Below are 230686 nucleotides of genomic sequence, written 5' to 3' on the forward strand. Positions count from 1 at the left end.
TTTAGACTTTAAAATTTTTGCTACAGATTTAGACTCCAAAGCATTAGAAACTGCCAGCTTAGGCATTTATAACATAAATATTGTTAATGAAATAAACAAAAAAAATTTAGAGACTTACTTTATAAAATCTGGGAATAGGTTACAAATAGCAAAAGAGATAAGAGAAAAAATTGTTTTCTCTAGGCATAACCTAATTAGCGATCCTCCATTCATCAATTTAGACCTTATATCATGTAGAAATCTACTTATTTATTTAGATAAAAAAATACAAGAAAAAGTAATGCAAAGCTTCCAGTTTTCATTAAACCTTTTTGGATACTTATTTCTAGGTAACAGTGAGTCTTTAGGAAAGATAACATCTAAATTTAAAACTATAAATACAAAATGGAAAATATTTCAAAATATTATAGAGTCTAAATACTCACCAAATTCAAACAACATTTCGTCACTACACGCGCTACCAAGAATTAAAACAACAATACCATCTATAAATAACAAACCCACAATATCTAACGAAGAATACATTTTTGACAAGTACTTAAGCAGGCGATTTAGTCCAGATGCCATTTTTATTGATAGCAGCTACGATATATTATTTATAAAAGGAGATGTTGGAAAAAAATTATACCATAAAGAAGGTGTTTTTCAAAAAAACCTATTAAAAATAGTCAATCAAGAGATTGCCGTTTTATTAAAAAAAGGCATTAGAGAATTAGAAAAAACAAACACCGATATTAAAATTAATAATATTATAAATAAAACCGAAGACGATACCTATTCTTTTAATTTAAAAATACACAAACCGTACAATCACAAACTACTAAATAATTGTTATTTAATAGAATTTAGCCAAGACAAAGTAGTAGATAATTTCAAAGAATTAAATATAGTAAATACTCAAAGTAATGAAGCCTCAAAAGAACAAATTGAAGACTTAGAATATGAGCTTAAAATAATGAAAGCAGATCTTCAAAATGCCATTGAAGAACTAGAAACAACAAATGAAGAGCTTCAGTCATCTAATGAAGAGTTAATGGCCGCCAACGAAGAACTTCAAAGTACAAATGAAGAATTGCAATCTGTAAATGAAGAATTATACACAGTAAATTCTGAAATGCAAGAGAAAAATAAGGAATTAACAAATTTAAGTAACGATGTTATAAACCTATTAAACAATACCGAAATTGCTACTCTATTTTTAGATTCAGATTTACGTATTAGAAAATTTACTCCAGCAATAAAAAATATTTTCAAATTACAAGATGAAGATATTGGAAGAAAACTCTCAAATTTTACTTCTAATTTTAATACAAAAACTACAAGTAAAATAATTTCAGACTCTAAACATGCGCTAAATAAGCTAATAACCATAGAAAACCAATTAAGAGATAAAGATGGAAATTATTACTTTCAGCGCATAAGTCCATTTATTACCTCTAATAAAGTTATTGATGGCGTTGTAATTACTATAGACAATATCAATAAAATTAAAGAAATAGAATTAGAATTAGAAGAAGTAGATTATAAATACCATAAGCTGTTTCAAAATTTAAATGAAGGCTTTATTCATGCAAAAATTATAACAAATAAAAATGGAGAAGCTGTAGACTGGGAGTATATAGACGTAAACCCTGCATATGCAAAAATTTTAAACCTAGAAATTAAAGACATAATAGGAAAAAAAGTATCTAAGGTTGTACCATCTTTAATTAAAGACCCAAACCAATGGATTCAAAAATATGGTGAAACGGCATTAAAAGGGAAAAACCAAACTATTGAAGGCTATGTAGAAGCAATTAATAAATACTTTTATGTAAATACATTTTGCCCTAAAAAAGGAGAATTTGCAGGAACAATTTCAGACTTTACAGAATTAAAGAAAAAAGAAGAAGATTTAATAAAAAGTAAATACGAATTAGACCGTGTACAAAGTATTACGCACGTAGGAAGCTGGACAATGGATATAGCTACAGGTAATCTATCTTGGAGTGATGAACTTTTTAGAATATTTAAATTAGACACCAATCAACAACCACCAAACTACGAAATACACAAAAACTTATTTACAAACGAAAGCTGGGAAAAACTTTCTAAAGCTGTAGATAAAGCCATTAAAAAAGGAAAACCTTACGAGTTAGAGTTAAACATGATTAAAGCTAATGGCGATCACGGTTGGATGTGGGCAAAAGGTGAAGCCGTAATTGAAAAAGGAAAAATTGTAAAACTAAGAGGCTCTGCACAAGACATTACAACAATTAAAGAAAATGAAAAAGCTTTAATTATTGCTAAAAAACAAGCCGAAGATGCAGTATTAGCAAACAAGCACAAAAATTTCTTTTTAGCTAATATGAGTCACGAAATTAGAACACCTATTTCTAGTGTACTTGGCTTTGCAGATCTTTTACGAAGTGACGACTTAACAAAAGATAAAAAATTACGCTACATAGAAATAATAGACAACAACTCTAAGCAGTTATTAAATTTAATAGACGATATTATTGATGTATCAAAAATAGAATCAGACGAATTAAAAATTGTTTATAAAGACTGTAATGTTGCTCAACTAATAGAAAACTTAACACTAACTTTTGAGCAAATTAAAGTACAAAAAGAAAAAACACATCTTAAACTAGAAGCAATAATACCATCAAACCTTAGAAATTTAAATATTAGTACAGACCCAAGAAGGTTAGAACAAGTACTTTCTAATTTAATTAATAACTCTATAAAATTCTCAGACAAAGGCACCATAAGTTATGGCTTTCAAAAAAACGAAAACTATTTAACCTTTTTTGTAAAAGATGAAGGTATAGGCATAGCAAAATGCAAACAAAAAGAAATATTTGAACGCTTTAAACAAGTAAATTATAAAGACAGTGCAAAATATGGTGGTACGGGATTAGGCTTATCTATATGCAAAGCCATAGTAACACTTTTAGGTGGCGACATAACTGTGGAGTCTAAACGCTATAAAGGCACTACATTTAAATTTAATATTCCAATAAAAACCATTACAAATCCAGATATAGACACTGCAAAAAAAATAAACCAATCTAAAGATTTTTTAAAAGACAAAACAATTTTAATAGCAGAAGACAATACACTAATTAGAATGTTACTAGATGTAGTACTTAAAAAAACGGGAGCACAATTAATATTTGCTAATGATGGTAAAACTGCAGTAGATTTATTTAAAGAAAACCCACACATAGATATTGTTTTATTAGACATTAGAATGCCAAGAATGAGCGGTATAGAAGCTATGGATTTAATATTAAAAGTAAACCCAAAAGCGAAAATAATAATGCAAACCGCACACGCTATGGAAGAAGAAAAAGCTATGTGTTTTGAAAAAGGATGTTCAGATTTTTTAACAAAACCTATAATTAAAGAACATTTACTACAAACTTTAGCAAAATGGGTATAACAATCTAAATACGACAAAAGAAAACAAACACATTACTAGACAATACATTAGCATTAAAAAAACCTCGTTTTAATAAAACTAAAATGAGGTTTTTACATTTTAAATAACCATAAGTATATAGATAGCTGTAACTAATTTTGAGAAGTATTAATAATTTAAGTAGTTTTGTACGCTTGTAAAAAATAAACTAACAAATTAATTTTAGCACAATACTAAAATTATAAACCTGTCCTTTAACAAAATAAAAGGATATAAAACATATAAATTATGGCTTGGTTTAAAAGAAAGACAAAAGGTATTCAAACCTCAACTGAGGAGAAAAAAGATATCCCTAAAGGCTTATGGTATAAGTCACCAACAGGAAAAATTGTAGATTCAGAAGAATTAGCAAAAAACTTTTATGTAAGTCCAGAAGATGGTTACCACGTAAGAATTGGTAGTAAGGAATACTTTGAAATATTATTTGATGATAATAAATTTAAAGAACTAGATGCCAACCTAACATCTAAAGATCCTTTAAAATTTGAAGACACAAAAAAATACCCAGACCGTTTAGTTGCTGCTCAAGAAAAAACACAACTTAAAGATGCTGTACGTTGTGCAGTAGGGAAATCTAAAGGTAAAGACTTAGTAATAGCCTGTATGGATTTTGCTTTTATTGGTGGGTCTATGGGAAGTGTTGTTGGAGAAAAAATAGCACGTGCTGCAGATCATGCTTTAAAAAACAAACTACCATTTATGATTATCTCTAAATCTGGTGGCGCACGTATGATGGAAGCAGCATTATCTTTAATGCAATTAGCAAAAACCTCATCTAAATTAGCGCAATTAGCAGACGAAGGCTTACCATACATCTCGTTATGTACAGATCCTACAACAGGTGGAACAACAGCGTCATTTGCAATGTTAGGAGATATTAATATTGCAGAACCTGGTGCACTAATTGGTTTTGCAGGACCAAGAGTTGTAAGAGACACAACAGGCCAAGAATTACCTGAAGGCTTTCAAACATCAGAATTTTTATTAGATCATGGTTTCTTAGATTTTATCATGCATAGAAAAGAACTTAAAAACAGAGTCAACCAATATATAGACTTAATAATGAATCAGCCTTTAAGAGCTTAATCATAAATTATAATTTTATATAAAACCTTTCAATGTTAAAATTGAAAGGTTTTTTGTTTTAAATAATTAACACTCTTTTAAAAGAAGTAATAATAATGAGAATTTATTCTCAATAAATGTAATATACGAATTTAGCACCTTTAAATCTACAACAAGATTACTACCAAGATATGCCTTTATAAAAGTAAAATATCGATTTTAGTACTTGCAAATTTTTAGTGATTTAAATAACACTTATGCACTCTTTTTAAAAAAAACTTTAAACAGTGTACCTTTATTAACTTCGCTTTCAACTTCAATCTTTCCGCCCATTAATTCAACATGATTTTTTGTTATAAACAAACCAACACCAGTTGCATCTTTGTTATAATGAAATGTTTTATATAATTTAAATAAACTATCACCAAATTTATTTAAATCTATACCCAAACCGTTGTCTTGTATTTTTAAAACATTATACTCACCTTGAATTTCATTTTTTAAAGACACTATTAACTGTCTTTCTTTAGACCTATACTTTATAGCATTTGTTAAAAAATTAAGTATAATACTATCTAAATAAGCAGGAATAGCTTTAACGTTACAATTGTTATTTATATCGTTAATAATTTTACAATTAAAATTTTTAGCTAATGCACTTACATTATAAATTGCCTTATCAACATAGTTACATAAACTAAGTGTTTCTAATTTTTTTTCATTTATTACTCTAATTTTAGAGATTTCTGTTAAATGCTTTACCGTTTCATTTAAATTTAAAACAGAATCTTTTAACATTATAAATTCTTCCTTAGGTTTGATTTCAGGAATATCTTGTTCAACAAAATTCACCAATGTAGATAAATTAGATACGTGAGTTTTAAGATTATGTGTAACAATCTCTGCAAAATCCGTTAAACGTTCGTTTTGGGTTTTTACAATACCTAACATGCTTTTTAGTTTAAGCTCATTTTTAATAACATTTGTTATATCGGTTATTTGAGAGATAAAATACAATGGATTACCTATAGTATCCCTTACTAGTGATACACTAAGCCTTGCCCAAATAACATGACCTTTTTTATGAAAATATCTTTTTTTCATTGTATAATTAGAAATCTCTCCAGATAATAAAGATGCCATTTTATTTAAATCTAATTCTAAATCATCTTTATGAGTAATCTCCTTAAAAGTCATTTTATAAAGCTCCTCTTTGGTATAACCCAAAGTATCTAGCACACTTTGGTTAACTTTTACCCAATCACCTTTTAAACTAACAATAGATATACCTTCTTTTGCTTCGTCAAATATAGTTTTAAAAAGTTCTTTCTGGACATCGTCAATTTTCATATTCATAACAAACACACTTACAAGAATATAAATATAGATTAGAATCTATTAAGTATCAAATAAAACTATAGTTTTACGATAAAATACATGAGAAAATATTAAAAAAAAGGTTTTAGATATATAAATTTAAGAATTCAATAAAAATAACTATATTTGCCGCTCGAAAGATAAGCTTTCGTGTACATAACAATCATTTACAATAATATTAGAATGTATTTAACAAAAGAAAACAAAGAAAAGCTTTTTGCAAAGCACGGTAAAAATGCTCAAGACACTGGTTCTGCCGAAGGTCAAATTGCATTATTCACAGAAAGAATTAACCACTTAACACAGCACTTAAAAACTAATCGTAAAGATTATAACACAGAGCGTTCGTTAGTGAAGTTAGTAGGAAAGCGTCGTGCTTTATTAGACTACTTAACTAAAAAGGATATCTTAAGATATCGTGCGATAGTAAAAGAATTAGGATTAAGAAAATAATCTCAATAAAAAGACCACGCCTAACAGCGTGGTTTTTTGATATATAACAACTCTTTTTGAAGGAGTATAAATTTCAAAATTGAAGAAGCTAATTATAGTTTTTCATTGGTAACAACAACTATTACAACTACTACTACAACAACACAACTACCAATGTTTAACCAAAAAAACCGATGCTAAAAATATCGGTATTAGAATTAAAACTTATTTATGATTCCAAAAGTTTTTAAAGAGGTCATAGACCTAGGTGATGGAAGAGAAATTTCTATCGAAACCGGAAAATTAGCAAAACAGGCACATGGTTCTGTTGTTGTACAATCTGGAAAATGTATGTTATTATGTACAGTTGTTTCCAACTACAAACAAGCAGATGTGGATTTCTTACCACTTACTGTAGATTACAGAGAAAAATTTGCAGCTGCAGGTCGTTATCCCGGAGGTTTCTTTAAAAGAGAAGCAAGACCAAGTGATGGCGAAGTATTAACCATGCGTTTAGTAGATAGAGTATTACGTCCATTATTCCCAAAAGATTACCACTCTGAAACTCAAGTTATGATTCAGTTAATGTCTCATGACGATGACGTTATGCCAGATGCAATGGCAGGTTTAGCTGCTTCTGCTGCTATTCAATTATCAGATTTCCCTTTTGAATGCCCAATTTCTGAAGCAAGAGTTGGTCGCGTAAACGGAGAATTCATTATCAACCCAACACGTGCGCAGTTAGAAGAATCTGATATCGATATGATGATTGGAGCTTCGGCAGATTCTGTTATGATGGTTGAAGGTGAAATGGATGAAATTTCTGAAGAAGAAATGACCGAAGCTATAAAGTTTGCTCATGAAGCCATAAAAGTACAATGTGCTGCTCAAGTAAAATTAGCTGAAGCTTTTGGTAAAAAAGAAACGCGTGAGTACGAACCAGAACGTGAAGATGCAGAATTAGCACAAAAAATTCATGATATGGCGTACGATAAAGTATATGCTGTAGCACAAGCAGGTTCTGCTAAACATGAGCGTAGTGCTGCATTTGCAGAAATTAAAGAAGAAATTAAAGCCACTTTTTCTGAAGAAGAATTAGCAGATTTTGGTGGTTTAGTATCTAAATATTACAGCAAAGCTGAAAAAGCTGCCGTAAGAGATTTAACATTAAACGAAGGTTTACGTCTTGATGGTCGTAAAACTGATGAAATTAGACCAATTTGGTGTGAGGTAGATTACTTACCATCAACTCATGGATCTTCTGTATTTACTCGTGGAGAAACTCAAGCTTTAGCAACAGTAACTTTAGGTACATCTAGAGAAGCAAACCAAATAGATATGCCATCTTACGAAGGTGAAGAGCGTTTCTATTTACACTATAACTTCCCTCCTTTTTCTACAGGTGAAGCAAGACCAATTCGTGGAACATCTCGTAGAGAAGTTGGTCACGGTAACTTAGCACAACGTGCATTAAAAGGTATGGTTCCTGAAGATTGCCCATATACAGTTCGTGTGGTTTCAGAAATTTTAGAATCTAACGGTTCTTCTTCTATGGCAACAGTTTGTGCTGGTACAATGGCAATGATGGATGCAGGTGTACAACTTAAAAAACCAGTTTCTGGTATTGCAATGGGATTAATATCTGATGCAGATTCTGGAAAATACGCTGTATTATCAGATATTTTAGGTGATGAAGATCACTTAGGAGATATGGATTTTAAAGTAACTGGTACTGCAGATGGTATTACAGCTTGCCAAATGGATATTAAAGTAAAAGGATTATCGTACGAAATTCTTGTAAATGCTTTAAAACAAGCACGTGATGGTCGTTTACATATTTTAGATAAAATTACCGAAACTATAGAAACACCAAATGCTGATGTAAAAGATCACGCTCCAACAATGGTTTCTAGACGCATTCCTAATGAATTTATTGGAGCCTTAATTGGTCCTGGTGGAAAAGTAATTCAAGAAATGCAAAAAGAAACAGATACCACTATTGTAATTAACGAAGATCCTGTTACAGAAGAAGGTATTGTTGAAATTTTAGGTGTTGGTAGAAAAGGTATTGATGCTGTTATGGCAAAAATAGATGCTTTACTATTTAAACCTCAAGTTGGTAGCATATACGAAGTAAAAGTAATTAAAATGTTAGATTTTGGTGCTGTTGTAGAATATACTGAAGCTCCAGGAAATGAAGTTTTATTACACGTATCTGAACTTGCTTGGGAACGTACAGAAAACGTTAGCGATGTTGTAAACATGGGTGATGTTTTTGATGTAAAATATTTTGGTATAGACAAACGTACTCGTAAAGAGAAAGTGTCTCGTAAAGCTATTTTACCTAAACCAGAAGGTTTTGTTGAAAGACCTCCAAGAGATGATAAACGCTCTGGTGGACGCGACAATAAAGGTAGAGATAATCGCGGTAGAGATAACCGTCGTGATGACAGAAAACCTAGACAAGATAAGAAGGAAGATTAATTTCTAAACTTACAACGCATAAAACCTCAAATAGAAATTTTCTGTTTGAGGTTTTTTTATTGCTTCACTTTAAACCCTTAAATGTTAAAGTTTGCTTTAATAATCATAAATAAATATTAAAAACAATCTAAACTTTAGTCATGACCGTAACTCTTAAAAAACAAACAGTCAAACTAAAACTTAAGGTTGCTTCATGAAATCAAAAAAAAATACGCTCTCAAAAACATTTCAATCTATTTTAAACCGTTTTCTTATTGACATAAAAGACAAAGAAACGCGTTTAAATCTTTCAGTAATATTTAGTTCCTTTCTTTTAATTGCACTTGGTATTTATTTTTTTAGTGTATTTAGTGGAGATTTATATATGATAAATGAAGAGCATTTAAATTCTTTTTGGGGAAAATTATTTATTACCACAACTACTACTATACTAGTACTTAAAGCATCTATATTTCTTTTTAAACTGTATAGATATTATAAATACAAACCTGTAGATTCTGTTTCTAACGAAGCATTACCAATAATAACAGTAATTGTACCTGCCTATAATGAAGGTAAACAAGTTTGGGATACTTTAATGAGTTTAGCAGAAAGTGACTATCCACAAGAAAAAATAGAAATTTTATCTATAGATGATGGTAGTGAAGATGATACATGGGAATGGATGAAAGATGCTAAAACCAAATTAGGTAATAGAATTTCAATTTTACAACAACCCGAAAACAAAGGAAAACGCCACGCGCTTTACAGAGGCTTTAACTTAGGTATTGGAGAAATATTTGTTACTGTAGATAGTGATTCTATTGTAGAAAAAAACACCTTACGTAATTTAGTAAGTCCGTTTGTAGAGAATGAAGATTGCGGTGCAGTTGCTGGAAACATAAGAGTTTTAAATAATAAAAAGGCTGCTTTACCAAAAATGCTAGACGTAAGTTTTGTATTAAGTTTTGAGTTTGTAAGATCTGCAGAAAGCAGTTTAAACTCTGTACTTTGTACTCCAGGAGCTTTAGCCGCATATAGAAGCACTGCTGTGCATAAATGTTTACCAGAATGGATTAACCAAACCTTTATGGGAAAACCATCAGATATAGGAGAAGACAGAGCAATTACAAACATGATTTTAAAGCAAGGTAAGCATGTATTATTTCAAAAAAATGCTGTCGCTTATACAAATGTACCAGAAGAATATACTGGTTTATATAAAATGTTTATTAGATGGGGACGAAGTAATGTGAGAGAAAACCTTTCTATGGCTCAATATGTATTTACAAATTTTAGAAAAAGTAAAAAATCCGGAACTAGAATATTATTTATAAGCCAATTTTTAGAGATGTTATTAAGTTTTCCTTTTCTTATAATTATGCTTTTATTTGTAGCAACACATCCTTTACTATTTTTAGGTTCAACTTTCTTAAGCATTTTAGTATTATCTAGTTTCTCTGTAATATTTTATGCATACCGTTATACAATTTCAGAATCTATATGGGCATATTCATATAGCATATTATATACTTTTGGATTATTCTGGATAACACCGTACGCTATTGCTACAGCAAGTAGAAGAGGTTGGTTAACTCGTGGTTTAGCAGAAAAAAAATAAACTTATACTTAATTATAAAATAAAAAAATGCAGTCTCTATTTTAAAATAGAGACTGCATTTTTTTATATAAAAACTTAAAGTACACGCAACCTTTTGTTTTTTATGGGACTATAGAGAAAGAAACAATTTAAAGTTATGAAAAATATAAAGCAATTTTTAATCTATTTATTATTTATAATAACAAGCTCTTGCACAAGTGAAATTGAGACATTAGAAAATAGTAATAACACAAACAATTTGGTAAACTATATATATAAAACTTATAATACAAATAATGGTCAAGTTTTAGATTCTATAAATTTCTTAATTCAAGAAAATAAAATTCTCTCATCTATTAAACATAATTCACTAACTTCTAATATTTATAAAACAACTTATCATTATCAAAATGAAAATCTTATAGAAATTAAATCTTATTTGAATAATTCATTAGATGTTATAACTACTTTTTCTTATGATTTTAATGGTAATTTGACTCAATATTTAAAAGAAAATATTAACACGATAAACCAAAATTCACAATTTACTAAGCACGATTTTATACATGATATAGATACTATTTTCTCTACAACAAAATTTAGTTTAGATGGTGTAAACTTCAGTAATTCACAAAGCGAATATAAAATTGTAATAGATAATGATAATAATAGAATTTATTTCGAAGATAAAGATAATATTAACAATGAAACCACATATAAAATTAGTACTTATGATGCCAATAATAATTTAGAACTTGAAGAAGAATATTTAAGCTTAGAAAATCAAGAAAACACATTAAATTATTATTTAAACCACAATTATAACAGTGGAAGCAACCTATTCTACAAGGTGAATAAAAATACATATAGCAAAAAAACTTTAATGCTTTTATACCACCTTCAAAGTAATGCTATTAACAATATTAATTCAAAAAGTATTTCTCCAAATACTTTAAGTCAATTTTCAACAAGTTTTGGAAATAGTGCTTTTAATTTTCAAATAAATAACACTACAAACAATGATAATCAAACTATATTCAGTGATTTCAAAACACTTATTAGTAACGAACTAATTAGTCATTTTAGTCAGGAGTTTATTTTTGACTAAACATATTTAATCAGCTCTATGATATTAATTTTAAGATATATTTATATAAGTAAAAAAAGTAATGGTAAATACAACAGAGAACCTTACTAAATAAAAACATTTTTGGATTTAGAAAAACTCATAAAAGCTTGTAAAAAAAACAACCTAAAAGCTCAAAGTGAATTATACAGTAAGTATAAAGATTCACTGTATCTTCTTTGCTTAAAGTATTGTAAAAATGTAGAAGAAGCAGAAGACAATCTTCAAGACTCTTTTATATCAATTTTTAAAAGCATAAAAAAATATAATAATAAAGGGTCTTTTGAAGGCTGGATGAAACGTATTACAATAAATAAAGCAATAGACAAATACAAAAAAGAAAGCTTTATTAATGTTATTATTAATAATGACTTATTAAAAGACGATATCGTAGAGGTAGAACCTATATCATTATCTCTAGACGAATTATTAGAAGCAATACAAGAATTGCCTACAAGATATAGACTCGTTTTTAATTTATACGAATTAGACAATTTCACGCATCAAGAAATAGCACAGCTATTATCTATATCTGTAGGTACTTCAAAATCCAATTTACATAGAGCAAAATCATTGCTTAGAGATAACATTAATAAAAAGAGCAATAATAAATTAAACAAAAAATCTAATGGAAACTAACAAAGACGTAGGTTCTCAAATAAACGAGCTCTTAAAAAAGCATAAAGTTTCCCCTAACAACAATGTTTGGGAACAATTAGAGATAGGATTAAAAGAAAAAAGAAAAAAAAGAAGAGTTTTAATATTATGGTTATTTTCTGGGTCTGCGATTTTAATAATTAGTAGCATGTTAATATTTAATAATTTTAGTAATACAAAAAGTAATAATAACAGTTCCATACAAGTTATTAGAAAAGAAAACTTACAGAATATAAATATTAAGACAGAACAAAAAATTAATACTCAAAGCGCTCCAGTACCATATCAAATAGTAAAAAAAATAAATACAAATCAAACTACAATCAATAATAAAATAAACAAACCAAAAAAAAATTATAATAATCTTTCCAGTCTAAACGAAAACAACACAAAAAAGTCTAGAAATACTTATTTAGTAAAAAACAACAAACAAGCTAATAATTTTAAAAACACCAATTCATCACAAGAGAACACTTATAAAACGAACACTACTCAAAATAAAAAAACAGCTCATTTAACTAAAGAAGATCAAAAAAATAATATTAGCATTGTAGAAAAGAAAGAAGAAGAAGAAGAAGAAGAAGAACTTCTAGATAAAAAAAGTAAATTAAACCCTTTTAAAAAGTGGAGCGTTTACCCTTATGTTTCTTTAGATTATTATAGTAACTTTAATACCAGTTTAAAAAATAATACAACCATAAATTATGGTATATATCTAAATTATTTAGCTACCGAAGGTATAAGCTTGAGAATTGGAGTTAAAAAACTTAATTTTGAATATACTTTACAAAAGCAATCTGTAACCACTTTTCAAGAGCTAAGTTATATCGAAATCCCTATTGAAGCCAAATACAGGATAATCAATAAAAAAATTAGTGCATCAGCTATAATTGGGATAAGCTATCTTATCATGGAGGATGCAAACATTATTACAAATAATACAAGAGATTCTAATAATAATCAATTTAGTGATTCTGGACTATCTATAAATGCTGGTTTTGGTTTCAAAAAACAAATTATAAACAAACTAAATTTAAATGTAGAACCTATATTTAAATATCATTTTAAAACTTATAGAGAACAATCAGACCTTTCAATATTTACTGTATCTATTTTAGCCGGTCTTGAATATCACTTTTAATAAAAAAATATTATTTATAATTTAAAGTATTGAAAAAAGCCTATCTCAAAAAGAATAGGCTTGTTTTTTGGCACGCACTCAAATTAACACTGACATTTCCTCATAAAACCGACAGCTTGTCACCCAAGTCATTATTTAAAAATTAAAAATACCTCAACATAAAAGCCTTAGAATTATCATACTGTTAGCTTATAACCATATAATTATCATATTCATTATTCTTCAAAATTAATTCTGTTTTTTCGGGTTACCGTATAATCCTTGTGCATACTAATACGTATTATATTAATAAACAACACTTTAACAAAACAAATGAAAGTATTAGTAATAGGCGCAGGAAACATGGGATTAACGTATGCCGAAGGCATGGCAAATAGCGCAGTGTTAAATCAACACAAACTTAAAATCTATGACACTGACCCTAAGAAAATTAAAAAACTAAAAAAAGATTCAAGGTTTCAGGTTTTTGACAGTCTTGAAGATTGCCTACCAAGTGCAGATATTATTTTTATCGCCGTAAAACCATACCATAGTGACGATTTATTTAGCACAATGAAGTCTATGCTTAACCACGATCAGCTTTTTGTATCATTAATGGCTGGCGTAACAATAGAAACTATACAACAAAAATTAAATACAGGAAAGGTAGTGAGAACAATGCCTAATTTACCTGCACAAGTTGGAAAGGGCGTAACATCTTATACAGAGTCTGAAAAGGTTTCTAAAGTAGAACTCATAATGGTAAGAACTCTACTAGACACAACAGGCACTTCAATACATGTAACTACAGAAAAATTTATTGATGCCTCTACTGGAATTTCAGGAAGTGGTCCTGCATATGTCTTTTATTTTATGCAATCAATGCTTGAAGCTGCCTTAAAAATGGGCTTTTCAGATTACGATTCTAAAATACTTGTGAGTAGCACGTTTGAAGGTGCAATAGAACTTTTTAACCAATCTAATTTATCACCAGAATCTTGGATTAACCGTGTTGCATCAAAAGGAGGAACAACTCAAGCAGCCATAGATAGTATGGAAGATAATAATGTAAAACAACTTATACAAGATGCCGCTTACGCTGCATTCGACAGAGCAATAGAATTAGGAAAAGAAAAATAAAATGGACGACAGTATTAAAGACGATAGTATAAAAAGAGTAGTAGTTAAAGTTGGTACAAACGTATTAACAAATAAAGACAACCGTATTTTAGGTCCGGTACTTCGAGAATTGGTAAGGCAAATCTCTGTGCTAGACGAAAGAAATATACAAGTTGTACTTGTAACTTCAGGTTCTGCTATTGCCGGTAAAGAAGTTTTAGGAAATATTCAAGAAACCGAAGCATCTGTTAGACGTCAAATATATTCCTCGGTTGGACAACCACGATTAATGAGACACTATTATAGTTTATTTCATGATTACGGTATGCGTTGCGCACAAATTTTAGCAACAAAAAGAGATTTCGATCCAGGAAAACATAGAGAAAACATGATTAGTTGTTATGAAGGTTTATTAGCCGAAGGCGTTACACCTATAGCAAACGAAGATGATGCAGTATCATTAAGTATGTCTATGTTTTCAGACAATGATGAGCTAGCAAGTTTAGTAGCAGAGTTAATAGATGCAGACCGCTTAATTATTTTATCAGACACAGATGGTCTTTACACAGGACACCCAGAAGATAAAAACTCTAGAAAACTTACAGAAGTCACAGTAGACCAAAATGTAGAAAAATATGTGCAATCCAACTCTAAAAAAGAAGGAGAAGGTCGTGGCGGCATGGCTTCAAAATTAAAAATCGCAAAAGTAACCGCTAAAAAAAACATTCCTACCTACATAGCATCAGGAAAAAGAGAAAATGTAATTGTTGATATTATTAACAATAAGCAAGTAGGAACAAAATTTATTCACTAAAAATTTACACAATGAAATTATTAGAAAAAGAAATAAAAAATAATGTTTTAGACTCAATGATTAATATTATTGAAACTAAAAGAGAACAAATTATAGAAGAAAACAAAAAAGACTTAGAAGCTTTTAATAATAACGATCAAGCTTTGTATGATAGATTAGTTGTAGACTCTACAAAAGTAGATGGCATGATAAAAGCTATTAAAGAAGTTAAAGATCAAGAAGATCCAGTAAACAATACTATTTCTAATATAACTTTAGATAGTGGTTTAAAAATTACAAATAAAACAGCACCATTTGGTACTATTTTAATTATTTACGAATCTAGACCAGATGTTACAATAGAAGCAGCTGTACTTGCATTTAAAGCCAATAATAAAATACTTTTAAAAGGTGGAAAAGAAGCAATACATAGTAATAAATTTCTTGAAAAATGTTGGCATCAAGCATTAAAAGAAAATAACCTTTCTAAAGACTGGATTAAACTACTTCACCTAAACCGTACAGAAACTCAAGATTATTTAAAAAATCCACCAGAAAAAATAGATTTAATTGTACCAAGAGGTGGCGAGCGATTAATTAGTTTTGTTAAAGAACATGCTACATGTGCTGTTTTAGTTAGTGGTAGAGGAAACAACTTTTTATATGTCGATAAAAATGCAGATTGGTTAAAAGCAATAAAAGTAATTGTAAATGCTAAAACCGATAAAATTTCGGGATGTAATGCTTTAGACAAAGTGTTAATAGACAAAAATATACCAGACTACCAGAAAAAAATTAATGAACTAGAAACCATGCTTAATAAATTAGGCGTAGATATTTTAGTAGATAATAAAGTAAGCAAAATTTTAGTAAATGAAACTGAAATTGATAACAAAGATATTTGGTTTGAAGAATTTTTAGCAATGAAAATCATGCTAGCCGAAGTCGACAATGAAGATACAGCTATTAATATGATTAACACATATTCTGGCGGACATTCATCATCAATAATAACTGAAAATAAATCTACTGCAAAAAAATTCATGCAACAAGTAGATAGTACAGCTGTTTACCATAATGCTTCAACCCGTTTTACAGATGGTGGACAAATGGGAGTTGGCGCAGAACTTGCAATTAGTACAGATAAATTACACCATCGTGGACCTTTAGGACTTAAACAATTAGTAACAAATAAGTACTATGTATTTGGTGACGGTCACGTAAGAACAAATTAAATTTTAAAAAAAATTAAATTTTTTGTAACAAAATGTAACCTTTCTGCGTATAAGTATTGATAGCAAAATATTCACGCTCATTTTCTGGGCACAAATCATAAATTATTTAGATGAGACAACTTAAAATTACCAAGCAGGTAACCAACCGTGAGACCGCGTCATTAGACAAATACCTACAAGAAATTGGAAAAGTTGACTTAATTACCGCAGACGAAGAAGTAGAATTAGCACAACGTATTAAAGCTGGCGACCAAGTTGCTCTTGAAAAGTTAACTAAAGCTAACTTACGTTTCGTAGTATCGGTAGCTAAGCAATACCAAAATCAAGGTTTAACGTTACCAGATTTAATAAACGAAGGTAATTTAGGGTTAATTAAAGCCGCACAACGTTTTGATGAAACTCGTGGTTTTAAATTTATCTCTTATGCTGTATGGTGGATTCGTCAATCTATCTTACAAGCTTTAGCAGAACAATCTCGTATTGTGCGTTTACCACTTAACAAGATTGGGTCTATTAATAAAATAAATAAAACTTTTGCTTTTCTTGAGCAAGCACATGAGCGTCCGCCAAGTGCAGAAGAAATTGCAAAAGAGTTAGATATGACTATTAATGACGTTAAAGAATCTATGAAAAATTCTGGTCGTCACGTATCTATGGATGCACCTTTAGTAGAAGGTGAAGATTCTAACCTTTACGATGTATTAAATTCTGGTGAGTCACCAAATCCAGATCGTGAACTTTTACACGAATCTTTACGTACAGAAATTGAACGTGCGCTAGAAACTTTAACACCTCGTGAAGCAGATGTTATTCGTCTATATTTTGGTTTAGGTAACCAGCACCCAATGACTTTAGAAGAAATTGGTGAAACTTTCGATTTAACTCGTGAACGTGTTAGACAAATTAAAGAAAAAGCAATTCGTAGATTAAAACACACATCTAGAAGTAAAATATTAAAAACATACTTAGGATAAATACTAAGTTACAGTAACAAACAGTTATTCATAACTGTTCGTTTTTTGATTGATGAAGAACCCAGAGCTGATTACTCTGGGTTCACTCATTTAAAGCCTTTTCTTGTTGAAAAAAATTTCAATTATTTCCTATAAAAAAAGATGTGATATTACCAACTTATCTATCTTTGTACAAACAACACAAACTACTTTACAATGTCTAAAAAATTAATAGCACCTTCGATGCTTGCTGCCGATTTTGGCAACCTACAACGTGATACAGAAATGGTTAACAATAGTGATGCCGATTGGTTTCACATTGATGTAATGGATGGTCATTTTGTACCAAACATCTCTTATGGTATGCCAGTAATTCAAGCTATAAAAAAACATGCTACAAAACCATTAGATGTTCATTTAATGATTGAAAAGCCAGAACGCTACATTGAAGAGTTTGCTAAAGTTGGAGCAGATATTATTACTGTTCATCACGAATCTACAGTACATTTACATAGAACGTTAAGACAAATAAAAGATGCTGGCTGTAAAGCTGGTGTTGTTTTAAATATAACTACACCTGTTTCTGTTTTAGAAGATATTTTACCAGAATGTTATATGGTATTATTAATGTCTATTAATCCTGGTTTTGGTGGTCAAAAATTTGAAAACGTCACCTACCAACGTATTAAAAAATTGCGTAAAATGATAGACGAGCAAGGTTTAGATACTAAAATTGAAATTGATGGTGGCGTAACAGATAAAAACATAAAACAATTAGTAGAAGCTGGAGCAGATGTTTTTGTAGCTGGAAGCCACGTTTTTAAAAGTAGCAACCAACCTGATACCATTAAAAATTTAAAAGCTTTAGCAAATAGTTAAATGTTTTTTTAAAATGGTAATGCACTTAAATCTACATTACCACCAGATAATATTACACCAATTTTTTTATTAGAGAATTGGTGTTTTTCTTTTATTATAGCTGCTAATGTTGTTGCACTCGAAGTTTCTACATCAAGCTTTAAACGTTCGTAAATTAAACGCATTGCATCAATAATTTCAGTTTCTTCTACTCTTATAATTTGTTTTACGTGCTGCTGTATTATAGGAAAATTTACATCTCCCAATTGTGTTCTTAATCCATCGGCGATAGTGTTTACCGTTTTACTACCTTCAATTTTACCACTTAAAAGCGATCTGTAAGCATCATCTGCTTCTTTTGGTTCTGCACCAACAACTTCACAATCACTTTTAAAATAATGTGCAGCTAATGCTGTACCAGCAATTAAACCGCCACCACCAATTGGAGACACTATTATGTCTAAATTATTATAATCTTCAAGTAACTCTATTGTAGCTGTACTATTTCCTAAAATAACATTTACATCGTTAGATGGATCTACAAAAGTAGCGCCCGTTTGTTTAGAGATTTTAGCAGCTTCTCGTTCTCTTGCTATAACTGTAGATTCACACGCTGTAATTACACCATTATAACCTAAACCAGCATTTTTTTACTTGCGGCGCATTTTTAGGCATGACTATATTTGCTGTGACACCTAAGCTTTTTGCTGCCAAAGATAAGGCTTGAGCAAAGTTTCCCGAAGAATGTGTTACAACTCCTTTTTGTTTTTCGGCGTCATTTAACTGCATGATTGCATTTGTTGCACCTCGCATTTTAAATGCTCCCATTTTTTGAAAGTTTTCACATTTAAATATAACTTCTGCTCCTACTATTTCATTTATTAAATTAGAGCTTAAAACTAAGGTTTTATGTATGTATGGCTATGTTATGGTGAACATTTAAAAGTGTTTCTTTATTCATTATACACAGCTTTAATATCCTGCAAAGTTAAAGTTAAGCATTTCTTTAATTTTTAAATAAATTTTAGGGAACTGAGAACGGAATTCTAAAGGTGTTTCGATAAAATTCTCTACTAAAACAGAAATAAATTCAAATTGATTTTCAAAAGCATAATCTCTAAAATAACCAGAGTTTATTATTTTATTTTTTAGTCTATTATCTTTTTCGATTTTTGAGGTTAACTCTTGAAAAGAATCTAAAAAAATTGCTGCACTTGTACTATAACGTCTCGATTTTAAAAATGTAAAGTGCATAGCATGTATGCATTCATGCACTCCAAGATTTATATTGTCGTTTTCTATTTTGTATCCTTTTTCAAAATCTTCCCATGAGAAAACCAAGGCATTAAAACGCAAGTTAAACTCTCCTTTATGTAATTGATTATTTATAGAAGAAAAATATGCTTTCTCGTAAATTATAACTTTATCTACAACATCTATTTTATACTCTCTAAAACCAAAAGTAAGTTTTGTTGCTGTAGCTGCAATTAAAACTTTCATTTTAGTAGTAACCTCTATATCTTTACCTATAAACTCCCAATTATTTATAAAATATTGAATGCGATGATCGAAGTTTTTTTGTTCTAACGGATTTAATTTTTTGTAAAATAAAAATTCTTGTTCTAATATAGGTTTATAGGCTTTTGGAAGTGTTTTTCTAATAATATAAAAATGAGTAAAAAATTGTTTTTTAGTTATAAACTCTACTCTTGCCATTTCAAAAAAGCCAAAGAAACTTTTAAACACAACAATTATTGTAAGTAGTGCTGTAACTACACCTAAAATAATAAGGATTATTTTAAATACTAAAGGAGCTTCTTTTTCTTTAAATAAAAAATAAACGACATATAGTATTTTTAAAATCATATTTTGTTTTTGTGACTGTGATAGGAGTCGAACCTACAACCGCTGGAGCCGAAATCCAGTACTCTATCCAGTTGAGCTACACAGCCAATGGATTTTTTTCTATTTGTTATACTAATTTACTTTTTACAATATTAGATATTGTTTTACCATCTGCTCTACCTGCAACTGCTTGATTAACCATACCCATTACTTTACCCATATCTTTCATACCTTCTGCTCCTGTTTTTACAATTGCATCTTCTACAAGTTTACCAATTTCTTCTTCACTCATAGCTTCTGGTAAAAACTGAGAAATCACTTTTGCTTCTGCTAATTCTGGTTGAGCTAAATCTTCTCTGCCTTGCTCAATAAATATAGCTGCACTGTCTTTACGTTGTTTTACTTGTTTTTGAAGAATTTTCATCTCTTGTTCTTCTGTAAGTTCTTCTTTTGCTCCGCTTTCGGTTTGTGCCAATAGTATAGCAGATTTTACTGCACGTAAAGCTGTTAAAGCTGTTTGATCCTTACTCTTCATTGCCTCTTTTAAGGCTGTCATTATGTTTTTTGATAAACTCATTTTTGAAAATTTTAATGAATACGAAGATAGGGAAAAGTAAACATTAAAAAGTCTTCACTTTTTATTTATAATAACAGTTTTAATAAAATTAAAAAACCCAAAACGTTGAGGGCCGTTTTGGGTTGGGAATGATTAAACTTTATATTGTTAATCAATTATATGTTAATCTACATTATCGTGTAAGAAAGAGTTGTTATTTCTTAATTGTATATCATCATTATCGTCTATACTTAAGCTTGTTTTTGACACGTTAGTTTCAGACGATGAATGCTTTGTTTCATCAAGATTTAAACCTTGGCGTTTGTACGCTGGGATTTTTTCTATATCATCAATTTTTGAAGTATTAAACTTATGGTTAAAAGACTTCATTTTTTGACGTCTAGCATCTGCTCTTTCTTTTAAAATATCTGAAATTGAACTGTTCATTGGATCTAAATCCTCTTCTTCAATTGTAGATGGCTCATTTGAAGCAACTACTTTTTTCTCGAAAACAATTTCTTCATCTACTATTTCTTCAACTTTTGCTTGGTTAGTGCTTGAGTTTACTGATGCTTTATCTTCATTATAATCTTCTAAAGCATAACGTACTTGCTCATCTTCACGAACTTCTGTTACAGGCACTAATTCTACAGGTTCGTTTACTTCTATTTCATTTAAATCATGAACAATGTTTGTTTTAGTTGTGATTTCTTCTGCCTCAATTGTTTCTTCTTTTATAGGCATGTCGAAGCTTAAAGTAATTTGTTGCTTATCTTCTACAACTTCATTTTCTTCAGTTTCAATTTTATTTACCTGTGTGTTAGTTGAAGTTATTTTAAATTCTTGATCTGTATTAAATGTAGCAACAACTTCATCATAAACAACGTCTATGTTTTTTATCACTTCTGTAGTAGGTATCATACCTAAATCTTCTAAAGAAACGCTGCGTTGTTTGTTTACCAAATCCATTTCCATTTTACTTAAAGAATCTTCTGTATCTTCATCTAGGTCTAAAGTGTGTTTAACAACTTTAGGTGGTTCTGGCTTTTGTAACACAATATCTGGCGTTATTATTGCCGGTGGTGCTTCGTTAGGTGTTAAATCTTTTTCAATACTTTGATCTTCTTCTAGAGCATGAATTACTTTTTTAGTTTCGGTATTAGAAATTTCATCTTGCTGCTCAATATCAAAACCCGTAGCTATAATAGTTACTGCTATAGATTCTTCTAAAGCTTCGTCTTCTCCAACACCCATTATGATATTGGCGCCATGTCCTGCTTCAGATTGAATGTGATCGTTTATTTCTCCAATTTCATCAATTGTTATTTCTTGAGACCCAGAAACGATTAGCAACAATACGTTTTTAGCTCCTGTAATTTTATTATCGTTTAATAATGGAGAGTCTAATGCTTTTGTAATAGCATCTTGTGCTCGGTTTTGCCCAGATGAAGTAGATGATCCCATTATTGCTGTACCACTATTACTTAATACTGTTTTAGCATCACGTAAATCAATATTTTGTGTATAGTGATGTGTTATAACTTCTGCAATACCTCTTGCTGCTGTAGATAATACTTCGTCTGCTTTAGAAAATCCAGCTTTAAATCCTAAATTTCCATATACCTCACGTAGTTTATTGTTATTAATTACTATTAACGAATCTACTTCGTCACGTAATTTCTCTATACCTTCTTGAGCTTGTTGTATGCGCATTTTACCTTCGAACTGAAAAGGCATAGTTACAATACCTACTGTTAAAACATCTAACTCTTTAGACATTTTAGCTATAATAGGTGCTGCTCCTGTTCCTGTTCCTCCACCCATTCCAGCGGTAATAAATACCATTTTGGTATTTGTACCAAGCATAGATTTTATATCTTCAAAACTCTCTACTGCAGATTGCATACCTACTTCTGGGTTTGCTCCTGCTCCAAGTCCTTCGGTTAAATTAACTCCTAACTGGATTTTATTTGGGACACCACTATTTTGAAGTGCTTGTGCATCTGTATTACAGATTACAAAATCTACTCCTTTGATGCCTTGTTGAAACATGTGGTTAATAGCGTTGCTACCGCCACCACCAACACCAATAACCTTAATGACGTTGGATTGATTTTTAGGTAAATCAAAGGCGATACTTTCGAATTCTTTGTTGCTCATAAAATTCTATTTATTTGGATCAATTGTTTAGGTATTGCAATGCAATACCTCTTAATATTTTTTTATTATTCTGCGCTGTCTAAAAAATCTTTAACACGCTCTGTTAACGCGTCTAAAAAAGAGCGTTTTTGTTTTTTTGGTGGTTCGACTGGTTGCTCTTCTTCATTTTCATCTACTAAAAACTCTGATTCTTCAACCACTTCTTCTTCTACAATAGCTTCTGCTTTTACACGTTCTTGACGTTTTAAACCATCCATTACTAATCCTACTGCTGTAGCAAATAATGGGCTTGTAATAGCGTCATCACTATCTCCAGCCAAATGTTCATTTGGATAACCTACTCTTGTATCCATTCCTGTTGTAAATTCTACTAATTGTTTTAGGTGTTTTAACTGGCTTCCTCCACCCGTTAAAACAATTCCTGCAATTAGCTTTTTCTTTTGTTCTTCGTGACCGTAGTTTTTTATCTCTACATACACCTGCTCAATAATTTCAATAACTCTTGCATGAATTATTTTAGATAAATTTTTAAGCGTAATTTCTTTTGGATCTCTACCTCTTAATCCTGGTATTGAAACAATTTCATTGTCTTTATTTTCTCCTGGCCAAGCAGAACCAAATTTTATTTTTAATAATTCGGCTTGTTTTTCAATTATAGAACAGCCTTCTTTTATATCTTCTGTTATAACATTTCCTCCAAATGGAATGACTGCTGTATGTCTAATAATTCCATCTCTAAAAATGGCTAAATCTGTGGTTCCTCCACCTATATCTATTAAAGCAACTCCAGCTTCTTTTTCTTCCTGACTTAATACTGCTTTTGCAGATGCCAATGGTTCTAGTGTTATGCCTTCTAGTTCTAAACCTGCACTTTTAACACAACGCCCAATATTTCTAATAGAAGACACCTGCCCAACCACAACATGAAAGTTAGCTTCTAAACGTCCACCATACATTCCTATTGGTTCTTTTATTTCTGCTTGCCCATCAATTTTATATTCTTGTGGTAAAACATGAATAATTTCTTCTCCTGGAAGCATTACTAGTTTGTGAACTTGATTAATTAAACGCTCAATATCATCATCATCTATTACAGTTTCAGAATCTGCACGAGTTATATAATCGCTATGTTGCAAGCTACGTATATGTTGTCCTGCAATACCTACTGTTACACCTTCTATTTTTGTTGCAGCTGCAGCTTCGGCTTCTTGTATGGCTAATTGTATAGATTGTATGGTTTGAGTAATATTATTTACAACACCACGATGTACACCTAAACTTTTAGATTTTCCTATGCCTAAAATTTCAACTTTACCGTATTCATTTTTACGGCCAATCATCGCCACAATTTTTGTGGTTCCAATATCTAATCCAACTGCTAAATTCTGTTCCATAACTTACACTTTAGTACAAACAACTTGGTTTTCAAATTGCAAATTCACTTTGCTATATTTGCCTAAACTTTTATCTTTAATTGCTTTTTTATAAAAGGCTTTTAGGTTGTTTATTTTTTTATCTAAATATTCAAGTTTTCCTAATTGCACGACAAATTTACATTGTCTCAATTTTAAATTAATAGACTCATCGTCGTTTTCATGAATTTCAACAACGTTCTTTTTTAAAAAATCGTCTTCATTAATTCTGCTTGCAATAGCAAAAACATTATTTAATTTATTTTTTTCTACTTTACCTGTAACTAAAGGCACTCGTGCCGTATAATTTAAAGACAAAGGCATATAACCTCCATTGCTATCTATATAGTAAGAGCTTGATTTTAAAACTCTTGCAATAGGTTGTTTTTGTTTTATTTTTGCTGAAAAATCGCCATTTACACTCAAGAAAACCTCGGCTTTCTCAATCATTGCATTTGAATTTAATGCAGTTTCTAGAGCATTCAAATCTAAAGTTTCTTTAGGCACACTCGTAACACCTTGTTGATTTTGTATTAACAATTTACTAACATTTGCATGGGTTATAAATGGCTTTTGGTCATCTACAAATTCTATAATTGGCTTCGCTACCTTTCTTGCTTTGTTTTTAGTTGAAGAAAATGCATACAAAAACACCACTATAAATAGTAGTAAACTGATTTTTATATAGTTCCAATTAATTTTCATTAATTAATGCCTGCTTTATAATTTTAACTTCTGCTCCTATATCTCCTGCTCCAAGAGTTAGTATAATTTTAGATTTACTTGCCTTAATTTTATTTATAATTTGCGACTTTTCTATTAGCTGTTTTTTAGGGTTATTTATTTTATTTAATAACCATTTTGAGTTTATGCCTTCTATTGGTAATTCTCTTGCTGGATATATATCTAACAATAAAATTTCGTCAAACATTGAAAGGCTTTGTGCAAACTCCACACCAAAATCTTTTGTTCTTGAAAATAAATGCGGTTGAAACACAACTAGCACTTCATCTTTTGGATACATTTCTCTAACGGCTTGATGTACTGCCTTTATTTCTTCGGGATGATGTGCATAATCGTCTATAAAAACAAGTTCATTAGTTTTTATTTGATAGGTAAAACGTCGTTTTACACCTTTATAGGATGCTAGTGCCTTAGCGAGCTGCGGCTTAGGGAGCCCATATTCTACAGCCATCGCTAGGGCTATTAAAGCATTCGACAAATTATGTCTACCAGGTAGGTTAAATTTAACTTGTTTTAGTATTGTATTTGGCATTTTCACATCAAACACATAAGTACCATTTTCTATTTTTATATTTTGAACGGCATAATCTGCATCATCTTCAATACCATAGGTTATACCTTTTAAAGGCAACCCGTTCTTTACAAAGAGTTTGCCGTTTGGTTTTAGTTTTTTTGCAAAATCCTCGAATGTTTTCACTAGTTCTGATGCGTCTCCATAAATATCTAAATGATCTGCATCCATAGATGTTATACATGCTAGATCTGGAGATAGTGTTAAAAATGAACGATCAAACTCATCTGCCTCAACAACACTTACTTCATCTCCATTTAGTATTAAATTAGAGCTATAGTTTTCACTAATGCCTCCCAAAAATGCTGTTAAAGGCACATTACATTCTCGCATAATATGACCAAGTATGCTTGTTGTTGTGGTTTTACCGTGCGTACCTGCTACAGCCAAGCAATATGTATTTTCAGTTATTAGTCCTAATATTTCTGAACGTTTTAAAACTGTAAATTTATTAGCGTTAAAATAATTTAACTCTTTATTATTTTTTGGGATTGCCGGTGTATAAACAACCAAGGTTTTTTCTGGATCTAAAAACTGACTTTCGATATTTTCTACTGCATCTTCAAAATGAACGTTAACACCTATTTCTTTTAACGCTTCTGTAATATCTGTTTTGGTTTTATCGTAACCTGCAACATACTTACCTGTTGCATTAAAGTAACGTGCAATAGCACTCATACCAATACCGCCAATACCTACAAAATAGATGTTATGTATGTTGTTTAAATTCATTTTCATTTTATTAGAAACGTCTAATCTATTATTTATGCTTCAGAAGCTTTTCAACTTCATCGACTATTTCTTTTGTTGCATTAACTAATGCTAATTTTTTAATATTTTCTCCCAATTGCTTTTGCCTTTCTTCTGAAGCCATTAACTGTGAAAATTTATTTTTAAAATCTACTTCTAAATCTTCCTGAGCAATCATTAACGCAGCATTTTCATCCACAATAGATTTTGCATTTTTTGTTTGATGATCTTCTGCCACATAAGGTGACGGCACAAAAACCACAGGTTTACCAACAATACATAATTCACTTACAGATCCTGCTCCTGCTCTTGAAATAATAATATCTGCAGCTGCATAAGCATAATCCATATTATTAATATATTGATGAACTTGCACGTCTTTTATATCACCATTAATTTTATACTCACTATAATACAGTTTTCCTGTTTGCCAAATAATTTGCACTTGTTGCGTTTGCAAAAAATCTAATTCGCGTTTTAAAAGCTCGTTTATTGCTTTTGCTCCTAAACTTCCTCCAAGTACTAATAGTGTTTTTTTTCCTTCAACTAAATTAAAGTACTTTATTGCTTCGGCTTTTTTAGATTGAATATCTAACAAATCCTGACGTACAGGATTTCCTGTTTTTATAATTTTATCTTTAGGAAAAAAACGCTCTAAACCATCGTATGCAACACATATTTTTTGCACTTTTTTAGATAATAATTTATTAGTAATTCCTGGATATGAGTTTTGCTCTTGTATTAAACTAGGCACTCCTTTTGAGGCTGCTACTTGTAATAATGGTCCGCTTGCAAAACCTCCGGTTCCTATAACAACATCTGGTTTAAAACTGTTTACTATTTTTCTTGCATTCCATAAACTATTAATTAGTTTAAACGGAAACATTAAGTTTTTAAGTGTTAATTGTCTTTGTATTCCAGTTATCCACAAGCCTTTAATTTTATAGCCGGCTTGCGGCACTTTCTCCATTTCCATTCTATCTTTTGCTCCTACAAACAAAAACTCTGCGCTTGGATAACGTGATTTTAATTCGTTAGCAATTGCAATCGCAGGATAGATGTGCCCACCTGTACCGCCACCGCTTAATATTATTTTATATGTTTTGTTTTTACTCACTTTATTATATTGTTTCCGATAGAATCTCTAACGGATTATCTTCTGTGTTTTCAGTTTCTTCTCTTCCTTTTATCTCTTCTCTTTTTGCGCTTACGCTCAAAATAATACCTATAGCTAAACAGGTCATCCAAATTGATGTTCCACCACTACTTATTAATGGAAGTGTTTGTCCTGTTACCGGAAACAACTCTACTGCAACAGCCATATTTATCATGGCTTGAAATACAATAGGAAAACCAACACCAAGCACTAAAAGTTTACCAAAAAGTGTGTCTGATTTTTGAGCTACAATAACAATTCTAAATAGTAACCACATGTACATTACCATTAAAAACAAGCCACCAAGTAAGCCATATTCTTCAATAATAATTGCAAAAATAAAATCTGAAGACGACTGTGGCAAGAAGTTTTTTTGCGTACTTTTTCCAGGACCAACACCGGTTAATTCTCCAGAAGCAATTGCTATTTTAGCTTTTTCTATTTGATAGTCTGCTTCTGTATCTCCTCCATCTGAAAAGTTTTCTATTCTACTCATCCAAGTATCTACACGGTTAGGCATAGCATCTGGAAATGCTTTTGCTACCAGTATAAATAAAACCAATGCTAATATTCCCGAACCAATAATTACTGCTAAATAACGAATAGGATAACCACCTAAAAAAACCAACACAATAACCATTAAAAATATTAAGGCTGTAGTAGAAAAGTTTGAAGGCAATATTAAAATAAGCACCAAAAATACTGGCAACCATAATGGCAAAATAGACTCTTTAAAAGATACTTTTTGATCTTTTATTTTAGACATATATCGCGCAACATAAACCATTAATACAACGGATGCCAACGTAGAGGTTTGAAACGACATATTTACAAACGGGATACGAATCCAGCGACTGGCATTTGCACCTTCTATTGTAGTACCTTGCATGATTGTAACAACCAATAACACCAATACTATTGGTATCATTACCATAGATAAACCACGAAAGTAACGATATGGAATTTTATGTACTCCATACATAATGGTAAACCCTAAAAACAAATGCATAAAGTGTTTTACAAAAAAAGCAAAGGTATTACTATTACCACCAACGTATGCTAAATTACTTGCCGCACTATACACAGGAAGAAATGAGAAAATAGCCAATAAAGCAGCTATTGCCCATATTAATCGATCGCCTTTTATGTTATTAAAAAGTTGTTGCACTCTATTTATATTTTTGTTTTTAAAAGCGTTAAGCTTTGTGGCAATTCAAGAAATTTTAATTACAGATTTCTTACAGCATTTTTAAATTGTCTTCCTCTATCTTCATAATTTTCAAATAAATCGAAACTTGCACATGCTGGCGATAACAATACATTATCTCCAGCTTCGGCAATTTTATAAGCAATTTTTACTGCCTCGCTCATAAACTGAGTTTCTACAATAACATCTACCATATTCCCGAAATTTTCTAAAAGCTTTTCATTGTCTATGCCCAAACAAATTATTGCTTTTACTTTTTCATTTATAAACGGAAATAACTCTGTATAGTCGTTACCTTTATCTGTTCCTCCAACAATCCAAACTGTTGGTGCATCCATACTTTCTAACGCATAATATGTTGCATTTACATTAGTTGCTTTAGAGTCGTTTATATATTGTACTTTATTAATTTTAAGTACTTGCTCTAAGCGATGCTCGACACCATGAAAATTTTCTAAACTTTCACGTATTGTTTGTTTTCTAATTTTTAACAGGTGTGACACTGTTGATGCAGCCATTGCATTTTTTACGTTGTGCTTTCCTTCTAAAGCTAAATTTTTTGTCGGCATAATTATATGTTTGTTATCTATTGTTATTTTTATATTCTCGTTTTCCAAATACGCACCATTTTCTATTTTTTTTGTTAATGAAAATGGTAATAATGTTGATTGAATTGTATTTGTTTTTAACCAATTTGTTATCACTTCGTCGTCTGCATCATAAATCAAATAATCTTCTTTTGTTTGATTTAATGCTATTCGAAATTTTGAATTGATATAGTTTTCAAACTTATAGTCGTACCTATCTAAATGATCTGGTGTGATATTAGTAATTATAGCAATATTGGGCTTAAAGTCTATAATACCGTCTAGTTGAAAACTGCTAATTTCTAGCACATAGTTTTTATAATTTTTTTCTAAAATTTGCTTAGCAAAACTATCTCCAATGTTTCCCGCTAATCCTACATTTAATTCTTGCGAAAGAATATGATGTGTTAATGATGCTGTAGTTGTTTTTCCATTGCTTCCAGTGATTCCTACTATTGTTGCTTTTGTGTATTTTGAAGCAAATTCAATTTCTGAAATCACTGGAATAGTATTACTGATAAGTTTTTGGACTAATTCTACTTTATCAGGAATTCCAGGACTCTTCATTACAACATCAGCATTTAAAATTTTAATTTCTGTGTGCTGTTGTTCTTCCCATTCAATCTCATTATGTATAAGAATTTTCTTATAGTTTCCTTTTATTTTTCCTTTATCTGAAACAAAAACCTCGTAACCTTCAGCTTTAGCTAAAAGTGCTGTACCAACACCACTTTCTCCTGCTCCTAATATTACTAATCTTTGTTTTTTCATTTTTTATTACTCTTCGTTAAGACGTAAAATTTATTTACTGTTTTTACACCTTCATTCAAATAGGCATATCTTTACCTTAATTTTAATGTTACAATAGAAAGAATTGCTAAAAATATTCCTACAATCCAGAATCGTGTAACAATTTTACTTTCGTGATATCCTCCTTTTTGATAGTGATGATGCAACGGCGACATTTTAAAAATTCGCCTGCCTTCGCCATATTTTTTTCTAGTGTATTTAAACCAACTCACTTGAAGTATTACCGAGAGCGACTCTGCAAAAAAGATTCCGCATAACAAAGGAATTAATAGCTCTTTTCTTACTGCAATTGCAATAACTGCTATAACACCGCCAATTGTTAAGCTTCCTGTATCTCCCATAAAAACTTGCGCTGGATAAGTATTGTACCACAAAAACCCAATTAGCGCACCTATAAAGGCAGCTATAAACACAACCAACTCACCTAATTGTGGTATAAACATGACATTTAAATAATCTGAAAACACAAGGTTTCCAGAAATAAATGCAAATACAGCTAATGCAAATACAATTATGGCAGAACTTCCTGCCGCCAAACCATCAATACCATCGGTTAGATTTGCACCGTTAGATACTGCTGTTACAATAAATATTACGATTGGTATAAATATTAACCATGCATATTTTGCATAATCATCACCCAACCAAGTCACTAAATTTGAATAATCGAATTCGTTATCTTTTACAAATGGAATGGTTGTTTTTAATGACTGCTCTGCTGGGTTAAATTCTACTGCTGAGTTTTGTGTTATTTTTTCTGTTTCGTAAACAGGATTTACTTTTTCAGTTTTTATGGTTACTCCTGGATGAAAGTACATTATTGCTCCAACAAAAATCCCTAATCCTACTTGGCCAAGCACCTTAAATTTACCGCTTAAACCAGCTTTATCTTTTTTAAATACTTTTATATAATCGTCTGCAAAACCTACTAATCCCATCCAAATTGTAGTTACAATAAGCATGATTACATAAATATTTTCAAGCTTAGCAAGCAATAACACAGGAATTAATGTTGAAAAAATAATTATTAATCCACCCATTGTTGGTGTTCCTGCTTTTTCTACTTGACCATCTAAACCTAAATCTCTTACAGATTCGCCTACTTGCTTTTTTTGAAGGATTCTTATTATTTTTTTTCCAAAAATAGTAGAAAACAACAACGATAATATTATCGCTAAAGCCGCGCGAAAAGTTATAAACTCAAACACACTTGCTCCCGTTAGCTGGAATTGTTTTTCTAAATATTCGAATAGGTAGTATAACATTATTAATTGTTTGTTTTTTATTTTAGTTCCACATCAAGCATAGAACAACAAGGTTTATTTTTGTAATTGTTTTAATAAATTTTTAACTATTTTAAAATCGTCAAAATCTGTTCGCTCACCATTTATTTCTTGATAAGTCTCATGCCCTTTTCCTGCTATTAAAATAATATCACCAGCATTTGCTAATTGACAAGCTGTTTTTATAGCTTGTTTTCTATCTACAATTGATAAGGTTTTTTTAAAATTTTGAGGTTCTACACCTTTCTCAATATCTTCAATAATTAACTCAGGCACTTCTGTTCTTGGGTTATCACTTGTAAAAATGGCTTTTGTGCTTAACGCTGAAGCAATGTGTCCCATTTTTGGTCTTTTTGTAGCATCTCTATCTCCACCACAACCAATAACAGTTATTAATTCTTCATTTTTGGTGCGAATACTATTAATGGTTTCCAACACATTTTTTAAAGCATCTGGCGTATGTGCATAATCTACAATCGCTGTAATATTTTCTTCAGAAATTAAATATTGAAATCTCCCACTTACACTTTCTAGCTCGCTTATGAGTCTTAAAATCTCGGTTTTTTCTAATCCTAATAATTCAGCAGTGGCGTATATAGCCAATACGTTTGAAGCATTAAAACCACCTATTAACCTTGTCCACACATCGCTATCGTTAATTTTTAACAACATGCCACTAAATGAGTTTTCTAGTATTTGAGCTTTATAATTTGCATAATTTTTTAAACCGTATTTATACTGCTTCGCCTTTGTGTTTTGAAGCATAATTGCTCCGTTTTTATCATCGGCATTTGTTAATGCAAAAGCACTACTACTTAAATTATCGAAAAAGGATTTTTTAACATCGCGATACTCTGCAAACGTTTCATGATAATCTAAATGATCATGTGATAAATTTGTAAAAATACCACCTGCAAAATCAAGACCTTGAGTTCTTTTTTGATGAATACCATGCGAGCTCACCTCCATAAAACAAAACTCAACACCTTCGTTATTCATCTCACTTAAATAGCGATTTATAGTTAGAGAATCTGGCGTTGTATGCGTAGCTTTATAGTCCTTATTATCTACTTTTATTACTACCGTTGAAAGCAAGCCAACTTTATATCCTGCCTTTTTAAATAATTGAAACAACAGTGATGCTATAGTCGTTTTACCATTTGTTCCAGTAACTCCCACTAATTTTAAATTAGAAGATGGATTGCCATAATAATTTGAAGCCATTATTGCTAAAGCAATACTAGAGTCTTCAACAACTATATAACTAATACCTTCTTTTAAAGTTTTTGGTAAATACTCACAAACCACAGCAATTGCTCCTTGCTTTATTGCATTCTCTATATAATCGTGACCATCTACAACACTTCCTTTAATTGCCACAAACAAATCGTTTACAGCAACGCTACGCGAGTTAAAATGAATATTTCTCACATACACGTTTGTGGTACCAACTACTGCATTGATAGTTACTTTATATAATATGTCTATTAATGATGTCACGATAATTCTAAAACTATAGTTTGATTTCTTTTTACTTTTCTTCCTTTTGGAATTGATTGCGATGATACAAAGCCACTACCTTTAATTTTAACTTTTAAACCTAAGTTTTCACAAAGTGCAATAGCATCCATTATTGGCAAACCCACAACATTAGGCATGATTGTTAAATACTTATTTGCTGTTTGGTAATAACCTTGAAACTCTTTATCTACAGAAGCATTTTTAACCTCTAAAGACTCTATCTCGTCAATAATTGGAGTATCTGTAAATATTTTTTGCGCTATACGTTTAAAAACAGGACCAGTAACATCTGCTCCATAATAACCCACTTTAGTACTAGGTTTATGTATTACAACAATGCATGAATACTTTGGGTTTTCTACTGGAAAATACCCAGCAAAAGAAGACACATATTTTTTGTCTTTTTTCCATTCTTCAAAGTTCCCATAATCTGTTCTTGCAGTACCTGTTTTTCCTGCCATAGAGAAATATTCTGAATACATCCTACTTCCTGTACCATACTCCACAACATTCTCTAGAAGTTTTTGTGCTTTTTTTATTGTTTCATCTGAAGCTATTTTTTTAACACGAACTTCTTTTTTAAAAGATTCTATTTCTCTATCTAATTCTTTTACCTGACGTAAAAAACGCGGTTTAAGCATTTCTCCATTATTAGCTACAGCATTATAAAAGGTTAATGTTTGTAACGGTGTTAACTGTAAATTATAACCATATGCCATTGAAGGCAAGGCGTTTCTACTCCATATTTTATCTCCAGGCTGTGGTATTACTGGGTTTCCCTCTCCAACTATTGGCAGGTTTAAATTCTCATGAAGCCTCCATTGCTTTAACCTATCTATAAACTTATTAGGTTTTTTAGAATAATTATTATCTACAATTGTTGCTAAACCTATGTTTGACGATTTCTCAAAAGCCTTACCCACAGAGATTTTTCCATAACCACGAGTATCTGTAATACCTCTACCGTAAAATGTTTTATACCCGTTCTTGGTATCTACTACGGTTGAAGTATCCACCAATTTATCTTCTAACGCAGCCATTATTGCCATTAGTTTAAATGTTGATCCTGGCTCATGAGACTCCCATACAGCGTAGTTTCGTTTTTCGTAATATTTTCCAGATTTAGCTTTTCCTAAATTAGATATCGCCCTAATCTCTCCAGTTTTAACTTCCATTACAACAACACAACCATGTTCAGCATCATATTTTTCTAATTGTTCTAATAATGAATGGTGTGCTATATCTTGAATATTAACGTTTATAGTTGTATAAATGTCGTATCCATCTTGCGGTTCTACTTGATTATAATCTACAATAGGCTTCCACTGTCCTTTTCCTATTTTTTGCTTTAATCGCTGCCCATCTTTTCCTTTTAAGTACTTCTCTCCAAACGCACCATCTAAACCAGCTCTAGTAACATTTCCATCTTCATCTGTACGCTCATAACCTATGGTTCTCATAGATATTCCTCCCATTGGATGTTCTCGCTTTGTTGTTTGCTCAACTATTAAACCGCCTTTAAAAGCTCCAAATTTTAACATTGGAAAATTGCGTATCCTTAAATAATCTGAATATCCTATATCTCTAGCCAACAAATAGTACCTGTTTTGTTTTGCTCTTGCTTTTCTTAAATTTTCTCTGTAATAACTTGCTGAACGTCCTGAGTACTTAGATAAAGAATCACATAACGGACCAATATTTTCTTGCCAAATTTTCTTTTTTGGTGTTTTTGTATCTATTCTAATATCGTATTTAGGAATTGAAGTAGCTAACAGATTTCCATTAACAGAATACACATTACCTCTGTTCGCTGGAATGATTTTATTCTCTACTGTTCTTTTCTCTGCAAGATCACGATACTTATCACCATTAACATATTGTATGGTTAATAATTTTACAACCACAGCAATGCCGAAGATGAACATACATCCAGCTACAAAATACAATCGGTTTAATATGTTCGTTTCGTTTACTGCCACGATAACTTAATCCCTTTGTTGTGGTTTTACAATTATTTTTTGAGGTGGAACCTCTGATGTCTTTAGACCTTTTTCTTTCATTTTTGCCGAGACAACAGATTCTTTTTTCAACTCCATTAGTCTTCCTCTGCCATCTATAAATGCAGAGCGCAGCTCTTTTGCTTCATTACTTAAGCGTGCTATTTCATGTACTTTTTTATCTGCACTATGCGAGCTCGCAATCATAACTATAGCTAAAACAGAAATAAAGAGAATCATTCTCCAATTCTTAAAAGAGTCTTCATTAACCAAAAACGTCCCTCGCAATATGCTATAGATATTTTTTTTCATTTATATTTTTTCTGCAATACGAAGCTTTGCACTTCTTGCTCTATTATTTATTTTTATTTCTTCTGCCGAAGGAATTATTAACTTCCCTACCTTTTTTAAAGGCACTTCAAATCTGCCAAAAACATCTCTTTCTGGCTCACCTTCAAATAATCCATTTCTTATAAAACGCTTTACCAATCTATCTTCTAATGAATGGTAACTTATTAAACTTAACCTTCCGTTAGGTTTTAAAATCTCTGGAGTTTGAGATAAAAACTCTTTTAAAGCTTCTATTTCTTGATTCACCTCTATTCTAATAGCCTGATAAATTTGGGCTAATATTTTATTTTCATGCTTTGGCGATAAAAACTTTTTTAAAATTGTTTTTAATTGGTCGCTTGTTTTAATCACTTCGTTTTTACGATAATCTACAATCAACCTTGCCATTGCTGGTGCTGCGCGCAACTCTCCATATTGCAATAACACCTGCTTTATCTGCTCCTCATCATATTCATTCACAACATGAAATGCAGACAAATCATTTTTTTGATTCATTCGCATATCTAAATCGGCTGCAAAACGAGTAGAAAACCCACGCTCGGCAACATCAAATTGATGTGAAGACACACCAAAATCCGCCAAAATCCCATCTACCTCTTTAACACCATGAAATCTTAAAAATCTTTTTATATATCTAAAATTTTCATGAATAAGTGTAAATCTCGGGTCATCTATTTTATTTTCAAGCGCATCTGCATCTTGATCAAAAGCAAACAATTTACCATGCTCACCAAGACGTTTTAAAATTTCTTTACTATGGCCGCCGCCACCAAAAGTAACATCTACATAAACTCCATTTGGCTTAATATCTAAACCATCTACAGTTTCGTTTAATAATACCGGATTATGATATTCCATCTCCATCATCGTCTTGTCCCATTACTTCTTCAGCTAAATCTGCAAAATCTAAAGCTGCGTCATCAATAGCTTGTTCATATTTATCTTTATCCCATATTTCAACAATATTAACTGCCGATGAGACTACAACATTTTTTACAATACCCGCAAATACAGTTAAATCTTTAGGTACCAACAACCTACCACTTGCATCCACTTCTACTATTTTTACTCCTGCTGTAAATCTGCGAATGAAATCGTTATTTTTTTTCTTAAAACGATTAAGCTTATTTACTTTCTGCATTAAAGCTTCCCATTCAGCCATTGGATACAATTCTAAACACTGTTGAAAAACACCTCTTTTTATAACAAAACCATTTTGTAAAACCGGAGACAACTGCTTTTTAAGCGCAGCAGGAAGCATTAACCTTCCTTTTGCATCTGCTTTGCATTCGTATGTCCCTATTAATGAATTCACTATGATTTTTTTGTATTACAACGTATAGAATTCAAATATATTGAATTTTTTACCACTTTTTACCACTTTTTACCACATTGTTAATAAGTTATCGACCATTACATGCTTACACTCGACATCGAGCACCTAAAAAACCATATAAACTCATCACTCTCAACCGCTTGAAGCATCAAAAAAATAATAATCAACAGGTGTTACTATATAGATTTGATTTTTACTTGTGAAGTAAATTAAGATTACTGTTATTTTTTATTTGAAATACCTATATTTGCTTTTAACTGAATGATTAAAATTGCATGGCGCATACGCTTAAAACTGAAGAAAAATACAAATACATTGAAGCTGGTGAAGGCACGCCAATAATTGTATTACACGGCTTAATGGGTGGCTTGAGTAACTTTGATGCTGTGATTAATTATTTTAGCAAGGAAGGCTTTAAAGTTATCATTCCAGAGTTGCCAATTTACTCTATGTCTTTAATCAAGACAAATGTGAAGGCTTTTGCAAAATACTTAGAAGATTTCGTTGCTTATAAAGGTTTTAAAGAAGTTATTATTTTAGGAAACTCACTTGGTGGCCATATAGGTCTATACTTTACAAAACTAAACCCTGAAAAAGTAAAAGCTTTAATAATAACGGGAAGCTCTGGTTTATACGAAAGCGCAATGGGCGGCGGTTACACTAAACGTGGTGATTACGAAGTTATAAAGAAAAAAGCACAAGAGGTTTTTTATGATCCTGCTGTTGCTACTAAAGAAATTGTTGATGAAGTTTACGAAACGGTTAACGACAGAAACAAACTCATAAAAACCTTAGCCATTGCAAAAAGTGCAATTAGACATAATATGGCAAAGGACCTACCAAAAATGAATATTCCTACTTGTATTATTTGGGGAAAAAACGATACCGTTACACCTCCAGATGTTGCAGATGAATTTCATAATTTACTTCCAGATTCAGATTTATTTTGGATTGATAAATGTGGGCATGCTGCTATGATGGAGCATCCAACACGATTTAACGAAATTCTACACGATTGGTTTAAAGCGCGTTCTTTTTAAGAACCACTGTACAATTAAATCCTTTTACATATATTATCTTGGCTACTTACACTTATGTAGTTACCTTTGCCTGTAGTATTAATTAAAAAAGATTTCCGCTTTTTAGGAAACGTAAATACCATGAAAATAAAGTCTGCCGAGTTTGTTATAAGTAATTCTGAAGTTTCTAAATGTCCAAAAGATATGTTACCAGAATATGCTTTTATTGGCAGAAGTAATGTTGGTAAATCTTCTTTAATAAATATGCTTACCAGCAGAAAAAGTTTAGCAAAAACCTCTGGACGCCCAGGAAAAACACAATTAATAAATCATTTTATTATTAATAAGGAATGGTACCTGGTTGATTTACCTGGTTATGGCTATGCAAGAGTTTCAAAAAGTACAAAAAAGGTATTTCAGAAATTTATAACTAAGTATTTTGAGCAACGCGAACAACTTGTTTGCGCTTTTGTTTTAGTAGATATTAGGCATAAACCACAACCTATAGATCTTGAGTTTATGCAGTATTTAGGTGAAGGCGGCATTCCGTTTTGTATTATTTTCACAAAAGCAGATAAGCTTAAACCTAATGCTATTACAAGGCATGTTGAGGATTACAGAAAAATCATGCTTGAAACCTGGGAAGAAATGCCTCAACATTTTATTACATCTAGCTCTAAAGATATTGGTAAAGATGATGTTTTAAATTTTATTGGTGAGCTTAATAAAAATATGATTAGTAAAGACGACGGTGTAATTTAATTATTATGAATCAAGAAGAGATTCATATTGTTCCTAAACTTTCAAAACCCATAAGACTTCAAGATTACGGTGTTGGTATTTTTAATTTAATTCCCACTAAATCTGCTTTAAAAAAAGCACTAAAAAAAAACCTTTTAACTGTAAATAATATTCCTGCAACAAGCGCTACATTTATAAAAGGAGAAGAAATAATTAAGCTTAACATTCCTGTAAAAAAAACTTTTAAAACAAAGCTTAAACTAAAGCTAGACGTTATATATGAGGATGAGTACTTAGCTATAATAAAAAAACCTGCTGGTATTTTAGTAAGTGGTAATAGCTTTAAAACCATTACAAATGCATTACCACAAAACTTAAAACCAAGCCAGCTTAAGGATGCTACTTTACCACAGCCTGTTCACAGGTTAGACTACCCGACTAGCGGACTGCTTTTAGTTGGCAAAACAAACACCAGTATAAGGTTTTTAAATAAACTATTTGAAACCAAAACCATAGAGAAAACATACTATGCTATTACTATAGGCAATATGCAGACACAAGGCATTATAAAAACTCCTATAGAAAATAAAATATCAATTACTCATTATCTAGTTGAAAACAGTGTTGATTCTAAAAGATTTGAAAAATTAAATTTAGTCAAGCTACAACCCAAAACAGGACGAAAACACCAGTTACGTATTCACCTTTCAAGTTTAAAAAATCCTATTTTAGGAGATAGAGAATACGGTATACCATCTTTAATACTAAAAGGAAAAGGTTTGTATTTACACGCTTACAAACTAAAATTTACTCATCCTTTTTCAAAAAAAATAATAGAAATAGAAGACGAATTACCAAAAAAATTCAAAAAGATTTTTGAAACCAAACAATAAGATGTTTTAACTTTTAACATCTAAAGCGTCGCGTAACGCATTACCAATAAGCATAAAAGCCATTACCAAAAACATTATACACAAGCCTGGAATTATAGCTAAATATGGTTTACCAAGTATTATGTAATTATAATGATCTTTTATCATTGCTCCCCAACTTGCCATTGGCGGCTGTGCACCAATACCTAAAAAACTTAAACCACTTTCAATTAATATAGCAGCTGCAAAATTTGCTGCACATATTACAATAACTGGCGCCATGATATTTGGCAGAATATGCTTTGTAATGATTCTAAAATCCCCAAACCCTAATGCTCTTGCAGCAGTAACATATTGCAATTGTTTTGCAGATATTATTTGACCACGCACTACTCTAGCAACTTCTACCCACATTGTTAAGCCAACTGCTATAAATACTTGCCAAAACCCTTTTCCCAAAGCTAATGTAATTGCTATTACTAATAATAATGTAGGAATAGACCAAGTAACATTTATAACCCACATAATAATAGCATCTATCTTTCCGCCAAAATAGCCTGCCACACTTCCCATAAAAACACCAATAATTAATGAGATAAAAACTGCTACAAAACCAATAAAAAAAGAAATGCGCGCACCTACTAGAACTCTACTTAGTAAGTCACGTCCATATTTATCTGTACCTAGATAGAAGGTTTTATTTGTAATTAATGATTCAGGATTTTTTCCTTCTTCTACTTTATATGTTTTTTCTATTCCTTTTAAACCATCTGAAGCATACTCAATATAGTTTATAGTTTGATTATTGATATTATATTCTTGTAAAGGAACTTCTGTTACTGTATTAATTTTCCCAAAGAACATCTTGTTAAAACTATTTTGATCACTTTTAATTTGAGATGGCAAAGACAATATTTCCACCTCAAATCCAGGTGATTTTGAATGTATTGAAACATGCATTTGATTTGCGTACTGAGAATTATCTGGCGCAAAGACATATGCAAAAATAGCTACAAGACCTACTAGTACAATAAACCAAAAACTTAAAACGCCCCAAAAATTCTTTTTGAACTTTTGGAGCGCTAATTGTGTTAATGAGTTGGTATTTTTACTCATTGTTTATTAATCTTTTACCGTGGCTACTTTCTTAATTTCGTAGGTCATTTTTAAATCGTCTAAAACGTTTAATGCTTCTTCAACATAAACATCTTTTGTTAAACTTTTATGCCAACGCGTACGTTTTTCTTTTAAAACAGTATCTTTTTCAAACATAGCAATCTCGTAAGGTAAAGACTCAAATGTTAGGTTTGTTTTATACTCATTTATTGGATCGAATTCTTTGGCCTTTTTCTCGTCTGCTTTTTGCTCTGCTTTATAGGTATTATAATTTAGAGAATAAGTATCGTCATCCATTTGTTCTTTAATCCATTTTGCATTTTTTTCAATTAATGCTAATTGAGGATTGTTTGCCATTCTAGCTTTACTATTACTAATTGTTGTTTCATAATCAAAATAACTGTTCCAGTAGTCGTATTTTACAGCATCAATTTTATCCCATTCTAAAGGATTATCTTGATCGCGTTCACCAATATCTACAAAACTGTAACGGTCTGGTACTACAACATCACTTTTAACTCCTTCTAATTGTGTTGACCCACCATTTATTCTATAAAATTTTTGACGTGTAATTTTTATTGCTCCTAAATCACCATGAGAACTATTACGCACCATTCTATTTAAATCTAGAATATTTTGTACTGTTCCTTTACCGTAAGTTTGTTTACTTCCTATAATAATAGCACGTTTATAATCCTGCATTGCAGCTGCTAAAATCTCTGATGCAGAGGCAGAAAGCTCATTTACCATAATTACTAATGGCCCATCCCAAACTATAGATTTGTCTTCATCTTCAAGCACTTCTTTTGGCTGGTTTGTAGATCGAACTTGTACAATTGGTCCATCTTTTATAAATAAACCAGCGATATCTACCACCGTTTTTAAAGAACCACCACCATTATTTCTTAAATCTAAAACTAAACCTTCAATACCTTGATCTTTTAATCTTTCAATTTCTTGTCTAATATCTGAAGCGGCGTTACGTTTTCCATAATCTTCAAAATCTATATAAAATTTAGGAAGGTTTATAAAACCGTATTTTTTATTATTTTTTTCTACTGTTGATGATTTTGCATATGTTTCTTCTAACTCAACTAAGTCTCTTGTTATTTTAATTTCTTTTATTGTACCATCAACCTTCTTCATTGTTAAAAACACATTGGTTCCTTTTGGTCCTTTTATAAGTTTGATAGCATCATCTATTCGCATACCAACAATACTAACTGCTGCTTTTTCTTTTTCTTGACGTACTTTTAGAATAACATCTCCAACATCTACTTGTTGACCTCGCCATGCTGGACCTCCTGAAATTACTTCTACAATTTTAATGTAGTCCATTCTTTTTTGTAATCTAGCACCAATACCTTCTAATTTACCAGAAATTTGCTGGTCGAAACGGTCTTTGTCTGTTGGCGCTAAGTATGATGTATGTGGATCAAACTCTTCTACAATTGCATTAACATACATTGAGAACCAATCTTTACGCTCCATATCCTCAATATAATCTGTATAATATGCGTCAAGGTTTTTAAGTGTTTCTCCACGAGCTTCTGCCTCTAATTCCTTAAGCGACTTTTTCTCTTTTACTGCTTCACCATTTACGGCAACTGTATCTCTTTCTTGAGATGTTATTAACTCATCGTAATTAGAAATTGTACTAAACTTTAATAATTGTCTCCAACGTTCTTTTAATTGTCTTTTGTTTTTAACGTATTCAATGTTTTCATAATCCGTATTAATTTCTTCGTTTTTATTAAAATCAAAAGGTTTATTTAAAACTTCTTTATAATAACTTTTTGCTTCAGCCATTCGTTGCACCAAACGTTCATTTGTAAGGTTAAAAAAAGCAACATCGTATTCTAATAGTTGATTATCGATTTCTGTTTTAAACTCTTCAAACTCTTCAATATCAGATTTTAAGAAAAAACGTTTTAATGGGTCTATTCTATTTAAATAAGTATTAAAAACATCTTTAGAAAACTCATCATTAAAATCTTTAGGTTGAAAGTGTAATTGCTCTAAAGCTAAAGTTATAATTTGAACAAGAAGTTTGTCTTTATTAGGATCGTTATTAACTTTTGATGTAAAACTACAAGAGCCAAACGCTAGTAAAAGTACTAGTATTAAAATATTATATTTCCTTTTCATATTGCTGTCTTATCTTATAATTACCTTAATATCTAAGGTAAAATTTTCACTAAAATAAAAGAAAAAACCGTGCCAACAATTTTATGCTCACCTAATTTTTTGTTAAACCACTTAAAATCTTTATTTACTTTAGAAATTATGTATTTTAGCACGTAAATAAAGGCTTAATGAATAAAAAACCTCTAATATTAGTTACTAATGACGATGGCATAACTGCTCCTGGAATTCGTACCTTAGTAAAAGTTATGAAAACCATTGGAGATGTAGTGGTTGTTGCTCCAGATAGTCCACAAAGTGGGATGGGACACGCTATCACTCTAGACGCTACGTTACATATTGAAAAAATACACATAGAAAGTGGAGATTACAATGCTTACAGTTGCTCTGGAACTCCTGCAGATTGTGTTAAAATTGCTATAAATGAAATTTTAGATAGACGTCCAGACCTTGTTGTTTCTGGTATAAATCATGGAAGCAACTCTGCAATAAACGTTATTTACTCTGGAACAATGAGTGCTGCTATTGAAGCTGGAATTGAAGGCATACCATCTATTGGATTTTCATTATTAGATTATAGCTGGAATGCAAATTTTGAAGCTTCGGAAAGCTATATAAAACAAATTGCTAAAAATGTTTTAAGAGAAGGTTTAATAGAAGGTGTAGTTTTAAACGTAAACATTCCTAATGTAGAAAAAAAAGATATTAAAGGCATCAAAGTTTGTCGTCAAGCAAAAGCGAATTGGGAAGAAAAATTCGATAAACGCAAAACACCACAAGGTAAAGATTACTATTGGTTAACTGGTGAATTTGTAAATTACGATAAAGGTGAAGATACAGACGAATGGGCTTTGGAAAACAACTACATATCGTTAGTTCCTGTTCAATTTGATTTAACAGCACATCATGCCATACAACAACTAAATACCTGGAATTTTAATGAATAAAAAAGCAATTATAATTGGCTTTATTTTAGGATTACTTACTACCTTTATTGGGATTTCTATTTACACTTTAATCATAGGGTTGCAATTAGATTTATCATCACAAGTTATAATAAATAAAATCCTATCGACAAGTGTTTTAGGAAAACGCGCAAGTATTGGTGTTTTATTAAATCTTCCTTTATTTTATTATTTTTTAAATAAGAAGATGGAAGATTATGCCAAAGGCGTTTTATTAGCAATAATTATAATAGCAATAATATTTATAGTAAATAAGTTTTAATAAAAGCCTATTTAAGGCGACTGTGACTACAAAAAAAACAAACTCATGAAATACTATATTATTTCTGGTGAAGCATCAGGCGATTTACACGCTTCTAATTTAATGAAAGCCTTACTTCAAGAAGATAGTAATGCCGATTTTAGATTTTGGGGTGGCGACCTTATGCAAGCTGTTGGCGGCACCATGGTAAAACATTACCGCGACCTTGCTTTTATGGGTTTTATAGAGGTTGTAATGAATTTAAGAACCATTACTAAAAACCTATCTTTTTGTAAACAAGATATTGAAACTTACAATCCAGATGTAATTATTTATATTGATTATCCAGGTTTTAATTTGCGTATTGCAAAATGGGCAAAAGAAAAAGGATTTAAAAACCATTATTATATTTCTCCTCAAATCTGGGCTTGGAAAGAAGGCCGAATTAAAGATATTAAAAGAGACGTTGATCAAATGTATGTAATCTTACCGTTTGAAAAACAATTTTACGAAGACAAACATAATTTTCCTGTTCATTTTGTTGGTCACCCATTAATTGATGCTATTGCAGACAGAAAACAGGTTGATGAATTTGAATTTAGAAAAACCCATGGTTTATCTACAAAACCCATTATAGCATTACTTCCTGGAAGTAGAAAACAAGAAATTACAAAAATGCTAACCGTTATGCTTAGCGTTGTTAATGATTACCCTGAGTATCAATTTGTAATTGGTGGCGCACCAAGTCAAGATTTTGAATTCTATAAACAATTTATTAAAGAAGCTAACGTTCACTTTTTAAGTAATAAAACTTATGATTTACTTAGTGTCTCTTCTGCTGCTTTGGTTACCTCTGGAACAGCAACATTAGAAACCGCTTTATTTAAAGTACCACAAGTTGTTTGCTATAAAGGAAATTGGATATCGTACCAAATAGGCAAACGTGTTGTTAACCTAGAGTACATATCATTAGTAAATTTAATATTAGACAAGGAAGCTGTTACAGAATTAATTCAAGACGACTTTAATACTAAAAAATTAAAAACCGAATTAAATAAAATACTTGATACGTATGAGCGTACTAAGTTTTTTATTAATTACTACGATTTAGAAAAAGATTTAGGAGGAAAAGGCGCAAGCGAAAACACTGCTAAATTAATTTATAATGCTATAAACATTGATGCTTAAATGCTAAAAAACGCTTTAATACTTTTACTTATTATTTTTTTATTTTCTTGCGGAAGCTCTAAAAACACAAGAGTTGTAACAAAAAAATCTAGAACACGCACTAGTAAAACTACAACCCAAAATAGTACTACAGCTAGAGAAATTCCATTAAAAAAAAATATTCCTGCAGCACCAATAATTGCTGAAACTATTATTAAAAATGCTGAAAAATTTAAAGGTACACGATATAAATATGGTGGTACAACCAAAAAAGGCATGGATTGTTCTGGTTTAATTTACACTGCTTTTAAAGAAGAAGATATTGCTTTACCTCGAGTTTCTAGTGCAATGGCTAAAACTGGAGATTGGATAGATTTAAAAGAAGTTCGTGAAGGAGATTTACTTTTTTTTGCTACTCAAAAAAACAACAGAAAGGTTAATCATGTTGGCTTGGTAACCTACACATCTCCTGGAAATGTGGAGTTTATACACTCAACAACAAGTCGTGGTGTTTTAACCTCAAAACTTTCTGAAAAATATTGGTATTTTGCTTTTGTACAAGCAAGACGTGTATTGTAAGATTTTTTTTTACTACCTTGAAGCAGTGAGACTGCTTAACTTCACTATTATAAAATTAACAACTTGTCTTGTTTTAGGAATATTAATTGCATTTTTTATAAAAATTCCTACAGCATTATCTTTACATGCATCAAGTGTTTTAATTCTAATAACTTCAATTTTATATTTACATCTTAAATTAAAAAAAACAAACTCTATTTGGTTTGGTTGTTTTAGTCTTTTAACAATGATATCAATTGGTGTTTTAACAACAAATTTTCATGAAGAAAAACGACACGATGATCATTATTTAAATTATACTTCTACAAGTGAACAAATTACATTTAGAATAAAGAGTACTTTAAAACCTGGAAAATATAACAATAAATATATTGTCGATGTTTTAAAAATTGATTCTACTAATGTCTCTGGTAAAGCTTTGCTTAATGTCTCTAGAGATAGTTTAAATTCAACTTTTAAGGTTGATGAAATTTTTATTACTTCAAAAAAATTTCAGAATATTACTGGTGTTATTAATCCGTATCAATTTAATTACAAAAGTTATTTAGCTAAACAATATGTTTACCAACAATTATACGTGAATCCTAAAAGGCTTTTCCGTGTAAGCGATAATAAACATACTATTTATGGTTATGCAGACACTTTTAGAAATCATATTAATAATAAACTACAAAATTATGATTTTGAGAATGATGTTTTAGCCATAATTAACGCGCTTATTTTAGGCCAAAGACAAGGCTTAAGTAAAGATATCTATAATAATTATACAGATGCTGGTGCTGTGCATATTCTTGCTGTTTCTGGTTTACATGTCGCTTTAATTCTATACTTACTCACTATATTTTTTAAGCCTTTAAAACGCTTAAAGCATGGTAAAATTGCCACTATAATCTGTTTAGTTATTATCATGTGGTGCTTTGCTATTATCGCAGGTTTAACAGCATCGGTTACTCGGGCTGTTACCATGTTTAGCATCATTGCAATTGGTATGCATTTAAAACGCCCAACTAATATTTACAATACACTTGCTATTTCTATTTTTATATTACTACTATTTAGGCCTTTATTTTTATTTGATGTTGGTTTTCAACTTAGTTATCTCGCTGTAATTGCTATTGTCGCTATACAACCGAGACTAAAAAAATTATGGCAACCTAAAAATTATATACTTAATAAAATTTGGGATTTTGGCACTGTTGGCGTTGCTGCACAATGTGGTGTTTTACCTATAAGTTTGTATTACTTCCATCAATTTCCAGGCTTATTTTTTGTAGCTAATATTGTAATAATCCCCTTTTTAGGTATTATTTTGGGTATAGGTATTTTGGTTATAATTTTAGCATTATTAAATATTTTACCTCAATTTTTAGTAGATGTTTTTAGCGGTATAATATCTGCCATGAATAAGCTTATGGAGTGGCTAGCATTACAAGAAAGTTTTTTATTTAAAGACATTTCTTTTTCGGCCATAAAAGTGATTGCTGCTTATTTACTTATTGTAGCAATTGTTCAATTTGCTATAAAACAAAATAGTAGAAGGTTGCAAATTGCATTAGTTGCTGTTTTAGTGCTTCAGGCTACTTATTTTACTACTAAATACTACAACAGTTCAAACGAGCTTACTGTGTTTCATAAAAGTAGATTTACTGTTGTTGGAAAAAAAACAAATAAAAAACTAGAAGTGTTTTCAAACTTAGATAGTTTAAATCAATTTTATAATTTAAACGATTACAAAGTTGGGTATAATATAAAAACAATTTACCAGGAGAAGCTACCTTCTATCTTAGCTAGTAATAATAAATTGATATTGATAATAGATAGCTTATCGGTTTATAAAACAATGCATTTTAAACCAGATTATATTTTGCTTACACAATCTCCAAAACTTAATTTAAAACGTGTTATAGACTCTATAAAACCTAAGGTAATTATTGCTGATGGTAGCAATTACAAATCGTACATTTCTAGATGGGAACAAACTTGTAGAAAACAAAAAATCCCTTTTCACTATACTGGTAAAAAGGGAGCTTTTATAATTAAATGATGCTTTTAAATTTGACTAAATGCTGGTTCAAATTTTTTAAAGTAAGCATTAAATTTTTCTTGAGTATCCATATCTATATGCTCATCTTTTTTAAACATTTTAAGATATAATTCTAATTGTTGTGGTTTTTTATAACCAATTATTGGTGCGATGAAATCTGCTTTTTCATCTAAAAACACAATTGTTGGGTACGATCTAATATTAAAATAACGTGCTAATTCGTGACCAGAATTTCTACGTTTAGCTTTTGCAGGATCGTAATTTGGGTTACCAAAAGCTTTACCTTTAAACGTTACATTATCGTTACCTTCTGCATTAAACTTTACAGCATAATAATGTTTGTTTACATAAGCTGCTACATCTTTATTAGCAAATGTATTACGATCTAACATTTTACAAGGTCCACACCAAGAGGTGTACATATCCATCATAATTTTTTTAGGATTCTTTTTTTGAAGTTCTACAGCTTCTTCAAGTGTTATCCAATTAATTTCTTGTGCAGCAATAGTTAATGAAGTAAATACAGTAAATACTGCTAAGAATATATATTTTTTCATTTTATAGGTTTATTTTTTTTAAACAGTCGCAAATAGTGTTCCAAAGTTACAAAAATACAAAACGCCTCTAATGAGGCGTTTTGTTAAAATTTATATTAATGCTATAATTTATTTTACACCGTGCATTAGTTTTTTAACAATTGGTGTTAAAGACATAACAATTAATCCTGCAACAATAGGCACTATTGTAAAGATTAGAAAGAATGTACTCATATCATACTCTGCAGTAATTTTATCAATCATTCCTCCCATAGATCCTGCTGCTTTATTCCCAAGACCAATAGCAATATACCAAAGCCCAAACATTAAACCTATTTTTGCTGCTGGCACTAATTTACTAACATAAGATAAGCCTACTGGAGATAATGACAGCTCTCCTAAAGTATGGAATAAATAAGCTAAAATTAACCAAACAATACTAACAGATGCTGTTTTTGCTCCTTGCGGTATTGCTGCAGAACCATATGCTAATATTCCAAATCCAATACCTAATAGTATTAGTCCCATTCCAAACTTTACTGTTGCTGAGGGATTATATTTACTCTCCCATATTTTAGACACTAATGGCGCAAAGGCAATTATATAAAATGAATTTAAAATTCCAAACCAAGATGCTGGAATCTCTGCAGATTCTTGTGTGAATTGATTTTTCAACATCCAAATTACGATAGCCCATATAATTGTAAAACTTAAACCTAAGGCTAAATTTGATATTTTATATTTACTAAATGTAATTTTAAATAATTGAAAAAGTACATAAGTTATGATTACTAGTGGCACTACAGTTAAAAGTGTATTTGCAATTCTAAATACATTAGCTGAACCTCCTTCTAAAACACGATCTGTATAATCTGAAGCAAAAATTGTCATAGAACCACCTGCTTGTTCAAAAGCAGCCCAAAAGAAAATAGTAAAAAAAGCTAAAATTCCAACTACGATATAACGATCTCTTTGCACATTTGCGGGAACAGCTTCGGTTTTAATTTCATCTTCATCGCTATTAGGTATAGCGTCTACATAATCTAAAGTTGCTGATGGTGATAAACCAATTTTTCCAAAGATATTTTGTGCTAACCAAAATTGAATCATCCCTAAGAACATAAAGATACCGGCTAACCCAAAACCATAGTGCCATCCAACAGTTTCTCCTATATAACCACATAAAAGTATACCTAAGAAAGCTCCAGCATTTACTCCCATATAAAAGATAGTAAATGCACCGTCTTTTTTATCTTGAGCATTTACATATACACCATTTATAATTGAAGTAATATTTGGCTTGAACAAACCATTTCCTGCTACTAAAAGTCCTATCCCTAAGTAAAGGCTCCATGGTGTATCGAATGCCATAGCCGCATGACCAAGAGTCATTACTAAAGCGCCTATTGCTACGGCTTTTCTGTAACCTAAAAACTTATCGGCCAAAAAACCACCAATAATTGGTGAAAAGTAAACAAGCATTGTATAGGTACCATAAAGACCTAAAGCATCTTCTCTACTCCATCCCCAACCTCCATCAATAATTGCAGAGGTTAAAAATAAAACTAATATGGCACGCATTCCATAATAAGAAAAACGCTCCCACATTTCTGTGAAAAATAGGACAAATAATCCAGATGGATGTCCCATTAATAATTTCCGATTCATTTCTGAACCTTCAAATCTAAAGTTAGTAGTACTCATATTTATAATTTAGTTTAGTTTTTTAAAATTCAATTTTACTCAATTCCATGCATTTTTCTTTTAAGCATTGGGTTTAGTATTACCATTATAACTGCTGCTGCAATTGGAATTATAGTAAATATTAAAAAGAATATTGATAAACCATATTCTTCAGAAATTGGCTCTATATAACTACCTGTAAATCCACCTAATAAGTTTGCGAAAAAGTTAGCTGTAAACCAAATACCAAACATTAAACTTACAAACTTCACTGGAGCTAATTTACTAACATAAGATAACCCAACTGGAGAAACACAAAGTTCTCCCATAGTGTGCAAGAAATAAGCGCCAACTAAAAACATTAAACTTACAGATGCTGTTTTAGCACCTTCTGGTATACCTGCAGCTCCATAAGCTAAGACACCAAAACCTAAACCTACTAACAATAAACCTATAGCAAATTTAATTGGACCTGAAGGGTTTAATTTGCTTTCCCATAACTTAGAGAATAATGGCGCAAATAAGATAATAAATAACGAATTTAAAACTGAAAACCAAGACGCAGGAACTTCTGTTGCATCTGCTTGAAATTCTCTAGCTAGCATCCAGATAACAATAGCCCAAATAATAACGAAACTTAATCCAAGAAGCATATTTGCTAAAGCAAACTTTTTAAATGTTTGTTTAAATAACATTGCTAATACCCAAGTAATAACAAGCATTGGAACAACTGTTATAATTGTATTTATAATTTTAAATGTTAATGCCGCATTACCTACTAAAGCCCTATCTGTATAATCTTTAGCAAAAATAGTCATAGAACCACCTGCTTGCTCAAATGCCCACCAAAAGAACACTACAAATAATGAAAATACTCCAATAACAACCATTCTATCTCTTACTACTTTAGAGCTTTCTGCTACTTCAATAGCTTCTTCAATATCATCACCAATTTTTTCTACACCATCTTCAATTACATCATCAAAATCTTCAGTTTGTTTTGGAGACAAGCCAATTTTACCAAATATTTTTTGAGTAAAATAAAATTGTAACATGCCTAAGAACATAAAAACTCCAGCAAGACCAAAACCGTAATGCCATCCAATTTTTTCTCCTATATAACCACATAGAAGAATACCTAAAAATGCACCAGCATTAATTCCCATGTAAAAAATTGTATAACCACCATCTTTTTCTTTTCCTTGTGATTTATACAATTGACCAACCATAGAAGATATATTTGGTTTAAAAAACCCGTTACCTATAATTAAACCAGCTAAACCAACATAAAAGAAAACTGAAGTTAAACCTTCTAAAGCCATTGATGCATGCCCAAGCGTCATTATTAATGCACCAAGCACTACTGCGTTTCTATATCCTATAAACTTATCTGCAATAAAACCACCAATTATAGGTGTTAAATATACTAATCCTGTATACCAACCATAAAGTACTAATGCATCTGCACTAGTCCATCCCCAACCACCATCTATAAGTGTAGAAACTAAAAACAGTACTAATAGCGCTCGCATACCGTAGTAAGAAAAACGCTCCCACATTTCTGTAAAAAATAATACAAACAACCCTGATGGATGCCCTAATACTGTTTTTTGGTTCTCTACTGAACCTCCATATTTTAATTCCATATTTATTATTTTAGTTAGTTATTATCTATTTAATTTTAATAAATCTCTAAGTTAAATTATAATTTATCTCCTAAAGTACGATCAATAAAATTTGTCATTTTTTGATATAAATGTTTACGCGTATTACCGCCATAAATACCATGATTTTTATCTGGATAAATCATCCACTCGAATTGCTTATCTGCTTGAATTAATGCTTCAATCATTCGCATTGTGTTTTGCACATGCACATTATCATCTCCTGTACCATGAATTAAAAGAAAATCTCCTTTTAATTTATCTACGTGATTTATTGGCGAATTATCATCATAACCACTTGCGTTTTCTTGTGGCGTAGTCATGTAACGCTCTGTATATATAGAGTCGTAAAATCTCCAACTTGTTACTGGTGCAACTGCAATAGCCATTTTAAACACATCGTTACCTTTAAATAGTGCATTACTAGACATAAAACCACCATAACTCCATCCCCATATTCCAATTCTAGAAGCATCTATATAATCTCTTTGCCCTAGTAGTTTTGCTGCTTCAATTTGGTCTTGAACTTCAAACTTACCTAATTCTTTTTGTGTTACTTTTTTAAAGTCTGCACCTTTTAATCCTGTTCCGCGTCCATCAACACATGCTATTACATATCCTTTTTGTGCTAACATTTGGTACCAGTAATCATTTGCACCATTCCAGCGGTTTGCAACAGACTGTGAACCTGGTCCAGAGTACTGATACATAAATAATGGATATTGTTTAGAGGCATCAAAATTTGCTGGCTTAATAAGCCACATATTTAAATCGTTACCGTTTACTTTAATTGTACTAAATTCTTTTTTAGAGATATTAAATTGAGAAACTGTTTGTAATGTGCTACTGTTATCTTTTATAACTTTTATTACGCTACCATCTTTTGCGCTATTTAATGTATATTTTGGTGGTGTTGATGCGTTAGAAAATGTATTGATAAAGTATGTGAAATCTGCACTAAAATCTGCATTGTTTGTACCTGTAGCAGTGGTTAGTCTTTTTTTATCTGTACCATTTAATTTTATAGAATAAACATCTCTATTTATAGAACCATTTTCTACAGATTGATAATAAATTCTATCATTTTTAGGATTATAACCATAATAACTGGTTACTTCCCAATTTCCTTTTGTTACTTGGTTTATTAACTTTCCTTTTTTAGTATAGTGGTAAATATGGTTGTAACCATCTTTCTCACTTGTCCATATAAAGCTTTTATCTTTTAAAAAGGTTAAATTATCTGTTACATCTATGTATGCTTTATCTTTTTCTTCGACTATTAAATAGGCTTCATTAGTTTCTGTATCTATTGACCAAAGATCTAATTCATTTTGGTGGCGATTCATATAATGCGCAGTTAAAAAATCTTCGGCATTAGTCCATTTTATTCTTGGTATATAAAAATCATTATAGGTTTTACCTACTTTAACTTCTTCAGCTTTATTATTTTCTAAAGTGTAAATATGTAAAGACACTATTGCATTTTTCTCTCCTGCTTTTGGGTATTTAAAAACCGTTTGTGTTTGGTATAAATTATTTCCATAAACATCCATTGAAAATTCTGGCACATTAGTCTCATCAAACCTTATAAATGCTATTTTACTGCTATTTGCATTCCACTCGAAAGCACGAACAAAGCCAAATTCTTCTTCGTAAACCCAATCTGTTATACCATTAATAATCTTGTTTTTCTCACCATCAAAGGTTAATTGAGTTGTTTCTTGTGAGATTAAATCTTTAATGTAAAGGTTATTATTTAAGCCATAAGCTACCATTTCTCCATTTGGAGAAAACGTTGGCTCTTGAATTTTATCACTAGCTACTGCTGTTAACTCTTTTGTTTTTGTGTTATACACATAATAATTAGCTAAAGTAGAGCGCCTAAAAATAGACTCTTGATTGGTTGCTAATAAAACTTGTGTTTCGTCATCACTAAAAGTGTAGTCTGAAAAATTTCTAATACCATCTAACGTTTTAGAATCTACTAACGTTTTTACCTTTTTTAAAGTTTTGTAGTCGTAAATATCTATTGTAGTTGCACCTGTAGATCTGTCAAAATTTAATACGGAGTATTGTTGACCGTTATTCATAGAGTGTAAAGCGTCTAATCTTTCGGTTCTAAAAGTACCATTACTCCAGATATCTTTTAATGTAATCTCTTTGTTTTGTGCTGTTGTTAAAGTAGTTGTAAGGAAGCAAAAAATTGCTAAAAACTTATATAAGTTCATCAAGTATAATTTTTTAATAAAATAATGTCAAGTTTACTAAAAATAAAGCAAAAAACCGTATTTATTAACAGTTAAATATGCTTTGCATGATATCCTTAGTGAATATGATTTTGATAATACTATCTTTGTAAAATAATAGTATATTAAATGAGCACATCAATTTCTGGTTTTTCAAAATTAACCAAGACTGAAAAAATAGATTGGATTGTTTCCAATTACCTTTCAAATTCAACAACCGCAAAAGACACAATTACTCAATATTTTAATAGCAATCAAAAGTTACAACAACTTCATGATGAGTTTATTGAAAACACAATTTCAAACTATTACTTACCACTTGGTGTTGCACCAAACTTTGTAATTAATGGTAAAACATATGCCATACCAATGGCTATTGAAGAAAGCTCTGTAGTTGCTGCAGCAAGTAAAGCGGCAAAATTTTGGATGGAACGTGGTGGATTTAAAACCACAGTAATTTCTACTACAAAAATTGGGCAAGTTCATTTTATGTACTCTGGAGAAGAAAAAATGCTTCAAGCGTTTTTTAATACTGTGAAGCCAAAACTAATAGCAGATACTAAAAGTATTACTGCTAATATGGAAAAACGTGGTGGTGGAATTCTAGACATAGAACTGCGTACAAAAACCAACGACCTTGATAACTATTACCAAATACACGCTACATTTGAGACACTAGATGCTATGGGCGCAAATTTTATAAACTCTTGTTTAGAACAATTTGCAAAAACATTTAAAGCTGAAGCTGAAATACAATTAGATAACGACATAGATATTGTTATGAGTATTTTATCTAATTATGTTCCAGAATGTTTAGTTAGAGCTGAAGTATCTTGTAAAATAGAAGCATTAGCAGATAAAGGTATTGATCCAGAAACATTTGCCAATAAATTTGCACAAGCCGTTACAATTGCAGAAGTAGAACCTTATCGTGCAGTAACGCATAATAAAGGAATTATGAATGGTATTGATGCTGTAGTTTTAGCGACAGGAAACGACTTTAGAGCAGTAGAAGCTGGCGTCCATGCTTATGCATCGAAAAACGGAAAATACACTAGTTTAACACATGCTAAAATTGAAGATGGTATATTTTCTTTTTGGATAGAAATCCCATTAGCATTAGGAACTGTTGGTGGCTTAACTAGTTTACACCCATTAGTAAAAGTAGCATTAAATATATTAGGAAACCCTACTGCAAAGGAACTTATGCAAATTGTAGCTGTTGCAGGTTTAGCACAAAACTTCGCTGCTTTACGCTCTCTAACAACTACTGGAATACAAGAAGGACACATGAAAATGCACCTTATGAATATTTTAAACCAATTTGATGCTACTAAAACCGAAAAGGAAAATATTATAAACCATTTTAAAACAAATACAGTAACACATAGCGCTGTTGTTTCTCAAATTGAAAAACTAAGACAATAATGAAGCGCTTTTATAGTCATGGAAAATTATTACTAACAGCAGAATATGTTGTTTTAGATGGTGCTAAAGCATTAGCTCTACCTACTAAATTTGGCCAGAGTTTAGAGATCGAATCTATAAACCAATCTAAATTATTATGGCAGAGTTTTGATTATAAAAACAATATTTGGTTTGAGGCAAACTATACTCTTGGGCATGGTACTATAAATTTAAATAAAACAAATAATGAGACAATAGCTTTAAAGCTTTTAGAAGTTTTAACTGCTGCAAAGCAATTAAACCCTATGTTTTTAAGTGAGAATAATGGTTTTGAAGCTATTGCTAAATTAGAGTTTCCTAATGATTGGGGATTAGGCTCATCGTCAACACTATTAAACAACATAGCGCAATGGGCTTTAGTTGATGCTTTTAATTTGTCTAACGCTACTTTTGGAGGTAGTGGTTACGATATTGCTTGTGCCAAAAACGATACGGCAATAGCTTATTCAATAATTGATAATAAACCGAAAATAGAACGCATTAGTTTTAATAAAAGCTTTGAAAATAATTTGTTTTTTGTTCATTTAAACCGAAAACAAAATAGCAGAGACTCTATTAAAACATATAATAACAATAAAAGTAATAGCGCATCTACTATTGAAAAAATTAATGCTATAAGTAATAAGGTTTTAAACTGTGATACTCTTAAAACTTTTGAAACTCTAATAAGCGAACATGAAAATTTAATTGGTACTATTACTAAACAAACACCAATTAAAACTCGTTTATTTAAAGATTTTAAAAATGAAATTAAAAGTTTGGGTGGCTGGAATGGTGATTTTGTACTTGCTACTGGAGAAAAAGATTATGTGAAATCTTATTTTAAAAACAAAGGTTACACTACTATTCTAGATTATAAAGACATGGTTTTATAAGCCAATAATTATTTAATTTTTACATAAAAAAAAGCCTCGTTTAACGAGGCTTTTTTTTATAACTAATACTTTTACTACTGTACTGTTTTAGCTCTATTGTCTTCTATATCTGCTGCTTCTTTTAAAGCATTGTATAATCTTGTATTTACAGCGTTTAATTTTTCTGAACTTACTTGATTTGCGAAAGATTGGTAGTTTTCTAACTCAACAGCTGGTGTTTTTTTAGTTGGTTGAACCATAAATACTCCTTTAGTACCTGCTATTAAACCAGATGTTTCTCCTTCGTTTAAACCAAATGCATGACCAACAACTATTGGCTCTAAGCCAACACCAGAAACTGTTGGGTTTTTCATGTTAATAGCTAATGCCGTACGTACTTGTTGGTTTTCTGCTGCTGCAAAATCTTCTAGAGTAGTAGCGTTAACTCTATCTTTAATCATTTTTGCTTTTTTCTGTTTTCTAATTTCTGGTAAAGCTGTTACAGATGCATCTTCAACATTCATTAAACCTGCTTCGTTTTTAGCTGTTACCTGCACAATTACGTAACCATCTTTAGTTTCAAAACGCTTAGTGTTTCCTACTTTAGTATCTTCTTCAAAAGCCCAACGTACAATTGGTCTTTCTGCTCCAACACCAGGAATATTTTCATCTAATTCTTTTACAGATGTTACTGGATTTACTTTTAAGTTATTTTCTTTTGCAACATCTAAAAAGTCTTTACCGTCTAATGCTACTTCAAAGTTAGAAGCATTTCTAAAAATATCATCTTCTGTTTTTACAGATGGCTCTATTTTTCTTTCGATTGTTGCCACTTTATATGCTGTGTCAACATTTTTCTTATCGTCTATTCTAATAATGTGGTATCCAAATTTAGTTAATACTACATCAATGCTTCCTTTATCGTTAAAGAATAAGAAGTTTGCAAAATCTGGATCGAAACCTAATGGGTTGTAAGTTGTTAAACGTGTCCAACCAATACTTCCGTCTTTACCTTTAGAACCGTCTGTATTTATTTCGTTTGCAACTTCTGCATATTTAGTTTTATTGTTTTTAACTAATTTAAAAATACTATCTGCAGTTGCTTTAGCTTCTTCTTTAGTTTTTGTAGTTTCTGCTGTTGCTGCCTGAGAACCTACAAATGGAATTAGAATGTGACTTGACTGTATAGAGTCTGCCAATTGTCTTTTTTCTAATAACTTAGTAATTTTAAATGTTTGTCCGTCTTTATAAGGACCATAAACATTACCTACATTTAAATTAGAAATACTGTCTTGTAATGCTCTTGGTAAAGACGATTTGTATACAAACTTGTCTTGGTATTTAATTTCTGCATCCGAATTTGCATTTACATAAGCTTCTGCATTTTCAACATTCATTTCTGCAAAACCGGCAACCATTTGGTTTTTACCATCTACATACTCTTCTCTGTTTTGAATTAACTTAATTAATTCTCCTTGTATAGCGTTTTCATCTTCAACTGAGGCAACTTCTTCGAACTTTACATATTGTAAATTTCTAGATGCTTCAACATCGTATTTTGTTTTATTTTCTTTTATGTAAGCATTAATTTCAGATTTAGAAACTGTTACTGTACTATCTGCAATTGTTGTAAATGGTACATAAACATATTTAATATCTACTTTATCACCTTCTAATTTGTGACTTAAAGCGCCTTCTGCTAAAGTTGCTGTTGTTGCAGCTTTAACCATATTAATATAGTTTTGCTGTAATGCTCCACTAGACACTTGGTTTTCATAATTTATCCATTGTCTATAGGCTACAGGAGATGTTTCTTTTAAATTTGCGATGTAGTTATTTAATACATTCTCATCAAAAATACCATCTGCATTAAAAAACTGAGGACTACTTGCTAGGTTAGTTTTTAACAAATCTCTCATTTGTTCTCTACCTACTGTAAGTCCTAATTTATCGAATTGAGATTGCATTACTGCTTCACGAACTTCGGCATTATAAACTTGATTCATAATTTGAGTTTGTGTAGCATTAGGATTGTTTTGCGCTTCTACTCTAGCCATAAAAGCTTCTCTAGAAATATCCTTACCGTTTATTGTTGCTACAACATTAGGAGACTTATTAAATAATGCATCTTTATTATCGAAAAGACTTGATAATATAAAAGCAAATAATGCTAATGCGATTACTAAAATTAGTACAACTGTTTTTTGTCTTATTTTATTTAAAATTGCCATCTGTAAGTTTAGATTATTGGTAATATAGTGGGCGAAAATACCATTTTCTATTTAATTATAAAAGGAGAAAATTGCATTAATTTGAATAAATTAATTTCTTGTAAGGGAATTTAGCAAAATAGTAGCTAAAGAGTTGCTATTTAAGCTAATCGTCGGTTTTTATTTTAAGTGTCACCAAATCGATTTTAGTATTAGACACTTCTAGTATTTTAAATTGAAACTTCTCTGTATCAACAATATCGTTTTGTTGTGGGATTTCTTCGGTGTGATCTACTATTAAACCTCCTAAAGTTTCATAGTTTTCGCCTTCTGGCAGGTTTAATTTATAGGTTTCGTTTAAATAATCTACTTCTAATCTTGCTGAAAATATATAATTAGAATCGTCTATTTTTTCTTCTTTTAAAACCACGGTATCGTGCTCGTCTTCTATTTCCCCAAATAGTTCTTCTACAATATCTTCTACAGTCATAATTCCGGAAGTTCCGCCGTACTCATCTAAAACCACGGCAATACTTTTTCGTTTTTTTATAAGTACATTTAAAATATCGTTTGCCAACATAGTTTCTGGAACAAACTCTACTGGTAATAACATAGATTTTATTGTTTTTGGTTTTTTAAAAAGCTCGAAAGCATGTGCATAACCAACAATATCATCTATTGTTTCTTTGTAAATTAATATTTTAGACATCCCTGTTTGAGTAAACAGTGTATTTAAATTTGAAACCGAATCGTTAATTTCTAAGGCTACTATTTCGGTTCTAGGAATCATTACTTCTCTTGCTTTTACAAGAGCAAATTCTAATGCGTTTTGAAATATTTGTATCTCGGTATCTATTTCGTCATGTTCTTCAATAGCTTCCATTTGCTCACTTATGTAGTTTCCTAATTCTACTTTTGTGAACGCTAATTGCACTTGATCACCTTCGGTTTTAAAAAACTTTTTAAGTACAAAGTCTGAAATCCATAGCACAAAATCTGATATAAAGGTAAAGAGCAAATAAAATATATAAGCTGGAAATGCTAATACTTTTATTAATGTGTTACTATAAATTTGAAAAAATACTTTTGGTAAAAATTCTGCAGTAAATAATATTACCAATGTAGATATTACTGTTTGCACAAGCAAACTAAAATCTACTAACAACACATCTATAAAATTAAATTGTGTTGGTACTAGACTTTGAAACCATTTCATGAGCAAATCGCCCATAAAAAAACCATAAATTACCAATGCTATATTATTACCAATAAGCATGGTTGCGATAAATTTAGATGGTTTTGCTGTTAATTTTGAAAGTATTTTTGCTAAAAAATCATCTTGTTTTTTTTCAATTTCAATATGAATTTTATTAGCTGACACGTATGCAATTTCCATTCCTGAAAAAAAAGCAGAAAGTAATAGAGATATTACTATTATTAAAATAACAACGGTTGTTGACATCTATTTGGACTGGTCCTTATTATCAAATTTTTTATTGAAACGCTTTCTAAAGAAGAACATAAATACTGCTAATGCACCTAATAACAATGAACTATAAGCTCTTGTCTCTCCCCAATTTGAAAAGGCATCATAAAAGAATAATAGTGCAAAAACAAGGTAAGCGTATTGAAATAATTTGAAAATTTTCATTTGGTTAATCTGTAATTATTATAGTAAAGATATATAAAAAGTTTGAGTGTGTATCACTCCATTTAGGATAATAAAAAATTAGTCGCTTACTAAAAAGGTACCACTAACTTTTAATACTTCGGCTTTTGTAAAGTTTCTGTCTGAATCAAAACCACTACCGTGAGTTATATAACCATCTGATTTGTAAGTTACTGGCGAGTTTGTAAAAAGCCATTCTTTGTTTTGATCAAAATACAATTGTTCTGCATACAATGTATCTTTATCGAAGGTAGAAATTAACACATTACCTTGTAAATCGATAACATCGGTTTCAGAATATAGTATTGCATAATCTGCAACTATAGTGTTTTTATGGTTATTTTCGTCGTAAATATGAAGTTTTACGCCTTCTGGAAATTCTGAATATGGAAATTTTCTATTTCCATAATCCAGCATTTTTTTACTAATTAAATTAGCTACAACACGACCAGAATCTGTTCGTTTTGCATTAATATTTTCGGCAACACCTTGTGGTTCATTTGCAGATACACCAATTTTGTTAACCTCCTTAAAATTGTTATTACAAGAAAAAAACAAAGTCATAGCAAATGCTATGACTCCGTTTTTAATAATATGTAATGAATTATTTTTCATTTATATATTTGGTACTGTTACACTTCTTTGTATCCAACATCCAATTTTAATGGTTTTTCCTCCCATACTTTTATTGAATATTTCAGTTTTTGTTGGTGCTAAACCTCTATATCTTGAAGCTGTAGATGAGCTTCCTCCTTTTTCTGCTTCTTGAGCTGCTAACCAAAAAACTGCTCTTTGTGAAAAGTTGTCTGACCCACAGTTTTTAGCACTGTTACCATACATGTTTGCAATTTGTAAGTATCCATTTTTACTAGATGGGTTTAACTCCATTGCTTTCATGTAGTAATTTCTTGCTTTACCATAACTTCCTTTAGCTTTAAAATCTTTAGCTATTTTATTATATAATTTTGCTTTCTTTAAAGGATCTGTTGTTAACGATAATGTTTGGTCGAAATACTGTTGTTCTCCAGTAATTAAGTATAAGTAATATGCTGTATCTTCGTTTGGTTCTACTGTATTTTTTTGCTTTACAATTTTTACAAACATTGGGTCATCTTTACAACCTTTTGCATATAACTTACTCATTGCACGTTGTAACCATTGGCTGTTATTTTTATTAGCCTCGTAATCTTTTTGGTATAATGGAATTAATGTAGAACAGTTTGCTCTATCTCCTAATTCTGTATCAACACTTCCTGCAATTTTTTCTAGAGCATTAACTGTTTGTGAGTAAAACTTTTTGTAACGTGCTTCTTTTTTTGCTAAAGTTGCTCCACCAGCTTCTTTTTCTAAATATTCGTTTAATTTTTTTGTATTGAAATCTGTTTCTTTTTCTAATTTATCTACAACATCATCATACTTATCAAAAAGTTCTTGTGCTGTTTTTTGTTTAGCATCGTAAAGGCTTACCATAGACTTAAAGTAAACATATAATCCTTTAGGACTTTTAAAGTTTGCTAAATCTGTTTTGTAAATAGCATCAAATTCATTATAAATCATAGCATCTGTTAAACCTAATAACTTTCTGTTATCGTATCTAAGTTCTGCTTTTTTAGCTAAATACTTTCCTTTAGGAGATTTTTTTGCGTATTCTACAATTCTAGCATCCCAAAGGTCGCTTAATTCTTGAATATAACCTTTTTTCACATCACCTTCAGTCTCATCAATTAAACCTTCAAACATATCTTCACCGTACTTAAATTGAGCACCTGGATTATATTTTGGACATTCGGTTCTTAACTTTTTAAAAGGCTCGTAAGCTGCTTTAAAGTTTTTTGCTTTTACGTACTCTGTCATTATAGACAGTGTTTGGTTACATTCTTCTTCATTTTGAGAAAAACCTAAAGTTGTTCCTAGAAACAAAAAAGCTACAAATAGTGTAATATTAGTTTTCATGTTATTAATTTTTACTTTATTAGTTATACTTTCTTTTGTTAAACCATCTATCGTTAAGAGATAAACTTAATTGGAATCTTACAAAATTCTCTTTAATTAAATTAGCATCTGTTGTACCTCTGTTTCCTATTTCGAAGCCTAAGTTTGCATTAGAGAATAATCTTCCAACTGGTAGTCCTACTCCAAAAGACATGCCAAACTCTTTAATTGATTGATTTTGGATATTTAATCCTGTATTTTCAAATCGCAATCCTGCTCTATAAACTACTCTCTTAAAGTAACTTGAGAAGCTATCATGTTTTGGAATATAAAAACCACCTAGAGAAAATACCGAGGCATTTTCGAAAGTTGATCCTGTATTACTATAAAGTTCATTAGAGAATTCGCTAGTGTTTTGGGTTGTATACTCAACTCCTGCAAACCATTTTTGTGGCTGCCCAATACCAGACCCTATAGAGAATCTAGATGGTAATTTTAAATCTGTTTCTTCTAAGCCAGATGCTTGTAAATCTGACTCAATAGTATCAACTTCAAATTCTGTACCACTAAAGCTATCTATTGTAATGGTAGAAAATGAACGTGTGTTTTTTGAAACTAAATTACTTGATGGAGAATATGTTAATGCAGATTGTATTTCTAACTTGTCGCTTAACATTCCTTTGTAATGTAAACCAATATTAATATTTAACCCGCTTAAATCTGAACGGTTATTTTCTCTTGATTGTGTTTGTAAAGGATCGCCTTCGTTATTATACCTAAATTGGATTGTACTATTTTGTATGTTACCAAAATTATAATTGGCATCAATTCCTGCACTAAAATTTTTATTAAACTGGTATCCTACAGAAAAGAATGCTTTGTTTAATCCACCTTCGCCACTAAATCTTGTGTCAATATTTCCTTGATCATTAGTGTTTTCTAATTTATACCCAACAGCTGTATAAGGCATTAAACCAAATCCAAATCCAAATTTTCCAACAGGAACAGATAATGCTAAATAATCGAATGTTGTAGATTTCACTTTTGCTTCTCCAGAGTTACTTTCTAAATTAGTAGATGTTGTTCCTGCACCAACCGTAAATTTCACAGGTCTACTTTCACCATTAAATGGAAAAACAGACAAATTATTATCTGCATATGTTGCCGGATTTCTTAAATTAACATGTATACTGTCTTTATAGATGCTTAATCCACCCATACTTCTATTTTCTACAGTTCCTTTAAATTTTAAAGTTCCTATTCCGTAAAAAGAATATGGCGAAGCTGTTGTTTCCTGGGCGTAACTTTTGATTGCAAATAGTGCAATAAAAACTAATACAAGTTTTTTAATCATTAGTGCGTGTTATATTGTAAAATAAAATTCAATCCTTGTAAAAGGAAATTCGAGTTGGCAAATATGCTACTTTTTAATTGTTTAGACAACATTTTAGTATCTCCACCTGTTAAAATTACTGTTAAATCTGAAAATTTCTCTTGATATTGTGCTATACTTCCATCAATTTCGTTTAAAACACCATTTACAACGCCACAATGCATTGCACTGGTTGTTGAGTCTCCAATAAAATTTCTAGGTATTTCTGTTTCTAATAACGGTAAATTTGCTGTTAGATTATGCATTGCTTTATACCTCATGCGTATTCCTGGAGAAATTGCACCTCCTAGATATTCGTTTTTGGCACTAATAAAATCGTAAGTAATACATGTTCCTGCATCTATAATTAATACATTTTTATCTGGAAACTGTTTTATTGATGCGCATACTAATGCAATTCTATCTATACCCAACGTTTTTGGAGTACGGTATAAGTTTTTAAACGGAAGCTTAGTTTTGTGAGATAATATTTGAAGTTTAAATTCTGCTTCTAAAAAAGATAAAGTGTCTTGATCTAATTTACCTACAGAAGAAACTATAGCTTTTTTTAAATTTCTATATTTTTTTTTAAAATTTTCAATTTCTGCTTTACTGTTTGAAGTTTCAATTCTAACTTTTTCAGCAAGTTTATTTTCTTCAAAAATGGCAATTTTTGTATGTGTATTACCAACATCTATAATTAAATTCATAATCTTTAATGAAAAACAAATTTACAAAACGAACTTAAAAAACGATTGTAATTAATTGATATTATGTTTATTTAACGAAAATTTAAAATTAGAAATTAAGCTGAAAATAAATTAAAATTAAAATTTTCTAAATTTTCTTTTGCAAGTATTAAAATTGAGACTATATTTGCACTCGCATTTTTATGCAACTGGTGCCTTAGCTCAGTTGGTAGAGCAAAGGACTGAAAATCCTTGTGTCCCTGGTTCGATTCCTGGAGGCACCACCACTAAAAAGCCTTAAACATTTGATTTCAAATGCTTTAAGGTTTTTTTGGTTTTAAAAAGCTACAACATTAGGGACACTTTAACCGTAAGATTCTAGATCTGGGCATTTAACTCTTTTGATAATTGAAAAAAAGCCACTATCTCCATTTAAGCTAAACAAATCCATACTTACGGTATAAACCTTAACCGTTTAAAAAAGTTGCGATATACCGTAAAATATGTTTGCTAACCGGTACAAAATGATTATGTTTGGTATATATAACCGTTATTGTTAATGCTGCGCTACGCTTGCATTAACAATAACCCGACGAGGGCTTCGCCCGAGTTATTTTAAACTTACAGATATTTGCAATATCTTACAGTTCAAAACAACTCATAACCCTCGTCGGGTTGGCAATAATTAAAAACCACAAAACACCCACCACTAATGGAATCTAAATTTCGTGAACTTAATAAATTATTTGATGATTATGTGAACAATTACATTCGAGAGTATGGCGAACGAAATTCAGGTAAAATCATTAATACTATTAAGACATCAAAACATACTTCGAATTTGATTAATCAAAGTGCTTCAAAAAGAGTAATTCCATCAGCAAATGATTTCAAGTCAACAACTCTAGGTAATTTATCTTTGTCTTTCGCAAGAACAGCAAAAGTAAGATTTGCTACCTTAATTTTATTATACATTTGGCATAACGAAGTTCAGATACCACTTAACCTAGGATCTGAGGCCGATACAATTTCACTTTTAAATAGAATCCTTAATACGACTAACTAATTAGAGTTAACGTGTATAATTTGAGAAAACCAAAATCCAAACCTGATTTTATCTATATGACTGAAATTCCTTTACTGACTTTTGACAAATTATTTGACCTAGTTGAGGAAAATCAATTCGAAAACGAAATTGACAGAAATGTATTTAATAAACTGACTAAAAAAGTAAAAACGGAATAAAAACTATTGCCAACAAAGAACTGAGTTAAAAAACAAGCAATTTTAAGCTAATTTTGAAACAAAGTTTTCATCATAAGGCAACCCACTTTTTGCAATAGCAAAAGCTTGTTTTAATAGTGTATTTGCCACAGCTATTAATGCTAGTTTTTTACTCTTTCCTTTGACTACTACTCTGTCAAACAATGCTTTACGAGATTTATTGTATTTATAGGCTGAAAAGACTGCTAAAAACAATAACTTTCTAAGTTTTTTATCACCTACTTTACTTATGCGACTTCGTCCTTGCACACTACTTCCTGATTCCCGAATGGTTGGTGTAATAACTACAAAGTTGTGATGCTGTTTTAAACTTTTTAAATCCAGATTCATCATTTTTTAATTGAATGTGACCTTTTGCTTTACTGTATATATCAAATACAGATTTACTAATGTCGATACCATAAATTTTTCTATCTTTAGTCATAAGAACTGAATTTTGGAAAGAACAAATGCTACTCACATTTCAACAACTTGAAAACGAGATCTAAGTCTCACAGAACTGAACGAAGTTTAAGCAGAAAAAGAGAGCGGATTATCAATGTTATCGAAGTCTAAAGCTTCACCGTATAAAGTAACCTTAATCCTCTCTTTTGTTCTTTCTAATTAATATTTAAATTTAGTGAATTACAAACTTAAGACGTGTATAATTCATTGCTAGTTAGAGCTTACTTACGAAAGTCCTCGCGGACTTTCTATCTGTGATTTATTTGCTAACTTTAGTGCTTAAAGCACGCAACTAACCATACACAAAACCGTTGTACATAATTTTGACCCGTCCTGAATAAAGGCTACATAATTTTAAACATTATGTACAAAAACGACAAAGTAATTAGACGGTATTCAGAACCTTTTAAATTAAAAATTTTAGCCGAACTTACAACCGGAAAACACACAAAAAGCGAACTTTGTAAACTCTACTCTATTGCACCTACAACTGTAAACGAGTGGATTAAAAAATACAATCGTAAAGACTTAATGAACACCAGAGTAAAAGTGGAAACTAAAGACGAAATATCTAGAATTAAAGCGCTACAAAAAGAGAATGAAAAACTTAAAAAGCTACTGCTTAAAAAGGATCTCGATGCTATGGTAGAAGAATCTTACCTGGAAGTAGCTGCTGAAAAATTAGGATATAAAAATGTTCAGCAACTTAAAAAAAAACTCAATATCTAGCCTTTATTAAAACTAGAAATAGAGCTAAGGGATTTGCTTCTTTATCAACTATAGCTAGTTGTTTTGGACTTAAACGTGATGCGTATTATAAATACAAATCTAGAGCTGATAAACGTTTAAAAATAGAACAACAAATTATAGAAATTGTAAGTAAAAGACGTAAATCCCTTCCTAGAGAAGGCGTGCGTAAACTCGAAAAATCACTAAAAGACGATTTTATCAAAGCTAACTTAAAAGTTGGTAGAGATGCTTTGTTTAACGTGCTTAGAAAACACCAAATGCTGACTCTTAGAAAGAAAACTAGTGCCAAAACAACGAATTCTTATCATCGCTTTTACAAATATAATAACCTGATAAAAGATATGGAAATTACAAGGCCAAATCAAGTGTGGGTAAGTGATATAACATACATAAGAACTATTAAAGGTTTTTGTTATCTCGCTTTAATAACAGATATGCACTCTCGCAAAATTGTTGGCTATGATCTTAGTGATAGCTTGGAACTAAAAGGATGTGTAAGAGCGTTAAATAAAGCTATTTATCAAGCTAAAAACATTAAACAACTTATTCATCATTCCGATAGAGGAATACAGTATTGCAGCAATGTGTACACGCAAATACTTAAAAGTAAAAAGATAGATATTAGTATGACAGAAGAGAATCATTGTTACGAAAATGCCATGGCTGAACGCGTAAACGGCATACTTAAAGATGAATTTTACCTTGACCAGACCTTTGATAACGTAGCCCACGCCAAAAGAGCTGCAAAAAATGCAATTAATTTATACAATGAAGTAAGATTACATTTATCTTTAGATTATAAAACACCTAATATGGTATATAAATTATCAGCGTAAATTCAATTTTAAACTGTAGCCATATTTCAGGACAAGACATTTGGAAAAAAATTGTAACAGAAAAGAAAATTGATAGACTTATTCATCAATCAATCAAAAAAAATCATAAAATGAATTCATCTATCAAATCATTAATTTTCGCTTTCATAACCTTTCTAACATTAAATTCCTTTTCTCAAAACACAAATAAAGAACTATTCAATAGAATTGACACTTATTTGAAATTGAGCGAAACAAATGGTTTTTCTGGAGCAGTTTTAGTATCTAAAAAAGGTGAAATTGTTTTATCTCAAGGATATGGATGGGCTGATAGGAAAAATAAAATTCCTAATTCACCATCAACGGTATTTAATATTGGTTCTGTAACAAAACAATTTACAGCATCTGCTATTTTAAAACTCGTAGAACAAGGAAAAATTAAAACATCAGATAAATTAAGCACATATTTTGCCCAGACGCCTATTGACAAAAGCGATATAACTATTCATCAATTATTAACGCATACATCAGGAATTTCAAATAGAACTGGTGGTTTTAGGTATGATGAGGCTAGTAAAAAACAGTTCCTAAAAGATTTTTTTGAATCAGAATTACAATCAAAACCTGGAACAAAACATCTATACGCAAATGCCAATTATATTATGCTCACTGCGATAATAGAAATAGTTTCAGGACAAACCTATAATTCCTTTCTAAATGATTTTTTGTTTGTTCCTTCTCAAATGAATAGTACAGGATACAAGAGTATAAATTTTAGCACAGAAAGACTAGCACACGGCTACTACTACAACAGAAATGATGAACAATGGGAAGATTGGGGAACAACCCAAGAGCATCTTCCTTACAATAACAATCATTGGTACAGTATAGGTAAAGGAGATATTCACTCTACCATTGAGGATTTATATAAATGGAATATTGCTTTAAAAAACAATGTAGTCTTAGCTTCAAACACAAAACTAGTTCAAGAAACATCATACGTAGCCGAAAATGACAAAAAGACATCATTTTATGCATATGGTTGGGCAATATCTCAAAGTAAAAGAGGCACTAAAATTGTTGCTCACAATGGTAGTAATGGGCTTTATTTTGCAGATTTTGTTAGGTTTGTAGACGATGACGTAGTTATCATATACATAACAAATGTGTTTTTAGGACCTAAATCAGAATATGTTGCAAGAGAAATTGGTAAAATGATTTTTGATTCAAATTACACGCCAAGTCCAATTTCTAGAAATATTTATGAATTAAGTTCTGAGTTTATGAAAACGAACCCATCGTCTAATGCAGAAAAAATACCTGACTTCTTACAGAAAGAACTTGGGAGAGAATTTAACGACCACGCCATCCTAAATCGATTAGGTTTTAGCAGATTAAAAAAAGAGGACAAACCAGACTGGGCATTAGAATTATTTAAACTCAATGTAAAGCTATTTCCAAAAGATGGTAATTTATGGGATTCACTTGGCGAAGCTTACTTAAAATATAATATGAACGATGAAGCCATCAAAAGTTACACAAAAGCAGTAGAGTTAGGTAATGAAAGTTCAAGAAAAGTATTGAATGAATTGTTGAAAAAAGAATAGACAGAAAAACTGTAGCCAACACCGTATATAATTTATTGCTAGTTCTAGCCTACTTACGAAAATCCTCGCGGATTTTCTATTCGGTTTTTATTTGCTAAATTAGGTGCTTAAACCACGCAACAAACAGTATACATAACCGTTGGCAACAAGCGCAAAACAGAACGCTGAAAAATGAATACGATAACAAAAAAACTTGATTTTAGCGGAGGAAAAAATAGTTGGTTTGACTTTTGGCACACACATATCGACTGGAATGGTGAAGGAAACAAAAGTTGGAATATAAGAAAAGAGTTTCTTGACAAACTACTGAGTGAATTTGAGAATGTTAAATTTGAACTCAAAAAATATCCGAATGAATACCAAACGTGGATTATGATTGACGAAAATGACAGCGGAGAAGATGGAATTTATATACATACAAAAAACCCGAATTCTGAAAACTTCCCTTTAAAAATTCAAACAGAAAAGAATATTAAATGCTTGAATCAAAATTTATCGGATTTTATGAAAAAAACAAATTTAGAAATGTTCGGATTTGAACACGAAGACGGAAATTATTTTTATCTGTCTGACAAAAATTACGGAATAAGTTTAACCGAATAAAAGCCAGTTGCCAACACCGTATAAAAATAATTGCTGTTTTTAGGCTTAACCAAAGGTCGTTGCAATTTTGTTACGTCTGATTTTCCTTCGGAAAATCCTCGCACACAAAACCGCAACTATTCTTATACAAAACCGTTCTGGTTAATGCTCCGCTACGCTACGCATTAACCAGAACCGCCGACGAGCCGCACAGTTCTTGTTGACTGCAAAGCTTCGCTTCGCACTAAACAAGAACTCTGCCTATAAGTCATTTTTAACGAAATCAAATAACTTCGTTATATTTGATTTCGCCAAAAACAACTCATAGTCGTCGGCGGTTGTAAAACATTTGCCCAAAAATGAAAATCAGAGTTTTAACGACATTACTTTTAGTTTTAATTAGTTGCAAAAATGTGACTGAAAAGGAAACTGAACAAGTCCAATTAGTTGTTGATTCAACTGGATTGAAAATTGAAACAGTTGAAAAAAATTCGGAAAATTTAAAACTGACTTCTTTTCTTGAAAATCCTATTGACTTACAAGAATTTAAGACAAAGAAAAAACAGTCATTGAGTACTGTAGTGAATCGAAAAGAATATTATTTGAATCCAAAAAATAATGATTCGATACTATATTTATATTCATTTTTACCAAATGACCCTTTTCAAAGTAAAATTGAACAACTTGAAATTGTTATATTTAAATTCGGAAAAAACAAGCATTCTTGGGAAGATAATACAGAAATTTTAATTGAACTCAAAGTTAAAGTTCAAGACATCAATTTAGGAAAAGCTAATCTAGTCGGGCTTTCAAAAACTGAATTAGAATCGGAATTTGGAACTGAATACTTGACTTTTGACAATGGAATTATCTATTCGAATAAAAACAAAGTTTTGTTAGTTGAGTTTAACGACTCAAAAATCAAATCCTACAATTATATAAAGTTAAATACCGAGAAAATCGACAAAAATTTAATCGAACAAATAATAAAATAAAAAACGTTGTACAACACCGTATAAAATTAATTGTTGGTTTTAGCCTATTTACGAAAATCCTATCGGATTTTCTATTCGGTTTTTATTTGCTAAATTAGGTAATTAAAACACGCAACGAAATCATACAAAAACACGTTAACTTTAATGTTAGAGCAAGTTTTCAGAAATGGATAAAGTTAGTTTATTTTCGATTTTTTTTGTATTTTAAAAAAGTAAAAACCGAAAAACTATGTTGCCAAAATTCGCAAACACGCTGAATTCTCACTCAAACTCTGAATTGAATTCTGTCTGACTTTTTAACTGGTTTACGGAATCGATATCTGAAGTGAAAACTCGGATTTTCACTCAATCGGAACTTAGCAAATTGCGAAATTAAAAATTTTTAAAACTATTATTATGGACAAAACAATTACAGAATTTTCTTTAGGCTTATTTACTTGGCAAGCTTTAATAATAATTTCCTTTGGACTTTGGATTTTTTGCCTAATAGATATTTTAAGAAACCAATTTCAGAAAAACGACAAAGTAATTTGGGCTTTAGTTGTTATATTACTTCCATTTATAGGTTCACTTTTATATTTATTTATTGGAAAAAGTAAAAAATTAAAACTGAATTAATACCTTAAAAAAAATAAAAAATACATAGCTAGCTCTAGCCTACTTGCAAAAATCCTCTCGGATATTCTATGCGGTTTGTATTTACTAAATTAGTTGCTAAACCAACGCAAAAAAGTATATAAAAAACCTTAGCGATAATTAACCTAAATATGAAAACAGTAAAACGAATTCTTAAATTCATCCTTGTAATTATTGGAGCTTTGCTGGTATTTATCGCGGTGATGCTTCTAGTAGATAAACAAAGCACCAATTACTTAAATAGTAAAAATATTAAATCTGCTAATAATAATTCTTTCCTTATTACCAATGTTAATATAATTCCAATGAACCAAGACACTGTTTTAGTAAACAAAATGGTGTACATAAAAGATGGAATAATTCAAAAAATTGGAAATAAGATTGAAACAAATGGAGTTGAAACTCTTGATGCAAAAAACAAATATCTAACACCTGGTCTTATAGATATGCATGTTCATGTATGGGATAGATATGAACTTGGGCTATATTTATCTAATGGAGTTACAGCAGTTCGAAATTTATGGGGTATGCCAATGCATCTAAGAATTAAAGAAGAAGCAAACAATAACGAAATTATTTCACCTATATTTTTTACAACAGGACCTAAACTTACAGGTCCAGAATTTATAGGAGATGATAACTTAAATCTAAACAATCCACATGAAGCTAAAGAAAAAGTAATCTCGTTTAAAAAAAGAGGTTACGATTTTATCAAAACTTACTATGGATTGGATAAAGAAATCTTTGATGCCGTGATTGAACAGGCAAAAGTTTCTAACATTGATATTGTTGCTCATCCATCTCAAAAAGTACCATATTCTTATCATTTTAATTCACAGATAAAATCTATAGAACATGTAGAGGAAATAATTCAACAACCGCTAAACTACAACTTATTAGATACACTAAAATTAAAAGAAGTAGTTAACGATTTCTCAAAATCAAAACATAGTGCTTTTAGTCCAACTTTAACAGTTTACAACAACATCTATCAAATGCTTATTAATGATAATATTTTAGAATTAGAACAACTTCAATTCATGAATCCGCTTATTAAAAGAATTGATAGTAAAGCACAATTTGACAGATGGCACAGCACTAAACTAAGAGATTCTTCAATTATTAAGGCTATAAAGAACCAGCATGATTTGCATATAAAAATCATTAAAAAATTACATAAAGAAGGTGTTACTTTTATTTGCGGAACAGATGCTGGAATAGGAGTAACAATTCCTGGCTTTTCAATTCATCAAGAACTAGCATTCTATAAAGAAGCTGGACTTTCCAATTATGAAGTACTTAAAACAGCTACAATAAATGCTTCAAAAACTCATTCTATTATGAACAATATGGGAACCATTGAAGTTGGCAAAATTGCGAACTTATTACTAACAGATAGCAATCCTTTGTTAGAATTATCTACATTAAAAAACCCATCAACCATTTTTATAAAAGGTAGAAAATTGAACAAAGATTCTCTTGAAAATTTTGAAGAAAAGGCTAGGAACCGGAAAAACTTAATAGCATCCGCTGTAAGATATTTAGAGCACTTGATATTTGAAAAATAAAACACCACTAACAACGTGAATATTAATTGCATTAGCATGTTCTTATTTGGAAAATTGCCAGTAAATTTTCTATTAAGTTTTTACTTGCTAAATATATACCAGAAAAGAAAATACAATATTCATAAAGACAACACTAAAAAACCCGATTCATTTGAATCGGGTTTTTATTTTTACTTTTTCATATATATTATTATCTAATCCTGCTCTAAAAGGCTTAACTCTTTAATTTTATTTGCATTTTTATTAATTTGAAAAATAGGTTTTAAAAAACCTGCTAATTGATTAAACTCTATTAAAAAAGCATCATGACCGTGAATAGACTTTATTTCATGAATGTTTACATTTTCTTTTATTAATTTTAAGTCTACAAATGTATCCCAGTTTTCTTCAGCTTTAAAAAACATATCTGAATTAATTGTTACTATGTGTATTGTAGCATTAATTTTTGAAACTACTTCCTGTAATGTTCCTCGGTTTTTAGTAATATCAATGGTTCTTAAAACTTGATTCATAAACTTATATGCTTTAAGCTTAAAACGTTTATTTAAGGCATTACCATGATAGCTTAACCAATTCTCTACATTAAACTCATGAATGTTATATTTACTTCTGTTAAACTTTTTTGTTAACGATTCTGGTGTTCTATACAAAGTCATGGCATGCATTCTTGCGTCTTCTAATGGTTTATTAGAATGATTTAAAATCGCATCTTGAATGTGACAATTTGCTATTAACCAATCTGTAGATTTCCAGTCTGTTGCCACAGGTATTAAATGCTCTATTAAATTTGGTTTTAAAGCTGCTAATTCCCATGCAATTCCTCCACCAACCGATCCTCCAATAACCGCGTATAGTTTATTTATATTTAACTTTTTTAAAGCTAAAGCAAAAAGTTTTGCAACATCTCTAGCTATAAAATCTCTATAATTTTCAATTATGTTTTCATGTTTACCATCAAACCCATTTCCAGGAATATTAAATGCTAGTACCGTAAATTGCGTTGTATCTATACATTTAAAATCACCAATTAAATCATTCCACCAGCCATTTTCTCCTGTTACTTTAGAGTTTCCTGTTAGCGCATGATTAACCATAACAATTGGTGCACCATGTAAAGGTTTACCAAAAACCTGGTAAGACAAGTTTACATTTACAGCCTTACCAGATTTAGTTACATAATTAAGAATTTTTATGTAGCTTAAATTTTCCATAATTAATTTTGCGATACATTATATTCTTTTTCTACAGCTATTTTTACAGGTGTTTTATTATACAAATTATCTCTTACCGGACATCTTTCTTCAACAACCTGTAACCATTTTGTTAAAGTTTCAATTGACGCATTGGTTTCTGGAATTAAATTAATTTCTATAAACTTAAAACCTGCTCTTTCATTATTAGAACTTCCTAAAAAACGATTAGGATTTAATTCTCCTGATACTTCAATTTTTAAATTATTTATTTTAAACCCTAATTCTTTTGCTACCAATTGCCCAATAACATTTATACAACCTGCAAATCCAGCTAAAATGTATTCTACAGGATTTGCATCGTCATCTGTACCACCTAAAGCTTCTGGCTCATCAACCACTAATGTAAATTGTCTGGTTTTACCAATAAATTTTGTTGCAGATGCACTTTCTCCAATAACACTAAATTTTAAATCACTCATAATTTCTTTATTTTAAAGTGTTATTTTTTGTTTTACAACCGCAAACGCCTCTTTTAAATCGGCTTTTAAATCTTCAACATTTTCAATGCCCACAGAAAGTCTTATTAAATCTTTTGTTACACCAGTGCTTTCTTGAGCTGCATCGCTTAACTGTTGATGTGTAGTACTTGCAGGATGAATTATTAGTGATTTTGTATCTCCTATGTTCGCTAAAAGAGAGAACAACTTTGTGGTATCTGCAATTGTTTTTGCAGACTCGTAACCACCTTCTACTCCAAAAGTTACAATACCGCTTTGACCATTAGGTAAGTATTTATCTGCTAAATTTTTATAGTCGCTTGTTTCTAATCCAGGATAATTTACCCAAGTAACTTCTTCTTGTTGCTGTAACCATTTTGCAAGTTCTAATGCATTTTGACTATGTTTAGTTATTCGTAACTCTAATGTTTCTAATCCTTGAATAATTTGAAAGGCATTAAACGGGCTTAATGCTCCTCCATAATCTCTTAATCCTTCAATTCTAATTTTTGCAATAAATGCCGCATCTCCAATAGCTTCACTATATACTAAACCATGATAACCTGGTGATGGTTCTGTAAATTCTGGAAACTTACCATTAGTCCAATCAAAATTTCCAGCATCAATAACTACACCACCTAAAGATGTACCATTACCATTAATGTATTTTGTTAAAGAATGAATTACAATATTTGCACCGTACTTAATTGGGTTTAACAAATACGGCGTAGCTACAGTATTGTCTACAATCAAAGGCACTTTATGCGCTTTTGCGTGTTTAGAAATTGCTTCAATATCTAACACATCTAATTTAGGGTTTCCTAAAGATTCCACAAAAATTGCTCTTGTATTCTCTTGTGCTGCTGCTTCAAAATTTTCTGGATTTGAAGGATCTACAAACGTTGTTGTAATACCATGTCTTGGCAGCGTTACACTTAATAAATTATACGTTCCGCCATACAAACTACTAGAAGCAACAATATGATCTCCAGCTTTTAAAAGCGTTAACAAGGTTGTAGAAATAGCTGCTGTTCCAGATGCTGTTGCTACTGCAGCAATTCCTCCTTCTAAAGCTGCTAATCGCTGCTCTAAAACATCATTTGTTGGGTTATTTAATCTTGTGTAAATAAATCCTGGAACAGAAAGATTAAACCTTCCTGCTGCATCGTCTGAATCATCAAAAACATAAGCTGAAGATTGATAAATAGGAACTGCTCTTGTTCCTCCTGTTTGATTTACATCGTGTCCTGCGTGCAACGCTTTTGTTGCAAATTTTTGTGTACTCATTTTTCTAAGTTTTTTGAGTTAAATAAATTAAACCAAAAGTCAAATAAGCTTCGTTTGAAGCGTACTTAATAGAAAAATGTTAAAAAGAAAATGCTAATTGCAGATGGGCAATTAGTCTATAGTTATCTATCCAATATTTCGATAAATGAATCGTAATATTAAGTAGAATTTAGCACCTTCTTAGTAAATCTAAGGGTTGCTAAGGCTTCAGCGAGTCTATCTCTCCACCTTTCTTGATAACATTTCAGTAAGTGTTTTGAACTTTGTGAATACAAATATTGCTTCACAAAATTTTAATATCCAAATTATTTCAAGCTTTTGTGATTTTTTTATGAAATTATTAATATTATAGGTTGTTTTTTGCTAAATATTTATTTTTAATCACTTCACCTACAGGCTTGTTTTCAATTTTACTTTCTAACCAAGAAATTATATCTAAATATAAAAACGCTCGTCTTTCGTATGGATGATCTTCAAAAGTCTTTAATATTTTATGAAGTTCTCTAAAAGCATTTTTTAAATCATGAGGATAAATATCCTGTAATCCTCTAATAAATTTTATCATTTCTTTTTGCACCTCATGCAAGTCATTCATTTTAATTAAAAACTTATAAGTACTACGTAGCAAAGTCTCTAAGTGATAATCTAAGCCAGCTTCGTAATGCGCCACAAGGTTTAAAACACGAGAAAAACATAACAAATCTTCTCGCATAGAAAGTGATTTATTAGAAATAATTTTATCTAAATAAAAAATACAATCTTTATTATTTCCTGCACCAAAATGCAAACTCGCGAACTTATAATAAAATATCATTTTATGGTGTGGATCTATTCTTTCTTCAAAAGCAATCAAACCTTTTTCAATTTCTGGAATAATATCTAAACCAGCTTTAAAACTTCCGTCTATAAAATACTGATTGATATTATGAAAGTTAACATAAAGAAAAATTAAACTAGACACATTTTCATCTTTCACAAATTTTTGATTTGTTACCGTAGCTTTAAAAGTGTTTAATTTTTTTAAAAATTTTGGTTTATTACTTATAAAAAAGAGCGACTCTAATAAATAGTTGTTTCCTTTTAAAAAAAATACAGGATTAAGGTTTATCATACTCGGGTTTTGATAAAACAAATCAACCCATTTAGATGCATATTTATAACAATTTAAAAAATCCTGAAGCAAAAAACTATACCACAAATATGCCTTGTAAAACCATAGTTTTTCTCTAAAACCTACAGTTGCTAAATTTATTTTTGGCAACCTATCATTAAAGTACTTAGTTACACGCAAACCTTCTTCTTGGTTTTTTACGTAACCTGTTTTTAAAATAATACTATATAATTGCAGCGAAAGATTAGAAAGTTTACTCGCAATTACATTTTGATAACTTAAATCTTTTGCTTGTAATGCAAGCTCATCTGCTCGAGAACTTATACTTCTTGTTATGTATTGAGATTCAATAATTTTTTCAAGCTCAACAATCTCAAAAGCCATATTTTTCTCTTCGTTAAGTATAGCTAATTCTTTGGCTTTATCTAAAATTTTTAAACTCTGTTTATATAAACCTTTATGGTAAAGGATAGATGCAAAATCAAGCTGCTCTCGTATTTGAGAGCGAATGTTTTGATGAGAAGGACTTAGTTTTAAACTAATTAAAATTTGCTTGTATAAATGTGCTTTTACATTAGCCAATTGCTGCTTTTTAACAATTCCGCTTTTAATTATTACAACCTCATCATAGGATTTAGCTTTATCCAAAAGGTTAAATAAATTTAAAAATTTAGAATCTGAATTCACTCCAAGTCTTCCTACATAAAGCTTAAACTGTCTTTTTTCAGACTTTGTTAATGACTTTACCAGAGAAAATAAATTATCTTTTTGGTCTTTAGTTGTCAATTCAATTTTAAATTAAATTACTAGTAATCAAGTGTTTAAAAATCAAATTTACGTTTGAACATCGTAATCTATAACAGAAACGCCAAGCAGTTAAAAAATTCAAAATATAAATTCGTAAGACAATACTAAACTATATTTTGATAAATGTCAAATAACAATATTCAAATTTTTGATACAACACTTCGAGATGGAGAACAAGTTCCTGGCTGTAAATTAAACACTGAGCAAAAAGTAATTATTGCTAAACAGTTAGATTTACTTGGAGTAGATGTTATAGAAGCAGGATTCCCTGTTTCTAGTCCTGGTGATTTTAAATCTGTAGAAGAAATTTCAAAAATCGTAAAAAATGCTACTGTTTGTGGTTTAACACGCTCTGTTGAAAACGACATAACTGTAGCTTCCCAAGCTTTAAAATATGCAAAAAAACCAAGAATACATACAGGTATTGGCACATCAGACTCACATATAATTCACAAATTTAAATCTAACAAAGAAGCTGTATTAAAACGCGCTTATGCCGCTGTAAAACACGCAAAATCTTTTGTAGAAGACGTAGAATTTTATGCAGAAGACGCAGGACGAACAGATAATGATTATTTAGCAAAAGTATGTGAAGCTGCCATAAAAGCTGGAGCTACTGTTTTAAACATTCCAGACACAACTGGCTATTGTTTACCTAGCGAGTATGGCGCTAAAATTAAATATTTAAAAGAAAACGTAAAAGGTATAGAAAAAGCCACTTTATCTTGCCATTGTCACAACGATTTAGGTTTAGCAACAGCAAATTCTATTGAAGGCGTAATTAATGGTGCCAGACAGATTGAATGCACAATAAATGGTATTGGAGAGCGTGCTGGCAATACTGCTTTAGAAGAAGTTGTCATGGTGCTAAAACAGCATCCTTATTTAAATTTAGATACTAATATTAAAACCGAAATGCTTTATGGAATGAGCCAACTTGTTTCAAACAGCATGGGCATTTATACACAACCAAATAAAGCTATAGTTGGCGCAAATGCTTTTGCGCACAGTTCTGGAATACATCAAGATGGTGTGATTAAAAACCGTGAAACCTACGAAATTATTAATCCTAAAGACGTTGGTGTTACAGAATCTGCCATTGTTTTAACCGCAAGAAGCGGAAGAGCTGCACTTGCATACAGAGCTAAAAACGTAGGTTACGAACTTACAAAACTTCAACTGGACGATGTTTATGCCAGTTTTTTAGTTTTTGCTGATAAAAAGAAAGAAATAAACGATAATGATATTCATCAAATTATTGAAACTAGTAACGTCTACCAACAAATAATCTCTGCTTAAATGAAAAAAACACTATTCGACAAAGTCTGGGATGCACACGTTGTAGACACTATAAAAAATGGTCCACAAGTACTCTATATAGACAAACACTTAATACACGAAGTCACTAGTCCGCAAGCTTTTAATGAATTAGAAGATCGCGGAATTCCTGTTTTTAGACCAAATCAAATTGTTGCTACTGCAGACCACAATACACCAACACAAAACCAAGACCAACCAATAAAAGACGAGCTCTCTAGAAAACAACTAGAACAACTCTCTATAAATTGCAAAAAAAATAATATTACATTATACCAATTAGGCCATAAATATAATGGTATTGTACATGTTATGGCGCCAGAACTTGGTATAACCCAACCTGGAATGACAATGGTTTGTGGTGATAGCCACACCTCAACACATGGTGCTTTTGGCACAATTGCTTTTGGCATTGGAACCAGCCAAGTTGCTCAAGTTTTTGCCAGCCAATGTTTACTTCTTACCAAGCCTAAAAGCTTACGTGTAAACGTAAATGGAAAACTAAAAAAAGGGGTTTTACCAAAAGATGTAATTCTGTATATAATTTCTAAACTAGGCACCAATTCTGGTACTGGATATTTTTGTGAGTATGCTGGTAATGTTTTTGAAGAAATGAGTATGGAAGGCAGAATGACCGTTTGCAATATGAGCATAGAAATGGGAGCGCGCGGCGGTATGATTGCTCCAGACGAGACTACTTTTAACTATGTAAAAAACAGACAATTTGCTCCTAAGGGTGAAGACTTTAATAAAAAAGTTGCCTATTGGAAAACTTTACCTACAGATGAAGGCGCCACATTTGACAAAGAATACGCTTTTAATGCTGAAGACATTGAACCAATGATTACCTATGGTACTAATCCTGGAATGGGAATTAAAATTACAGAAAATATTCCTGCAGAAACTAACGCTTCGTTTAAAAAATCTCTTGAATACATGAATTTTGAAGCAGGAGAAAGCCTAATAAACAAACCTATAAACTTTGTTTTTATTGGCAGTTGCACCAATTCTAGAATTGAAGATTTTAGAGTTGCCGCAAATTTTATAAAAGGAAAGCAAAAAGCTAAAAATGTTACTGCTTGGTTAGTACCTGGAAGTAAACAGGTGGAAACTCAAATTATTAACGAAGGTTTAAAAGCTGTTTTTGATGCTGCAGGATTTGAGCTTAGACAACCAGGTTGCTCTGCTTGTTTAGCTATGAATGAAGATAAAATACCTCAAGGAGAATATTGCGTTTCTACATCTAACCGAAATTTTGAAGGTAGACAAGGTCAAGGTTCTAGAACCATTTTGGCAAGCCCATTAGTTGCAGCTGCAACTGCTGTAGAAGGAAAAATTATAGACATTACTAAACACCTTAATTAATATGGAAAAGTTTACAACACTACATTCTAAAGCAATTCCTTTACAGATTGAAAACGTAGATACAGATCAAATTATTCCTGCCCGTTTTTTAAAAGCGACAGATAAACAAGGTTTTGGTGATAATGTTTTTAGAGATTGGAGATACAACAAGGACAACACACTAAATATTGATTTTGCACTTAATAATCCTAATCATTCTGGCTCTATTTTAGTTGCCGGTGATAATTTTGGTTGCGGTTCGAGTAGAGAACACGCGGCTTGGGCTTTAACTGGCTATGGTTTTAAGGTGGTTGTTTCTAGCTTTTTTGCAGATATTTTTAAGGGCAATGCCCTAAATAACGGCTTACTTCCTGTTCAAGTTTCTAAAGCTTTTTTAAACACTTTATTTAAAAGCATTAAAAAAGATTCAAACATTAACATAATTGTGAATTTAGAAGCACAAACTATTGCTATTGAAAATACAGAACATGTAGCGCATTTTGAAATTAATAGTTATAAAAAAACCTGTTTAATTAATGGGTATGATGATATCGACTTTTTACTTAGTAAAAAAGCAAAAATTGAAGCTTTTGAAATTAGCCTTAATTAATAAACGCGTTAGTGATTGAACGGTTTGTTTGAGCTCCTTGAAAAGAGCGAGTAGTGAAAGCACGACCTTTAGGTAACGCCATAAAACAAAAAATAAAATTTCTGCTTTGCCAGAAAAAAACAAAAAGTATAAATTATAGGAAACTATTCCTGTTTAAGAAGTAAGAAATATGAAATTAAATATCGCAGTTTTACCAGGAGATGGCATTGGCCCAGAAGTTACTCAAGAAGCAATAAAAGCGCTACAAGCTATTGCTCTAGAATTTGACCACACGTTTTCGTTTGTTGAAGCTCCTGTTGGAGCAACCGCTATAGACCAAACAGGAAATCCTTTACCAGAAGAAACCTTAGATGTTTGCGAGGCTTCGCATGCCATATTATTTGGTGCTATTGGCGACCCTAAATACGATAACAATCCAGAGGCTAAAGTGAGACCAGAACAAGGGTTACTTCGTTTAAGGAAATCTTTAGGTTTATTTGCTAATATTAGACCTGTAAAGGCTTATGATGCGCTCATTGAAAAATCGCCTTTAAAAAAAGATATTATTCAAGGTACAGATATTAGTATTTATAGAGAGTTAACTGGTGGTATTTACTTTGGTGAAAAGCATTTAAGTGATGATGGTAATACTGCTTCAGATTTATGTTTATACACTAAAAGCGAAATTGAACGCATTGCTCATTTAGCCTTTAAAGCTGCAAAAGCCAGGAAAAACAAAGTAACTTTAGTAGACAAAGCAAATGTTTTAGAAAGCTCAAGACTTTGGCGAAAAGTGGTAACAGACATCTCCAAACAATATCCTGATGTTTCTTTAGACTTTTTGTTTGTTGATAACGCAGCCATGCAAATGATTTTAAACCCTAATCAATTTGATGTTATTTTAACCGAAAACATGTTTGGAGATATTATTAGCGACGAAGCGAGTGTTATTGGTGGCTCTATTGGTTTACTTGCCTCTGCATCTGTTGGAGAAAAATATGCCATGTTTGAGCCTATTCATGGCTCTTATCCTCAAGCTACTGGAAAAGGTATAGCCAATCCAATAGCATCAATATTATCTGCCGCCATGTTACTAGAACACTTTAATTTACATGCAGAAGCCGAACTAATTAAACTTGCTGTAGAAAAATCTTTAAAATTAAACATTACTACACCAGACTTAAATAAAGACCATAACAATGTATCGACATCTAAGGTTGGCGATTTTATAGCCGATTTTATATCTAACCCTAACGACTCTAACCTTAATTTTCACAACATACATTTAGGTCAATCTACAATTATATAATATATGCCTACACAGCCTAAACTCACTCGATTTAAACAAACTGTATTGTCTAAATACCAGATATACAATAGTATATTCATGACCCTACCTTTTGATTCTATTTCTAAAACAGGCGTTTTATTACCGCTTTTTCATGAAACCTGTAAAAACGGTTTTGAGAACGGAGATAACCCAACCACAATTGTTAATACCTTTTTTAAAAAATACCAAGCTAGAAGATCTAAAGAGAGCCAGATTGATTTATTGTTTCGCTTTATTCAATATATAGAACGCCAAGTTGTATTATTTGATGCTATTGAAGATGCCGCTTTTCCTGTAGTTAACAACATGGATGGTATTGGTACTTTAAGAAGTTTAAAGGAAACTGCCTCTTCTGAAAATAAATTAGAAAAACTACAACAATATTTAGAAGAATTTAAAGTAAGAATTGTTTTAACCGCGCATCCTACTCAATTTTATCCTGGTGCAGTTTTAGGTATTATAACAGATTTAACTGAAGCTGTAAAGGAAAACGACCTACTTAGAATAAACGATTTATTAGCCCAACTTGGCAAAACACCTTTCTTTAAACACAAAAAACCAACTCCGTACGACGAAGCCGTTAGTTTAATATGGTATTTAGAAAATGTATTTTATAAATCGTTTGGTAGTATTTACGATTATATACAGCAAAACATATTTGATGGTAAACATATTAATAACGATATTATTAATATTGGCTTTTGGCCTGGTGGAGATAGAGATGGGAATCCTTTTGTTACTCCAGAAATCACTTTAAATGTTGCAAACAGGCTACACGAAACTATTATTAAAAACTACTATAGAGATATACGTAAACTTAAAAGAAAACTAACGTTTAAAGATGTTGAAGAACGTGTTTTTAACTTAGAAACAGAGCTTTACAATATTATCTCACATGAAAAATCTACTTTAACATTAGAGCATTTTAGCTCAGAATTAGAAAACATAAAGCAAATTATAATTGATAAACATCAATCGCTTTATGCCGAAGAAATTAACAGCTTAATTAATAAAGTTCATCTCTTTGGCTTTCATTTTGCTAATTTAGATATAAGGCAAGATAGCAGAAAGCACAATCAATTTTTTAATAATATGGTTGATGCTTTACTTGAAAACAAAAGTGAAATATTTCCAAAAAATTACCATGATTTAAACGAAAAGGAACAAGTTAAAATACTCTCTAAAGTAAAAGGAAATATAGACCTTTCGTTAATAAAAGACGAAGAAACTTTAAAGGCTTTAAACACTATGAAAGCCATTAAAACCATCCAAAACACTAATGGCGAAAAGGCTGCCAACCGTTATATAATTAGCAACAACCAAACAACTTTAAATGTCATGCAATTGTTTGCTATGCTTAAACTTGTTGCTTTTCAAGATAAGCTTACGGTAGACATCGGTCCGCTTTTTGAAACCATTACAGATTTAGAAAATGCTCCTGCTGTTATGGAAGCACTGTACACTAATCCAGAATATGCAGCACATTTAAAATCTAGAGGAAACAAACAAACTATAATGCTTGGGTTTAGCGATGGTACAAAAGATGGTGGATATCTTATGGCAAATTGGGCTATTTATAAAGCAAAAGAAAATCTTACTGCAATTTCTAGAAAGTATGATGTTACCGCCATTTTCTTTGACGGTCGTGGCGGTCCACCAGCTCGTGGTGGAGGAAAAACACATAATTTCTATGCGTCGTTAGGACCAACAATTGAAGATAAAGAAGTACAACTTACTATTCAAGGCCAAACTATTAGCTCTAATTTTGGAACATTGGATTCTTCTCAATATAATTTAGAACAACTAATAACTTCTGGTATTCATAATAGTTTTAGCGATAATGATTTAAGCATGCTTCCTGAAAACAGAGTCGTTATGGATGATATTGCAAACCTTAGTTACGAAGCTTATGTTGCGTTTAAAGCACATCCAAAATTCATTTCCTATTTAGAACACATGAGTACATTAAAGTATTATGCTAAAACAAATATAGGAAGTCGCCCATCTAAAAGAGGAAAAGCTAAAGGTTTAGTTTTTGAAGACTTAAGAGCTATACCGTTTGTAGGCTCATGGAGCCAATTAAAACAAAATGTTCCAGGATTTTTTGGTGTTGGTACTGCTTTAAAAAAATATGAAGATGCAGGAGAGTTTGATAAAGCTCAACGCTTATTTAAAACATCGGATTTCTTTAAAACATTAATTGAAAACAGTATGATGTCTTTATCGAAATCATTTTTCGATTTAACAAAATACATGGCCGAAGATCCAGAATATGGTGCTTTTTGGAAAGTTATTTATAATGAATACGAAACCACAAAACGACTTATATTAAAGCTTACAGGATATAAAGAATTAATGCAAGAAGAACCTGCCGGAAAAGCATCTATAGCTGTTAGAGAGTCTATTGTACTACCTTTATTAACGATACAGCAATATGCTTTAAAAAAGATTCAGGAACTTGAAAAAGCAGAAGTTAAAGACGAAGAGCAAATTAAAATATTTGAAAAAATAGTAACACGCTCTTTATTTGGAAATATAAATGCAAGCCGAAATTCAGCTTAAAAATCACAAACAGTTTATATTAAAAAACCTCGATACGTTATGTATCGAGGTTTTTTCTAACTAACTAATTTAGCGAGCAATTACAATACTCACTAAATATTTTATATACTTTTAGTTATCTTAATGTTTTCTTTCCTTTTTCTTTGGTTCTAATTTTATAAGCTTCATCAATAGTGGAAATAAAAATTCTACCATCACCTATTGCTCCAGTAGAAGCAGACTCTAATATTGCTTTTATTGTTACAGCTTTAAAATCGTCGTTTACAATTATTGATAAGTAACATTTTTTACTGTTTTCTTTATTTGCTTCAGAAGAGATTAAATCTAACACATCTTGATTTTCATTATCAATACTAATCACATCCCAATGGGTAAAAAAGTTTACACCTACGCTTTGCAGTGCTTCCTGAACAACTGAAAATTTTGATTTTCTAATAATAGCTTCTACTTTTTTCATTTCAACTTAAAATTAAAGACATTATAGTTCTTAAAACAAATGTCTTAAGAACTATAATATTTAGAGTTAATACACTACTAATCTATCCTCTATCTCTTTTTCCTGGATATGCTATTTCACCATGTTCAGACAAGTCTAAACCTACTCTTTCTTCTTCTTCAGTTACACGAAGTCCAATTGTAGATTTTAATATTTTAAATACTATAAATGATAACACAATAGACCAAACAGCATAAGCTAAAACTCCAATAGCTTGAGAGCCCAATTGACTAGCGCCACCACCATTAAACAATCCTATTCCCGCATCACCATCTATTCCCCAAAGACCAATTACTAAGGTTCCCCAAGCACCAGCGACACCGTGTACAGAAACAGCTCCAATGGCATCATCAATTTTTAATTTTTTCTCTATAAATTCTATTGAAAAAACAACTATAACTCCTCCAATTAAACCTGCAAAGACAGCGCCAATTGCAGACATGTTTCCACATCCTGCAGTTATACTTACTAAACCAGCTAAAGCACCATTTAAGGTTTGAGGCAAATTAGGTTTACCGTACCAAATCCAGGTTGTAATTAAAGCACCCAATCCTCCAGCAGCAGCAGCTAAATTTGTAATTAAAACTACATTAGATGCTCCTATAGCATCTGCGCCACCCCAAGCAAGTTGAGATCCTCCGTTAAAACCAAACCAACCTAACCAAAGTACAAACACTCCTAAGGTCGCTAATATTTGATTGTGTCCTGGAATTGGCAATACTTTTCCATCTACATATTTTCCAATTCTTGGTCCTACCATATATGCAGCTACTAATGCTGCCCAACCACCAACTGAATGTACAATTGAAGATCCTGCAAAATCAATAAATCCTAATTCGGTTAACCAACCAGAACCTTGCCATTGCCAACCTCCAGCTATTGGATAAATTAAAGCAGTCATTACAAGTGAAAATATTGCGTAAGTAGAATACTTTGTTCTTCCTGCTATGGCTCCAGAAACAATTGTTGCTGCTGTTGCCGCAAACATGGTTTGAAAAAATAAATCTGCACCTTCACCTTGCATTAATCCACTCCAGAAAAACCATCCGTTAGATGTGTCTCCATACATTAATGAGTAACCCACCAACCAATAGGTTAATGAACCAACACAAATATCTAGCAAGTTTTTCATGGCAATATTTGCTGCATTTTTAGAACGCGTCATTCCTGTTTCGACTAAAGTAAATCCTGCCTGCATAAAAAATACTAGAATCCCTGAAAGTAACATCCAGAGCATTCCTAAATCTCCATTTATTGCATTTACAGCATTTTCAACATCTTTTGTAGTAGCAGCTACAGTTTCTTGAACTGCTATAAAATTTGGTAAAATTGATAAAAAATTATCCATAATATGTAATTATTGTTAGTTTATAGTTAGTTATTGTTTTATTAAAATTTATAAATGGCAGCAACAACAAAAGATCCTAAGCTTTTAGTTGCCATTAAATCGGTATCGATAAAAATATCTTCAGAGCCACTATCAAATCTAAATTCTGGTTTTATAATTAAATCTTCTACAGTATAACTTCCTGTTAATGTTACAGCAACAACACTTAAATTATCTTCTACAAATTCACTTTGCTCTTGAAAATACTCTCCTCTAAGACCTAATGAAAATGAGTCACTAAAACTATATTGCGGGTATAAGTCCGCACCATAAAATCCTTCTCCGTCATTATCTGCATAAGCAGCATTTATTCCTAAAAAGAAATTATCAGACACATCAAAACCTCCAGTATAATCTACTTCAAAACCTAAACCAGCATCGTCATACAAGAAGTTTAAATATTGACCACTATATCCTAGTTGTGCACCTACAGCATAGCTTCCATTAGGGTTAAACTCGGTAACATCTGTCTGGTTAAACACGCCAAGCATTAAGCTAAAATCTTCAGATAAAGTAAAATCTGCTTTTAAACCTGTGTGAGAAAACGGACCATTTGAAAACAGATATGACGTACTGTAATTGAAATTTCCAACTGGAGATATTACTTCATAGCCCAAATAAGTATTAAACTTTCCTAAGGTTAATTTTGTGTTTTCGCTAATATTGTAAAAAGCAAAAAGCTGATTTAAAACTGTAGCACTTGCAGCTTCTCCTCGTGGCCCAAACACTAAATCTGCCACAGCTCCTACTTTTCCTTTTTCATAAGAGGCGATTATATTTCCCATTCCTAAAGAAAATCCTGCTGTATCTGCAAAAGATGTTCCTGGAGCAATATGGTTTTCATCATTGGGAGCAGTAAAATTAGTTCGATAGTAGGTATCTACGCTTCCTTCAAAAGCAAATTTTTTCTCTGATGAATTAGAATTTTCTTCTTGAGCTATTAAAGTAACAGATAGCAATAAAAGCAATAGGGTAAACAACTGTTTCATAAAAATGATATTTTGGTTAATAAACCCTTCAAATCTATGTTAAAAAATTGTTAACCCATAAATTAATAGGGTTGATGCTATCATTTTTATGATTATTTAAAATTTAACCCTATTTTTTTTAGGGTATAAGAATTAAAAATCATTTTTTTGTTAAATTCACATATTCAAAAATTAAATAAATGTCAATAAAATTAAATTTTACTAAAAAATTTATAATTTATTAAGAGTTTCGAAAACGTTTTCGCAAAATAAATTAAGATTTAATAAACTTTTCTTATTGCGATTTTCTTAAAAAATTAGCTAAATATTAATTTAAAAGAAATTTAAAATGAACAAAATCAGAATTCCTAAAAAGTGAATCCACCGTTTTTAAAATCAAATTATAGCACATATCTTAGGTAAAAAACAAGGCATAAAATGCCTTTAAATTTTACTTATTATGCTTAAAAAACAAGGACTTTATTTACCAGAATTTGAACACGATAATTGTGGCGCAGGATTTATTTGCAGTTTAACAGGAAAACGATCTAATGACATTATCCATAAAGCACTTGAAATACTAGTAAAATTAGAGCATCGTGGAGCGGTAAGTTCCGATGGCGTTACAGGAGATGGAGCAGGTATTTTAATTGATATCCCTCATAAATTTTTCAAGATTTTTTGCGAATTTGAACTCCCTGAATCTGGAGACTATGCAGTGAGTAATGTTTTTCTTCCAAGAAAGGAAAATCAACGTCAATTTTGTATTGATGTTTTTGAGAAAGAAATACAAAATCAAGGACTAAAATTAATAGGCTGGAGAGACGTACCTGTTAACAGTGAGGTTTTAGGTAAAGTTGCTAAAGTGACAGAGCCTTTTGTTAAGCAAATATTTATAGGTAAAGCTAATAAAGAACAAACCGAAAGAGAATTCAATATTAAATTATATGCTGCTCGTAAAATTGCAGAACATACAATATATGACTCAAAATTATCAGAATCAAAATTCTTTTATCTACCAAGTCTATCTACAAAAATCATCATTTTTAAAGGCTTATTAATGCCAGAACATATTAATGAGTACTATTTAGACTTGTTTAATTCGGCATTAGATACGCGTTTAGCATTAGTACATCAACGCTTTTCTACCAACACATTCCCTACTTGGGACTTAGCACAACCGTTTAGATACATTTGTCATAATGGTGAAATAAATACAGTAAGAGGTAATGTGTCTAGAATGTTTTCTCGCGAGGAAATCATGGAAAGCCCATTGTTTGGTGACGATATTAAAAAGATTATACCAACCGTTTTAAAAGGAAAATCAGACTCTGCAACCTTAGATATGGTTGTTGAACTACTTTTAATGACTGGTCGTTCGCTTCCTGAAGCTATGATGATGCTAGTACCAGAAGCTTGGGAAAAAAACCCAAACATGTCGGATGCTAAAAAAGCGTTTTACGAATATAATTCTTGCCTAATGGAACCTTGGGACGGACCTGCTTCTATACCTTTTACTGATGGTAATTTTATTGGTGCTGTATTAGACAGAAACGGATTAAGACCGTCACGCTACACAGTAACTAAACTCGGTAATGTTATTATGTCTTCGGAAACTGGAGTAGTAGACATTAAACCTGAAAACGTAGAATATCACGGACGATTAGAACCAGGGAAAATGTTTTTAGTGAACATGAACGAAGGCAGAATTGTTAACGATGAGGAAATAAAAGAAGAAATTGCAACGAAACATCCATATAGAAAATGGCTGAATGAAAACCTGATTCATTTAAGAGATATTGAAGCAAAACAAGGACCAATTAAATATGATGAAATAGACCTTAAGAAACGTGAGGTTGTTTTCGGTTATACACAAGAGGATTTCAACACCATTATTCGTCCAATGGCACAATTAGGAAAAGAACCTATTGGATCTATGGGAAGTGATACTCCTATTGCTATTTTATCAGAAAAACCACAATTAATATATAATTACTTCAAACAAATTTTTGCACAAGTTACCAATCCACCATTAGATGGTATTCGCGAAGAGTTAATTACAGATATTAGTTTAACCTTAGGAAGCGATGTTAATATTTTCGATATCAATGCAGACCATTGTAAAAAACTAAAAATTCAGAATCCAGTAATCTCAAAACACGATCTAGACAAAATTAGAGATTACGATACCAACCCAGATTTTAAAGTCGAATCTATTTCCATGTTATACGAAGTAAACAGAGGATTAAACGAATTAGAAGTCGCTCTTGAAAAGCTAGTTAACAAAGCTTCAAAAGCAATAGATGAAGGTGCAAATATCATTATTCTTTCAGATAGATTTGTAGACGAAAATCATGCACCAATTCCAGCGCTTTTAGCTTGTTCTTATGTAAATCATGCGCTTCATAAATTAAAAAAACGTTCAAAAATCAGCTTAATTATTGAATCTGCAGAACCTCGTGAAGTTCATCATTTTGCCTTACTTTTTGGATATGGAGCAAGTGCTGTAAATCCTTATATAGTTAATGAAATTGTTCAGAAACAAATCGAAAACCAAGACGTCACAGATTTAGAATATTTAATTGCAATTAAAAATTATAATAAAGCGGTAGGAAAAGGCATTTTGAAGGTTATGAACAAAATCGGAATCTCAACCTTAAACTCTTACAGAGGATCTCAACTTTTTGAATGTATTGGAATTAAATCTTCTACAGTCGAAAAATATTTCCCAAATACTCCAACACGTATTCAAGGTATTGGCTTAAGGGAAATTGAACAAGAAATTGTAAAACGTCACAAAAAAGCATTCCATAGAAATATAGAGCCAACTATTGAAATTGGAGGCGATTATAGATGGCGACGCGGACAAGAAAAACACATGTTCAACCCGTTAACAGTTGCTAAACTTCAAGAATCGGTAAGAACCAATAAAGCCTCTACTTTTAAGGAGTATTCAGAATTAATAAACAACCAATCTAAAAGCTTAATGACCATTAGAGGTTTGTTTGAATTCGATCAATTTGACCCTATTCCGTTAGAGGAAGTAGAACCTTGGACAGAAATTGTAAAGCGTTTTAAAACTGGAGCAATGTCTTATGGTTCTATTAGTAAAGAAGCACACGAAAATTTAGCAGTTGCTATGAATAGAATTGGAGGGAAATCTAATTCTGGTGAAGGCGGAGAAGATCAAGAACGCTTTTACAAAACCTCACAAGGTGATTGGAAAAACTCTGCTATAAAACAAGTGGCCTCTGGTCGTTTTGGTGTGACTTCAAATTATTTAACTAGCGCGAATGAAATTCAAATAAAAATAGCACAAGGTGCAAAACCTGGTGAAGGCGGACAATTACCTGGACCAAAAGTAAATCGTGAAATCGCAAAAACAAGAAACTCTACTCCTTATGTAGGATTAATTTCACCACCACCACATCATGATATTTATTCTATTGAAGATTTATCGCAACTCATTTATGATGTAAAATGCGCAAATCGCGAAGCAAGAATCAACGTTAAATTAGTATCAGAAGTTGGTGTTGGTACAGTTGCAGCAGGAGTAGCTAAAGCTAAAGCAGATGTGATTTTAATCTCTGGTTTTGATGGTGGTACAGGAGCTTCACCTTTAACATCTTTACGCCATGCAGGTTTACCTTGGGAACTTGGTATTGCAGAAGCACAACAAACTTTAGTGATGAACGATCTTAGAAATCGTGTGGTTTTAGAGTGTGACGGACAATTAAAAACTGGTCGTGATGTTGCAATTGCATGCTTATTAGGAGCAGAAGAGTTTGGTTTTGCTACTGCGCCTTTAGTAGCATCTGGTTGTATCATGATGCGTGTTTGCCACTTAAACACCTGTCCTGTTGGAATTGCAACGCAAAATCCAGAACTACGTAAAAAGTTTAAAGGAAAACCAGAACACGTAGTAAACTACATGTATTTTGTAGCTCAAGAATTACGTGAAATCATGGCTAAATTAGGATTCAGAACCATAAATGAAATGGTTGGTCAATCTCAAAAGCTAAATAGAAATAAAGCCATAGACCATTATAAATCTTCAGGAATTGATTTAACACCAATTCTTCACAAAGTAAAAGTTGGCGAAGATGTAAAACTATTTAATACCTATTGTCAGGACCACAATTTAAATGTGCATTTAGACTTCAAAATTGTTAAACAAGCACACCAAGCATTGTTCAGAAGACAAAAAACACATTTCGAATTACCCATAACAAATATTGACAGAGCAGTTGGTGCCATTGTTAGCAATGAAATCTCAAAAATTTATGGTGCAGATGGTCTACCAGAAGACACTATTGATATTGATTTTCATGGTTCTGCAGGACAAAGTTTTGGAGCATTTGCTACCAAAGGATTAAAATTCACAGTACACGGAAATACAAATGACTACTTAGGAAAAGGTTTATCTGGAGGGAAATTAATTATTAAAGTGCCTGAAAAATGTACGATAACTCCAGAAGATAATATCATTACTGGAAACGTAACGCTTTATGGAGCAACTTCTGGTGAAGTATATATTAACGGAAAGGCTGGAGAACGTTTTTGCGTTAGAAACTCTGGTGCAAAAGCAGTTGTAGAAGGCATTGGCGATCATGGTTGTGAATACATGACAGGTGGTGTTGCTGTAATTCTTGGCGCTGTAGGCAGAAACTTCGGAGCAGGAATGAGTGGTGGAGTTGCTTATGTTTTTGATGAAAAAGAAACCTTTAAGCAACACTGTAATTCAGACGATTTAAATATTGATCCAGTTGAAAAAGTTGAAGACCAATTACAACTAGAGCAGCTTATTGAAAATCATTTCCTTGCAACTGGAAGTCCTTTAGCAAGACGCATTTTAGATGATTGGAAGAACTACCTTCCAAAATTCAAAAAAGTATTACCAGAAGAATACAGACAAGCCTTATTAAGATTAGAACAAGAAGAATTAGAATTAGTTTAAAATTGAAATTATTTTAATCTATAATTTGAAAAAATAAAATTTAGAAAGTTTGGATGAGATTCCTGCTTTCGCAAGAATAAAATGGGAAAGACAACAGGATTTTTAGAATATAAGCGCCAAGACGAAAGTTATATTGAGCCAGAAAAACGAATTGAAAACTATAACGAATTTACGGTTCCTCTAAAAGAAGAAAATTTAAAAGATCAAGGTGCACGTTGTATGGATTGCGGTATTCCATTTTGCCATAGCGGTTGTCCACTAGGTAATTTAATTCCAGATTTTAATGACAAAGTCTACAAGGGAAAATGGAAAGAAGCAGCCGAAATTTTACATAGAACCAATAACTTCCCAGAGTTTACAGGAAGATTATGTCCGGCGCCTTGTGAAGAAGCATGTGTTTTAGGTATCAATGAAGACCCAGTAACTATTGAAAATATTGAAAAAAATATTGTTGAACAAGCTTTCGCTGAAGGCTGGATTACTGCACAACCACCAAAAGTTAGAACCGAAAAAACAGTTGCTGTTATAGGTTCTGGACCTGCTGGTTTAGCTGCTGCACAACAATTAAATCGCGCAGGACACAATGTAACTGTATTTGAACGTGACGAAAAAGTTGGTGGTTTATTACGTTATGGTATTCCAGATTTTAAGATGGAAAAAAACGTAATAGATAGACGTGTTGCTGTTTTAGAAGAGGAAGGAATCACCTTTAAAACCAATGCACATGTTGGTGTTAATGTAGATGCTAATCAACTTAAAGACGATTTTGACGCAGTAGTTTTATGTGGTGGAGCAACGGTAAGAAGAAGTATCCCAATTCCTGGAGCTGATTTGAAAGGTGTCACGCAAGCAATGGATTTCTTAAAGTTAAACAATCAATATGTAGATGGTTTAGTAGAATTTAAAGACGTTATTTCTGCAGAAGGAAAAGACGTCATTGTAATTGGTGGTGGAGATACAGGAAGTGATTGTATTGGAACCTCTAATCGTCATGGAGCAACTTCGGTTACAAATTTTGAAATCTTAAGTAAACCTACTGAAGGTCGTCCAGCACACCAACCTTGGCCGTATTGGCCAATGAAGTTAAAAACAACCTCATCACACCAAGAAGGTGTAGAACGTTTTTTTAGCATTTCTACTAAAGAATTTTTAGGAGACAAAGAAGGCAATTTAACAGGATTAAAAACCGTTGAAGTCGAATGGATTTTCACTCCAGGTGAAAGACCGCAACTTAAAGAAGTGAAAGGCACTGAAAAAGAATGGAAATGTAATTTAGCATTATTAGCACTTGGTTTTACAGGAGCTGAAAAAACGCTAGCAGAACAATTTGGATTAAACATGGATTTTAGAACCAATATTGAAGCATCTACCAAAGATTACAAAACGAACATTCCTGGTGTTTTTGCTGCTGGAGATATGCGCCGTGGACAATCTTTAATTGTTTGGGCAATTTCTGAAGGAAGACAAGCTGCTTATCACATTGACACGTATTTAATGGGAGAATCTTGTTTACCATTAAAAGACGATAGTGATTTACCAAGAGTATAACTAATTCCTGTGTAAACAGGAATCTTATAAAGTAAAAAAGCACCTTGAGGAAGGTGCTTTTTTATATCTCTAAACTAAATGTTTATTTTGGAAACTTACCTCGTATTTCTTCCAAACACAAATTACCAATACTACCAACATGCGAATGCTTCTTTGAAGTATCTGGTGTATACGTTCCATTTTCTACTTCTCCTCCAATTTTCTGATAGGCTTCTCTAAAAGGCATACCTTCCACTACTAAAGTATTAATATTATCTACCGTAAACAGGTATTGGTATTTAGCATCGTTTAAGTCTATTTCTTTTACAATGACTTGCTGAATGGCATAATTAAAAATATCTAACAAATCTTTGACATCTTCAATTGCTGCTATGATATTTTCTTTTAATAACTGAAAATCTCTATGGTAACCACTTGGTAAATTGTTAGTAATTAATACCATTTCATGATGCAAAGCTTGAATTTTATTTGCTTTTCCTCTAATCAATTCAAAAACATCTGGATTCTTTTTATGTGGCATAATGCTACTTCCTGTTGTTAATTCATCTGGAAAGGCAATAAAGCCAAAATTCTGACTATTATACACACAAATATCCATTGCAAAACGCGCTAAGGTATTACACACACTCCCTAAAGCTAAAGCAATAGTACGCTCGCTTTTTCCTCTGCTCATTTGTGCAGCAACGACGTTATATTTTAAAGTAGAAAACTTTAATTCTTTAGTAGTTAAATCTCTATCAATAGGAAAAGAGCTTCCGTAACCTGCCGCAGAACCTAAGGGATTTTGGTCTACTGTTTTTAAAGCTGCATTTAACAGATAAACATCGTCAATCAGCACCTCAGCATAAGCAGAAAACCACAAACCGAAAGAAGAAGGCATTGCGACTTGTAAATGCGTATAACCTGGAAGTAAAGCCTCCTTATGTGTTTCCGCTAAACTTAAAAGTGTTTCAAAAAACACATTCGTTTTTTCGTTAATTTCTTTTAAACTCTCTTTATAATATAACTGAAGTGCAACTAAAACCTGATCGTTTCTAGAACGTGCTGTGTGGATTTTTTTCCCAACGTCTCCTAAGGTTTTTGTTAGTTCGTATTCAATTTTAGAATGCACATCTTCAAAGGAATCCTCAATAACAAACGTTCCGTTTTCAATGGTTTCAGCAATAGCTTGTAATCCGTTTTTTAATTGTTCTAATTCTTCCGAAGAAATAATACCAATAGATGCTAACATAATAGCATGTGCTAACGATGCTTCAACATCATATTTAGCTATATGCAAATCTATTTCTCTATCGTTTCCAACGGTAAATTGTTCTATTTTTTTATCGATACTAATTCCTTTGTCCCAGAGTTTCATTTTATTCCTGCGAAAGCAGGAATCTCTGCTTTCTTTTTTAGTTAAACATTCTCATTTCTACAAAAGCAGAAATTTATTTTTGGATTCCGCATCAAGTGCGGAATGACAGTATTCTTAAAGTACTTTTTCTAATAATTCAATATATATCCTAATCCCTTCTTCAATCTCATTCAAGTAAATAAACTCGTCAGCACTATGTGATCTCGTGCTATCGCCTGGCCCTAACTTTAAAGATGGACAAGTCAAAACTGCTTGATCTGATAATGTTGGCGAACCATAAGTGCTTCTACCAATTTCTATTCCTGCAATTACCAATGGATGATCTATTGGTATAGATGACGAATTTAGTTTTGTGCTTCTCGGAGCGATACTATCACAAGGTGCTTCCTTTTGTAATATATCTACAATGTCTTGATTTGAATATTTATCGTTTACACGAACATCAACCACTAATTTCACATCTGCAGGAACCGCATTGTGTTGCTTACCTGCATTAATTTGTGTGACTGTCATTTTTACTTCGCCTAAAGCTTCAGACGATTTATCGAATTTGTAATTTTTAAACCATTCTAAAACGGAAATCGAATTATAAATAGCATTATCATTATTTGGATGTGCTGCATGACTTGGTGTTCCTTTTACCAGTGCATCAAAAACCACTAAACCTTTTTCGGCAACAGCTAAATTCATCAATGTTGGTTCTCCAACAATCGCGACGTCTACCTTTGGAATCACACTTAGCATACTATTTAAACCGTTTGGTCCACTACTCTCTTCTTCCGCGGAAGCGACAATAACCAAATTAAAATTTAAATGCTCTCTGTTATAAAAATACGCGTAGGTTGCTAATAAACTCACCAAACAACCACCTGCATCATTACTACCCAAACCATATAATTTACCATCTTCTACAATGGCTTTAAAAGGATCTTTGGTATAGCCATTATTTGGTTTTACTGTATCGTGATGCGAGTTTAATAACAACGTTGGTTTGCTATCGTCAAAATGTTTATTGGTTGCCCAAACATTATGATTGGTTCTTTTAAAAGGAATATTTTGATTGTTAAACCATTGCTCAATATGTGCTGCTGTTGGTCCTTCCTCAGAAGAAAACGACTGCGTTTCTATTAATTGTTTTAACAATGCAATTGCTCTTGTTGTAAGTTTTTCTATCATTTTTTAATGGTTGTGTGTTTATTATTTACGTTAAAAAGCATGCTAGATTTACCAATACAAACTTTTTGAACCTTATGATGTATAGCGTGAAAACAGTTATTTAATTTAGGAAGCATGCCTTCAAAAATTACTTTATTTTCCACTAATGTTTTATAGGTAGCTGTGTTGATATTTTCTATTACAGAATCGTCGTCTTCTACATTTTCTAAAACACCATTTTTTTCGAAACAATAATATAGTTCAGTTTTAAAAACAGACGCAAAACCTATTGCTAATTCGGAAGCAATCGTATCTGCATTGGTATTTAATAGTTGTCCATTATTATCATGTGTAATTGCACAAAAAACAGGAGTAACATCATTATTTAAAAGAATTTCTAAGGTTTCAGTATTTACTTTTTTCACATCACCAACAAAGCCATAATCTACTGTTTTCACTGGTCTTTTGTTTGATACTATCGTATTGCCATCTGCTCCAGAAAATCCAATCGCATTACAATTATTAGCTTGCAGCTGCGCAACTACATTTTTGTTAATTTTTCCAGCATATACCATAGTAATAATATCTAAAGTATCTGCATCTGTAACACGTCTTCCATCCACCATTTTAACTTCTACTTGCATTTGTTCTGCAAGTTTGGTTGCTAGTTTTCCACCTCCATGAACCAATATTTTTGGTTCTTTTATTGTTGCAAAATCTTTTAGAAACTGCTGTAAAGCTTCATCATTATCGATGATATTTCCTCCTATTTTTATGACTTTTAGTGTTTTCATATTTCATTGTTGTCATTACGAGGAATTTATGACGAAGTAATCTGTTTCAATTTAGAAGATTGCTTCAATCGTACCTCTTTCGCAATGACGATTATAATTTTTCCAATATCTGCTTCAACACAATTTGCGCTGAAAATGTCCTGTTATTGGCTTGTTGCATTACCACAGATTGTTCGCTATCTAAAACTGCATCTTCTACAATTACATTTCTTCTAACAGGTAAACAATGCATGAATTTTGCAGCTCCAAGTTTGGTCTTGGTCATCATCCAGTTTTCATCTTGACTTAATATTTTTCCATAGTCTTTATAACTACTCCAGTTTTTCACATACACAAAATCTGCATCCTTTAAAGCTTCTTCTTGGTTTAGATTTACTGGTGTGTTTTTAACGACATCTTTATTTAGCTCATACCCTTCGGGATGCGTAATAGTAAGTTCTACATCCATATTTTGCATCATTTCTACAAACGAATTTGCAACTGCCTGTGGCAATGCTTTAGGGTGTGGCGCCCAAGACAAAACGACTTTAGGCTTTGCTTTTTCTGTTAATTCGGTAATGGTAATTGCATCTGCTAATGCTTGTAAAGGATGTGCTGTAGCACTTTCCATATTCACAATTGGAACTGTTGCATATTTTATGAAACTATTCATTACAAACTCACTTTCATCTTTTTTCTTATCGGTTAAACTAGGAAAAGCTCTAACCGCAATCACATCTGCATACTGCGAAATAACTGCTGCAGCTTCTTTAATATGTTCTGAAGTATTTGCATTCATGATGGTACCATCTTCAAACTCTAGATTCCAAGCGTCATTTACGTTTAAAACCATAACGTTCATACCCAGGTTTTTTGCTGCTTTTTCTGTGCTTAGCCTTGTTCTTAAACTGGCATTAAAGAAAAGCATGACTAAGGTTTTATTTTTTCCTAATTCCTGAAACTCAAAAGGATTCATTTTCAATAAAATGGCCTCCTTAATGGTTTCCTGAAGATTAGATATATCTTTTATATTGGTGTATTTTTTCATAATAAATAGGTCTCGACTGCACTCGACCAGACAACATGTATGTCTCCTCGAGCGCAGTCGAGAGGTTTATGTTGTTATCTCTTTTAATTCGTTTTTTAAAGCCTCAAAAAACAAATCCACGTGTTCTTTTTTAATGGTTAAAGGCGGAAGAATCCTTAATAAATTTGGATTTTTAGCACTTCCTGTAAATATTTTTTGATTAAAAATTAACTTTTTACGAAGGTCTGCTATTGGAAAATCAAACTCCAACCCTAACATTAACCCACGACCTTTTATATTTTTTATTTCTGAAATGGTTTGAGCTTTTTCCATAAAATAAGCAGAAATCTCTTTAGCATTTTGCATTAAATTTTCTTCTTCAATCACCTCTAAAACAGTTGTAGAAGCTACACAAGCTAAATGATTTCCTCCAAAAGTGGTTCCTAACAAACCAAAAGACGCTGTAATATTAGGATGAATTAAAACACCTCCAATCGGAAAACCATTTCCCATTCCTTTTGCAATTGAAATAATGTCTGGAGTGATGTTATATTTTTGAAAAGCGAAAAAATCTCCAGTTCTACCAAAACCAGATTGTACCTCATCTGCAATAAAGCATGTGTTATATTTTTTACATAACGCATCTACACCTTCGTAGAAAGTTGCAGTACTTTCATCTAAACCTCCAACGCCTTGAATACATTCTATAATTACTGCACAAACATCGTTATTAGCTAGTGCTTTTTCAACACCTTTTAAGTCACCTAACTCCAAAATTTCCACCTCTTGCTGGGCATTAATTGGTGCAATAATTTTTGCATTATCTGTTGCTGCAACTGCTGCAGATGTACGACCATGAAATCCGTTTTTAAAAGCAACTACCTTTTTCTTTTTAGTATGAAAGGAGGCTAATTTTAAAGCATTCTCATTCGCTTCTGCTCCAGAATTACATAAAAACAATGCATAATCTGAACAGCCTGAAAAAGCGACTAATTTTTTAGCCAAAGCGACTTGTAAGGGATTCTGAATCGAGTTACTATAAAATCCTATTTTAGAAACTTGCTCTGAGATAGCAGACACATATTTTGGATGCGAATGTCCAATAGAAATCACAGCATGTCCACCATACAAATCTAAATACTTGGTATTATTTTCATCAAAAACAAAGACATCTTCTGCCTTTACAGGAGTGATATCAAACAAAGGATAGACGTTAAACAAACTCATATCTGTTCTTTTTTAATATTATTAATTTTATTAAACGATGCAATCATTCCTTGAATTAAAGACGAGCTCAACCCTTTATGTTCCATTTCATTTAAACCTTCAATCGTACAGCCTTTTGGCGTAGTAACTCTGTCAATTTCTTCTTCAGGATGGTTTCCATTGGTAATCAACAAACTTGCAGCTCCTTCACTGGTATACATGGCTAATTCTTGTGCTTCTTTGGCATCAAAACCTAACTGAATTGCTGCTTGTGTTGTTGCTCTAATTAATCGCATCCAAAAGGCAACACCACTTGCGCAAACTACTGTTGCTGCTTGCATTTGACTTTCTGGAATACTTAATGAATGTCCCAAACGATTAAAAATAGCTTCTGCAATTTTAATACGTTTTTCACCTTGCACATTACTACATAAGCATGTCATTGATTTACCAACTGCAATGGCAGTATTTGGCATGGCACGAATAATAAATTTATCTGCTCCAACCTGAGCCTCAATCTTAGGAATCAAATACCCAGTAATAGTAGATATTAGTACGTGCTTTTCTGTTAAATGCGGTTTCACAGTTTCTAAAATTGCTTCAAAATGCGCTGGTTGTACTGCAAAAATGATAATATCCGACTGCTTAACCGCTTCTGTATTATCTGTTGTAACATACATGTTTTTATATCCATCAAATTCCTGAATACCTTCTAAATCTCTTTTGGTTAGGTATAAACTAGTTATCGCATTATTAGTAATTAATCCTTTTGCTATAGATTTCCCTAAATTCCCTGTTCCTATAATTGCTATTTTCATCGTAGTGACCGCGAAAGCGGTTATCTTTTTTAATTAAACTATATTTTCACTTAGACCTTTCGACTGCGTTCAAGGTGACATCTTTTTATTATTTGGGCGTTACCACAAGGGTCGCGTTTTCCGTTATATCTTTTTATTTGACAACTTCTCGACTGCGCTCGAAGAGACAAATAAAAAGGATGCCACTTCAACCGCTAACGCAGCTGCAGTACCTTTAAAAATAAGTTGCTTTCAGTTTTAAACCTTCTGTTTCTTCAAAACCAAACATTAAGTTCATGTTCTGAACTGCTGCTCCTGAAGCGCCTTTTAACAAATTATCAATTGTACTTGTAATTAGTAATTTGTCTCCATGTTTTTCAAGACTTATAATACATTTATTGGTATTTACCACTTGCTTTAAAAAGATACTTTCATCTGAAACTACTGTAAATGCTGCGTCTTTATAATACGCTTTGTACATTGCTTTTGCCTCCTCAAGAGAACCTTTATACTTTGTATACGTTGTTGCAAAAATTCCTCTAGAAAAATCGCCTCTATTTGGCATAAAGTTGATTTCGGAATTAAAATCACTCTGCAACTGTTTTACCGTCTGATTAATTTCTCCTAAGTGCTGATGATTAAATGCTTTATAATGCGAAAAATTATTATCTCTCCACGTAAAATGCGTTGTGGTAGACAAGGAGGTTCCTGCTCCAGTTGCTCCAGTTACTGCATTTATATGTACATCATTAGTAAGCAAGCCATTTGCAGCTAAAGGCAAAATTGCTAATTGTAATGCTGTTGCAAAACAACCAGGATTTGCAATGTAATTGGCTGTTTTAATCGTTTCTTTATCTAATTCTACTAAACCATATACAAATTCTTTTCCTTGAAAATTCTTATTTGCAAACAATCTAAAATCGTTACTTAAATCTATAATTTTAGTAGTATCTGAAAAGGTGTTTTTTTCTAAAAAAGCAGTGGAATTTCCATGACCTAAACACAAGAAAAGCAGATCAATTTCTGAATTAATCGTATTCGAAAATTCTAACTCAGTTGTACCAATTAAATCTTGATGTACTTGATATACTTTATTTCCTGCATTAGATGTACTATAAATAAAATTAATATTTGCTTTTGGATGATTTAACAACAACCTAATTAATTCTCCTGCTGTGTAACCAGCACCTCCAATGATTCCTACTTGTATCATAATTCTGAATTTACTTGTTGATAAATTTTATTCTGATTTCCAATAATCTTAATAAATCCTTTGGCGTCATCTGCTGTCCAAGCTTTATTTTCTTCACCATAGGTACTAAATGCACTAGACATTAAATCGTGATCGGAAACAATACCATCTAAAGAAAAATGATACGGTTTTAAAGTGACCACAACATTACCAGACACCATTTTTTGTGAACTTTGTAAAAAAGCTTCCGTATCTCTCATCACTGGATCTAAATATTGACCTTCGTGCAAATGCATGCCGTAAAAACTAGACAAGTATTCCTTATGTTGTAACTGCCATTTTGTAAGCGTATGTTTCTCTAATAAATGGTGCGCTTTTATAGTAATTAAAGCAGCAGCAGCTTCAAAACCTACACGTCCTTTGGTACCTACAATAGTATCACCAACATGAATATCTCTTCCAATGGCATACCCAGAAGCTATAGTATTTAAGTTTTCAATATTTATTTCTGGCGCATTTTCTTTTCCATTTAAAGCAACAAACTCGCCATTTTTAAAGGTTAATGTTACTTTTTCTTCGCCTTCTTTTTCTAATTGTGAAGGATAGGCTTCACTAGGTAAAGGCTTTTCTGATTTTAAAGTCTCCACACCACCAACACTTGTTCCCCAAAGTCCTTTGTTCACAGAATATTTCGATTTTTCCCAAGACATATCTACACCTTCCGACTTCAAATATTCTATTTCTTCTTCTCTAGTCAGTTTTTGATCTCTAATAGGTGTTATAATTTTAATACCAGGAGCCAAAGTTTGAAAAATCATATCAAAACGTACCTGATCGTTTCCTGCTCCTGTACTTCCATGCGCGATATATTCTGCATCAATACTTTTAGCATATTCTATAATTTCTATAGCTTGAATAATACGCTCTGCACTTACAGACAATGGATATGTGGCATTCTTTAATACATTCCCGAAGATTAAATACTTGACTACTTTATTGTAAAAAGTAGCAACCGCATCAATATTTTTATACGTAGAAACACCCATTTTATAGGCATTACTTTCTATTTTCTTAATCTCTTCCGCAGTGAAACCTCCTGTATTTACACTTACTGCATGTACATCATAATCTTTAGATAAACTTACTGCGCAATACGATGTATCTAAACCTCCACTATATGCTATAACTAATTTTTTATTACTCATTTTTATCTTTTTTTAGAAATCTTGTTTGCTTAATGCTTTTTAATCTGGTCCACACTTTTTTATCGTATTTGTGTTCTTCAACAGGCTTAGCCTCTTTTGATGGGTCATACAACATGCCTGTACATAAGCACATTGTTTGCTCTGTTCTGGTTAAAACGTCAAAATTCTTACAGGTTTGGCAACCGTTCCAAAAGGTTTGATCTTTAGTTAATTCTGAAAACGTAACAGGCTTATACCCTAAATCACTATTCATTTTCATAACAGCCAATCCTGTAGTAATACTAAATACTTTAGCGTTTGGAAACTTGGTCCTAGAATGGTCAAAGATTACTTTCTTTATTTTTTTTGCAAGTCCTAAATTTCTAAAATCAGGATGTACAATTAATCCGGAATTGGCAACAAACTTACCATGACTCCATTGTTCGATATAGCAAAAACCTGCAAATTTTTCGCCTTCTAAAGCAATAACTGCATTACCATTTTCCATTTTGGTAATGATATATTCTGGTTTACGTTTAGCTATACCTGTACCTCTTACTTGAGCAGCATCTGCAATAGTTTCGCAAATAATGTCTGCGTAAACACTATGTGATTTATCAGCAATAACAATTTTCATTGTAATTGATTTATATAATTAAAAAATATTGATTTTGTTTTTTGAGATTCCTGACTTTGCAGGAATAGAGAACCGGACTCACCTAAGTTCTAAAATAGAAGTACACCCTTGAGGGCGTCGACGTAAAATGGGACGCACAACAATCCTGTTATTATTTCTAATAACTGTATTTGGAAAAGTAAATATTTGTGATGTGTGGTTCAATGTTAAAAAATAAAAAACGGTTAACTAAAGTGCTTTTAAAGTATGAGCATTAGCGACGTCGTCTGCGTATTGGCAAACTTGTGGGTCTTTCGTTTTTATTTTGTGTTTTTAACATGGTGTAAAACTAGGCATTAAATTAATACGACACTGTTTTTTATTTCCTTTTTAGTGAATTTTTATGAATTCGTTAAAAAAAGCAACTCAAAATTATTTAATAATCAACTGAAAACCAGATTTCTAAAAATCTTAGTTTTCAATTAGACTAAAAATTGAAACAAATCGGGCTTATCATTTAAATAATCTCCAAAAAAATTATTCAACTTCATCTTAGTAATTAAAGGTTCTAAATCCTGTGGTGATTTCAACTCTAAACCAACCACAGCAACATCATTTTCGCGGTTTACTTTTTTTGTGTATTCAAAATGCGTAATATCATCTGATGGTCCTAAAATATCTACAACAAATTCACGCAAAGCACCTGCGCGCTGTGGAAACTTAACAATAAAATAGTGTTTTAAATTGGCATGCAATAACGCTCGTTCTTTAATTTCTGGAGTACGCGTGATATCATTATTGCTTCCGCTTACAAGGCAAATTACATTTTTACCTTTTATTTCTTCTTTGTACTGATCTAAAGCAGCAATACTTAGTGCTCCTGCAGGTTCTACAACAACAGCGTCTTTGTTGTATAATTCTAAAATGGTTTGACAAACTTTGCCTTCGTCTACCGTAATCATAGCACTTAAATTTTGCTGACAAATTGCAAAGTTTAAATCACCAACACGTTTTACTGCTGCGCCATCAACAAAGTTTTCGATATTTTTTAATTCGGTATTTTGTTTTCGTCTTAAAGACGTAGACATAGATGGAGCTCCAGTAGGTTCTACACCAATAATTTTTGTGTTTGGAGATAATAATTTAAACACGGAAGACAATCCTGCGGACAGACCACCACCGCCAACAGGAACAAATACATAATGGATTGGATGCTGCGCTTGATCTATAATTTCTAGTCCAACGGTTGCTTGGCCTTCAATAACTTTTTCGTCATTAAAAGGATGAATAAATGTTTTGTTTAATGCTTCACTTTGTTGCATTGCTGCATGATAAGCATCATCAAAAGTATCGCCAATTAATACGACTTCAATATACTCTTCGCCAAACATTTTTACCTGTTCCACCTTTTGATTAGGTGTTGGAGAAGGCATAAAAATAGTTCCTTTTATTTTTAATAATTTACAAGATAACGCCACACCTTGTGCATGATTTCCTGCACTTGCACATACAATTCCGTTTTCGATTTCTGCAAGACTTAAAGACGACATTTTATTGTAAGCGCCTCTAATTTTATAGGAACGTACTTGCTGTAAATCCTCACGTTTAAATAGGATATTAGCGTCGAATTGCTTAGAATAATTTCTGTTAGACATTAAAGGCGTTACAGATGCAACTCCTTTTAATTTTTCTGCAGCAGCCTCAACAGATGCTAATGTTGGCTTGTATATTGTTGTGATGTTTTCCATGTTTTATGAGATCCCGAAATTAATTCGGAATGACAATAGATTTAAGCTAAAACTGATTCTTCTGATTTTACATCAGATTTTATAATTTTCATTGCGGTCATTGCTGCTCTTAATCGCTTACCAACCGTTTCGATTGGATGATTTCTAATGGCATCGTTTACTGCAATTAATTCTACATTGTCCACTCCTGTTGATGCTGAAAATGGTTTGCCAATAATATCTGTATCTACGGTTTTCATGAAATCGGTTAATAAAGGTTTGCAAGCATGATCAAATAAATAGCAACCATATTCTGCTGTGTCTGAAATGACTCTGTTCATTTCAAATAATTTCTTTCTAGCAATGGTGTTTGCAATTAGTGGTAATTCGTGAAGTGATTCGTAATACGCAGAATCTTCAATAATTCCTGAACTTACCATGGTTTCGTAAGCTAACTCAACACCAGATTTTACAAATGCGACTAGTAATGTTCCATGATCAAAATATTCTTGCTCAGAAATATGATCTGTTGTTAACGTTGTTTTTTCGAATGCAGTTTCACCTGTTTCTGCTCTCCATTTTAAAAGATTTACATCATCATTTGCCCAATCTTCCATCATGGTTTTTGAGAAATGACCCGAAATAATATCGTCCATATGTTTCTCGAATAAAGGACGCATGATATCTTTTAATTCTTCAGACAATTGGTATGCTTTAATTTTTGCTGGATTAGACAAACGGTCCATCATGTTTGTAATTCCTCCGTGTTTTAGGGCTTCAGTAATGGTTTCCCAACCAAACTGAATTAATTTTGCAGCATAACCTGGCTCAATACCTTCGGCTACCATTTTATCGAAAGATAAAATTGCACCTGTTTGTAACAAACCACATAAAATAGTTTGCTCACCCATTAAATCACTTTTTACCTCAGCAACAAAAGACGATTCTAACACACCAGCACGATGACCTCCAGTTGCAGCTGCATAAGCTTTTGCTTGAGCCCAACCTTTATTTTCTGGATCGTTCTCTGGATGTACAGCAATTAATGTTGGTACACCAAAACCACGTTTATATTCTTCACGCACTTCTGTTCCTGGACACTTTGGAGCAACCATAATTACGGTAATATCTTCTCTTATTTTTGTACCTTCTTCAACAATATTAAATCCGTGAGAATAACTTAGAGTAGCACCTTTTTTCATTAAAGGCATTACTGCTTTTACAACGTTTGTGTGTTGCTTGTCTGGTGTTAAGTTTAATACTAAATCTGCAGTAGGAATTAAATCGTCATAAGTACCTACATTAAATTCGTTATCGGTAGCATTTTTATAAGAAGTACGCTTCTCATCGATAGCTTGTTGCCTTAATGCATATGAAATATCTAAACCTGAATCACGCATGTTTAGTCCTTGATTTAAGCCTTGTGCACCACAACCAATAATTACAATTTTTTTGCCTTTTAATGCATTGACACCATCTTCAAACTCTGAAGCATCCATGAATCTACATTTACCTAATTGATCTAATTGGTTTCTTAATGATAATGTGTTGAAATAATTTGACATTGTCTTATATTTTAATTGTTGGTTATGCTTGAAAAGCTTCTAGCATTGTTGATATTTTCATTTCGTCTTTAGTAACAGCAATGCGTCCTGAGCGCGTAAATTGCATGATTCCAAAAGCACTTAATTCTCTATATAATAATTCTATTTCTTCTTTACGTCCAGATTTTTCTATTACAAAAAAGTCACGATTTACAGTTACAATTCTTGCATTACTTTCTTTAATAATATTTTGAATTTGTCGTTCTTCAAACAATAAATCAGACTTCATTTTAAAGATGCAAGACTCTTGATAAATAGTACCTTCATCTGTATGAAAGTAAGCCTTAATAACTTCGACTTGTTTTTCAATTTGACCAATTATTTTTTTCATTTGGTCTTCCGTTACAATTACAACTATGGTAAATTTTGAAACACCTTCAATTTCTGAAACCGAAGAATTTATACTTTCAATATTTATATGTCTACGTTGAAATATTGCCGAAATACGATTTAATAATCCTATATTATTTTCGGTGTAAACCGAAACAGTGTATATGTTTTTTTCTGCTTCCATATTATTCTAATCTTACGTCTGAAACTGATGCACCTGTTGGTATCATTGGAAACACGTTGTCTTCCTTTTCTACACAAACCTCTAAAAAATATGGTCCATCTGTGTTTATCATTTTAGCGACTGCTTCCTTTAAATCTTCACGCTTTGTAACTTTTTCGGCTTCAATAAAATACCCTTTAGCAATGGCTACAAAGTCTGGATTTATCATTTCTGTAGACGCATAACGTTTATCGAAAAACAACTGTTGCCATTGGCGAACCATACCTAAAAATTCGTTATTTAAAACCACAATTTTTACTGGTATTTTTTGCTGAAAAATGGTGCCCAATTCTTGAATGGTCATTTGGTAACCACCATCTCCAGAAATTGAAATAACTTCTCGATCTGGAGCTGCCATTTTTGCTCCAATTGCAGCAGGTAAACCAAAGCCCATTGTGCCTAATCCACCAGAAGTGATATTGCTTCTTGTTTTATTAAAATTAGCATAACGACAGGCTATCATTTGATGTTGGCCAACATCTGTTACAATTGCTGCATCTCCTTTAGTTTGCGAATTAATTTCTTTTAAAACTTCACCCATTGTTAAACCTTCTTTTGTAGGATGAATGTCATTTTTTATTACTTTTTCATATTCAATAGCATATAAATCTTTAAACTTTTGATGCCATTCTGGATGTGTTTTTTCTTCTAAAAGCGGAAGTAAGGCAGTTAAACTTTCTTTTGCATCTCCTAAAACTGCCACATCTGTTTTAACGTTTTTATCAATTTCGGCTGGATCAATTTCAAAATGAATCACTTTTGCTTGCTTAGCATACGTTGCTAGATTGCCAGTAACACGATCGTCGAAACGCATACCAATTGCAATTAACAAGTCGCACTGATTAGTCAACACATTTGGCGCATAATTACCATGCATACCAACCATACCAATATTTAAGGGATGAGATGTTGGTATTGCTCCTGCACCCAATATTGTCCAAGCGGAAGGGATTCCTGCCTTTTCAACAACTGCTTTAAATTCGGTTTCAGCCTGACCTAAAGACACGCCTTGACCCCAAACAATCATTGGTTTTTTAGCTGTATTAATTAATTGTGCTGCAGCTTCAACCTCACTATGATTTAATTTAGGAATCGGAATATAACTTCTTACACCTTTACATTTTTCATATTTAAAATCGAATTCTTCAAATTGAGCATCTTTTGTAATATCAATTAAAACAGGACCTGGACGCCCACTTTTAGCGATATAAAAAGCTTTAGCCATAACTTCAGGAATCTCTGACGCTTTAGTGATTTGGCAATTCCACTTTGTAACTGGCGTAGAAATACCAACAATATCTGTTTCCTGAAACGCATCACTACCTAATAAATGCGAAGCGACCTGACCTGTAATACAAACCATTGGTGTACTATCTATTTGTGCGTCTGCAATACCTGTTATTAAATTGGTTGCTCCTGGTCCAGAGGTTGCAATTGCAACACCAACTTTACCAGAAATACGTGCGTAACCTTGAGCAGAATGGGTTGCACCTTGCTCGTGACGTGTTAACACATGATGAATTTTATCTTGGTACTTATAAAGCTCATCATATACTGGCATAATTGCTCCTCCAGGATATCCGTAAAGAACATCTACACCTTCTGCTAACAAACATTTTATAATGGCCTCACTACCAGAGATACGCTCTGTAGTTTGCGTTTTGTTTGTTTCTTTTTTTAAAGTTTTTGTATCCATATTAATCTGATTTGGATAATTATTTTTTGTTTAAAACTCGTCAGTTACACATCCTTTTGAGGCAGATGATACGGTTTTAGCATATTTGTATAAAACACCTCGTTTAAACTTTAAATCTGGTGCTTTCCATTCTTGTCTTCTTTTTTGTAAATCTTCTTCTGTAACTTCTAAAACAATGGAGTTTGTTTCGGCATCAATGGTAATCATATCGCCATCTTTTACTAAAGCTATATTGCCACCTTCTTGAGCTTCTGGAGTAATGTGCCCAACTACGAAACCGTGCGTTCCTCCAGAGAAACGACCATCTGTAATTAATGCTACATCTTTACCTAAACCTGCTCCCATAATTGCAGCAGTTGGTTTTAGCATTTCTGGCATTCCTGGTCCTCCTTTTGGACCTTCGTAACGAATTACGACAACATCTCCTTTTTCAACTAATCCATCACGAATACCATCATTTGCAGCATATTCGCCTTCAAACACTTTTGCTTTACCAATAAACTTTAAACCTTCTTTTCCTGTAATTTTAGCAACAGAACCTTCCGTAGCAAGATTACCATAAAGCATTCTTAAATGACCTGAAATTTTTATTGGTTCTTCAATTGGTTTTATTACATCTTGACCTTCAGTTAAATCTTCAACATCCAATAAATTCTCTGCAATTGTTTTTCCTGTAACAGTTAAACAATCGCCATGAATTAATCCTTTTTTCAATAAATATTTTAGAACCGCAGGAATTCCGCCAACAGCGTGAACATCTTCCATTAGGTATTTTCCGCTAGGCTTTAAGTCGGCTAAAAATGGTGTGTTATCGCTTATATCTTGAAAATCTTTTAAAGTGAAATCGATATCTGCTGCTCTTGCAATTGCTAAAAAGTGAAGTACCGCATTTGTAGAACCTCCTAATATAGTAACTAATCGTACTGCGTTTTCTAGAGATTTACGTGTAATAATATCTGAAGGTTTAATATCCTTTTCTAATAACACACGCATGGCTTCACCAGCTTTAACAGACTCTTCTTTTTTAGCATCACTTAATGCTGGGTTAGACGAGTTAAATGGTAAAGTCATCCCTAAAGCTTCAATAGCTGAAGCCATAGTATTTGCAGTATACATACCACCACAAGCACCTGCTCCTGGACAAGCTTTTTCAACTATATTTTGATATTCTGTTTCTTCCATGGTTCCAGCAACTTTGCTTCCCCAAGCTTCAAAAGCAGAAACGACGTCTAGTTTTTTTCCGTTATGGCAACCAGAATCTATTGTTCCTCCATACACTAAAATACTTGGACGATTTAGCCTAATCATTGCCATTAATGCTCCTGGCATATTTTTATCGCATCCAACAACTGTAATTAAACCATCATAACTCATGGCTTGCACAACGGTTTCCATAGAATCTGCAATAATATCGCGAGAAGGTAATGAATAACGCATACCTGGAGTTCCCATAGAAATACCATCACTAACACCTATTGTATTGAAAATAAGACCTACAACATCTTCGTTTTTAGCACCTTTTTTAGCCAATTTAGCTAAATCATTAAGGTGCATGTTGCATGGATTACCTTCGTATCCTGTACTTGCAATACCAATAATAGGCTTAAAAAAATCTTCTTTTGTTAATCCAATAGCATACAACATTGCTTGTGCTGCTGGTTGTGTTGGGTCTTGTGTTACAGTTTTACTGTATTTATTTAATTCCATTGATGGTCGACTTCTATTTAAATATTAATCTAAATTAGAAATTTGACATTTGGATGAAATTGATCTACTTTAAAAGAGATTAAATTCAGAAATAACAAATTCATCTTAATCACCTATAAAACAGAGAGTTAAAATAGCATTAGTCTGATGTTCAAAAAAAATAAAACTTTATAAAAGCTCAACCGCACACCTTCTAAATTAAATCAAATACATCTTATTTAAATCGTTAATCGACCTTAGTTAATCATTTCTTTAACAAAACTTTAGCCTTAAATTATTTTTTAAAGCACTATTCTATTCTTAGAATATTATAAATTTGTTAATCACTTAAATATAAATTTGGAGCCCTCTAAAACTAATAGCAAAAAAACAAAAACTAAAAAGTACCGCATACTTAAAACAGTCGGTAAAATATTTTTAGTTATTCTTACTCTACTATTTTTATTAATTCTATTTATTCGCAGCCCGTTTGGTCAAGATATAATTGTAAACAAAGCAACAAATTATGTTTCCAATAAAACGAATACCATAGTTGAAATAGAAAAATTATTTATCACTTTTGATGGTGATATAAAACTTGATGGTTTGTATCTTGAGGATAAAACCGGAGATACACTAGTATATTCTAAATCACTAGAAACCAATATACCGTTATGGAAAATGATAAACGGCGAAGCGATTGGTATTGATGCTTTAGACTGGGACGGTTTACGTGCTAATGTTATAAGAAAAGATACTGTAAACGGCTTTAATTTTCAGTTTTTAATAGATGCTTTTACAACTACCCAAACAACTGTAGACACAACAACTACAAATCCTTTAAATATTGTTTTAGGCGATCTAAATTTTAGAAATTTTGATGTAGTTTATACAGATGCTGTTGCTGGAATTGAAAGTCGATTCGATTTTAAAAAAATGAAATTAGATGTTAATACCATTGATTTAGAAACAATGGCATTCAATATAGATAATGCAGAATTAAAAGATGCTAAAATTAAATTCTTTCAAAGTGAAGTTGCAACCGACCCTAATACAGAAGCAACTCCTTTACCAAAAATAGTTACCGATAAATTAAGCTTAACAAATGTAGTCGCAAATTATAAATCGCAAGCAGATGATATTACTGCAAATATTAATATTGGTGATTTTTATACTGAAATTCCCAACGCAGATTTATCAAACAACACTATAGCGATAAACACATTAGATTTAAAAAATTCGAATATTCAAATTCATACTAAAACAGAAGAGAATATTGTTAAAGATGAAGCAAATCAAGATTTAAATAATTTTATCTGGCCCAATTTAGAACTTAATTTAAGTAATATAAATTTAGAAAATAATGCTTTGGGTTATTTTGTGAATAACACAAAGCCAAGCGTAAATAAATTTAACCCAAATGCAATTGCTTTAAACAACTTAAATTTAAAAGCTAATACAATTACGCTAAAAGATAAAAACGGAAATTTAAATATTGAGACTTTCAATTTTAATGAAACCTCAGGATTAAATTTAAAGAATTTAGCATTTCAATTTAACATTTCGGACCAAAAACTTAATATTGAAAATCTAAAGCTTCTTTTAAACAACAATGCCATTGCAGGAGATTTAGAATTAAATTACAATTCTATTTCATCTTTATTAACTTCACCAGAAACGTCTAAAATAACTTTAAATCTACCAGATTTTAAAATTAGCTTAGATGAAGTTTTTAAATTTCAGCCAAAATTAAAATCAAATACTTACTTACAAACACTAAGTAAAAAACAAATTCAAGGTTCAATAAATACAACTGGATATTTATCAAACATTAAATTAAATGATGCCTTTATTAATTGGGGAAATAGCACAAGAATTTCAGCAAATGGAACAATACAAAATATCACCAATCCAGATAATCTTAAATTAAATATTCCATCATTTTCTGCCGAAACTATAAAATCTGATTTAACTCAATTTATAGATGAAAAATCTTTAAGCGTTTCGCTGCCTCAGGATATAAAAATTGTAGGAACAATTAATGGTGGTTTAGATAATATATCTACAAATTCTAAAATTTCAACCTCTCAAGGCATAGCAATAATTAATGGTAATTTTAAAAACACAAATACCATAGCTTTTGATGCTAACGTAGCAATAACAGATTATAAATTAAGTGAATTACTACAAAACGAAACCCTAGGAAATTTAACTTTAAACCTAGAAACTAAAGGTAGTGGCAAATCTATAAACACCTTAGATGCCAATATTGAAGCTATTGTTTCAAGTTTTGGTTATAATAATTATGCTATTAAAGATTTAAAATTAAACGGAAACATTAAAGATGGGAAAGGCAATATACTATCTAAATATAAAGATGATAATATTAATTTAAACCTGGATGCTTTAGTTGTTTTAGATTCTATTGCTCCAGAAGCAAAAATTAATCTTGACCTTATTGGTGCTAATCTACAAGGCTTAGGCTTAATAGACAGAGATGTTAGAACGGGTTTAAAACTTAAAGCTAATTTTAAAGGGAACAGTGAAAAATATAAGTTTGATGCTAATATTGAAGATGGCGTAGTTGTTTACGATAGTAAAACTTACTTATTAGGTGGTATTGACGCTTCTGGCTTTGTAAGAAACGACACAACATCGGTTAAATTTAAAAACAAATTAGTAGATTTAGATTTACAATCTAATACAGACCCACAAACGTTTTCTAAAGCTTTACAAAAACATATAAATAGCTATTTCTATAGAGATATTGTTTTTAAAGACTCTTTAGCGAAACCTGTTAATATGACACTTAAAGGTCACATTGCACAATCTCCACTTTTAAACGATGTATTATTAGTAAATGTAAAAGATTTAGATACGGTTTCTATTGCTGTAGATTTTAAGCAGGCAGAACGTAAACTAGTTGCTGATATTACTGCACCGCATATAAATTATAGCGGCTATGAATTAGACAGTTTAGCATTTAATATGAATACAAATAAAACCGACTTAAATTTCGATTTTGGTTTTAATGCCTTTAAAGCCGGACCAATAGACATACAGCGAACAAAAATTTCTGGCGATCAAAAAAACAACGAAATGCTGCTTACCATAACAGCATATAACAAAGATGAAAAGCTAATAAATGTGCTTTCGCAAATTACAGGAAACAGAGAAGAACTTACATTTAAAGTACTACAAGACAACCTTACTTTTAACCAAGAACAATGGCTAGTTCCTGCAAACAACAAAATGATTTATACAGGCAACAGCCTTAATTTCAACAATTTTAAAATTAGTAATGGTAATCAATCTGTAGAATTAACAGATAGCTTACAAAACATCACAAAAGAACACATAGCTATAGACTTTAAACGTTTTAATCTAGCCGATTTTTTAAGTTACTTTAATACAGAATCTAAACTAGCTTCTGGAACAATAAATGGTGATTTTATTTTAGAAGAACCTTTTAAAGACACAGGAATTTTAGCCGATTTAGAAATTAATACACTTGAAATTTTAAAAGCAAATTTAGGAACACTTGCTATTACAGGAAGATCTCTTGGCGGAAACAATTACGCATTTAATTCAACACTTAAAGGTGGTGATATAGATTTAGATTTAGTTGGCGATTATGGTGCAAATGAAACTGGAGCTAATCTAGATTTACGCTTAGACATTAATACCTTTAAAATGCAAGCTTTAGAAAAATTTTCTCAAGGCTATCTAAAAAATACTAGTGGTGATTTTTCTGGTAATTTTAAATTAAGCGGCACAAGCACAAACCCTATCTATCAAGGTAAGCTAGATTTTAATGCCGCTAAGTTTAACATTGCTATGTTTAATGCCGCATTTACTTTAGAAAATGAAACTTTAAGCGCCAATAACGAAGGCATTACTCTATCTAATTTCACAATTAAAGATGAAAACAATAACAACCTTATAGTTTCTGGAGATATTGGTACAGAAACATTTATTAACCCAACTTTTAATTTAGATATTGACGCCAAAGACTTTCAGTTTTTAAATGCTTCTAAAGAAGACAACGACTTTTTATATGGCACTGCAAGTTTTGATGCAGATGCGAAGCTAACCGGCGATTTACAAATACCTAAATTAAGTGCTAACGCGACAATTAACTCTAATACAGATGTTACTTATGTTATGCCTTCTGCAACAGTAAACATAGAACAACGCGATGGTGTTGTAGTGTTTGTAAATCGTGAAAACCCAGATGCTATTTTAACACAAACCGAAGAAAAAACAGCAACTATTAAAGGTTTCGATATTAAAACATTTTTAAAAGTTGGAGATAAAGCAACAGTCACAATAATTATAGACGAAGATACCGGAGACTATTTTAAAGTTTCTGGCCATGGTGATTTTGATTTTACAATGAAACCAAACGGACGCATGAACCTTGTTGGAACTTACAATGTAGATGCTGGCCTGTATGAAATGAATTTATACAACATAGTTAATCGTAAATTCGAGTTAGCACCAAGTAGTAAAGTGACTTGGTCTGGTGATCCATTTGATGCCAAATTAGATGTAAGAGCAATTTATAATTTAAAAGCTTCGGCTTCGCCTTTAATGGCACCACAACTTTCTGGCGCAGACCCATCAGTTAGAAGTAAATACCGTCAAGTTTTACCTTTTTATGTCTATTTAAATATCGATGGCGAATTACTTCAACCTAAAATATCTTTTAAATTAGATATGCCAGAAGACGAACAAGGCGCTATAAGTGGTCAAGTTTATGGTCGTGTACAACAAGTTAATCAACAAGAAGGCGAATTAAATCGTCAAGTATTTTCATTATTAGTATTAAATCGTTTCTATCCAGAACCAGGAAGCGATGGTAGTACCGGAGGTTTTGCAACAGTAGCTAGAGACAATTTAAACGATGCCGTTTCAGACCAATTAAATGTATTCTCAAACAAACTTTTAGGTGACTCTGGTTTCGAACTCGATTTTGGTTTAGATAGTTTTACAGATTACCAAGGCGATACACCACAAGACAGAACACAACTAAATGTAGCTGCTCAAAAACGCCTGTTTGACGATCGTTTAGTGGTACGCGTTGGTAGTGAAGTAGATTTACAAGGTAGTAGCTCTACAGGAGAATCTACACCTTTAATTGGAAACGTAAGTTTAGAATATTTACTCACAAAAAACGGACGCTATAAATTAAAAGGATTTAGACGAAATGAATTTGAAAACGTTATCGACGGACAAACAATAGTTAGTGGTATTGGTCTTATTTTTACTCAAGAATTTAATAAATTTAGCGAACTATGGGAAGCTATACTTTATAATGAAACTAAAGCCGAAAAGCTTGAAAGAGATCGTTTAAAAAAAGAACAAAAATTAAAGGACAAAGAAAAAATAGATCCTGAAAACGAAGATATAAACAAAAATTAGTGATTAAAAAACCCACATATAAAACAGCCATAAAACTCAACAGCTTACTTGCTATAATTGCATTTATATTTATAGCACAATCCTGTGCTGTAAAAAAATACATTCCAGAAGACGAACTACTATACACAGGTGCTAATATTGAAATAAAAGCAGATAGTTTAGTAGAAAATCCCGAAGATTTAAAACCAGTTCTAGAGGCAACTATTAGCCCAGAACCAAACTCTAAATTTTTAGGACTAAGACCCGGTTTGCATTATTACTATAAAATGCAACAAGAAAACCCAGGCTTTTTAAACCGTTGGTTATTTAAACAATTTGGAGAAGAACCCGTTTATCAAAGTGATGTAGAATCTTTTCAAGTAGAAGATGTTTTAGTAAATAAATTAGAAAACAATGGCTTTTTTTATAGCCGTGCAACTTCAAGTTTTACCGAAGACGAAAAAAACAAAGAAGCTCACATAACCTATTCCGTTACCGTACCAACACCATATAAAATTGAAACTTACCAAGTAGACTCCTTAGCTTCTCCTTTATATGAAGAACTAAAAAGCACCGCAGAAAACTCTAATTTTAAAAAAGGTATTCGTTTTGATTTAGAAAGTATGAAACTAGAACGACAACGATTAGATGCCACACTTAAAAGCAAAGGCTACTATAATTTTAATCCAGACTTTTTAATTTTTGAAGCAGATAGTAATAGGTACGACAATAAGCGTATTGATTTATTTTTAAAACTTAAAAATAATGTTCCCGAAAAAGCAATTATTCCATATAAGTTAGGTAAAGTAAATATTTATCCAGACTACGAATTGCCTAAAGACTCTAAGGTTTATGACAGTGAACGCTACAATAATAAAACCTACATACAAGACCCTAAGTTTTTTCGTCCAGATCGTTTAGATCCTTTTATTACATTAAGCGAAGGACAACTTTACAATCCTCAAACCTCAAAAAATACAGCAAGAAGACTTTCTACAATTGGCGCTTATAAATTTGTGAATATTCAGTACAAAGAAACAGATTCTATAGCAGATGATGGTATAGGTGTTTTAGAAACAAACATTTATTTATCACCATTAAATAAAAGAGCTGTTCGTGCAGAAATTCAAGCAGTAACAAAATCTAATAGTTTTGCTGGTCCTGCATTAATACTAACATATAGCAACAGAAATTTGTTTCAAGGTGGAGAAACATTAAACATTAGCACCAAGGCAGCATACGAAACGCAAATTGCAAGTGGCAACCAAGCAGGATTAAGCAGTTTAGAACTAGGTTTTGAAACCGAACTTATTTTTCCGCGTGTATTATTTCCTATTAAAATTAGCGATAATTATTTTGAGTATTCCATACCTAAAACAAAAACATCACTTGGATTCGATTATTTAAACCGAAGCCAATTATATACACTACTATCTGCAAAAGCAAGATTTGGTTACGTTTGGGATGCCAATAAATATGTAACACATGTTATTAACCCTATTTCTACAAACTATACAAAACTCTCTAATACTACAGATGAGTTTCAAACTATTTTAAACGACAATCCTTTTTTAGAGCGTAGTTTTGACCAAGAATTTATATCTGGACTAACGTATTCTTTTACTTATAACGAGTTAGTTAATAACACTAAAACACATCAAATTTATGCTAACTTTAATTTTGACGTTGCAGGAAACACTATTAGCCTTTTAGGTAAAGAAAAAGAAACAGGAGAAGCAAAACAGTTTCTTGGTTTAGAGTATGCACAATATGCAAAAGCAGATGTCGATTTTAGATATCATTTTAATTTTGGTAAAGAACAAAAAATAGCAACTCGCCTATTTGCTGGTTATGGTTTAGCTTATGGAAATTCAGATGTATTACCATTTACAAAGCAATACTATTCTGGAGGTCCATACAGTGTAAGAGCTTTTAGAATTCGATCACTTGGCCCAGGTACATATAACGAGTTAGGCACAGAAAACGGAACCTTTTTCGACCAAACAGGTAATATAAGATTAGAGGCAAATGTAGAATACCGCTTTCCTATATTTAGTTATTTTAAAGGTGCCGTATTTGCCGATGCTGGTAATGTTTGGAATTCTGAAGAAAATCCTGCACTACCAGGAGGAAAAATTTCAAGTAACTTTTTAAGCGAATTAGGAATGGGAGCTGGCGTAGGTTTACGTGTAGATGTTCAAGGTTTTGTAATTAGGTTTGATTTAGCAGCACCATTTCATGACCCTTCATTAGACGAAAGGGAACGTTTTGACTTTAAAATTGACGAACCAATATTAAACTTTGCTATTGGGTATCCTTTTTAAGGATTATTTAATTTTTTTTTTGTATTTTTTTCAACTATATAAGTAACAAATAGCATAATAGTTATATTTTATGATTCCTTTAATAAAAAATTAATTTCTATTTTTTACTTTTAACAAATTAAATTTTAGATAAATATGGAAACCCTACTAGTTGAAGCTCAAGAATTTGAGGATATGAAAATGAGTCACATGTCTACTAGCGATCGTGTAGAAGCTTCGAGAAAAGCAAAAACAATTATATTAGGTTTGAACGAATTTTATAAAAAGACAAAAGATTCTAATATAATGGATGTCATGAAACGAGTAACAGAAAAGAAGAAAAAAATCGAAAAACGCCTTAACGGAAGACCAACGGTTTAATAAAATTATAATTTTTTTTATAAAATGGATTTAGTTTAGCATCGCTTTATTAAATCCATTATTTTTTTAAATTAATATGAAAGAAAAGAAAAAACCAGATAATGTAGTTTTTAATCAAAGCACTCAAAAATATGATGCATCTTTAAAACCATATGCAACAAATGTTGGTGCTCCTGCAATAAAAGCAACTGAGAATATTACCTGGAAAAATAAAAATATTTTAAAAGCTAATAAACAAATAGAAGCTAAATATCTTGAACTACAGGCCGAGTACAAGAAAATGATGGAAGAATTAGAGTATAATAACTTAGTTTATAATGCTAAATTTAACTTCGAACCAATTATAGGTAACACCTACCACTTATATAGAGACAAAAAAGAACAAGCCTTTCTTTCTATAATCCCACCAAACGAATGCAACTTTAATTTTATAGGTAGTTTTTATCTAAATTCTGAGTTAATTTGGAAAAAAACCGATAACAATATTAAAGCAATAAAATAATTGATAAAATCATTTCTTTAACTGTTAAGAAACCTATTTACTTACGACTATTGTAACTAGAGTTATATCTTAGCATAAATTCAAACTATAATGAGCAAAACATATTACGATCCTGCAGATCTTAGAAAATTTGGAAAAATTAGTGAATGGAACCAGGAATTAGGTGACAAATTCTTTGATTACTATGGAAAAGTTTTTGAAGAAGGTTCACTAACTGCAAGAGAAAAATCTCTAATAGCATTAGCAGTAGCACATACAGAGCAATGTCCATATTGTATAGACGCTTATACAAAAGATGGATTACAACGCGGGATTACAAAAGAAGAAATGATGGAAGCATTACATGTTGGAGCAGCCATAAAAAGTGGAGCTACTTTAGTTCACGGTGTTCAAATGATGAATAAAGTGAACAAATTAGAAATGTAATTTCTTTATACTTTTCTTAAAGTATAATATATAGACATAGTTAAAATAGAACAGTTATTATTTATAACTTAAAATTTTACAACATTTCAAACCCTCAAATTTCTCAAAACTAAACAAAGCAATTTTACGTAAACATTACAGTAAAACTTAATAATGGGTAAATTAAAAACACAATCACTACAAAAAAGGGATAGTGATTTAGCAAATAGTAATAGACAATTAGAAATTTTATCTAATGGTATTTTTGGTAGTGGAGAATTACCAACTTTTAAAACTAAAATTGCTGAAACAAACCAATTTCCTTTAAAAGCAAGAAAACTTGAAATCCTACAAATAAATGTTGGTTACATGTGTAATCAAGTTTGTGAACATTGCCATGTCGATGCAGGACCAGACAGAAAAGAAATAATGACGCGTGAAACCATGCAACAAATTCTTGATGTTATAAAAGTTACAGGCGCGCACACTTTAGACTTAACTGGTGGCGCTCCAGAAATGAACCCAAATTTTAGATGGTTTGTTGAAGAAGCTGCAAAAGTTGGCGTTAAAGATTTTATTGTACGCTCTAACTTAACCATTATTAGAGCCAATAAAAAATATTACGATTTACCAGATTTCTTTAAAAAACACAATATTCATGTTGTATCCTCTATGCCACACTGGACCAGAGGAAAAACAGATAAGCAACGTGGCGAAGGTGTTTTTGACATGTCTATTAAAGCCTTGCAAGAATTAAACGATCGTGGATATGGTATGCCAGATAGCGACTTAAAACTAGATCTAGTTTACAACCCTAATGGCGCCTATTTACCAGGAGATCAAGCAACCATGGAAAAGGACTTTAAAAAAGCATTAATGGAAGATTTTGGTATAAGTTTCCACAATTTATTTGCCATAACTAATTTACCAATTTCTCGCTTTTTAGACTATTTAATTGCTAGTGAAAACTACGAAGATTATATGTATGCTTTAGTAGAAGCCTATAATCCTACTGCTGTACAAAATGTTATGTGTACAAACACTTTATCTGTAAGTTGGGATGGTTTTTTATTTGACTGTGACTTTAACCAAATGTTAGACTTACCAGTTAATAGTAAAGCAAAACATATTAGTGAATATAAAGAAGAATTATTAGAAGGCAGAAATATAGTTATATCACAACATTGCTACGGTTGTACTGCTGGTGCAGGAAGTAGTTGTCAAGGTGTTGTAGCATAAATTAAATCCACTTTTTTTCGTAATTACGAAAACAATAAATGAGGCAAAAAACAGCAATATTAATATTTGCAAATTCTGCAAAAGCAGAAGGTTTAAATAAACCTTTTAAAAAGTCTACTGCCTTATTTAACGCTTTAAATTCTCAAATTAAAAATAAAGTAAAACAAACCAATTTACCTTATTTTATAATTACAGAAAAAGAGCAAATTGGCGATACTTTTGGATCTCGTTTTACAAACGCCATACAATTTGTTTTTAATAAAGGATTCGATAATATTATTACCGTAGGTAATGATACGCCACATTTACAAAAAAAACATATACTAGAAGCTAATAGAAAACTTAAAAGCAATAATAATAGCTTGGTTTTAGGTCCATCTCAAGATGGTGGTTTCTATTTAATGGCAATAAAAAAATCTTTATTCAATTCTAAAGATTTTTTAAATCTACCATGGCAAACTGCTTCGTTAAATAATAGAATATTAAAATTATTAGCGCTTAAAAAAGTTAAAATCTCATTATTAGAGAGTTTAATAGATATTGACTCTACTAAGGATGCGAGTACTATTTTAAATAGTTTTAGAAATCTGCCTGTATTAATAAAAAATATTTTATTTCAAATTATTGCTTCAGCTAAAACTATAGCAAATTTTCAGTTTCAATTTTTTAAACTGATAAACACTACATCGTACTATAATAAAGGCTCACCGTTTATATTTTCAACCTAAAAAATAAGAAACATTACCAAAACTGTTTCTAAACAAACTAATTTGAATATATAAACTAATTAAATGAAACACATTTACATATGTGCGTTGCTACTAATTTCAAGTTTTAGCTTTGCACAAACTACAATTACAGGTACTGTTACCAGTGCTAATGATGGAGAAACTCTACCATTTGTAAATATTATTACAGCAAACAATCAAGGAACAATCACTAACGAAGATGGAAAATATTCTATTATAGTTGACGATAATACAAACTTAATTCAATTCTCTTTTTTAGGTTATAAAACACAAGTTATACCTATTGAAAACAAAACAATAATTAATGTTGAACTTGAAGAAGATGCTTCGGCATTAGACGAAGTTGTTATTACAGCATTAGGTCTAGAACGCGAAAGAAAAGAATTAGGTTATGTTGTACAATCACTAAAATCTGAAGGTATAAATGAAGTTAAATCTGTTAATTTTTTAGATAATTTAGCAGGAAAACTAGCTGGTGTAACTGTTTCGCAAGGCGCTACAGGTGTTGGTTCATCTTCTAAAATTACAATTCGTGGTGAAGCTTCATTTTCTAACAACAATCCATTATTTGTTGTAGATGGTATACCTATAAATAACAATACTGTATTTAATTTTACTAACGAAGCGGCTGCAGGTTTTCAAGAAATAGATTTTGGAAATGGTGCTATGGAAGTTAATGCAGACGATATTAAAGAAGTTTCGGTTTTAAAAGGGCCAAGTGCTGCCGCACTTTATGGCACAAGAGCTTCAAATGGTGTAATTGTTATTACTACTAAAGATGGTAAAAAAACTAAAGGTTTAGGTATTAGCATAAACTCTTCTGTTTTTATAGACACCGCATTTAGACTACCAGATTTTCAAAATTCTTATGGTCAAGGTAACTCTGGTATGTTTGAGTTTGTAGATGGTCTTGGAGGAGGCACAAATGATAACATTAGTTATTCTTGGGGACCAAGATTAGATGCAGGAATATCTGTAAATCAATTTGATAGCCCTGTATATTTAGAGAATGGAAATATTATTCGTGGTGGAGACACTTCACTTTATAATAATCCTGCTTTAATTAGACCTACAGAATTAAAATCGCACCCAGATAACCTTAAAGATTTTTACGAAACTGGTGTTACTACAATTAATAATATTGCTATTGCAAATGGTTTTGAAAATGGAGATTATAGATTGTCTTTTACCGATTTAAGAAGCGAATCTATAATTCCGGGTGTTAATTTAGATAGACAAACTGTTGCTGTAAAATTAAATTTTCAACCTACAGAAAAAACAACCTTTTCATCATCTATTGCTTATACTAATTCAAGTAGTGATAATAGACCTTCAAATGGTTATGGTAGTGAAAACGTAAACTACTCTCTTGTTGCTTGGGGACCGCGAAGCTTAAATATTAATAACCTGAAAAATTATTGGCAACCTGGACTAGAAAATGTACAACAATACTCGTTTAACTATACTTTTTTCGATAATCCTTACTTTATTTTATACGAAAACAGAAACGCTTTTAATCGTGATCGTGTATTTGGAAACATTGCTTTAAAGCACAATTTTACTAATAATTTAAGCTTACAAGTAAGAACTGGCATGGACTACTCTAGTGAAAAAAGAGAACTGCGTCGTGCTTTTTCAAGTAACCGCTTTAAAAATGGTGCTTACGCAGAGCATGATGTTAACTACAGAGAGGTTAACACAGACTTTTTACTAAATTATAATACACTGTTTGGCGATTTTAAAATAGATGTTTCTTTAGGTGGTAACCGTTTAGACCAAACAGCATCTACAAAACAAACACAAACTGTTAATTTAGCACAACCAGGTATATTTAGTTTAAATAATGCCGCATCACCAATAGAAGTATTTCAATACAAATCTAAAAAACGTATAAATTCATTTTACGGTATTGCTAAATTTGGCTACAAAGATTATTTGTTTCTAGATATCACTGGCCGTAACGATTGGTCGAGTGCTTTAGCCACTCCTTTTTCAGTAAACAACACCTCTTTCTTTTATCCTTCAGCTTCAGCAAGTTTTATTTTATCTAATGTAACCATGTTACCAGAAAGCATTTCATTTGCAAAACTAAGAGCGAGTGTTGCTCAAGTTGGTAACGATACTGGCGCTTACCAAACTTCTGGTGCATTTGTATCACAAACGCCGTTTAATAGTGAGCCAACATTTAGCGACCAAGACTTTATTCCTAACTCAAATTTAAAACCAGAAAGCACAACGTCTTATGAATTTGGTGCAGATTTACGCTTTTTAAACGATAGGTTTAGAATTGACTTCACATATTATAATGCAATTACTAAAGATCAAATAATTTCTTTACCAATTCCTATTTCTTCTGGTTATGCTCAACAAGTTGTAAATGGTGGTAAAGTAACCTCTAAAGGTGTAGAAATTATTGCCGGATTAACACCTATTAAAAGCAATAACTTCACTTGGAATACAACGTTTAATTTCGCTACAAATACAGCTACTATTACAGAGTTACCTCAGGCAGATGGCCGTTTAACTTTAGCTTATAGCAGGATTTACGATTCTCAAAACCAAACCGTTTGGTTTCAAGTTGAAGAAGGCGGACGTATTGGTGATTTTTATGGTACAGGTTATTTAAAAAATGAAAATGGAGATTTTATAATAGATGATAACGGAAACTATATTGCAGATAACAAATTACAAAAACTAGGTAATTACAACCCAGATTTTACCTTAGGATGGAATAACGATTTTAAATATAAAAATTGGACCGCTAGCTTTTTATTCGATTGGAGACAAGGCGGCGAATTAGTTTCTAGAACAAGTGCTTTAGGTAATGTTGGCGGCCAATTAGCCGAAACCGAATACAGACCCGAAGAAGGTATTATTGCGCAAGGTGTTACCCAAACCGGAGAACCTAATACTATCGCTATTTCTGCCGAAAGTTATTACAGACAATTTTACGATAGAAATCATGAAGAAAATAATGTATATGATGCTTCATACTTAAAATTACGTCAATTTTCAATTGGTTATGGCTTTAAATTAAAAGATGGCTTTTTAGGTTTAAAAGAAGGTGGCACTATCGATTTATCTTTAATAGGAAGAAACCTTTTTGTAATTACAGAGAACCCACATTTTGATCCAGAACAATTAGCAGTACAAGGCACTGGTTTTGTAAGCGGTGTTGAAGACATGAGTTATGCATCTTCTCGTAGTTTTGGATTAAAAGCTAGTTTAAATTTTTAAAATAATTTTCGGGTAAAACAAAAAACTAAAATTCATAATAATGAAAAATACATTATATATATTCAGTCTTATTATACTTGCTTTTACAACAAGCTGTACAAAAGATTTCGAAGACATAAATACCAATCCCAACACTCCAAATACTGTACAACCTGGTTTATTATTACGTCAAGTAATATATAATTTTGGAGACGAAATGAGTTATGAAGGCTTTGTAGCTGGAGATTTATTATCACAACATAGAACGGCTTTAGATTTTAATTTATTTGATCGTCATGCCTTAAAATCACCTCAATTAGGTGGGAATCCTTGGCCAATTTTTTATACCAACTTAAGAGATAATGAAATTATTTTAAACCAATCAAGAAGCATTTCTACATTTCAAGTTTACGAAGGTCCTGCATTAATTTTAAAAGCATACATGGCTGCAGGATTAACAGATTTGTTTGGAGATGTGCCATATTTTGAAGCGTTTAACGGTATTAATGGTACAGTAACACCGGTTTACGATAGCCAAGAGTCTATTTACACAGAAGACAATGGTATTTTACAAAACTTAGATAATGGTATTGCTGCAATACAAAACTATTCTCAAAATATTCCTTTAGAAGGCGACATATTATTTAATGGCGATTTAAATGCGTGGGTGAAATTTGCAAATGCATTAAAGATTAAAGCTTTGCTTAGAATTTCAGATAAAATAGACGTAGCTACAGAAATGCAAACCATAGTAAGTGAAGGAAACTACATAACTACTAATGCTGAAAATGCTGTTTTTAACTTCACAAATTCAGATCCTAACAGCTTCCGTTTAGCACAATTACGAATTGGAGATTTTAATAATTTTGTGTTATCTGAAACTATGGAAAATATTCTTTTAGATTATAGTGATTCAAGAATAAGTACTTTTTTTAGACCATTTGCAAATTCAAATTCAGAAGAATTTAATGGGCTAATTAATGGTATTGATGCCTCTTCAACCTCTATTGCTTTAGCCGATTATTCTTTAGCAGGAACAGCATTTAGAGAAGATACTTCGGTTTTAGATGCTAATTTTATAACCGCCTGGGAAGTACAATTTGCACTTGCCGAAGCTGCCCAAAAAGGATTAATAACAGCCAACGCAGAAGAATTATATAATAACGGAGTCGCTCTTGCTTTTGAGTATTGGCAAACCCAAATGCCTATAGATTATTTAACAGGAAATGCTGCATTTAATGCTCCAGGAACAACGCCGTTACAACAAATTATTACTCAAAAATGGATTGCCAATTTAATAAATGGTTACGAAGGTTGGATAGAATATCGCCGTACAGGATTTCCAGAACTTAACCCAATTTCGGCAAGTTTAAACAACAATTTAATTCCGGTAAGAATGCCTTATCCTGCAGAGGAAGAAGCTTTAAATGCAGAAAACTACCAAGCAGCAGCAAGCGCAACAAACGACAACAGTATTAACTTCCCAGTTTGGTGGGACGAAAATTAAAATATGAGCACAGAAATATGGCAATGGGTTTTAGTAGTAGGATCAAGTTTAATCTTGTTCCTACTTTCGCCATTGGCAAAAACCAGTGACTCTTTTTTTAAAGCAAACCATAATAAAAAATCACCAAATGTATTAGTACTTACTGGAAGTTTAATTATCTCATGGATTTTTGCCAAAAGTATTACTAATGCTGCTAATTTAGGTTTAGACTTTGGTTTAGTTGGTGGTATTGCTTACGCTGGTTATTACTTAAGTTTTGCAGTTGCTGGTGTTTTAATTTATAAACTAAGAACTAAAGGTGGTTTTAATAGTATTCATGAATTTTTAACCAGTAAATATGGGCGTCGTGCAGTTGCATTATTTTCAATATTAATAATCATTCGTTTGTTTAATGAAGTTTGGAGTAATACTATGGTTATTGGCTCATACTTTGGTGTGCAAGGTTCTACTCCTTACTTTACTGCTATTATTGTATTTACATTATTAACATTAGCCTATGCTATTAAAGGTGGTTTAAGCAGCTCTATTTTTACAGATGTTATACAAATGGTGTTGTTTTCAATTTTGTTAATAATTATTTTATATAGTATTTTTTCTAAAGACAATTTTTCGGCAAGCCAAGTAGTTTCATCTGGAACTTGGAGTTTTGAGTTAGGCTTAAACCTCTTTTTTGCAGCCATTTTACAATCGTTTAGCTATCCTTTTCATGATCCTGTTTTAACAGATCGTGCATTTATAAGTACACCTAAAGTGACTTTAAAAAGTTTTCTTTGGGCAAGCGTTTTAGGTGGTTTGTGTATTATATTATTTAGCATTATTGGTATTTATGCGCAAACACAAGGTTTTAAAGGTCAAGCCGCTGTAGAGGTTGGCAAAGCTTTTGGTGTTGTTATTTTATTAGTTATTAATTTTATAATGATAACTTCTGCTGCATCAACATTAGACTCTACATTTTCATCATTTTCAAAATTACTAGCGATAGATTTAGGCTTCGGAAAAAACATTTCTTTTGGTAGGTTAGCCATGGTAGTAATTGCTATTTTAGGTACTATTCCAATATTTTTTAATGCCGAAATCCTTTCAGCAACTACAATTTCAGGAACAATGGTTATTGGTTTAACTCCAATATTCCTGTTTTGGAATGTAAACGCTCCAAGGTTAAGCTTCTATTTAAGTGTGGTTTGCGGTCTTGTTTTTGGTTTTTTATTAGTATTTAATGCCTTTCCAGAGTCTTTAATTTTTACAACAGGTAAATATGCACAATTATTATGGGTAAATATTTGGGGTATTTTAAGTTGTATCGTATTATACTTTTTGCCAAAAGCTTTTTTAAAATAATAAACTTTCTGTTTTATAGCAGAATTATATATGAATAAAAAAATAAACAACATAGGAACATTAAAAGGTAAAGTATTACTTTTTGGTGGCGTTTACAGTAATCTTCAAGCACTTGAAGCATTAAAAGCAATTGCCGAAAAAGAAGAAATTCCGGCAGAAAATTGTATTTGCACAGGAGATATAGTTGGCTATTGCGCACAACCTGAAGAAACCGTACAGTTATTTAAACTTTGGAAAGCTAATAGTATTTTAGGTAATGTAGAAATACAATTAATTGAAAATGCCGAAGATTGTGGTTGCGATTTTACTGAAGGTTCGCGATGCGATGGTTTTTCAAAATTATGGTATCCTTACGCACAAAGTTTACTTTCTAAAAGTTCTATAAACCATCTTGAAACGTTCCCAGATCATATTGTTTTTGAATATGCTGGCAAAAAAATCACCGTTGTACATGGTGATTACTTTAATGTTTCAGAATTTATTTTCAAATCTACATCTTGGCAAAAAAAAGAAGAGACCTTTAATGCCACCCAAAGCGATGTAATAGTTGCTGGACACTGTGGTTTGCCTTTTTATCATGAAGAAAACAATAAATTATGGCTAAATCCAGGTGTTATTGGTATGCCTGCTAACGATGGTTCACCTCAAGTTTGGTATGCTATTTTAGACGATGCTAGTGGCGAATTGCAATTTAAACATTATAATCTCGACTATAATTATAAGCTTACTAATAAGCTTATGCAAAACGGTTTATTACCAGAAGAATATGCCCGAACTATTGTAACAGGAATTTGGGATAATACCGAAATTTTACCAGCAGTAGAAAGTGGTTTGCAAGGTTTTGGCATCACGCTTTAATTAATTAAATTACAGTACCATGAAACACGTTATACTTATACTAATTGCTTTATTTTCTGTAGAATTATCTGCTCAAAAAACTATAGACGATTTGCTAAAACAGTACAACGATAATGGTGTACCATATATAAGTGTAGAAGAATTAGCAATGCCTAAAACCAAAGCTATTATTTTTGATACACGCGAACCAAAAGAATATGAAGTCAGCCATTTAAAAAATGCTGTTTGCGTTGGTTACGATAATTTTGATTTGGCTTCAATTGAAAAAAAATATCCTAATAAATCTGAAAAAATAGTAGTCTATTGTTCGCTTGGTATTCGCTCTGAAACTATAGGCGAAAAACTAAAAAAAGCAGGATATACAAATGTTTATAATTTATACGGTGGTATTTTTGAATGGAAAAATAAAGATTTTACTGTTATAGATTCTCAAAATAACGAAACAGAAAGCATACATACTTTTAACAAAACGTGGAGTAAATGGCTTAAAAAAGGTAAAAAAGTGTTTAAAAAAGATGAAAAACAACCTAAAAACTCTAAAAAGCAATAAAAATGCGTAAGAATCTTATAATAACCTTTACACGTAATCCAGAGTTAGGAAAATGTAAAACACGTTTAGCAAAAACTATTGGAGACGAAGCAGCATTACGAGTTTACAAATACCTTTTACAGCATACAGAACAGGTTATTAAACAAGTTGATGCAGATAAAGCGGTCTATTATTCTGTAAAAATTAGAGAGAACGATTTATGGGATGCTTCAGTATTTCAAAAATACCAGCAAGTTGGAGACGATTTAGGTATTAGAATGCAAAACGCATTTAAAAATGGATTTAATAACAACTACCAAAAAATTGTTATTGTTGGTAGCGATTTATTTCATTTACAACCGCAACATATTGAAGACGCTTTTAAAGCCTTAGATAGTAATGATGTTGTAATTGGTCCAGCAGAAGATGGCGGTTATTATCTATTAGGCATGAAAACACTACACACTTCGGTTTTTAAAAATAAAAATTGGGGAACAGAAACTGTTTTTAGCGATACAATTTCTAACTTAACAAACCAAAAAATTCATTTATTAGAAACATTAAATGATATAGATTTATACGAAGATTTAGAACATATTAAACCACTACAAAATATTATAAAAAACAATGATTAAATACATAAAAAAAACAGTAGAATACTTAAAAGAAAAAGGTTTTAATAATCCTGAAGTTGGTATTATTCTAGGCACTGGTTTAAGTAAAATTACAGATGAGCTTGAGATTATTGAAGAGGTAAGTTACAACCACATTCCGCATTTTCCAACTGCTACTGTAGAGTTTCATAAAGGAAAACTTATTTATGGTAAACTAGAAGGTAAAACTGTAATTGTTATGCAAGGTCGGTTTCATATTTACGAAGGTTACACCTTACAAGATGTAACATATCCTGTGCGTGTAATGGAAAAACTTGGTATAAAAACGCTATTAGTTTCAAACGCATCTGGTGCAATAAATTTAGACTTCAAAAAAGGTGAATTAATGTTAATTGACGACCATATTAATTTACAAGGTAGTTCGCCATTAGCATTTAAAGGTGTTCAAAAACTTGGAGAACGTTTTACAGATATGAGTGCGCCTTACGATGCAGAAATAAATTCAAAATTTGAAACCATTGCAAAAGCCAATAATATTAAACTTCATAAAGGTGTTTATGCTAGTGTTGTTGGACCTCAACTTGAAACCAGAGCAGAATATAGAATGCTAAAAATTATTGGTGCAGATGCTGTGGGCATGAGTACGGTTCCCGAAATTATTGTTGCCAACCATTTAAACTTAAAAGTTGCTGCCGTTTCTGTATTAACAGACGAGTGCGACCCTAAAAACTTAAAGCCAGTAGATATTGAAGAGATTATTGCTATGGCAACAAAGGCAGAACCTAACATGATTACATTATTTAAAGAATTAATTAAAAGCCTGTAAGTAGATAGACATAAATGCGTCGAAACTAACACAGCTTAATTTGCTATGACCTTTAGTGATATATGAAAAGATATATAGACATAATAAAAAATGCGTATTCTGGTTATTGGAATTATCTTAAAAACGAGATTATAACCATTAATCATTGGGATAACTTTTTTTATGGCCTAATTGTAATTTCAATTCTAGTTTGGATATTAGAAATTGCATTTCCATGGCGTAAAGACCAATCTATTTTTAGAAAAGATTTTTGGTTAGATACGTTTTATATGTTCTTCAACTTTTTTCTTTTAAATTTAATAGTACTTATCGCATTAACAGATACTGCTGCAAACTTTTTTGATGATATTCTAGGCTTAGTTGGTTTGTCTATTTCTAATTTTCAATTGTTTGATGTAGACGAGTTACCATTATGGTTAGGCTTACTTATCTTTTTTATTGTTAGCGATTTCACACAATGGAATACGCATAGACTATTGCATCGTGTTCCGTTTTTATGGAACTTTCATAAAGTACACCATAGCGTAAAAGAAATGGGCTTTGCTGCACACTTACGCTACCACTGGATGGAGCCAATAGTTTATAAATCTTTACTCTACATACCAATTGCAATAATTGGTGGTTTTGACGCTAAACACGTGGCTATTGTTCACTTTTTTAGCATAACCATTGGACACTTAAACCATGCTAATCTAGGTTGGGATTATGGTGTTTTAAAATACGTATTTAATAACCCAAAAATGCACATTTGGCATCACGCAAGAGAATTGCCTAAAAAAGGAAGTTACGGTGTGAATTTTGGCTTAACTTTAAGTCTATGGGATTATTTATTTAACACAAATTACGTACCTTATAATGGTAAGGATATTGAGTTAGGATTTCATGGAGATGAAGACTTCCCAAAGGATTTTGTTAGTCAGGAACTGTATCCTATAAAATTTAAAAAATAAATCTATTTATGAAAAAATTACTTTTTTTAGCTTGTGTTGCTTTAACCTTAAACAGTTGTTTTTCGGCTAAAGGTTTACCGGTAAAAACAGTGGATACTGTAAGTGAAAATTCACAAACAGAAAGCACAACAACTACACAAACAGTAGATCATGCTCAGTTTGATGCTTTGCTAAAAAAATACGTCGCTAAAAATGGCGATGTAGATTACAAAGGTTTTAAAAATGATAGCGATAAATTAAACAGTTATATTAATTACCTGGAACAACAAACACCGTCTAAAGCTTGGAGTGTAGAAACACAACTAGCTTATTTTATTAATGTTTACAATGCCAATACCATAAAACTTATAATAGAAAACTATCCTACAGAAAGCATTAAGGATATTGACAAACCATGGTTAAAAAACAGATTTAAAATAGGTGATAATGAATTTTCTTTAGCGGGATTAGAAAATGGAATTTTACGTAAAATGAATGAACCTAGAATACATTTTGCTATTAATTGCGCATCAACCTCATGCCCAAAATTATTAGATGAAGCTTATACTGAAGCTAATGTTATGGCATTAATGGAGCGTGCCACAAAAGAATTTATAAACAACAATTCTAAAAACCAAATAGCTTCAGATAGCATTAAAATCTCTGAAATATTTAAATGGTATAAAAGTGATTTTACTGAAAACGGTTCTGTTATAGACTATATCAATAAATACAGTGATACCAAAATAAACGCCAATACCAAAGTAGAGCATTTAGATTATGATTGGAGTTTAAATGAACAAAACTAAACAGCTAATTATTTCGTAAATGATTCTATGATTAGCATAGTAATTCCTATTTTAAACGAAGCAGACAATATTGAAAATTTACTTTTTCATTTAATTGATAATGCTTCATTACAAAACATTCAAGAAATAATTGTTGTCGATGGTGGCAGTACAGATGGTTCTCAAGAAATTATAAAAAATCTTGATTTAAAGGTAAAACTTATAAATTCTGAAAAAGGAAGAGCCAAACAAATGAATACTGGAGCAAAATTAGCTTCTGGTGAGATTTTATATTTTTTGCATGCCGATTCTTTTCCGCCAACACATTACGATAAATATATTATAGAAGAAGTAAAACAGAATAACCAAGCTGGTTGTTTTCGTTTAACTTTTAATAACAACCATTGGTGGTTGCGCTTAGCCAGTTGGCTTACACAATTTAAGTGGCGCGCTTGCCGTGGTGGTGACCAAAGCCAATTTATTACCAAAGCCTTATTTGAAGATATTGGTGGTTTTGATGAAAGCTATATTATTTATGAAGATAATATCTTAATTAATGAACTTTATAAACGCAACGAATTTGTTGTGATTAATAAAAAAATTGAGACATCAGATAGGTTATACAAACGTCACGGCATTTGGAAATTACAATACCACTTTTGGACAATTTATGTAAAAAAATGGTTTGGTGCTAGTGCCGAAGATTTATGTGCGTATTATAAAAAACACATTGCTTAAATTCTAAGTATAAAAAACTAATGCGAATCGTTAAAAGATTTTGGGTTTCTTCCTTTTTCATTAGCATACATTTTTTGTACCTCATCACTTTGTATTACAGCTTTTGTATCTAAATTTATAGCAGACACTTTTCCTGTAAAAGCAGCGCCAGTATCTACATTCCACACATTTATAGCTTGCATTGGTTCTGTAGAATTAAATCGGGTTGTTGGTGTATGCCCAATATAAATTTCTTTGTAGTGTTTTAATCTGTTTGGATAAAGTGCTGAGTCTTCTTTTATACCTTTATCCATAACTAAAGCCATTTCCCAAAGTGTTCTATCTGTATAAAAACTTTTTTCAAAAACTTCTTTTTCTACACCATGCATAGAAGTAAAACCAGCATGCAAAAATAAACGGTTGTTATGGTCTATAAAATAAATTTTCATGTCTTGAAAAAACTCAAGATGCTTCTGTTTTTCTTCTTCCGAAAAACCATTATAACTCTCCACAGTACCTTTTCCTCCATGCATTAACCAAGCATCATTAGTAGCTCCAGATTTCAACCATTTTTCACACCAAACATCATGATTTCCTTTTATAAAAACACAATTATATTTTTCTGAAAAATAAATTAAATATTGAATAACTTGAGCCGATTCGCTCCAACCATCTACATAATCACCAAGAAAAATAAAGTGATCGTTCTCTTGTATTTCAATACGCTCTAATACTTGTTCTAAAGCTTTTAAACCGCCATGAATATCTCCAATGGCAAATGTTCTATGTAATTCCATAATTATAATTTATAACAAGTTATAAATATTATCATTCTAATACTAAAAACAAAAAATGAAAGATTAAGAAAATTTATAGAAAAGGTTAATTAAAAATATTGCCCAATGCCAAAAACCAAGCCTTGTGTATCTCCTTTAGTTACGCCATAACCGTAATCTATTCTAAAAATAGCATTAAAAATACGTTTATGTATAAATCGCAAACCAACGCCTGGATAAACTCTAATATTATCGGCTTGCCCAAAGTCACCTAAATCGCCTCCAGGATTTCGCCAAGATCCAGCGTCTAAAAAAGCATTGCCTTGCAAAGCAAACCAGTTTTTCTCGTATAACGTGTAACGGTATTCGGTATTTAAAACAATTGCTCCAGTACCTCTATCTATGGTATTACCTACACCACGAATATTAATATTATTATCTACCGAAAACGGAGCAAAAGGTGTGTCGCTATTAGTTGCAAAACCTATACGTAAACGCGATGCCCAATTGCCTTTATTCATCACTTTTTTATAATAATTAAAATCGTTCCAGCCTATTACAAACTCTGGTAAATCTTCATTTCTAGATGTTACATATTGAAGGTTTAGTATGCTTTTAAAACCTTCTACATATTGGTAATCGTAATCTAAATTACTAAACTCGTAAATGGCTTTATAAAGCAACTTTTTTACATTTAAATTTAATGGTACGTTGGGATTTGTAGCTCCAAATTTATATTCATAATCTTCAGTAAAATAGTTTACTCCTAATTCTATTCTGTTATTAAAATTAATCTCATATAATCCTAAAATTTCAAAAGCTTTATTTCTGTATTTATAATCGGCAGTAGTATTATCGAAAAAAACAGGTTCTTGAGTTGTTAAATCTTGATGGTTTATTGCCAGACCAAATTGCCTACTAAATAAGTATGGTGCTCTAAAGTTTATACCATAAGAACTGTAAATATCTTTTTGGTAAAATCCGCCAAAAGTTATATTTCTTCCTAATAAATTAAATTCGTACAAACCTATTCTATAGGCAAATTCATCATCATTAGTTGTATAAAAATTTACCGATGGTATGATTGTAAAATTTTCTTCAATATTATAAAACACATTATAGGTTTCATCATGACTTTTAAATACTTGATAATAAGCATGTGCTACTGCTGGTAATCTTTTTAAGCGTTTAATATCTTCTTCAAGTATTGTAGAATCTAATACTGTTCCTGCTTTTGCTCTAGAAATTTTTACAACAAATGAGCTTTTTATTTTTTTATTGCCTTGCACTTTAAGATCTAAAATGGTTTGACTTTGAGCTAAAAGTAAACCAGATAAAATAATACTTAATGTTAGTGCAAAGGTTTTCATTTGTGTGATTTAAAATGGTTTTTTATTATGGCTTCTACTGGTTTATTTTGAGGCGTAAATTGGCTGTCGTTTTCACCGCCAACCTCATCATGGGCGTGAAACCATTTCCAAATAAAACCACCAGCAAACCAATCTTCTTTCCAAAAGGTTTCAAACAAAGCTTTAGTGGTATTATTTTGTGCTTCTAAATTTACAGTGTTCATACTACGGTCTGAAACCCAAGGTTGTTTACCTGCATAATCAACACTTCTATAACCATATTCTGTAAACAAAATTGGTTTTTGGTAAGTATCATAAAACGATTTAATTACTGTTTTATGTGTTTTCCAACCTTCTAAACATTCTTCAACTGTTGGTGTTTTACTATCGCTTACAGGAAAATAAGCATCAATACCAATATAGTCTAACTGTTTCCAAAATGGTGTACGTTTATACTCATCCCAATTTGCGGCGTAGGTTAATTTTCCCTTATATATTTTTTTAATTTCAGTAATTAAGTTACTCCAATATTCTGGCCTATTGGCTACAAATTGTTCTAGTTCTGTTCCAATACATAGTATTTCTGCGTTTATTTCTTGGGCGGCTTCAGCGTATTCTAAAATAAAATTAGAATAAGAGGTTTCAAGTGTTTTCCAATCGGCTTCTGTTTTCATTTTCAAATAGCCTGTAAACTCACCATTTCTAATCCATATTTGCGGTTTTACCATAATTTTTATGCCTTTAGCCTGAAGACTTTCAGCATATTGCTTAACGCCAGCTCTAGTTTCTCCAAACCATTGCCTGTTAGAATTGTGCCTTAATTCTGGATTGTCTAAACTTTGTGTAAAACCAAATGGCATAATTGCCGCATAATTTGCATGTACGGCTACAACAGGATTAGTATGCTCGTCTGTTACCGGTACACCTGAGGCTACAAAACTTACACCATTAATTTTTTCTTGACCATTACATGATTGCAACAGTACGATTAATGATAAAAAAAGGAGTTTAATATATTTCATTATTTATACTTACAATTAAACTCCTAATTTACTACTATTAATTAATTTTAAAATAATGCTCTTAAACCTAAACTGTATGTACTACCTAAACCTTGAAAACTATGACCTCTTACTATTTTACCATAAGACGCTTCAATATTTAATGTTTGCGTAAGTTGGTATTTACCACCAAATCCTAATTGTGTGTAGTTTTGAGAAAAATCGTTTCCTAAGTCTATTAAAAAGGCTTGTTGTGCATTTACAAATACTGTAGATTTTCCTGATGGAAAATAACTTAAAAAAGCACTTACTGGTAAAAACATACTGTTATTAGCAAAACGCTCACCAATATTCACTTCCTCTGAGTTAGCTTCGCTAGCCTTTTCTCCAAAATTAAAACCAAAATCGGCTTCTGTAAATATTTGCCAATCGCCACCACCAAATGTTTTGTCATAGAAAAATTTTGTCTCCCAAAACACACTTCGCTTGTCTAAATATCTTGCTCCAGGTTCGTCTTTAAATATTGGTAAATACACAGAACTTGTAAACGAAAAATTAGGAATATTTGCAAAAGGCTGCACTCTAATGGATGGTGCAATAGTTGTTAAACCACTTCTGGAATCTATGCCATTATTTTCGAAACTAAATACACTAAACGCATCTTGACCATTAAATGTATTGGCTCTAACCTGCAGAATTAAACCAACATTTATTCTAGAATTATTACTAACTCCTGTATATATCTCGGTCGTGTTTGTAAAAAAGTTTTCTCTTAATATATCCTGCGCATCACTACCAGCATCTGTTTGTTTGGTTTGCGTATATAGACTATTAAAAAACTTGATATCCCATTGTCCTTTGTTTAATAATTTTGATGGTGTATACGTTTGTATATTACTTTCTGTTTGTTCTTCCGTTTCTTGAGAAAAGCTCAAAAATCCTATAGTAAAAGCTATAAATAGTAAGGTTGTTTTTTTCATTTAAAGGTGATTTTTAGTATTAGTTAGGGAATTTATGTGTTAGCAACATGTTGTTATTGCTTGTTTATATTCCAATTATATTCAAAATAAGAAAGCTTATAGTCTGTTGGAATTTTAGCAGTTCTAAAACTGTTTAGGTATTCTATTTCAGACTTGCCATTTACAGTAAAATCTTCTTTATACCATTCTAATATTTTAGAACCTTTTACCTGTTTCTTTTTGTTGTTTACCTTAATAAAATAGTCTCCATTTATGGCTAATGTGGCTTGCTTTTGTAACTGTGCTTCTAATGTACTTGGCAAATAAGCTTTATTAATTAATGGCGGACAACCAACAGCACCACACACTAAAACAAAATGAAAACGGGCATCTTTAAACTGGGCTCTTAACAAATCGTTTTCTATGCTATTTAAGGTTACTTTTTTTCCAGCTAAATTGTATTTTGTTTTATCAAAAAAACCTTTATCGCTTAAAGGCGAGCTTGTTGGATAATTATCAACTAAACCTTTAATAACCGAAAGATTATAAGCATTTATCCAGAAGGCTTGATAGTTTTTAGCATCGGTTTTAGATACTGTAATACCTTCAGCTGTTTTTAAAACTTCATTTAATGCAGAAGGTTCTTTTTTTATTTCAGAATAAGCGACTCTTCCATTTTTTACATAAGTTTTAAAAAAAGAATCTGCTTGTTTAAAAAAGGTTTCTATAGTTTGCGCTTCCGCAGAAAAACCTCCCAAACTCATTAATATTATTACTATTATTTTTTTCATAAAACGAAATGTTAAAATGTTTACAATTGAAAATTAAGTCTGAAACATTTTTAAAAACTTTCAAAAACTGAAAAAAAAAATCTTTTTAAACACTATTCATAATTTATATTTATTCTAAATACCACTTCGCGATTAAGTTTTTATCTTTAGTCACGACCTAACAAAAAAACAAAACTTAAACTATGGAGCATATTGTTATTATTGGCAACGGAATTTCTGGAGTCACAACAGCACGACATATTCGAAAAAATTCCGACAAAAAAATTACAATTGTTTCTGCAGAGTCCGATCATTTTTTCTCGCGTACTGCACTAATGTATATTTACATGGGTCACATGACCTACGAGAATACTAAACCTTATGAGGATTGGTTTTGGAAAAAAAATAGAATCGAACTTAAAAACGGTTATGTTAAAAATGTAGATACCGCTGCTAAAACATTACATTTTAATAATGGTGATACTTTACAGTATGATAAACTGGTTCTAGCTACAGGAAGTAAACCTAACAAGTTTGGTTGGCCAGGCCAAGACCTCAATGGTGTGCAAGGTTTATATAGTAAACAGGATTTAGAAACTTTAGAAGTAAACGCACCAAATAATGAAGTATGCAATAGAGCTGTAATTGTTGGTGGTGGATTAATTGGTATTGAATTAGCAGAAATGCTAATGACAAGAAATATTCCTGTTACTTTTTTAGTTCGCGAAAGTAGTTTTTGGAATGGTGTTTTACCAAAAGGTGAAAGTGCTATGATTAATAGACATATTGAAAGTCACCACATAGATTTACGCTTATCCACTAATTTAAAAGAAATTAAAGCCGACGAAAATGGCCGTGTAAAATCTATAATTATCGAAGAAACCGGCGAAGAAATAGCTTGTAATGTTGTAGGCTTAACTGCTGGTGTAACACCAAATATAGATTTTTTAAAATCATCTAATATTGAAACAGATAGAGGTATTTTAGTTAACAAATATTTAGAAACAAACATACCAGATGTTTATGCTATTGGCGATTGCGCACAACAGCATGAAGGCATTGGACAACGCAGACCAATTGAAGCGGTTTGGTATACAGGACGCATGATGGGAGAAGTTTTAGCACAAACAATTTGTGGTAATAAAATGGCATATAATCCAGGACACTGGTTTAATTCTGCAAAATTTTTAGATATCGAATACCAAACTTACGGTTGGGTTTTTAGCGAAAGAATTAAAAAAGATAACGAGTCTCATTTCCACTGGAAACATGAAGACGATACAAAATGTATAACTGTAGCTTATAACAATACTACAAATACATTTTTAGGTATAAATACTTTTGGTATTAGAATGCGACATGAAGTTTTTAACCGTTGGCTTACCGAAGAAAGAGACATTGACTATGTGATTAAAAATTTAGCAACAGCTAATTTCGATCCAGAGTTTTTTAGTCATTTTGAGAAAGACATCATTCAAGCATACAACCAACAATTACAAACAGCCTAACCTAAACAAAATGAGTAATAAATTAAATCACAATATGTCTTTAGCAAATGCAAAAGACTTATCTACAAAACAAAAAATAGCCTCTGGAATAGGTGTTCTAGGACTTTTTATATTGGTTTTAGCCTTTTTAAATGTTGGTTTCACCAACAAGGTCTTATGGCTTACATTGGCTCTTGGACTTATAACTGCTGGTACCATTTGGTTTACAAACCTTGCTTATTTAGGTAAAAGTAAAGGCATAAAAAACGATGGCGTTTGGTTTAAATCTATATCGTCTCGAGGCATTATAGGCTGGATAACCGGTGTAGTAATGACTGCTTTTTATATTGTACTTTATTTTAAAGCTGGCTGGCTAGGTCTTGGTGCAGATGGCGCTCCAAACACTGGTTTGGTTGCACTTTTCGATCCTTTAAGTAAAATATTAAGTGGTAATCCTGCAAGCCAATGGTTTGTTTATGGAACACTCTATACCATTGCTATTTTAGTATTTGGTTATAAATTTATAATGAAATACCGCCATAACCGTTACGAACAAATTAGAACAGGATCTGTCATGTTTTTTCAGCTTGCATTTGCCTTTTTAATTCCAGAATTTATGGCGAGGTTAAATTCCGATAGTTTTAAATTACCTTACTACGACCTTAAAAATATCTGGCCACTTAATTATTATAATTTTGAGCAATATAGAGTAGACGAGTTTATTAGCGCAGGAACTGTTGGTACCGCATTACTAATTTTTGGTTTGGTTTCTATATTTGTTATTACTCCTATTTTAACTTTTAAATACGGTAAACGTTGGTATTGTTCATGGGTTTGTGGTTGTGGTGGTTTAGCCGAAACTGCTGGAGATCCTTTTAGACACTTAAGTAACAAAAAACAGTATGCTTGGAAAGTAGAACGTTGGGTAATACATAGTGTTTTAGTATTTGTAGTGTTAATGACAACTGCTGTTGTGTACTCATACTTAGGTGATGATTCTAGCAAATATTGGCTTACAAAAAACGTGTTTTTATTTAGTGTTGCAGGAATACTAACATTAGTATTTGCATTAACTATGATTTTTAAACGCCAAGAACTTGGTAAAGACGCTAAGCTTGGAGCTATAGGTTACTTTGCTATAATTATGGCATTAATTGGTATACACTTTTTTAGTGGTAACGGTAATGTGTTTTTATTTGAGGCCGAAACACTTCGAAGCACATATGGCTTTTTAATTGGTGCTATATTTTCTGGAGTAATTGGAACAGGCTTCTACCCTATTTTTGGAAACCGTGTTTGGTGCCGATTTGGATGTCCAATGGCAGCAATACTAGGATTTCAACAACGCCTTTTTTCTAAATTTAGAATTACAACTAATGGTGGACAATGCATCTCTTGCGGTAATTGTTCTACTTATTGCGAAATGGGAATAGACGTTCGTGCTTATGCACAAAAAGGCGAAAACATTGTACGTTCTAGCTGTGTTGGTTGTGGTGTTTGTAGCGCTGTTTGCCCACGTGGTGTTTTAAAATTAGAAAATGATAGTATGGATGGCAGAATTAATCCTAAAGAAATTCTATTAGGAAACGATGTTAATTTAATGGATTTGTTAAACAACAAATAAAATGAAACACTAAGCTTTTTAAAAATGAAAGTCGCCATTTACATATTCGTTTTTTTATTCAGTTTTAATGCTTCCGCAGAAAAAATATATAATAAAACTTTTTATGATAACGGAAACATTAAAGCTGAAGGTTGGACAGAAAATAATTTAAAAACAGATTATTGGAAATTTTACCACAGTAATGGTAACCTAGAAAGCGAAGGCCATTTTAAAAACAATAAACCCGTTAAATATTGGTACTTTTACACTTTTAACGGAAAGAAAAAAAGCGAAGGCCATTATTTAAAAGGCATAAAAGTTAATTGGTGGTTGTTTTACGATAAAAACGAAAACATAAACCATAAATGCCAATTAAAAAACAATGTAAAAAATGGCTACTGCTTAATGTACAAAAACAACAAGCTTATTGCTGCTGCAAAGTTTTCCGAAGGAAAAAAAATAAAAGAATGGAGAGACTTTTCATCCTTTAAAAAAGAAAATAAATTGAGCGATCTTAAATGACCAATATAAAAGTCATCATTCCTGCTTATAACGAGCAAGATTCTATTACAAACGTAATAAACGACATCCCTAACATAGTAAACGAAGTTATTGTAGTAAACAATAATTCTACAGACCTAACCGCTGCAAATGCAGAAAAGGCAGGAGCAACAGTACTTACCGAGAATAATCGTGGGTATGGTTATGCCTGTTTAAAAGGTATGGACTATATAGCAAAACTTCAAGTTAAGCCAGATATTATAGTATTTCTAGATGGTGATTATAGTGATTACCCAGAAGAATTGACCAAAGTTGTTGCACCAATATTAAATGATGATATCGATTTTGTAATTGGATCAAGAGTTAAACGACTTAGAGAAGGTAACTCCATGACACCACAACAAGTATTTGGTAATTGGTTAGCAACCTTTTTAATGCGATTATTTTTTGGTGCTAAATTCACCGATTTAGGACCGTTTAGAGCCATAAAATACAATAAGCTTTTAGCATTAAATATGGAAGATAAAACCTATGGTTGGACTGTAGAAATGCAGCTAAAAGCTTTAAAGCAAAAACTAACTTATGTAGAAGTTCCTGTACGTTATAAACAAAGAATAGGTGTTTCTAAAGTGTCCGGAACAGTAAAAGGTACTATATTTGCTGGCTTTAAGATATTAGGTTGGATTTTTAAATACAGTTTTAAAAAGTGATTTATTTAAATACATTTATTATAATTATTTACTCTGTAGCATTAGTGCTTATTTTTATGTACGCATTAGCACAGTTAAATTTGTTGTTCAACTACATTTCTGCACAAAAGAAAAAAGTAAAAACACCTTATTTAGATTTTAATAATCCAGAGCAAGTACCACACGTAACCATACAACTTCCTGTGTATAACGAAGAGTATGTAATGGAGCGTTTATTAGAAAATATTGCTTTAATAGATTATCCAAAAAACAAATTAGAAATTCAGGTATTAGACGACTCTACAGACGAAACAGTAGAATCTACAGCCATAAGAGTACAAATGCTAAAAGACCAAGGTTTAGACATTGTACATATTTGCCGTACAAATCGTGAAGGCTTTAAAGCAGGAGCATTAAAAGAAGGTTTAGAAGTTGCAAAAGGCGAATTTATTGCCATTTTTGATGCCGATTTTCTACCAAAAAAAGATTGGCTTAAAAAAACCATTCCACATTTTATAGACCGTAATATTGGTGTTGTACAAACACGTTGGGGACACATAAACCGAAACTATTCTACCCTAACAAAAATACAAGCATTCGCTTTAGATGCCCATTTTACACTAGAGCAAGTAGGTCGTAACTCTAAAGGACATTTTATTAATTTTAATGGTACCGCAGGCGTTTGGCGCAGACAATGTATTATAGACGCTGGAAATTGGGAAGGCGACACATTAACCGAAGATTTAGACTTAAGTTACCGCGCACAACTAAAAAACTGGAAATTTGAATACCTTGAAGATGTTGTAACTCCAGCCGAATTACCTGTTGTAATTAGTGCAGCGCGCTCACAACAATTTCGTTGGAATAAAGGTGGCGCAGAAAACTTTAGAAAAATGATGACTAGAGTTTTAAAAAGCAAAAACATTTCGCCAAAAACAAAACTGCACGGTTTACTACACTTATTAAACAGTACCATGTTTTTAAACGTACTAGTAGTAGGTATATTAAGCATACCAATGCTTTATATTAAAAACGAATATGCACACCTAAAACCATACTTTTATGTTATGAGTTTCTTTGTGTTAAGCACCATTATTTTCTTTGTTTGTTATTGGTTTATGTATAAACGATCTTATGGCGGCGGCTTTAAAAACTTTATTCGCTACATAGGTATGTTTTTTACCTTTTTCTCAATAGCAATGGGCTTTAGTTTACACAATTCTATAGCCGTATTAGAAGGTCATTTTGGAAAACGAAGTGAATTTGTACGCACACCAAAATTTAATATAAGTTCTATAAAAGACAGCTGGCAAGGCAATAAATATTTAAGAAAAAACATCTCTAAAAACGTAATTTTCGAAGGGCTTTTAATGCTCTATTTCGCCTTTGGAATGTACAGTGCATTTGTAGTTGGCGATCAAGGTGGCGATTTTGGTTTATTTCCATTTCACCTTATGTTATTTTTAGGTTTCGGTTTTGTATTTTTTAAATCATTAACCTCAAAAGCATAGTATAAAAATATTTTGGGCGTTACCTAAAGGTCGCGCTTTCACTACTCGCTCTTTTTGTAAAAAAAACAAAAAGGAGCTTAAACAAACCGTTCAATCGCTAACGCATAGTCATGTTTAATTCTGCAGTATTTAAAGCTAACAAACTCCCGATTTTACTTACAATTGTTAGTGCTGTTTTATATTTTACATTTGCCTATAACTTAGAAAGAACAGCACACTTTAAGCTTGTTTCTATTTATGTAATATTATTTACAAGTTTTTATTTTTTAATAAAAAACAATAAAGTAAATACTAATTTTCTAACAGCAATAGCCTTTTTATTTCGGGCTATATTTATACTATCCATACCTAATTTATCGCAAGATTTTTACCGCTTTATTTGGGACGGACGCTTAATACTGCAAGGTATAAATCCATATTTATACACACCAGAATCCTACATCTCTCAAGCACAATATCCTGTAGCACAAGCACAAGAACTCTACAATGGCATGAGACAACTAAATGCAAGCCATTTTACAAACTATCCACCAATAAACCAGTTATGCTTTATTATAGCAGGCGTATTTGCAGGAAAAAGTATAGTTGGCTCTGCTATGGTATTAAGACTATTAATTATTGCTGCCGATTTTGGAATTCTCTATTATGGAAAAAAACTTTTAAAACAATTAAAACTGCCAGCCCGCAATATATTCTGGTATATATTAAATCCGTTTATAATAATAGAACTTACAGGCAATCTGCATTTTGAAGGTGTAATGATTTTCTTTTTAATTTGGAGTTTATATCTTTTACATGCTGGAAAATGGAAATGGGCAGCAGTTGTTCTTGCTTTATCTATTGCTACTAAATTAGTACCACTTATGTTTTTACCATTGTTTTTCTGGTGGTTTTTAAAAAAGCAAACAATTAAAAATTTTATAAAACTCATTACATTTTATACCATAGTTTTAGTTACAACACTATTACTATTTGCTCCATTTTTCTCATCACAATTTATAGACAATTATGCCAAAACTGTTGGACTTTGGTTTAGTAATTTTGAGTTTAATGCAAGTATTTATTATATAGCAAGAGCTATTGGCTATTGGTTTAGAGGTTATAATGAGATTGCTGTAATTGGTAAAGTTTTACCAGTTATTACAGTACTTTTTATTCTTTACATATCGTTTTTCAAGAAAAACACAAGTTTAAAAAAACTAATTACCGCTATGCTTTTTAGTTTTACAATCTATTTGTTTTTAAGTACAACTGTACATCCATGGTACATTGCAACTATACTTATGCTAAGTGTATTTACAAATTACAAGTTTCCATTGGTGTGGAGTTTTATTGTAATAATAAGTTATCTCGCTTATGCAAATACAGATAACACCGAAAATCTCTGGGTTATTACTCTAGAATATGTAGTTGTTTTTAGCGTATTTATTTGGGAGCTATTAAAACAAAGAAATAAAACAGTAATTGAAGCTGTTTAACTTTAGAACATTTTATATAAATAAGTTACAATAACACCTTTACCTTCTTCAAGAGTAATACGTAACATCTCGGTTTTTTCTTCTATTTTTAAATTAAACGGAGAAGCTAATAAATCTATTCCGCTTTGTTTTTTTAATCTTGTGCCTTGACCAGAAATAATATCTTTATTTGCTACAAAATTACCATTAGGAATATGTTCTGTAATAATTACATATTTATAATTGCTTAATTTATTTGCTATATTTTTAACTTCTTTATTAGATAAATGCTGTAAAACCTGCCTAATTAAAGCGCAATCTCCTTTTGGTAAATTATCTACTGCAATGTCTAAACACTTAAATTCTAGATTAGGTGCTTCAAAAACATCTTCATTATAGTCTATTAACTCTTTTACAATATCAACAGCAATATACTTATTAGTAAATTTTACTAATTTTTTTCCAATATTAAAATCACCACATCCTAAATCGCAAATAACAAGTGGTGTTTTAAAAGCTTTTAAAAAGGCTGTAACAACCTTTATATAAGGTTCTATAATTTCTGATTTATGCGAACCTTCACCAGAATAAAAGGCAGTATTATTATTTCCCCAAAGGTTCATTTTATATACTTGGTCCATTGCATCTTTAGTTGGCCAGGCTTTTTTATTTTTCTTTGGTTTTGGTCTATTCACTTTCAATTAGAGATTAAAATCTATATTTTTTAATTTGTAAAATTAACTAAAAGTCTATTACAAAAAAAAAGCTACCTTAATGGTAGCTTTCTTTCATTCTTCTTTTTCTTTCTCAATATATTTTAAGCTCTTACTTGAACCGATTTTATTACTGGATGTGAACTTACAACTTCCGGTCTTTTTGTGGTTCTAATTTCTGATAAATGATTCATTAAAACCTCGTATGCTTCTTGCGAATACGAATTTGAACGAATAATCTGCATATAATTATAATGGTGATCTTTATCTATTTTTTTACTTTCTTCAAGTAACATATTAATATTATAATCTAAAACTGAAGATTTTAAATCAAACCATAATCTAGATAAACCTCCATTTACACTTCCTTTTTCTTGAGGAAGTACGCCTATTTCCATTAACAAATCTGAGATTTCTTCTGAAAATTGATTAAACATACTAATACGCTCTTTAATAAAATTTTTAATTGCGTCGTTATTAGATTTTTGTAATAATTGCTCATAAGCAGATTCTGCATCATGGCTAGCTCTAAGTGCATTTTGCAATGCTTCGGCTCCAACTTGGTAAGTGATTGTATTGCTCATAATAATCTAATTTTTGTTTAACTTAATATTATAAAGATATAGACAGTAATTTAACATTTATCTTAAATATTTTATAATTAGCACAGCTTTAACATTTAAAAATTAATAAGACTCAAAAATTATTTTTTAATACTAAAAAAGCCACATAAAACTATGTGGCTATAAAACGTTTAGAGCTTATAAGATTATTTAATTTTTTCTAACTTAATGATTGTTAACACTTCAACCTCATCATCAAATCCGTCTTCATCTGTTTCTGTTACTGTTGTAGATGTATAAGTTACTTTAAAATTTTCTCCTATTAATTCATCAGACTCTAAATCGAAGCTTGCTAACACATCTTCTTTTATTTCTTGAAAAATAATAGTTCGCTCATCTCCTTCATTATTTGTATGTATAAAATTATAACCATAATCTTCTACACCATCATACACTGCTTTAATTGTTAAAGGTTCTTGTGTAATACTTTTAAAACTAGATAGAGTTAATAATAAAACACCTACCAATACTAACGCTATTTTGTTTTTTGCTTTCATTTTTTTTGTTTTTATTATTTATTAATATTTAAATCACAGCACTTTACTGTTTGTTTTCGGCTATTTAATTATTTTCAGGAGCAACATATCAAACACTTCAATTACAATTAAGATTATAATAATCCATTCTAATCTACTGCTTTCTTTATGGTCCATTATGTCTTTAAAAAGCTCTAAGTTTTCTTTAATAATTTCTATACGCTCTTGAATTAAGCGGTATCTATCTTTTAAATCGAATGTTTTTTTAAGCTCGATATTTAGCACATTTAACTCTTCTACTTCCCATGTAATTTCTGGAGAGTCGAATATGTAAAGATTTTCAGAGATTCTATTTTTAATGTTAAGAGTCTTGCCTATAAATCGTTTAAGTTTATTTCCAGAAATATCTAACTTTCCTTTTTCTTCTAGGTATAATGTATGCTTGTTGGTTTCTACTAAAAGTGTTTCGGTAATTTCAGAATAACGGTTTAATGCTACAGATTGAGACGTGTTTAGCATTACTAAACGAATCATTTCTTCATTTAGCGTTGGTAACTCTACGTGACTAAACTGTACTTTTAATGTTTCTGGTTTAATAATTACTTCTGTTTCTTCAGAAAGTTTTTGAGAAAAATAATTTGTACAAAAAGGTTTAATTTTTGTTAAGCAGCTTTTTATTATTGTTTCTTCAACATTAAAAAAACTTACAATTCCATATTGAAATATATAGATAAAACTATCTTGAGATGTTTTATAATATAGCTCGTCACTATCTTGAAAAAGCAACTTCCAAGACAGTTGCTTTTGGCTTTCTTTTATATTGATAGTACTTGCAACCTGGTAGGCTACGACGTTATACATTAGAAATCATCACTATTTTCGTCCATTTCTGGATCTTGTATCGCTTCTGGATCATTATCATCAAAATCTTCATAATCGTCTTCATCATAATTTTCCATTGTAGCCTCTAATTTGGTACTTACTTTTACTAAATACTTAGTGTCTTGGGTAATTAGTTCTACAGCTTCTACTAGCTCGTTTTTTGCATTTTTAAAAGCAACTATATGTCTATCGTCATAACCGTCTGGAAATTTCTCTACCAACATGGCTAAAATTTCTGGTGTTAACTTTTTAAAATCTACAATAACGCGTTTTAAATGTTCGTGTCTGTTTTTCATAATTATTGGTTTAATAAGTATGCAAAAATTAACGGTGCTACAATAGTAGCATCACTTTCTATTATAAATTTTGGTGTGTCTATATCTAGTTTTCCCCAAGTAATTTTCTCATTTGGTACTGCACCAGAGTATGAGCCATAACTTGTTGTAGAATCACTAATTTGACAGAAATAACTCCAAAATGGAGTTTCTGGTCTTTCCATGTCTTGATATAACATTGGTACTACGCAAATAGGAAAATCTCCTGCAATTCCGCCTCCAATTTGAAAAAAGCCTATTCCATTTTCTGAATTATCTGTATACCAATCTGCTAAAAAAGTCATGTACTCAATACCAGATTTCATTGTACTTGCTTTAAGTTCGCCCTTAAGCACGTAGCTTGCAAAAATATTTCCCATTGTACTGTCTTCCCAACCTGGGCAAACTATTGGCAGGTTTTTTTGGGCCGCTGCATACATCCATGAATCTTTTAAATCTATTTCGTAATACTGCTCTAAAACTCCAGATAATAACATTTTATACATATACTCATGCGGTAAATAACGTTCTCCATTAGCTTCGGCATCTTTCCAGATTTTTACAATATGTTGTTGTAGCCTTCTAAATGCTTCTTCTTCTGGAATACAAGTATCTGTTACACGGTTTAAACCTTTTTCAAGTAAATCCCACTCATCTTGTGGTGTTAAATCACGATAATTAGGTACACGTTTGTAATGAGAATGTGCTACTAAATTCATAATATCTTCCTCAAGGTTTGCACCTGTACAAGAGATTATTTGAACTTTGTCTTGTCTTATCATTTCGGCAAAACTTTTACCAAGTTCTGCAGTACTCATTGCACCTGCTAATGATACTAACATTTTAGCTCCACTTTCTAATTGTGCTTCGTAACCTTTTGCTGCATCAACTAATGCTGCTGCATTAAAATGCAAATAGTGTTTTTCTATAAATTGAGAAATTGGTCCTTTAGTATTCATCGTCTTCGTTGTATTTAGCACTGTTATTTTTTTGTTTTACATTCTCGTAAGCATTGTCGTAATCTGCTTCGGCATCATCATTTTCAAATTTATAGCTTAGCATTTTGTAGTATAATTTTGCGGCTAAAAAATCTGAAGATTTATCAATTTTATTTGGGCATAACTCGACAATATCAAAACCTACTACATTTTTCTCTGCGAATACTTGCTTTAAAAATTCTAATGTTTCATACCATAATAAACCGCCAGGTTCTGGTGTTCCTGTACTTGGCATTATTGAAGGATCGAATGCATCTAAATCTATAGTGATAAATACATTCTCGGTCATTTGATCTACTGCACTATCCATCCAAGTATCATCTATAGCCATTTCATGTGCAAAATATGTTTTCTCTTTGTCCATTACAGTCGTTTCTATAACATCCATAGAACGAATACCTACTTGAATTAGGTTAGTTGTTTGGCTAGCCTCGTAAACTGCACAGGCATGGTTACATTTTGAGCCTTCGTACTCCTTACGCAAATCTGCATGCGCATCAAGCTGTAAAACTGTTAAGCTTGGGTACATTTCATTAAAAGCACGAATAGTACCTATAGAAATAGAGTGTTCTCCTCCAAATATGGTAACAAACTTATTTTTTTTAATGTACTTTTTAGTTGCTTTATGCACAGCATCTACCATTGCTTCTGGCGAAGTATTTTCTGTTACAGCATCTGCCAGATAAATACCTTGTTTGTAAACTTCGGTTTCTGTTTCAATGTCGTATAGCTCCATATTTTCTGAAGCATTTAAAAATGCATCTGGACCTTTATCTGCGCCTTTTTGCCAAGTACTTGTACCATCGTAAGGCACAGGTATTAATACAATTTTTGATGTTTCAAGTTTAGAGAATTCTTCTCCAATACCTGCATAAGTTTTAGTTTGCATAACCTAAAATTTTAAGTAAGTCTTCACTTTTTTGTTGTTCGCTAAATAGTTTTGTTGTAATGTTTCCGTCTTTATCTTTATTTATTAAAATGTGTTTTGGCGACGGTATTAAGCAGTGTTGCAAACCTCCAAAACCTCCTATAGTTTCTTGGTAAGCACCTGTATTAAAAAACCCTATATATAAAGGTTTGTCTTTATTATATTTTGGTAAATAAATGGCATTCATGTGTTGTTCGCTATTATAATAATCATCACTATCACAGGTTAAACCTCCAAGCAAAACACGTTCATAACTAGACTCCCATCTATTTATTGCTAGCATTATAAAACGTTTATTTATAGCCCATGTATCTGGAAGAGTTGTTATAAACGATGAATTTATCATGTTCCATTTCTCACGATCGTTTTGTTGCTTTTGGTATAACACCTCGTAAATTGCTCCACCACTTTCACCTACTGTAAAACTTCCAAATTCTGTAAATATGTTTGGTACATCTACTTCTTCTTCCTCACATGTAAGTTTAATTTGGTTTACAATCTCGTCTACCATATACTCATAGTCAAAGTCGAATGCTAATGAGTTTTTAATAGGAAATCCACCACCAATATTTAAGCTATTTAAGCTTGGACATATTTTTTTTAAGCTTGTATATACTTTTAAACATTTTTGTAATTCATTCCAGTAATAAGCATTATCACGAATACCTGTATTTATAAAAAAGTGCAACATTTTAAGGTTGACCTTTTCATTGTTTTGAATTTTATTTTTGTAAAAAGGAACAATGTTTTTGTAGCCAATTCCTAAACGTGATGTATAAAACTCGAACTTAGGTTCTTCTTCTGATGCTATACGAATACCAATGTTGTAATTACCTTTTATTTCTGCAGACAACAAATCTATTTCTTCGTAATTATCGATAATTGGAATACAGTTTTTTTGTCCGTTATTAATTAACCTTGCAATGTTTGTTACATACTGTGCACGTTTAAAACCGTTACTTATAACAAATGTTTCGTTTGTTATTTTGCCTTCTGCTTTTAGGTTCTCTACAATATCAATATCGAAAGCAGATGATGTTTCTATATGAATATTATTAGTTAATGCCTCGTTTAAAACATGCTTAAAGTGTGAGCTTTTTGTACAATAGCAATAATTGTAAGTTCCTTTATAATCATGTTTTTCTATAGCATTTGCAAACCATTGTTTTGCTCGCTGTATATTATTTGATATTTGTGGCAAATAGGTAAACTTTAAAGGCGCACCATATTCTTCTACCAATTTCATAAGATCAATATCATGAAACTGAAGTTGATTTTTTTCAAGTTTGAATTCTTCTTGAGGAAAATCAAAAGTTTGATTGATTAAATCAATATATTTTGTATTCATTATAATTTTTAAAAAACGTTAAGATTTAGTTTAAAAAACAACATTTAATGCTGTTGAAAATAAATTAAAACGTTCCTCTCAAACTTGTATAATTAAGTCTGTTGTAGGTACAAAGCCATAGTAGTGTTGGCTTGCAACTATTGAAGTAAAAGCGGAAGTTAGCTCTAAAATTCGGTTACTTAAACGATAAGCTGCTTTTGAGAATGACTTCCTATTGCTCAAAAACCCGAACATATAAACACGGTTCAATTTGTTCAGCTATATTATATACTTGTTAAAGTAATAATATTATAACGATGCAAATGAAATACTTTTTTTTGAATTTCAAATTAATTTTATATTATTTTTTAATTTATTTCTTAATTACTTGATTTACTGATTGTTTAAGCCGTAATAATTTGTAGATTTAAGGTTAAAACAACACTATGAAACCATATTATTTTATCTTTTTTTTGATTTTTTTTCAATGTAAAAACAACATTGAAAGTAATTCTATACAAGATGATACTATTGAAAACTCGGTGAATACAATGTGGAATAATTTTACTAAAGCAAATCCTGAGTATAAAACTGAAGCTGTTCCAGATTCTTGGTTTTTTCACGACAATAAAAGTGATGCAAATAGGTTAGCACAGCTTACTTTAAATGGAAAAAAAAGAGCCAGTTCTGGTTTATATTTATGGTACAAAGAGGCAAATGCAGGTTTACCTAAGGTTGGAACAAAACAAATAGTTACCAATTATAACGGGCGCGCCATTGCTATAATTGAAACTAAAAAAGTAGATACTATACCATTTAGTAATATCACTAAAGCTTATGCTGCGTTAGATATGGGAACTACTATAGAGCCACTTAAAAAGTGGAAAAATGCACATTGGGCATTTTTTACAAATGCACTAAAAGAAAGTGGCAAGCAACCTACACAAAACATGCTAGTGGTTTGTGAGGTTTTTGAAACTATTTGGCCAATAAAAAAGTAATTATATAAAGGGAATACTTTACATCATCATAAGCGTTTGTACTTCTTGCTCTGTTAAAATTTTCCAATTTCCTCTTGGAATATCTTTTTTAGTTAAATGAGCAATTTGTACGCAGTCGATTTTTACTAATTCGTATTTAAAATAATCGAAAATTGTATGTAAAATTGTATTTCCCGTATTTTTAATTTTAATACCTATTTCGTTTTTTCTATTATCTACGTAATCTATTTCTTCAACATTTATTTGTTTGCCTTCAATACGTAAACCTTCACGAATTTTCTTTAAATCTTCTAATTTTAAATTTTTGTCTAGTTCTAAATGAAATAAACGCACAACGCCTTTATTAGAGTTTGTAAACCTATCTACAACTTTATCGTCGTTTGTAAATAATAAAAGACCAGTAGAGTTTCTACCTAAACGACCAATTGGCTTTATACGAGAACTTGTTGCATTTGCAACCAAATCCATAACCGTTTTACCTTTGTACTCACTTGTTGTTGTAGCAAAGCCTTTAGGTTTATTTAATAAAACATAAGCCTTTTTTTCTGGATTTATTCGAGCACCATCGTAACGCACCTCATCTTCCAGCTTTACTTTATAACCCATTTCTGTAACTACTTTACCGTTTACAGTTACTAATCCTGTTGCAATATGAACATCTGCATCTCGACGAGAACAAATACCGGCATTAGCTACATATTTATTTAAACGAATCTCGTTAGAGTTACTCGCTTTTTTTGGTGAAGATTGCTTTTTAATTGGAGCATTACCACGAGCAAAACTTTTACTTTTAACATTTCCTGCACCTCTACCAGAAGATTTGCTATTTCCAGATGCTTTAGATTTTCCTTGACGTTGTCCGCTTTGTTTACTCATGACTTAATAATTTAATACTCAACAATTTTTGAGGGTGCAAAGATAGTTTATAATTTGAGAAATTTAGATAAATTCTCATGAGATTATAAACACACCCAACAAGCTAAAGTTAAGCAAAATTAATCGTTATATTCTACTGTAGATTGCCTTTCTCTATTTACTGTTAATTTGGTAACGTCTGGCCTTGAATAATGACCAACGGGATCGAAATTTTGGCGTTCTTCGTATACACGATTAAAATCTATAGTTTGTATAATTAACGCTTCAGTATTAATAACTGGTTCTAAAATCCATTCGCCATCTGGTCCTGCAATACAACTACCTCCATTAGCCAATGTTTCTGGACAGTTTTTTAGTATTTTATCTCGATGTGGTATTTGTTTTGGAAATTTATCTTTGGTCATTATACTAGATACCGAAACTACAAATGAGCGTGATTCTCTTGCAATAAAACGTGTAATATCTTTAGTATTATGGTCACTTCCTGGCCAAACTGCTATATGTAAATTTTCACCTAAACCATATAATGCCGTACGTGGCAATGGCATCCAGTTTTCCCAACAGTTTAAACCACCAACTGTAAATTGCTTTAATTTATGCACTTTTAAACCATTTCCATCACCTGGAGACCATGTTAACCTCTCATCATAGGTTGGTTGTAGTTTTCTGTGTATAGATTGTATTTCTCCATGTTCGTTAATGTAAACCAAAGAGGCGTAAATTGAATGTCCGCCACGGTTTTTAGCACGCTCCATAATACCTAAATATACTGCTATTTTATGTTGTTTTGCTAACTCGCAAACGGTATCTAATTCGCCATCTTCGACTTGAATAGCGTTTCTAACATATTCTGCATGCAATTCTTTATTCACTTTTGTATTCCATTCTGCTCCACCAGTTAATGCCAACCAAAAAGGATAACCAGGTACTAAAGCTTCACCAAAAACTATAAGTTCGCAACCTAACATTCCTGCTTCTACTATTGTATCTTCAACTTTTTTAAGTGTTTCAACTTTATTTAATAGCACAGGAGAAATTTGTGCCATCGCTATTTTTAAGGTGTTTTTCATTTTAAAAAATTCTTTTCAATACCAGATTAATATCAATCAACAAGATACTAAATACTCCAGCTACAAGAATAAATTTTAAAATATTGTGCAGTATAACATAGTGTATTTTTGTTGAGGATTTCCACAAAAACAATAAAAATATAATAAGTAAACCTATAGCTATATAGAAATAGTAATACATGTAACCTATTTGATATTTATTTATTAAAAAATATAATGGTATTAATGACAGAACAATTAAAAAAGTGATCATTTTTTTTGAAACCGCTTCTCCATAAACTACTGGTATTGTTCTATAATTAAGAGCTAAATCTCCTTTCATATTTTCTAAGTCTTTAGCTAATTCTCTAATTGCAATTATTAAGAACAAAAAAGAAGCATGAACAAATATTACTGTATCGAAGTTTTTATAATATATAAAAATGATGAAAAATGGCGCTATTGTTAATAATGCCGAAATAATATTCCCTAATAAAGGTGTTTTTTTTAATTTATGTGAATAAAACCAAATAGCAAAAATATAGATAGAAAAGAAAACTACAGCACTAAACGAAACATAGCTCGCCATAATTATTGAAGAAAAATTAAGTACAAAATAAAATGACAATTTGGTGTTTTGGCTTACCAACTTATCTAACATTGTTTTGTTAGGCCTATTTATTAAATCTTTTTCTGAGTCGTAAAAACTATTTATTATATATCCTGCTGCTACAACTACTGCAGATGCTAGAACTAGCATAAGTAAATTTATGTCTAGCAGTACTTTTTTTGCAGGAATATTATGAGCGAATATATATACCGAAGTTAAATATTGAGCTATTACAATAACCAAAATATTATATCCACGAACTACAGAAAACAGACTAAAAAATTTAAGTAGAATGTGTTTCTGTTTTCTTGTTAACATGAAATAAAATTATTGAAATTTTTTATTTATAGATAACTTTAAAAATCTCAAGATTATTGTAAAATAAACTTAATATTAGAAATTATATACAACTTCTAATTTATAATCTTTAAGTGATTGTTTTGCTTTTGCAAAATCCTGTGTAAAGCCTAAAATATAACCTCCACCACCAGAACCACAAAGTTTTAAGTAGTAATCATTAGTTTCAATACCTTTTTTCCAAAGATCATGAAATTGCTTTGGTATCATAGGTTTAAAATTATTTAAAACAACTTTAGACAATTGTTTAGTATTATTAAAAAGCGATTTTATATCTCCCTTTAAAAAATCTTCTACACAAGCATCTGTATGTTTTATAAATTGGTCTTTTAGCATACTACGAAAACCATCTTGCTTCATGTTTTCCATAAAAATACTTACCATTGGTGCCGTTTCTCCAATAATACCACTATCTAGTAAAAATACAGCTCCTTTTCCAGATGTACTTTGTGTAGGAATTCCTGTAGCCTCAATATTGTCTTTAGAATTAATTAAAATAGGTAAACTTAAGTAGCTATTTAAAGGGTCTAAACCAGAAGACTTACCGTGAAAAAAAGACTCCATTTTAGAAAATATAGCTTTAAGCTGAAGTAATTTTTCTCTTGTTAAGTTTTCTAAAACAGTAATTTTATTTAGTGCATATTTATCGTAAATAGCTGCTACTAAAGCACCGCTACTTCCAACACCGTAACCTTGTGGTATTGAAGAGTCAAAATACATACCTGCATTAACATCTTCTTTAAGCTTATCTATCTCGAAGGTTACAATTTCACTACTAATGTTTTCTAAATAGAATGTGAATTTTTTTAAACTTTCGTTAGATTTTATTGCTTCTGCTGAAGTATTGTCTTCGGTTTTTAAAGCTCCATTATAAAAATTATAAGGAATTGATAATCCTTTAGAGTCTTTAATTATACCGTATTCTCCGAAAAGTAAGATTTTTGAGTAAAAAAGTGGGCCTTTCATAACAATAGATTTGAGTATTTAGTCGCTATATTTTTATTAAAGTTACATTTTTTTTGCTCCTAAACCTACAGTATCACAAATATAGTGACCGTTTTGGCAATATGCAACTAACTGAGTCTTAATAAACTCTAAAATTTGTTCTTTTTCTTTTTCAGGATATAATATGTGAACATTTGCTCCAGCATCTAGAGTAAAACAAATATTTAAATTGGTTGCTTTTCTAAAACTCCATATTTTATTTATTATCTCTAATGTATTTGGTTTCATTAAAATAAAATATGGCATGCTTGTCATCATCATGGCATGTAACGTTAATGCTTCGCTTTCTACTAATGCTATAAATGCTTTTAAATCTCCAGATTTTAAAATATTTTTTATTTCAGAAATATTATTGTTAGCCTGTTTAAACCTTTGTTTTGCAAATGGATGACCATGCATTAAATTATGGCCTACTGTACTACTCACCTGCTTTTCTCCTTTATCTACTAGCAGGATTGTGTCTTGATAGTTTTTAAAATTATCATGTACTTGGTAAGGATATTTAACACCATATAAATCACTACTATTTTCTATCTCATTATGTGCTCCCCAAACCACTAAGTCTCCTTGAATACTTCTACATGCACTACCCGAACCTAATCTAGCTATAAATGAAGCTTTTTTATTAAAATAGCTTTCTGTAATCTCTGGGTTTAATTGCTTTTCAATACTCATTAAACATAACGCCAATGCACTCATACCAGATGCAGACGAAGCAATACCAGAACTATGCGGAAAAGTATTTTCTGTTTCTATTGTAAATTTTAATGTTTTAAGAAAAGGGAAATATTGTTGAATTCTATTAAAAAAAACTTCAATTTTAGGTTCAAAATCTGGTTTTCTTTCACCATCTAAATACACTTGAAAATCAAAACTATTAGTCGTTTTGGCTTTAGCTTCATATTTCAATTTAGTTATTGTTTTACAGTCGCTTAACGTAAAACTTATAGATTGATTCTCAGGAATTTGATGTTCTTTTTTCCCCCAATATTTAACTAGGGCTATATTACTTGGTGAAGCCCATTTAATTTCTCCGTTTTCAACTGTTGATTTTAAATTAAAAGGGATAAACTCTTCTGCAGTCATTTAAATTTAAATTTTTACAAATATAGTTTTTAATTCTATGAAAAATTTTTACTTTCGCCAAGTAACAAAATTATCATTCGGTTTAGTGATGTTTACCGATGTTTTGTTTCAAATAAACGTGATTATGTTTATTTTTTTTCTAAGAATAACTAACATTAGCTTTCTCAAGACCCCTTAAATCCCTCATCTTGAAGTTAAAAAGCTCTATTACAATCTATACTGTAAATGGACAAAAAACAAAGAATTATTTTAACCATGCTTGAACTTGTGGTTGAGCAAGGTGTTCACGCAACTCCTATGTCTCAAGTTGCCAAAGAAGCTGGTGTTGCTGTAGGAACAATTTATCATTATTTTAAAAACAAAGAGCAAATTATTGAAGAAATCTACTCTATGATTTGTCAAGACTTTGGAACTGTTTTAATGGCTAATGTACCTAAAGAAGATACTTTTGAAAAGCAATACAGAGTTATGTGGTTAAATTTATACAACTACTTTTTAGGAAATCCTCTTGCTTTTAAATTTATGGAGTTTGTTGGTGTACCACCAATTATTAACTCTGAAATTAGATTAAAAAGCGTTATGCATTTTAATACTATAAGAGATACTTTTTTATCTGCAATTTTGAAAAAAGAAGTTAGAGATGTACATGTTCGCTTAATTTTACAAATGTCAATGGGCAATGTAATTTCTGCTACACGCCTAAAGTTTAAAAAAGAACTACCAATGACTAATGTACAAATTGAAGATGCTATTAAAATGTCTTGGGATTCTATAAAAATATAACTTTTAGCTATTAGCTATATTTTGAGAAACAATGTAGGCGCTAGTCCATGCGTTTTGAAAATTAAAACCACCGGTTACAGCATCTACATTGATGACTTCGCCTGCAAAAAAGAGATTTTTATGGTGCTTACTTTCAAATGTTTTAAAATTTATTTCTTTTAAATCTATACCACCAGCTGTTACAAACTCTTCTTTAAAGGTGCTTTTTCCAGATACTGAAAACACTGCTTTTGTAAGTTGATTGTTTAGTTTTTGTAATTGCTCTTTATTTGCGTCTGCCCAACGTAATTGCTCTGTAATTCCGGCTGCCAAAACTAATTTTTGCCACAGCCTTTTGGGTAGGTTAAATTGTGAATAGTTATATATTGCTTTTTTAGAAGCGTCCTTTTTTATTTGTTTTAAAGCTTCAATTGTATCTTCACTTGCTTGATTTACAAAATTAATTTCTATATCAAAATTATAATTACGTTTAGCCAATTCTAAAGCTCCAAAAGCAGATAGTTTTAATATTGCTGGAGCACTAAATCCCCAATGTGTTATTAATAATGGGCCGCTAGATTCTAAGTGCGAGTCTAAAACTTTTACGGTTACATTTTGTGCAACTACTCCCGGAATATCATTAATCCTCGAGTCTTTAATATTAAATGTAAATAATGATGGTACTGGCTTTACAATATGATGGCTAAAACCTTCTAAAAGTTTCCATATTTTAGGATTACTACCTGTTGCGACAATAAGTTTTTTGCCTTTATAAATGCTATTTTTAGTAGTAAGTTCCCAAACTTCATTTTCATTTTTAATGGTATTTACAGATTGATTTTTTAATACTTCTACATTGTATTTATTTGCTTGATTTACAAAACAATCTATTATTGTTTGAGATGAATTTGAAACGGGAAACATGCGACCATCTTCTTCAATTTTTAATTCTACTCCACGTTCTTCAAACCAAGCAATGGTATCTCCAGTCATGAAAGTATGAAATGGTCCTAAAAGCTCTTTTTCACCTCTTGGGTAATTAGTTACCAAGTCCTGAGGTATAAACTCTGCATGAGTAACATTACAACGTCCACCACCAGATACTTTTACTTTAGTTAAAACCTCTTTACCTCTTTCTAAAATGGTTATTTTTAAATCAGGATTTTGCTCTGCAATATTTATTGCTGCAAAAAAGCCTGCTGCGCCACCTCCAATTATAATAACATCTTTAATCATAATACTCTATCGGGAAAATCACTAATTATAGCATTTACATTGTATTTTTTCATTCTTGCAATTGCTTTAGGCGTGTTTACTGTCCATGTATTTATAATATACCCATTTTTTTGGGCATTTTTTACATTGTTTTCACTTAAAAGCGCAAAGTTAGGGTGTAAAATTTTAGTTTCTATAGTTTTTGCAAAAGTAATTGCTTCTTCTAAATTTGCTTTGGTTAAAACACCTAATGGAATTTTAGAATTTAAGTTATACATTACTGTTAGTTCTTTATGCTGAAAACTAGATACTATAAAATTACTATAATTCCATTGTTGGTTTTGTATATAGCTTTCTATTAGTTCTACTGTTTTTGAAGCTGTATTTTTTCCTTTTAACTCAATATTTAAAAGACATTTTTTGTTTATTGTATTTAGCACTTCTTGTAGCGTTGGTATTTTATGCTCTTGTTCAACCTTTAGTTCTTGTAGTTCTTTCAAGGTATAGCTTGATACTTCGCCTGTTCCATTGGTTAAACGATCTAGTGTAAAATCATGAAAAACAACTAACTCTCCACTTTTACATAGGTGAACATCTATTTCTATACCATCAACCTTTAGTTCTAAGGCTTTATTTACAGAAGCTATTGTGTTTTCTGTAACGTATCCTTTTGCGCCTCTATGTCCAATATTTAATGTTTGCATTGTTATGTTTAATATAATTTACAAAGTAAAAAAACCATCAATTTTATTGAGCTAGTCAAAAAAATATGATGGTTTTTTTATTATTTTAATTTGGTTTTAAAAAGATAATCCAAAGCCAAATGTGAATCGTAAACCTTCTGTACTATTAAAGAAGTTAAATGTTCCTTGAATAGAGTCTGCCGCAGATACCCAAAAACCGCCTCCAAAATCACTATGCCATTTATTAGAGTAATCTCCAGGAAACCATACACGACCAACATCTCCACCTGTAAATATTCCTATTTGTAATGGCAATGTAGCTGTACGAAAAGAATTAAATGCATATCTAATATCTGCACTACCTACTAATGAGCTTCTTCCTGTAAAACGTTCGTTTCTATAACCTCTTAATCCATTGTTACCTCCAATATTTGCTGCTTGGTAAAATACAAGATCATCACCAAATCTTACTTGAGCTCTTAAATCTGTCTTTAAAACTAATTTTCTGTTTTGTGATAATGCATTGTAAAATCCTAAATCTGAATTTAAATAACCATAAGTATTTTTAGTTTCTTCTGGTTCTGTTTTTGCTCCTACATTTAATTTAAAAGTCATACCTCTTGTAGGTATAATTTTATTATCGAAACTGGCATAATTATAGTTTCCTTCTAATGCTACAAAAAAGCGTCTAGAATAAAAATCTGTTTCTGGTGTTGTAGGTGAAAATGTAGAAATAAAACGTCCTGGAGTATTTCCTATTTCTATACCTTCTACAATGGCTTTATAACCATAATCACTACCAAAATTTCCTTTTTTAAGCACACCAATACTGGCTTGATATATACTTTTCTTTACACGATTATAATCTAAGTCTAAATCATCGTCTAGGTTTACAGTTTCATTACCATAACCAAAAAAGTTACTTGCAAAATTCTCTGTTGTAATTTTACCAGAAACATGTAAATTCCACTCTCCAAATAAATTTGCAAATTCTCCATCGTAATCTAAACTAAAGCCACTAGTGGCGAAAAAATAGCCTAATTTGAACCTGTGTTGCTGAGAAAAAGGATTTCTCTGAAAGCCTTTTTTAGTAAAAACGGTTGATAGTCCTATTAATACTCCATCGTCTGGATTAAAACCTACATTTGGTATTAGTGTACTGGTGTTAACTATATTTTTATTAAAATCAAAAAGGTTATGGTTGTAAATATCTGATAGTTTTATAACTGCTCCTTTATTTTCTTCTATTGTATTAGGTTTAGATTTATGGTCGTAAACTTTTACACGTCTTCCATTTTTAATTCTATAGATATCGTTATTTTGACCTCCAATTATTCGCGTATAAATTAAGTTATTTGCTTTACCAGATACTTCAAACACATCATCATCATCTAAACCATAAATCCATAACTCTTTTGTTATGTCTCTATTAAATGTTCTGTCTATTAAAACTTCTCCTTTTTCACCATCAATAATTCTTGAAATTTTAACGTTTGTTTCTTTGTTTCCTGTTCTTGTTATTTCGAAAAAATCATCTTTATCTGTTCCTGTAATAATTACAAGTTCGTTAAGGTAATTATAGTAACGTTCTGCAATATCTAATAAGTTTTGTCTACGTCCTTTTAAAAAGCCTTGAATTTCTGTTATAGACTCATCTCTTACTTCTTTTGGAATTCTTTTAAAGGCTTTTGTAATCACATCATCTGTAATATTTTCCTGTAAAAATTTTGCTTGTTTCATCCAGGCTTCCTTATCTGAATTTTGAATTAAAACTTTATCTAGTTTTATTCCTGCACTATTCATCCACTTAATGTCTTTTAGTTCTGCATCGTAAACCTGAAGTTGTTTTGTAGATCCAGAAAGAAACTTCATTATATCTAATAATGCACCATCAAAATTTGAAAACACCTGATCACGATCTCTAGGTATGGGTCTAAATAACTTATCTCCATTTTCTTGATCAAATTGTGCCCAACGCCATTGATCTTGGTGTCTATCCCAATCACCTATAAGCATATCAAAAAGTCTTGCTCTTATGTATGCATTTTCGTCTATTTTATATTTTTCGTCTTCACGTACTTTTTCGATAATGTCATGAGTACTTTCAATATCGTCTGCATAACCAAAGTTTCTTTCGTTGGTGTAATTTTCTTCAGGACGCTCTTCAATCATGTATAATTCACCACCATATTCTGCATTATAATCACCCAAATGTTTATGTTTTGGAATGAAGTATAGTTTTGGGTTTGTATGATAGACCTGAGCTGCATCAGACAGTTCCGGAATTGCAAAAGAGGCATATGGATGTGCTGCCGTGTAAAAATCTAATATTAAATCTTCTACTGTTGTTTTTTCAAATTCATCTTGTATATAAGTTTCCTTAAATAAAACAGCTTGTAAATATTGTGTGGCACTTTTTCTAAGTGCTCGCATATTTAATTCTTTTCCATCTTTTGTTTTTAATCTTAATGATTTTGTTTGGTGACCGCCACCTGCACGTACTATTTCTAAACCTCCATAAAGCGTATCTAGTGTTGCTACTTGAGCTTTAATATTTGTACTGTATACTTTTCTATATCTATCTCCTAATAGTGTTTTATAAACACCAGATTTTTCGGTTTCTTCCTTTGTGTATATTGAAGCGTCCACGGTTTGTGGAAAAGTATCTTCTAATGTTTCTATATCGAAAACATCTTTGTTTTTTGGCATAACTTCTCGTTGAAACACTAACTTAGGTTTTCCTTCTTCTTGTAAATAAATACCAACCCAAGCGCTACCGTCTTTAAAAAAAGTTAACTCTGCAAACCCTTGTTCTCCAGAAGAAAACAAACCATTATTGCTTAAGCCCGCAAAAGAAGCTTTAGACCCAGAACCCGAAACTATTTGTCGTATTCCATTATTTTCAATGTATTGCATTGTATGCTCATGACCAGATGCAAATACAATATTATCGTACTCTAAAGCCATTGTTTCAATTCTGTTCATTAATTCGTTATAACGTTCATTATAACGGTCTTGAATAGATACACCACCTTGAGTTCTTACTTGTGCTAACAAAGATGCTAAAATTGGCAAGGGTACATTACTTTGCGTTGGAAACAAATGTTTTCTTGCTGCATATTGCCCACCATGAATTGCATTTGTATACATTGGGTGATGCATTGCAAATACTATACGTTTACCTTGTGCTTTTTTTAATTCGCCTTCTAATTCTTCAAAAAAACGATCTCTTGTTTTTATTTCACATTCATCATTTATTGTTGGCGTATCATTCCAGTTTTCTAAATACCATTGTGTATCTACAACTATTAACTGTATTTTTTCGCTAATGTCTATACTCTCTAACGGACATCCATTTTCTGGCTGAAAAGTATTTTTACCAAGCGCCTTTTCTATATATTTTTCTTCTCTTTTTACACCCTTAACACCATCTGCATACCAATCGTGGTTTCCTGGTATAAACACAACATCTCCCTTAAAACCTTCTAACGCTTTTACTTGAGCATTTAATGCGTTTTCACCTTCTGCTCTACCTTTTTCATCTTTCGCTGGTAATCCATCTGGGTAAATATTATCACCTAAAAATACAGCCACATCTTTTTTTGTAGCCTTATTTGATATATGATTTTTAAAAGCCTGGAGTCCAAGAGACATTCCATTCATTGGTGATTTACCTGCATCACCAATTAAATAAAACTTTCTATTAATTTCTTTATTTGGCAATGTTGCGTTTTTATCGTTTTCATCTCTATATTTTGACTTATACGTTGCACAACTTGATATAAAAAGAAAAATAATAATTGTTAGAATTATGTTATTTTTAGTCATAAAGGAAATTGATGGTTAATTTTTTAGTAATTTGGTTTCTTAAAACCTATAATTAGTATGTCTGAGATTATTGAAAAAGCCGAGAAGTTTGTCTTAAATTTATTTAAAGAACAGCTTCCAAATACTTTTATATATCACGATTTCACCCACACAAAACGAGTGCTTAAAAGTACAAAAGAATTAATTGAAAACTCTCAAATAAATGTTAATGAGGAAGAAATATTACTTTTAGCCGCTTTATTTCATGACACTGGATATATTAAAACTAGGGAAGGACACGAAGAAGAAAGTGTTATTATTGCAACAAATTTTTTAGAAGAAGAAAACGTCTCTAAAGATATAATTGATGGTGTTAATAAATGCATCATGGCAACAAAATTTAAAGATTCGCCAAATGGTAAATTAGAAGAAATTATAAGAGATGCAGACGCTTCTCATTTTGCTAAAGATTATTTTGAAGAAGCTAGTGAGTTTTTAAGAAAAGAATACGAGGTTCAAGGTATACGAAATTATACTGCCAAAGAATGGTTAAAAGAAAACATTAGTGTTTTAACAGAAAAACACCGTTACTACACTCCATATGCTATAAAAAACTGGCAACCAGTTAAAGATGAAAATCTAGCAAAATTAATTAAAAGAAGAAAAAAGAAAAAAGCGAAAGAAAATAAAGAACGCTTAAAAGCAAAATATAAAGCACAGTATAAAAATGAGAGTCCAGAAAGAGGTATTCAAACCTTTTACAGAGTTGCCTTAAGAAACCACATTAAACTTAGTGATATTGCAGATACTAAAGCCAATATTTTACTATCTGTAAATGCCATTATTATTTCGGTTGTATTAGGTAATTTAATTTCAAAACTTGATACAAACCCATATTTAACTTACCCAACGGCTGTTTTTACTCTTTTTTGTGTAATCTCTATGATTATGTCTATAATTGCTACGCGACCAAATGTAACAAGTGGAGAGTTTACCAAAGAAGATGTTGAAAATAAAGAGGTAAACTTAACCTTTTTTGGAAATTTTCATAAAATGGGACTTAAAGAATTTGAATGGGCAATAAACGAACTTCTTAAAGATAAAAATTACGTCTATACATCACTTACCAAAGATTTATACTATTTAGGAAAAGTTTTAGAGCGTAAATACCGCATACTACGTATAACCTATACTGTATTCATGACAGGAATAATAATATCTGTAATATTCTTTGCTTATGCTATAAAATCTAATCCTGGAGTAGACATACAAGATGTTTTAGAAAAAGAAGAACCTACAGCTTTAAAAGTAAATAATACCAAGCTTAAAAATGCGTTTTATTTAAACTAGCCTTTTATCTCTTTTATTAAATCGTTGTAAGTATAAAATTCTTTTTTATTAGATTCTTTTTGATACAAAACGTTAACTCTAATAGCTTTTAAACCAGTTACACCTTGTAAATCTTCTAACTCTAAAATTTCAACCTCATCACCTAATTTATGTTTAGATTGTAAAAATCTCACATATTTTAGGTACTCAAATTCGTCCTCTTGTTGTGAGTAAACAATAGTTAGTTTCCCTTTTGCCGTAATACGTTCTTCGGTACCTTTTATATTTGCTTTATCTACACGTTTTTTTACAACCTCGTATCTGGCATTATAAGTACCATCAACATCAAAGTGTTTTTCGTCTGTTCTAAACCTAATTGATAAGGGCTGATTAAAAACCAAGATCATAGAAGCCACATCTAAAGCTATTGGATATTTATGTTGCTTATTATAGAAAGCGGTTTCCATATCAATCATTACCTGCATTTGCCATAAACGCAAATTATATAAGTAAATTTCGTTAAAAGAATCTTCTTTGGTTATTGCTTCACCAATGTACATATTATGCTCAACACCATCGGTTTTAAAGCGTTCAAAAAAGTGAGGATACATAGCTTGTGCTTCAACTTGCTTTTTATCTAATAAAGAAGACATGTTCTTATTTATTAAACTAATGGTATCATCATAATTTTTACGATAAAAATAAATAACGTCCAACTCATTATCAATTTTGCTAAAGTAATCTTCAACATCATGAGTTAAATACGGTTTTGTTTTAAGCTGAAATTTAAATAAAGGCTCAATTTCATATTTAAAGAATTGAGTTATTTTTTGCTCGCTATCTACTTTAAAGTTACTTTTTAAATCTTTTTGATAGGCTTTTACTTGAAATAATAATTGTTCAAAAATTGGTAATTGCTCTTTTTTAAATGCCGCTTTTACAATTTTATCAACCATTTTAAGCTGAAGCGCTAAATCTTTTTGAGTTGCAATATTTCTGGCTTCTGATGAGCCTTTAACATCTATTTGCCCAAATAAAGGATAAACATTATCAAAACTAATTCTCTTAAAAGCAGGATTTTCATTTCCATTATATTCCTCCTTCATAAACTGCCTTGCAGCACTTTCAAATTTCCATTTAACACTAGGATGTATAGATGTGCATTCTCGCTGTATAATGGCTTGAATAAGGTTTTCCTCGTCTAATCTTGAGCGTTTTACTGCCGATAAAATAAACGGCATTACATCTACTAATTTATTAGAGTTTATACTATTTAAAGCTTTTGGTGTTTTAGAAACTAGCTCTAAAACTGCTAATAACTCACCGTTTTCTGCAATTGGAGCAAAAATGGCACTTTTGAAACCTTGCTCTTTTAAAACTTTTACTTGAGGCGATTTATCTTTTAAATTCTCAAAGCTTTTATCTACATTAGATATAGTAAAATTTGTCTTGTTTTTTAAAATTTTATCGTAGCTATAGTGGCAAAATAAATTTTCGCATTTAAATTCTTCTTTAGCTTTTAATAAAAAACTACTTATGCTAGAATCGTGCACCTTCATCAAGGTGTTTTCTTCTTTATTAAAAATTGAAAACCCTACTTCTAAGTCTTGAACTCCTAATAGCGATCTAAAAACCTTTTGAAAGTCACCCATAAAACTTTCTGTTTTACGCTTGTTACTTCCAATTAAAGTAGTTTTAATATTAGAAATAGATTGATCGTCTGTAACATCAAAAATATTAGAAATTACAAATCCTTTAGAAACATAACTATTAGGCGGAAATTTTTCTTTCCAAAGATCTACATTTTCAAAATTATCTAACAACTCATCAAAATCGTCATTAGTTAATTTTGGTGCGTTTTCTGTTGGAATAATTTCCATAAAATCAGCATTATAAAGTATTTTATAAATTCTAACAATACCGTTTTTATCTGGAATTTCGTAATACAGCGGACGCTTAAAATTAATTTCATAATTATAATAGAAACCCATTATAATTGTACAACTTAAAATATACCAATCATCTTCTGGCATATTTTTTATAACCAATTCAAAATCTGGACCAGCTTCTTTTATAATTTTTTTAAAACGCTTCGATGCATTAAAAATAAAATTATGATAAGGAACGCTTGCTGTTTTAATTTCGTTTAGACTTAATACTTCACTAAAAGAATCTTGCATTAAAACTTGAATTTCCTTTTCATGCTTTTTTAAAACCGAAGTTTTACTAAAACCATCCCTAAGTATGGGAAATGGTTTTTGAGTTTTAAGTATACGACGTGCTTTGGCAGCAATAAACTCATCATCGCTATTTGCCAATTCCTCATAGCGCTCAATAAGTTTATTAAAACTTATCTCTAACGTAAAGGGTAAATTAATATTGTCGTTTAGGTCTAAAATCATTGTGTTAAATAATGCAAAAATACGCAATTTAACGTTTAGTCGTTCTTTCTTTAACAAAATGACAATAAACAAAACAAGAAAAGTGCCTTACAGCACTTTTCTATATATATTAAACCAAATAGTTATTAATTCTATTATTTTTTAACTAAAACCTTATATTCATTTTTAGCTAAAGGAATTGCATCGCCATTTAATTCTACTGTTTCGTTAGACATATAATCTACATAGACTCCTTTTTGAGGTAAGCTTGCCTTTACGTTTTCTTCGGAAACATTTGCAATAAATACCACTTCGTCATTTTCTTTGGTTCTTGAAAAAGAAATTACATTTTCACCATTATCAATAGCGTTGTATTTAGCGGAAGCTTTTCCACCATGTAGAGCAGCATTGTTTTGCTTTAGTGTTGCTAATTTTTCTAATACCTTCCATGTTTTACCTTTGGTATGCGGGAAACTATCTTTTTCAAAAAACAGTAATCTATGGTCTAAATCGTATTCTTGACCAGAATAAATTAATGGCATTCCTGGTGTTACATAAGCCAAAGCAGTCATCATTTCACCAGCTTCTCCCATACGTTCTTTAATGGTACCATTCCAAGAATTTTCATCGTGATTGGTTACAAAATTCATTAAAATATCATCTGCTTCATAACGATTAAAATCGGTTTGTAATGCAGTTGTAAATTCGGTTGCATCTTTTTCACCTTTAGCAATTGCATTCATAGCATGGTGTCTATCCCAACCGTAAGCCATATCAAACAAACCATCTTTTAACAATTCTGGCTCCCAAGCTTCTGCTAGCATAAAAATGTCTTTTTTAGCGCGTAATTTTGGTATTCCTTGTTCCCAAAAATTAGTTGGTACAGATCCTGCAACATCACATCTAAAGCCATCAACACCTTCATTTGTTAACCAATAACTCATATCTGCAATCATTGCTTTTCGCATCTCTTGGTTGTCGTAGTTTAAATCGGCAACATCAGTCCAATCTGTATCTACAGGATGTACAACTTCGCCTTTATCATTTTGCGTGTAATATTCTGGATTGGTTTTTAACCAAGTATGATCCCAACCAGTGTGATTTGGTACCCAATCTAAAATCACATAGATTCCATTATCGTGAGCAGTATTTACTAAGTCTCTAAAATTTTCAATTGTTCCGAATTCTGGATTGATTTTAGTAAAATCTGACACTGCATAATAACTACCTAAATATTTGTCTTGTTCTGCTTCTGGAAAATCGGTTGCAAACTTGCTATCTTCTCCTCCTGTAGCTTTACGCTTTGTTTCTGAAATAGGAAATACTGGCATTAACCAAATTACTTTTACACCTAATTGTTTTAACTGCGGAATGTCTTTTGTGAAAGCTTCAAAAGTGCCTTCAGGTGAATATTGACGTATGTTAGCTTCATAGATAACAGCCGTTTCTAAATCGGAAGCCGAAATAGGTTGTATTGCTACTTTTTCTTCTGTAACAACTTTAGTTTCTTCTTGTTTTTTCTCTTCTTTACAAGCAAAAACACTAAGTATTGCAAGGGATAAGATTAGTTTTTTCATGTGCATGTTTATTTAATATTTTCTAATAATAGGATGTTAGACTCTGTATCTATTGTGATTTTTCCGTTTGTAACTTCTAGAATTTCTCCAGAATAGAAGTCTTTAATTTGTGCTCCTTCCTTAAAAACTGAAGACACATCAATAGTATGTTTTCCTTTAGGAATATCAATACCAATAATGACCTCATCTTTAAAATTTCCATTGGTATAGCTTCTGCTAAAAAGGTAAGGTGTATTGCTTAGCATGCTATGTTTTCCTGCTCCAACCGAAGGATGATTACGTCTAAACTGACCTAATTTTTGCCAATGGATTAACAAGTCTTGTTGGTATGCTATTTCATTCCAATTCATAAAACTTCTTAAAGTAGCATCTCCAACAGTGCCTTCTATAGTCAAATCTCTTGCAGATTCGTCTCCATAATAAACTTGTGCAGCTCCAGGAGATAGTAATAATCGTGTTGCAGTTTCGTAGGTTTTCTCTCTGTTTTTATCGAAAGGTTGCCCGTCATCATGAGACGTTAAATAGTTTAAAACACCATAACCTTTAAGGCTAGTATGTAAAAGACTATCGTATTTTTTGAATTGCTCTTCGTAGGTTTGCTGTGCAGCGTTCCATTTAAATTCAAAATTGATTAAACTATTAAAAGCATCATCAAAATAGTTGACTTTTTTATCTCCAAAATCGAAAGCTTTTCCTGCTGAAATTCCGTAGTTATACACTTCTCCAACCAAGTAAAAAGTATTATCATCTAAAACTTTGTTTGGGTTTTGCTGCTTAAATTCCGCGAAAGCGTTATCACAAACGTCTTTAAACTCTTGCCATACAAAAGCTTCGGTATGTTTAACGGTATCTACTCGATAACCATCAATACCAAAATCTGTAATGTAATCGCTTAGCCATTTCATGATATAAAAACGAGGTGCACGAGGATAACCTGTAGCTTTAAAAAAAGCATCTAATTCTGCAACTTCTTCGTCATAACGACCTTCGGCTTTCCACTTTTCTACCAATTGTGGTGGTAATTCAACTGCTTCGTTGCTCTCTGTTTTAATGTCTGGAAGGTTTTTTACTAAGGTACACGTTACGGTGTTTTCGTAATTATCGTATTGACATTGTGGATCTGTTCTAACCCAATCGCTTGGCCAAACAGGATCTTGCTCTGTAACAGGACCTGTGTGATTGATAACTGCATCTAGCAACACACGAATGCCTTTTTTATGTGCAGCATCCACCAGGTTTTGTAAATCTTCTTTGGTTCCTAAATTGGCATCAATATTGGTCCAATCTTTAGTCCAATAACCATGAAATCCATACGTATTTCCAGTACCTTCATCGGTTGCGCCATGAATTTGTTCTACAATTGGTGACATCCAAATGGCATTGATTCCTAAATTGGTAAAATAACCGTCTTCAATTTTTTGCGTGATTCCTTGTAAATCGCCACCTTCAAAACCACGTAAAACAGCAGTTTCTTTAGTTCTTCCATAATTTACGTCATTGGCTTTATCGCCATTATTAAAACGATCGGTTAATAAAAAATAAACGTTTGCAGCATCCCAAACAAAAGGGGTTTTAGCGTCTTCTTTTTTCTTATTTTCTGCGATACCTTGATTTGCTTTTTTATCAGTTTTACAACCAAAAACAAGAATAGATAATGCGATTAAAAGTATGCTCTTTTTCATTTTAAATTTAATATTTAATTTGTACTTCAACCTCTTTTGAAGTATTCCAATTCACCTGAAAAGTCAATGTTTTTGAAACTTCATTATAGTTAAACTCTATTTTTTTTCTATTGAATTTTATGCGTTTTGGTGCTTTAGGAAAATTGTGAATAATCACATCTATTTGTTTTGTTAATGCAGAGTAATTTACACCTATCTCTGCTTCAAATTCTAGTTCTAAATTGTTACTTGATGTTTCTGCTTCAAACTCTAAAATCTCATAGTTTCCTTTTTCAAAAGCATTTTTTGTTGAGCCATCGTCATTATACATTTTGCGTTCACTTTCGTCTACAGACTCATCAAAATAGTAATTTAAGTCGAAGGTATTTCCGTCATATTCTGCAGTGCTTTGCATTGATTTTGCAGTTGGAATAAATGCGCCACCACGAACATACGTTGGAATGTATTTTTCTTCCGTTTTAACAGAAAGTGCTTGTCCTCCTTCCACTTTTTTATTGGTATAAAAATCAAACCAATTACTGTTTTTCGGAAAGTACACCTCAGCTTCTTTTTGTTCTGAATGTACAATTGGTGTCACTAAAAAATCATTTCCCCAAAGGTATGTTGATGCCATAGTTTGCAAATTTGCATTGTCTTCTTCTTCAAAAAACAAGGCTCGCATTAAAGGCGCACCAGTTTGGTTATTTTCAAATACCAAATTGTAATTATAAGGAAGTAATTGATAACGTAATTCGATTGCTTTTTTTGCCAAAGCTTTCGCTTTATCGCTTCTAAAAACAGGTTCTGCAGGAACTTCTTCTTGTGCATGTGGTCTGTAAATTGGTTGAAATACACCATATTGTAACCATCGTGCATACAACTCATCATCTAAATTATTACCAGCAAAACCTCCCAAATCGCTATGCATATAGGCCAAACCTTGCAGTCCCATTTGCAGTGCAATTTCTGGTTGAGATTGTAATCCTCCCCAAGTTCTGTTAACATCTCCAGACCAAGGAATCATTCCAAAACGTTGTGATCCAGAACTTCCTGCACGCATTAAAATAAATGGTCTTGTATTTGGAAAATTTTGGGTATACATTTCTTGTACTAATTCCGCCCAATGGTGACCATAAATATTATGTACTTCGTCTGCTGTTCCAGTTGCATGAAGTAATTCTTTAGGATGCACTTCTGGCTCTCCTAAATCTCCCCAAACACCAGAAACCCCTAGATCGGCCAAGTCTTTATAAATATTTTGAAACCATTGTTTTCCTTTTGAATTGAAAATATCTATCAATCCTGTGTTACCAAAATAGAAATCGTAAGTAAACGGATTTCCTATAGAATCTTTAGCTAAAACATCTGCTTTTACCGCTTCGTCCCAACGGTTTGATGTGGTTAATAAAAACGGTTCTGTTACCAAAACAGTTTTGACATTATTGTCTTTTAATCCTTTTAGCATTTGCTTCGGATTTGGAAAAGAATCACGATCAAACGCTAGATTTCCCATAGTACCTTGAATGGTTTTTCCGAACCAGAAAATGTCAATAATTATAGCATCTAGAGGAATATTCATTTCTCTAAATTTTTCTACTGTAGCAGTTACTTCTTCTTGTGAATGATAACCAAATCGGCTAGAAAAATTACCCAAAGCCCAACGTGGTGGCATGGGTTGTGTGCCTGTAAGTTGAGTATAGTTTTTAGTAAGATCTAACCAAGAATCACCAACTACAATTTGATAGGTTTTTCTACCAGAAATAGTTTCGTAGCTTATTGTGTTATCTGCTTTACTATCTAAATCTAAAAAGCCAATTGGTGCATTATCAAAATGAATAAGATACTTGTTAGAAGACACCACAATTGGCATCGTGCAATTCATTAGTTCACTTCTATCTTCGTAACCATAATGTGCTTTATTGTACAACTCTAAACGATTACCACGTCTATTCATCCCTAACGCTCTTGCGCCTCCACCATACAATACTTCCTCTGGTTTTAAATTAAAACTAATGGTTTCAAAATCGTCTGTTTTTTGAAAACTATTTTTTACAGAAGTCACTTCTTTTCCGTCTTTCCAATACGAAATATGAAAAGGAGACTTGGTGATTTTTACTGTTAATTTTTCAGATTGAAAAGTAATTTCATTTTCTGTTTCATTAAATTTCACCTCAGAAAGTACTTTATCTATAACAACAGCGTGTGACTCTTTATCAAATGTTTCACCTATAGGCAAAAATGTAGTTTCGATAATTTCAGGATGGTAAAAATGCATTTTATAATTTCCATCTGAAACCTGAATATGTAATTGATTGTCTTGAAAGTTCGCTGTCTTGAACTCTCTTTTTTTAATAGCATCTGCAAACAACCACGTTATAGCTTCAGCAAAATTGTTTTCCCATAAAGCTTCATTATGTTTGCCTTCAGGAACGACTTTAGACTGTATATTTTTTTTTCGAAATCCGTTATCTTTTAAAATAGAAATGATACTATTCATATCTGTAACGGTTTGGCTAATCTCGTTATAACCTGCGTTTTCACCTTCTTTTCCTCCAGCTAAAAAGTACATTTTAGTATCCTTGATATTAGCATGAGATTTTGTAAAAGGATGCACTTCTGGAGCAAACCAAAATGCAGGAGAATACACACCAACTTTACCAAAAACTGTTGGATGTTTTAAAGCTGCATAATGCGAAATTAAACCTCCCATAGAACTACCAAAAATGGCTGTATTAGCTCTGTCTTTTTTGGTATTGTAGTTAGAATCAATGTACGGTTTTAGTGTATTGACAATAAAATTGACGTATGCGTCACCTTCGCCACCTCCATATTTAGCATTGGTCCATGGAGAATATTCATCTAAACGTTTAGATTCGCCATTATCGACACCAACAACAATAAGTTTTAAGTTATCTTTAAATAGCTTGTCTAAAGTTTCGTCTACATTCCATTCGCCATAACCCGAAGTACTAGCATCAAAAATATTTTGACCATCATGCATATAAACCACAGGATAATCTTGCTTTGAAGTATGATAATCTGGTGGTAAATACACCCAAACACGACGTTCTCTGTTAAGTTGTGGTATATGAAATGTTTCAGAAATAATAGATACGTTTTTTGAAGCAGTAGAAACATCTTTATTATCAAACATATGGCTCCAACCAGCTATTTTTACTTGTATTGTATCGTTTGGTTTTTCAAATTTATGAATACGATTATCTATAGTTTCACCTGTATTGGTACTTTCTGAAGTCTCCCAATTCCCTAAGGTAAACTTGAATAAAATACGTTGTTCTGTTTTAGGAAGTGTTATTTGATGCTGACCATTTACAAATTGTAATTGGTAATCTTTGTGTCCGCCAGACCAACCTTCAAAATCTCCAGAAATAAATAGGGATGCGTCTTTTGGTGTGTCTTCTGGAAGTGCTTCAACTATTATGGTTACCTGAGCAAAGGTGAATTGAAAAAGTAAAAGCGATAGTATGTATATTAGTTTTTTCATTTTTATTTTAGATTGTGGATTCCGCATCTAGTGCGGAATGACAAACAATTATATTTTTGTAGTTAGTAATAAAACACCTCTTTCTTTCAACGTTAATTCGTTATTCCAACCAACAACTTCACCAGTTATTATATTGTTTAATGGTTTTCCATCTAAACCTATTTCTGAATATCTATTTAAGTCAATTGTGATTGGTTTTTCATTTTTATTAATGATTAAAACAACGGTTTCGCCTTCAATAACTCTAAATAAGAAATACGTTCCCATAAATGGTGCAAAATGAATGGTTTTTCCATGGTGTATAGCATCACTAGACTTTCTGTAATTCAATACTTTTTTAAGGAATAGCTGCATGTCTTTTTGCGCATCTGTTAAACCTTCACCAGAAAAGGCATTGACAGTATCATCTTGCCAACCTCCAGGAAAATCGGTACGAATTAAACCATGATCACCTGGTTTTGCAAAGTCATTCATTAAAATTTCTGTTCCGTAATATAGTTGCGGAATTCTAGGTAAGCTTAACAAATAACTTAAGGCCATTTTGGTATTAGGCACATCTCCTTTTAATTGTGTAAAAATGCGACTCATATCGTGATTGTCTGGAAACACCATAATATCTTTTGGTGATGCATAGGCAAAATCGTTTGCTAAACCTTCGTATATTTTTACCAATCCTGTGTCCCATTTTTCGGCTTCATTTAAAGCATCCACCGTATTTTTTTGCATGGCAAAATCCATGGTCGACCTTAAATTAGAATCGTAACCATCTTTATTGTCATGCCCTTCTTGCCAATAGGCAATTAACAACGGATTGGTACTCCATTCTTCACCAACAATACTAAAGTTAGGATACTCATTCATGATTGCTCCTGCCCAATTAGACATGAAATTTTTATCTGGATAAGGATAGGTGTCTTGACGAATTCCGCTGAGCTTTAATGTTTCCACCCACCAAATACTATTTTGGATAATATAGTTTGCCATAAACGGATTACGCTGATTTAAATCTGGCATTGTAGGTACAAACCAACCTTCTGCCATTTCTTTTTTATCGCGTTTAGAAGCATATAAATCTTGATTACTCGTACGTCTATGATTAGAATTATTTAATGGTTTGTTATTTTCAAAACTCTCTTGTTGGTTCACCCAATCTTTAAACGGTAAATCTTGCATCCACCAATGTTCGCTTCCGCAATGATTAGCCACTTGGTCCATGATTAAACCTATACCTTTTTCTTTGGCTTTTGTCGCTAATTCTTGGTATTCTTCTAAGCTTCCATAACGTGGGTCTACTTGGTAAAAATCGGTCATGGCATAACCATGATACGACGACCTTGACATATCATTAGTTAATAAAGGACACGGCCAAATTTGAGTAAAACCCATAGCTTCTATATAATCTAAATGCTGAATAATGCCTCGTAAATCACCACCATGACGCGCATAATCATCTTCTCTATTGATGGTTTTTTCCTTTAATCTTTCGTTTATATCATTGGAAGTATCTCCATTTGCAAAACGATCTGGAGTGATTAGATAAATGGCATCTGTACTATCAAAACCTTGATAATCGGAAGCTTCTTTTACACGTGCTTTTACTTCGTAGGTTTGAACCAGTTCCTTTTCTTCATTAAGTTTAAAATGAATATTGAATTGTCCAGCTTTAGCACTTTCAGAAATATTTAAATCTAAAAACAGGTAGTTAGGACTATCTGCTTTATGCACTTTTTCAATGGAAACTCCTGCATAATTTATACTAGGTGTTGCTTCCGAAATGTTAGGATGCTTCACCAATAATTGTACTTGTGTATTATTAAAACCTATCCACCAATGAGGTGGTTCAATACGCTCGATATCGTTTTTTACTTCGGTTACAACTTCAGAGGTTGGTATTTTTTCGGTTTCCTTCTGACAAGAAAAACTAACACTAATTAAAATTACTAATGCTAGTGGAATTAATTTTTTCATCTTAATTAGTGTGTTTAGTTTTAAATTTTCACCAAGTTATTTGGCGATACTGTTATTGGATTATCATTTACAAAAATGTTTAAATCTGTATTTCCTTCTAACTCGAAAGTCGTTTCTGCTTGAGATACATTCACTTTTAAAATTTGATCTCTAAAGTTTACTTTAAACGAATAGGCATCCCATTCTTTAGGAATTCTAGGTTCAAAATTTAGCATATCATTTTTAACACGCATACCACCAAAACCTTCTACAATACTCATCCAGGTTCCAGCCATACTTGTAATGTGTAAACCTTCTTCTACCTCTTTATTATAATCGTCTAAATCTAAACGAGACGTACGTAAATAGAACGTATACGCTTGCTCCATTTGGTCTAACTTAGCAGCTTGAATACTGTGTACACAAGGTGACAATGAGCTTTCGTGTACTGTAAATGGTTCGTAAAAATCGAAATGACGTTTTAATTCTTCGGTTGAAAATTGGTCTTCGAAGAAATAGAACCCTTGTAAAGTATCAGCTTGTTTGATGTAAGGCGAACGTAAAATACGATCCCAACTCCACTTTTGGTTTATTGGTCTATCTTCCTTTGGTAAATCTGCAACCGTAATTAATTCTTTATCTAAAAAGCCATCTTGTTGTAGGTACACTTGGTGTTTTTCAGAATAAGGGAAAAACATATTATCTGCTACTTTTTTCCAAGCTTCTAATTCGTTATCTGTAATTTTTGTTTTTACAGAAACACGTAAATAATCGTCATTATAACCTTCTTTTACTTTTTCTATTTGCTGTAAAGCATAATCAATACACCATTTTGCTAAATAGTTGGTGTAAAAGTTATTATTAATATTGTTTTCGTATTCATTAGGACCTGTAACACCTAAAATAACATACTTATTTTTATCTGTAGAAAAAGTGGCACGTTGTTGCCAAAATCTAGCGATACCAATAAGAACTTCTAATCCCATTTCTGGAATATAGCTGTAATCTCCTGTATAACGATAGTAGTTAAAAATGGCAAATGCGATAGCTCCATTTCTGTGAATTTCTTCAAAGGTAATTTCCCATTCGTTATGGCATTCTTCGCCATTCATGGTTACCATTGGGTACAATGCTGCTCCATTATTGAAACCTAGTTTCTCTGCATTTTCAATCGCTTTTTCTAAATGATTGTAACGATATTGCAGTAAGTTGCGTGCTACTTTTTGATCTTTGGTAGCCATATAAAAAGGAATGCAATAGGCTTCGGTATCCCAATAGGTACTTCCACCATACTTTTCTCCTGTAAATCCTTTTGGACCAATATTTAAGGTAGAATCTTTTCCTAAATAAGTTTGGTTTAATTGGAAAATATTAAAACGAATACCTTGTTGTGCTTTTACGTCACCATCGATTGTGATATCTGACATTTCCCAAATTTTTGACCAAGCTTCTTTTTGGTTCTCTAAAAGTGCATTAAACCCTAAATTGGAAGCAGTATCTAATGCTTTTTTGGCTGCTGCTACCAATTGATTTTTATCGTGGTTTCTATCTACTGTATAACCACCAAACTTTTGAATGCTTGCTGTTTCACCTGCATTTACAGAAACTGTATAGGTAAATGCAATAGCATTTGCTTGTTTATCTATTTCTGGTGTTTGCTCTTGTTTTGCATTATTTACAAAAACCGAAGACTGCATAAATGTGCAAGTATGGAAAGCCGTTTTCATGGTTTTTGCTTCAATAAACGCTTGCTCGTTTTCTGAACTTACATTTAAAGTGTCCCAAAATTGGTCGTCCCAATTGGTATCTTCATTGGTAATTCCTGAATCTAGATACGGTTGAAACTTAATAGTCGCTTTTTCGTTTAAAGGTGTTATTTGGTAATTAATAGCACCTACTTCATCTAAATCTAAGCTTAAAAAACGAAGTACTTTTACCTCAATTTCTAATTTATTTTGAAGCGTTGCAGTAAACGATCTAGATAACCAACCTTCTTGCATGTTAAGCTCCCTTCTAAAATTTGAAACCGAAACACAAGTATTTAAATCTAGTTGTTCTCCATTAATTTCTACATTAATACCTATCCAATTTGGAGCATTTAAAACTTTTGCAAAATACTCTGGATAGCCATTTTTCCACCAACCAACTCTGGTTTTGTCAGGATAATAAACGCCTGCAATGTAGCTACCTTGAAAGGTTGGACCTGTATATTGTTCTTCAAAATTTGCACGTTGACCCATTGCACCATTTCCGATGCTGAATAAACTTTCTGAAGACTTAACGCGATCTGCATCAAAACCTTCTTCAATAATAGACCAATTGTCTGGTTGTATATAATCTTGATTCATTTTTTATATTTATTTATTATTGCGAAGCATAAAATGAAGGGTTGTTTTTTTGATAAGATTTCTTCAATAACTTCGGAATAACGTGATTTTATCTGTTTATTAATTCTTGAATGAAGCTGTTTTCAATTTCTGTGAAATCTGAAAAAATATAATCTGCTTCATGTAATACGTCTTTTTCGCCTATACCAATAGAAATCATGTTTGCAGTATTTGCAGCTTGAACACCAGCTACAGAATCTTCAAAAACAATACAATCTTCTGGTTTCATGTTTAAATGTTGAGCTGCTATTAAAAACACTTCTGGATTTGGTTTAGCTTTGCTAACATCGTTACCATCAACAATAGCATCAAATTTTGAAAGTAAATGGACTTTTTCTAAAATTGGACGTGCATTTTTACTAGCAGAACCTAATGATATTGGCTGTTGGTTTTTGATTAAATAATCTAATATTTTTGGTACATCTGGTAAAATTTCTTCCTCAGTCATTTTAGTAATAAAGCTTAAATACTCTTCATTTTTTTTACCCATTAAAGATGTAAATAGTTCTTCTGAAATGGTTTTATTTCCCCATTCCAGTATTTTTTCTAATGATTTTACACGACTTACACCTTTAAGTTGTTCGTTTTGCTCGTGTGTAAAATCTATATCAATACTTTTAGCAAGGTTTTTCCATGCTAGAAAGTGATATTTTGCAGTGTCTACAATGACACCATCTAAATCGAATATGAATCCTTTTTTATTCATTTTTTAAATGTCTTCAGCTTGATAAGTAATTGCGTTTTTGTTTGTGATTAATAAGTTGCAAAGTCCTGCAATTATTAAACTTATTCCTGCAACTGTCATTGCATTTATAGCTTCATCTCCTAATAAACTAGAGACAAAGTTGATTCCGCCTAAGGCAGCAATAATTTGTGGAATAACAATAAACATGTTAAATATTCCCATAATTACTCCCATTTTTTTAGGATCTACAGAACTTGATAACATGGCGTAAGGCATAGATAAGATACTTCCCCAAGCAAAGCCAATTAATACAAAGCAATACTTAAGATGTTCTGGTGAAGTATAATTCATGGCTAAAAAACCAACACCTCCTAAAATTAGAGATCCCATATGCACTAGCTTACGGTTGATGCGTCTTTTTGAAGTGTACAACACTAGTAGTAATGCAAATGCCATAGAAGACAAACCGTAAATTCCCATTGCAGAACCTACTAAATTTGATGATTTCTGGAAGGCAGTATTTTGTGTGTCAAACGCTGCTTTTTGTACTGTATCTGCCATATCAAAAGCACTTTCTATTGGAGCTGGTGTATTAAATACATGCTCAGTTAGTGCTGGATTAGCCATACTCCACATAGTAAAAAACGCAAACCAAGAAAAGAATTGGATGACTCCTAATTTTTTCATGGTTAATGGCATGTTACCAATATTGTTTAAAATGTCTGGAATGAAGTTATTCTTTTTAGCTTTTTCACGCTCGAACTCTTCCATGTCTTCTGGAGGATATTCGGTTGTTGTAAATACTGTATAAAGAATACTAATTAAAAACACGAATGCTCCAATGGCGAATGCAATTTTTACAGAATCTGGTATCACACCAGAATCTGCAGCATCACTAACTCCAAATTGAGACACCATCCAAGGTAAATTACTGGCGACCCAAGTACCTATACCAATAATTAGCGTTTGAACCACAAACCCATAAGAGCGTTGAGATTCGGGAAGTTTGTCTGCAACAAGTGCTCTAAATGGCTCCATAGACACGTTAATTGATGCATCTAGAATCCATAAAAATCCTGCTGCGACCCAAAGTGCTGGAGAATAAGGCACAAAAAATAAAGCTAGAGAACTTAAAACTGCTCCTATTAAAAAATAAGGACGTCGTCTTCCCCATTTATTACTCCAAGTACGATCACTCATGTAACCAATAATGGGTTGGACTAGTAAACCTGTTAAAGGTGCTGCTATCCATAGTAATGGGATTTCGTCTTTACTTGCTCCTAATGTTTGAAATATTCGAGACATGAAGCCTCCTTGTAGTGCAAAACCAAATTGAATTCCTAAGAAACCAAAACTCATGTTCCAGATTTCCCAAAAACCAAGGGTACGCTTTTTCATAAATAGTAAGTTTAAATTATTACTATTTTGACAAGCATTTACTTATCAAAACTATATTACCTGAGAAGTAAAAATATATGTTTTGAATGCCGTAAAGATATAAAAGATTTTAATTGTGCAATGTTAAATTTTTATTTTGTGGAGTCACGCTCAATTAATTCGGTTTCAATAACTACGGTTTGATAATGTTCTTCCTCTTCTTCAATTTCAAGATTGTCGATTAATAAATCGGCAGCTTTTTCGCCCATTTGCTGTGCGTGCTGGCTTACAGTTGTTAAAGTTGGTGTTGCATGTTTAGACAACACACCATCTGTAAAACCAATAAACTGCACATCTTCTGGCACTCTTAAGTTTAATTTTCTAGCAACTTTCATTGCTGTTATTGCATAAATCTCATTAACCGCAAAAACGCCATCTATATTTTTATTTGCAGTAAATAGTGTTTCTATATCTTTTTCTAAAACTTCTAAATGATCGTCTGAAACCAAAGCATCGTCAACCTTTAATATAAGACTTCCTTTGGCTTTTATTTGTTTTTCCTCAAGAGCCTCTAAATAACCTTGTGTTCTAAGTTTACCAACACTTACATAATCTTTAGTAGTAATGATTGCGATGTTTTTACAACCTTTTTCAATTAATTTAAATACTGCTTTTTTACTACCATTTAAATCGTCTACTATAACCTTATCACATTGTATTTCATTTACTACACGATCGAACATTACAATTGGCATTCCTTGGTTAATTGTTTCGGTAAAATGATGATAATCTTGCTGCTGTAAGGTTTCTTTAGATATGGATAATATAAAACCATCTATACTTCCATTAGCCAGCATTTCCATATTTATAACCTCTTTAGAAAATGATTCGTTAGACAGCCCTACAATTACATTGTAACCACGTTTGTTTGCTACAAGCTCAATACCTCTAATAACCTTAGAAAAGAAATGATGTACAATTTCAGGAATAATAATTCCAATAGTTTTTGTCTTTCTATTCTTTAAACTTAATGCAATATTATTAGGTCTATAATTATAGAGCTTTGCAAAAGCTTGAACTTTTTGTCGGGTATCTTCACTTATTTCATTACTATTTCTAAGTGCTTTTGAAACCGTAGAAATAGATACATCTAATTCTCGAGCAATCTGTTTTAGTGTAATTTTTCGTTTCATTTTTATGAATTGTGGTTACAATAATCTCAAAAATACGAGGATTTATTGTTCATTTATTAAAATTGTTTAGATAAATGCGCAAAAAAAGAAAAAACAACGCTTTTTATTGCAAAATTAACAGACTAAAAAAAAAGTTGTCAACACGAAAACGTTTTCGTAACCCATAAAATATAGGGTTACCGATTAATTAACATAAAATTTACATAGTTTTAACGACGAGAAGTGAAAATATAAGTTAAAAATTAAACAACTAACTTAATAATATTGTATGAAAACAATTTTTAAAAGTGTACTATTCGTGTTATGTTTTATACCATTATTGGGTATTGCTCAAACAACGATTACAGGAACAGTAACAGAACAATCATCTTCACTACCGCTTCCTGGAGTGAATGTTATTGTAAAAGGTACAAACAATGGTACTGCTACAGACTTTGATGGTAAATATCAATTATCTGTTTCTAATGGAGATGTTTTAGAATTCTCTTTTTTAGGCTACATAAATCAGGAAGTAACATTCACAGGACAAACAACAATTAATATCGCTTTAGCCGAAGATGCTTCACAGTTAGATGAAGTAGTAATTATTGGTTATGGTAGTGTTAAAAAGGAAGATTTAACAGGATCTGTTGATGTTGTTTCCTCTAAAGACTTTAACAAAGGAGCTATTGTATCTACAGACCAACTACTTAGAGGTAAGGCTGCAGGTGTAAGAATTACAGATAGTGGTGGATCACCAGACTCTGCACCAACAATTAGAATTCGTGGTGGAGCTTCATTATTTGCAGACAATAGCCCATTAATAGTTATTGATGGTGTTCCTTTAGGAGGTCAAAATCCAGCTGGTGTTTCAAATCCTTTATCATTAATTAACCCAAATGATGTTGAAAGTTTTTCAATTTTAAAAGACGCTTCTGCAACTGCAATTTATGGTTCTAGAGCTTCTAACGGTGTTATAATTATAACTACTAAAAAAGGAACTTCTGGTGAGGCAAAATTTACGCTTTCAACTAATGTATCTATAGATTCTGCTGGTGATGGATTAGACATGATGAATAGTGAAGAATATGTTCGTTTTATTCGAGAATATCATCCAGAATTAGAAGGAAGTTTAGGCGTTCCTGTTGGAGAAGTTTCTACAAGCGAACCTTCACAAATAATAAACACCGTAGATGGACCAAGAGCTATTTATGATACAGATTGGAGAGAAGCCATATTAAGAACAGCTGTTTCTTCTAATACAAATTTTAGTGTTAGAGCTAATATTGGAGATAAGTTACCTTTTAGAGCCTCACTAGGATATAGTAATCTTGAAGGTGTTGTAAGAACAGACGATTACGAACGTTATAGTGCTGCATTAAAACTTACTCCAAAATTATTGAACGATAATTTAAAAGTAGATGCAAATGCTAAATTAACATATGCAGAAAAAAATGCTACAGATGCTGGTGGAGCTTTAGGTGGAGCAATTGTATTTGACCCAACAAAACCTGTATATGACAACAACTCTATTTTTGGAGGGTATTACACAAATACAGCATTAGATGGTTCTAGATTAATAATCGATGGTCAATCAAATCCTTTAGCACTTTTAGAGCAACGTGAGCGTCCAGAAGAAGCGTTTAGGTTTTTAGGAAACATACAATTAGATTATACAATGCCTTTTCTTCCTGAATTAAGAGCTGTAGTAAATCTTGGTTTAGATGCATCAAACTCTAAAATTGAAGAAAGTTTTAGCAACAATGCAATTTCTTCTTTTGGTATAGACTCAACAAATGGTGATGTCGTAGTTTTTAATCCAGGTGTTAGCTATAGAGAGAGACAAACTATTACAAACACAACTTTTGATTCATACTTACAGTATACTAAAAGTTTAGAAGAAAGTTTTATTAATAGCTATGATATTCAATTAGGTTACGCATATCAAAATTTTAAAACAGATGGTAACAGTGATCGTTTTAGAAATAATCCAGATACAGGTATTAGAGAAGTAGACTTTAATCCAGAAAACCCAACTAATAGATATTTTAACGACCAAAACTTACAATCATTTTTTGGACGTTCAAACATTAATATTTTAGATAAATATCTAATTACATTATCTTTAAGAGCAGATGCATCTTCATTTTTTGTAACAGATGATGTATGGGCAGATGAAGCTTGGGGATTTTTTCCTGCTGCTGCAGTAGCATGGAAAGTTAAAGAAGAAAACTTCTTAAAAGATGTAAATTTTGTGAATGATTTAAAAATAAGATTAGGATATGGTGAAACTGGACAGCAAAATATTGCTGGAGCTGTAGGATCTTATTATCCAACAAGTCCTCTATTTGCAGTTGGTTCTCAAAACAGTCAGTATTTACCTGGAGCTAACTTATACTCTGCTTTACCGTTTCAAACAGGCTTAACATGGGAAAAAACAGCAACATATAACCTTGGTTTAGACTTCAACTTTTTCAACCAAAGCTTGATAACTGGTTCGGTAGATGTGTTTAAAAGAAAAACTACAGATTTATTAACAGATGCTTTAATACCACCAGGACAAGGATTAACAGACTCGTTTATTAAAAACGTTGGTTCTACAGAAAGTGAAGGTTTTGAACTTAATTTAAACCTTAACCCAGTTCAAAATGAAAATTTCAACATTTCTTTTAACGGTAACATTTCTTACGCAATTACAGAAGTTACAGACTTAGGAGGAATTAATACACTAAGAACCGGAGGTACATTATTAGGTACTGGTTCTAACTTATTTTTCAATAAATTAGGGGAAGAACCTGGATTGGCAGGTGTATTTAAACAAGTTTATGATGCCTCAGGAAACCCTATTCCAGGTGCATTTGTAGATTTAAACGGTGACAATATTATAACAGAGGAAGATAAATACTTTGAAGCTTTAGCTCCAAACTGGACATTTGGTTTTGGGTTAAATGCTAACTATAAAAATTGGGATATCTCTGCTAGTTTCCGTGGTCAATTAGATGGAAAAATTTACGACTTCAACCAATTAAGATACGGAAATACATCTAGTGCAGAACCAAACAATAATACAAGCATAACTAATGTACTTAACTTTTATGACGGTGCAGCAAACCCAGTGTTTGATGAAGTTATTGGAAATACTCAATTTTCAGATTACTTCTTAGAAGATGCAGCTTTTTTAAGATGTCAAAATATTGTTTTAGGTTATAACTTTAATGAAAACTTTATAAAAGACACTCGAATGAGAGTATATGGATCTGTAAACAACCCATTTATTTTAACAAATTACGATGGTCAAGACCCAGAGAATAATGGAGGTATTGATGGAGCTTTCTATCCAAGACCTACAACTATAAGTTTTGGTGTAAACGTTGATTTTTAAAAAAACTATGATTATGAAAAAAGTAATATTAACATTTTTAGGTTTGGCTTTACTTACAACAGTATCGTCTTGTGTGGACGACTTAGACACAGAGCCTAAAGTAGAATTAACGCTAGAACAACTTCTAGCAGACGACCCTAATGCAGTAGAAGGAATTCTTTCTAGACTTTACGCTTCATTTGCATTATCTGGGCCAAATGGACCAGGAAGTTCAGACATTAGTGACGACGCAGGAGAATCTCCTTTTTTAAGAGGAATTATAAACCTTCAAGATTTTACGGCAGATGGTATGAAAAACCGTTGGGGAGATGATGGTTTAGACCAATTAACAACAACGTCTGAATGGACAAGTAACAACAAGTTTTTTAGATATTTATACAATAGAGCATATTATACAATTCCACAGTGTAACAATTTATTAAATGTATTGGATAGTGCTAGTACAGATGCGGGAGAGTCTGTTGTCTCAGAAGTTCGTTTCTTAAGAGCGTTAGCATATTTCTATGTAATTGATGTATTTGGAAAAGGTGTTCTTGCTACAGACGAAAATTTTGGGCAATCAGAATTACTTCCAGAGTCTTCACGTACCGAGTTATTTAACTACGTAGAATCAGAGCTATTAGAAATCGAACCTTTAATAGGTGGGTTTAACGGCTATGGTAGAGCTAACACATATGTAGTGGATATGTTATTGGCAAAATTATATATCAACGCAGAAGTTTATACAGGTACTGCAAGATATGATGATGCTTTTACTTATGTAAATAAAATAATAACCGAAGGTGGTTATAGTTTAACTAATAACTTTTTAGAAAACTTCTCTGGAGATAACGATATGTCTTCAGAAATTATATATCCATTAATTGCAGACCCAATTGTAAGTCAAAGTTTTGGTAATACAACATATATTGTAAATGGAAACTTAAGTCCAGATACAATAACAATTTCAGAATTTGGTGCAACAGAAGGTTGGCAAGGTCATAGAGCCACTAAAGCTTGGTATGGTTTATTTGGCGATTTAGATACTTCACCAGACGATAGAGCAAGTCTTTTCTGGACCGAAGGCCATAACTACGAAATGAATGATTATACAATCTGGACAGATGGTTATCCTTCAATAAAGTTTAGAAACACAACATTTAATTCAGACTATACACCAACTAGTTTTTCTGGCACAGATTTTCCACTATATCGTCTAGCAGATGCGTACTTAATGTATGCCGAATGTGCTTTAAGAGGAGCAACAGAGGCAAACATGTCGGATGCTTTATCATATGTAAATCAAGTTAGAACAAGATCTAATGCAGACCCTATTACAATGGGAGAATTAGATTTAGATTTTATTATAGATGAAAGAGGAAGAGAATTAAACTTAGAAGGACATAGAAGAACAGACCTTATACGTTTCGGAAGATTTACAGGAGGAACTTATTTATGGCCATGGAAAGGTGGTACAGTAAATGGATCTTCTATTCCAGATACTTATAACGTATTCCCTATTCCTCAAACAGCTTTAGAAGCAAACCCTAACTTACAACAAAACCCAGGTTACTAATTAAAAAATATAATAATGAAAAATTTTAAAATTTTATTACTGTTAGTTATAGCTGTTATTGGCTTTAACTCTTGTCAAGAAGACGACGATTTAGTTTTCACTGCTGTCCCACAAGGTGATTTTACTTTTTCAAATTCATTTTTAGAGGAGTATGTTTTAACACCTGAAGCTTCTGGTAACATAGCAGAGCGTTTTACTTGGGACAATGCAAATTTTGATGTTCCTACAAATACAACATACGAATTACAAAGATCTTTTTCTGGAGATTTTTCAGATATGATTGTTGTAGAATCTACAGATGCTAATGAAATAGCAGTAACAATAGGACAAATGCTAACCTTTGCTGAAGAAGCAGGTCTAGACAATGACCCAGATACTGAAGATATATCAAATACAGGAGCTATTTCTTTTAGACTTAGAGCTTTTGTTGGAGATACAGGAAACGGCACAGAAAGTTTCTCTATGCCACAAACATTAAATATTGTTTTACCAGAAAGCACTGGAAATACTGGTGGTTCAGGAATTGAACCAGTAAGCTGGGGAATTGTAGGTTCTGGTTACAATAACTGGGGAGCTTATGAAGATCAAACTTTTTATTCTACTTCAGAGTCTAACGTTTTTGTAACATATGCTACATTACTTGATGGAGAAATAAAATTTAGAGAAAATGACGATTGGGCTAGTGATTTTGGAGATGATGGAGCAGATGGAACTTTAGATGCTGGTGGAGCAAATATTGTAGTAACTGCTGGTACATATAAAATTACAATGAATTTAAATGACAATACTTACACTATCGAACCATTTTCATGGGGAGTTGTAGGTTCTGGATACAATGATTGGGGAGCATCACCTGATGCAAAATTTTACTATGATTATGTAACAGATACATTTAAAGTTGGTGTGAGATTAGTTGATGGAGAAATAAAATTTAGACAAAACAACGAATGGACTACAGATTTTGGAGACTCTGGAGCAGATGGAACTTTAGATGCTGGCGGAGATAACATTGTTGTAACTGCAGGACATTATACTATTACTTTAGATTTTAATGCTAGTACATATACTATTGAAGCTGCAGATCTATACGGTATTGTTGGTTCTGGATATAATGATTGGGGAGCAACACAAGATTTTACTTTAACACCTTTAAGTAATGATATTTGGGTTGGAGATATAGTAAACCTTGTAGATGGAGAAATTAAATTTAGAGTTAATGATGCCTGGGATACAGATTTTGGAGATACTGGAGCAGATGGAACTTTAGATGCTGGTGGTGATAATATTGCAGTAACAGCAGGAAGCTATAGAGTAAAATTAGATATAGCTAATGGCACTTATGCTATAAACTAACAATACACATTATTCCTTATTCCTTAAACAAAAGGCTGCATTTATACGCTAATTGCAGCCTTTTTTATAAACTATTATTATGAAAAACAAATTACTTTTATTTTTTATACTTCTTAGCTACAGTGTTTTAGCTCAGCAACAGAATGTAAACTATACTATTTCTCCTAATGTTTTTGAAGAAAATGAAACCATAACAATTACAATAGAAGGCAACAGTATTAATGAAGCAACATGGAATATAACAAACAACGCCTTATACTTATGGGCTTGGTCTTTCGATTTAAATCTCGATAATATTCAAAACTGTCCTACAAATGGAGATTGGACAAATTCAAACGAAACAAATAAATTAACCTATAATAGCGGCAACGATACCTACACTATTTCTTTTGTACCAAGTACATTTTATAATAGAACAAGCATAGGTAGAATTGGTTTTCTAATTAAAGCAAAAGATGGTACTGGAGACAAAAAATCTCAAGACATATTAGCAGATGTAGGAGCTTTTCAAGTAATACAAAACGCACCAGAATCAAATTCAACTACAATTCTAAACTCTGGAGACAACTTAACTATAGATGCTCAAAACACTGGTGGCAATGCAAATTATACTTTAAGAGCAAATGGTATGGTTATAAATACTCAAACAAACATATCAACATACAATTATACAGATACAAATATTACTGAAAACAAAAATTACGAATTAGAAGTAAATCAAAATGGTAATATTGTTATTAACACATTCCAAACTATAGTAGATCCTGGAAATAATATTGCCGTGATGCCAACAGACTATCAAGATGGTATCACCTATTTAAGTGACACAGAAGCTGTTTTAGTTTTATATGCTACAGGTAAAGATTTTGTTTACGTTGCTGGTAGTTTTAATAATTGGCAGCCAGATTCTTCTTACGCCATGAAAAAAGATCCTACTAGAAATAATAAATTTTGGTTAGAACTTACAGGTTTAACTGCCAATCAAATTGAAACTTATCAATATTGGGTTGTAGACAAAACACCTGCAGTAAATTCACCAACATTAGTTAAAACTGCAGATCCTTATTCTACTTTAGTATTATCGCCTTTTGATGATCCATATATTCCAGCTAATACGTATCCAAACTTACCTGCATATCCTGCTGGCCAAGAAAGAGAAGTAACTGTATTACAAACAGGGCAAACACCATACGCTTGGCAGGTAACAAATTTTCAAAAACCTAAAAAAGAAGATTTAGTAATCTACGAGGTCTTAATAAGAGATTTTGATGCCGACAGAAATTTTCAAGATTTAATAGATAAAATAGATTATTTCAAAAACCTAAATATTAATGCTATTCAACTTATGCCTGTAATGGAATTTGAAGGAAACGAAAGTTGGGGATATAATACGTCTTTTCACATGGCATTAGATAAGTATTATGGCACAGAAGACAAGTTTAAAGAACTTGTAGATGTTTTTCACCAAAACGGAATTGCAGTTGTTTTAGATGTCGCTTTAAATCATGCCTTTGGTAGAAATCCAATGGTTCGTATGTGGATGAATGATCCAGATAATGATGGTTGGGGAGAACCAAGTAGTGAAAACCCATATTTTAATGAGGTAGCATTACACAGCTATAACGTAGGTTCAGATTTTGACCATTCTAACCCAAGAACTCAAGATTATGTAAAACGTGTAATTGAACACTGGATAAACAATTTTAATATAGATGGTTTCCGTTGGGATTTAACAAAAGGATTTACTCAACAATGTACTGCTAGTGACGAAGCCTGCACAAACGCATACCAGTCAGATCGTGTTGCTGTACTAAAAAGCTATGCAGATCATTCTTGGGCACAAGATGACACGCACTATGTAATTTTCGAACATTTAGGTGGTAATCAAGAAGAGAAAGAATGGGCAGACTATAGAGTTAATGAAAACAAAGGCATCATGCTTTGGGGAAAAATGACTAATAATTATAACCAATTAACAATGGGTTATAACTCAGATAATGATATTAGTGGCGTTGGTCACGAAAGTAGAAACTTTAACGAACCAAGATTAGTGGGTTATGCCGAAAGTCATGACGAAGAACGTTTAATGTACAAAAACTTACAATTTGGTAACCAAAGTAATACCGCTCACGATGTGCAAGATTTAAACACAGCATTATCAAGAATGTCTGCTTTAGGAGCTGTAACTTTAACTATTCCAGGACCAAAAATGATATGGCATTTTGGTGCTTTAGGAATGGAAAACTCCATTTTCACTTGTAATAATGGCACTGTAAACGAACCTGGAGATGCAGATGGAAGCGGAGATTGTAAATTAGACACAAAACCTCAACCACAGTGGACAAATAATTGGCTTGCAGATGCTAATAGAAATAAAATTTATAACGATTGGGCAAGAATAAATATTTTAAAAACCGAAGAAGCTGTTTTTGAAGGCGACTATTCTATAAACCAAACAGATAATAGTTTAACGCCAAAAATTTATATTTGGGATGATACATTACCAACTACAGAACTTAAAAACGTTGTAATTTTAGCAAATTTTGATGTAAGCAATCAAAATATTACACCTAACTTCCCATACACAGGAATTTGGTACGATTTAATGGATCCTACAGGAAACACAACCATTAATGTAACAAACGTTAATACACCAATACCTGTTGATGCTGGACAATTTAAAATGTATGGGAACCAAAATTCTCAAACACTATCTACAATAGATTATAATTTAAATAATGAATTAACACTATACCCTAATCCTGCAAACAACACATTTGCAATTAGTAAAAAAGCAACTGTTATAGAAATTTATAATATTTCTGGTAAACTTATAAAACGCTTTAAAGGTGATTTTATTGAGAACACATCATTTAGTATTAGTGATATTACTCAAGGTATTTACATTGTAAAAACCCAAAATAATTTAGGAGCAACTTCTACCACTAAACTTATAAAGTTGTAAACTATTTTATTTCAGATAACCTCTGAAACTTTAAAAGCCACTCAAATGAGTGGCTTTTTTTATAGAAAAAAAACAAGATTAACAACCTCTATTTCAACAATATAATCGCATAAAACAAAAAATCCCAATACAATTAAGTATCAGGATTTTGTTGTTGGCCCACTAGGGCTCGAACCTAGACTCTTCGGTACCAAAAACCGACGTGTTGCCAGTTACACCATAGGCCAGTGTTTCTAACAGGTTGCAAATTTAAAACAAAGTTTTATTTGAGCAAACATTTTATAGAAAAAAATATAAAAAATATAATCTTTGTTTTAAAACACCGTTAATGGTAATGATATTAAGTAACAAATAGAATATTAACTTTCTCTTTGTATTATTATATATTTATTGTTTTAATATTACATCTAAAATTTAATAGCTACTATTTAAGCTGCTATAGGCTTAATTGTTATGCTCATTTCATATTTATTAGTAAATTCGCCATAGTATATAATTTATCTTGTTTATGACATCAATTAACTTAAAAAAATGGAACAACATATTAGGTTGGTTCGCTTTTTTTATTGCACTTCTAACATATAGCTTAACAGTAGAACCCACAGTAAGTTATTGGGATGCCGGAGAATACATTTTAACTTCAGCTAAATTACAAGTTGGACACCCACCAGGAGCACCATTATTTCAAATGCTTGGTGCATTTTTCTCAACTTTTGCTATAGAACCACAATATGTAGGTTTAATGCTTAATATGGTTAGTGCTGTTTCTAGTGCATTTACCATATTATTTATGTTTTGGAGTATTTCGCTATTACTACAAAAAATCGTTGGAGAGCAAGATTTAACAAATAGCAAAATTCAAGGTATTCTTGCTAGTGCTTTTGTTGGTAGTTTAGCATTTACTTTTACAGATTCATTTTGGTTTAATGCTGTAGAAACAGAAGTTTATGCCATGGCAACCCTAATAATGGCCATACTTTTTTATCTAGGCTTACGTTGGGAAAGAGACATGAATAATCCTCGAGGCAATCGCTGGCTTATTTTAATTGCATTTGTAATTGGTCTATCTTTTGGTGTGCACTTTATGGGATTACTTACCATTCCTGCATTAGGTCTTATATACTTTTTTAAAAATTACAAAAAAGTAACAATTATAAACTTTATAGTTGCTAACGTTGTTTCGGTAGCTATATTATTATTTATATTTAAACTGTTAGCTCCAAATATACTTAGGTTTTTTAGTGCTCTAGAAATTTTCTTTGTAAACACTATTGGCTTACCATTTAACTCAGGATCTATAATCGCTGGTTTAATTCTAGTTGCTGTAATATATTTTAGCCTTAACTATACACAAAAGAAAGGCTATAAACATTTAAATACAGGCATACTTTGTATAACATTTGTAGTAATAGGTTTCTCTTCTTGGTTAATGCTCCCTATTAGAGCCAATGCTAATGTAGTTATTAATGAAAATAATCCTTCTAGTGCAAGAGAACTTCTTGCCTACTACAACTTAGAGCAATATCCTGAAACACATTTATTTTATGGCCCGCTATTTACAGACCAATACTCTGGTTTAGATGAAGATAAACCATATGTAGATGACAAACCTAAATACGAAAAAGATGAAGCCTTGGGCAAATATGTTATTGTTAACGATTATAAAAACGCTAAACAAAACTATAATAGTGACCAAGCAGCAATATTACCTAGAATGTGGAGTGGCGAAAATGCCGAAAACTACATGCTATTTTCTGGTTTTTTAGATTTTAGCTTAAAAGAAGAATATATTGTAGACCCATTTACTGAAAATAAAATTGCCGATTTTATTTCAAAATACCAAAACAACCAACTCACTGAAAGTGAATATGATGGTTTTATGGCACAGTATGGTGATAAATTAAACTTATATTTAAATCAAGGAACTCAAAAAGATATTGCTTTAATAAATCAATTTAAAAATGAAGTTGTTAAAGGTAATGTAGATTATGAAGGCTATCATAACTTCCTAAAAACTTACGGGCAACAATATTTAGATATTAAAAAACCATCATTAGGAAGTAATATTGCATACTTACTTGAATACCAATTAGGTTATATGTATTGGCGTTATTTTATGTGGAATTTTACAGGACGCCAAGACGATATTCAAGGAGAATATAACAACCATGGTAACTGGATAAGCGGTATAAAAGCTTTTGATGCATGGCATTTAGGACAGTCTCAAGATAATTTACCTAGCGATGTAGAAAATAATAAAGCAAGAAACACCTATTACTTTTTGCCTTTAATTTTAGGACTAATAGGCTTATTCTTTATTTTTAATAAAGACAAAAAACTCTTTTGGGTATTACTTGTATTTTTCCTGTTTACAGGTTTAGCAATACAAGTTTATACCAATGTTAGACCTTTTGAGCCTCGTGAAAGAGATTACTCTGTCGTAGGTTCATTTTATGTATTTGCAATTTGGATTGGTTTTGGCGTTTATGCTATTTTCGACATGCTTAAAACCAAAATAAAAAACAGCATGCTCGCTCCTGCTGTTGGTTTAGTATGCTTAATTCTAGTACCTGGAATTTTAGCAGCAAATAACTGGGACGACCATGATAGGTCTAACAAGTACACAGCATTATCAATGGCAAAAAAATATTTAGACTCTTGTGCAGAAAATGCCATACTATTTTCAATAGGAGATAACGATACATTTGCACTTTGGTATGCACAGGAAATAGAAAATTATAGAACCGATGTACGTGTAGTTAATACCAGTTTATTTCAAACCGATTGGTATATAGACCAAATGAAACGTAAAGCCTATGAAAGCGACCCAGTACCTTCTCAATTAACTCATGACCAATACAAGTACGGTACACGAGATTATATCATGAAACGTACTAATTATTACGACCCTAAAACTGAAGAGTACAAACCTACTTTTAGCAGAGACACGCTTTCTATTAAAGAATTTTTAGATTTTGTTTCAAGCGACAACCCTAAAACTAAATTTAAACGTATAATTCAATTGCAAGGCGAAGATCCACAACAATACCCATCGCAATTACTAAACACAAACTATTTTCCGGTAGAAAATATTCGAGTTCCGGTTAATAAAAATGAAGTTTTAAGTAATGGCCTTGTAAAAGAAAAGGATGCAGATCAAATTGTAGATTATATAGACATTAAAATTAAAGAAAGTGCCATATACAAGCAACGTTTATTAATGTTAGACATTGTTGGTAACAACAACTGGGAAAGACCAATTTACTTTACTGGTGGAGCTTTTGGAGATGATGATTACATCTGGATGAAAGACTATTTACAACTAGATGGTATGTGTTATAAATTAGTACCTATTAAAACACCTGTTGAACGTGCAAATCCATTTGATATGGGTCGTGTAGATAGTGATTTAATGTACAATAAAGTTAAAAATTGGGATTGGGGAAATAGCGGTAGTGAAAACATTTACCATGATCCTGAAACACGTAAAAACTCAATAACATATAGAGGTAACTTAGCACGTTTAATGGAAACTTTAATAAACGAAAAACAGTTAGAAAAGGCTGAAGAAGTAGCAGATATAGCTATGGAAAATATGCCTGTAAACTACTACGGTTACTACACGCTTTTAGAGCCTTATATTAGCGGTTATTATGAAGTTGATGCAAAAGAAAAAGCCAGACAACTTTTTAAAGATGTTGCTGTTAAATATCAAGAAAACTTAAAATATTATAGTGAGTTAACCAGAGAAAATCAGCTTAAAAACGGTGAAAATATCATTACAGACTTAGAACGCTATAGAGCTTTAATTATAGTATTAGTAGAGTATGATGAAGACTTTGCAGAGGAAGAGTTTAAAACGTTTCAATATCACGAAGAATTATTTAGCGATTTAATGCCTAGCGAACAGCCAATAAGACAGCCACAAATTAGAGAAGAACGCGATATTAATAGAGATAGTAGCATTCCTAATTTAGCTCCACAAACAACCGAAGAGTAGTTTATGAGATTTGTTCCTGTAAAAATACCAAGAGTAATAAAACGAATTTTCCCAAACTATGTTTGGGATTTTTCGTCTAATAGCAAAACGCTATACCTTACTTTTGATGATGGGCCAACACCAGAAATCACACAGTGGACATTAAACATTCTCGAAAAATACAATGCAAAAGCCACCTTTTTTTGCATAGGAAATAATGTTGCAAAACATCCAGAGATTTTTCAATCGGTTTTAAATAAAGGCCACGCTGTTGGCAACCATACCCAGGATCATGTTAAAGGATGGAAAACAGATACTAATACCTATATAAATAATACGTTACAAGCCGAAACTATTATTAATAATGCATTAAAAACAAGTGGTAAAAAAGTAAAACTATTTCGCCCGCCTTTTGGACAAATAAAAAAAAGTCAAGGCAAAAAAATAATTAATCTTGGTTATAAAATTATAATGTGGAGCGTTATAACTTTTGATTGGGAAAAAGAAATAAGTAAAGAAACATGTTTAAAAAATGCCATTTCTAAAACTAAAAACGGAAACATTATAGTATTTCACGACAGTATAAAAGCATCAAAAAACATGATGTACGCTTTACCAAAGTTTTTAGAGCACTTTAGCAAACAAGGCTATCAATTTAAAGCTATTAATTTTTAGAAATAAGATTGTACAAGTGCTATTAAAGTATTTGCATCTTGTTCTCCACTCTGTCGCCATTTCATTTCACCATCTTTATAAATAATAAGTGTTGGTAAACCTTTTACACGTAAAGCTTCAGAAAGTTCTTTGTTTTTTTCAACATCAATTTTAATAACTTTTGCTTTGTCGCCAAGTGCAGCTGCTACATCTCTTAACACTGGATGCATTGCTGTTGACTGCTCATTCCATTCTGTAAAAAAGTCTAATAAGACTGGAATATTTACATCTATTAATTCTCCAAATTTTGACATTTCTTAAACCTTCTATTTAAAGTTTGTTATACAAATATAACATTTCCACTAAATTAAGCATTATTTACACCCTTTTTAAGCTCGATTACAGTAATTTCTGGCCAAATCCCTATTCTACCAGGAAAGGCAAGATAACCAAAGCCTCTGTTTACGTTTAAATACTTACCTGCTACTTCGTACATTCCTGCCCATTTTGGGTAACGGTATTTTACAGGACTCCATTTTATACCTAAAGATGGTACTTCTATACCAAACTGCATACCATGTGTATGGCCTGCTAAGGTTAAATGAATGTGCTTTTCAAAATTAACTATATTAGTTTCGTTTGTTACAATATCATGATTATTTATATCGTCTTTATTTACTTCCATTTTATCAAAATCAAAATGCGAAGGATCATGAGACATTAATATATTAAATTCATTGTCTCCAATGGTTTTAGTCGTTTCTTTTAAGCTTCCGCGTTTTGGAAAATGACGAGATGCTCCCCAGTTTTCAACACCAAGTAAATTTATTTTTTGACCATTTCGCTCTATCTGGCGGTTGTCATTCATTAGTAAATCGAAACCAATTTTTTTATGAATCTCTTCTAATTCCCTTTGGTTTTTTGCATTTAAATCTGCATCTCCACCATAGGCGTAATACCCATAATCATGATTACCTAAAACTGCATATTTTCCATCTTTTGCTTTTAATTTTGCAAAAACATCTACCCATTTATTCATTTCTGCAGCTTTTGTATTTACAATATCTCCAGTAAATAAAATAGTATCACTTTCTTGCTCATTAATTAAATCAATACCATATTCTATTTTCTCTCTGTTTTCTAAACTTCCAGAATGCACATCACTTATTTGTGTTATTTTATAACCATCAAACGCTTCTGGCAAATCTTCAAAATAGAGTACATGTTTAACAACTTGGTAATTATACTTTCCTCTGTAAATCCCATAAATAAAAGAACTCAAAGGAATTGCTGCTAAGCCTAAAGCTATTTTAGAAACAAAACCTCTTCTACTAGTAGAATAAGCAACAGTATCTGCATCAGAATTTGCTGTTTTATTAAGTATAGTAAGAACAAAACGCACAATATCTTCACCAAACATAAATAGTACTAAAATTAGTTTTGGTACAAATAAAGTAACTAAAAAAGCAACTGCATAACCATGGCCATGAGTAAAACTTTCGCCTCTAACAAAATTGGCATAGTAATAAACAAAGTTACCTACAACATAAGTACTCGCTAACCAATATATAACATAAATCCAATAACTTTTTGTGAGTGTTCTAATGGTTTGAAAAGCATACAAATCGAACGCAAATACCAGTAAAACAAGAATAATCCAACGGAGCATAAACTTAATTTTAACACAAATATATTAATAGTTACTACTAGTTTTTCTTACTAAATTGTTAAACGTTTTGATTTTTAATTCTTTAAACAGCATTTAATGTAAAACACTGTACAAAAACAACTTGTTTTAGGAGTTTTAACAATAAAAGCAACAGCCTGCTCTATCCTATTAGTAATTCCTATTAATACATTTCACTATATTTAGACCTATTAAATTATCCAACCCGTTTTAATGAAATATAATATCATATTCCTATTTAGTTTTTTACTTCTACTTACGCAATGCAAAGAAGATAACAAACAAGAAAAATCTATAAAAAACAAACCTTTAATTGCTTACGTAAACCCATTTATTGGTACTGGTGGTCATGGCCATACTTATCCTGGTGCAACAATGCCTTTTGGCATGATGCAACTTAGCCCAGATACACGTTTAGATGGTTGGGATGGTTGCTCTGGTTACCATTATAGTGACAACGAAATTTATGGCTTTTCGCATACGCATTTAAGCGGTACAGGTGTTAGTGATTATGGCGATATTTTAATAATGCCTACTAACGAGCAAGTTTTTAATAATGGTGCAGATGGCAAAAAAGGATATAAATCTAAGTTTTCTCACGATAATGAAATAGCAGAACCAGGATATTACAAAGTACATTTAGACGATACAGATATAAATGTTGAACTCACCGTTTCTAAACGCAGCGGCATACATAAATATCAATTTCCATCTCCTAATAACCAATACGCTATTGTAGATTTAACACATAGAGATAAAGTTTTAGACGCGAAAATTGAAAAAATATCTGATACCGAAATTGTAGGCTATCGTTTTTCTGAAGCTTGGGCAACAGACCAACGTTTATACTTTGTAATAAAAACATCTCATGCATTTAATGATGTTTTACAATCGCCTCCAAAAACAGGAATGCCTGGAGCGCAAAAAATCGCACTAAACTTTATAAACCCAAACAATGAGCCTGTTTATGTAAAAGTTGGAATTTCGGCAGTAGATATTGAAGGTGCAAAAGAAAATCTAAAAGCTGAAATTGGTAATCAAACATTTAACCAAGTAAAAAAAACAGCTCAAGATTTCTGGGAAAAACAATTACAAAAAATAGTTGTAGAAAGTGATAATAAAGACTATAAAACTAACTTTTACACGTCTATGTATCATGTTGCTTTAGCGCCAAATTTATATCAAGATGTTACAGGCAACTACCGTGGCATGGATATGGAAATTCACAAATCTGTAGGTTTCGATTATTACACTGTGTTCTCTCTTTGGGATACCTATCGTGCTGCACATCCATTATACACTATAATTGAACAGGATAGAACTAACGACTTCATAAACACCTTTTTAGCAAAATATAACGAAGGCGGCATTATGCCTATTTGGGATTTAAGCGCCAATTATACCGGTTGCATGATTGGCTATCATGCGGTTCCTGTAATTGCCGACGCTTACCTAAAAGGTATTCGTGATTACGACCATAACTTAGCTTTAGAAGCCATGCTACATAGTGCCACACGTGATAAATTAGGTTTAAAAAGCTACAAAACGTTTGGGTATATTCCTGTAGAAGAAGAAAGCGAATCGGTATCAAAAACCTTAGAATATGCTTACGATGATTGGTCTATTGCACAAATGGCAAAAGCCATGAATAAAACCGAAGTTTTTAAAAACTATACCCAAAGAGCTCAAAACTATAAAAACGTTTTCGATCCAGAAACGCAATTCATGCGTGGTCGTTTTCGTAACACTTGGTTCGCTCCTTTCGATCCCTACGAAGTAAATTTTAATTATACCGAAGCTAACGCATGGCAATATAGTTTTTATGTACCACAAGATATTTCTGGCTTCATAAATTTATTAGACGGCAAGCAAAACCTAGAAAAAAATCTTGATAAATTATTTGTTGCTACAAACGAAACTTCTGGCAGGCATCAAAAAGATATTACAGGATTAATTGGTCAATACGCTCATGGTAACGAGCCTAGTCATCACATGGCTTACCTTTATAATTTTGTAAATAAACCACATAAAACACAAGAAAAAGTCCACCAAATATTAACCGAGTTATATACCAATACTCCAGATGGTATTTCTGGCAACGAAGATTGCGGTCAAATGAGCGCTTGGTACATATTTAGTTCAATAGGTTTCTATCCAGTTACTCCAGGAAGCAATCAATACATAATAGGAACACCCTTATTTAAAAACGCAACTTTTAATTTAGAAAATGGTAAAACCTTTACGGTTTCAGCTACTAATTTAAGCGACACCAATAAATATATAGCATCAGCCAGTTTAAACGGAAAACCGTTACAACAATCATTTATTACACATCAAGATATAATGAATGGCGGAACGCTTCATTTTAAAATGACAAACTCACCATCAAATTGGGCAACAAAAGATTCCGAAATTCCAGAAACAAAAATCGAAGAACACCTTATTGTAACACCACCGTTTATTGCAAAAGGCGATACGGCTTTTAAAGGCGAAACCGAAGTTGTGCTTAAAAGTAACACCAAAAATGCTATTATTTATTATTCTGAAAATAATTCAGAATTTAAAAAATACACAAAACCATTTAGTATTTCTGAAGCATTAAAACTAAATGTTTATGCAGAATTAAATGCAAAGAAAAGCAAAACAATTACTACCCATTTTTTTAAAATAGATCCTAATCTTTCAGTAACCTTAAAAACCAAATATGCTAACCAGTATAATGGCGGCGGAAACAATGCGTTAATAGATGGTATACTTGGGACTCAAGATTTTAGAACAGGTACTTGGCAAGGCTATTTTAACGAAGACTTAGTGGCTATAGTTGATTTAGGCTCAGAACAATTGGTAAACTTAGTTAAGATTAATTTTTTACAAGACCAACGCTCTTGGATTTTTTATCCTACAAAAGTAGAATGTTATGGCTCTAAAGACGGTATTAACTTTACTAAAATTGACGATATTAGAGAGCCATTAAAGTTAACTCCTCAAGAAGAGGTTTCTTTGTGGACTGCATATTTCAAACTAGTGCCAAAAAAGTACCAATACATAAAAATTGTTGCAAAAAAACTAGGCGATCTTCCTAAATGGCATTTAGGTAGTAAACACGATGGTAAAAGCTGGTTATTTGCAGACGAGATTATAATAAAATAATCAGGATAAAAAAGGACAATACAAGTTATTAGCAATTTTAAAAGCTAATTTTAATTACATTTAGGCAACTAATTAACTAAAACATGACAAGTCAAAACAACAAATCTGCTTTAACCACTTTGGTTACAGTCTTCTTTTTTTGGGGATTTATAGCAGCATCTAACGGTGTGTTTATTCCGTTTTGTAAAACGTATTTTAATATCGATCAATTTCAATCTCAATTAGTCGATTTTGCATTTTATGGCGCTTATTATATAGGTGCATTAGCATTATTTATAATTTCCAGCGCAGTAAAAAAAGATATTTTAAATAAATGGGGTTATAAAAACGGGATTATTTATGGGTTGTTACTTTCTGCTGTTGGCGCCTTTATAATGTATCCTGCAACTGTTGGAGCAGAACAAGGTCAAACTGCTGTTTTCTACCTTGTTCTTTTTGCTTTATTTATAGTAGGCTTAGGGTTTTCTTTACAGCAAACAACAGCAAATCCATTTGCTATTGCACTTGGTGATCCGGCTACAGGTTCTCACAGATTAAATCTTGCTGGAGGAATTAATTCTTTTGGAACAACCATTGGACCTGTAGTTGTTGCTCTTGTAATTTTTGGTACCGCATCAGTAAGTCCAGAAGAACTGGTTAACATGATTAAAAATAATGAAATCACATTAAGTACTGTACAAATGCTATACTTAGGCGTTGGTTTTTTATTTTTATTAGCTGCAGCGTTATTCTATTTTTCAAAAAAATTGCCTGCTTTAAAATCAGACACTGTATTTGAACCAGCTAATAAAGCAAGAAATTTACTTATAATTTTAACCGTAGTTATAGTAGCTTGTTTTGGCTATATTTTTAGCACCTATTCTGGTGAAACAGTAGTTTCAGAAACTCTAGAAAACACACGTTTAATATTATTATTTGTAGCCTTATTTGCTGTAGTCGCTTCTGTATTTATAGCAAACTCTAGTGCTTCAAAAAATGCCGTTGGTTGGGGAGCGATGAAGTATCCTCAATTGGTTTTAGGCATGTTAGCTATCTTTTGTTACGTTGGTGTAGAAGTCACAATTCAAAGTAATTTAGGCGAGCTTTTAAAACAAGTTGCAGATAAAGTCGCAAACTTAAATCCGTTAGGATTACCAATTTTAAACGATGCACAAATCGCACCATTTATTTCACTTTATTGGGGCGGATTAATGATTGGGCGTTGGGTTGGTGCTATTACTGTATTTAACCCAAGTAAAGGTTTAAAAAAGTGGTTGTTAATAATTGTACCTTACTTAGCCTTTGGCGTAATATTATTGGTTAATTATGGTAAATATTCTAGTGACCAAATTTTATTTTTCTGTGTATGTATTGCAGTACAAATAGCAGGTTTCTTTATGGCAAAAGACAATCCTGTAAACACATTAAAAATCTTTGCTTCACTAGGTGTTTTAGGCATGCTAATTGGCTTATTTACAACTGGTAACTTAGCCTTGTTTGCCTTTTTATCTGGTGGTTTATTTTGTTCAATTATGTGGCCTTGTATATTTACTTTAAGTATTGCTGGTTTAGGAAAATATACTTCTCAAGGTTCTGCTTTTTTAATCATGATGATTCTTGGCGGTGCAATTATTCCTCCGTTACAAGGAAAAATTGCCGATATTTTTACTATTCAGTCTTCATATTGGATTGCTGTAATGTGTTTTGCTTACTTACTATTTTATGCCTTTAGAACAAAAACAGTTTTAGACAAACAAGGTGTAAAATATTAATCATTCAATATCTAAGAATAAATTACACACTTAAATGAAACGTAGAAAATTTCTTAAAAATGCAACTTTATCCACTGCTGGTTTAGCTGTTGGAGCCACAATAGTAAATTGTACCAACGATAAAAAAACGCCAACAACACCTGTAACAAAAACAACACAAAAAGCCACTTTACCTCTTGTAGTTGCAACGTGGAATTATCCTAATGCAACAGCAGCTGCTTACAAGGTTTTAAAAAATGGAGGCACAGCGTTAGACGCTGTTGAAGCTGGATGTAAAATTGAAGAAGCAGATATCAATAATCAAACCGTTGGAAAAGGCGGATTACCAGATCGCGAAGGCAATGTAACTTTAGATGCTTGTATTATGGACAAAAATGGCAATTGTGGTGCTGTAGTCTATCTTCAAAATATCACTCACGCTATTACTGTAGCACGACATGTAATGGAAAACACGCCACATGTTATGCTTGCAGGAGTTGGCGCAGAACAATTTGCTTACGAAATAGGTTTAAAAAAAGAGAATTTACTTACCAACGCTTCAAAAAAAGCTTGGGAAAAATGGAAAATAGAATCTAAATACAAACCTATTATAAATATTGAAAACCATGATACTATTGGCATGCTTGCTATAGATAAAAATGGTGATATTTCTGGAGCTTGTAGCACAAGTGGACTTGCATATAAAATGGCAGGTCGTGTTGGCGATTCGCCAATAATTGGCGCAGGCTTATTTGTAGATAACGAAATTGGAGCTTGTGTAGCAACTGGCTTAGGTGAAGAAGTCGTTAAAACCGTTGGTAGCTTTTTAGTAGTAGAACTTATGCGCCAAGGCAAATCGCCACAAGACGCTTGCGAAGAAGCCATAAAACGTATTGTAAATAAACCAAATAGCGATTTTAAAAATTTTCAAGTTGGTTATATTGCTGTAAATAAGCAAGGAGAAACAGGCAGTTTCTCTATACATCAATGGTTTAGCATGACTAAATTTCAAGATGGAAAGAATGAAAATATTCAATCTCAATTTATTGTAAAAGCATAAAAAAGTATTGTTGACAAGTTATTCTGTTTAAAAACGATAAGTTTCGTAGTTTTATACTTTATAAATTTACTTCAATGTCAGACAATAAACGCGTCTTTTTAGTAGACGCATACGCCTTAATATTTCGTGGCTATTATGCCTTTATAAAAAATCCAAGAATTAACAGTAAAGGTCAAGACACCTCAGCTATTATGGGTTTTATGAACTCACTTTTAGACGTTATTAAACGCGAAAGACCAAACCTTTTAGCTGTTTGTTTTGATAAAGGCGGCAGTACTGATCGAGTAGAAATGTTTGAAGAATACAAAGCCAATAGAGACGAAACGCCCGAAGGTATAAAAACAGCTATTCCATACATTTGCCAAATTTTAGAAGCCATGCATATTCCTATCATGGTTAAAGAAGGTTTTGAAGCAGACGATGTTATTGGAACTTTAGCAAAACAAGCCGAAAAAGAAGGCTACCAAACTTTTATGGTAACACCAGATAAAGATTTTGCACAATTAGTAAGCGAAAATATTTTTATGTACAGACCTGTTTTTGGTGGTGGCTATGAAACTTGGGGAATACCAGAAGTACAGAAAAAATTTGAAGTTACAGATCCATTACAAGTTATCGACTATTTAGGTATGATGGGAGATGCAAGTGATAATATTCCAGGATTACCAGGTGTTGGTGATAAAACAGCAAAAAAGTTTTTGGCCGCTTATGGTAGTATGGAAAACTTATTTGCCAATACGCATGAGCTTAAAGGTAAAATGAAAGAAAAAATTGAAGCCAACCAAGAATTGGGTTTACTTTCTAAAAAACTAGCCACAATTATGCTTGACGTTCCTGTAGAGTTTCATGCTAAAGATTTCGAGTTAGATGCACCAGATATAGATAAAGTAAAAGAAATTTTTCAAGAATTAGAGTTTAGACGTCTTACAGATAATTTTATAAAAACTTTTGCTGAAGATTCGCCTGCAATAGGAAATAGCACTTCAAATACTTCAGAAAAACCAACTTCAAAAACAAGCACAGCACCAACCTCTAATGCTGGAGCTGGACAATTTAATTTATTTGGTGGCGATCCAAATGAAACAAAAGATGGAACCTCTAATATAGACACTGCTTTTACAAGAAGAACCGTTGCAAACACGTCTCATTTTTACCAAAGTGTCGCTCCAGGAATGGCTACCAAACTATTCATTAAAAATTTAATGAATCAAACTAGTGTGTGTTTTGATACAGAAACTACAGGCTTAAATCCATTAACTGCAGAATTAGTTGGTATCGCTTTTTCTTGGGAAACAGGAAAAGGATTTTATTTACCTTTCCCAGAAGATAAACAGGAAGCACAAGCCATTATCGAAGCATTACGATGCTTTTTTGAAGCAGAAAACATTCAGAAAATTGGTCAGAATTTAAAATACGATATCAAAGTATTAGCAAAATATAACGTAGAAGTTAAAGGTCCATTATTTGATACCATGTTAGCGCATTATTTAATTAATCCAGACATGCGTCATAATATGGATGTGTTAGCAGAAACCTATTTAAATTACACACCAGTTTCTATAACAGAACTCATTGGCAAAAAAGGCAAAAACCAATTGTCTATGCGCGATGTTCCGTTAGACAAACAAACGGAATATGCTGTCGAAGATGCAGATATTACCTTACAACTTAAGGAGCATTTTGAAAAAGAATTAGGCGAAGCCAATACACAAAAGCTTTTTGATGATATCGAAGTGCCTTTACTGCGTGTATTAGCAGCAATGGAACTAGAAGGCATTAACTTAGATAAAGACTTTTTACAATCATTATCTAACGATTTAAACAGAGACATTGAAGCTTTAGTAACCAAAATTTACGATGTTGCTGGCGAAGAATTTAATATTGCTTCACCAAAGCAATTAGGAATCATTTTATTTGAAAAATTAAAGCTTGTCGATAAACCTAAAAAAACCAAAACAGGACAATACAAAACGGGTGAAGACATTCTATCTGTATTAGCCAAAGATCATGAGATTATTCGTAATATTTTAGAATATCGTGGTCTGGCAAAATTAAAAAGTACCTATGTTGATGCTTTACCTTTACAAGTGGAAGAATCTACAGGTCGCGTACATACAGATTATATGCAAACCGTTGCTGCAACAGGACGCTTAAGTAGTAACAATCCTAACTTACAAAATATTCCAATTCGTACAGAACGTGGGCGCCAAGTACGTAAAGCGTTTATTCCTAGAAATGACGATTACACTTTACTTGCTGCCGATTATAGCCAAATAGAACTGCGTATTATTGCAGCTTTAAGTAAAGAGGAAACCATGATTGAAGCCTTTAAAAATGGTGAAGATATTCACGCTTCAACCGCTTCCAAAGTTTTTGGAGTGCCAATTGAAGAGGTAACCAGAGCGCAACGTAGCAATGCCAAAACCGTAAACTTTGGTATTATTTATGGCGTGTCTGCTTTTGGCTTAAGTAACCAAACCGATTTATCGCGTGGTGAAGCCAAAGAGCTTATTGATACCTATTACGAAACCTATCCAAAGCTTAAAAAATACATGAGCGAACAAGTCCATTTTGCTCGCGATAACGGTTATGTAAAAACCATTTTAGACAGACGCCGTTACCTAAAAGATATAAATAGCCGAAACGCTGTAGTTCGCGGTGCAGCAGAACGAAATGCGGTTAATGCACCAATACAAGGTAGTGCTGCAGATATTATAAAAATTGCTATGATTAATATTTATAATAAATTGGAAGCTGGTAATTATAAAACCAAAATGCTACTACAAGTACATGATGAATTGGTTTTTGATGTCTACAAACCAGAACTCGAAAAGATGACAACCTTAATTAAAACCGAAATGGAAAACGCCTTTAAAATGGAAGTGCCATTAGATGTTGAGGTAGATACTGGTTTGAATTGGTTGGAGGCGCATTAAATATGAAAACTATTCCTGTAACTTGTGCAATCATTCAATTTGATGATAAAATTTTAGCAGTTCAAAGAAGTGAAACGATGAAACTCCCTTTGAAATGGGAATTTGCAGGTGGAAAAATTGAAGAAGGAGAAACAGAAGTTGAATGTATAAAAAGAGAAATTTTTGAGGAATTAAATATCAAAATTGAAATCAAAGATAAGTTAACTCCTGTAACTCATGAATATCCTGATTTTAAAATTAAATTAATTCCTTTTACTGCTGAATATATTTCAGGTGAATTAATACTTAATGAACATGTTAACTCCGTTTTAGTTAATAAAAAAGAATTGATTAATTTAGATTGGGCTGAAGCAGATTTGCCAATTTTACAAGAATATTTATCACTATGAATCAAGGAATTTACGAAGAATTAATAACCCAATTAGTATCTGAAAATTTAAATAAACTTGATAAAGATAAATTCTATTTAAAGAAAACTATAATCGATAAAGAAGAAGCTTCAAATGTTTTGTCTAAACATTTAGCTAAGACTTTAAAACACGCTTTTCAACTTATCAAAGGTAAAGCAGAATTACAAATTGAAATTGCTAACAAAATAATTAAATTACTTAAAGATGAATTAAACAAACAAGAGTTTAATGATGATTTAGTAAGTATTGAAGGAGAAATATTAAAGGCAGTATTTTCTAAAACTGATGCTCACTTTTCAAATTTAGATTTAAGATTAAAAGAAATCACTCCTTATACAAGATTAACACAAAGCGAATTATTTACAGGTGGAAACGGTGGCTTATCGCTAGAAAGTGAATTAAAAAAAGAGATTCTTTCATCAAACGAAATATATCTTCTTGTCTCTTTTATAAAATTTAAAGGAATCATTATTCTTGAAAAAGAGTTACGAGAATTTACAGAACGTGGTGGAAAACTAAAAGTAATTACCACAACATATATCGGAGCAACAGATTACAAAGCAATTCAACTACTTTCTAAGCTTCCAAATACTGAAGTTAAAATATCATACAATACAAGTAACGAAAGGTTACATGCTAAAGCATATCTTTTTTATAGAAGCACTGGATTTCATACAGCATATATTGGCTCTTCAAACTTCTCAAGGTCAGCTTTAACTGATGGTTTAGAGTGGAATTTAAAAGTTACAACCAAAGAAGTAAATCACATAATCGATAAATTCAATAAGACATTTGACTCTTATTGGAAAAGTGATGATTTTGAATTATTTGATGATTCTAAGCACAAAGAGAAATTGCAAAGCGCCTTAAAGCAGAGTAAGTTTAGTAAACCTTATGAAAACGCAACAGCTTTGTTTGATATTAAGCCTTTTCCGTATCAAAAAGAAGTATTAGAAAAACTAGAAGTAGAAAGAACGGTTCATAAAAGATTTAGAAATCTTGTAGTTGCAGCTACTGGGACAGGAAAAACTGTTATTTCTGCATTTGATTATAAACGCTTCAAACAAAATAACAAATCTGCAAAATTACTATTTCTAGCACATAGAAAGGAAATCATACAAAAATCATTGTCTACTTTTCAAGGTGTTTTAAGAAATAATAATATTGGTGAATTATGGGTTGACGGTATGACTCCTAATAACTTCGAGTTTGTATTTGCTTCGGTACAATCTGTTAAAAACAAATTTAAAGAATACAACTTAACTCCTGATTATTATGATTACATCATAATAGATGAATGTCATCATCAAACAGCTAATAGTTATAGAGAAATAATAAATTATTTTAAACCAAAGGTTTTACTTGGCTTAACTGCTACTCCAGAACGAATGGATGGTGGAGACATTTTAGAAGATTTTGAGAATAAGATTGCTGCAGAAATTAGACTTCCAGAGGCAATGAATAGAAAATTGCTTTGTCCTTTTCAATATTTTGGAATTACCGATAGTATTGATTTAACCAATGTAAGTTGGTCAAGAGGGAAATATGCACCAAGTGAATTAACAGATTTGTATACAGGGAATGACAGAAGAGTTAGAGAAATCATAGATGCATTAGAAAAATACACAAAAGATATAAATGAAGTTAGGTCTTTAGGTTATTGTGTTACAATGGAACATGCAAAATTCATGGCTAAAAAATTTACTTTAGCTGGATTAAAAGCTGACTATTTAACTAGCGAAAACAGTAAAGACAGAGTTTATATTCGTCAGAAATTAGAAAAAAAAGAAATCAATTATCTATTTGTTGTCGACATGTTTAACGAAGGAATCGATATTCCAGAAATCGATACGGTTTTATTTTTAAGACCGACGGAAAGCTTAACAGTCTTTTTACAACAATTAGGAAGAGGATTAAGACTTCATGAAGAGAAAGACTGCTTGACAGTTTTAGATTTTGTTGGAAACTCAAAACCTGAATACAACTTTGAAAGCAAGTTTAGAGCTTTAATAGGTAAAACAAATACAACTGTTTTAAAAGAAATTGAGGACGATTTCCCTCATCTACCTTTAGGTTGCTCTATCATTTTAGAGAAAAAGACAAAAGAAACAATACTTAAAAATATTTCAGCTGCAACCTCATTAAATAAGAATAAGTTAATTCAAAGAATACAGCAATTTCAACATGACACTAATCTACCTTTAACAATCGGCAACTTTAGTAAGTTTTATAATATACCATTACAATCAATATATAAAAGAGATAGTTGGAAAAGACTGTGTCAATTAGCAGGAAAAATTAATGATTTTGATTCAAAAAATGAGAAAGAAATAGTCTCTGCCATATCAAATAAATGGCTTTCAACAAATTCGTTAAGCTATTTTACATTCATTTTAAAAATTGCCAAACAAAATTTTAATATAAATATTTCAGATTTAAATCAAAATGAAAAAATCATGCTTTTAATGTTACATTATGATGTTTGGCAAAAAGAAGGTGGATTTGATTCATTAAAAGAAAGTATAAAAACGATTGGTTTAAATAAAATTTTAGTTGAAGAAATCAAAGAAGTTCTCGAATTATTAATTGAAAACATCGATTTTAAGGAATTACCTATTCAGCTACCGTACGAACAACCATTAAAATTACATAGTCGTTATACTAGAGACCAAATTTTATCAGCATTTAAATTTAGTAGTTTCACCAAAAAATCATCAAATAGAGAAGGTACCGCATTAAATAAAGATTTGAATACCGAATTACTATTTATCAACCTTATTAAGTCAGAAGAAAACTTTTCACCAACCACAATGTATGATGATTATGCTGTGAATGAGTTACTATTTCATTGGCAAACTCAAAACTCAGCAAGACCTGATAAAGGAAAAGGATTATCTTATATAAAACATCAAGAACAAAATAAACGAATCTTACTTTTTGTTCGTGAAAAAGCAAAAGATGAATTTGGTAATACAAAAGGTTATGTCTTTATAGGAGAAGGAAATATAAAAGACCATTACGGTTCAAAACCAATGAGTATCAATTGGGAGTTAAACGAACCATTGCCCAATTATTTGTGGAAAGAAGCGGCAAAACTTTCCGTGGGCTAACCTATCAAGTCAAAACATTTTCCATTCAAGTTAAACCGTAAATAAGTAAAGTATTAATTTGTATGTACTAAAAATACATACTATGATAATTACAAAAATATTAGGACTTACCAGTACATTAACAAAAAGTAAAAAAGCCAAAATTGCTATTCTGCTTTTAGAAATTGGCATTTTAGCTTATGCTATTGCAACAAGTAACGAAGAGCAATCCAATAATAAAAGATTAGAAAAATAAGCCTAACTAGTTTTTCCTTCAAAAAACTCCATACATTTAATGGCAGGATTCGTTTTTCGGTTTTTAAAAGCATGAATAGAACTGCTAATTATTAGTATTACAGCTAAACCAATTGCAGTGCAAGCAACAACTGTGTTATCATTTTTATTAGCAATATAAATAGCAATTAAAGCCCAAGCTCCAACAAGAGCAAACTCTCGCATGTTTCTTGACCAAGTGACTATTATATTTATTACTGCAGCTATAATTAACATTAAAACGGTCCATACAGTTGGTGATATACCAAAACCATCCCAATTGTACTTTACTAAAACTGCTGAGACATTTGCAATACTTGCTACAGTAACCCAACCACTATAAAACACAAACGGCCACCATAAAAAGGCGATAACTGTTATTGGCGCATCAAACAATTCCATTTTATTATTTAATACTATTTTTAGTAATGAAAATAACAGCAAAAATATAAACACACTAGACAATAATGTGTAATTGTATATCCAGGCCACAATCCATAAACAATTTGCTACACACGATATTACAAACCACCAACCTGTGGAAAGTATAAAACCGTCATCGCGAACACTTACAAACAAACTACGGCTTTGATAAAATATAAACCCAAATACTAATAGATATATAATTCCCCAAATAGAAAATGCATAACCTGCTGGTGTAAATAAAGTATTGTATTGTGCAGAAACTTCGCCAATGGTTGTATTATTTAACAAACCGGTATTGGCTAAAAAGTTCATTATTAATAAAAAAACAAATGCAATAGCGTTAAGTAGTTGTAGACTTTTTTTCATTGTATTAATATAATTAAAATATTACGACAAAGAAATACTGTTTAAAAAAATGTTAGACTAAGTTTAGCGACGTTTCTTTTTCTTTCCTTTATACTTCACCTTATTCTTTCGTTGATTAAAAGGTACAGCATCGTTAAAGGTGTTTTTAGCTTCGCCTTTTGGTTTATTTTTACGCCACTTTTCAGACTTTTCTGGCAATAAAACTTTTAATAAATCCTGACGCCCAACTTTATTCAAGGTCTTTTTAATCCACGCTTTATTTTCATCTTTATACCAAAAGAAAAAACGGTGTTGTTCGTCCTTTTCTTTTCTAGTTTTAGGCGTATTTACTTTTTTAAGCGTATACGGATGGTAACCAGAATAATAAATTACAGTAGCCACCGTCATTGGTGTTGGTGTAAAACCTTGTACTTGCTCAAGCTGAAAACCCATATCTTTAGTTTCGGCAGCTAGGTTAGCCATATCTTCAACTTCACACGCTGGATGATTAGATATAAAATAAGGAATTAACTGAAGCTTTAAATTCTTCTTAATATTAATTTTATCAAAACGCTCTTTAAATTTATGGAAGTATGTAAACGATGGTTTACGCATTAATTTTAAAACAGGATCACTAGTATGTTCTGGTGCAACTTTAAGACGTCCAGACACGTGCTTGGTCATCACCTCTTCTGTGTAATCATCCAGCTCTTTTGGATCTGCATTTTTATTAAATTCTGGCACTAACATATCATGCCTAATTCCAGAACCAATAAACGATTTTTTAACCTTTGGATGTTTATCTACTGCTTTATATAAATCGGTTAATGGTTTGTGAGACGTATCTAAATTACTACATATTACGGGCGAAATACAACTTGGTGCCACACATTTGTCGCAAATAGATTGCACCTTACCTTTCATTTGATACATATTGGCACTTGGTCCTCCAATATCACTTAAATAGCCTTTAAAATCTGGCATATTAGCCACTTTATCAACTTCTTTTAAAATCGATTCTTGACTACGAGATGCGATAAATTTTCCTTGATGTGCCGAAATAGTACAGAAACTACAACCACCAAAACATCCTCTGTGAATGTTTATAGAGGTCTTAATCATCTCATAAGCTGGAATTGGACCACGCTTATTATATTTTGGGTGTGGTAATCGTGTATAAGGTAAATCGAAAGAAGCATCAATTTCAGCTTCTGTCATGGTTGGATACGGCGGATTTATCATCAAGGTCTTATCGCCTACTTTTTGAAAAATACGTCTTGCAGCTAACTTGTTAGACTCCTGCTCTATTATTTTAAAGTTAGAGGCATATTTCTTTTTATCCTTTAAACACACTTCATGCGAAGCAATTTCAACATCTATCCAATTGCTGTTTTTTGGTATGCTTTCATTTTTATCCATTAATACAGCAGTTTGTAATACTGTATTAATACTATTAAATGGCACGCCTTTTTCTAATAAACGTACTATTTCACGTAATGGTTGTTCTCCCATTCCGTAAACCAACATATCTGCTTTAGAGGTTTCTAAAATAGTTGGCAATAGTTTATCGCTCCAATAATCGTAATGCGTTACACGACGTAGAGAACCTTCAATACCACCAATTAAAACAGGAGTATCTGGCCATTTTTCTTTTAAAATTTTAGAATACACAGACGATGCATAATCTGGTCTAAATCCAATATCACCATTTGGTGTATAAGCATCTTTATCACGTTTCTTTTTATTAGCATTATAATTGCTAATCATAGGATCCATGCAACCACCAGTAACTCCAAAAAACAATCTTGGCTTACCAAGTTTTACAAAATCCTGCAAGTTATCATTTACATTAGGTTGTGGTACAATGGCAACACGTAAACCCATACTTTCTAACAAACGGCCAATTACTGCAGGTCCAAATGTTGGATGATCTACATAAGCATCTCCACTAAAAAGGATAACATCAAGTGTTTCCCATCCGCGAATTTTCACCTCTTTATTAGTGGTAGGCAACCAGCTAGATAATTTTAATTCTTGCATAACGCTGCAAAAATAGATAAAAAAAGACTCTTAACTATTATTATAAAAGGGTTTAGCATTTAATTTAACATGCAAAAAGGAAATAATACAACCATAAAACAAAAGAATTTAATTTAATTTTTAAAATTTGAGGGAGAAATAAACAATCTTAAACTTTTATAAACATCTGATTTATAAAAAATAAAGGGTAATTAACAATGTTTGGAAACATATTAACAAAGTTATCAAATAAAATACGCCATACTATTTGGTAATCAAGAAGATTGTCGTAAATTTGCAAACTCTTTTTGAGAGAGGAATGTTTAATAATAAAATTTAAAAATTGTGGATACACTAAGCTACAAAACCATTTCAGCAAACAAAGCTACTGTCGATAAGCAGTGGGTTTTAGTGGACGCTGATGGTCAAACTTTAGGGCGTATGTGCACTCAAATCGCAAGATTATTAAGAGGAAAGCACAAGCCAAGCTTCACACCACACGTTGACTGTGGAGATAACGTAATTGTTATCAATGCAGAAAAAATCAACTTAACAGGAAACAAGTGGAATGACAAATCTTACATTCGTCACACAGGTTACCCAGGTGGTCAAAGAAGTTTAACTGCTACTGAATTGTTCGGAAAAGATCCAGCAAGATTAGTAGAGAAATCTGTAAAAGGAATGTTACCTAAAAACAAATTAGGAGCAGCTCTTTTTAGAAACTTAACTGTTGTTACAGGAACTGAGCACGCTCACGAAGCTCAAAAACCTAAAACAATTAACTTAAACGAATTCAAGTAATGGAAGTATTACACAAAATTGGTCGTCGTAAAACGGCTGTTGCTCGTGTTTACCTTAAAGAAGGTAAAGGAAACATCACGGTTAACAAAAAAGATTTAAAAGACTACTTCGATACAGCAACGTTACAGTACAAAGTAAACCAACCGTTAGCATTAACTAACAACGAAGGTAACTTTGATATTTCTGTAAATGTATTTGGAGGTGGTATTACTGGTCAAGCAGAAGCTATCCGTTTAGCAATTTCTCGCGCAATGTGTGAGTTAAATGACGAAAACAGAGGTATTCTTAAACCAGAAGGTTTATTAACTAGAGACCCAAGAATGGTTGAGCGTAAAAAATTCGGACAGAAGAAAGCGCGTAAAAAATTCCAATTCTCGAAACGTTAATATTATCCTTCAACAGTATTGTATAGTATCAATACTGTTGAGACAAAACAAAAAAATAAAACAGTTATTGTTGTCCTAGCCTTAAAGCAGGATTTAGTTTAGCATCTAAATGAAGCCATAAGCTTTCTAGCTCATTGGAACATTGCTAATTCAACAGAACGTAAACTATTACAAAATGGCAGTAGAAGTAAAAGAATTACTTGAAGCAGGTGTACACTTTGGTCACCTTACACGTAAGTGGGATCCAAATATGGCGCCTTACGTATATATGGAACGTAACGGAATCCATATTATAAACTTATACAAAACAGCAGCTAAGATTGACGAAGCTGGAGAAGCTTTAGCAAAAATTGCAGCCTCTGGTCGTAAAATCTTATTTGTTGCTACAAAAAAACAAGCAAAAGACATCGTTGCTGAAAAAGCAGGTAGCATTAACATGCCTTACATCACAGAAAGATGGCCAGGTGGAATGTTAACTAACTTCGTAACTATTAGAAAAGCTATTAAAAAAATGGCTACTATTGATAGAATGAAGAAAGATGGAACATTTTTAACTTTATCTAAAAAAGAACGTTTACAAGTTGACCGTTTAAGAGCGAAGTTAGAAAAAAACTTAGGTTCTATTGTTGATATGACACGTCTTCCAGGAGCTTTGTTTGTTGTAGATATTAAACGTGAGCATATCGCGATTAAAGAAGCACAAAAATTAAACATTCCTATTTTTGCAATGGTAGATACTAACTCAGATCCACGTCAAGTAGATTACGTTATACCAGCAAATGATGATGCTTCTAAATCAATCGATAAAATATTAACGCACGTTACTGAAGCTATTACTGGTGGATTAAACGAGCGTAAAGCTGAAAAAGCTGAAAAAGCTGAAGGTAAAGCCGAGAAAAAGGCTGCTCCAGCTAAAAAAGCGACTGCAGTTAAAGAAGAAGAAGAATAAATAACAATTTCGAAACATTTATAAGTCGTTTAATTCTTTTCTTTACAGAAATAAATTGAACGACTTTTTTTTAAATTAACTTATATTATGAGTGATGTAAAAATTTCAGCAGCAGAAGTAAACAAATTAAGAAAAGCTACTGGTGCAGGTATGATGGATTGTAAAAAAGCCTTAGTTGAAGCTAAAGGTGATTTTGATGCTGCTATCGACGTATTACGTAAAAAAGGACAAAAAGTAGCTGAAAAAAGAGCTGACAGAGATTCTTCTGAAGGTGCTGCTGCAATTAAAATAAATGATGACAATACTGTTGGTGTTGCTATTGTATTAGGATGTGAAACAGATTTCGTTGGTAAAAACGAAAACTTCTTAGCATTAGCTAACGAATTAGCAGACAAAGCAATCAACTTTGACAACAAAGAAGATTTCTTAGCATCAGATTTTGGTGGTATGACTGTATCTGAAAAATTAGTTGAGCAAACAGGTGTTATTGGTGAGAAATTAGAAATCAACGCTTTCGAGAAATTAGAAGCTCCTTACGTTGGTTCTTACGTGCACATTAACAAAATTGGTGCATTAGTAGGTTTATCTCAAGAAAATGCAGAAGTAGCTAAAGATGTAGCTATGCAAGTAGCTTCTATGGGAGCAACAACTTTATCTTACAAAGATTTTGATCCAGCATACATTGCTAGCGAAACAGAAGCAAGAATTGCTGTTATTGAAAAAGATAACGAAGAGTTAGCACGTTTAGGTAAAACACTTAAAAACGTACCTCAATACATTTCTATGGCACAATTAACTCCAGAAGTTATGGCACAAGCCGAAGCTGATGCAAAAGAGCAATTAAAAGCTGAAGGTAAACCAGAACAAATTTGGGATAAAATTTTACCAGGAAAAATGGATCGTTTTGTTAGCGATAACACAACTTTAGATCAAGAACAATGTTTACTTGACCAAAAGTTTATTAAAGACGAAAAGCAAACAGTTGCAGATTACGTAGCGTCTAAAAACGTTGAAGTAACTGCTTTTAAACGTGTTTCTTTAGGATAGTTTTATCATTCCGCACTTGATGCGGAATTCACAATAATACAAAACCACTACTCTATTTTAGAGCTAGTGGTTTTTTTATACTTTAAAAATTACAACTAAAAAAAGTAATATTTCTACAGAAATAGCAATTTTAAAAATAAAAAAATTATGTAGCTTTGCTAAACTCTTATTCTCACATGAAATACAAAAGAATCCTCCTAAAACTATCTGGTGAAGCCTTAATGGGAAATCGCCAATATGGTATTGATCCAGAACGTCTTGCAGAATATGCACAAGACATAAAAGCAGTAACAGAAAAAGGAATAGAAGTTGCCATAGTTATTGGTGGCGGAAACATTTTTAGAGGTGTTGCCGGAGCCATGAATGGTATGGACAGAGTTCAAGGTGACCACATGGGAATGCTTGCTACTGTTATAAATGGTTTAGCTTTACAACAAGCTTTAGAAGATGCCGAAGTTAAAACAAGACTACAAACAGCAATAAAAATTAATGAGGTGGCAGAGCCTTTTATTCGCCGTAAAGCCATGAGCCATTTACGCAAAGGACGTGTAGTTATTTTTGGTGGCGGAACAGGAAACCCATATTTCACTACAGATTCTGCAGCCGTATTAAGAGCAATAGAAATTGAAGCCGATGTTATTTTAAAAGGAACTCGTGTAGATGGTATTTATAATGCAGATCCAGAAAAAGATGCCGAAGCTATAAAATTTGATCATATTACTTTTGACGATGTTTTACGTAAAGGTTTAAAAGTAATGGACACAACAGCATTTACCTTAAGTCAAGAAAACGATTTACCAATAATAGTTTTCGATATGAATACAAGAGGTAATTTAATGAAAGTAGTCTCTGGAGAAAACATAGGAACACAAGTAAGTTTATAAAAAAATTCTAACCTTTTTCTAAAAAGTATTACTTTAGTATTAATTATTAGAAAAAACCATAAACTTTAAAATTCTTAATTAAGGTTTAAAACTCTAGTAAACAACAAAATATATTTTGGCTTAATTCTTGAAATAAGCTAATTAGTAATAAATATTTTAACAATGAACGAAGACATTCAATTTATAATTGATAGCGCTAAAGAGTCTATGGACGCTGCTATCGAGCATTTAAAAAAGCAATTTTTAAACATACGTGCAGGAAAGGCAAGTCCAGCAATGTTAGGTAGTGTAGTTGTAGATTATTATGGCTCTAAAACACCATTAAGCCAAGTAGCAAATGTAAACACACCAGATGGTAGAACCATTACAATACAACCTTGGGAAAAAGGAATGATTCAAGAAATTGAAAAAGCAATAATGATTGCTAATTTAGGTTTTAACCCAATGAATAATGGTGAATCATTAATAATTAACGTACCACCATTAACCGAAGAACGTAGATTGCAACTTGGAAAACAAGCAAAAGCAGAAGCAGAAGATGCAAAAGTAGGTGTTAGAAATGCACGAAAAGATGCAAATAACGATATTAAAAAAGTTGATGACGCCTCTGAAGATTTGCAAAAAAATGCAGAAGCAGACATACAAGAACTTACAAACAAATCTGTTAAAAAAATTGATGAGCTCTTAGCAAATAAAGATGCCGAAATCATGACAGTATAAACGTTAAAAGCGACTTAATTGTCGCTTTTTTTTTGCCAAAAAAATGTAACTTTAAAGCTTATTTAAAAGCATGCGCTTAACAAAACTTATATTGTTATTTTTTATTCTTACGCTATCTACAGTTTGTATAGCACAAGACTATAAGTTTATTCTTAAAAACCAGCATTTATTAACAGAAGCGCAAATAAAAACTACCGAGATAATTATCACTCCAGATGTTAACCTTTTTAATGAAAAAGGTCAATTATTACCAATATCTCAAATGGAGCTTATGGCAAATCCAGAGTATAAACCACTTTTTTACGTGGGTGATAATGGTAAAATAAAATCGGTAGTATTTCAAAAAAGAAACAATAATCCTGTTTTAATAGAAAAAAATCCTGAGGCACATTTTGAGCCTGGAGAAAAAGCTTTAGATTTTTTAGTTACAGATATTAATGGTAAAAAAATTAAACTTTCTAGACTAAAAGGCAAAATTGTTGTTTTAAATTTTTGGTTTATTAAATGTCCGCCATGTATACAGGAAATACCAGATTTAAATAAATTAAAAACTAAATTTAAAGATGACAATGTAGAGTTTATTGCCATTACATTTAATACAAAAGAAGAAATTAAAACTTTTTTAAAAGCTAAAAAATTCAACTATACTTTAGCTCACAGTGCAAATAACATAATTAACAACTACCGTGTAAGTAGTTTTCCAACTAATATGGTTATAAATCAAAAAGGAGAAATAGTACTTAAAGAGCTTGGTTATAGAACAAATATAAATACAGTACTTTCTAACGCTATAAAATCCCTACTTAAATAATTTATGGCTAAACACTGGATTTTTATATTAATTTTTAGTTTTTGCATAACTTTAAGTGCTCAAACACCTGAAGAAAAAAACGAAAAAGTAACAGACACTACAAAATCTACCGAATTGTTAAAACAAATAGGTAATGGTTTTTTTCCAACAAAAATCTGGAATTTCGATTTGCGATATTTAGTGAAATTTAACCAGTATGAAGGTTTTAGAACCGGTTTAGGAGGTGTTACAAACGATTCTTTTTCTAAACGTTTTAGAATAGATTCTTATGTTGTTTATGGTTTTGCAGACCATAGATTTAAGTACAAAATTGGCGGAGGCATTTTATTAAATACTAAAACAAAAACGTGGTTAAATCTTTTTTATAATGACGATTTACAAGAAACTGGGAGTTCTACTTTTTTAACAGACGGTAGAATGTTTTCTTTTTTTGAACCGCGCCTTTTAAATATAGAGTTATTTCATAAACACATAACATCTGCTATAAGTTTAGAGCATGAAATAACACCTAAACTATATACAGAAACACAATTTGCGGTTAGTAATGTAGAGCCAACCTATAATTATTCGTACATATTAAACGGCGAAAGTTTTAGACAGTTTGATATGAGTACTGCTAAAATTGCTGTACAATGGGATCCTTTTACAGAATATGAAACGCAAAACGGAAAAACAAAAATAACAAAAGATGCCTTTCCTAAGTTTTCATTTCAATATACCAAAAACTTAAAAAATGTTTTTGATGCAAATTTTAATTTTTCAAAAGTCGATTTTAAAGCCATTCACAAAATAAGTCACAGTAAAGAATCTTATTCAACTTTTAGGCTCTCTGCAGGAATAGCAAGAGGCGATACGCCATTAACACATTTATATCACGCATACCCAAACAATAATAACAAAGAAACTATAATGCAGCGATTCTCTGTTGCTGGTATCAATAGTTTTGAAACCATGTATTTTAATGAATTTTTTTCAGACAGGTTTGCGACTTTAATAGCTAAACACTATTTAAAACCTTTTAAAATATTTAAAGGTTTTAATCCGCAACTTGTTTTAATTACAAGATATGCCGTTGGAGACATGAAAAATATAGATAGGCATCAAAATATAACCTTTGGCACACTAGATAAAGGTTATACAGAGTCTGGTTTCGAACTAAACAAATTACTATTTGGTTTTGGAGTTAGTTTTGCCTACAGATATGGCGGATACCACTTGGCAAACAATGAAGATAATATTGCTCTTAAGTTTACATTTAACATTACCTTATAATTTTATTTATTGTCTCGCATAATCCTAAGGTTTTCCATACCTTTGCGCCTACTTTAACGATGACATGTCAAAACTAAAAAAATCTAAATTTTGGGATATTGTAGCAAGACTTATTTTGCGCAATAAAATTGGTATTCTTCTAGGTGTTATTTTAATAACTCTTTTATTAAGTACGCAATGGAAATACATGCGTTTTACCTATACCGAAGCCAATTTACTTCCAGATGACCATGAGGTAAATATTGAGTATAACAGATTTCTGGATATTTTTGGAGAAGAAGGTAATTTAATAGTCCTTGGTGTTAAAGACTCAACACTTTTTACAGTTGAAAAGTTAAACGCCTGGAACGCACTTTCTGAAGCTTTTAGAAAAGACAGCTTAGTAGAAACTGTAGTATCTATTAAAGACCTCCAAAAACTTGTAAAAAATCAAGATGCAAAAAAGTTTGAATTAGAACCGTTTATTAAAGATTCTATTGCTTCTATCTCACAAATAGATATATTACAGGAAGAACTTTTTAACAAATACCCTTTTTACGATAACTTTCTCTACAACAAAAACACAAAAACAATTAGAACAGCACTTTATCTTAAAAAAGATATTGTAAACACTCCTAAACGTAAAGATTTTGTTGTCAAAAACTTAATGACAAAAGTTAAAACTTTTGAAGACACTTACAATCTAGACGTTAGAATTTCTGGTATGCCATATATTAGAACTCTAAATGCACAAAATATTGTAGACGAAATTGGAATGTTTGTTTTGGCCGCTTTATTAGTAACCTCGCTTATATTCTTTTTATTTTTTAGGTCTTTTAGAGCCACATTTATTTCTTTAATTGTTGTATGTATTGGTGTCATGTGGACGCTTGGAATATTAGGGCTGTTACGTTACGAAATTACCGTATTAACAGCATTAATACCGCCACTAATAATTGTTATTGGGATACCCAATTGCATCTTTTTAATTAATAAATACCAACATGAAGTAAAACTTCATGGCAACAAAGTAAAATCTTTACAACGTGTAATTACAAAAGTTGGTAACGCAACCTTAATGACTAATGTAACTACTGCATCTGGCTTTGCTACATTTATAATTACAGAAAGTAAATTGCTTAAAGAATTTGGTGTTGTAGCTTCACTAAGTATTATTGCCATATTTATACTATGCATACTAATTATACCAATAATATATACCTTTTTACCTTACCCAAAAGAGCGTCATTTAGAGCATTTAAATAAACGCTGGATAGGCGGTTTTGTAAATTGGATGGAGCGTATGGTAAAAGAAAAGCGCATTACTATTTACATAACATCTCTATGTTTATTAATTACATGTATTATAGGTATTTACCAAATAAAAATTTCTGGTAGTTTAATAGAAGACATGCCTAAAAAAACAGAATTCTTTCAAGACATTCGTTTTTTTGAAAGTGAGTTTAATGGCATAATGCCATTAGAAATTATGGTAAATACCAAACGTAAAAAAGGCGTTATGAAGTCTACTACTTTAAAACGCATGAATGATATAGAAGACTTAATAATAGAAACACCAGAGTTGTCAAGACCAATTTCTATAGTAAGTTTAGTAAAATATTCTAAACAAGCTTTTTATAATGGCAACCCAAAATACTACCAACTGCCCACAAAACAAGAAGAAGCTTTTATATTACCATATATAAAAAACTCTAGTTCTGGTGATGTAGATTTACTAAAAAACTTTGTAGACTCTACAGGACAATATGCCAGAATAACAACCTTTATGAAAGATATTGGCACCGATAGAATGGAGCGTATTGAAGATAATTTACTAACTAAAATTGGTAGAGTTTTTCCAAAAGAAAAATACGAAGTTACCATGACTGGTAAAGCATTAGTTTTTCAAAAAGGAACAAAATACCTAGTAAAAAACCTTGCATTGTCCTTATCCTTAGCGATTGTTCTTATATCGTTGTTCATGGCTTACATGTTCCGTTCGTTTAGAATGATAATTGTATCGTTAATCCCTAACTTATTACCACTTGTTGTAACAGCTGGATTAATGGGTTATCTAGGTGTACCAATCAAACCATCAACAATATTAGTATTTAGTATAGCTTTTGGTATTTCGGTAGATGATACCATTCACTTTTTAGCAAAATACCGCCAAGAACTACAAGCAAATAACTGGAAAATAAAAAAATCTGTATATGCAGCATTGCGAGAAACAGGAGTAAGTATGTTTTATACATCTATAGTATTATTCTTCGGTTTTTCGGTATTTATAATTTCAAGTTTTGGTGGTACAGTAGCATTAGGCGCATTAGTTTCTGTAACTTTACTTTTTGCAATGCTATCAAATTTACTATTATTACCATCGCTATTATTATCGTTAGAACGTAATATTGCAAATAAAGAAATACTAAAAAAACCAACTATAAATATTATTCCTGTTGAAAATGATGATGAAATTATAGGCGATTCAGAAGAATAAAATAAGTTAAAAAATTATATTTGTTATTAAAATTAAGTACAAATGACATCAAAAACAGTTGCACAATTATTAAAAGAAACACCACTACAAGAAGTAGAAATAAAAGGCTGGGTTAGAACCTTTAGAGCCAAAAGGTTTATTGCTTTAAACGATGGCTCTACACTTAATAATATACAATGTGTAGTTGATTTCGAAAACACTCCTGAAGACACTTTAAAACGTATTACTACTGGTGCTGCCGTACATATTAAAGGAGAATTAGTAGAGAGCCAAGGTAAAGGTCAAAATGTTGAAATTGTAGTATCTACAATAGAAATTCTTGGAGATAGTGACCCAGAAACCTACCCTATTCAACCTAAAAAGCATTCCTTCGAATTTTTAAGAGAAAACGCACACTTACGCACACGTACTAATACCTTTAGCGCTGTTATGCGTTTACGCTCTGCATTATCGTTTGCAATACACAAGTATTTTAACGATAATGGCTTTTATTATATGCACACTCCAATTATTACAGGTAGTGATGCCGAAGGAGCAGGAGAAATGTTTAGAGTAAGTACTTTAGATCAAAAAAAACCACCATTAACAGAAGATGGAGACATTGATCACACAAAAAACTTTTTTGGTAAAGACACAAACCTAACAGTATCTGGACAGTTAGAGGCAGAGACGTATGCCATGTCTTTAGGCAAAGTATATACTTTTGGGCCAACTTTTAGAGCAGAAAACTCTAACACATCGCGCCATTTATCAGAGTTTTGGATGATTGAACCAGAAGTTGCCTTTATGGATCTTGCTGGAAATATGGATTTAGCCGAAGATTTTATGAAATCGGTTATTAGCTATATTTTAGAAAACAATGCAGAAGACTTAGAGTTTTTAGATAAACGTTTAAAAGACGAAGAAAAAACGAAACCACAAGCAGAACGTAGTGACCTTTCTTTAATTGAAAAATTAAAATTTGTAACCGAAAACAATTTCAAACGTGTAAGTTATACCGAAGCAATAGATATTCTTAAAAAATCTAAACCAAATAAGAAGAAAAAATTCAATTATATAATTGAAGAATGGGGAGCAGACTTACAGTCTGAGCACGAACGTTTCTTAGTAGAAAAACACTTTAAATGCCCAGTAATATTATTTGATTATCCTGCAAATATAAAAGCATTTTATATGCGTTTAAATGAAGACGGAAAAACCGTTCGTGCAATGGATATTTTATTCCCAGGCATTGGAGAAATGGTTGGAGGCTCTCAAAGAGAAGAACGACTAGACGTTTTAAAAGAAAAAATGGCCGTTTTAAACATACCTGAAGAAGAACTTTGGTGGTATTTAGATTTACGTAAATATGGTACAGCCGTACACTCTGGTTTTGGTTTAGGTTTCGAGCGTTTAGTTATGTTTGCAACAGGCATGAGTAATATACGCGATGTAATACCTTACCCAAGAACACCACAAAATGCAGAGTTTTAAACACATTATAAAACTTAAATAATTACTAAAACAATCTACTAAAATCAAATTTGTAGATTGTTTTTTTTATTTTTATAATAAATACTATTTATCTTACACAATAGTATAATTAACAAACCTATATGCTTAAACAATACCTACAGTTCAAATTATCGCAAAAGTTGTCTCCGCAACAAATTCAATTAATGAAATTGATACAGTTGCCAACACAAGCTTTTGAACAACGTTTAAAGCAAGAATTAGAAGAAAACCCAGCTTTAGATACTGGTAAAGAAGAAAAAAGTGATGAGTTTGATGACTTTGATAATAGTAATGACGATTTTGATGAAAGTGAAACTATTGGAGAAGACATTAATGTTGACGATTATTTAAGCGATGACGAAATTCCAGATTATAGAACAAGTGCAAATAATTATAGCGCAGATGATGACGAAAAAAGTATACCATATGCCTCTGGAACCTCTTTTACACAACATTTAAAAAACCAACTCAACACCTATAGATTAGATGATGAGGAACGTGATATAGCAGAATTTTTAGTAGGTAGCGTAGACGAAAGCGGTTACATACGTCGTGAATTAAGCGATATCATGGATGATCTTGCATTTACTCAAAATGTATACACTACAGAAGATAAAATTGAAAAAGTATTAGGTATCGTCCATCAATTAGATCCTGCAGGAGTTGGCGCAAGAAGCTTACAAGAATGTTTAAGCATACAACTTAATAGAAAAGAACAAAATCCTGATGTTGCATTAGCTTTAAACATTATCGATAATGCTTTTGAGCAGTTTACTAAAAAACATTACAAAAAATTAATGGCAAAATTTGATGTAAGCGAAATACAACTTAAAGACGCTATACATGAAATTGAAAGATTAAATCCTAAGCCTGGCGGAAGTTATTCTGGAAACACCAGAATGATTGAGCATGTAGTTCCAGACTTTGCTATTAAAATAGTAGATGGAGAGTTAGAACTAACATTAAATGGGCGTAATGCTCCAGAATTACATGTGTCTAGAGAATATAGTAATATGCTTAAAGGCTACAAAGAGTCTAAAGATAAATCTAAATCTCAAAAAGACGCTGTATTATTTATTAAACAAAAACTAGATGCTGCTAAATGGTTTATAGAAGCCATTAAACAACGCCAGCAAACATTATTTGTAACCATGAGTGCAATTATGCATTATCAAAAGGAATATTTCTTAACTGGTGATGAGCGTAATTTAAAACCTATGATATTAAAGGATATTGCAGATGAAATTGAAATGGATGTTTCTACCGTTTCTCGTGTTGCAAATAGCAAATATGTAGACACTCCATATGGTACCAAATTAATTAAAGAATTCTTTTCTGAATCTATGACAAATGATCAAGGAGAAGAAGTATCTACAAGAGAAATTAAAAAAATTCTAGAAACGGTTATTGATGAAGAGCCAAAAAAGAAACCTTTAACAGATGAAGCTTTAGCTAAAATTTTAAAAGAAAAAGGTTATCCAATTGCTCGTAGAACTGTCGCTAAATATCGTGAACAGTTAGATATTCCTGTAGCAAGATTAAGAAAAGAACTGTAATGCCAAACACAAAAAATAGCATTACAGATTGGCTTTTAAAGAGCATATCGTTTATTTTTCATCCTATAATTATGCCTATTTTAGGGACGGTTTTTTATTTTTCAAAATCACCACGATTTCTTCCTGCAGAAATTAGAAATGCTAAACTTATATCACTTTCAATATTAACGATACTACTTCCTATTTTAATTTATTTTCTTCTTAAAACATTAGGAAAAACATATTCTATATATCTTAAGTCAACAAAAGAAAGAATTATTCCATTATTTATTAATAGCATAATTCTAATATTGATAATTTTAAGAGTTGTACCATCAACTCAAATTATAGAATTGTATTTCTTTTTTATAGGTATATTAATATCTACTATTGTTTGCCTAATACTTGCTATACTTAAATTTAAGGCTAGTATACATATGATTGCAATTTCGGGAGTGTTTATGTTTGCAGTAGGTTTGTCACTACATTTTGGAAAAAACCTTAATGGTTCTTTGGCATTATTTGCAATTATAGCAGGTGCAATTGCAACTTCTAGATTACATTTAAAAGCTCATACACCAATAGAATTAATTTTTGGTTTTTTTATAGGCTTTTTACCACAGTTAATAATATTTCAATATTGGTTATAAAATAAAGAAAATGAGGCCCACTTTTAATGCATTAGCATCTATTATTTGACCATTAATTTGTGCTTCATTTTTAAAAATAGGGTTTAGAGAATAATAAAAATAGAAATTCCAAGTGTTGTAACCTGCACTTAAAGATAAACCGTATTGAAATTTATTAAATATATCTAAATTTGATAACTTCATATTCTCTGGTTGACCTTCAAACTTTGTATTGTTAGCAAATAAATAACCAAATTTAAAACCTGTATAAATACGCCAAAATTTATAATCTACCGCTGTAGATGTTCGCCACCTAAACTCTAAAGGCACTTCTAACATGTAAGTAGAAAACTTATTTTTACTATAATCTGTATCATCTATAATACTAAACTCAAGATTATTACCATCTGTTTTAGCTATTTGTAAGTTTTGATTAAATGAATTTAAAGATAAACCAACTCCTAAACCAATTGCAATGTTACGTCTTTTATTAATTGGCATATCTTTAGTGAAACCAAAATGAAAGCCACTTGAGAAACCATTTTGAGATAGTCCTTCTGGTTTTTGTCCTAATAAATTATAGGTAACACCTATATAAAATTGATCTTCTTTATATAGCGAATCTATAACTTTATTACCAAATGTATTATCTGATTCTTGAGATAAAGCAGGCGTAATGAATACTACTGAAATAAAAATAAAAAAAATGAAACGCATAAAAATCATATTTTATGTTTATTGAACAATAAATAACAAGATAAAAATTATATAAAATAAAAGGCGTTTTGAAAAAAATCAAAACGCCTTTATATAATGTAACAATTAAAGATTATTGTGATGACACAGCATCACCTTTTCTTGTTGTGTAGTTAATTTTAAGTGCGTTAGTTTTACGTAACTCTTGTTTAACATCTGTTAAAACACCCATTTTAGCTTCTCTATCTACTTTTAAAGACACAGTTAATTTAGGTATTAACTCTTCTCTTAAAGCAGCTCTTTCTGCAGCAATAAAAGCTTGTACATCATCAACGCTTCTTAAAGCATCATTTAATTGTACACGATCTTCGCTACCGTAAGTATCTATATAATTTGAGTTTGGTTTTCCAATATAGATATAACTAATAGGGTATTTTTTATCCAACTTTTCTATTTGATCTGCAGAAGGTAATTTATTTTCAATCTTTAAATTATCTTCCTTGATAACCGTAGCTACCATAAAAAAGAATAGTAACATAAATACGATATCTGGTAAAGATGCTGTTGAAATTGGTGGTAAACCACCATCTTTTTTCTTTTTAAATTTAGACATAATTTAGATTGATCTATATATTTTTAGTTTCTGCTTCAGAGAATTTTTGAGGTACTAATAATTTAATAGCCTCTAACTTCTCTTTTAAATCTTCTTTCTCTTTAGGCTTTGTTTGAGCATCTTGATATTTATCATTTGCTTCAACAAAGTTCATACCTAATTTAGGATATTCTCTTTTAAACTCACGATTACGTAATTCGTTATAAGCTGCTAAAATTTCATTTTGTACAGCTATGTACGTTTTATATTTAGTTAATCTATCGTTACTCAAAGAGATAATTGCCTTTTGAAAATTATCTGATGATTTAGGATCTTTAGCACCTCTACAACGCTTACAGGCATCTTTACCTGTTCCTCCACCATTATCTAAAAATTTAACGGCTAATGCACGTAAATCTTTAAGTTCAATAAGTTTTTCGTCTTCTCCAGCTTTTAAGAATAATTGATTGTTTGCGTTAACATTTAAAGCAAAGATATTTTTTTGCTTTATAACAATATCATCTTGATTCTCTTCAATAGGAGGTAACTTTCTACTTAAACCAGAATCTACTGCGATATCTGTAGTTACTAGAAAGAAAATTAATAATAAGAAAGCAATGTCAGCCATAGAGCCTGCATTAACTTCTGGTGCTGATCTTTTTGCCATAATTACTTAATCATTTTTTTAATTCCTGTTCCTAACATTACTACTACAGATACTATTGCTAGTATGTAGAAAGCGTATAATCCAGTTCCAACCCATCTAGAGCCAGACTCAGATAACATTTTTCCATCTTGCATTGGTGTTTCTACTCCTTCTGCTAAAACGTAAGCTATAACAGCAACCAGTACAAAAGCACCAACACTCATTAAAGTTTTCTTTAAAGTCTCTCCGCTTGAGAAAAGGTTTACAACTACAAATATTAATACTAGAGCAACAATTACTGCTAATACTAAGTATGCAATCCAAGCCATTGGCTCAATCAAAGAAGTATCTCCTGCAGCGGCAGATGCTTTTACAGCTTCATCTCCTGCAGCAACGATTCGTGCTAAGAAAATGATACCTGCAACACCAAGTACTGCTAAAACTATTTTTAAAATCTTATGCATATTCTTTCAGTTTTTAAAATTAGTTAATATTATTTTTTATGCTTCGATAACATATCCATTAAGGTGATAGAAGCATCTTCCATATCGTTAACGATATTATCAATTTTTGCTACGATATAGTTGTAAAAGATTTGTAATATAATTGCAACAATTAAACCAAATACAGTAGTTAATAAGGCTACTTTAATACCTCCTGCTACTAATGTAGCATCCATTCCACCTGCAGACTGGATTTTATCGAAAGCTTGAATCATACCTATTACTGTACCCATGAAACCAAGCATTGGTGCTAATGCAATAAATAAAGAGATCCAAGATACGTTTTTCTCTAACTGTCCCATTTGAACACCACCGTAAGCTACAACAGCTTTTTCAGCAGATTCTAAACCATCATCTGCTCTATCTAAACCTTGGTAGTATATAGATGCAACTGGCCCTTTTGTGTTACGGCAAACTTCTTTAGCAGCTTCAATACCTCCAGACTGTAAAGCCTCTTCAACATTTTGTGCTAATTTTTTAGAGTTACCTGTAGATAGGTTTAAAAAGATAATTCTCTCAATAGCGATTGCTAAACCAAGAATTAAACATAATAATACGATGCCCATAAATGCTGGTCCACCTTCAATAAAACGCTTTTTAAGTTCTTGGTGAAAACCTAAATCTTCTTCAGCAGCATCATCTGCTACTGTTTCTTGTGTTGTTGTTACAACTGTAGCTGCAACAGTAGCTGCATTTGTAGTTGCGTTAGCTGTACCAAATGCCATTAAAAATACTATGGCTAGGATTGAAAATAATCTTTTCATTGTCGTGATCTTATTTTTATTAGTTAAAGTGTTAAAGATATAAAAAAAATGTAATTAAAAAATTAAAAACCAAAATAACGACTCTAAAATATGAGAAACCTTAGATGTATAACTTTTTTATAAAGTATATATTGTATGGTAGGCCCAATTTAATAAAGTGATATTATTCTTATTTTTAATAGCTTAATTGGTTCCAAAAATAAAGAAGTCTAATTGAATTAAAAATTTTTAACTCCTAAATTTATGACATTTCTCCTCGTAAAGCCGTTTCATATATGGTTTTGAACAACTTAGGAGAAACATTTTGACCTAATAAGTACATTAATTTGCTAATTGCAGCCTCTGTTGTGATGTCTTTTCCAGAAATAACACCTATTCTTTTTAGTTTTTCGCTAGTTTCATACTGTCCCATATTTACGCTTCCGCCAGAACATTGTGTTACATTTATTATATGTACTCCTTTTTGTATTGTTTCCTTTAATAAGTTAACAAACCAATCTTCTGTTGTGCAGTTTCCTGCGCCGTAGGTTTCTAATATTACTCCTTTTAAATCTCTAGTATTAAATATACAGGTTAATAATTGCTTAGATATCCCTGGAAACAACTTAACTAAGGCAATGTTTTTTTCTAACTCTTTATGTACAACTAGGTTTTTTCTGGTATTTGGTTTAAACAAATACTCATTATTTATTTTTAAATGCACTCCCGATTCTGCAAGATCTGGATAATTTAAGCTTGTAAAGGCTTCAAAATGTTCTGCATTTATTTTTGTTGTTCTGTTTGCTCTATATAATTTGTATTCAAAATATAGGCAGACTTCCTTTATTACTGGTTTATTATAATGTTGTAATGATGCTATTTGTATTGATGTTATTAAATTCTCTTTTGCGTCTGTGCGTAAATCTCCTATTGGTAACTGTGAACCTGTAAATATTACTGGTTTTGCAAGATGCTCTAACATGAAACTTAATGCTGAGGCTGTATAACTCATTGTATCACTACCATGTAAAACAACAAAGCCATCACAACAATCATAATTTTGTTCAATAATTTCAGCAATATTGACCCAGTACTTTGGTTCCATATTACTAGAGTCTATAGGCTCATTAAATGTTGTTGTTGAAATATTACAGTCTAATAGTTTTAGTTCTGGAATTTTTATTAATAAATTATCGAAATCGAATGCTCTAAGTGCTCCTGTTTCTGGGTCTTTTATCATACCTATAGTTCCGCCTGTATATATAAGGAGTATGTTTGGAATACTTTTAGTCATAAATTTTTAGCTTTTACTTTTAGGTTTTTATTAAACACCAAATACTGCTTTAGAGTTTTGAGTTGTTATTTGTGCAATTTCTTCTTCTCTTTTATTATAAATTTCAGATAGTTTTTCTACAACTTTTAATATATAACTACTTTCATTACGTTTGCCACGGTATGGTTTTGGTGCTAAATATGGTGCATCTGTCTCTAAAACAATATGTTTTAAATCTATTTCATTTAAAAATTTATCTATTTTTCCGTTTTTAAATGTAGCGACTCCACCAATTCCTAATTTCATATTATATGAAATGGCTTGATGTGCTTGTTCTAATGTTCCTGTAAAACAATGAAATATTCCAAAAAGGTCTTCGGCTTTTTCTTCTTCTAAAATTTCAAATATTTCATTAAATGCTTCACGACAGTGAATTACAATTGGTAATTTATATTTTTTTGCTAGTTTTATTTGATGCCTAAAGGCTTCTTGTTGTATTGCTAATGTGCTTTTATCCCAATATAAATCTATCCCTATTTCTCCAACGGCATAAAATTTATGTTGTTCAAGCATTTGCTCTACATGTGCTAATTCTTTTTTGTAATTTTCTTTTACATGTGTTGGGTGTAAACCCATCATTAAAAAAACATGTTCTGGATAGTCTTTTT

At 31.5% G+C, this 230686-nt stretch carries 179 protein-coding genes, 3 tRNA genes, 2 pseudogenes and 1 riboswitch (2 of these 185 only partly in view); of the genes and pseudogenes, 90 read left to right on the forward strand and 94 right to left on the reverse strand.

Going from position 1 to position 230686, the window contains the following annotated elements; genetic code table 11:
• Together LACAL_RS02685 and accD are read left to right on the forward strand one after the other, a co-directional pair.
• Positions 1 to 3427: the 3' portion of a CheR family methyltransferase gene (locus LACAL_RS02685; RefSeq protein ID WP_013869160.1), read on the forward strand. 998 nt of this gene lie to the left of the window's left edge; only the last 3427 of its 4425 coding nucleotides appear in the window; its start codon lies beyond the left edge, outside the window; the stop codon is at positions 3425 to 3427.
• 267 nt (positions 3428 to 3694) lie between these two features.
• Positions 3695 to 4552, forward strand: a complete 858-nt coding sequence (gene accD / locus LACAL_RS02690; protein ID WP_013869161.1) for an acetyl-CoA carboxylase, carboxyltransferase subunit beta — start codon at positions 3695 to 3697, stop codon at positions 4550 to 4552.
• 234 nt (positions 4553 to 4786) lie between these two features.
• Here the strand turns inward: accD and LACAL_RS02695 are convergent, their stop codons facing one another.
• Positions 4787 to 5887, reverse strand: coding sequence for a PAS domain S-box protein (locus LACAL_RS02695; RefSeq protein ID WP_013869162.1), 1101 nt, complete (start codon positions 5885 to 5887; stop codon positions 4787 to 4789).
• A 204-nt stretch (positions 5888 to 6091) separates the two neighbouring features.
• Between LACAL_RS02695 and rpsO the strand changes: the two genes are divergently transcribed.
• The 11 genes from rpsO to rpe all read left to right on the forward strand — a co-directional run bounded on the left by rpsO (position 6092) and on the right by rpe (position 18285).
• Positions 6092 to 6361, forward strand: a complete 270-nt coding sequence (gene rpsO, locus LACAL_RS02700) for a 30S ribosomal protein S15 (protein WP_013869163.1) — start codon at positions 6092 to 6094, stop codon at positions 6359 to 6361.
• Positions 6362 to 6571: 210 nt separating this feature from the next.
• Positions 6572 to 8824, forward strand: coding sequence for a polyribonucleotide nucleotidyltransferase (locus tag LACAL_RS02705; RefSeq protein WP_013869164.1), 2253 nt, complete (start codon positions 6572 to 6574; stop codon positions 8822 to 8824).
• Between the two features lie 193 nt (positions 8825 to 9017).
• Positions 9018 to 10424, forward strand: a complete 1407-nt coding sequence (locus LACAL_RS02710) for a glycosyltransferase family 2 protein (protein ID WP_013869165.1) — start codon at positions 9018 to 9020, stop codon at positions 10422 to 10424.
• 136 nt (positions 10425 to 10560) lie between these two features.
• Entirely contained in the window at positions 10561 to 11511 is a 951-nt protein-coding gene (locus LACAL_RS02715) for a hypothetical protein (RefSeq protein ID WP_013869166.1), read from the forward strand.
• A gap of 102 nt (positions 11512 to 11613) precedes the next feature.
• On the forward strand, positions 11614 to 12168 hold the full coding sequence (locus LACAL_RS02720) for an RNA polymerase sigma factor (RefSeq protein WP_013869167.1): 555 nt from the start codon (positions 11614 to 11616) through the stop codon (positions 12166 to 12168).
• On the forward strand, positions 12158 to 13327 hold the full coding sequence (locus LACAL_RS02725; RefSeq protein WP_013869168.1) for an outer membrane beta-barrel protein: 1170 nt from the start codon (positions 12158 to 12160) through the stop codon (positions 13325 to 13327). Before LACAL_RS02720 ends, LACAL_RS02725 begins: the two co-directional genes overlap by 11 nt.
• Positions 13328 to 13639: 312 nt before the next feature.
• The gene (gene proC / locus LACAL_RS02730; protein ID WP_013869169.1) at positions 13640 to 14446 is read left to right on the forward strand and encodes a pyrroline-5-carboxylate reductase; all 807 of its coding nucleotides are present in this window, start codon (positions 13640 to 13642) and stop codon (positions 14444 to 14446) included.
• Position 14447: 1 nt separating this feature from the next.
• Positions 14448 to 15239: a glutamate 5-kinase gene (gene proB / locus LACAL_RS02735; RefSeq protein ID WP_013869170.1), complete on the forward strand. Its 792-nt coding sequence runs from the start codon at positions 14448 to 14450 to the stop codon at positions 15237 to 15239.
• A gap of 11 nt (positions 15240 to 15250) precedes the next feature.
• Positions 15251 to 16453: a glutamate-5-semialdehyde dehydrogenase gene (locus LACAL_RS02740; protein WP_013869171.1), complete on the forward strand. Its 1203-nt coding sequence runs from the start codon at positions 15251 to 15253 to the stop codon at positions 16451 to 16453.
• Between the two features lie 110 nt (positions 16454 to 16563).
• On the forward strand, positions 16564 to 17427 hold the full coding sequence (locus LACAL_RS02745; protein WP_013869172.1) for an RNA polymerase sigma factor RpoD/SigA: 864 nt from the start codon (positions 16564 to 16566) through the stop codon (positions 17425 to 17427).
• A gap of 195 nt (positions 17428 to 17622) precedes the next feature.
• Complete coding sequence (rpe, locus tag LACAL_RS02750; RefSeq protein ID WP_013869173.1) at positions 17623 to 18285, forward strand: ribulose-phosphate 3-epimerase; 663 nt, start codon at positions 17623 to 17625, stop codon at positions 18283 to 18285.
• An 8-nt stretch (positions 18286 to 18293) separates the two neighbouring features.
• Here the strand turns inward: rpe and LACAL_RS02755 are convergent.
• The 17 genes and pseudogenes from LACAL_RS02755 to mraZ all read right to left on the reverse strand — a co-directional run bounded on the left by LACAL_RS02755 (position 18294) and on the right by mraZ (position 36529).
• A pseudogene (locus LACAL_RS02755) lies at positions 18294 to 19225 on the reverse strand (pyridoxal-phosphate dependent enzyme).
• Between the two features lie 11 nt (positions 19226 to 19236).
• Positions 19237 to 20130 (reverse strand): zinc-dependent peptidase, encoded by an 894-nt coding sequence (locus LACAL_RS15160; protein ID WP_013869174.1) that lies wholly within the window; start codon positions 20128 to 20130, stop codon positions 19237 to 19239.
• Between the two features lie 12 nt (positions 20131 to 20142).
• Positions 20143 to 20216: transfer RNA gene (locus LACAL_RS02765), tRNA-Arg, on the reverse strand.
• 20 nt (positions 20217 to 20236) lie between these two features.
• Complete coding sequence (locus tag LACAL_RS02770; RefSeq protein ID WP_013869175.1) at positions 20237 to 20686, reverse strand: GatB/YqeY domain-containing protein; 450 nt, start codon at positions 20684 to 20686, stop codon at positions 20237 to 20239.
• A gap of 162 nt (positions 20687 to 20848) precedes the next feature.
• Positions 20849 to 22825: a cell division protein FtsZ gene (gene ftsZ, locus LACAL_RS02775; protein WP_013869176.1), complete on the reverse strand. Its 1977-nt coding sequence runs from the start codon at positions 22823 to 22825 to the stop codon at positions 20849 to 20851.
• Between the two features lie 65 nt (positions 22826 to 22890).
• Entirely contained in the window at positions 22891 to 24219 is a 1329-nt protein-coding gene (gene ftsA / locus LACAL_RS02780; RefSeq protein WP_013869177.1) for a cell division protein FtsA, read from the reverse strand.
• 3 nt (positions 24220 to 24222) lie between these two features.
• A complete protein-coding gene (locus LACAL_RS02785; RefSeq protein WP_013869178.1) occupies positions 24223 to 24942 on the reverse strand; it encodes a cell division protein FtsQ/DivIB in 720 nt (239 codons plus the stop codon).
• The gene (murC, locus tag LACAL_RS02790) at positions 24932 to 26284 is read right to left on the reverse strand and encodes a UDP-N-acetylmuramate--L-alanine ligase (protein ID WP_013869179.1); all 1353 of its coding nucleotides are present in this window, start codon (positions 26282 to 26284) and stop codon (positions 24932 to 24934) included. The genes LACAL_RS02785 and murC overlap by 11 nt, the downstream gene beginning before the upstream one ends.
• Positions 26285 to 26312: 28 nt before the next feature.
• Positions 26313 to 27419, reverse strand: a complete 1107-nt coding sequence (gene murG / locus LACAL_RS02795; RefSeq protein ID WP_013869180.1) for an undecaprenyldiphospho-muramoylpentapeptide beta-N-acetylglucosaminyltransferase — start codon at positions 27417 to 27419, stop codon at positions 26313 to 26315.
• Between the two features lie 4 nt (positions 27420 to 27423).
• On the reverse strand, positions 27424 to 28626 hold the full coding sequence (locus LACAL_RS02800; RefSeq protein WP_013869181.1) for an FtsW/RodA/SpoVE family cell cycle protein: 1203 nt from the start codon (positions 28624 to 28626) through the stop codon (positions 27424 to 27426).
• A gap of 59 nt (positions 28627 to 28685) precedes the next feature.
• A complete protein-coding gene (gene murD / locus LACAL_RS02805) occupies positions 28686 to 30023 on the reverse strand; it encodes a UDP-N-acetylmuramoyl-L-alanine--D-glutamate ligase (protein WP_013869182.1) in 1338 nt (445 codons plus the stop codon).
• 71 nt (positions 30024 to 30094) lie between these two features.
• A complete protein-coding gene (gene mraY, locus LACAL_RS02810; protein WP_013869183.1) occupies positions 30095 to 31327 on the reverse strand; it encodes a phospho-N-acetylmuramoyl-pentapeptide-transferase in 1233 nt (410 codons plus the stop codon).
• Positions 31328 to 31381: 54 nt separating this feature from the next.
• Positions 31382 to 32845 carry a UDP-N-acetylmuramoyl-L-alanyl-D-glutamate--2,6-diaminopimelate ligase gene (locus LACAL_RS02815; protein ID WP_013869184.1) on the reverse strand — a complete coding sequence of 488 codons (1464 nt, stop codon included), beginning with the start codon at positions 32843 to 32845 and terminating at the stop codon, positions 31382 to 31384.
• Positions 32842 to 34791: a penicillin-binding protein gene (locus LACAL_RS02820; RefSeq protein WP_049791456.1), complete on the reverse strand. Its 1950-nt coding sequence runs from the start codon at positions 34789 to 34791 to the stop codon at positions 32842 to 32844. The genes LACAL_RS02815 and LACAL_RS02820 overlap by 4 nt, the downstream gene beginning before the upstream one ends.
• A gap of 60 nt (positions 34792 to 34851) precedes the next feature.
• The gene (locus LACAL_RS02825; protein ID WP_013869186.1) at positions 34852 to 35175 is read right to left on the reverse strand and encodes an FtsL-like putative cell division protein; all 324 of its coding nucleotides are present in this window, start codon (positions 35173 to 35175) and stop codon (positions 34852 to 34854) included.
• Entirely contained in the window at positions 35176 to 36072 is an 897-nt protein-coding gene (gene rsmH / locus LACAL_RS02830; RefSeq protein ID WP_041301676.1) for a 16S rRNA (cytosine(1402)-N(4))-methyltransferase RsmH, read from the reverse strand. It abuts the gene before it with no gap.
• On the reverse strand, positions 36059 to 36529 hold the full coding sequence (mraZ, locus tag LACAL_RS02835; RefSeq protein WP_013869188.1) for a division/cell wall cluster transcriptional repressor MraZ: 471 nt from the start codon (positions 36527 to 36529) through the stop codon (positions 36059 to 36061). Before mraZ ends, rsmH begins: the two co-directional genes overlap by 14 nt.
• A 296-nt stretch (positions 36530 to 36825) precedes the next feature.
• Here mraZ and LACAL_RS02840 point away from each other — a divergent pair, with 296 nt between their 5' ends.
• The 3 genes from LACAL_RS02840 to LACAL_RS02850 all read left to right on the forward strand — a co-directional run bounded on the left by LACAL_RS02840 (position 36826) and on the right by LACAL_RS02850 (position 39203).
• On the forward strand, positions 36826 to 37590 hold the full coding sequence (locus LACAL_RS02840; protein WP_013869189.1) for an alpha/beta fold hydrolase: 765 nt from the start codon (positions 36826 to 36828) through the stop codon (positions 37588 to 37590).
• Positions 37591 to 37710: 120 nt separating this feature from the next.
• Positions 37711 to 38331, forward strand: a complete 621-nt coding sequence (gene yihA, locus LACAL_RS02845; protein ID WP_013869190.1) for a ribosome biogenesis GTP-binding protein YihA/YsxC — start codon at positions 37711 to 37713, stop codon at positions 38329 to 38331.
• Positions 38332 to 38336: 5 nt separating this feature from the next.
• Entirely contained in the window at positions 38337 to 39203 is an 867-nt protein-coding gene (locus tag LACAL_RS02850; protein WP_013869191.1) for an RluA family pseudouridine synthase, read from the forward strand.
• A gap of 6 nt (positions 39204 to 39209) precedes the next feature.
• Here the strand turns inward: LACAL_RS02850 and LACAL_RS02855 are convergent, their stop codons facing one another.
• On the reverse strand, positions 39210 to 40298 hold the full coding sequence (locus LACAL_RS02855) for an ABC transporter permease (RefSeq protein ID WP_013869192.1): 1089 nt from the start codon (positions 40296 to 40298) through the stop codon (positions 39210 to 39212).
• Positions 40299 to 40304: 6 nt separating this feature from the next.
• Positions 40305 to 42446, reverse strand: a complete 2142-nt coding sequence (locus tag LACAL_RS02860; protein ID WP_013869193.1) for a carboxy terminal-processing peptidase — start codon at positions 42444 to 42446, stop codon at positions 40305 to 40307.
• 167 nt (positions 42447 to 42613) lie between these two features.
• Here LACAL_RS02860 and surE point away from each other — a divergent pair, with 167 nt between their 5' ends.
• Genes surE through LACAL_RS02885 form a run of 5 tightly spaced genes read left to right on the forward strand, consistent with a single transcriptional unit; the run spans position 42614 to position 47439 of the window.
• Positions 42614 to 43390 (forward strand): 5'/3'-nucleotidase SurE, encoded by a 777-nt coding sequence (surE, locus tag LACAL_RS02865; protein WP_013869194.1) that lies wholly within the window; start codon positions 42614 to 42616, stop codon positions 43388 to 43390.
• Positions 43383 to 43670 (forward strand): hypothetical protein, encoded by a 288-nt coding sequence (locus LACAL_RS02870; protein WP_013869195.1) that lies wholly within the window; start codon positions 43383 to 43385, stop codon positions 43668 to 43670. Before surE ends, LACAL_RS02870 begins: the two co-directional genes overlap by 8 nt.
• Positions 43671 to 43715: 45 nt before the next feature.
• On the forward strand, positions 43716 to 44837 hold the full coding sequence (lpxB, locus tag LACAL_RS02875; protein ID WP_013869196.1) for a lipid-A-disaccharide synthase: 1122 nt from the start codon (positions 43716 to 43718) through the stop codon (positions 44835 to 44837).
• Positions 44838 to 45395, forward strand: a complete 558-nt coding sequence (locus tag LACAL_RS02880; protein WP_013869197.1) for a C40 family peptidase — start codon at positions 44838 to 44840, stop codon at positions 45393 to 45395.
• Positions 45396 to 45420: 25 nt separating this feature from the next.
• Positions 45421 to 47439, forward strand: coding sequence for a ComEC/Rec2 family competence protein (locus LACAL_RS02885; protein ID WP_041301679.1), 2019 nt, complete (start codon positions 45421 to 45423; stop codon positions 47437 to 47439).
• 5 nt (positions 47440 to 47444) lie between these two features.
• Here the strand turns inward: LACAL_RS02885 and LACAL_RS02890 are convergent, their stop codons facing one another.
• The 4 genes from LACAL_RS02890 to LACAL_RS02905 all read right to left on the reverse strand — a co-directional run bounded on the left by LACAL_RS02890 (position 47445) and on the right by LACAL_RS02905 (position 53550).
• Complete coding sequence (locus tag LACAL_RS02890) at positions 47445 to 47996, reverse strand: thioredoxin fold domain-containing protein (RefSeq protein ID WP_013869199.1); 552 nt, start codon at positions 47994 to 47996, stop codon at positions 47445 to 47447.
• Between the two features lie 108 nt (positions 47997 to 48104).
• The gene (locus LACAL_RS02895) at positions 48105 to 49679 is read right to left on the reverse strand and encodes a peptide MFS transporter (protein WP_013869200.1); all 1575 of its coding nucleotides are present in this window, start codon (positions 49677 to 49679) and stop codon (positions 48105 to 48107) included.
• 35 nt (positions 49680 to 49714) lie between these two features.
• Complete coding sequence (locus tag LACAL_RS02900; protein ID WP_013869201.1) at positions 49715 to 51304, reverse strand: peptide MFS transporter; 1590 nt, start codon at positions 51302 to 51304, stop codon at positions 49715 to 49717.
• Between the two features lie 56 nt (positions 51305 to 51360).
• Positions 51361 to 53550 (reverse strand): S9 family peptidase, encoded by a 2190-nt coding sequence (locus tag LACAL_RS02905; protein WP_013869202.1) that lies wholly within the window; start codon positions 53548 to 53550, stop codon positions 51361 to 51363.
• A 147-nt stretch (positions 53551 to 53697) separates the two neighbouring features.
• Here LACAL_RS02905 and LACAL_RS02910 point away from each other — a divergent pair, with 147 nt between their 5' ends.
• Positions 53698 to 54996 carry a hydroxymethylglutaryl-CoA reductase, degradative gene (locus LACAL_RS02910; RefSeq protein ID WP_013869203.1) on the forward strand — a complete coding sequence of 433 codons (1299 nt, stop codon included), beginning with the start codon at positions 53698 to 53700 and terminating at the stop codon, positions 54994 to 54996.
• Complete coding sequence (locus LACAL_RS02915) at positions 54996 to 55910, forward strand: GYDIA family GHMP kinase (RefSeq protein WP_013869204.1); 915 nt, start codon at positions 54996 to 54998, stop codon at positions 55908 to 55910. The genes LACAL_RS02910 and LACAL_RS02915 overlap by 1 nt, the downstream gene beginning before the upstream one ends.
• A gap of 74 nt (positions 55911 to 55984) precedes the next feature.
• Here LACAL_RS02915 and LACAL_RS02920 read toward each other — a convergent pair whose 3' ends face one another.
• The 6 genes from LACAL_RS02920 to LACAL_RS02950 form a co-directional block, all read right to left on the reverse strand.
• Positions 55985 to 58120 carry a peptidylprolyl isomerase gene (locus LACAL_RS02920; RefSeq protein WP_013869205.1) on the reverse strand — a complete coding sequence of 712 codons (2136 nt, stop codon included), beginning with the start codon at positions 58118 to 58120 and terminating at the stop codon, positions 55985 to 55987.
• A 145-nt stretch (positions 58121 to 58265) separates the two neighbouring features.
• The gene (locus tag LACAL_RS02925) at positions 58266 to 59561 is read right to left on the reverse strand and encodes a hemolysin family protein (protein ID WP_013869206.1); all 1296 of its coding nucleotides are present in this window, start codon (positions 59559 to 59561) and stop codon (positions 58266 to 58268) included.
• A 267-nt stretch (positions 59562 to 59828) separates the two neighbouring features.
• Positions 59829 to 60383, reverse strand: coding sequence for an LPS export ABC transporter periplasmic protein LptC (gene lptC / locus LACAL_RS02935; RefSeq protein WP_013869208.1), 555 nt, complete (start codon positions 60381 to 60383; stop codon positions 59829 to 59831).
• The gene (locus LACAL_RS02940) at positions 60384 to 61721 is read right to left on the reverse strand and encodes a hypothetical protein (RefSeq protein ID WP_013869209.1); all 1338 of its coding nucleotides are present in this window, start codon (positions 61719 to 61721) and stop codon (positions 60384 to 60386) included. It abuts the gene before it with no gap.
• A 19-nt stretch (positions 61722 to 61740) separates the two neighbouring features.
• Positions 61741 to 63054, reverse strand: a complete 1314-nt coding sequence (locus LACAL_RS02945; protein WP_013869210.1) for a membrane protein — start codon at positions 63052 to 63054, stop codon at positions 61741 to 61743.
• The gene (locus tag LACAL_RS02950; protein ID WP_013869211.1) at positions 63054 to 63782 is read right to left on the reverse strand and encodes a type III pantothenate kinase; all 729 of its coding nucleotides are present in this window, start codon (positions 63780 to 63782) and stop codon (positions 63054 to 63056) included. Before LACAL_RS02950 ends, LACAL_RS02945 begins: the two co-directional genes overlap by 1 nt.
• 190 nt (positions 63783 to 63972) lie before the next feature.
• On the opposite strand from LACAL_RS02950, the gene LACAL_RS02955 reads away from it, so the two are divergent.
• Both LACAL_RS02955 and LACAL_RS15275 read left to right on the forward strand, forming a co-directional pair.
• Positions 63973 to 64048: transfer RNA gene (locus LACAL_RS02955), tRNA-Phe, on the forward strand.
• Between the two features lie 425 nt (positions 64049 to 64473).
• Positions 64474 to 64827 (forward strand): hypothetical protein, encoded by a 354-nt coding sequence (locus tag LACAL_RS15275; RefSeq protein WP_013869212.1) that lies wholly within the window; start codon positions 64474 to 64476, stop codon positions 64825 to 64827.
• A 221-nt stretch (positions 64828 to 65048) separates the two neighbouring features.
• On the opposite strand, the pseudogene LACAL_RS15165 reads toward LACAL_RS15275, so the two are convergent.
• Positions 65049 to 65367, reverse strand: a pseudogene (locus tag LACAL_RS15165) (transposase); the annotation flags it as partial.
• Between the two features lie 485 nt (positions 65368 to 65852).
• On the opposite strand from LACAL_RS15165, the gene LACAL_RS02965 reads away from it, so the two are divergent.
• The 7 genes from LACAL_RS02965 (at position 65853) to LACAL_RS02995 (ending at position 72442) form a co-directional block, all read left to right on the forward strand.
• Positions 65853 to 66218 (forward strand): transposase, encoded by a 366-nt coding sequence (locus tag LACAL_RS02965; protein WP_013869214.1) that lies wholly within the window; start codon positions 65853 to 65855, stop codon positions 66216 to 66218.
• 5 nt (positions 66219 to 66223) lie between these two features.
• Complete coding sequence (locus tag LACAL_RS02970; RefSeq protein ID WP_013869215.1) at positions 66224 to 67075, forward strand: IS3 family transposase; 852 nt, start codon at positions 66224 to 66226, stop codon at positions 67073 to 67075.
• 110 nt (positions 67076 to 67185) lie between these two features.
• Positions 67186 to 68661 (forward strand): serine hydrolase domain-containing protein, encoded by a 1476-nt coding sequence (locus LACAL_RS02975; RefSeq protein WP_013869216.1) that lies wholly within the window; start codon positions 67186 to 67188, stop codon positions 68659 to 68661.
• Positions 68662 to 68832: 171 nt separating this feature from the next.
• The gene (locus LACAL_RS02980; protein WP_013869217.1) at positions 68833 to 69264 is read left to right on the forward strand and encodes a hypothetical protein; all 432 of its coding nucleotides are present in this window, start codon (positions 68833 to 68835) and stop codon (positions 69262 to 69264) included.
• Positions 69265 to 69602: 338 nt separating this feature from the next.
• Positions 69603 to 70238: a hypothetical protein gene (locus LACAL_RS02985; protein ID WP_013869218.1), complete on the forward strand. Its 636-nt coding sequence runs from the start codon at positions 69603 to 69605 to the stop codon at positions 70236 to 70238.
• A gap of 396 nt (positions 70239 to 70634) precedes the next feature.
• Positions 70635 to 70856 carry a PLDc N-terminal domain-containing protein gene (locus LACAL_RS02990; RefSeq protein WP_013869219.1) on the forward strand — a complete coding sequence of 74 codons (222 nt, stop codon included), beginning with the start codon at positions 70635 to 70637 and terminating at the stop codon, positions 70854 to 70856.
• A gap of 221 nt (positions 70857 to 71077) precedes the next feature.
• The gene (locus LACAL_RS02995; RefSeq protein WP_237701022.1) at positions 71078 to 72442 is read left to right on the forward strand and encodes an amidohydrolase family protein; all 1365 of its coding nucleotides are present in this window, start codon (positions 71078 to 71080) and stop codon (positions 72440 to 72442) included.
• A 194-nt stretch (positions 72443 to 72636) separates the two neighbouring features.
• Here the strand turns inward: LACAL_RS02995 and LACAL_RS03000 are convergent, their stop codons facing one another.
• The 4 genes from LACAL_RS03000 to LACAL_RS03015 all read right to left on the reverse strand — a co-directional run bounded on the left by LACAL_RS03000 (position 72637) and on the right by LACAL_RS03015 (position 77316).
• Positions 72637 to 73653: an alpha/beta fold hydrolase gene (locus LACAL_RS03000; RefSeq protein WP_013869221.1), complete on the reverse strand. Its 1017-nt coding sequence runs from the start codon at positions 73651 to 73653 to the stop codon at positions 72637 to 72639.
• Positions 73654 to 73655: 2 nt separating this feature from the next.
• Positions 73656 to 74114 carry an OsmC family protein gene (locus LACAL_RS03005; protein ID WP_013869222.1) on the reverse strand — a complete coding sequence of 153 codons (459 nt, stop codon included), beginning with the start codon at positions 74112 to 74114 and terminating at the stop codon, positions 73656 to 73658.
• Between the two features lie 12 nt (positions 74115 to 74126).
• Complete coding sequence (locus LACAL_RS03010; RefSeq protein ID WP_013869223.1) at positions 74127 to 75419, reverse strand: O-acetylhomoserine aminocarboxypropyltransferase/cysteine synthase family protein; 1293 nt, start codon at positions 75417 to 75419, stop codon at positions 74127 to 74129.
• 119 nt (positions 75420 to 75538) lie between these two features.
• A riboswitch (SAM riboswitch) is annotated at positions 75539 to 75662 on the reverse strand.
• A 103-nt stretch (positions 75663 to 75765) separates the two neighbouring features.
• Positions 75766 to 77316: a hypothetical protein gene (locus LACAL_RS03015; protein ID WP_013869224.1), complete on the reverse strand. Its 1551-nt coding sequence runs from the start codon at positions 77314 to 77316 to the stop codon at positions 75766 to 75768.
• A gap of 144 nt (positions 77317 to 77460) precedes the next feature.
• Between LACAL_RS03015 and LACAL_RS03020 the strand changes: the two genes are divergently transcribed.
• From LACAL_RS03020 to LACAL_RS03040, 5 genes are all read left to right on the forward strand, one after another.
• Complete coding sequence (locus LACAL_RS03020; protein ID WP_013869225.1) at positions 77461 to 78636, forward strand: 2-isopropylmalate synthase; 1176 nt, start codon at positions 77461 to 77463, stop codon at positions 78634 to 78636.
• On the forward strand, positions 78637 to 80019 hold the full coding sequence (gene leuC, locus LACAL_RS03025) for a 3-isopropylmalate dehydratase large subunit (protein ID WP_013869226.1): 1383 nt from the start codon (positions 78637 to 78639) through the stop codon (positions 80017 to 80019).
• A 1-nt stretch (position 80020) separates the two neighbouring features.
• Entirely contained in the window at positions 80021 to 80608 is a 588-nt protein-coding gene (gene leuD, locus LACAL_RS03030; RefSeq protein ID WP_013869227.1) for a 3-isopropylmalate dehydratase small subunit, read from the forward strand.
• 169 nt (positions 80609 to 80777) lie between these two features.
• Positions 80778 to 81896, forward strand: a complete 1119-nt coding sequence (gene leuB / locus LACAL_RS03035) for a 3-isopropylmalate dehydrogenase (RefSeq protein WP_013869228.1) — start codon at positions 80778 to 80780, stop codon at positions 81894 to 81896.
• 3 nt (positions 81897 to 81899) lie between these two features.
• On the forward strand, positions 81900 to 84479 hold the full coding sequence (locus LACAL_RS03040) for a phosphoenolpyruvate carboxylase (RefSeq protein WP_013869229.1): 2580 nt from the start codon (positions 81900 to 81902) through the stop codon (positions 84477 to 84479).
• A 115-nt stretch (positions 84480 to 84594) separates the two neighbouring features.
• Here the strand turns inward: LACAL_RS03040 and LACAL_RS03045 are convergent, their stop codons facing one another.
• From LACAL_RS03045 to LACAL_RS03055, 3 genes are all read right to left on the reverse strand, one after another.
• Entirely contained in the window at positions 84595 to 84936 is a 342-nt protein-coding gene (locus LACAL_RS03045; RefSeq protein ID WP_013869230.1) for a P-II family nitrogen regulator, read from the reverse strand.
• An 82-nt stretch (positions 84937 to 85018) separates the two neighbouring features.
• Complete coding sequence (locus tag LACAL_RS03050; protein ID WP_013869231.1) at positions 85019 to 86323, reverse strand: ammonium transporter; 1305 nt, start codon at positions 86321 to 86323, stop codon at positions 85019 to 85021.
• Positions 86324 to 86364: 41 nt separating this feature from the next.
• A complete protein-coding gene (locus LACAL_RS03055) occupies positions 86365 to 87351 on the reverse strand; it encodes an outer membrane beta-barrel protein (protein ID WP_013869232.1) in 987 nt (328 codons plus the stop codon).
• 439 nt (positions 87352 to 87790) lie between these two features.
• Between LACAL_RS03055 and gltB the strand changes: the two genes are divergently transcribed.
• Positions 87791 to 92287 carry a glutamate synthase large subunit gene (gene gltB / locus LACAL_RS03060; RefSeq protein WP_013869233.1) on the forward strand — a complete coding sequence of 1499 codons (4497 nt, stop codon included), beginning with the start codon at positions 87791 to 87793 and terminating at the stop codon, positions 92285 to 92287.
• 81 nt (positions 92288 to 92368) lie between these two features.
• A complete protein-coding gene (locus tag LACAL_RS03065) occupies positions 92369 to 93835 on the forward strand; it encodes a glutamate synthase subunit beta (RefSeq protein WP_013869234.1) in 1467 nt (488 codons plus the stop codon).
• An 82-nt stretch (positions 93836 to 93917) separates the two neighbouring features.
• Here LACAL_RS03065 and argH read toward each other — a convergent pair whose 3' ends face one another.
• The 14 genes from argH to ilvD all read right to left on the reverse strand — a co-directional run bounded on the left by argH (position 93918) and on the right by ilvD (position 110429).
• Entirely contained in the window at positions 93918 to 95192 is a 1275-nt protein-coding gene (gene argH, locus LACAL_RS03070; protein WP_013869235.1) for an argininosuccinate lyase, read from the reverse strand.
• A 114-nt stretch (positions 95193 to 95306) separates the two neighbouring features.
• Positions 95307 to 96368, reverse strand: a complete 1062-nt coding sequence (locus LACAL_RS03075) for a M20 family metallo-hydrolase (RefSeq protein ID WP_013869236.1) — start codon at positions 96366 to 96368, stop codon at positions 95307 to 95309.
• Complete coding sequence (gene argB, locus LACAL_RS03080; protein ID WP_013869237.1) at positions 96365 to 97141, reverse strand: acetylglutamate kinase; 777 nt, start codon at positions 97139 to 97141, stop codon at positions 96365 to 96367. The genes LACAL_RS03075 and argB overlap by 4 nt, the downstream gene beginning before the upstream one ends.
• Positions 97142 to 97232: 91 nt before the next feature.
• Entirely contained in the window at positions 97233 to 98168 is a 936-nt protein-coding gene (locus LACAL_RS03085) for an acetylornithine carbamoyltransferase (protein ID WP_013869238.1), read from the reverse strand.
• Between the two features lie 66 nt (positions 98169 to 98234).
• Complete coding sequence (locus tag LACAL_RS03090) at positions 98235 to 99374, reverse strand: aspartate aminotransferase family protein (RefSeq protein ID WP_013869239.1); 1140 nt, start codon at positions 99372 to 99374, stop codon at positions 98235 to 98237.
• The gene (proC, locus tag LACAL_RS03095; RefSeq protein WP_013869240.1) at positions 99371 to 100171 is read right to left on the reverse strand and encodes a pyrroline-5-carboxylate reductase; all 801 of its coding nucleotides are present in this window, start codon (positions 100169 to 100171) and stop codon (positions 99371 to 99373) included. Before proC (LACAL_RS03095) ends, LACAL_RS03090 begins: the two co-directional genes overlap by 4 nt.
• Positions 100172 to 100385: 214 nt before the next feature.
• Entirely contained in the window at positions 100386 to 101363 is a 978-nt protein-coding gene (argC, locus tag LACAL_RS03100) for an N-acetyl-gamma-glutamyl-phosphate reductase (RefSeq protein ID WP_013869241.1), read from the reverse strand.
• Positions 101360 to 102547: an argininosuccinate synthase gene (locus LACAL_RS03105; protein ID WP_013869242.1), complete on the reverse strand. Its 1188-nt coding sequence runs from the start codon at positions 102545 to 102547 to the stop codon at positions 101360 to 101362. Before LACAL_RS03105 ends, argC begins: the two co-directional genes overlap by 4 nt.
• On the reverse strand, positions 102540 to 103163 hold the full coding sequence (locus LACAL_RS03110; protein WP_013869243.1) for a GNAT family N-acetyltransferase: 624 nt from the start codon (positions 103161 to 103163) through the stop codon (positions 102540 to 102542). Before LACAL_RS03110 ends, LACAL_RS03105 begins: the two co-directional genes overlap by 8 nt.
• Before the next feature lie 461 nt (positions 103164 to 103624).
• Positions 103625 to 104890 carry a threonine ammonia-lyase gene (ilvA, locus tag LACAL_RS03115; protein WP_013869244.1) on the reverse strand — a complete coding sequence of 422 codons (1266 nt, stop codon included), beginning with the start codon at positions 104888 to 104890 and terminating at the stop codon, positions 103625 to 103627.
• A gap of 41 nt (positions 104891 to 104931) precedes the next feature.
• Entirely contained in the window at positions 104932 to 106434 is a 1503-nt protein-coding gene (ilvC, locus tag LACAL_RS03120; RefSeq protein ID WP_013869245.1) for a ketol-acid reductoisomerase, read from the reverse strand.
• A 22-nt stretch (positions 106435 to 106456) separates the two neighbouring features.
• Entirely contained in the window at positions 106457 to 106987 is a 531-nt protein-coding gene (ilvN, locus tag LACAL_RS03125) for an acetolactate synthase small subunit (RefSeq protein ID WP_013869246.1), read from the reverse strand.
• Between the two features lies 1 nt (position 106988).
• Positions 106989 to 108722 (reverse strand): biosynthetic-type acetolactate synthase large subunit, encoded by a 1734-nt coding sequence (gene ilvB / locus LACAL_RS03130; RefSeq protein WP_013869247.1) that lies wholly within the window; start codon positions 108720 to 108722, stop codon positions 106989 to 106991.
• Between the two features lie 30 nt (positions 108723 to 108752).
• Complete coding sequence (ilvD, locus tag LACAL_RS03135) at positions 108753 to 110429, reverse strand: dihydroxy-acid dehydratase (protein ID WP_013869248.1); 1677 nt, start codon at positions 110427 to 110429, stop codon at positions 108753 to 108755.
• 339 nt (positions 110430 to 110768) lie between these two features.
• Between ilvD and LACAL_RS03140 the strand changes: the two genes are divergently transcribed.
• The 17 genes from LACAL_RS03140 (at position 110769) to LACAL_RS03220 (ending at position 132733) form a co-directional block, all read left to right on the forward strand.
• Positions 110769 to 115832, forward strand: a complete 5064-nt coding sequence (locus LACAL_RS03140) for a translocation/assembly module TamB domain-containing protein (protein WP_013869249.1) — start codon at positions 110769 to 110771, stop codon at positions 115830 to 115832.
• Positions 115832 to 118135 (forward strand): BamA/TamA family outer membrane protein, encoded by a 2304-nt coding sequence (locus LACAL_RS03145; RefSeq protein WP_013869250.1) that lies wholly within the window; start codon positions 115832 to 115834, stop codon positions 118133 to 118135. Before LACAL_RS03140 ends, LACAL_RS03145 begins: the two co-directional genes overlap by 1 nt.
• Before the next feature lie 135 nt (positions 118136 to 118270).
• Entirely contained in the window at positions 118271 to 118495 is a 225-nt protein-coding gene (locus tag LACAL_RS03150; RefSeq protein ID WP_013869251.1) for a hypothetical protein, read from the forward strand.
• A gap of 76 nt (positions 118496 to 118571) precedes the next feature.
• A complete protein-coding gene (locus tag LACAL_RS03155; RefSeq protein WP_013869252.1) occupies positions 118572 to 118997 on the forward strand; it encodes a DUF2452 domain-containing protein in 426 nt (141 codons plus the stop codon).
• A 90-nt stretch (positions 118998 to 119087) separates the two neighbouring features.
• Positions 119088 to 119423, forward strand: a complete 336-nt coding sequence (locus LACAL_RS03160) for an arsenosugar biosynthesis-associated peroxidase-like protein (protein WP_013869253.1) — start codon at positions 119088 to 119090, stop codon at positions 119421 to 119423.
• A gap of 153 nt (positions 119424 to 119576) precedes the next feature.
• Positions 119577 to 120641 (forward strand): arsenosugar biosynthesis radical SAM (seleno)protein ArsS, encoded by a 1065-nt coding sequence (gene arsS, locus LACAL_RS03165; protein ID WP_013869254.1) that lies wholly within the window; start codon positions 119577 to 119579, stop codon positions 120639 to 120641.
• Between the two features lie 38 nt (positions 120642 to 120679).
• Positions 120680 to 121369, forward strand: a complete 690-nt coding sequence (locus tag LACAL_RS03170; RefSeq protein WP_013869255.1) for a DUF2064 domain-containing protein — start codon at positions 120680 to 120682, stop codon at positions 121367 to 121369.
• Between the two features lie 63 nt (positions 121370 to 121432).
• Positions 121433 to 124627 carry a SusC/RagA family TonB-linked outer membrane protein gene (locus tag LACAL_RS03175; RefSeq protein WP_013869256.1) on the forward strand — a complete coding sequence of 1065 codons (3195 nt, stop codon included), beginning with the start codon at positions 121433 to 121435 and terminating at the stop codon, positions 124625 to 124627.
• Between the two features lie 40 nt (positions 124628 to 124667).
• Positions 124668 to 126113 (forward strand): SusD/RagB family nutrient-binding outer membrane lipoprotein, encoded by a 1446-nt coding sequence (locus tag LACAL_RS03180; protein WP_013869257.1) that lies wholly within the window; start codon positions 124668 to 124670, stop codon positions 126111 to 126113.
• Positions 126114 to 126116: 3 nt separating this feature from the next.
• On the forward strand, positions 126117 to 127451 hold the full coding sequence (locus LACAL_RS03185; RefSeq protein WP_013869258.1) for a sodium:solute symporter: 1335 nt from the start codon (positions 126117 to 126119) through the stop codon (positions 127449 to 127451).
• Positions 127452 to 127481: 30 nt separating this feature from the next.
• Entirely contained in the window at positions 127482 to 128309 is an 828-nt protein-coding gene (locus tag LACAL_RS03190; RefSeq protein ID WP_013869259.1) for a metallophosphoesterase, read from the forward strand.
• Between the two features lie 19 nt (positions 128310 to 128328).
• Complete coding sequence (locus LACAL_RS03195; protein ID WP_013869260.1) at positions 128329 to 128859, forward strand: rhodanese-like domain-containing protein; 531 nt, start codon at positions 128329 to 128331, stop codon at positions 128857 to 128859.
• 2 nt (positions 128860 to 128861) lie between these two features.
• The gene (locus LACAL_RS03200; RefSeq protein ID WP_013869261.1) at positions 128862 to 129473 is read left to right on the forward strand and encodes a TIGR04282 family arsenosugar biosynthesis glycosyltransferase; all 612 of its coding nucleotides are present in this window, start codon (positions 128862 to 128864) and stop codon (positions 129471 to 129473) included.
• Positions 129466 to 130278, forward strand: a complete 813-nt coding sequence (locus LACAL_RS03205; protein WP_013869262.1) for a purine-nucleoside phosphorylase — start codon at positions 129466 to 129468, stop codon at positions 130276 to 130278. The genes LACAL_RS03200 and LACAL_RS03205 overlap by 8 nt, the downstream gene beginning before the upstream one ends.
• A gap of 62 nt (positions 130279 to 130340) precedes the next feature.
• Positions 130341 to 131228, forward strand: a complete 888-nt coding sequence (locus LACAL_RS03210) for a sterol desaturase family protein (RefSeq protein ID WP_013869263.1) — start codon at positions 130341 to 130343, stop codon at positions 131226 to 131228.
• 8 nt (positions 131229 to 131236) lie between these two features.
• Positions 131237 to 132016 (forward strand): DUF547 domain-containing protein, encoded by a 780-nt coding sequence (locus tag LACAL_RS03215; RefSeq protein WP_013869264.1) that lies wholly within the window; start codon positions 131237 to 131239, stop codon positions 132014 to 132016.
• Between the two features lie 27 nt (positions 132017 to 132043).
• Positions 132044 to 132733, forward strand: a complete 690-nt coding sequence (locus tag LACAL_RS03220; protein ID WP_013869265.1) for a TIGR04283 family arsenosugar biosynthesis glycosyltransferase — start codon at positions 132044 to 132046, stop codon at positions 132731 to 132733.
• Between the two features lie 17 nt (positions 132734 to 132750).
• Here LACAL_RS03220 and LACAL_RS03225 read toward each other — a convergent pair whose 3' ends face one another.
• From LACAL_RS03225 to LACAL_RS03245, 5 genes are all read right to left on the reverse strand, one after another.
• Positions 132751 to 133509 carry a metallophosphoesterase family protein gene (locus tag LACAL_RS03225; RefSeq protein WP_013869266.1) on the reverse strand — a complete coding sequence of 253 codons (759 nt, stop codon included), beginning with the start codon at positions 133507 to 133509 and terminating at the stop codon, positions 132751 to 132753.
• Between the two features lie 89 nt (positions 133510 to 133598).
• Complete coding sequence (locus LACAL_RS03230) at positions 133599 to 134858, reverse strand: hypothetical protein (RefSeq protein WP_013869267.1); 1260 nt, start codon at positions 134856 to 134858, stop codon at positions 133599 to 133601.
• Complete coding sequence (locus LACAL_RS03235) at positions 134855 to 135859, reverse strand: glycoside hydrolase (RefSeq protein WP_013869268.1); 1005 nt, start codon at positions 135857 to 135859, stop codon at positions 134855 to 134857. The genes LACAL_RS03230 and LACAL_RS03235 overlap by 4 nt, the downstream gene beginning before the upstream one ends.
• Positions 135860 to 135906: 47 nt before the next feature.
• A complete protein-coding gene (locus LACAL_RS03240; protein ID WP_013869269.1) occupies positions 135907 to 136818 on the reverse strand; it encodes a hypothetical protein in 912 nt (303 codons plus the stop codon).
• Positions 136819 to 136871: 53 nt separating this feature from the next.
• A complete protein-coding gene (locus tag LACAL_RS03245) occupies positions 136872 to 137588 on the reverse strand; it encodes a DUF547 domain-containing protein (protein ID WP_041301271.1) in 717 nt (238 codons plus the stop codon).
• A gap of 182 nt (positions 137589 to 137770) precedes the next feature.
• On the opposite strand from LACAL_RS03245, the gene LACAL_RS03250 reads away from it, so the two are divergent.
• The 6 genes from LACAL_RS03250 (at position 137771) to LACAL_RS03275 (ending at position 144836) form a co-directional block, all read left to right on the forward strand.
• Entirely contained in the window at positions 137771 to 139075 is a 1305-nt protein-coding gene (locus tag LACAL_RS03250; RefSeq protein WP_013869271.1) for an NAD(P)/FAD-dependent oxidoreductase, read from the forward strand.
• Between the two features lie 10 nt (positions 139076 to 139085).
• Positions 139086 to 140678 carry a 4Fe-4S dicluster domain-containing protein gene (locus LACAL_RS03255; RefSeq protein WP_013869272.1) on the forward strand — a complete coding sequence of 531 codons (1593 nt, stop codon included), beginning with the start codon at positions 139086 to 139088 and terminating at the stop codon, positions 140676 to 140678.
• A 24-nt stretch (positions 140679 to 140702) separates the two neighbouring features.
• Positions 140703 to 141179 carry a toxin-antitoxin system YwqK family antitoxin gene (locus tag LACAL_RS03260; RefSeq protein ID WP_013869273.1) on the forward strand — a complete coding sequence of 159 codons (477 nt, stop codon included), beginning with the start codon at positions 140703 to 140705 and terminating at the stop codon, positions 141177 to 141179.
• Entirely contained in the window at positions 141176 to 141868 is a 693-nt protein-coding gene (locus LACAL_RS03265) for a glycosyltransferase family 2 protein (RefSeq protein WP_013869274.1), read from the forward strand. Before LACAL_RS03260 ends, LACAL_RS03265 begins: the two co-directional genes overlap by 4 nt.
• A 56-nt stretch (positions 141869 to 141924) precedes the next feature.
• A complete protein-coding gene (locus LACAL_RS03270; protein WP_049791534.1) occupies positions 141925 to 143358 on the forward strand; it encodes a cellulose synthase family protein in 1434 nt (477 codons plus the stop codon).
• 110 nt (positions 143359 to 143468) lie between these two features.
• Positions 143469 to 144836, forward strand: a complete 1368-nt coding sequence (locus LACAL_RS03275; RefSeq protein ID WP_013869276.1) for a glycosyltransferase 87 family protein — start codon at positions 143469 to 143471, stop codon at positions 144834 to 144836.
• A 2-nt stretch (positions 144837 to 144838) separates the two neighbouring features.
• Here LACAL_RS03275 and LACAL_RS03280 read toward each other — a convergent pair whose 3' ends face one another.
• The 8 genes from LACAL_RS03280 to LACAL_RS03315 form a co-directional block, all read right to left on the reverse strand.
• Positions 144839 to 145510: a class I SAM-dependent methyltransferase gene (locus LACAL_RS03280; protein WP_013869277.1), complete on the reverse strand. Its 672-nt coding sequence runs from the start codon at positions 145508 to 145510 to the stop codon at positions 144839 to 144841.
• A gap of 122 nt (positions 145511 to 145632) precedes the next feature.
• Entirely contained in the window at positions 145633 to 146112 is a 480-nt protein-coding gene (locus tag LACAL_RS03285) for a DUF2383 domain-containing protein (protein ID WP_013869278.1), read from the reverse strand.
• 185 nt (positions 146113 to 146297) lie between these two features.
• Positions 146298 to 146648, reverse strand: a complete 351-nt coding sequence (locus tag LACAL_RS03290; protein WP_013869279.1) for a hypothetical protein — start codon at positions 146646 to 146648, stop codon at positions 146298 to 146300.
• Between the two features lie 60 nt (positions 146649 to 146708).
• Positions 146709 to 147488 carry an RMD1 family protein gene (locus tag LACAL_RS03295; RefSeq protein ID WP_013869280.1) on the reverse strand — a complete coding sequence of 260 codons (780 nt, stop codon included), beginning with the start codon at positions 147486 to 147488 and terminating at the stop codon, positions 146709 to 146711.
• On the reverse strand, positions 147488 to 147805 hold the full coding sequence (locus LACAL_RS03300) for a hypothetical protein (protein WP_013869281.1): 318 nt from the start codon (positions 147803 to 147805) through the stop codon (positions 147488 to 147490). Before LACAL_RS03300 ends, LACAL_RS03295 begins: the two co-directional genes overlap by 1 nt.
• A gap of 2 nt (positions 147806 to 147807) precedes the next feature.
• Positions 147808 to 148782 carry a deoxyhypusine synthase family protein gene (locus LACAL_RS03305; RefSeq protein WP_013869282.1) on the reverse strand — a complete coding sequence of 325 codons (975 nt, stop codon included), beginning with the start codon at positions 148780 to 148782 and terminating at the stop codon, positions 147808 to 147810.
• The gene (speB, locus tag LACAL_RS03310) at positions 148772 to 149710 is read right to left on the reverse strand and encodes an agmatinase (protein ID WP_013869283.1); all 939 of its coding nucleotides are present in this window, start codon (positions 149708 to 149710) and stop codon (positions 148772 to 148774) included. Before speB ends, LACAL_RS03305 begins: the two co-directional genes overlap by 11 nt.
• Positions 149700 to 151097 carry an arginine decarboxylase gene (locus LACAL_RS03315; protein ID WP_013869284.1) on the reverse strand — a complete coding sequence of 466 codons (1398 nt, stop codon included), beginning with the start codon at positions 151095 to 151097 and terminating at the stop codon, positions 149700 to 149702. Before LACAL_RS03315 ends, speB begins: the two co-directional genes overlap by 11 nt.
• Before the next feature lie 425 nt (positions 151098 to 151522).
• Here LACAL_RS03315 and LACAL_RS03320 point away from each other — a divergent pair, with 425 nt between their 5' ends.
• Positions 151523 to 152077 carry an ASCH domain-containing protein gene (locus LACAL_RS03320; RefSeq protein ID WP_013869285.1) on the forward strand — a complete coding sequence of 185 codons (555 nt, stop codon included), beginning with the start codon at positions 151523 to 151525 and terminating at the stop codon, positions 152075 to 152077.
• Between the two features lie 18 nt (positions 152078 to 152095).
• Here the strand turns inward: LACAL_RS03320 and LACAL_RS03325 are convergent, their stop codons facing one another.
• The 5 genes from LACAL_RS03325 to LACAL_RS03345 form a co-directional block, all read right to left on the reverse strand.
• Positions 152096 to 152953, reverse strand: a complete 858-nt coding sequence (locus tag LACAL_RS03325; RefSeq protein ID WP_013869286.1) for a pseudouridine synthase — start codon at positions 152951 to 152953, stop codon at positions 152096 to 152098.
• A gap of 119 nt (positions 152954 to 153072) precedes the next feature.
• Entirely contained in the window at positions 153073 to 154023 is a 951-nt protein-coding gene (locus LACAL_RS03330) for a carbon-nitrogen hydrolase family protein (RefSeq protein WP_013869287.1), read from the reverse strand.
• A gap of 1 nt (position 154024) precedes the next feature.
• The gene (locus LACAL_RS03335) at positions 154025 to 154930 is read right to left on the reverse strand and encodes a geranylgeranylglycerol-phosphate geranylgeranyltransferase (protein ID WP_013869288.1); all 906 of its coding nucleotides are present in this window, start codon (positions 154928 to 154930) and stop codon (positions 154025 to 154027) included.
• Positions 154931 to 155005: 75 nt separating this feature from the next.
• A complete protein-coding gene (locus tag LACAL_RS03340) occupies positions 155006 to 155935 on the reverse strand; it encodes a mevalonate kinase (protein ID WP_013869289.1) in 930 nt (309 codons plus the stop codon).
• A gap of 42 nt (positions 155936 to 155977) precedes the next feature.
• Positions 155978 to 157060 (reverse strand): diphosphomevalonate/mevalonate 3,5-bisphosphate decarboxylase family protein, encoded by a 1083-nt coding sequence (locus LACAL_RS03345; RefSeq protein WP_013869290.1) that lies wholly within the window; start codon positions 157058 to 157060, stop codon positions 155978 to 155980.
• Positions 157061 to 157285: 225 nt separating this feature from the next.
• Here LACAL_RS03345 and LACAL_RS14955 point away from each other — a divergent pair, with 225 nt between their 5' ends.
• On the forward strand, positions 157286 to 157843 hold the full coding sequence (locus LACAL_RS14955; protein WP_013869291.1) for a TetR/AcrR family transcriptional regulator: 558 nt from the start codon (positions 157286 to 157288) through the stop codon (positions 157841 to 157843).
• Between the two features lie 3 nt (positions 157844 to 157846).
• Here the strand turns inward: LACAL_RS14955 and LACAL_RS03355 are convergent, their stop codons facing one another.
• The 3 genes from LACAL_RS03355 to LACAL_RS03365 all read right to left on the reverse strand — a co-directional run bounded on the left by LACAL_RS03355 (position 157847) and on the right by LACAL_RS03365 (position 163548).
• Positions 157847 to 159058, reverse strand: coding sequence for an NAD(P)/FAD-dependent oxidoreductase (locus LACAL_RS03355; RefSeq protein WP_013869292.1), 1212 nt, complete (start codon positions 159056 to 159058; stop codon positions 157847 to 157849).
• Positions 159055 to 159741 (reverse strand): glycerophosphodiester phosphodiesterase family protein, encoded by a 687-nt coding sequence (locus LACAL_RS03360; protein ID WP_013869293.1) that lies wholly within the window; start codon positions 159739 to 159741, stop codon positions 159055 to 159057. Before LACAL_RS03360 ends, LACAL_RS03355 begins: the two co-directional genes overlap by 4 nt.
• 96 nt (positions 159742 to 159837) lie before the next feature.
• Positions 159838 to 163548 (reverse strand): metallophosphoesterase, encoded by a 3711-nt coding sequence (locus LACAL_RS03365; RefSeq protein ID WP_013869294.1) that lies wholly within the window; start codon positions 163546 to 163548, stop codon positions 159838 to 159840.
• Positions 163549 to 163605: 57 nt separating this feature from the next.
• Between LACAL_RS03365 and LACAL_RS03370 the strand changes: the two genes are divergently transcribed.
• Entirely contained in the window at positions 163606 to 164877 is a 1272-nt protein-coding gene (locus tag LACAL_RS03370) for a Pycsar system effector family protein (protein WP_013869295.1), read from the forward strand.
• Here the strand turns inward: LACAL_RS03370 and LACAL_RS03375 are convergent.
• From LACAL_RS03375 to LACAL_RS03415, 9 genes are all read right to left on the reverse strand, one after another.
• The gene (locus tag LACAL_RS03375) at positions 164874 to 167258 is read right to left on the reverse strand and encodes a cell surface protein (protein WP_041301274.1); all 2385 of its coding nucleotides are present in this window, start codon (positions 167256 to 167258) and stop codon (positions 164874 to 164876) included. The two genes, LACAL_RS03370 and LACAL_RS03375, sit on opposite strands and share 4 nt — an antisense overlap.
• 134 nt (positions 167259 to 167392) lie before the next feature.
• Positions 167393 to 168814 carry an alpha-amylase family glycosyl hydrolase gene (locus LACAL_RS03380; protein WP_013869297.1) on the reverse strand — a complete coding sequence of 474 codons (1422 nt, stop codon included), beginning with the start codon at positions 168812 to 168814 and terminating at the stop codon, positions 167393 to 167395.
• Positions 168815 to 168822: 8 nt separating this feature from the next.
• On the reverse strand, positions 168823 to 170496 hold the full coding sequence (locus LACAL_RS03385; RefSeq protein WP_013869298.1) for an alpha-amylase family glycosyl hydrolase: 1674 nt from the start codon (positions 170494 to 170496) through the stop codon (positions 168823 to 168825).
• A gap of 7 nt (positions 170497 to 170503) precedes the next feature.
• A complete protein-coding gene (locus tag LACAL_RS15525; protein WP_013869299.1) occupies positions 170504 to 173980 on the reverse strand; it encodes a TIM-barrel domain-containing protein in 3477 nt (1158 codons plus the stop codon).
• Positions 173981 to 174028: 48 nt separating this feature from the next.
• Positions 174029 to 175948: a glycoside hydrolase family 13 protein gene (locus LACAL_RS03395; RefSeq protein ID WP_013869300.1), complete on the reverse strand. Its 1920-nt coding sequence runs from the start codon at positions 175946 to 175948 to the stop codon at positions 174029 to 174031.
• A gap of 20 nt (positions 175949 to 175968) precedes the next feature.
• Positions 175969 to 178275: a glycoside hydrolase family 65 protein gene (locus tag LACAL_RS03400; RefSeq protein ID WP_013869301.1), complete on the reverse strand. Its 2307-nt coding sequence runs from the start codon at positions 178273 to 178275 to the stop codon at positions 175969 to 175971.
• 88 nt (positions 178276 to 178363) lie between these two features.
• Complete coding sequence (gene pgmB, locus LACAL_RS03405) at positions 178364 to 179020, reverse strand: beta-phosphoglucomutase (protein ID WP_013869302.1); 657 nt, start codon at positions 179018 to 179020, stop codon at positions 178364 to 178366.
• Positions 179021 to 179023: 3 nt separating this feature from the next.
• Complete coding sequence (locus tag LACAL_RS03410) at positions 179024 to 180397, reverse strand: MFS transporter (RefSeq protein ID WP_013869303.1); 1374 nt, start codon at positions 180395 to 180397, stop codon at positions 179024 to 179026.
• Positions 180398 to 180528: 131 nt separating this feature from the next.
• Entirely contained in the window at positions 180529 to 181569 is a 1041-nt protein-coding gene (locus LACAL_RS03415; RefSeq protein WP_013869304.1) for a LacI family DNA-binding transcriptional regulator, read from the reverse strand.
• Positions 181570 to 181837: 268 nt separating this feature from the next.
• Here LACAL_RS03415 and LACAL_RS03420 point away from each other — a divergent pair, with 268 nt between their 5' ends.
• The 4 genes from LACAL_RS03420 to LACAL_RS03435 all read left to right on the forward strand — a co-directional run bounded on the left by LACAL_RS03420 (position 181838) and on the right by LACAL_RS03435 (position 190803).
• Positions 181838 to 184930: a TonB-dependent receptor gene (locus tag LACAL_RS03420; RefSeq protein ID WP_013869305.1), complete on the forward strand. Its 3093-nt coding sequence runs from the start codon at positions 181838 to 181840 to the stop codon at positions 184928 to 184930.
• A 13-nt stretch (positions 184931 to 184943) separates the two neighbouring features.
• Positions 184944 to 186485: a RagB/SusD family nutrient uptake outer membrane protein gene (locus LACAL_RS03425; protein WP_013869306.1), complete on the forward strand. Its 1542-nt coding sequence runs from the start codon at positions 184944 to 184946 to the stop codon at positions 186483 to 186485.
• Positions 186486 to 186500: 15 nt separating this feature from the next.
• A complete protein-coding gene (locus LACAL_RS03430) occupies positions 186501 to 187838 on the forward strand; it encodes a SusE domain-containing protein (protein WP_013869307.1) in 1338 nt (445 codons plus the stop codon).
• A gap of 79 nt (positions 187839 to 187917) precedes the next feature.
• Positions 187918 to 190803, forward strand: a complete 2886-nt coding sequence (locus LACAL_RS03435) for an alpha-amylase family glycosyl hydrolase (protein WP_013869308.1) — start codon at positions 187918 to 187920, stop codon at positions 190801 to 190803.
• A 154-nt stretch (positions 190804 to 190957) separates the two neighbouring features.
• Here LACAL_RS03435 and LACAL_RS03440 read toward each other — a convergent pair.
• Positions 190958 to 191030: transfer RNA gene (locus LACAL_RS03440), tRNA-Gln, on the reverse strand.
• Positions 191031 to 191311: 281 nt separating this feature from the next.
• Here LACAL_RS03440 and LACAL_RS03445 point away from each other — a divergent pair.
• Together LACAL_RS03445 and LACAL_RS03450 are read left to right on the forward strand one after the other, a co-directional pair.
• Complete coding sequence (locus LACAL_RS03445; RefSeq protein ID WP_013869309.1) at positions 191312 to 194803, forward strand: DUF2723 domain-containing protein; 3492 nt, start codon at positions 191312 to 191314, stop codon at positions 194801 to 194803.
• A 3-nt stretch (positions 194804 to 194806) separates the two neighbouring features.
• On the forward strand, positions 194807 to 195457 hold the full coding sequence (locus LACAL_RS03450; RefSeq protein WP_013869310.1) for a polysaccharide deacetylase family protein: 651 nt from the start codon (positions 194807 to 194809) through the stop codon (positions 195455 to 195457).
• On the opposite strand, the gene LACAL_RS03455 is transcribed toward LACAL_RS03450, so the two are convergent.
• Together LACAL_RS03455 and LACAL_RS03460 are read right to left on the reverse strand one after the other, a co-directional pair.
• Entirely contained in the window at positions 195454 to 195750 is a 297-nt protein-coding gene (locus tag LACAL_RS03455) for a co-chaperone YbbN (protein WP_013869311.1), read from the reverse strand. The two genes, LACAL_RS03450 and LACAL_RS03455, sit on opposite strands and share 4 nt — an antisense overlap.
• Before the next feature lie 53 nt (positions 195751 to 195803).
• Complete coding sequence (locus LACAL_RS03460; RefSeq protein ID WP_013869312.1) at positions 195804 to 197105, reverse strand: metallophosphoesterase; 1302 nt, start codon at positions 197103 to 197105, stop codon at positions 195804 to 195806.
• 231 nt (positions 197106 to 197336) lie between these two features.
• Here LACAL_RS03460 and LACAL_RS03465 point away from each other — a divergent pair, with 231 nt between their 5' ends.
• The 7 genes from LACAL_RS03465 (at position 197337) to LACAL_RS15370 (ending at position 209754) form a co-directional block, all read left to right on the forward strand.
• Positions 197337 to 200273, forward strand: a complete 2937-nt coding sequence (locus LACAL_RS03465) for a GH92 family glycosyl hydrolase (RefSeq protein ID WP_013869313.1) — start codon at positions 197337 to 197339, stop codon at positions 200271 to 200273.
• An 83-nt stretch (positions 200274 to 200356) separates the two neighbouring features.
• A complete protein-coding gene (locus LACAL_RS03470; protein ID WP_013869314.1) occupies positions 200357 to 202024 on the forward strand; it encodes a glucose transporter in 1668 nt (555 codons plus the stop codon).
• A gap of 34 nt (positions 202025 to 202058) precedes the next feature.
• On the forward strand, positions 202059 to 203063 hold the full coding sequence (locus tag LACAL_RS03475) for an isoaspartyl peptidase/L-asparaginase family protein (RefSeq protein WP_013869315.1): 1005 nt from the start codon (positions 202059 to 202061) through the stop codon (positions 203061 to 203063).
• Positions 203064 to 203137: 74 nt separating this feature from the next.
• Positions 203138 to 205999 carry a DNA polymerase I gene (gene polA, locus LACAL_RS03480; RefSeq protein ID WP_013869316.1) on the forward strand — a complete coding sequence of 954 codons (2862 nt, stop codon included), beginning with the start codon at positions 203138 to 203140 and terminating at the stop codon, positions 205997 to 205999.
• Between the two features lie 2 nt (positions 206000 to 206001).
• Complete coding sequence (locus tag LACAL_RS03485) at positions 206002 to 206388, forward strand: (deoxy)nucleoside triphosphate pyrophosphohydrolase (protein WP_041301277.1); 387 nt, start codon at positions 206002 to 206004, stop codon at positions 206386 to 206388.
• The gene (locus tag LACAL_RS03490; RefSeq protein ID WP_013869318.1) at positions 206385 to 209519 is read left to right on the forward strand and encodes a DEAD/DEAH box helicase; all 3135 of its coding nucleotides are present in this window, start codon (positions 206385 to 206387) and stop codon (positions 209517 to 209519) included. Before LACAL_RS03485 ends, LACAL_RS03490 begins: the two co-directional genes overlap by 4 nt.
• A gap of 82 nt (positions 209520 to 209601) precedes the next feature.
• The gene (locus LACAL_RS15370) at positions 209602 to 209754 is read left to right on the forward strand and encodes a hypothetical protein (protein WP_013869319.1); all 153 of its coding nucleotides are present in this window, start codon (positions 209602 to 209604) and stop codon (positions 209752 to 209754) included.
• A 2-nt stretch (positions 209755 to 209756) separates the two neighbouring features.
• Here the strand turns inward: LACAL_RS15370 and LACAL_RS03495 are convergent, their stop codons facing one another.
• Positions 209757 to 210563: a hypothetical protein gene (locus LACAL_RS03495; RefSeq protein WP_013869320.1), complete on the reverse strand. Its 807-nt coding sequence runs from the start codon at positions 210561 to 210563 to the stop codon at positions 209757 to 209759.
• 63 nt (positions 210564 to 210626) lie between these two features.
• On the reverse strand, positions 210627 to 212582 hold the full coding sequence (locus LACAL_RS03500) for a YgiQ family radical SAM protein (protein ID WP_013869321.1): 1956 nt from the start codon (positions 212580 to 212582) through the stop codon (positions 210627 to 210629).
• 324 nt (positions 212583 to 212906) lie between these two features.
• On the opposite strand from LACAL_RS03500, the gene rplM reads away from it, so the two are divergent.
• From rplM to LACAL_RS03560, 12 genes are all read left to right on the forward strand, one after another.
• The gene (gene rplM / locus LACAL_RS03505; protein ID WP_013869322.1) at positions 212907 to 213362 is read left to right on the forward strand and encodes a 50S ribosomal protein L13; all 456 of its coding nucleotides are present in this window, start codon (positions 212907 to 212909) and stop codon (positions 213360 to 213362) included.
• Positions 213362 to 213748, forward strand: coding sequence for a 30S ribosomal protein S9 (rpsI, locus tag LACAL_RS03510; protein WP_013869323.1), 387 nt, complete (start codon positions 213362 to 213364; stop codon positions 213746 to 213748). The genes rplM and rpsI overlap by 1 nt, the downstream gene beginning before the upstream one ends.
• Positions 213749 to 213923: 175 nt before the next feature.
• A complete protein-coding gene (gene rpsB, locus LACAL_RS03515) occupies positions 213924 to 214697 on the forward strand; it encodes a 30S ribosomal protein S2 (RefSeq protein WP_013869324.1) in 774 nt (257 codons plus the stop codon).
• A gap of 87 nt (positions 214698 to 214784) precedes the next feature.
• On the forward strand, positions 214785 to 215744 hold the full coding sequence (tsf, locus tag LACAL_RS03520; RefSeq protein WP_013869325.1) for a translation elongation factor Ts: 960 nt from the start codon (positions 214785 to 214787) through the stop codon (positions 215742 to 215744).
• A 176-nt stretch (positions 215745 to 215920) separates the two neighbouring features.
• Positions 215921 to 216628, forward strand: coding sequence for a UMP kinase (gene pyrH / locus LACAL_RS03525; protein ID WP_041301278.1), 708 nt, complete (start codon positions 215921 to 215923; stop codon positions 216626 to 216628).
• A 162-nt stretch (positions 216629 to 216790) separates the two neighbouring features.
• Positions 216791 to 217348: a ribosome recycling factor gene (gene frr, locus LACAL_RS03530; protein ID WP_013869327.1), complete on the forward strand. Its 558-nt coding sequence runs from the start codon at positions 216791 to 216793 to the stop codon at positions 217346 to 217348.
• Between the two features lie 70 nt (positions 217349 to 217418).
• Positions 217419 to 218159 (forward strand): peroxiredoxin, encoded by a 741-nt coding sequence (locus LACAL_RS14960; protein ID WP_013869328.1) that lies wholly within the window; start codon positions 217419 to 217421, stop codon positions 218157 to 218159.
• A gap of 3 nt (positions 218160 to 218162) precedes the next feature.
• Positions 218163 to 219431, forward strand: a complete 1269-nt coding sequence (locus LACAL_RS03540) for a DUF5686 family protein (protein ID WP_013869329.1) — start codon at positions 218163 to 218165, stop codon at positions 219429 to 219431.
• A 64-nt stretch (positions 219432 to 219495) separates the two neighbouring features.
• Positions 219496 to 221907: an RND family transporter gene (locus tag LACAL_RS03545; protein ID WP_013869330.1), complete on the forward strand. Its 2412-nt coding sequence runs from the start codon at positions 219496 to 219498 to the stop codon at positions 221905 to 221907.
• Positions 221908 to 221949: 42 nt separating this feature from the next.
• On the forward strand, positions 221950 to 223380 hold the full coding sequence (gene asnS / locus LACAL_RS03550; protein WP_013869331.1) for an asparagine--tRNA ligase: 1431 nt from the start codon (positions 221950 to 221952) through the stop codon (positions 223378 to 223380).
• Between the two features lie 122 nt (positions 223381 to 223502).
• Positions 223503 to 224957, forward strand: coding sequence for an RNA polymerase factor sigma-54 (gene rpoN / locus LACAL_RS03555; protein WP_013869332.1), 1455 nt, complete (start codon positions 223503 to 223505; stop codon positions 224955 to 224957).
• Positions 224957 to 225586 carry a membrane protein gene (locus tag LACAL_RS03560; RefSeq protein ID WP_013869333.1) on the forward strand — a complete coding sequence of 210 codons (630 nt, stop codon included), beginning with the start codon at positions 224957 to 224959 and terminating at the stop codon, positions 225584 to 225586. Before rpoN ends, LACAL_RS03560 begins: the two co-directional genes overlap by 1 nt.
• Here LACAL_RS03560 and LACAL_RS03565 read toward each other — a convergent pair.
• The 7 genes from LACAL_RS03565 to LACAL_RS03595 all read right to left on the reverse strand — a co-directional run.
• Positions 225581 to 226282 carry a porin family protein gene (locus tag LACAL_RS03565; protein WP_041301691.1) on the reverse strand — a complete coding sequence of 234 codons (702 nt, stop codon included), beginning with the start codon at positions 226280 to 226282 and terminating at the stop codon, positions 225581 to 225583. The two genes, LACAL_RS03560 and LACAL_RS03565, sit on opposite strands and share 6 nt — an antisense overlap.
• Before the next feature lie 112 nt (positions 226283 to 226394).
• The gene (locus tag LACAL_RS03570; protein ID WP_013869335.1) at positions 226395 to 226874 is read right to left on the reverse strand and encodes a biopolymer transporter ExbD; all 480 of its coding nucleotides are present in this window, start codon (positions 226872 to 226874) and stop codon (positions 226395 to 226397) included.
• Positions 226875 to 226887: 13 nt separating this feature from the next.
• Positions 226888 to 227520 carry a biopolymer transporter ExbD gene (locus LACAL_RS03575; protein ID WP_013869336.1) on the reverse strand — a complete coding sequence of 211 codons (633 nt, stop codon included), beginning with the start codon at positions 227518 to 227520 and terminating at the stop codon, positions 226888 to 226890.
• Positions 227521 to 227522: 2 nt separating this feature from the next.
• Positions 227523 to 227963 carry a hypothetical protein gene (locus tag LACAL_RS03580; protein ID WP_013869337.1) on the reverse strand — a complete coding sequence of 147 codons (441 nt, stop codon included), beginning with the start codon at positions 227961 to 227963 and terminating at the stop codon, positions 227523 to 227525.
• Positions 227964 to 227992: 29 nt separating this feature from the next.
• A complete protein-coding gene (locus LACAL_RS03585; RefSeq protein ID WP_013869338.1) occupies positions 227993 to 228766 on the reverse strand; it encodes a MotA/TolQ/ExbB proton channel family protein in 774 nt (257 codons plus the stop codon).
• A 241-nt stretch (positions 228767 to 229007) separates the two neighbouring features.
• On the reverse strand, positions 229008 to 230039 hold the full coding sequence (locus LACAL_RS03590; RefSeq protein WP_013869339.1) for an asparaginase: 1032 nt from the start codon (positions 230037 to 230039) through the stop codon (positions 229008 to 229010).
• A gap of 30 nt (positions 230040 to 230069) precedes the next feature.
• A protein-coding gene (locus LACAL_RS03595) for a TatD family hydrolase (RefSeq protein WP_013869340.1) crosses the window boundary here: on the reverse strand, positions 230070 to 230686 show its 3' portion. The gene runs 151 nt beyond the window's last position; the window shows 617 of its 768 coding nt (coding positions 152-768); the start codon falls outside the window, past its right edge — the gene reads right to left on this strand; it ends in the stop codon at positions 230070 to 230072.

The organism is Lacinutrix sp. 5H-3-7-4, assembly GCF_000211855.2.
Lineage (GTDB): Bacteria > Bacteroidota > Bacteroidia > Flavobacteriales > Flavobacteriaceae > Lacinutrix.

Coding starts and splice junctions, on each gene's coding strand:
- LACAL_RS14960 (WP_013869328.1), top strand. CDS start 217,419: ATGCGCTTAACAAAACTTATATTGTTATTTTTTATTCTTACGCTATCT.
- LACAL_RS02740 (WP_013869171.1), top strand. CDS start 15,251: ATGAAATTATTAGAAAAAGAAATAAAAAATAATGTTTTAGACTCAATG.
- LACAL_RS03545 (WP_013869330.1), top strand. CDS start 219,496: ATGTCAAAACTAAAAAAATCTAAATTTTGGGATATTGTAGCAAGACTT.
- argH (WP_013869235.1), bottom strand. CDS start 95,192: ATGAAACTCTGGGACAAAGGAATTAGTATCGATAAAAAAATAGAACAA.
- frr (WP_013869327.1), top strand. CDS start 216,791: ATGAACGAAGACATTCAATTTATAATTGATAGCGCTAAAGAGTCTATG.
- LACAL_RS03260 (WP_013869273.1), top strand. CDS start 140,703: ATGAAAGTCGCCATTTACATATTCGTTTTTTTATTCAGTTTTAATGCT.
- LACAL_RS03385 (WP_013869298.1), bottom strand. CDS start 170,496: ATGAAAAAGAGCATACTTTTAATCGCATTATCTATTCTTGTTTTTGGT.
- LACAL_RS03210 (WP_013869263.1), top strand. CDS start 130,341: ATGAAAAGATATATAGACATAATAAAAAATGCGTATTCTGGTTATTGG.
- ilvC (WP_013869245.1), bottom strand. CDS start 106,434: ATGTCAAATTATTTCAACACATTATCATTAAGAAACCAATTAGATCAA.
- LACAL_RS03590 (WP_013869339.1), bottom strand. CDS start 230,039: ATGACTAAAAGTATTCCAAACATACTCCTTATATATACAGGCGGAACT.
- LACAL_RS03170 (WP_013869255.1), top strand. CDS start 120,680: ATGAGGCAAAAAACAGCAATATTAATATTTGCAAATTCTGCAAAAGCA.
- LACAL_RS03295 (WP_013869280.1), bottom strand. CDS start 147,488: ATGTATAACGTCGTAGCCTACCAGGTTGCAAGTACTATCAATATAAAA.
- proC (WP_013869169.1), top strand. CDS start 13,640: ATGAAAGTATTAGTAATAGGCGCAGGAAACATGGGATTAACGTATGCC.
- LACAL_RS03540 (WP_013869329.1), top strand. CDS start 218,163: ATGGCTAAACACTGGATTTTTATATTAATTTTTAGTTTTTGCATAACT.
- LACAL_RS02890 (WP_013869199.1), bottom strand. CDS start 47,996: ATGAAAAAATATATATTCTTAGCAGTATTTACTGTATTTACTTCATTA.
- LACAL_RS02910 (WP_013869203.1), top strand. CDS start 53,698: ATGAGCACATCAATTTCTGGTTTTTCAAAATTAACCAAGACTGAAAAA.
- LACAL_RS03500 (WP_013869321.1), bottom strand. CDS start 212,582: ATGCAAGAATTAAAATTATCTAGCTGGTTGCCTACCACTAATAAAGAG.
- LACAL_RS03190 (WP_013869259.1), top strand. CDS start 127,482: ATGAATAAAAAAATAAACAACATAGGAACATTAAAAGGTAAAGTATTA.
- lpxB (WP_013869196.1), top strand. CDS start 43,716: ATGAAATACTATATTATTTCTGGTGAAGCATCAGGCGATTTACACGCT.
- ilvN (WP_013869246.1), bottom strand. CDS start 106,987: ATGGAAGCAGAAAAAAACATATACACTGTTTCGGTTTACACCGAAAAT.
- rpe (WP_013869173.1), top strand. CDS start 17,623: ATGTCTAAAAAATTAATAGCACCTTCGATGCTTGCTGCCGATTTTGGC.
- LACAL_RS03270 (WP_049791534.1), top strand. CDS start 141,925: ATGTACGCATTAGCACAGTTAAATTTGTTGTTCAACTACATTTCTGCA.
- LACAL_RS02995 (WP_237701022.1), top strand. CDS start 71,078: ATGCTTCTAGTAGATAAACAAAGCACCAATTACTTAAATAGTAAAAAT.
- rpsB (WP_013869324.1), top strand. CDS start 213,924: ATGGCAGTAGAAGTAAAAGAATTACTTGAAGCAGGTGTACACTTTGGT.
- LACAL_RS02715 (WP_013869166.1), top strand. CDS start 10,561: ATGAAAAATATAAAGCAATTTTTAATCTATTTATTATTTATAATAACA.
- LACAL_RS03020 (WP_013869225.1), top strand. CDS start 77,461: ATGTCAAATAACAATATTCAAATTTTTGATACAACACTTCGAGATGGA.
- LACAL_RS02880 (WP_013869197.1), top strand. CDS start 44,838: ATGCTAAAAAACGCTTTAATACTTTTACTTATTATTTTTTTATTTTCT.
- LACAL_RS03305 (WP_013869282.1), bottom strand. CDS start 148,782: ATGAATACTAAAGGACCAATTTCTCAATTTATAGAAAAACACTATTTG.
- yihA (WP_013869190.1), top strand. CDS start 37,711: ATGAAAATAAAGTCTGCCGAGTTTGTTATAAGTAATTCTGAAGTTTCT.
- lptC (WP_013869208.1), bottom strand. CDS start 60,383: ATGAAAAATAATTCATTACATATTATTAAAAACGGAGTCATAGCATTT.
- LACAL_RS03450 (WP_013869310.1), top strand. CDS start 194,807: ATGAGATTTGTTCCTGTAAAAATACCAAGAGTAATAAAACGAATTTTC.
- rpsI (WP_013869323.1), top strand. CDS start 213,362: ATGGAAGTATTACACAAAATTGGTCGTCGTAAAACGGCTGTTGCTCGT.
- ilvD (WP_013869248.1), bottom strand. CDS start 110,429: ATGGAATTAAATAAATACAGTAAAACTGTAACACAAGACCCAACACAA.
- LACAL_RS03255 (WP_013869272.1), top strand. CDS start 139,086: ATGAGTAATAAATTAAATCACAATATGTCTTTAGCAAATGCAAAAGAC.
- LACAL_RS03200 (WP_013869261.1), top strand. CDS start 128,862: ATGCGTAAGAATCTTATAATAACCTTTACACGTAATCCAGAGTTAGGA.
- LACAL_RS03485 (WP_041301277.1), top strand. CDS start 206,002: ATGAAAACTATTCCTGTAACTTGTGCAATCATTCAATTTGATGATAAA.
- LACAL_RS02915 (WP_013869204.1), top strand. CDS start 54,996: ATGAAGCGCTTTTATAGTCATGGAAAATTATTACTAACAGCAGAATAT.
- LACAL_RS03075 (WP_013869236.1), bottom strand. CDS start 96,368: ATGATAGAAAAACTTACAACAAGAGCAATTGCATTGTTAAAACAATTA.
- LACAL_RS15370 (WP_013869319.1), top strand. CDS start 209,602: ATGATAATTACAAAAATATTAGGACTTACCAGTACATTAACAAAAAGT.
- polA (WP_013869316.1), top strand. CDS start 203,138: ATGTCAGACAATAAACGCGTCTTTTTAGTAGACGCATACGCCTTAATA.
- LACAL_RS03205 (WP_013869262.1), top strand. CDS start 129,466: ATGATTAAATACATAAAAAAAACAGTAGAATACTTAAAAGAAAAAGGT.
- LACAL_RS02705 (WP_013869164.1), top strand. CDS start 6,572: ATGATTCCAAAAGTTTTTAAAGAGGTCATAGACCTAGGTGATGGAAGA.
- LACAL_RS03445 (WP_013869309.1), top strand. CDS start 191,312: ATGACATCAATTAACTTAAAAAAATGGAACAACATATTAGGTTGGTTC.
- LACAL_RS03335 (WP_013869288.1), bottom strand. CDS start 154,930: ATGTTAACAAGAAAACAGAAACACATTCTACTTAAATTTTTTAGTCTG.
- LACAL_RS03375 (WP_041301274.1), bottom strand. CDS start 167,258: ATGATTTTAGACCTAAACGACAATATTAATTTACCCTTTACGTTAGAG.
- LACAL_RS03215 (WP_013869264.1), top strand. CDS start 131,237: ATGAAAAAATTACTTTTTTTAGCTTGTGTTGCTTTAACCTTAAACAGT.
- LACAL_RS03085 (WP_013869238.1), bottom strand. CDS start 98,168: ATGAAAAAATACACCAATATAAAAGATATATCTAATCTTCAGGAAACC.
- arsS (WP_013869254.1), top strand. CDS start 119,577: ATGGGTAAATTAAAAACACAATCACTACAAAAAAGGGATAGTGATTTA.
- LACAL_RS03460 (WP_013869312.1), bottom strand. CDS start 197,105: ATGCTCCGTTGGATTATTCTTGTTTTACTGGTATTTGCGTTCGATTTG.
- LACAL_RS03065 (WP_013869234.1), top strand. CDS start 92,369: ATGGGAAAGACAACAGGATTTTTAGAATATAAGCGCCAAGACGAAAGT.
- LACAL_RS03470 (WP_013869314.1), top strand. CDS start 200,357: ATGACAAGTCAAAACAACAAATCTGCTTTAACCACTTTGGTTACAGTC.
- LACAL_RS02980 (WP_013869217.1), top strand. CDS start 68,833: ATGAATACGATAACAAAAAAACTTGATTTTAGCGGAGGAAAAAATAGT.
- LACAL_RS03045 (WP_013869230.1), bottom strand. CDS start 84,936: ATGAAAAAAGTAGAAGCTATTATTAGAAAATCAAAATTTTCAGTTGTT.
- LACAL_RS03265 (WP_013869274.1), top strand. CDS start 141,176: ATGACCAATATAAAAGTCATCATTCCTGCTTATAACGAGCAAGATTCT.
- argB (WP_013869237.1), bottom strand. CDS start 97,141: ATGAAAACACTAAAAGTCATAAAAATAGGAGGAAATATCATCGATAAT.
- LACAL_RS03055 (WP_013869232.1), bottom strand. CDS start 87,351: ATGAAACAGTTGTTTACCCTATTGCTTTTATTGCTATCTGTTACTTTA.
- LACAL_RS03195 (WP_013869260.1), top strand. CDS start 128,329: ATGAAACACGTTATACTTATACTAATTGCTTTATTTTCTGTAGAATTA.
- LACAL_RS03395 (WP_013869300.1), bottom strand. CDS start 175,948: ATGAAAAAATTAATTCCACTAGCATTAGTAATTTTAATTAGTGTTAGT.
- LACAL_RS03220 (WP_013869265.1), top strand. CDS start 132,044: ATGATTAGCATAGTAATTCCTATTTTAAACGAAGCAGACAATATTGAA.
- LACAL_RS02855 (WP_013869192.1), bottom strand. CDS start 40,298: ATGAGTAAAAATACCAACTCATTAACACAATTAGCGCTCCAAAAGTTC.
- LACAL_RS03490 (WP_013869318.1), top strand. CDS start 206,385: ATGAATCAAGGAATTTACGAAGAATTAATAACCCAATTAGTATCTGAA.
- LACAL_RS03185 (WP_013869258.1), top strand. CDS start 126,117: ATGAGCACAGAAATATGGCAATGGGTTTTAGTAGTAGGATCAAGTTTA.
- LACAL_RS03180 (WP_013869257.1), top strand. CDS start 124,668: ATGAAAAATACATTATATATATTCAGTCTTATTATACTTGCTTTTACA.
- LACAL_RS02725 (WP_013869168.1), top strand. CDS start 12,158: ATGGAAACTAACAAAGACGTAGGTTCTCAAATAAACGAGCTCTTAAAA.
- LACAL_RS03325 (WP_013869286.1), bottom strand. CDS start 152,953: ATGAGTAAACAAAGCGGACAACGTCAAGGAAAATCTAAAGCATCTGGA.
- leuD (WP_013869227.1), top strand. CDS start 80,021: ATGGAAAAGTTTACAACACTACATTCTAAAGCAATTCCTTTACAGATT.
- LACAL_RS03400 (WP_013869301.1), bottom strand. CDS start 178,275: ATGAATCAAGATTATATACAACCAGACAATTGGTCTATTATTGAAGAA.
- LACAL_RS03155 (WP_013869252.1), top strand. CDS start 118,572: ATGAAAGAAAAGAAAAAACCAGATAATGTAGTTTTTAATCAAAGCACT.
- surE (WP_013869194.1), top strand. CDS start 42,614: ATGAATAAAAAACCTCTAATATTAGTTACTAATGACGATGGCATAACT.
- LACAL_RS02940 (WP_013869209.1), bottom strand. CDS start 61,721: ATGAAAACTAATATTACACTATTTGTAGCTTTTTTGTTTCTAGGAACA.
- LACAL_RS02860 (WP_013869193.1), bottom strand. CDS start 42,446: ATGAAAAGGAAATATAATATTTTAATACTAGTACTTTTACTAGCGTTT.
- LACAL_RS03380 (WP_013869297.1), bottom strand. CDS start 168,814: ATGAAAAAACTAATCTTATCCCTTGCAATACTTAGTGTTTTTGCTTGT.
- LACAL_RS03585 (WP_013869338.1), bottom strand. CDS start 228,766: ATGAAAAGATTATTTTCAATCCTAGCCATAGTATTTTTAATGGCATTT.
- LACAL_RS03105 (WP_013869242.1), bottom strand. CDS start 102,547: ATGAGTAATAAAAAATTAGTTATAGCATATAGTGGAGGTTTAGATACA.
- LACAL_RS02985 (WP_013869218.1), top strand. CDS start 69,603: ATGAAAATCAGAGTTTTAACGACATTACTTTTAGTTTTAATTAGTTGC.
- LACAL_RS03290 (WP_013869279.1), bottom strand. CDS start 146,648: ATGAAAGCAAAAAACAAAATAGCGTTAGTATTGGTAGGTGTTTTATTA.
- LACAL_RS02900 (WP_013869201.1), bottom strand. CDS start 51,304: ATGGAATTAAAATATGGAGGTTCAGTAGAGAACCAAAAAACAGTATTA.
- LACAL_RS03300 (WP_013869281.1), bottom strand. CDS start 147,805: ATGAAAAACAGACACGAACATTTAAAACGCGTTATTGTAGATTTTAAA.
- LACAL_RS03010 (WP_013869223.1), bottom strand. CDS start 75,419: ATGAGTACACAAAAATTTGCAACAAAAGCGTTGCACGCAGGACACGAT.
- argC (WP_013869241.1), bottom strand. CDS start 101,363: ATGATACAAGTAGGAATCATTGGAGGTGCTGGTTACACAGCAGGAGAA.
- LACAL_RS03435 (WP_013869308.1), top strand. CDS start 187,918: ATGAAAAACAAATTACTTTTATTTTTTATACTTCTTAGCTACAGTGTT.
- LACAL_RS14955 (WP_013869291.1), top strand. CDS start 157,286: ATGGACAAAAAACAAAGAATTATTTTAACCATGCTTGAACTTGTGGTT.
- LACAL_RS02920 (WP_013869205.1), bottom strand. CDS start 58,120: ATGGCAATTTTAAATAAAATAAGACAAAAAACAGTTGTACTAATTTTA.
- LACAL_RS02870 (WP_013869195.1), top strand. CDS start 43,383: ATGAATAAAAAAGCAATTATAATTGGCTTTATTTTAGGATTACTTACT.
- LACAL_RS03420 (WP_013869305.1), top strand. CDS start 181,838: ATGAAAACAATTTTTAAAAGTGTACTATTCGTGTTATGTTTTATACCA.
- LACAL_RS03315 (WP_013869284.1), bottom strand. CDS start 151,097: ATGAATACAAAATATATTGATTTAATCAATCAAACTTTTGATTTTCCT.
- LACAL_RS02850 (WP_013869191.1), top strand. CDS start 38,337: ATGAATCAAGAAGAGATTCATATTGTTCCTAAACTTTCAAAACCCATA.
- LACAL_RS03230 (WP_013869267.1), bottom strand. CDS start 134,858: ATGAAAACCTTTGCACTAACATTAAGTATTATTTTATCTGGTTTACTT.
- LACAL_RS03225 (WP_013869266.1), bottom strand. CDS start 133,509: ATGGAATTACATAGAACATTTGCCATTGGAGATATTCATGGCGGTTTA.
- LACAL_RS03285 (WP_013869278.1), bottom strand. CDS start 146,112: ATGAGCAATACAATCACTTACCAAGTTGGAGCCGAAGCATTGCAAAAT.
- LACAL_RS03345 (WP_013869290.1), bottom strand. CDS start 157,060: ATGACTGCAGAAGAGTTTATCCCTTTTAATTTAAAATCAACAGTTGAA.
- LACAL_RS03320 (WP_013869285.1), top strand. CDS start 151,523: ATGAAACCATATTATTTTATCTTTTTTTTGATTTTTTTTCAATGTAAA.
- murC (WP_013869179.1), bottom strand. CDS start 26,284: ATGAATTTAAACAACATACATAACATCTATTTTGTAGGTATTGGCGGT.
- LACAL_RS03410 (WP_013869303.1), bottom strand. CDS start 180,397: ATGAAAAAGCGTACCCTTGGTTTTTGGGAAATCTGGAACATGAGTTTT.
- pyrH (WP_041301278.1), top strand. CDS start 215,921: ATGAAATACAAAAGAATCCTCCTAAAACTATCTGGTGAAGCCTTAATG.
- LACAL_RS03175 (WP_013869256.1), top strand. CDS start 121,433: ATGAAACACATTTACATATGTGCGTTGCTACTAATTTCAAGTTTTAGC.
- proC (WP_013869240.1), bottom strand. CDS start 100,171: ATGAAAATAGCAATTATAGGAACAGGGAATTTAGGGAAATCTATAGCA.
- LACAL_RS03575 (WP_013869336.1), bottom strand. CDS start 227,520: ATGGCAAAAAGATCAGCACCAGAAGTTAATGCAGGCTCTATGGCTGAC.
- ftsA (WP_013869177.1), bottom strand. CDS start 24,219: ATGGAACAGAATTTAGCAGTTGGATTAGATATTGGAACCACAAAAATT.
- LACAL_RS03455 (WP_013869311.1), bottom strand. CDS start 195,750: ATGTCAAAATTTGGAGAATTAATAGATGTAAATATTCCAGTCTTATTA.
- LACAL_RS03340 (WP_013869289.1), bottom strand. CDS start 155,935: ATGAAAGGCCCACTTTTTTACTCAAAAATCTTACTTTTCGGAGAATAC.
- LACAL_RS02695 (WP_013869162.1), bottom strand. CDS start 5,887: ATGAATATGAAAATTGACGATGTCCAGAAAGAACTTTTTAAAACTATA.
- LACAL_RS02820 (WP_049791456.1), bottom strand. CDS start 34,791: ATGTTCATCTTCGGCATTGCTGTGGTTGTAAAATTATTAACCATACAA.
- LACAL_RS02710 (WP_013869165.1), top strand. CDS start 9,018: ATGAAATCAAAAAAAAATACGCTCTCAAAAACATTTCAATCTATTTTA.
- LACAL_RS15160 (WP_013869174.1), bottom strand. CDS start 20,130: ATGATTTTAAAAATACTATATGTCGTTTATTTTTTATTTAAAGAAAAA.
- gltB (WP_013869233.1), top strand. CDS start 87,791: ATGCTTAAAAAACAAGGACTTTATTTACCAGAATTTGAACACGATAAT.
- LACAL_RS02840 (WP_013869189.1), top strand. CDS start 36,826: ATGGCGCATACGCTTAAAACTGAAGAAAAATACAAATACATTGAAGCT.
- LACAL_RS03560 (WP_013869333.1), top strand. CDS start 224,957: ATGCCAAACACAAAAAATAGCATTACAGATTGGCTTTTAAAGAGCATA.
- LACAL_RS03475 (WP_013869315.1), top strand. CDS start 202,059: ATGAAACGTAGAAAATTTCTTAAAAATGCAACTTTATCCACTGCTGGT.
- asnS (WP_013869331.1), top strand. CDS start 221,950: ATGACATCAAAAACAGTTGCACAATTATTAAAAGAAACACCACTACAA.
- LACAL_RS02895 (WP_013869200.1), bottom strand. CDS start 49,679: ATGAGTACTACTAACTTTAGATTTGAAGGTTCAGAAATGAATCGGAAA.
- pgmB (WP_013869302.1), bottom strand. CDS start 179,020: ATGAATAAAAAAGGATTCATATTCGATTTAGATGGTGTCATTGTAGAC.
- LACAL_RS02785 (WP_013869178.1), bottom strand. CDS start 24,942: ATGAAAATTAATTGGAACTATATAAAAATCAGTTTACTACTATTTATA.
- LACAL_RS02990 (WP_013869219.1), top strand. CDS start 70,635: ATGGACAAAACAATTACAGAATTTTCTTTAGGCTTATTTACTTGGCAA.
- LACAL_RS03150 (WP_013869251.1), top strand. CDS start 118,271: ATGGAAACCCTACTAGTTGAAGCTCAAGAATTTGAGGATATGAAAATG.
- LACAL_RS02905 (WP_013869202.1), bottom strand. CDS start 53,550: ATGAACTTATATAAGTTTTTAGCAATTTTTTGCTTCCTTACAACTACT.
- mraY (WP_013869183.1), bottom strand. CDS start 31,327: ATGTTATACTACCTATTCGAATATTTAGAAAAACAATTCCAGCTAACG.
- rpsO (WP_013869163.1), top strand. CDS start 6,092: ATGTATTTAACAAAAGAAAACAAAGAAAAGCTTTTTGCAAAGCACGGT.
- LACAL_RS15275 (WP_013869212.1), top strand. CDS start 64,474: ATGGAATCTAAATTTCGTGAACTTAATAAATTATTTGATGATTATGTG.
- LACAL_RS03110 (WP_013869243.1), bottom strand. CDS start 103,163: ATGAAAATTGTTATTGCTGATAAATCACATAGTGTTTACGCAGACATT.
- LACAL_RS03245 (WP_041301271.1), bottom strand. CDS start 137,588: ATGAAAAAAATAATAGTAATAATATTAATGAGTTTGGGAGGTTTTTCT.
- rsmH (WP_041301676.1), bottom strand. CDS start 36,072: ATGGAATATCATAATCCGGTATTATTAAACGAAACTGTAGATGGTTTA.
- rpoN (WP_013869332.1), top strand. CDS start 223,503: ATGCTTAAACAATACCTACAGTTCAAATTATCGCAAAAGTTGTCTCCG.
- LACAL_RS03580 (WP_013869337.1), bottom strand. CDS start 227,963: ATGCATAAGATTTTAAAAATAGTTTTAGCAGTACTTGGTGTTGCAGGT.
- LACAL_RS03160 (WP_013869253.1), top strand. CDS start 119,088: ATGAGCAAAACATATTACGATCCTGCAGATCTTAGAAAATTTGGAAAA.
- LACAL_RS03495 (WP_013869320.1), bottom strand. CDS start 210,563: ATGAAAAAAAGTCTACAACTACTTAACGCTATTGCATTTGTTTTTTTA.
- LACAL_RS03415 (WP_013869304.1), bottom strand. CDS start 181,569: ATGAAACGAAAAATTACACTAAAACAGATTGCTCGAGAATTAGATGTA.
- LACAL_RS03355 (WP_013869292.1), bottom strand. CDS start 159,058: ATGATTAAAGATGTTATTATAATTGGAGGTGGCGCAGCAGGCTTTTTT.
- LACAL_RS02825 (WP_013869186.1), bottom strand. CDS start 35,175: ATGAAAAAAAATATCTATAGCATATTGCGAGGGACGTTTTTGGTTAAT.
- LACAL_RS02745 (WP_013869172.1), top strand. CDS start 16,564: ATGAGACAACTTAAAATTACCAAGCAGGTAACCAACCGTGAGACCGCG.
- LACAL_RS15525 (WP_013869299.1), bottom strand. CDS start 173,980: ATGAAAAAACTAATATACATACTATCGCTTTTACTTTTTCAATTCACC.
- LACAL_RS02945 (WP_013869210.1), bottom strand. CDS start 63,054: ATGATTAAAAAACTTGTATTAGTTTTTATTGCACTATTTGCAATCAAA.
- LACAL_RS03090 (WP_013869239.1), bottom strand. CDS start 99,374: ATGAGTTTGTTTAACGTCTATCCTTTGTTTGATATCACTCCTGTAAAG.
- LACAL_RS03005 (WP_013869222.1), bottom strand. CDS start 74,114: ATGAGTGATTTAAAATTTAGTGTTATTGGAGAAAGTGCATCTGCAACA.
- LACAL_RS03565 (WP_041301691.1), bottom strand. CDS start 226,282: ATGCGTTTCATTTTTTTTATTTTTATTTCAGTAGTATTCATTACGCCT.
- LACAL_RS03465 (WP_013869313.1), top strand. CDS start 197,337: ATGAAATATAATATCATATTCCTATTTAGTTTTTTACTTCTACTTACG.
- LACAL_RS03040 (WP_013869229.1), top strand. CDS start 81,900: ATGCCTACACAGCCTAAACTCACTCGATTTAAACAAACTGTATTGTCT.
- LACAL_RS03430 (WP_013869307.1), top strand. CDS start 186,501: ATGAAAAATTTTAAAATTTTATTACTGTTAGTTATAGCTGTTATTGGC.
- LACAL_RS03370 (WP_013869295.1), top strand. CDS start 163,606: ATGTCTGAGATTATTGAAAAAGCCGAGAAGTTTGTCTTAAATTTATTT.
- accD (WP_013869161.1), top strand. CDS start 3,695: ATGGCTTGGTTTAAAAGAAAGACAAAAGGTATTCAAACCTCAACTGAG.
- LACAL_RS03250 (WP_013869271.1), top strand. CDS start 137,771: ATGGAGCATATTGTTATTATTGGCAACGGAATTTCTGGAGTCACAACA.
- leuB (WP_013869228.1), top strand. CDS start 80,778: ATGAAATTAAATATCGCAGTTTTACCAGGAGATGGCATTGGCCCAGAA.
- LACAL_RS03570 (WP_013869335.1), bottom strand. CDS start 226,874: ATGTCTAAATTTAAAAAGAAAAAAGATGGTGGTTTACCACCAATTTCA.
- LACAL_RS03240 (WP_013869269.1), bottom strand. CDS start 136,818: ATGAAAAAAACAACCTTACTATTTATAGCTTTTACTATAGGATTTTTG.
- LACAL_RS02950 (WP_013869211.1), bottom strand. CDS start 63,782: ATGAATTTAATTATAGATGTTGGTAATACACATACAAAAATTGCCATT.
- LACAL_RS03330 (WP_013869287.1), bottom strand. CDS start 154,023: ATGAAAAACACCTTAAAAATAGCGATGGCACAAATTTCTCCTGTGCTA.
- LACAL_RS03425 (WP_013869306.1), top strand. CDS start 184,944: ATGAAAAAAGTAATATTAACATTTTTAGGTTTGGCTTTACTTACAACA.
- murD (WP_013869182.1), bottom strand. CDS start 30,023: ATGAAAAAACAAAGATTAGTAATATTAGGAGCAGGAGAAAGTGGTGTT.
- LACAL_RS03360 (WP_013869293.1), bottom strand. CDS start 159,741: ATGCAAACATTAAATATTGGACATAGAGGCGCAAAAGGATACGTTACA.
- leuC (WP_013869226.1), top strand. CDS start 78,637: ATGAAAAAAACACTATTCGACAAAGTCTGGGATGCACACGTTGTAGAC.
- LACAL_RS03050 (WP_013869231.1), bottom strand. CDS start 86,323: ATGGATAATTTTTTATCAATTTTACCAAATTTTATAGCAGTTCAAGAA.
- LACAL_RS03365 (WP_013869294.1), bottom strand. CDS start 163,548: ATGACTAAAAATAACATAATTCTAACAATTATTATTTTTCTTTTTATA.
- LACAL_RS02965 (WP_013869214.1), top strand. CDS start 65,853: ATGTACAAAAACGACAAAGTAATTAGACGGTATTCAGAACCTTTTAAA.
- LACAL_RS03275 (WP_013869276.1), top strand. CDS start 143,469: ATGTTTAATTCTGCAGTATTTAAAGCTAACAAACTCCCGATTTTACTT.
- tsf (WP_013869325.1), top strand. CDS start 214,785: ATGAGTGATGTAAAAATTTCAGCAGCAGAAGTAAACAAATTAAGAAAA.
- proB (WP_013869170.1), top strand. CDS start 14,448: ATGGACGACAGTATTAAAGACGATAGTATAAAAAGAGTAGTAGTTAAA.
- LACAL_RS02925 (WP_013869206.1), bottom strand. CDS start 59,561: ATGTCAACAACCGTTGTTATTTTAATAATAGTAATATCTCTATTACTT.
- LACAL_RS03235 (WP_013869268.1), bottom strand. CDS start 135,859: ATGAAATATATTAAACTCCTTTTTTTATCATTAATCGTACTGTTGCAA.
- LACAL_RS03000 (WP_013869221.1), bottom strand. CDS start 73,653: ATGGAAAATTTAAGCTACATAAAAATTCTTAATTATGTAACTAAATCT.
- speB (WP_013869283.1), bottom strand. CDS start 149,710: ATGCAAACTAAAACTTATGCAGGTATTGGAGAAGAATTCTCTAAACTT.
- LACAL_RS02975 (WP_013869216.1), top strand. CDS start 67,186: ATGAATTCATCTATCAAATCATTAATTTTCGCTTTCATAACCTTTCTA.
- ilvB (WP_013869247.1), bottom strand. CDS start 108,722: ATGGATACAAAAACTTTAAAAAAAGAAACAAACAAAACGCAAACTACA.
- ftsZ (WP_013869176.1), bottom strand. CDS start 22,825: ATGAGCAACAAAGAATTCGAAAGTATCGCCTTTGATTTACCTAAAAAT.
- LACAL_RS02770 (WP_013869175.1), bottom strand. CDS start 20,686: ATGAGTTTATCAAAAAACATAATGACAGCCTTAAAAGAGGCAATGAAG.
- ilvA (WP_013869244.1), bottom strand. CDS start 104,890: ATGGAAAACATCACAACAATATACAAGCCAACATTAGCATCTGTTGAG.